We start from the raw sequence: 170183 nt of genomic DNA, 5'->3' as shown, positions 1-170183 counted from the left end.
CAGGGGTTGCGCTCGTTATAGGACTTAACCTGACACCTCACGGCACGAGCTGACGACAACCATGCAGCACCTTGAAAAACGTCCGAAGAAAGATCTGTTTCCAAATCTGTCGTTTCCCATTTAAGCCTTGGTAAGGTTCCTCGCGTATCATCGAATTAAACCACATGCTCCTCCGCTTGTGCGGGCCCCCGTCAATTCCTTTGAGTTTCACTCTTGCGAGCGTACTCCCCAGGTGGGATACTTATCACTTTCGCTTAGCCACTCAGATTGCTCCAAACAGCTAGTATCCATCGTTTACGGCGTGGACTACCAGGGTATCTAATCCTGTTCGCTCCCCACGCTTTCGTCCATCAGCGTCAATATACTCGTAGTAACCTGCCTTCGCAATTGGTATTCCATGTAATCTCTAAGCATTTCACCGCTACACTACATATTCTAGTTACTTCCAAGTAATTCAAGTCTTACAGTATCAATGGCCGTTTGATCGTTGAGCGACCAGATTTCACCACTGACTTATAAAACCGCCTACGGACCCTTTAAACCCAATGATTCCGGATAACGCTTGGATCCTCCGTATTACCGCGGCTGCTGGCACGGAGTTAGCCGATCCTTATTCTTACAGTACCGTCAAGCTCCCTCACGAGGGAGTGTTTCTTCCTGTACAAAAGCAGTTTACAATCCATAGGACCGTCATCCTGCACGCGGCATGGCTGGTTCAGACTTGCGTCCATTGACCAATATTCCTCACTGCTGCCTCCCGTAGGAGTCTGGTCCGTGTCTCAGTACCAGTGTGGGGGATCTCCCTCTCAGGACCCCTACCCATCGTTGCCTTGGTGTGCCGTTACCACACCAACTAGCTAATGGGACGCATGCTCATCTTGTACCGTTGGAACTTTAATAATCAGAAGATGCCTTCCGAAGATACTATGGGGTATTAATCCAAATTTCTCTGGGCTATCCCCCTGTACAAGGTAGATTGCATACGCGTTACGCACCCGTGCGCCGGTCTCAAAGGAGCAAGCTCCTTCTACCCCTCGACTTGCATGTGTTAAGCCTGCCGCTAGCGTTCATCCTGAGCCAGGATCAAACTCTTCATCGTATGTTTTTTATAGCTTTTCAGCTAAATGTTGTGGACAAAGAAGGCTAGGTTTTCTTACTCTCTTAAATTTTATTTGTTTTAATATTCCTATTAAAACGTGCTGTCAATCCAATATGTCTATGAACTTTTTATTTACTTTTTTTTCGCTTTTGACTTATCGTCTTAGCGGGCGCAAAGGTAGTGTTTCTTTTAGCATTTCCAAGTGTTTTTTTACTTTTTTTTTCAAAAATTTAAAAACTCTGGATTTCAATAGTAAAAGGAACGTACTTGCTTTGCTGAGATAAAAAATCCCCTGAGTTGCAGGGGAATTTTATGTTAGATTCCAATATATTTTTGGAATAAAGAAAGGCAGCGACCTACTCTCCCACAGGATGCAGTACCATCGGCGCAGGCGGGCTTAACTTCTCTGTTCGAAATGGGAAGAGGTGAGCCCCGCCGCAATAACCACCTTAAGGTTTTGGTTTGGGGTTTCAAGTTTTATTTGTTTCAAGTTAGACAACTTGGAACTTTAAACTTGGAACTTCAAACGCAGCTTTGCTGCTATATTTTAACATATTGAGATAAATATTCAATTTGGAAAGAATTTTACGAGCCCCCTGAGGTTCCCCGCCTCGGCGGGGTTAGGGGGCTCTTACAATAAGCTTACGGGTTATTAGTACTACTTGACTGTGACATTACTGCCTTTACATCTATAGCCTATCAACGTGGTCATCTTCCACGACCCTTAAAAGAAATCTCATCTTGTGGTGGGTTTCGCGCTTATATGCTTTCAGCGCTTATCCCTTCCCAACGTAGCTACTCTGCGGTGCTCCTGGCGGAACAACAGATACACCAGCGGTTGGTCCAACTCGGTCCTCTCGTACTAGAGTCAGATCCACTCAAATTTCTAACGCCCACAGTAGATAGAGACCGAACTGTCTCACGACGTTCTGAACCCAGCTCGCGTGCCACTTTAATGGGCGAACAGCCCAACCCTTGGGACCTTCTCCAGCCCCAGGATGTGACGAGCCGACATCGAGGTGCCAAACCCCCCCGTCGATATGAGCTCTTGGGGGAGATCAGCCTGTTATCCCCGGCGTACCTTTTATCCTTTGAGCGATGGCCCTTCCATGCGGAACCACCGGATCACTATGCTCTACTTTCGTACCTGATCGACCTGTATGTCTCTCAGTCAAGCTCCCTTATGCCATTGCACTCTACGCACGGTTACCAAGCGTGCTGAGGGAACCTTTAGAAGCCTCCGTTACTCTTTTGGAGGCGACCACCCCAGTCAAACTACCCACCAAGCAATGTCCCCACCAAGGGCGGGTTAGATCTCAGATAAGCAAAGGGTGGTATTTCAACAATGACTCCACAACGCCTGGCGACGCCATTTCATAGTCTCCCACCTATCCTACACATCACTTATCCAAGACCAATACTAAGCTATAGTAAAGGTGCACAGGGTCTTTTCGTCCCACTGCGGGTAATCGGCATCTTCACCGATACTACAATTTCACCGAGCTCATGGCTGAGACAGTGTCCAGATCGTTACACCATTCGTGCAGGTCGGAACTTACCCGACAAGGAATTTCGCTACCTTAGGACCGTTATAGTTACGGCCGCCGTTTACTGGGGCTTCAATTCAATGCTTCTCCGAAGATAACATCTCCTCTTAACCTTCCAGCACCGGGCAGGTGTCAGGCCCTATACTTCATCTTACGATTTTGCAGAGCCCTGTGTTTTTGATAAACAGTCGCCTGGACCTTTTCACTGCGGCCAGCTTGCGCTGGCGACCTTTCTCCCGAAGTTACAGGTCTATTTTGCCTAATTCCTTAGCCATGAATCTCTCGAGCGCCTTAGGATACTCTCCTCAACTACCTGTGTCGGTTTACGGTACGGGTACTTATAATCTAAGTTTAGAAGGTTTTCTTGGCAGCCTTTAGGTACACTATCCCATTGTCCGAAGACTCCGAGTACTATCGCATTTCACCAGTCCCAGCGGATTTGCCTACCGGGCCTATAGCTATGTGCTTTAACGAACTATTCCGTCAGTTCGCGGTACTTTCACCACTGCGTCACTCCATCACAATTATAAGTAGTACGGGAATATTAACCCGTTGGCCATCGACTGTTCCTTTCGGATTCGCCTTAGGACCCGACTAACCCGCAGCTGATTAGCATAGCTGCGGAAACCTTAGTTTTGCGGCGGGGGTGTTTCTCGCACCCCTTATCGTTACTTATGCCTACATTTTCTTTTCTAACCTCTCCAGCATCCCTCACGAGACACCTTCAGCGATGTTAGAATGCTCCCCTACCACTTGTACAGTGTACAAATCCATAGCTTCGGTAGTATGCTTATGCCCGATTATTATCCATGCTCGATCGCTCGACTAGTGAGCTGTTACGCACTCTTTAAATGAATGGCTGCTTCCAAGCCAACATCCTAGCTGTCGATGCAATCAAACCGCGTTTGATCAACTTAGCATACATTTGGGGACCTTAGCTGATGGTCTGGGTTCTTTCCCTCTCGGACTTGGACCTTAGCACCCAAGCCCTCACTGCTGTGTATATTATATAGCATTCGGAGTTTGTCAGGAATTGGTAGGCGGTGAAGCCCCCGCATCCAATCAGTAGCTCTACCTCTATATAACTAGACCACAGCGCTGCACCTAAATGCATTTCGGGGAGTACGAGCTATTTCCGAGTTTGATTGGCCTTTCACCCCTACCCACAGATCATCCCAAGACTTTTCAACGTCAACGGGTTCGGACCTCCACTATGTGTTACCACAGCTTCATCCTGTCCATGGGTAGATCACACGGTTTCGCGTCTACCACTACTGACTCAAGCGCCCTATTCAGACTCGCTTTCGCTACGGATCCGTGACTTAATCACTTAACCTTGCCAGCAACGGTAACTCGTAGGCTCATTATGCAAAAGGCACGCCGTCACAGCTTATGCTGCTCCGACCGCTTGTAGGCGTATGGTTTCAGGTTCTATTTCACTCCGTTATTCACGGTTCTTTTCACCTTTCCTTCACAGTACTGGTTCACTATCGGTCTCTCAGGAGTATTTAGCCTTAGCGGATGGTCCCGCCAGATTCAGACAGGGTTTCACGTGCCCCGCCCTACTCAGGATACCACTATTCTTTATATTCCTTACTTATACGGGACTATCACCCTCTTTGGTCAACCTTTCCAGGTTATTCTAATTCAGTTTACAAGAAATATCGTGGTCCTACAACCCCAGCATTGCCGTAACAACACTGGTTTGGGCTACTGCGCTTTCGCTCGCCACTACTCACGCAATCACTTTTGTTTTCTTCTCCTCCGCCTACTTAGATGTTTCAGTTCAGCGGGTTCGCCTCCTATCGGATACTATGTCTTCAACATAGTGGGTTGCCCCATTCGGATATCTGCGGATCATCTTGTATGTGCCAATCCCCGCAGCTTTTCGCAGCTTATCACGTCCTTCTTCGCCTCTGAGAGCCTAGGCATCCCCCATACGCCCTTATTTTGCTTATTGTTTTCTTTTTTTTAGTGATTAGCTCTAAGTAATTAGTGACTAGTCCTAAGACTAATTACTATTCACTCTTTACTAATTACTAAAGTGTTCTTTCTACTTGTTTGTATGTTTATCTCAATATGTCAATGAACTTTACTCAATTTGAAGATTTTAAGATTCGTTAATTTGAAAATGATCATCATTTTCAAATTTTCAAATCAATTCATTTTCAAATCAATTTGGTGGAGAATATCGGAGTCGAACCGATGACCTCCTGCGTGCAAGGCAGGCGCTCTAGCCAGCTGAGCTAATCCCCCATTCTTAATTTAGAATTTAGAAATTAGAATTCAGAACTTTTGAATTTTCAACTTCTAGAATTTCCTTTTAAACTTAAAATTTTCTCTTTTTTTCAACTTATAACTTATAATTTATAACTCTTAAAAAGTAGTCCCGGGCAGACTCGAACTGCCGACCCCTACATTATCAGTGTAGTACTCTAACCAGCTGAGCTACGAGACTCTGTATTTTAAGCTTTTTTTGTTTTGAACTAACAGCGAGAGTAAGATTTAATTAAAAAATTGGAATTAAAAATTAAATTTAATTTCGAATCTTTAATTTTTAATTAAAATCAGCTTCTTTTTTTGTCTCTAGAAAGGAGGTGTTCCAGCCGCACCTTCCGGTACGGCTACCTTGTTACGACTTAGCCCTAGTTACCAGTTTTACCCTAGGCAGCTCCTTGCGGTCACCGACTTCAGGTACCCCCAGCTTCCATGGCTTGACGGGCGGTGTGTACAAGGCCCGGGAACGTATTCACCGCAGCATGGCTGATCTGCGATTACTAGCGAATCCAGCTTCACGGAGTCGAGTTGCAGACTCCGATCCGAACTGAGAACGGTTTTATAGATTCGCTCCTACTTGCGTAGTGGCTGCTCTCTGTACCGTCCATTGTAGCACGTGTGTAGCCCAAGGCGTAAGGGCCGTGATGATTTGACGTCATCCCCACCTTCCTCACGGTTTGCACCGGCAGTCTTGCTAGAGTTCCCGACATGACTCGCTGGCAACTAGCAACAGGGGTTGCGCTCGTTATAGGACTTAACCTGACACCTCACGGCACGAGCTGACGACAACCATGCAGCACCTTGAAAAACGTCCGAAGAAAGATCTGTTTCCAAATCTGTCGTTTCCCATTTAAGCCTTGGTAAGGTTCCTCGCGTATCATCGAATTAAACCACATGCTCCTCCGCTTGTGCGGGCCCCCGTCAATTCCTTTGAGTTTCACTCTTGCGAGCGTACTCCCCAGGTGGGATACTTATCACTTTCGCTTAGCCACTCAGATTGCTCCAAACAGCTAGTATCCATCGTTTACGGCGTGGACTACCAGGGTATCTAATCCTGTTCGCTCCCCACGCTTTCGTCCATCAGCGTCAATATACTCGTAGTAACCTGCCTTCGCAATTGGTATTCCATGTAATCTCTAAGCATTTCACCGCTACACTACATATTCTAGTTACTTCCAAGTAATTCAAGTCTTACAGTATCAATGGCCGTTTGATCGTTGAGCGACCAGATTTCACCACTGACTTATAAAACCGCCTACGGACCCTTTAAACCCAATGATTCCGGATAACGCTTGGATCCTCCGTATTACCGCGGCTGCTGGCACGGAGTTAGCCGATCCTTATTCTTACAGTACCGTCAAGCTCCCTCACGAGGGAGTGTTTCTTCCTGTACAAAAGCAGTTTACAATCCATAGGACCGTCATCCTGCACGCGGCATGGCTGGTTCAGACTTGCGTCCATTGACCAATATTCCTCACTGCTGCCTCCCGTAGGAGTCTGGTCCGTGTCTCAGTACCAGTGTGGGGGATCTCCCTCTCAGGACCCCTACCCATCGTTGCCTTGGTGTGCCGTTACCACACCAACTAGCTAATGGGACGCATGCTCATCTTGTACCGTTGGAACTTTAATAATCAGAAGATGCCTTCCGAAGATACTATGGGGTATTAATCCAAATTTCTCTGGGCTATCCCCCTGTACAAGGTAGATTGCATACGCGTTACGCACCCGTGCGCCGGTCTCAAAGGAGCAAGCTCCTTCTACCCCTCGACTTGCATGTGTTAAGCCTGCCGCTAGCGTTCATCCTGAGCCAGGATCAAACTCTTCATCGTATGTTTTTTATAGCTTTTCAGCTAAATGTTGTGGACAAAGAAGGCTAGGTTTTCTTACTCTCTTAAATTTTATTTGTTTTAATATTCCTATTAAAACGTGCTGTCAATCCAATATGTCTATGAACTTTTTATTTACTTTTTTTTCGCTTTTGACTTATCGTCTTAGCGGGCGCAAAGGTAGTGTTTCTTTTAGCATTTCCAAGTGTTTTTTTACTTTTTTTTTCAAAAATTTAAAAACTCTGGATTTCAATAGTAAAAGGAACGTACTTGCTTTGCTGAGATAAAAAATCCCCTGAGTTGCAGGGGAATTTTATGTTAGATTCCAATATATTTTTGGAATAAAGAAAGGCAGCGACCTACTCTCCCACAGGATGCAGTACCATCGGCGCAGGCGGGCTTAACTTCTCTGTTCGAAATGGGAAGAGGTGAGCCCCGCCGCAATAACCACCTTAAGGTTTTGGTTTGGGGTTTCAAGTTTTATTTGTTTCAAGTTAGACAACTTGGAACTTTAAACTTGGAACTTCAAACGCAGCTTTGCTGCTATATTTTAACATATTGAGATAAATATTCAATTTGGAAAGAATTTTACGAGCCCCCTGAGGTTCCCCGCCTCGGCGGGGTTAGGGGGCTCTTACAATAAGCTTACGGGTTATTAGTACTACTTGACTGTGACATTACTGCCTTTACATCTATAGCCTATCAACGTGGTCATCTTCCACGACCCTTAAAAGAAATCTCATCTTGTGGTGGGTTTCGCGCTTATATGCTTTCAGCGCTTATCCCTTCCCAACGTAGCTACTCTGCGGTGCTCCTGGCGGAACAACAGATACACCAGCGGTTGGTCCAACTCGGTCCTCTCGTACTAGAGTCAGATCCACTCAAATTTCTAACGCCCACAGTAGATAGAGACCGAACTGTCTCACGACGTTCTGAACCCAGCTCGCGTGCCACTTTAATGGGCGAACAGCCCAACCCTTGGGACCTTCTCCAGCCCCAGGATGTGACGAGCCGACATCGAGGTGCCAAACCCCCCCGTCGATATGAGCTCTTGGGGGAGATCAGCCTGTTATCCCCGGCGTACCTTTTATCCTTTGAGCGATGGCCCTTCCATGCGGAACCACCGGATCACTATGCTCTACTTTCGTACCTGATCGACCTGTATGTCTCTCAGTCAAGCTCCCTTATGCCATTGCACTCTACGCACGGTTACCAAGCGTGCTGAGGGAACCTTTAGAAGCCTCCGTTACTCTTTTGGAGGCGACCACCCCAGTCAAACTACCCACCAAGCAATGTCCCCACCAAGGGCGGGTTAGATCTCAGATAAGCAAAGGGTGGTATTTCAACAATGACTCCACAACGCCTGGCGACGCCATTTCATAGTCTCCCACCTATCCTACACATCACTTATCCAAGACCAATACTAAGCTATAGTAAAGGTGCACAGGGTCTTTTCGTCCCACTGCGGGTAATCGGCATCTTCACCGATACTACAATTTCACCGAGCTCATGGCTGAGACAGTGTCCAGATCGTTACACCATTCGTGCAGGTCGGAACTTACCCGACAAGGAATTTCGCTACCTTAGGACCGTTATAGTTACGGCCGCCGTTTACTGGGGCTTCAATTCAATGCTTCTCCGAAGATAACATCTCCTCTTAACCTTCCAGCACCGGGCAGGTGTCAGGCCCTATACTTCATCTTACGATTTTGCAGAGCCCTGTGTTTTTGATAAACAGTCGCCTGGACCTTTTCACTGCGGCCAGCTTGCGCTGGCGACCTTTCTCCCGAAGTTACAGGTCTATTTTGCCTAATTCCTTAGCCATGAATCTCTCGAGCGCCTTAGGATACTCTCCTCAACTACCTGTGTCGGTTTACGGTACGGGTACTTATAATCTAAGTTTAGAAGGTTTTCTTGGCAGCCTTTAGGTACACTATCCCATTGTCCGAAGACTCCGAGTACTATCGCATTTCACCAGTCCCAGCGGATTTGCCTACCGGGCCTATAGCTATGTGCTTTAACGAACTATTCCGTCAGTTCGCGGTACTTTCACCACTGCGTCACTCCATCACAATTATAAGTAGTACGGGAATATTAACCCGTTGGCCATCGACTGTTCCTTTCGGATTCGCCTTAGGACCCGACTAACCCGCAGCTGATTAGCATAGCTGCGGAAACCTTAGTTTTGCGGCGGGGGTGTTTCTCGCACCCCTTATCGTTACTTATGCCTACATTTTCTTTTCTAACCTCTCCAGCATCCCTCACGAGACACCTTCAGCGATGTTAGAATGCTCCCCTACCACTTGTACAGTGTACAAATCCATAGCTTCGGTAGTATGCTTATGCCCGATTATTATCCATGCTCGATCGCTCGACTAGTGAGCTGTTACGCACTCTTTAAATGAATGGCTGCTTCCAAGCCAACATCCTAGCTGTCGATGCAATCAAACCGCGTTTGATCAACTTAGCATACATTTGGGGACCTTAGCTGATGGTCTGGGTTCTTTCCCTCTCGGACTTGGACCTTAGCACCCAAGCCCTCACTGCTGTGTATATTATATAGCATTCGGAGTTTGTCAGGAATTGGTAGGCGGTGAAGCCCCCGCATCCAATCAGTAGCTCTACCTCTATATAACTAGACCACAGCGCTGCACCTAAATGCATTTCGGGGAGTACGAGCTATTTCCGAGTTTGATTGGCCTTTCACCCCTACCCACAGATCATCCCAAGACTTTTCAACGTCAACGGGTTCGGACCTCCACTATGTGTTACCACAGCTTCATCCTGTCCATGGGTAGATCACACGGTTTCGCGTCTACCACTACTGACTCAAGCGCCCTATTCAGACTCGCTTTCGCTACGGATCCGTGACTTAATCACTTAACCTTGCCAGCAACGGTAACTCGTAGGCTCATTATGCAAAAGGCACGCCGTCACAGCTTATGCTGCTCCGACCGCTTGTAGGCGTATGGTTTCAGGTTCTATTTCACTCCGTTATTCACGGTTCTTTTCACCTTTCCTTCACAGTACTGGTTCACTATCGGTCTCTCAGGAGTATTTAGCCTTAGCGGATGGTCCCGCCAGATTCAGACAGGGTTTCACGTGCCCCGCCCTACTCAGGATACCACTATTCTTTATATTCCTTACTTATACAGGACTATCACCCTCTTTGGTCAACCTTTCCAGGTTATTCTAATTCAGTTTACAAGAAATATCGTGGTCCTACAACCCCAGCATTGCCGTAACAACACTGGTTTGGGCTACTGCGCTTTCGCTCGCCACTACTCACGCAATCACTTTTGTTTTCTTCTCCTCCGCCTACTTAGATGTTTCAGTTCAGCGGGTTCGCCTCCTATCGGATACTATGTCTTCAACATAGTGGGTTGCCCCATTCGGATATCTGCGGATCATCTTGTATGTGCCAATCCCCGCAGCTTTTCGCAGCTTATCACGTCCTTCTTCGCCTCTGAGAGCCTAGGCATCCCCCATACGCCCTTATTTTGCTTATTGTTTTCTTTTTTTTAGTGATTAGCTCTAAGTAATTAGTGACTAGTCCTAAGACTAATTACTATTCACTCTTTACTAATTACTAAAGTGTTCTTTCTACTTGTTTGTATGTTTATCTCAATATGTCAATGAACTTTACTCAATTTGAAGATTTTAAGATTCGTTAATTTGAAAATGATCATCATTTTCAAATTTTCAAATCAATTCATTTTCAAATCAATTTGGTGGAGAATATCGGAGTCGAACCGATGACCTCCTGCGTGCAAGGCAGGCGCTCTAGCCAGCTGAGCTAATCCCCCATTCTTAATTTAGAATTTAGAAATTAGAATTCAGAACTTTTGAATTTTCAACTTCTAGAATTTCCTTTTAAACTTAAAATTTTCTCTTTTTTTCAACTTATAACTTATAATTTATAACTCTTAAAAAGTAGTCCCGGGCAGACTCGAACTGCCGACCCCTACATTATCAGTGTAGTACTCTAACCAGCTGAGCTACGAGACTCTGTATTTTAAGCTTTTTTTGTTTTGAACTAACAGCGAGAGTAAGATTTAATTAAAAAATTGGAATTAAAAATTAAATTTAATTTCGAATCTTTAATTTTTAATTAAAATCAGCTTCTTTTTTTGTCTCTAGAAAGGAGGTGTTCCAGCCGCACCTTCCGGTACGGCTACCTTGTTACGACTTAGCCCTAGTTACCAGTTTTACCCTAGGCAGCTCCTTGCGGTCACCGACTTCAGGTACCCCCAGCTTCCATGGCTTGACGGGCGGTGTGTACAAGGCCCGGGAACGTATTCACCGCAGCATGGCTGATCTGCGATTACTAGCGAATCCAGCTTCACGGAGTCGAGTTGCAGACTCCGATCCGAACTGAGAACGGTTTTATAGATTCGCTCCTACTTGCGTAGTGGCTGCTCTCTGTACCGTCCATTGTAGCACGTGTGTAGCCCAAGGCGTAAGGGCCGTGATGATTTGACGTCATCCCCACCTTCCTCACGGTTTGCACCGGCAGTCTTGCTAGAGTTCCCGACATGACTCGCTGGCAACTAGCAACAGGGGTTGCGCTCGTTATAGGACTTAACCTGACACCTCACGGCACGAGCTGACGACAACCATGCAGCACCTTGAAAAACGTCCGAAGAAAGATCTGTTTCCAAATCTGTCGTTTCCCATTTAAGCCTTGGTAAGGTTCCTCGCGTATCATCGAATTAAACCACATGCTCCTCCGCTTGTGCGGGCCCCCGTCAATTCCTTTGAGTTTCACTCTTGCGAGCGTACTCCCCAGGTGGGATACTTATCACTTTCGCTTAGCCACTCAGATTGCTCCAAACAGCTAGTATCCATCGTTTACGGCGTGGACTACCAGGGTATCTAATCCTGTTCGCTCCCCACGCTTTCGTCCATCAGCGTCAATATACTCGTAGTAACCTGCCTTCGCAATTGGTATTCCATGTAATCTCTAAGCATTTCACCGCTACACTACATATTCTAGTTACTTCCAAGTAATTCAAGTCTTACAGTATCAATGGCCGTTTGATCGTTGAGCGACCAGATTTCACCACTGACTTATAAAACCGCCTACGGACCCTTTAAACCCAATGATTCCGGATAACGCTTGGATCCTCCGTATTACCGCGGCTGCTGGCACGGAGTTAGCCGATCCTTATTCTTACAGTACCGTCAAGCTCCCTCACGAGGGAGTGTTTCTTCCTGTACAAAAGCAGTTTACAATCCATAGGACCGTCATCCTGCACGCGGCATGGCTGGTTCAGACTTGCGTCCATTGACCAATATTCCTCACTGCTGCCTCCCGTAGGAGTCTGGTCCGTGTCTCAGTACCAGTGTGGGGGATCTCCCTCTCAGGACCCCTACCCATCGTTGCCTTGGTGTGCCGTTACCACACCAACTAGCTAATGGGACGCATGCTCATCTTGTACCGTTGGAACTTTAATAATCAGAAGATGCCTTCCGAAGATACTATGGGGTATTAATCCAAATTTCTCTGGGCTATCCCCCTGTACAAGGTAGATTGCATACGCGTTACGCACCCGTGCGCCGGTCTCAAAGGAGCAAGCTCCTTCTACCCCTCGACTTGCATGTGTTAAGCCTGCCGCTAGCGTTCATCCTGAGCCAGGATCAAACTCTTCATCGTATGTTTTTTATAGCTTTTCAGCTAAATGTTGTGGACAAAGAAGGCTAGGTTTTCTTACTCTCTTAAATTTTATTTGTTTTAATATTCCTATTAAAACGTGCTGTCAATCCAATATGTCTATGAACTTTTTATTTACTTTTTTTTCGCTTTTGACTTATCGTCTTAGCGGGCGCAAAGGTAGTGTTTCTTTTAGCATTTCCAAGTGTTTTTTTACTTTTTTTTTCAAAAATTTAAAAACTCTGGATTTCAATAGTAAAAGGAACGTACTTGCTTTGCTGAGATAAAAAATCCCCTGAGTTGCAGGGGAATTTTATGTTAGATTCCAATATATTTTTGGAATAAAGAAAGGCAGCGACCTACTCTCCCACAGGATGCAGTACCATCGGCGCAGGCGGGCTTAACTTCTCTGTTCGAAATGGGAAGAGGTGAGCCCCGCCGCAATAACCACCTTAAGGTTTTGGTTTGGGGTTTCAAGTTTTATTTGTTTCAAGTTAGACAACTTGGAACTTTAAACTTGGAACTTCAAACGCAGCTTTGCTGCTATATTTTAACATATTGAGATAAATATTCAATTTGGAAAGAATTTTACGAGCCCCCTGAGGTTCCCCGCCTCGGCGGGGTTAGGGGGCTCTTACAATAAGCTTACGGGTTATTAGTACTACTTGACTGTGACATTACTGCCTTTACATCTATAGCCTATCAACGTGGTCATCTTCCACGACCCTTAAAAGAAATCTCATCTTGTGGTGGGTTTCGCGCTTATATGCTTTCAGCGCTTATCCCTTCCCAACGTAGCTACTCTGCGGTGCTCCTGGCGGAACAACAGATACACCAGCGGTTGGTCCAACTCGGTCCTCTCGTACTAGAGTCAGATCCACTCAAATTTCTAACGCCCACAGTAGATAGAGACCGAACTGTCTCACGACGTTCTGAACCCAGCTCGCGTGCCACTTTAATGGGCGAACAGCCCAACCCTTGGGACCTTCTCCAGCCCCAGGATGTGACGAGCCGACATCGAGGTGCCAAACCCCCCCGTCGATATGAGCTCTTGGGGGAGATCAGCCTGTTATCCCCGGCGTACCTTTTATCCTTTGAGCGATGGCCCTTCCATGCGGAACCACCGGATCACTATGCTCTACTTTCGTACCTGATCGACCTGTATGTCTCTCAGTCAAGCTCCCTTATGCCATTGCACTCTACGCACGGTTACCAAGCGTGCTGAGGGAACCTTTAGAAGCCTCCGTTACTCTTTTGGAGGCGACCACCCCAGTCAAACTACCCACCAAGCAATGTCCCCACCAAGGGCGGGTTAGATCTCAGATAAGCAAAGGGTGGTATTTCAACAATGACTCCACAACGCCTGGCGACGCCATTTCATAGTCTCCCACCTATCCTACACATCACTTATCCAAGACCAATACTAAGCTATAGTAAAGGTGCACAGGGTCTTTTCGTCCCACTGCGGGTAATCGGCATCTTCACCGATACTACAATTTCACCGAGCTCATGGCTGAGACAGTGTCCAGATCGTTACACCATTCGTGCAGGTCGGAACTTACCCGACAAGGAATTTCGCTACCTTAGGACCGTTATAGTTACGGCCGCCGTTTACTGGGGCTTCAATTCAATGCTTCTCCGAAGATAACATCTCCTCTTAACCTTCCAGCACCGGGCAGGTGTCAGGCCCTATACTTCATCTTACGATTTTGCAGAGCCCTGTGTTTTTGATAAACAGTCGCCTGGACCTTTTCACTGCGGCCAGCTTGCGCTGGCGACCTTTCTCCCGAAGTTACAGGTCTATTTTGCCTAATTCCTTAGCCATGAATCTCTCGAGCGCCTTAGGATACTCTCCTCAACTACCTGTGTCGGTTTACGGTACGGGTACTTATAATCTAAGTTTAGAAGGTTTTCTTGGCAGCCTTTAGGTACACTATCCCATTGTCCGAAGACTCCGAGTACTATCGCATTTCACCAGTCCCAGCGGATTTGCCTACCGGGCCTATAGCTATGTGCTTTAACGAACTATTCCGTCAGTTCGCGGTACTTTCACCACTGCGTCACTCCATCACAATTATAAGTAGTACGGGAATATTAACCCGTTGGCCATCGACTGTTCCTTTCGGATTCGCCTTAGGACCCGACTAACCCGCAGCTGATTAGCATAGCTGCGGAAACCTTAGTTTTGCGGCGGGGGTGTTTCTCGCACCCCTTATCGTTACTTATGCCTACATTTTCTTTTCTAACCTCTCCAGCATCCCTCACGAGACACCTTCAGCGATGTTAGAATGCTCCCCTACCACTTGTACAGTGTACAAATCCATAGCTTCGGTAGTATGCTTATGCCCGATTATTATCCATGCTCGATCGCTCGACTAGTGAGCTGTTACGCACTCTTTAAATGAATGGCTGCTTCCAAGCCAACATCCTAGCTGTCGATGCAATCAAACCGCGTTTGATCAACTTAGCATACATTTGGGGACCTTAGCTGATGGTCTGGGTTCTTTCCCTCTCGGACTTGGACCTTAGCACCCAAGCCCTCACTGCTGTGTATATTATATAGCATTCGGAGTTTGTCAGGAATTGGTAGGCGGTGAAGCCCCCGCATCCAATCAGTAGCTCTACCTCTATATAACTAGACCACAGCGCTGCACCTAAATGCATTTCGGGGAGTACGAGCTATTTCCGAGTTTGATTGGCCTTTCACCCCTACCCACAGATCATCCCAAGACTTTTCAACGTCAACGGGTTCGGACCTCCACTATGTGTTACCACAGCTTCATCCTGTCCATGGGTAGATCACACGGTTTCGCGTCTACCACTACTGACTCAGCGTATAAATACGCTTTCAATCCCGAGGATTGAATCTCGCCCTATTCAGACTCGCTTTCGCTACGGATCCGTGACTTAATCACTTAACCTTGCCAGCAACGGTAACTCGTAGGCTCATTATGCAAAAGGCACGCCGTCACAACTTATGCTGCTCCGACCGCTTGTAGGCGTATGGTTTCAGGTTCTATTTCACTCCGTTATTCACGGTTCTTTTCACCTTTCCTTCACAGTACTGGTTCACTATCGGTCTCTCAGGAGTATTTAGCCTTAGCGGATGGTCCCGCCAGATTCAGACAGGGTTTCACGTGCCCCGCCCTACTCAGGATACCACTATTCTTTATATTCCTTACTTATACGGGACTATCACCCTCTTTGGTCAACCTTTCCAGGTTATTCTAATTCAGTTTACAAGAAATATTGTGGTCCTACAACCCCAGCATTGCCGTAACAACACTGGTTTGGGCTACTGCGCTTTCGCTCGCCACTACTCACGCAATCACTTTTGTTTTCTTCTCCTCCGCCTACTTAGATGTTTCAGTTCAGCGGGTTCGCCTCCTATCGGATACTATGTCTTCAACATAGTGGGTTGCCCCATTCGGATATCTGCGGATCATCTTGTATGTGCCAATCCCCGCAGCTTTTCGCAGCTTATCACGTCCTTCTTCGCCTCTGAGAGCCTAGGCATCCCCCATACGCCCTTATTTTGCTTATTGTTTTCTTTTTTTTAGTGATTAGCTCTAAGTAATTAGTGACTAGTCCTAAGACTAATTACTATTCACTCTTTACTAATTACTAAAGTGTTCTTTCTACTTGTTTGTATGTTTATCTCAATATGTCAATGAACTTTACTCAATTTGAAGATTTTAAGATTCGTTAATTTGAAAATGATAATCATTTTCAAATTTTTAAATCAATTCATTTTCAAATCAATTTGGTGGAGAATATCGGAGTCGAACCGATGACCTCCTGCGTGCAAGGCAGGCGCTCTAGCCAGCTGAGCTAATCCCCCGTTTTCAGTTGGCAGTGTTCAGTTTTCAGTTTTCAGTAACTTTACCTTACATCCAAATGAGTAACGTGATTTGTCAACTCTAGAATTTCCTTTTATCTTAAAATTTTTACTTCTTAAATCTCAAATCTAATATCTTAAATCTGAAATCATTTAAAAAGTAGTCCCGGGCAGACTCGAACTGCCGACCCCTACATTATCAGTGTAGTACTCTAACCAGCTGAGCTACGAGACTCTGTATTTTAAGCTTTTTTTGTTTTGAACTAACAGCGAGAGTAAGATTCTAATTTCAGAATTTAGAATTCAGATTTTAGAATAGTCTAGTTTCTTTTTTTGTCTCTAGAAAGGAGGTGTTCCAGCCGCACCTTCCGGTACGGCTACCTTGTTACGACTTAGCCCTAGTTACCAGTTTTACCCTAGGCAGCTCCTTGCGGTCACCGACTTCAGGTACCCCCAGCTTCCATGGCTTGACGGGCGGTGTGTACAAGGCCCGGGAACGTATTCACCGCAGCATGGCTGATCTGCGATTACTAGCGAATCCAGCTTCACGGAGTCGAGTTGCAGACTCCGATCCGAACTGAGAACGGTTTTATAGATTCGCTCCTACTTGCGTAGTGGCTGCTCTCTGTACCGTCCATTGTAGCACGTGTGTAGCCCAAGGCGTAAGGGCCGTGATGATTTGACGTCATCCCCACCTTCCTCACGGTTTGCACCGGCAGTCTTGCTAGAGTTCCCGACATGACTCGCTGGCAACTAGCAACAGGGGTTGCGCTCGTTATAGGACTTAACCTGACACCTCACGGCACGAGCTGACGACAACCATGCAGCACCTTGAAAAACGTCCGAAGAAAGATCTGTTTCCAAATCTGTCGTTTTCCATTTAAGCCTTGGTAAGGTTCCTCGCGTATCATCGAATTAAACCACATGCTCCTCCGCTTGTGCGGGCCCCCGTCAATTCCTTTGAGTTTCACTCTTGCGAGCGTACTCCCCAGGTGGGATACTTATCACTTTCGCTTAGCCACTCAGATTGCTCCAAACAGCTAGTATCCATCGTTTACGGCGTGGACTACCAGGGTATCTAATCCTGTTCGCTCCCCACGCTTTCGTCCATCAGCGTCAATATACTCGTAGTAACCTGCCTTCGCAATTGGTATTCCATGTAATCTCTAAGCATTTCACCGCTACACTACATATTCTAGTTACTTCCAAGTAATTCAAGTCTTACAGTATCAATGGCCGTTTGATCGTTGAGCGACCAGATTTCACCACTGACTTATAAAACCGCCTACGGACCCTTTAAACCCAATGATTCCGGATAACGCTTGGATCCTCCGTATTACCGCGGCTGCTGGCACGGAGTTAGCCGATCCTTATTCTTACAGTACCGTCAAGCTCCCTCACGAGGGAGTGTTTCTTCCTGTACAAAAGCAGTTTACAATCCATAGGACCGTCATCCTGCACGCGGCATGGCTGGTTCAGACTTGCGTCCATTGACCAATATTCCTCACTGCTGCCTCCCGTAGGAGTCTGGTCCGTGTCTCAGTACCAGTGTGGGGGATCTCCCTCTCAGGACCCCTACCCATCGTTGCCTTGGTGTGCCGTTACCACACCAACTAGCTAATGGGACGCATGCTCATCTTGTACCGTTGGAACTTTAATAATCAGAAGATGCCTTCCGAAGATACTATGGGGTATTAATCCAAATTTCTCTGGGCTATCCCCCTGTACAAGGTAGATTGCATACGCGTTACGCACCCGTGCGCCGGTCTCAAAGGAGCAAGCTCCTTCTACCCCTCGACTTGCATGTGTTAAGCCTGCCGCTAGCGTTCATCCTGAGCCAGGATCAAACTCTTCATCGTATGTTTTTTATAGCTTTTCAACTAAATGTTATTGACAAAGAAGGCTAGGTTTTCTTACTCTCTTAAATTTTATTTGTTTTAATATTGCTATTAAAACGTGCTGTCAATCCAATATGTCTATGAACTTTTTATTTACTTTTTTCGCTTTTGACTTATCGTCTTAGCGGGTGCAAAGGTAAAACTTCTTTTTTAATTTGCAAGACTTTTTTGAAAACTTTTTTTGAAGTAAGCTTCTAAAAACATCTTAACATTATCTTAAAGAACTTCGCTGTTGCGGGTGCAAAGATACGTCCGTTTTTTTCTTTTTTCCAAAACTTTTGAAGGCCTTTTTTAAAAGTTTTTTGCTATCCTTTTAAAACCAAAGAGTTAACTGTAAAATTTCATTGAAAACCGAATATTAAACACAAAGGAGCACAGAGGACACAGATTAACTTTACCTATATAAACACGAATGACACGAAGGAGCACGAATTTGAAAACCGCATATAAAACACAGATAAGCACAGAGAACACAGATTAACTTTACCTATATAAACACGAATGACACGAAGGAGCACGAATTTGAAAACCGCATATAAAACACAGATAAGCACAGAGGACACAGATTAACTTTACCTACATAAACACGAATGACACGAAGGAGCACGAATTTGAAAACCGCATATAAAACACAGATAAGCACAGAGGACACAGATTAACTTTACCTATATAAACACGAATGACACGAAGTGACACGAATTTGAAAACCGAATATTAAACACAGAGAAGCACAGAGGACACAGATTAACTTTACCTATATAAACACGAATAACACGAAGGAGTGCGAATTTGAAAACCACATATAAAACACAGATAAGCACAGAGGACACAGATTAACTTTACCTATATAAACACGAATGACACGAAGGAACACGAATTTGAAAACCGAGTATCAAACACAGAGGACACAGAGGACACAGATTAACTTTACCTTTATAAACACGAATGACACGAAGGAACACGAATTTGAAAACCGAGTATCAAACACAGAGGACACAGAGGACACAGATTAACTTTACCTATATAAACACGAATGACACGAAGGAGCACGAATTTGAAAACGTATATTAAACACATAGGAACACAAATTTTAAAAAAAACGCTCCTATATATAATATATGTAATAGAACGGGGTACTTTCAACCAACGAATACTTGCGTTAGGGATGGAAGCGGCATCCTGACGGATGGCTGAGAAGGTTCTTTTGAAACCGAAATCTTATATAGCCAGACGGCAGATACAGCGGACAGCCCGACCGGAGCTTGCGGAGGAACGCTATAATAAGTGGTCAGTATTCAGTGGGCAGTATTCAGTGGGCAGTGTTCAGTGACAGTTAACAGAGTTGTTGAAAGAAGTAATTACAATCTTGATAGATAAAACAAAAAATCCATCGTGTCGATGGATTTTTTGAATATTTATTTTTGCTGTTCTGCTTGTTTTGCTTTGAGTTCTTTTACTTTTTGACGCCAGATTTTCTGAAGGTCGCTGTATTTATGTCCCAATTTAGAATCCTGGGGAGACAAATTACCATCGATAAAAGAACGGTACAGAATACTTTCAATCAGATAATCTTCAGCTACAGTATCAGGCTGGTAGGGTGTTTTTAAATTTATATCAAAAAGACTCGCTGTGTTATTTGCCCAAAAGGCTTTCCAACCACTTTTTAAATCAGAAATTAGCTTATAAGTTGTAGAACCTGTTTGACGGTGAATTAATTTGACTAAAATCTGTCCGTCTCGACGGCTTAATTTTTTTAATTGCTCTTCAAATTCTTCGGTTAAATATTTTTCAACTAATTTGAAATATTTCTTTTTGTCACGTTCCGTTTTTAAAACTTGCATCCCTTTATTTAACGCAACCAATCGTTCTGAAGCAATTTTGGCATAGGGATAAGTACGAAAAACTCTTTTTCTAAGAATCATAAAACGTTTACGCTCTTCATCATCTTTAAAATTATAGGCTCTATTTGTAACAAAAACTTCTTCTAATTGATAGGAAACCTGAGTAATCGTATCTTTAATATCTAACTTTTTTTCAATTTCGGTCGAATCAATTTTGACTACTTGTGCCGAAAGTTGAAAAACATTAAAAACGAATACAATTACTCCTATAATATACTTGCGCATTGGTAAAATTTATTTTGGGTTCAAAATTATACATTTATTCTGCAACTGTTATACCAATTTTATATTTTAGCAAAAATTTTTTTTTATGGATGCTAAAACAATACTAAACGAAAAATCTATCGATTTTTTAGAACGATATTTAAACAATGCTTCTCCTACGGGCTATGAGAGTGAAGGTCAAAAAATATGGATGGAGTACCTGAAACCTTATGTGGATACGTTTATTACGGATACGTACGGAACTGCGGTTGGGGTGATTAATCCTGATGCTCCTTATAAAGTGGTGATTGAAGGACATAGCGATGAAATTTCTTGGTATGTAAACTATATTACTGACGATGGTTTGATTTATGTGATTCGCAATGGTGGTTCTGACCATCAAATTGCGCCTTCGAAACGCGTTAACATTCATACTAAAAAGGGTATTGTAAAAGGTGTTTTTGGTTGGCCAGCGATACACACAAGAAACAGAGGTAAAGAAGAAGGCGCAACGCTACACAATATTTTTATTGACTGCGGATGTAGTTCTAAGGAAGAAGTAGAGCAACTGGGTGTTCATGTAGGTTGTGTGATTACCTACCCTGATGAGTTTATGATTTTAAACGAAAACAAATTTGTTTGTCGTGCGATAGACAACCGTATGGGGGGGTTTATGATTGCTGAAGTTGCACGTTTACTAAAAGAAAATCAAAAAGAATTACCTTTTGGTCTCTATATTGTTAATGCTGTACAGGAAGAAATAGGCTTACGTGGCGCGGAGATGATTACCCAAACCATCAAACCGAATGTTGCCCTAGTAACGGATGTTTGTCATGATACTACTACCCCTATGATTGACAAGAAGATAGAAGGGGATTTGAAAATGGGTAAAGGCCCCGTGATTGCTTATGCGCCTGCAGTGCAAAACAAATTAAGAGAATTGATAGTTGAAACAGCAGAAGCTAACGAAATTCCGTTCCAAAGACACGCTACTTCTAGAGCTACAGGTACCGACACAGACGCTTTTGCGTACAGCAACGGCGGAGTAGCATCAGCTTTGATTTCATTACCGTTGCGTTATATGCATACAACGGTTGAAATGGTCCACAGAGAAGATGTGGAAAATGTTATCAAATTGATTTATGAATCCTTGTTAAAAATTGAAAACAACGAAACTTTTTCGTACTTCAAATAACAACATACTCTAAACAAATGCCACTACGCTCAAGTTTGTGGCATTTTTTTTACTACAAACCTTCGTATTCTAATATTTTTGATATATTTGAAAAATTACCTTTCAAAATTAGATTTGAACCAAAATATTTGATTGAGAAATAAGCATCCCAAATTGAAATACAATGGAAAATAGCAATATAACCTCCAACGTCATTATACCTAAAGAGAATCCCATTGCGGATTCCAGAATTAAAAAAGCTGAATTATTACCGCATCCTGACTCACGACTGGATACGATGTTACTAAAAGTTCATCCGCTTTCGGACCCTGAAATTCCATTTCGAGACCTGACAAATCTGGAAACGAAGAAGGAAAGTATAGCCGAATTAATTCAAAAACTGGATGTTACACACAATACGCGTTACCAACGTACCATAGAAGATACGTATTGTAATGTATATTCGTTTGATTATTGTTACTTTTGCAAAGTCTATCTACCAACAGTATGGTGGACCGAGGAAGCCCTACAAAAAGTTTTAGAAGGTCAAGAAGTGGAAGCTGTTTTTGGAGAAACAGTGGATAACATTTATTCGAGTGCCATACACGATTGGTTCCTGACTTGGGGAGCCAGCTTTGGTTGGAAGCGCATGACCAGCCTAGATGAGCTTCAAGATAAAGTAAATACCGAAGGTGGCGTAGGAATTATTTGCGCCAAACGAAAACAAGTAGGCCTCTCAGGACACATAGTACCTGTAGTACCAGAAACCAAAGCCAAAAAAGCCTACCGCGAAAACGGCGTAGTGAAATATCCTTTGCAATCGCAAGCTGGAATTAAAAATTACACCTATTTTGCCAAAGCCCGTAAAGACTGGTGGAATCACGAGCGTTATTCTTCGCATGTGTTTTACTATCACGAATAACGAAGATTAAAACAGCTCGAAAATCAGATTAATTTCTGAATAACTAGATAAGATTAAGCTCATTTTACAAAATTATTATTAAAATGAATCCGCTTCATTTATACTCAATAATTAAAGTAATTTAGAGCAGTGCCTATCTATTTAAGTACCAATACGATTAGTAATTTCAAAAACAGAAGATTATAAATGGAAGAAAATAAATCAACAAAACATTATTGGGGAATAGGATTAGAAAACGAAACCTACTTGCAGTTTGAAAATCCCCTGATGGTGTCTGGTGATTTTATTCATCACAGCATGGGGCGTGAGCGCTACAGCTTAGACTACACCACTTATTATAAGGAAGGTGCGCTGGACTTTATATTGCAATCTGCTTTTGAAAAAAATAAAAACTATGCCATTAGCCGAATGATGAACAGTCATTCGTTAGAAAAATTAGACCCCAATTACAACCATAGAACGTTGCCTAAAACTGTTGCTTCCACTACACCTGATAATGGTGCTGTAAGCAACGAAACCTTAGAAAACCCAGATTTTTCAGGCAAAACCTTTTTGGAATTGTTTTTAGAACAACAGCCTTTCAACATCAAAAGTATGGTGACTACCAAAACCAACCCAATGGGTTCCGTATGCTTTGATGGAGATTCGATAGAATTTGTGACCAAATATTTTGAAAATAGCACCGTTGAAGAATCATGCAATGAACTTCGCGCGACAAAAAAAATATTCATTGACAAATTAAACGAATCTGGAGTTGTAGGCGAGACCTTACATTTTCCTAAATATAATAATGGACTGAATCAATTCATGTCTAATCAAAAAAACATTGTTTTGTTTAACAATGGAACCTATCATTTTCATATTACCTTACCCACGCTAACCGAGAATGGTCGCATAGTAGACTATGCTACTTTTGATAGAAAACATATTCATGCCATGTATTTGATACAATGGTTCCAACCCTTGTTTATTGCTACTTTAGGAAGCCCGGATATTATGGGCGTGATTAGTCAGAAATACAATTTAGGTAAAAAATACGCCTTAGGTTCCATGCGCAATGCTATGTCACGCTATATAGGAGTGGGTACTTTTCACGAATCGATGGGTAAAGGAAAAATTTTAACTTATAAAGTTGAAGATTTCAGAAAATTGCTCAATTTTACTAAAGAAGATAACATTTGGTGGCGTGACCAAATTGAAAACGACTTGGAATATGTATTGCTTTCTGATGTAGGACTCGATTTTAATCAGGAAAAAATGTACCAAAGTGGTTTTGAATTGCGCTGTTTTGATGAATTCCCAATCGATTCTCTAAAAGAAGTACTGCATGCAACCTTATTAATTTGCGAACATGCCTTACACTTAACAGATGTTCCTTGGAGTCATAACAATTTGGTATGGAACAATTTGATATATAAATCCTTAAAATTTGGTTATCAAACCACCCTACTTCCTGAGGAAAAAGAGGAAATTTTACAACTTTTACAACTGAACTCTACAGAAGCAAATAAATTTGAAACAATTACTCAATTAGATGCATTTTTCTTTGCAATTCTAGAGGTCTTACATGATAAATATCAAACAGAAAACATTTGTTTAGATGTTATGCTAGGACAAAAGAAAAAAACGGCTCCTAAATGGGATAACTTTAATCAATACCAAATTGAACAACATTTGAAACAGATTGAGGGAATAGCGTAAAACATGCTTTTATTTTAAGTTTCTCTGACTTATTTTTATTTTTTTTACCATTAAGGAATTAAGCTTATTAAGTCCAACTGCCAAACTAAATTTCCTTAATCTCCTAATGGTTAATACTATTTATCTTTCTATAACAAGAAGGGATAATTAATTTTGCGCTGTATAAGATTTTACCATTAAGAGATTAAGTTTATTAAGAGCAAACGCCAAAATTAATTTCCTTAATTCCTTAATGGTTAAAACTATTTCCCTTTCTTTAACATGAAGAGATAATTAATTTTGCGCTGTATAAGATTTTACCATTAAGAGATTAAGTTTATTAAGAGCAAACGCCAAAATTAATTTCCTTAATTCCTTAATGGCTAAAACTATTCCAAAACAAACCATTTGTTTTATTACTAGAAGGTATAAATGGTTTTGCGTCAAAAAAAAACATTGAAGTTTTTATTTTAGCATCAAGAAATTAAGTTCAAAAGTCTCATTTTTTGAATTATTCTAAGGCTTTTTTATACGTAGTTAGACATTTTTCGCGAGCTACTTTATGTTCCACTATGGGGTTGGGATAATCAAGTGTATCCAGTTCTGGAATCCATTTTTTAATGTAATTCCATTCTGGGTCAAATTTTTTGATTTGTTCCGTTGGATTAAAAATTCTAAAGTAAGGTGCGGCATCAACTCCGCTCCCTGCCGCCCATTGCCAGTTACCTACATTGCTTGATTGTTCGTAATCTAATAATTTGTTGGCAAAATAAGTTTCACCCCAGCGCCAATCAATTAATAAATGTTTGCATAAAAAACTAGCCACTATCATACGCACCCTATTGTGCATGTGTCCAGTAGCATTAAGTTCACGCATGCCTGCATCTACAAATGGGTATCCAGTTTTTCCTTCACACCATTTTTGAAAATTAATTTCATTGTTATCCCATTGTATTTGGTCGTATTTTTCTTTAAAACTTTTATGTACCGTATGTGGGAAATGCCAAAGGATTTGCATGAAGAATTCTCTCCAAATAAGCTCATTTAAAAAAGTTGGATTTGGAAAACTTTGGGCGTATTTTACTAATTTTCTAATACTTATTGTCCCAAAGCGTAAATGTATACCTAGTAACGAAGTTCCAGAAATACTTGGGAAATTTCGAGTTGCTTCATAATTGGCTACTAATTTTTCTGAAATGTTATAAATAGGTAAAGTAATCGTTGAAGGGATGAAACCAATATTTTCTAAATTTAAAAAACTATAATTGTGCGGAATAATTTTATCTAAAAGTGTTTCTGATGGATAATTTGAAATTGTCGTAGTATTCAGTTTTTCTTTCCATTTTTTAGCATAAGGCGTATAAACCACATAAGGATTTTGGTCCTCTTTAACAACCTCACTTTTTTCAAAAATCACTTGGTCTTTACAAGTTTTAAAAGCAATTTGATGTGATTTAAGTAAGTCATTAATAGATTTGTCACGCTTTCGTGCAGCGGGTTCGTAATCATGATTAGCATATACACTTTCCATTTTATTTTCGGATATCAGTTTTGAAAAAATTTCCAAAGGTTCCCCATAAAATACGGCTAAAGACTTACCGATAGTTTGTAATTGGTTATTAATAGCTACTAATTGTTGATGAATAAAGGTAACACGAGCGTCATCTTTTTCTAATTGATTTAAAATAGTAGTATCAAATATAAAAATAGGGATAACACTTTTATTTTCTTGGAGTGCAAAATATAAAGCGGTATTGTCCTCTAAGCGTAAATCTCGTCTAAACCAAAAAATCGTCATCAATTTGTTCCTTAAATCAGTTGAAAAGTCCTTTTAAAATAGTGTATCGGCTTTCAAAAATAAACCGTACTTTATTAGATACCCAACTTCCAAGGAATACATCACCTAAAACTCCGAAGGGTAATTTAAAATTAACGATATCAATCATTTCAACTTGTCCTTCTTTAGTAGTTTCAAAATGATGTTGATGATGCCACATAGCATAAGGACCAAAACGTTGTTCATCTACAAAAAATTTCTGATGTTGAAAATGAGTAATTTCTGTTACCCAATTATTTTTTACAAAAGGTAAAATCCCTATTTCATACGTAATAATTTGTCCTGCATAGGTAGCATCTCCAGGATTATTTGTAATACAAAAGTTCATTTCCTTTGGTGTAATTTTATCAAGATTTTTTGGCAATGTAAAAAAACACCAAGCTTCTTCTAAACTAATTGGCAATATTTGTTTAGATGTTAAGGTGTAAATACCTGATTGTTTTTTTATAATGATATTCATCTTCTTAATTATTATAAGATAATTGAGTAGTGTATTTCCATTTTTTCCTTAAAAATTCAAATAACAGAACACTTCCATAAAGCATACTAAAACAGTAAAAACTATCTTCTAAAGGCATGGTTCCTATTCGAATTCCTAAATTTTCAGTATTGTCATAAAAAACAACAGGTTCAGAAGTAAACATACCTGTAAGAGCAGAATTGACTAGAAAAAATGGAATATATATAATGATAAAACTTAGGTAAAATTGACGTGCATATGTCCATTGAAAAAAACTTTGAAAGAGCATCAAAATTGAAAAAAGCCCAAAACTTGAAGCTGTATAAATTTTATTTAAATTGAATACAAAAATATTTAAACTGGAAAATAACATAAATAAAGTTATTAATTGAGTTGACTTTGTACTCAATTTGAAATTCGGAAAAAAATAAGTTAATGAATAATGTATAAAATTGCTTGAAAAGGGAATTAAAAGGAAGAAAAGCCATTCTTCTAATGGTAATTTCCAAAAACGAATTCCTAGTAGATAAGCATTATTAAATCCCCAAACATTTTGGTAAGCAAAATAAACATCCCAAATAATAAAAACAAATCCTACAAGTAAAATACTTGTAAAATAAGGTTTCCAAAAACGAATAAAATAGATCCATTTCTTTTCAAAACTAAAAAGAAATGGAATTGCAAAACTTGCCAAATTTAGTAATAAGTAATAATATTTTTCCAAAGTATTAATTCTTTAATATTGACTTTCTTGCTTCTTTAAAATACTTTATAGGAACAAATAACATTCCGAAGCATTCTCCTTCTTCTTTACCTAAATGTTTATGATGCATTTTATGAGCTTTTCGCAAGGCTCGTAAATACCAATTTGTAGTGTTTTCAAACCAATTAAATCGTCTATGAATAAGTACATCGTGAATTAAAAAGTAGGCTAAGCCATAAAAAAATATACCTAATCCAATGAAGAACATCCAATTTATTCCATCTTTTGCTCCAAAAAGGAATAATAAAATACTAGGTGTTGCAAATACTACAAAAAAGAAATCGTTTTTTTCAAAAACATAAGGGTATCCAGGTTGATGATGATCTTCGTGAAAATACCAGCCTAGTCCATGCATGATGTATTTGTGAGTAAGCCAAGTTATTCCTTCCATACAAACAAAAACGCCTAAAGTTATAAGTATATAGTGAACTATTTCCATAATTGATTTTTAATAATCAGTACATTCAGTAATGAATGGTAAATAAAATGTTATCGTATCAAATTTAAGTTTTTTAAAAACATCATTTCCCCAAAAAGATAGGCTTTTCTTGCGTTGGAAACTCGTATCCTTTTGGTGATTAAAACTTCAGGCTCACATTGTATAATCTTATTAAATAAGTTGAAATAGTACTTGTAAGCCATATAAACTGCAAGTCTTGAGGAGATCGGTAATAATTTTATTCCTATTAAAGCATTGGCGAAATCATAAGCAATATCTTTTTCAATAATTAATTTATCAGCTTTAGTAAAATGTGAAAAATTAACTTGTGGAAAATACATTCTACCTAAATCATTAAAATCGGCACTAATATCTCTCAAGAAATTTATCTTTTGGAAAGCTGCCCCCAAGCTTTGAGCATAAGGCTTTAGATGTTCGTATTCTTCTACATCTCCATTTAAAAACACTTTTAAACACATAAGCCCTACAACTTCGGCACTACCATAAATATATTCATTATATTTTTCATCGTTTAGGTTTTTAATTTCGCCTAAATCCATTTTCATAGAATGTAAAAATGCATCGACTAAATGTTGGGGAATTTTCTTTTCTCTTTGAGTTTTACAAAAGGAATTAATAATAGGATTAAGTGAAATTCCATTTTCTACCGAAGCACGATATTCATTTTCAAACATATTCATCAATTTAGCTTTATCATATTGATGAAAAGTATCTACAATTTCATCTGCAAAACGAACAAATCCGTAGATATTATATATATGTTGTCTAATTTCTGGTTTAAATAATTTTGAAGCCCAAGAAAAAGAAGTGCTATATTTTTGGGTTACCATTTTAGAAGTAAGCCCACAGATATCATCGAAAAGTTTTACATTGTTCATAAAGCAAAGTTTCTAGGTTTATTGTTTCCTTAAAATATAATCGGTTACTACCTTACCAGATATCAAAGCAGGCGGCACCCCTGGTCCAGGTACCGTAAGTTGTCCTGTGTAGTAAAAGTTTTTTAAGTTTTTATTATCGATTTGCGGACGTAAAATTGAGGTTTGTAAGAGCGTATTAGCTAGTCCGTATGCATTTCCACGACAAGAATGGTATCGTTCTTTAAAATCATTTACACCAAATGATTTTTTGAAGATAACAGCATCTCTCAAATTCTCACCCGTACACTTTTCAATTCGGTCTAAAATAATTTCAAAATATTTTTCATGAATTATAGGATTATCATTCAAATCGACAGCGACTGGAATTAAAAAAAAGCCAATTTCTTTTCCTTCTGGTGCCAGTGTTTCATCAGTAATACTAGAAAAATTCGCATAAAACAGTGGCTTTTTAGGATATTCAAAAGTGTCATAAATTTCTTTTGCATGCTGTTCAAAATCGGTATCAAAAAATAAATTATGGTGTAATAAATGCTTAACTTTTCTATTAAATGCTACATAATACAAAAACGAACTAGGAGCAAAAGTTTTCTTTTGCCAGTAGCTTTCAGCATAATTTTTATGTTCCTTTAATAATTTTTCAGTGTGCGCATAATCAGCACCAGATATAAAAATATCTGCTAAATAGGTGTCTTTTTTAGTGGTTACTGTAGTTACTTTATTCGCACGAGTTGTTATATTAATTACTTCTTCATTTGTATAAAAAGTCACCCCTAACTCTTTAGCTAATTTTACCATACCCTTTGCTACAGCATTAAAACCACCTTTAGGATACCAAGTTCCTAAACCAAAGTCTGCATAATTCATAAAATTGTAAAAAGCAGGAGTTTTGCTAGGTTTTGCTCCTAAAAAAAGTACTGGAAATTCAAGAATACTTCGTAGTTTCGGATTTTTAATTTTCCTTCTAATTTGTTGGGCAATGGTCGTAACAAATAAATGTAATCGTTTTGCCGTTTCTATTGAAACAAGTTCAGTAATTGATTTACCTGGATTGTAAACTAAATCATGTATAGCAATTTTGTAGTTTTCTTGAGCTTCCATTATGAAGTTTTCTAATAATTTACCACTTCCTTTTTCAATACGTTCAAAAGTCGCAATAATTTTTTCGGGTGAATCTTCTATATCAATAAAATCATTTTCTCCAAAATACACTCGGTATGCTGGAGAAAGTTTTTCCAATTCATAATATTCGTTGACATTTTTACCAAAATCGGCAAAAAAGCGCTCAAATACATCTGGCATCCAGTACCAACTAGGTCCCATATCAAATTTAAAACCTTCAATTTCCATCATAGAGGCCCTACCACCTAATTGTTCGTTTTTTTCTAATACGGTTACAGCATATCCTGCTTTCGCCATATAACAAGCAGCAGTTAGTGAAGAAAATCCTGAACCAATAATGATGACTTTTTTCATAATAAAAAACTATTAGTACAAATTTATACTTTTTAAAACACAAAAAGAAAAATATTTTACTATTTTTGATATATCTAATTTGAATCACTTAAGATGAAAATTGTACTTTTGCATTTTTTAAAAGCATTGTAGAAACATAATTAAATCATGAATACAGATTTTTTGATACAATTATTACTCAAAGTGAAAGAGTTTGAGCAAGAGACTCAAAACAAAAACACAGACAGTATTGATGATTTTAGACTTTGGCTAAATGAAAAATCGTATCAAAACACAAACCCAACTGCTTTATTTAAAAAAGAAAACAAAATAGTTTTTGATACAGAAAACGAGATAGCAAAACAAGTAATTTTATTAGGTCGTTTCTCTAAACAAATGATACGAAGAGGCTTGAGAGACTTCCCACAATTGTCTAATGAAGAATTCACTTATTTGTATCGTATTATAGATGAAAATTCATTAACCAAAATGCAGTTAATAGAAAGAAACGGGCATGAAAAACAAACAGGTATTGAAATTATTAAACGCTTAGTAAAAAATGGCTTATTGGAAGAATTTCAAGATGAAAAAGATAAACGCATTACTCGATTGAATAGTACCCCTAAAGGAAAAACTATTTTTGAAGAATCAATAGCTGAAGTAACAAAAATTTCTCGTGTGCTTTCTGCAAAACTAGACGAAAAAGAAAAAAAAGAATTGCTGACTATACTCAAAAAACTTAATGAGTTTCATTTTAATGTGTATCATAACCATAAAGAATCTACTATTGATACAATTAATGGGCTCATCTAATCAATAAACTTTCTATTTTAAAATAAAACTTTTTAGCATTTTTAAGTTTTCAGTAACTTTATATAAAAATCAAGACAAAAAATGCAATACAACGTAGAAACAGTAAAGGAGTATCTCAATGAAATTCCAGAGGAACGAAGAGAAGCTGTAGCTAAACTTCGAGCAGTGATTAAAGAAAATATCCCCATAGGTTTTCAAGAATGCATCAACTATGGTATGATAGGCTATGTGGTTCCGCATAGCCTCTACCCTAGCGGTTATCATTGTAACCCCAAGGACCCGCTACCTTTTATAGGATTTGCCTCTCAAAAAAATTTCATTTCCTTTTATCACATGGGGATTTATGCGGATCAAAACCTATTGAATTGGTTTACTTCCGAATTCCCTAAACATTCTAAAAAGAAACTTGATATGGGCAAAAGTTGCATTCGCTTCAAAAAACCAGACGATATCCCTTATGATTTGCTTGCTGAATTGGTCCGAAAAATCTCGCCAGCCGATTGGATTACACTTTATGAACAAAATTTCAAACGAAAATAACTTTTAAAAATTGAACTTATGAAAATCTTAAAAAAAATTGTGCTTTTGGTATTAGTCTTCCTTGCAATAGCAGTTATAGCTGGTCTATTCATGCCAAAAGAATATGCCGTTGAAAAAGAAGTAACAATCAATCAACCTAAAGATAGTGTGTTCCAATTCATTCGCTATTTAAAAAATCAAGATAAGTTTAGTGTTTGGGCAAAAATGGACCCAAAAATGAAACAGTATTTCAAGGGTACCGATGGTGAAATTGGTGCGATTAATGGTTGGGACAGCCAAATGGAGAATGTAGGTGCTGGCGAACAAGAGATTAAAAAAATAGTTGATGGAGAACGAATTGAATTTGAATTGCGATTTTTAAGACCGATGGAATCCACCGAAAATGCTTATATGAGTGTAGAAAGTCTGTCTCATAATTATACAAAAGTTAAATGGGGCTTTAACGGAGCTTTCCCTTACCCAATGAATATCTTAAAACCTTTTATGGGCGTAGAAGAAATGATTGGTAAAGATTTACAAACTGGTTTAGATAATTTAAAACTTATGAGGGAAAAAAAATAATTTAATCCAACAAAAAAAGGCTATCGCATTTTAACGAAAGCCTTTTTTATATAACTAACTCTTTTCTATTTATGCTTAAGCGCGCATCAGCAATTCTAAAGCTTCTGTAGCCTTCGAATATTCTGCATATTTTCTAGCATCATTGCCATTTTCATCTTTTTGCTTAGGGTCTGCACCGTTTTTCAATAACATTTTAATAATTTCCACTTGATTATAACGAGCGGCTAACATTAAGGGAGTAACTCCATTTTCCCCTTCATTTACATCTGAGCCATATTCTAAAAATTTTTTAACAGCTTCCACATCGCCTTTAATAATCGCTTTGCATAAAGGAGAATGATCTAAAACAGTAATTTCTGTTTCATTTGAAAGTTGCAAATTGTTTGCCAATGCATTTGTAGAAACAGCACCTAGCGCTAATCCTAACATTAAAATTGTTTTTTTCATGATGATTGATTTTTAATGATTGTACTTATAAGACTCTCATTCCGCAAAATCGTTACAGCAAAAATACTTTTCTAACAAAAGTTTAACATTTGAAAATAAATAAACTGAATTTCAGATTCTAAAAGAGTCCGCGCCAACGACTTTATATTTCAACATTGAGAAACTGAGTTTTTACAAAAAACATCGAAACTCCCTAAACTCATAATTCATGATTAAAATTTACCAATCCAATTAACTCTTCAAAAGAACAGAATTTCACAATTTTACTACTCCCCGAAATACAACAAAAAAAGGCTAACCCGCATTTTGGTTAACCTTCTTGTTATTAATACAATTAAACTTTTAAACTTTTAAACTTTTAAACTTTTAAACTTTTAAATTTATTTACTCAAAAATACCACTACATTTTTTTCAATTCGCGCATTGATATTTGTAATATCCGCTTTTTGGAAATCTTCCCCTAAAATATTTTCGAACAACTCAATATATCTATCGGAAACCGTTGCAATATACTCGTCTGTCATTTCAGGAATTTGTTGTCCCTCTTTTCCTTGAAAACCATTAGCAATCAACCATTGACGTACAAATTCTTTTGACAATTGTTTTTGCGCCTCTCCTTTATCTTGACGTTCTTGGTAACCCTCTGCATAAAAATAACGAGAAGAATCTGGCGTATGAATTTCGTCAATTAAAACAATTTTACCGTCTTTGGTTTTGCCAAATTCATATTTAGTATCCACTAAAATCAACCCACGAGAAGCTGCAATTTCACTTCCTCTTTGAAATAAAGCTCTAGTATATTTTTCTAATACCAAATAATCCTCTTCAGAAACAATCCCTTGAGCTAAAATAGCTTCTCTGGAAATATCTTCGTCATGCACTCCTACTGCCGCTTTAGTCGTAGGCGTAATAATAGGTTCCGGAAAACGGTCGTTTTCTTTCATTCCTTCAGGCATAGCCACACCACATAAAGTTCTTTTTCCAGCCGCATATTCACGAGCTGCATGTCCTGAAAGATACCCGCGAATCACCATTTCAACTTTAAATGGTTCGCACAAATGTCCAACAGCAACGTTAGGGTCAGGCGTAGCAACCAACCAGTTAGGTACAATATCCTCAGTCAATTGCATGAATTTTGTTGCAATTTGATTTAAAATTTGACCTTTATAAGGAATTCCTTTAGGCATAATGACGTCAAAAGCCGATAATCTATCGGTAGCAATCATCACTAAAAGCTCATCATTTATATTATACACCTCACGTACTTTTCCGTGGTAAACTGATTTTTGACCTGGAAAGTTAAAATTAGTTGCTGTAATTGTGTTCATTATGTTGTGTTGTTGTTTTTAAAGTGGCAAAAATAAAGCTTTTATAAGCAGTAACAAAAGAGAATATTTTTTTTTATTTTAATTGTTGTATTTTAAATACAATTATTAATAACTTTGTATCCTTAAAAATTCAAATCTTAAAATAATGAATACACAACAACTTTCGCTTATTAAAGCAACCGTACCTATCTTAAAAGAACATGGAGTAACATTAACAAAACATTTTTACCAAAGAATGTTTACCCACAACCCAGAATTGAAAAACCAATTCAATATGGGTAATCAAGCTAGTGGCAAGCAACAAACTGCTCTGGCAACCGCTGTATTGGCCTATGCGGAACACATAGAAAATCCAGGGGTTTTAATTGGAGCTCTAAAATCTATTGGTCAAAAACACGTAAGTCTTAACATAACTGCTGAGCAATATGCCATTGTGGGAGGTCATCTAATTGCATCCATTAAAGAAGTTTTACAAGATGGCGCGACCGATGAACTTTTAGAAGCTTGGACTATAGCCTATAATCAATTAGCCCAAATTATGATAGATCTTGAAGCAGGAATGTATAAAGAAAATCGAGAGAAAAAAGGCGGATGGAATGGCTGGAGAACCTTTGTAATTAGTCGCATTGTAGAAGAAAGCACCGAAATTAAATCCTTTTATTTAACACCGAAAGACCAACAACCTATAGCAACTTATCATCCTGGGCAATATTTAACTGTAAAAACATATGTAGATACTTTAGGGCATGAACAACCCAGACAATACAGTTTATCATCAGCTTTTAATGAAAATTTTTATCGCATTACTGTAAAAAAAGAAAATCCAACTGACTTACCCGCTGGTATTGTTTCAAATAATTTGCATGACAAAAAACAAGGTAATGAAATAGAAGTTTCAGTACCCGCAGGATTATTCCACATTGGAGATAGACCAAATCAGCCTTTAATTCTTATTAGTGGAGGTGTAGGAATAACGCCCATGATGAGTATGCTAGAAACTCAAGCGGTGAAAGACAATAAAATTGTTTGGTTACATAGTTGCCGAAATGAAAAGGTACAAGCATTTAAAAATGAAATCGAACATTACAGTACTAATTTTGACAATGTAACCGCATATACTTTTTTCAATGAAATTGAACAAGAAACTGAATTCAAAAGAAACGGATTCTTAGATTTAAAAACATTAAAGGAGGACGTTATTTTACCAGAAGCTCAATACTACATTTGTGGCCCAACACCATTTATACAAGTGCAATTTGAAACTTTAAAAAATTTAGGGGTAGCACAAGAGGCTATTTTTTACGAGGAATTTGGTCCACAATTATTAAATCTTAATTAAATTTGTTGTATTTAAAACATAACAACAAATTTAATTACCAATGAAACTGAACCACTTTACCGATTTTGGGATGCGCGTGCTCATCTATCTCGAACATTTAGACTCAAACCAATCGACGTCTTTAGATGAATTGGCAGAAAAATTTAAAATATCAAGAAATCATTTAATTAAGGTGGTTCAGTTTTTATCGCATAGCGAATTAATTCAAACCAAAAGAGGCAAGAATGGAGGCATTTCGATAGCTAAAAAAGCACAAGAAACGCCAATTGGACAATTAATTCATCTATTAGAACAAGATGAAAGTCCTATTATTGATTGCCAAGCAAAAACTTGTATCTTCCCCTCCCAACAATGCCAATTAAAACACTTATTTCAAATAGGTTATCAAGCCTTTATAGCTGTATTGGACGAATATTATTTAAAAGATTTACGCTTTGAAAACTGGAACCAAATTATCAATCAAAACGCTTAGTAACACTTTAGTCATTACAGCTACCATAACCCTCACCCTGACATTTCTAAATTCAGTACATTTTTCATTTTATATCTGGTTACGGTCTTGGGTAATCGCCACGAGTATCAGCTTAATCTATCAGGTATTTATTTTTCCTTACACTAAATACTTTAAAAAGGAATAAACCATATAAGCACACAAAAGAAACTTAAATCACTCCTATGCCTTATATGGTTCAATATTTATCAATCCTGATTTTCAATGGATTTATACGCATCAATAATTTTCTTAACTAGACGGTGACGCACGATATCTTTATCATCCAGATAAATAATTCCAATTCCATCCACATTTTTCAAAACCAAAAGCGCTTCTTTAAGTCCCGAAATGGTACGGCGTGGCAAATCCACCTGACCAGGGTCGCCTGTAATGATAAACTTAGCATTTTTACCCATACGTGTCAGGAACATTTTCATTTGACTATGAGTGGTATTTTGCGCTTCATCTAAAATCACAAAAGCATTGTCTAAAGTACGACCACGCATAAATGCCAAAGCGCAATTTGAATAATACCTTTTAAAATATAATCTTCTAAGGTTTGTGGCGGAATCATATCGCGCAGTGCATCATAAAGCGGTTGCATATACGGGTCTAATTTTTCCTTCATATCACCAGGCAAAAAACCTAGGTTCTCCCCTGCTTCTACCGCTGGGCGAGTCAATATAATGCGTTTGACTTGCTTTTCTTTTAATGCTTTTACTGCCAAGGCAACTCCAGTATAGGTCTTACCTGTTCCCGCGGGACCAACAGCAAAAACCATATCATTCTTCTGCAAAGTATCCACTAGCAACTGTTGATTAGGTGTCATGGCCTTAATTAGCTTTCCTCCTATACCATGTACCAAAATTTTATCTTGGTCAGCCATTTGCCCCGTTTGTTGCGAATCGCCTTCCACAATACGCATAATCACATTGTCATCAATACTATTAAAACGGGTAAAATGCAACATCAACCTTCGGAAGCGGACTTCAAACTCGTCCAAGACTTCTTCTTCACCAAAAGCTTTTAAAGTAGTCCCTCTGGCAACAATTTTTAATTTAGGATAATATTTTTTAATCGTCTCAAAATGCTTATCCTGAGCGCCCCAAAAATCTTTTGGAGCAATATTTTCTAATTCGATTACTCTTTCGTTCAAAGGCAATATGATTTAGTTAAAAATAAATTCGTTTTGTTTCTCTCAAATCTACTAATTTTGTCGGAATAATACAGCAATAGTTATAAACAATCGAATGTCAATAATTACACTTACTACCGATTTTGGACTCAAAGACCACTTTGTAGGTGCGCTTAAAGGGAAGATACTCACGCAACTTCCTAATGCTCAAATTATTGATATCTCACACGAAATTGACCTGTTTAATATTTCCGAAGCCAGTTATGTGGTTCGTGCAGGCTACTACAACTTTCCTAGTGGTACAGTTCATCTTATAGGAGTGGATAGCGAACGAACAGCAAACACGAAACATCTAGTCGTTTTTTGGAATAATCACTATTTTGTATGTGCTGATAATGGGATTATGAGTTTGGTTTGTCAGAATCAAAAACCACAAACCATTATTGAAATTGATGTAGCGGATAAACTCCCCAAATCAGCAACAGACTTAGATGTTTTACTAGCGGTGGCTTGTCATATCGCAAAAGGCGGACAACTGGACGTTATAGGAAAACCTATAACCGAACTCAAACCACAAAACCAATTGCAAGCCGTGATTGAAGCGGATAAAATTCGCGGTAATGTGATTTACTTTGACCATTTTGGGAACTGCATTACGAATATCACCAAAGAAATGTTTGAAGCGGTTGCTAACGGCAGAAATTTTGAGATTCAACTTAACGATTTCAGATTCAACACCCAGCGAAGCAAAACCATTACCAAAATCAGTCGTTCTTATGCTGATTTTACCGTGCGTGATGGTTATACTCTAAAAGATTACGAAGGTGAAAAACTAGCCTTATTCAACGAAGCAGGTTATTTAGAAATTGCTATTTACAAGAGCAATCCTAACACGACGGGTACAGCTAAAACCTTATTTGGTTTGAAATTCAGAGATGTAATTTCGGTGGTTTTCAAATAGTTTTTTTCTTTAGCTTTGAAAAAAAAGATGAACTATAAAATTTCTTTTGAACAACGCACCCGACTTGCACTTGAAAATTTGTCGAAACAAGCTCCAGTCACCTTGGAAGAAGCTAGAGCGCAAGCACAATGGTTAAAATTGACTAGTAAATCAGACTTTAAAAAAAGTAGACCCTAATATTTGAATAAAAAAATCATGTTCGTACGCATAGTAAAATTAAGTTTCCACCAAGAAAACATACCTGCCTTCTTAGCTAATTTTGAAGAAATCAAAGAAAAAATCCGTGCTTCAAAAGGCAACCGTTTGTTGGAATTATACCAAGATAAAAACAATCCGTGTATCTTTTTCACTTACAGTTACTGGGAAACCGAACAAGATTTAGAGGATTACCGTAATTCGGCTTTGTTTGACGAAGTTTGGACCTTTACCAAAAAATTATTCAACGATAAACCTGAAGCATGGAGCGTGGATAAACTGGCTTCGTTGATTTAATTTTTGAATTTAGAATTTAGAATTCAGAAAGAGTAAAAAGTAATTAGTGAAAAGTAATTAGTATCACTTAACCACAACGTTTGTCACGCTGAGGCACGAAGCGTCTATTTTAATTTTGAAAAAATTGGGTGATGGGTGTTGGATGATGGAAGTTGAATTTAGAAATCAGAATTTAGAATTTAGAAACTGCAAAAAATAAGAAAGTATCAATACTTTTAAAATTTTGTCTCTTTGTCTCTTTGTCTCTTTGTCTCTTCTAAACATCTAAACTTTTAAACTTTTAAACCTTTAAACTTTTAAACTCATAAACATTTAAACTTATAAACTTTCAACTATTAAACTATTAAACTATTTTTACACCCAAAGTTTAAAAACATAATGAAAGCGTTATTACTTAAAGAATTCCGTTCCTTTTTTGGTTCGCCTATAGGCTATTTGGTTATCGCCATCTTTTTACTTCTAACAGGTCTGTTTTTATGGGTATTTGAAGGAGATTATAACATTTTAAATTCTGGTTTTTCCGATTTGACTCCGTTTTTCACCATAGCCCCTTGGATTTTACTTTTTCTTATCCCAGCAGTGACAATGCGTAGTTTTTCGGATGAAAAAAAACAGGGCACTATGGAATTACTATTAACCAAACCTTTGAGTATTTTGGAAATTGTAAATGGTAAGTTTTTAGGTGCTTTCCTGCTTTTATTAATAGCCATCCTTCCTACTTTAGTATATGTAAAAGTGCTATATGATTTAGGATTACCTGAGGGCAATTTAGATTTTGGAAGCACCATTGGTTCGTATTTTGGACTGTTATTTCTTATGGGTGCTTATACGGCTATAGGCATTTACACCTCATCGCTGTCAGACAATCAAATTGTAGCTTTCCTCCTATCGGTTTTACTATGCTTTGTGTTCTATTTTGGATTTCAAGGCATTTCAACATTCCCGTTTTGGGGCAATTTCGGTACTACAATAGCGTCTTTGGGCATGGATGCACATTACAAGAGCATTAGCCGTGGGGTAATTGATACCCGTGATTTGATTTATTTTATCAGTGTAATTTGCTTTTTTATTGCATTGACAGTTCTTAACCTTAAAAATTATAAGAAATAAGATGAAAGCAAATGCAAAAAAAATCTTGGGTCTTATCATTGGATTACTCCTTATCAACATAGCCAGTAACTTTGTTTTCAAACGATTTGACTTAACACAAGATAAACGATACACCCTCTCGGACACTTCTTTGGAAATTTTAAAAAATGCCAAAGAACCTTTGTACATCGATGTTTTTTTAGAAGGAAATTTTCCAGCAGAATTCAAACGATTACAAACCGAAACACGTCAGATTTTAGAGGAATTAAAGGCCTATAACTCCAATATTATTTTTCAGTTTGTGAACCCGTTAGAAAATCCTGAAGAGGCAGATGCGGTTATGCAACAATTTTACGAACGTGGCTTAACTCCCATTCAAATTTCGGTGGATGACAAAGGAAAACAATCGCAAGAAGTGGTATACCCTTGGGCTATTGCTACCTATAAGGACAAAAGCGCCAAAATTCCGTTGCTTAAAAATCGTATGAAAGCCAGCACAGAAGAAAAAGTGATTAACTCCGTTCAGCATTTAGAATATGCTTTTACCAATGCGTTTCATAAAATTACAACGCCTAAGAAGAAAAAAATTGCAGTTATAAAAGGTAAAAATGAATTGCCTGATGTGTTTAAAGCTGATTTTCTTCAAACGGTAAAAGACAATTATTTTATTGCACCTTTCCCAATTGACTCGGTAAAAACAAATCCCGAATTGATTCAAAAAGCGCTTAAAACTTTTGATTTAGCTATCATTGCTAAACCTACCTCAGCCTTTACCGATGCCGAAAAACAAGTTTTAGACCAATTTATTATTCATGGAGGGAAAACACTTTGGTTAATTGATGGGGTTAAAGTTTCTATGGAAGATTTGAATCAGACAGGAAACACCTTGGCTTTTGCTAATGATTTAGGACTAAACGATATGTTTTTCAAATATGGTTTCCGTATCAATCCTGTTTTAATTAAAGACTTACAATGCACCGAAATTGCCCTAGCCACAGGCAAACGCGGTAGCGAAACTAATTATCAAAATTTCCCATGGATGTATTCGCCTTGGATTAACACCGAGAGCAAACATCCTATTGTAAACAATATTGATGGTATCAAAATGGATTTTGTTAATCCGATTGACACCCTAAAAAATGGGATAAAGAAAACCGTTTTATTGCAATCATCCCCTTATTCTCGAACTGTGGGCACGCCTGTAGAAGTTAGTTTGGATATGGTTAATGAAAAACCAGACGAAAAAGAATTTCAACCAGGCAATTTCCCTGTGGCAGTTTTACTGGAAGGACAATTCCATTCTGTTTTTGAAAATCGTGTGTTAGCTATAAAAACCAACACGTTTAAAGCGACTAACAAAACGTCAAAGATGATAGTAGTTTCGGATGGGGATGTCATCAAAAATCAATTGGATGAAAAAGGACAGCCGATGGAACTTGGTTTTGACCGATGGACCAACCGCTTGTACGCTAATAAAGAATTTATGATGAATTGTGTGAATTATTTATTAGATGATAACGGGCTTATCAATATTAGAAGCAAAGAAGTCGATTTGCCTTTGTTAGACAAACAAAAAGTATATGAAGACTATACCTATACACAATTCTTAACCGTAGGCTTACCCTTGGTTCTTTTAACTATCTTTGGCGTCGTGATTACGTATCTGCGAAAAAGAAAGTTTGCGAGATAGTTTAGTACAACTTCAATAGTTTAAAAAAAAAACACAGATTTTAAAATTTTAAAATCTGTGTTTTTTTTTTTTAGCATTTCGTTTATTATCAATAGTTATACTAACTATACTGTTATATAAAAAAGGCTTTAATACTTAGCTTTATGAAGAAAAACATAAATACATTAATTATTCTAATTTGCATGCTATTTTTAAACTTTGCATAATCTCAAAACACTCCTAAAGTAACTGTAAAATTATTTTCACCAAAAAAACAACTCATATAGTATTTATTATCCTGAAAATTTCATAATTGAAGAAAATGAAGATGGTATTGTAAACATTATCAACGATAAACTCAATAATAACGAAAAGGAAAACTTTAACATTACTATTAGCAGTTATGAATTGGAGAAAAAATTATCAGAAAATAAAACTATTGAAATCATGAGAAACTATTTTTTCGAATATTTCAAATTAAAAATAGAAGAAAAAGATTACGGCTCTTATAAAACGGAATTTGAGAATCTTATTGAATTTACCTTCAAAGAAAATGATAATTTTTGGAAATGGTGGGCTATCACAAAAGAAAACAAAATTGTGATTGTATCACTTAATAAAAAAACTGAAGTAACAAATGATAATATCATGCTATTAAGACGCATGATAAACAGTTTAAACTTCCATTAGACTATAGACATATCATTCTAAATTAAAACACAGATTTAAAAAAGTGACATATTAATCAATAAAATGATGGTTTTCATATCGAGTTATAAAAGAAAACAAATTTAACGCATTTATAGAGAGAAGAACTCAGTTATTAAGAATCAATACAAATAAATAAAATTATTCATTTTTTTGTTTTTCATATACTTTTTTTTATAAATTTGAAATAGTTAAGAAAATATATGTTAATTTCTTAAGACAAACTAAACAAAAGACAAACTAAACAAAAGTCAAACTAAACAAAAAACAAACTGAACAAAAAACAAACTGAACAAAAAACAAACTAAACAAAAGACAAACTAAACAAAAGACAAACTAAACAAAAGACAAACTAAACAAAAAACAAACTGAACAAAAGACAAACTAAACAAAAGTCAAACTAAACAAAAGTCAAACTAAACAAAAAACAAACTGAACAAAAAACAAACTGAACAAAAAACAAACTGAACAAAAAACAAACTGAACAAAAAACAAACTAAACAAAAGTCAAACTAAACAAAAGTCAAACTAAACAAAAGTCAAACTAAACAAAAAACAAACTGAACAAAAGTCAAACTAAACAAAAAACAAACTGAACAAAAGTCAAACTAAACAAAAGACAAACTAAACAAAAGACAAACTGAACAAAAAACAAACTGAACAAAAAACAAACTGAACAAAAAACAAACTGAACAAAAAACAAACTGAACAAAAAACAAACTGAACAAACATCAAGTCAGGTAAATACTACCTAATAAATCAAGCTAATTCAAAACATTACTACAAATGAAATGCAAATTATATTTTGTACTGTTGTGTGTATTCACAACTTTCATGATGCGAAGTCAAAATAACCAAACAGCTCAACGCTTTTTTTATGAGCATACTTTTAAAACTACAAAAAGTGCAACTGAAGGTGAAAAAATCATTACTATTTTAGATGTTTCAAAAGACAAATCGATTTATAGAGATTACACGGTTATAGCACAAGATTCAATTTTAGAAATTGAAGTTGAAAAGATGAAAAAAACAGGTGTTTTTGTGCAAATGGAAAAATTAATAAAAATGCCAAAGTTTAGTTATAAGATTGCAAAAAATTATCCAACTTTTGAAACCTCATATATTGATGGAATAGAAAAAAGCTTATATGGCTATAAAGAAAAAAACAATTTTGACTGGAAAATAATTGAAGAAAAAGCAGTAATTGAAGGCTATAATTGTCAAAAAGCTACAGTTACTTATGCAGGAAGACAATGGGAGGCATGGTTTACACTGGATTTACCTTTTCAGGATGGTCCCTATAAATTTAAGGGTCTACCAGGTTTAATTGTAAAACTAAGTGACCTAGAGTTAGATTACCAATGGGTTTTAAAAGCAAATAAAAAAATATACAATTATAACGAAAACTCTTTTTCTGACAATTTATATTACAATGGTAATTTTACGGTTAATTATACAGCAAGACCTAAATTCGAAAAAGTATATACCGAATATAAAAAAGACCCATTAGCAGCTATGCGAGGACAACTAAAGCCAGAAATGATGGCGCAAAAAATGCCTGGTAGTCAAGTTACTTACGGACAAATGATTGATAATCAAAACAAAATATTAAAAGAGATTTTGAATTCAAACACGAACCCTATTGAACTTAATTAATTTGAATAAATATTTATTACTTAATACATTTTTAACTTTAATTTTTATTTTATGAACAAGAATCAAGAACTAAACGAGAAAGTTCAAAACGAGGTTAACATCGAAATCGTTTCAGAACAAGAAATGTTAAACCTTTTCCATGTTGAGGAATTAGAAAACAGACTAGAAATGGCTACTATTGCAACTTCAGAACTTGATGCAGCAGAGGCAAGCAACAAAATTTGTTGGTTAGCTTAATTAGCTTAATCTTAACAAAATTAAGGCTTCTATTTTTAAGAAGCCTTTTTTTTTAAAAAAAAACAAAAAAAGAAGTCTACCTTTTTTTTATCAGAAAAACTTAATCAAATTCAATTCCTCATAAACAAATTCTAAACACTTGAATTATGCTAAATTTAACGAGTAAGCTTCAAATAGATCTTAATGAAAATGACTTAAACACTTCTATAAATCACATGTATGAACTTATAGATACTATATCCATACCTACGAGTTTAAAATCATTAGTCTTTCCAGAGAACTTTTTAGATCATAAATTTTATTTTATCATTCCAAAATTTTTCAAAGACAGTTATAAAGTAAAGAGCAAAAAATTTGTTAATGACATCTGTAATTCTGGATATTTTTATTTCAAATATTTACTTTGCCTTGATTCACTAACTGATCAAGACGTATTAATAGATAATGAAGAAATAAAAAAAAATTTATACAAAATTCAAATTTTACAATCACATATATATCACGAACAAGCTTTAAAAATTTTAGGATATTATTTTGGAAAGAATGCTAATTTTTGGAATGCTTGGAATCAAAGAAATCAAGATTTTTTAAAGAGCATACAAATGGACAGCTTTTACAATATCAATCTTACTATTGAGGAATATGAGCAATTGTGTATAGGTAAGTGTAGTTTTACAAATGTTGCAGTAGATGTTTTTAATTTTTATTTTAAAAATGAGGACAAAAACAAATACAATGATTTAGTTGAAATAAATAATCTTTTTTCTATAGCGAGATGTATATTAGATGATATTGAAGATTTTAAAAAAGATTTAATTTTTAAAAAAAACAATTTAGGACACATTTTTTTAAATAAATGGTTAACATCTAGAAATGCATCTATTGATACCTATAATAATGAGGAACTCGAAAAACTTTTAATTTCATCAGGAGTATTAGAGAACTTACTAACACACTCCATTGACTATTTGAACAAAGCAATTTCAATTTGTAATAAATATGAAGGTGTTTTAGATAAATATAAAAAACTTTTAACATCTGTATTAAATTCTGTTGTTTTTTATAAAGTACAAACCCAAAGCTATCGTGTTGATGTACTTATAAAACATAAAACCATAAACACAAATAAAAGAAAAAATAACACTTTAGATAATGCTATAACAAACTCAAAAAAATATATAGTAGCCTTACAATTTCAAAACGGCAGTTGGTACGAAAATTCAAACAAACAAGGCCTAAGCAATACATGGGCAACTGGTTTCATTAGCTCTTTTTTAGAGGATCATGATCTTGAAAAACAAAAATCAGTAGAATTTTTAAAAACTACACAAACTAACTATTTATGGGGTTACAATACAGATTGGTCCTATGATTTTGATTCGACAACCTGTGCATTAATGAACGTAATTTCAACTCCAGTAGACACTAAGCACATTACAAATTGGCTAAGTGGACAAAACAGCGATGGAGGTTTTAGCACCTATTCAAAAAATGATAGCGCTTTATTAGAAAAATTGAACCTTAAAGAAAACAAAGTTAAAGGGTGGGTACAGTCACATATATGCGTGAGTGCTTTAGCTTATTATTTTGTGGTTACAAAAAAAATAGAAACACATATTGATATAAAAAATTTAAAAGAATACTTACTTTCAAACACAAATCAAGCAGGAGTTTGGGATTCATATTGGTGGACATCGCCGGTATATGCTACCAGCTTTATTATTCAATCCTTAATTAATGAAAAAACACAAGACACCACATTAATTAATACTAAACTCGAAGCTTTATTAAAGTTACAAACTAAAAACGGAAGCTTTATATGCCCTATAAATAAAATAGAAAGTGCCTTTTATACCGCTTTAGTATTAGACACTCTATGTGCAGATAAAAAATATTACCAAAAATTTAACAAAGAAGCTCATAAATCCTGTCAATGGTTACTAGAAAACCAACTGGCAAATGGCGCTTTTGAAAACACTAATTATCAAGTAATACCTAATCCAAATGTTACTAAATGGAAAACCTCTCATAAGTTTATAAAAAACAGCTTTGGGGCTGGTAATTGTGTTACTGGCGAACAGTATGGTTTGTTTACCACTAGTGTTGCATTAAGAGCTCTTAGACGATTTTCTCAATTAAATAATTAGTCATGGAAAACAGTATTGAACTCTCAAATGTTTTAAAAATAAACAGAAATTGTTCATGGAAAAAATTTGATGAAAAAAATCATCTTATATGTATTGATGACGAGAAAAAATCAAAGTTATATTTAACTAATGAAGTGGTTGATCTTTTGAAATTAGTAAATGGTAAAAATACTATTGAAGAAATAAAGACCATATACAATCTCAATTCAAAATATGAATTATCAAATCAAACTATTTTAAAAATATTTCAAGAAAAATTATTTGGCTTTGGTATATTTGAAGGCGATACAATTAATAGAATTGAAACTAAAGACAAATATATTTGGCTTAAAATAACGCTTTTTAATAAAACACTAGTCAAAAAAATTGCAAGTATATTCACACCTGCTTTTAAAAAAAACATTTTTTATCCCATATTATTAACCTGTGCAATTATTACAATATTGCCTTTCTTTTTTGTGAATTTCACAAAAGTATATCATGCAGTAAATGGTGATTTGTTTGTAAATTTTATAATAATTAACATACTTACCTTAGTATTACATGAGTTTGGGCATTCTGCAGCCTGTCAAAAATTTGGGGGCGAAGGTGGAAGTATAGGTTTAGGATTATACATACTATCTCCTGTATTTTTTTCAGATGTTACAGATGCGTGGCGCTTGCATCGAAAAGAACGCCTTATTGTGGATTTAGCTGGCATATATATGCAATTGATAATTACAGCTATTTTTAGTTTGACTTACTTTTTTAATCACGACATTCGAATAATCAGTTTGATTAGCCTTATATTATTTGGTATACTTTTCAACTTGAATCCTTTTTTAAGGTATGATGGTTATTGGGCATTAAGTGATTTAATGAATTTAACCAATCTTAAAGAACGTTCAGCAAAAATAACAGGAAAGTTTTACGGCTGGATTGTGGGTATAAACAAAAATTTTTCTCCTTCTAAAAAAGAAATTATACTTATCTTTTATGGAAATATATCTATACTTTTTGTCGCCTATATTTTCTTTTACATGGTGGTAAAACAGCATAATTCGTTATTAAATTTTCCTAAAAACATATTTGCATTCACAACAGAAATTCTAACAAATACGCCAAAAGATTTTAATTGGTATAAAAAAAACATAGTTAGTTTGTTTCCATTTGCAGCATTTTACACAGTTATACTGATTTCATTTTACAAAAACTTAAAAGACTATTACAAAAAACATTATGGGAAAATATAAACTATCACATTACTTATTTTTCAATCAAAGCTTTATCGATACAAATCAAACTTTGATATATTCAACGATTTCAAACAAATTATTACGTATTTCGAATTATTTTGCTGATTTATTAAAAAAAGAGCTATTTGATCAAATCCCTAAAGACACTTTTGATAAGTTAATTCAAGATAATATAATAGTACCGGACACTAAAGATGAATTGCTAGAATTAATTTCTGAAAATAAAAGACATGAAATAAACGAAAGTACTTTATTTGAAGTTATCCAACCCAGTGCATGGTGCCAGTTAGGTTGTTATTATTGCGGACAAAGTCATAAAAAAGATGTTTTAACAGATCAAACCATTGCTAATATCGCAAAAAGAATTTATGAAAAACTTAAAGCAAATGATCGTTATAAAACCTTAACAATGGGCTGGTTTGGTGGTGAACCCTTAACAGGAATTAACACCATGCGAAAATTAAATAATCTTATTAAAAGCTATTGTGAGGAATTAGGTGTTGAACTTAAAAACTCCATTTTAGTAACAAACGGAATGAGTTTAAAACTAGATATTTACAAAGAAATGGTTGAAGAATTCAAGATAAGTCAATTTGAAATAACTTTAGATGGACTAGCAGAATATCATGACCAACACAGATATTTAAAAAAGGACCATGAAGGATCATTTGATATTATCTACAATAATTTGAAGACCATTTTAAATTCAGTTTTTTTTAACAAAACTGAGCAAAAAATAACCATTAGATGCAATATTGATTCTAAAAATTTTGAGGGGGTCGAACCACTAATCTTGCAACTTGCAGCAGATAATTTACATCAAAAAATTGAGCATTTTTACTTTGCGTCCATTTATTCATGGGCAAAAAATGAGGCACACAAGCAATCACTAAGCAAAGAAGAATTAGCTTATTATAAACTAAAATGGGAAATGCTTAAAATTAGACTCGGTTATAACGTAAACCAAATGGCTAAACGAAAATATAATACTTGTATGCTTACCAGTCAAAACTCTGAAATGTATGACACTTATGGTAATGTATATAATTGCACCGAAGTTTCATTAACAGATGTATATAAAAATTCAAAATATGCCTTAGGAAACGTTAATGAGACAGTTTCTAATCAACGTACTTATACAGATTGGTATGATAAGGTATGGGAAAACAAAGCTTATCAATGCAATTCGTGCAAAATTTTTCCAATATGTGGTAGTGCTTGTCCAAAATCATGGATGGAAGGTAATGCACCTTGTCCTACTGTAAGATATAGCATAAAAGATGATATTCAATTACTGGAAATAAAGATTCATAGCAAAACAAAATCAGAACTTTTATCCCATTTAGAGCGCTTTGAAAAGAACATTAAAATAGAAAACATGATCTATAATTAATATGGAAAAAGACTTAATTAAAACTTTTTTAGGAGGAATCCCTAGCTTTTATAATAACAATAACCCTTACAAGGATTATAAAAAAATGAGAGATAAATTGCCTATTCAGCGATTATCTCCCATGAGATGGTTGGTTATGAAATATGAAGATGCTGTATCCATCATGCAAAACCCATCAGTTTCTCATTGGGGACAAGATACTCAAACTCAATATGCGCTTTTTGGTAAACAAAGTACGATGTCCAAAACCATGTATGCTTATGCTCCTGAAATTGATAGCCCACATAGAAAAAAAGTACTTCATGGTTTAGCCGCTCGAAATTTGAAATTTGAAAAAGAAGCCATGATACTCACGGCTCAAAAATACATCCAAGAATGCTTAAAAAAAGAAAAATTTGATTTTGTAAACGATTTTGCTAATCCATACACATTTGAAACCATAAGTCGCATTATAGGTATACCTGAATCAGATATAGCTGAATTAACTGCAATTGTAAGCAAGCTTAAATTTGGCTATTTAACACTAATTAACAATTTAAATCCCGAAGATGCTGTTGAAAAAGAATTTATACTTTTTTTAAAAAATTTTATAGCTAAAAAAGCCACCGCTTTAGAAGATGATCTAGCAAGTGCGCTAATAGAATCTTGTAAAGCTGTAGGTGAATCGAATGATTTTGCATTATGCTTACTAATTTTTCTTTTTTATGCTGGACACGATAATATGATGAATTTTTTAGGTAATGGCTTTATAGCGCTATATGAAAATCAATCCATTTACCAGCAATTAAAAACTCAACCAGAATTAATACCAAATACAATTGACGAATTGTTACGTTATGATAGTCCTGTACAATTTTCACTACTATTCGCTAAAAATGATATTCAGTTAAATAATATTAAAATTGTTGCTGGTAGTCAGATATTAGTTTGCATAGGATCAGCGAATCGAGATCCTGAAAAATTTGAAAACCCAGATGAAATTGTACTCAATCGAACACCGCAACATTTAAGTTATGGACATGGCGCATACAGGTGTATTGGGGCTCGATTAGCACAACTACAATCGGCTACAGCTTTTGAAGTTTTAATCGATCAGCTTGCTATAGATCAACTAAAAATTTCTAACACATCTTGGAAAAAAGAACAATATATTCAAAGAGGACCAAAAAAAATAACCGTAACTGCGCACAAATAACATGGAATTCAAATTATCAAAATATATAATTTTAAGCGATACTTTTCAAGAAAAAAAGGATTTACACGAATTTAAAATCATTTACTCTTGCCGAAAAAAAATGGGCATTAAAATTCATAGTGGTCTTGAGCAGTTTTTATTGAAAGAGCAGTTTAAGGCTCTCCCAGATAACATTTTCTCAATGTTGATGCACTATGAAATTATCATCCCGAAAGAAGAAAATGAAGCCCTTTTTCTATACAATTTTAATAGCATTTTACACAGTACTAACGAATTTTTGGAAAATGAAAATGCAGAACCCTATAATCAAAATCTAGATTTGAACACTTCCTTAGATCAAGAAAAGATCAAATTGAAACAACTTATCCAACAGGGGCAAATGCAGGATTTTCTAGAAAACAACGATCAAATGTCTCTTCTTTTTATAGATACTGAAAAAAACATATCAATAATACCTTTAGATCGACCTTATTCATCTTTAAAAAATGAATCTTATATAAATATTATTAACAATAATAATAACACTAATACCTATTTACTACCTATAAATTATTTAAAACAAAATCAATTAAATGAAACTGTTTTAGAAAAATTTATAGATAACTTGAAATTAAAATTATTGCTAAAATACAAAATCAATACTAGAAATGATTAATCAAAAAAACAGAATCCAATGGCATAAAAACAACCTCATTGAAAAAAGTGGTTATGTGGTATATTATATGAATTCCTTAAAAAATCATCTTAGTGTTGAGGATAGACAAACTTTGTATATGATTTCAAAATATTACACTGATGGAGTAGAATCATCAAGAGAGAATATTAAGCTAGCAGAATATTACTTCTCGGTAGGTGAATATTATCAAACAAAAGTACCTGCTAACAAAGAATTACTTCGCAAATTAATAAGCAATTCATATGGTCGCTCAAAATCATATTATCATTATAAAATAAATGAATATCAAGAAGCATTAGAGCAGATAAAACTCACTTTGGAAATAAACAAAAGCATCAAAAATGAATTTCCTATTCTCATTTTTGATAGTATTTCGCATTATAAAAACTATCTGAAAGTATTAATTACAACAGGAAATATTGATGAAGCAAATCATATATTATATGAGATTATTATATTTTTAATTACTGGTTCAACCGAATTAAAGGCGCTAAATAATTGTTATGAAGTAATTAGCGATGCTCATTTTTATGAATTCCGATTGTTTTTCATCAACGATTTCATCTTTAACTACTTGTTTTTAAATACAGATTTCCAAATTGCTAAGAAGAAATTTGATAAAGAATTTCAAAACATCAAAAAACATGTAAGTTCCTATAAAGCCTTATATACATTTTATGAAATTTATCTATCCGAAGACAAAAAAAACTTGAATTCTTTTGAAGTTGAATTCTACAGCTATTTTAATTCTATACCTTTTCAAATACTTACAGAAAAAATTAATTAAATCCCCAATGTGTCTAAGAATACGAATTTTACTTTTAACGTTATCTTTTCCACTATTAGTTTTTGGTCAGAAAAAAATTACTGGTGTTGTAAAAGACCTGAATGGAAATTTAATTTCTAGTGCTAGCATTACTATTCAAGATATGGAAATAGGAACTGTCATTGCGTATGGTATTTCCGATACAAATGGTCAATATAATGTAACTTTTAATTCTTTAAAACCAGCATTAAACTTAAAAATTAAGGCGTTTAATTTCAAAGCACAAGAAAAAAAAATTGAAAACAATAATCATAAAATTGATTTTAGTTTAGAAACTGAAGTAATTGAAATTAAAGAAATAAAACTCAAAACACAGTTAATTACGAAAAGAGGTGATACCATTTCATACAATTTAAATGCTTTTGATAACAAATCAGATAGGACGCTATCAGATGTTTTAAAAAAAATACCAGGTATTAATGTAAATCCAGACGGTTCTATACTCTATCAAGGTACGCTTATCAACAAATTTTATGTAAATGGAAAAGATTTGATGGAGGGTAGTTATGGTACGATAAACAATTCATTACCCAAAGATGATGTGTTAAAAGTAGAGGTTTTAGAAAATCATCAACCCGTTAAAATTTTACAAGAAAATGTAATTTCAGAACAAGCTGCAGTAAATATCAAATTAAAGAAAAAAGTATCTATAACCGGAAGAGGTGAATTAAGTAGTGGCTACAGCAATACTTTCCTTTGGAACGCTAAATTAACCCCTATGTTTTTTGGTCAAAAAAACCAATGGGTACTAAACTATAAAACGAACAATTTAGGCGAAAGCGTTGAAAAAGAGGAAAAGTTATTATCTTTTGGTTCTACTTGGGAAGGCAAACGTATACAAACATTACAAAATGAATGGTTGAGTACAGAGAATGCCATTTTACCTAACCTGCCTGAAAAAAGATATTTATTAAATAAAGTGCATTATTTCTCAGCAAATTTACTAACAAACCCATTCAAAAATAAAGAATGGGAAGTAAAAGTTAATTCTAACTATTCAAATAATGAAATAATCAGAGACTCCCGTGCCGATATCTTTTATTTTCAACCCTATAATCAAATCATTAATACTATTTCAAATAAATTTTATTCAAATAAACTCAAAAGTGAACTGATAATAATCAAAAATGCAAAAAAAGGTTTTTTCAAAAACATTACTACCTATTCCCGATTTTGGAATATACAACAAGCTAATACACTACTTAACGCTTTGACAGCTAATCAAAGTATGGCTGCTCCTACTCTAGCAATTCAAAACTCTTTAAGTGCTATTGTCCCTTGGAAGCAGAAAATGCTAAATATTAAATCATATTTAAACTATCAAACTGATAATCAAACATTAAAAATAGAACCTAAGCAATATGTTTTTAATCTTAGCAATTTAATTGATTCTAACATTATAAAACAAAACTTTGAAATTAAAACTTTTCAATCAGAACATTCAATCAATTTAGGTTTCACAAAAAACGCTTGGACTTTCACTCCTGAAGTAGGAATTGCCTATCGAATAAATACAATGAGTTCTAATTTAGAAGCTATAGATCAAAGTAAAGCTAATACTACCGATTTTTCAAATCAAATAAAATATACTTACTTTAATCCTTATGCAGGTGTTGAAATCAATTTTAAAAAGAATTCTTGGATGTTATTCTTTAAATTCCCCTTTAACTTGAATAGTATAGGTACAGAAGATTTCATAAAAAACACTTCCAAATCTTTTTCTAAGGTTACCTTTGAACCATTACTATATGCTCAATATTCATTTGCTTCACACTGGAAAACATCAATACAAAGCAACATCAGCTATAATTTTGGTGATATAAATACGCTATTTTCAGGGAACATTTTACAAAACCCTTTGAGTTTATCCCGAATGAATTCAAATAACGTACTACAGGAAAGTATCAACAAAAATTTAAATCTAAAATTAGAGTATAGAGATCCATTTACCAATTTATTTTTTAACGCAGGTAATCGTTATGTTCATATCAATAGAAATTCAATATTAAACAATACAATTACCAATGGCATAAGAGAAACAACATTTGATTACACCTCGAATACGGCCTTTAGTAATACTTTGTATGGTGAAATTGGAAAATATTTCCCTAAATTCAAAACCAACACAGCTATCAATATAGGGAATACCTGGTCTAATGATCAACAAAAAATAAGTGGATTACTTAAAGACATTCAAACCTTTAACCAAAATATTTCCTTTAAACTCAATTCGACTTTTTTTAACTGGATGAGTATTGATTACAATTTTTCATACAAATGGATTCAGCAATTAGGTGTTAACATTAATCAATTATCAACAAATGCTCTAGCAAACAAACTAAACATATCATTATATCCTTTAGAAAATCACACTGTTGCTTTAGACTATGATCAACTCAATTCATCTAATACAGTCAATAGCCAAAGAAATGCATTTTTTGATTTATCCTATCAATTTGCTTATAGTAAGAAAAAAATAGACTTTGAATTAAAATGGCAAAATTTCACAAATACATCAGTATTTGAATTATATGATTTATCGACTTTTTATCAAAGCTATTCTAAAATTAATTTACGACCAAGTCAAATTACCTTTGCCGTTAAATTCAATTTTAAATAAAAAAAGCTAAATAAATCAACCTATGAACTTCACTGTGTAAATATCTCATATAAAAAAACTCAAATCTGGAAAAAAACCAACAAATAATTGTTGAAAAAAAATATTTAAAAACTAATTAGTTTACGATATATTTGTAATTCGAAAATCCTATGCAAAATAGGTAACCTTTTAAATAGAGACCAATGAAATTTATTGTATCGAGTTCTTATTTATTAAAACAACTTCAAGTCTTAAATGGTGTAATTAATAGTAGTAATACGCTACCTATTTTAGACAATTTCTTATTCGAATTAAAACAAGACCAATTGGTAGTTTCGGCATCTGATTTAGAAACCACTATGTCAGCTACTTTAAATATCGATTCAACCAGCGAAGGTACCGTTGCGGTTCCTGCCAAGTTGTTATTGGAAATTTTAAAAACCTTTCCTGAACAACCCTTAACATTTACGGTTGAAGAGAATAACACTATCGAAATTAGCTCGCAATCGGGTAAATATGCCTTGGCTTATGCACCTGGTGAAGAGTTCCCGAAAGCAGTTGTTTTAGAAGACCCATCAAAAACATTGGTTCCTGCCGAAGTCTTATCAACAGCGGTTAGTAAAACCATTTTTGCTGCTGGTAATGATGATTTACGTCCTGTAATGAGTGGTGTTTTCTTCCAATTCTCTCCAGAAGGATTAATTTTCGTGGCTACGGATGCACACAAATTGGTTAAATATGCGCGTACTGATGTGAAAGCGTCACAGGTGGCTGATTTTATCATGCCTAGAAAACCTTTGAACATTTTAAAAGGTATTTTAGCAACTTCTGATGCAGAAGTAACGATTGAATACAACGATGCTAATGCTACTTTCTCCTTTGACAATTATGTATTGACTTGTCGTTTAATTGATGGTAAATACCCAAATTATGAAGCGGTAATCCCGAAAGAGAATCCAAATAAATTATTAATAGATCGTACGCTTTTCTTAAGTTCAGTACGTCGTGTAGCGATTTTCTCGAACAAAACAACACACCAAATCCGTTTAAAAATTGCTGGAGCTGAGTTAAACATTTCTGCCGAGGATATTGATTATTCAAACAAAGCAGAGGAACGTTTGACGTGTGATTACCAAGGAGATGACATGCAAATTGGGTTCAACTCACGTTTCTTAATGGAAATGTTGACTAATTTACAAAGCGACATGATTCAACTAGAAATGTCTATGCCTAATCGTGCTGGAATTTTAACTCCTGCTGATGGTTTAGATGAAGGGGAAACCGTAACTATGCTAGTAATGCCTGTAATGCTAAACAGCTAACAAGCAAAAATACAAATACAAATTAGGCTGTCGAGAGACAGCCTTTTTACTTTTAGGTGATGACACTTTTTTCTAGAATCACATCCAATTTGGAATGGTCAATAGGTTTTGAAATAAAGTCTTTCACCACTGAATATTGTTTAGACTTTTCTATATCATGATAATCAATTGATGAAGTTAAAATAAACACGTTCAATTGCTCCCAAACCTCCGAAGCTTGTAATTCGTCTAAAAATTGCCAACCGTCTAGCAGTGGCATATTTAAATCCAATAAAATAATACAGGGTAGTTCCGCATTTTTGGCAAACAACAAATTCAACGCTTCATTACCGTCTTTAAAATCAACCACACTTCCAAAACCTTGATGCTTGTCTAAAAGTTTTTTTAAAACAAAGGTGAAAATATTGTCGTCGTCAATTATATAGGTCTTTTTGATATCACACATTTTTAAATAAAATACAGTTTAAATGTAGTTCCTACGCCTACTTCGCTTTCCACTTCTATACGACCTCCCATGGATTCGACATGATTTTTGACCATAAACAACCCTAATCCTACAGCGTCGGGATTTCCATGAAAAGTTTTATACATCCCAAAAATTTTCTCTTTGTTTTTCCCTAAATCTATTCCCATTCCATTATCTGCTATAGAAAGTACCAATTCATCAGTAGTTTGTACCGCTTTTATAGTTATTACAGGATTACGTTCGGGCGATTTATACTTAATAGCATTGGTCAACAAATTAAAAATAACACTCTCTAAATACGATTGTGTAGCTTCAATAGTAATACTTTCATCTACTTGAATTTGAATATCAGCCTCGCTGGTTTTTACCACAGCATTAATACCTATTAAGGCTTTTTCGATTTCCTCTCTTAAATTTAATAAAACTTTTTCACTTTTCAAGCCACTTTGTATTGCAACGGTTTCATTTAAAAAATAAATGGTATCCGTTAACTTATTCGTACTTTGCTTGAGCATGGCAAAATACTCATTTTTTTCTTCCTGACTATCAGTTTCTTCATACAAATCGAGTATCATTGATAAATTACTAGTATGCGAACGAATATCGTGCGAAACTATATGTGTAAAGTTTATCAATTTTTCGTTTTGTTTTTCGGTAATACGATATAATCTATTCTTTTCCTTTTCAGCTTCTTTACGAGCCGTGATATCACGAGTAATGACTATATACTTGGTATATTTTCCATTTGCATCATACAGTACATTAGCAGAATCTTCACGCCAATGGTAAATGCCGTGAACATCTTTAAAACGGTGCTCGTACTTAAATTCACTTTTTTGCTGAGCTAATCCCCCATAAACAATTTCTTTCACTTTAGGAGCGTCTTCGGGATGCATATTTTCAAAAACATCCTGCATGGTCATTTGTTTGTAATAGCCTGAAGGAAAACCTAACAATTTATAAAAGGAAGGAGATACATAGGTTAATTTACTATCTTCAATAACCACTACTCCATCGGATGTATTTTCAGTAATCAAACGCAACTGCCTTTCGCTATCTATCAACTGAGCTTCCATTTGCATTCGCTCGTCAATATCTCTTGAATTGATGATGTATTTTGAATAAGAACCATCTTCGTTATAAATAATGTTTGCTAAATCTTCACGCCAATGGTAAGTTCCATCCTTTTTCCGAATTCGAAATCGAGCAGTAAAAGTAGTCACCCTATTGTTCAAATTCCCATAAATTATCTCTTGTGCTTGTTCAGCATCATCGGGATGCATCAAAGCAAAAATTTCAGTAGCAGGAAAATCTTGTAATTCTTCTTCAGTAAAACCTAAAAACTTTTGATACGAAGGCGAGATAAAAGTTACTTTAGCCTGTTCAATGATTAAAAAACCATCTGTTGAGTTTTCAAAAATCAAACTAATTTGATCCTGATGCTCTTTAATTTTAATTTCAGCCAATTTATTTTCATGCACGTCGCGTGAAATTACAATAACTCTATCAATATCAGAAGTATCTCCTTTATAAATGATACTAGCATTGTCTTCTCGCCAATAATAAGTAGCATCTTCCCCTAAAACCCGATATTTATAACTAATTCTAACTTTATGCGTTGCAATAGCTTTTCCATACAAATCGATTACTTGGGTAATATCATCAGGATGGATAAATTTAAAAATTTCATCAGCGTCAATTCCTACTTTTAATCGAGAGTTTTGGCCTGCTAATTTTTTATATGTAGGAGACAAATAAACAATTTTGCCTGATTCAAAAATCATTATCCCATCCGTAGTATGATTAGCTATAAATTCAAGGTTTTTTTGATTTTCATTGAGCAATCGTTCCGCTTCCAATCGTTTCTCTTCTTCAACCGCCAAGCTCAAATAGTCAGCAAGAGATCGAGCAAAAGCAACATCCGTATCTAACCATACTCTAGGCGCATTGCTATGTTCACAACAAATCACGCCAAAAAAAGCACCTTCAGCTCGTATAGGCACATCAAGCATATCCGTTATCCCTAAAGGTTTTAAATAGGTATCTAATAATTCGGAGGTCCATTCGTTAGTTTCCACATCATCAGCCACAACAGGAATATTATTATTCACAGAACTCATGTATTTAGGAATCGAACGTATTTCTAATACCATTGGGGAAGCTGGCAAATCGTCTTTTGTAGCAACTATTTTTTTACACACTAAATTATCTTCTTGTATTTCCCAATAACTAGCTCGTTCCAACTGCAGACCTTCTTTTGCAATCTGTAAAACTAAGGCTATCTTTTCATCAAATGAAAAAAAAGTAGTTTCTCCATACAGTTTTAGCAATAAGCTATTATGAAGATCGGTTTGCTTTTTTTTACGTTCTAACTCCAAATCTGCTTCCTTCTCAAAAGTCACATCACGTGCTATGGTAACCGCTCGAAAAGCCTTACCCGAAACATCGTAGTGTATATTCATAATATCTTCACGCCAAATATACTGACCATCAGAGCGTAGACATCTAAAAGTATATTTAACTGAAGGCAATTTCTTTTCAGCCGCGGAGTAAATAGCTTCTCTTACCTTTTCAACATCTTCTGGATGCACTAACGAAAACATGTCTCGATTGTGTAAATCTAACTTATGATTTTCCGTCAGCCCAATAATTTCCAAATAGCGTTTAGAAGCAAATACTAATTTTTCGTTTTCAATAATATAAATCCCATCGGAAATATTCTCAGACAAAAACTTAAACCGTTCTTGATTTTCTATCAAACTTTTCTCCGCCAAACGCTTTTTATATTCTACTGAAAATTGGCTATAAATACCTGCTATGGTTTGTGCAAAATGAATTTCAATTTCAGTCCAAGCTTTAACCTCCGAATGCTCACAACACAACACTCCCACTAATTCCCCATTATGACGAATTGGAATATCTAAAATACTTTGAATCCCGTTTGGAATCAAATAGGTACTTTTAAATTCATTGGTTATTTCTTCTGTAATGGCGTCATCAACTTTTATTACCAGTCCCTTTTGTAAAGCTTCGTAATAAAGAGGTATTTCACTTTTTAAGATAATTTCTTGTTCCCCAAATACGTCTTGAACGGCATTATACGCATGGGTACATTCCAATTGGTCGTCCTTAAAAAACCACAAACTAGCAAAATCGACTTCCAAACCTGAAGCTGTAGCTTTCACAATAGTTTGATTCAATACATCCATTGAGTCAAAATCTGAAAAGGAATTTTGATACAATTTCAATAAAATATCGAATTGATTTGGCGAAAAGGTTTCGTTAGGCAGTTGGTTAAAAGACATAGCTATCTATTGAATACAATGCAACAATATATAAGATTTTGTATAAATGTACTATTTTTTACAGGAAGTTTTGCTAATGTGTTGACAAATATCGACTTTAAACAATACCTTTGCAGAAAATAAAAATACATGATGTCTTCATTTGAGCAATTTCAATTACCAAAATCATTACAAAAAGCTTTAGACGAATTAAAATTCGTTACCCCAACACCTATACAGGAAAAATCATTCAACGTGATTATGTCTGGGCGTGATGTAATGGGTATTGCTCAAACTGGAACAGGAAAAACGTTTGCCTATTTATTACCGCTATTAAAGCAGTATAAATTTGTAAACACTTATAATCCACGCATCATGATACTCGTACCTACTCGTGAATTAGTGGTACAAGTGGTGGATGAAGTTGAAAAACTTACGACTCACATGTCGGTTCGTACTTTAGGGATTTATGGTGGCGTAAACATTAACACACAAAAAAACCAAGTTTATCAAGGTATTGATATTCTAGTAGGTACTCCTGGTCGTGTCATGGACTTAGCGCTGGACAATGTACTTTCGCTACAGGAAGTGACTAAATTAGTCATTGATGAATTTGATGAGATGTTAAACTTAGGTTTTCGCCCTCAAATCACATCTATCTTAACAATGATGAAACCGAAGCGTCAAAACATTTTATTTTCGGCAACCATGACCGATGAAGTAGATGAAATGTTAAACGATTATTTTGATTTTCCTGAAGAAGTTACCTTAGCTAAATCAGGTACTCCTTTAGAAAAAATAGAACAATTATCGTATCATATTCCTAATTTCAATACTAAAGTTAACGTATTAAAGCATATAATCCAAACGGATACATCATTAGAACGTATCTTGATTTTCGTAAACAACAAGAAAATTGCCGATATGCTTCACGATAAAATTGAGGCTGAATTCCCAGAACAATTTGGAATCATTCACTCTAATAAGTCGCAAAATTACCGTTTGTTAACGATGGCTTCTTTTCAGCGTGGCGAAATAAAAGGTATTATCACTACAGATGTTATGGCTAGAGGTTTAGATATTTCTAATATTACTCATGTAATTAATTTTGAAATGCCTGAATTGCCTGAGCAATACATTCACCGTATAGGTCGTACTGGTCGTGCTGATGCAACTGGTATAGCTATTAGTTTTATTACCCCTCGCGAAGAAGACATTAAAATTGAAGCCGAAATGTTGATGGAAATGGAGATTCCTATTTTGGAAATCCCAGAAACTGTTGAGATTTCTGAGGTTTTAATTGGTCCTGAAAAAGACAAACAAAAAATAAAACATCTATTAAAGAAACCTAAAATTTCTGAAAACTCTGCCTTTCAAGAAAAATCAGAAAAGAATAAAAAAGTAAACTTGGGTGGTCCTGGAAAACGCAAACCCAGAAAGAATGCACCTAGAAACCGTGCCGTTGAACGCAAAAGAGCCGAAAAGCGCAAAAAGAAATAAATTCCTAAATCCTCTGATTTGTATCAGAGGATTTTTTATGTTCTATTTACATACACATATTCATTGATAACATCCAGAAGCTGTTGTTTTTCAAAAGGTTTTACTAACACATTATTCATTCCCGCTTCTTTACTTTTATCCAATACTTCGTATTTATCATAAGCGGTCAAAGCAATAATTGGGGTCGTAATATTGAGGTTTCTAATAATTTCTGTAGCCTCATAGCCATTATAGACTGGCATATTAATATCCATCAAAATAATATCGAAAGTTTCTTTTTTACAAGCTTCAATGGTTTGTGCCCCATCCCCTACAATGACAAAATCGAAATCGAAAGCTTTTAAAATTCGTTCCGTCACCATCTGATTGATTTTATTATCTTCTGCAATCAAAACTTTAATTCGTAGTGTTGTCTTATTAGACACAAAAGAGTTGACTAAAGGAACCGTTTCATCAATATCAAAAATCAAGGTAAAAGTAATTTTAGTACCCACACCTTCTTCGCTTTCTAAAATAATTTCACCTCCAAACAAATCCACCAATTTCTTAACGATAGGTAACCCTAAGCCCGTTCCCTGGTAATCCTCCTCTCGTCGTTCAATTTGCACAAATTCCTCAAAAACTTTTTGCTGATTTTCTTTGGCAATACCTATTCCATTATCCGTTACCACAAACTGCACCCAAACTTTTTTATCTTTTTCTTCCAGCAAGTTTACCTCCATTTTCACTTTTCCTTCCGAAGTAAATTTAAGCGCATTACTAATCAAGTTCATTACAATTTGTGAAAAACGCAAACGGTCACCCAAAACCCGTTGAGGCAAACGCGGATCCACCCAAATTTCAAGCTTATTTTTAGTTTTCATACATTGGGTATAAAAACTATGCTTTATAGCATCTAACTTCTCCGAAATAGAAAAACTACTCTTTTCTAAAACAATTTTCTTTTCGGTAATCTTATAAATTTGCAAGACATCATTTACTAAAGACAACAAGTACTGGGCTGAGAATTTCAAAGATTCTAAATACTTACTCTGTTTAATTTCTGGATATTCACTAGCTAAAATATCCGAGATACCTATTACACCATACAAAGGCGTACGTAATTCATGGGTAATTGTGGAAACAAATCGCGATTTCATACGGGTCGATTCTTCCGCAATTTCTTTGGCAATTTCTAATTCGTGATTGATGCGTTGCAAACGTAGATAACTTTTTTTACGAGCTTTATTATTTTTCAATAGTACATAAACAAAAGCTCCTAAAACTCCAATAATCAACACAAAAAGGGCAATAATCACATAGGTTTTTTGCAAACTAAGTTCTTTCTCTTCTTTTTGTCGTTCAATATAAGAAATGTGATTTTCGTATTCTTTAATTTTAATTTTATCTTCTCCCTCTTTAACTGTCTCCGTTCTACTGGCGTTATATACATTTTCTTTAATATCACTACTCAAATGAGCATATTTTAAAGCCGATTTATAGTCGCCGTATTTCTCAAAATGAGCCCCATAATCTGTATAAACTTCCGCCAGATAACTATCCATCAAACTTGTAGTATCACTTTTCCCGTAATAAATGGCTTTGTTAAAAAAAGTAATCGCCTTAGCCTTTTCACCTTGTTGACTATAATAACGTGCCCACAAAGAATTGTAGGTCAACCTAGCTTCTTTCTCTCTGGTATTGACAATGTATTTTGTAGCTTTATTCAAATAGGGTAATGCTTCCTCAAAAAGTCCTTCATCCACATATGCTCCAGCAATATTTAATGAATTATAAGTTACTTGCAAAGGGATTTTTAGTTTTTCCGTATAGGTAAGTCCTATTTTATAATATAAAATCCCCTTTTCAAAATTATTTTCGTAATAGGAATAAAGGGCTCCTATATTATTATACACCGACTCTTTGATCGTGTCATTTTTTGCCAAGTTAGCATAATGCACCGATTTAAAGAAAAACTCTTTTGCTTTTTTAGTATCAGCAAATTCAACAAAATTACACCCTAAAAGGGAGTACGCTTTTGCTTTCAAATTATCATCATTTAGTTCAAAAGCACGAGATAAAACTTCTTGAGCTAATCGCATCGACTTCTCAGCATCTAAATCCATTAAGGCCTTTTTAGAATCCTTAATCATCAATTCAACTTGCTTTCGGCTCAATCCTTCTTGGGCAAACAACGGTGTGCCTCCCATAAAAAACAGTCCAAATAAAATCAATCGCACTTTTAACCCCAAAACTCTATGCATTAATATGGAAATTTTACCAAAAATAAACTATTTTTGAAAATCCTATTCTATTTTTTCGATTTTAACGCATTAAAAATCAGATGTACCAGCAACTTTCAAAATGGGCTCAAAAAATCATTAAGCCCGCTATCTTTTTAAAATTTGGTTTTAATCTTTCACCCATGTACCGCAGAAGTACAGCTAGGATTGAATATATTTCTGAAGACTTAAAAACATTCAAGATTAAAATCCCTCACAGTTATAAAAACAAGAATTATGTGGGATCTATTTTTGGTGGTAGTCTTTTTTCGGCTGTAGATCCTATCCCTATGACCCAACTCTTATACTTATTAAAGGATGAGTATATCGTTTGGGACAAATCGGCTCAAATTCGTTTCAAACGACCTGCCCGTGAAAATGTATATGCAACTTTTGAATTTACAGATCATGAAATTCAACATATTATTGAAAAAGTTACAGAACTTAAAGAATACGAATACGAAAAACTAACTCAAATCACCAATAAAAAAGGAGATGTGGTGTACTGTGAAGTTACCAAATTGCTATACATAGCCGACAAAGATTTTTACAAAGAAAAACTAGCCAGTAGAAATAAATAAGCTGTGTTAGTTTAGAATTTAGAGTTTAGAATTTAGAATTTAGAATTTAGAATTTAGAATTTAGAATTTAGAATTTAGAATTTAGAATTTAGAATTTAGAAACTGCGCGAAGTAAGATAGAGCCAATAGCTTTAGTATCCTATCTCCTTGTCTCTCTGTCTCTCTGAAACTTTTAAACTTTTAAACTTTTAAACTTTTAAACTTTTAAACTTTTAAACTTTTAAACATTAAAACTAAAATGTATCTTTGACAAACTCATTTTATAAATGCAATTCAAACACCCTGAAATCCTCTATTTCCTATTCTTGTTGGTCATACCCATCTTGGTGCATTTATTTCAGTTACGAAAATTCAAAAAAGAATATTTCACCAATGTCAAGTTTTTAAAGGAACTCGTGGTGCAAACCCGAAAAAGTTCACAAATCAAAAAATACTTATTATTAGCTACTCGTTTATGCTTGTTAGCTTTCTTGATTTTAGCTTTTGCACAACCTTTTTTTAAAGCGAAAGACAGCGAAAGCAAAAATAATCAACTGTTTGTTGTACTAGACAACTCTTTCAGTATGCAAGCTAAAGGCACACGTGGCGAATTGCTCAAACGTGCTGTTCAGGAATTGCTAGAAACTACGCCCGAAGACGTAAACCTATCAGTACTTACAAACGATACTGATTTTTGGAATACTAACATCGGTACCATTGCAACCGATTTGCAAAAATTAAACTACAGTCCTATCCCCTTTTCGCTGGATAATACTTTGATGAAAGTCAAATCGCATAACAGCAACCAAGGAAAAGACATCGTGTTTATCACGGATGGCATTGGATTAAAATCACAAAATTTAGAAAAACTTCCTGAAAATTGTAAAACTTATTTTCTGATTCCAGAAGCTGAAAAGACAGAAAATATAGCCATCGATAGTGTTTTTATAACACAATCTTTAGAGAATTTTTATGAACTGGGTGTAGCGGTCACATCCAATTTTGAAGAAACAAAATCGACACCTGTGGCGTTATACAACCGAGGAAACCTAGTAGCTAAAGCTATTTTAAAGCTCAACCAACGCAAACAAACGTTGTCGTTTACGATTCCTAAAGCCGATTTTAACGGTTATGTGACGCTGAATGATAATAGTTTAGCATTTGACAATCAGTTTTATTTTGCAATTCCAAAACCTAAAATTGTAAACGTATTAAGCATTGGTGCGTCGGAAAAAAGCAACTTTTTAAGTCGTATATATACCCTACCCGATTTTAATTACATCAATGTTACTGCCAATGCCTTAGATTACCGTCAAATTGAAAAGCAAGATTGTATCATTTTAAACGAATTAGAAAGCATCCCCATTGCCATGCATACCAATTTGAAGAAATTTGTAGAAAAAGGCGGAAGTTTGGTACTCATTCCTTCGGAGAAGAATGAATTGAATAATTTGAATGCTTTTTTAACCAATTTTGGTGGATTCCAATTCGCTAATCTTCAAAATCAGGAAAAAAAGATTACCAAAATCAATTTTTCAAACCCTGTATTTGCAAATGTTTTTGAAAAGAAAATTAACAACTTCCAATATCCATCGGTAAAACAAAGTTTTGGGACTAAAACAACTGCATCGCACGCTATTTCTTACGAAGACCAAAGTGCTTTTTTGAACACGATTTACAAAAATTCTGGTGCTGTTTATGTTTTCACTGCCCCAATCAATACCGCCAATTCAAATTTTCAGAATTCCCCATTAATTGTGCCTACGTTCTATAAAATGGGAATGGCAAACGACAAAAATGGTGTCCAATTTCAAATCATTGGTCAAAACAAAGCGGTTGTAATTCCTACACAAGTTAGTAAAGACGAAGTAGTTTCTATTGCTAACGAAGAGGAAGATTTTATCCCAATGCAACAAATCATGGAAGATAAAATTAAAATCACTTGCGCCGATAACCCCAAAAAAGCGGGTAATTTCAATATTATCCAAAACAATAAAAGTGTAGGCACGCTTAGTTTCAACTACGACCGAAAAGAAAGTAGTTCCCTACAAGCAGAATCTAAAAATACAGACCACCTGAACTCCATAGATAGTTTAGAAAAATTTTATGAAACCCTTCAAATGGAGCGCACAGACAATCAAATTTGGAAATGGTTTCTTATTTTTGCCTTATTATTTTTCATCATCGAATTGCTCATTCAAAAATTTGTAAAATGAACCTAATTATTAGAAACGCCCGAATAATTGAACAAAACAATCCATTAAACAACCAAGTTACCGACCTTCAAATTGCCAATGGTAAAATAGAAAAAATCGGTACGCAACTCCCAAATTCTGGCGATTATCAAGAAATTACGTTCGACAATCTGCACGTTTCTAAAGGATGGTTTGACACCAGTGTTTCTTTTGGCGAACCTGGATTTGAAGACCGCGAAACCATCAGTAACGGATTAAAAGTTGCTGGAAAATCAGGTTTCACAGGCGTTGCTTTACAACCAAATAACCAACCGGTATTAGACAACCAAGCACAGATTTATTTTGTAAAACAAAAAGCACAAAACACCACTACCGAACTATTTCCAATAGGCGCATTGACCAAAAACAGCGCAGGAACAGATTTAGCCGAGCTACTAGACATGAAAAATGCTGGAGCTATTGCTTTTGGCGATTACAACAAAAGCTTGGATAATGCCAATTTGCTAAAAGTTGCCTTACAATACACCCAAGATTTTGGCGCAAAAGTAATTGCTTTTGCCATGGACAACCATATCAAAGGGAAAGGGATTGTCAACGAAGGGATAGTTTCTACGCAACTGGGATTAAAAGGCATTGCTTCCTTAGCAGAAGACTTAATGGTTTCGAGAAACTTATACATTTTAGAATATACAGGGGGAAAATTACATATTCCCACGCTTTCAACAGCACAATCAGTAGCCCTCGTTAGAGAAGCCAAAGCCAAAGGCTTGCAAGTGAGCTGTAGTGTTTCCGTACACCATTTGGTATTAACGGATGCGGTACTTACTACATTTGATTCAAATTACCGATTGATGCCTCCGTTACGCACCGAAGCAGACCGTCAATCTTTGATTGCAGGTGTTTTAGACGGAACAATCGATTGCATTACCTCTGACCACAATCCGATGGATGTGGAAAACAAAAACCTTGAATTTGACTTGGCTAAAAATGGTACAATAGGTTTAGAAAGTGCATTCAGCGCTTTACAAACGGTGCTCCCAACAGAAGTGATTATTGAAAAGCTCACTGCGGGGCGTCAAGTTTTTGAATTGGATGACCACAGCATTCAAGAAGGTGAGGTAGCCAACCTTACCTTATTTACTCCAAAAGGGGAATGGACTTTTTCGTTAGAAAACATTGCCTCAAAATCAAAAAATTCAGCATTTTTAGGCAGTACTATGAAAGGAAAAGTGTACGGTAGTATCAACAACAACCAATTTATCCACAACAACTAATGGAAAACAACGATATTCAAAAAGGAAAAACGGCTTCGATTATCAGTTACATTCTAATCATAGGCCCACTGATTGCAATGAGCATGAACAGTGGTGAAGATAAAACCGACTTTGCTTCGTTTCATGTCCGTCAAGGATTAGGACTCACGGTAACTTTCATATCCCTAGGCTTGCTACTTAGTAACATAACCGTTCCTCAAGCTACCATGGGCATGTGGGGCTTCATTTCTATTTTATGTATTTACGGCTTATTTACCGCTAGTAAAGGTGAAAAAAGACCTGTGCCTCTTTTAGGAAATTTATTTCAAAAACTTTTTAAATCCATTTAATGCAACTTTCTTTATACCATCTCGTAAGAGAACCCAAACTAAAATTAGATAAAAACCCTGTATTAATCTTGCTTCACGGCTATGGAAGTAATGAAGAAGATTTATTTTCTTTTGCTTCTGAATTACCTGACGAATATTATATCATTTCGGCTAGAGCACCATACAGCATGATGTATAATGCTTATGCTTGGTATGCTATCAATTTTGATGCCGATGAGAATAAATTTTCCGATTTAGACCAAGCGCGTGAATCGCGTGATTTGGTTGCACAATTCATAGATGAAGTGGTGGCTAACTACCCTATAGATTCACAAAAGGTAACTTTAATTGGTTTCAGTCAAGGTTGTATTTTGAGTTATGCTGTAGCCCTATCCTACCCGCAAAAAGTACAACGCATAGTGGGTATGAGTGGTTATTTCAACCAAGAAATTGCTGTAGAAGGTTACGAAAAAAATAATTTTTCCAACTTACAAATCTTTGCTTCACACGGTAGTGTGGACCAAGTAGTTCCTGTAGAATGGGCTCGCAAAGCCAAACCAACGCTTGATGCCTTAGGCATCCCTAATGTGTATAAAGAATACCCTGTAGGTCATGGCGTAGCACCACAAAATTTCTTTGATTTCAGAAATTGGTTGAAGGAGACTATTTAACAATTTAACCACGAAGGGCACAAGGAAATCACAAAGAACGCAATTTTACTTTGTGTGACTTGGTGCTCAACTTTGTGAGACGTTTGTGTAACGTTTAACCACCAAGAGCGCAAGGAAGGCACAATGCGCACTAAACTTCTTTTGTGTGACTTAGTGCTTTACTCTGTGAAATATTTAACCACAAAGGGCGCAAAGAAGGCATAATGCGCACAAAACTTCTTTGTGTGACTTGATGCTCAACTTTGTGTGACTCTGTGTAACATTTAACCACTAAGAGCGCAAAGAAGGCATAACGTACCTTATATATTACTTTGTGGGACTTGGTGTTCCACTTTGTGTAACTCTGTGTAACATTTAACCGCAAAGGACACAAGGAAACAATAAACAAAAACCCGTCAGACTCAAAATCCTACGGGTTTTATATTGCTATCGAAAGTTTCTAAATTCTGAACTAAAAGAGATACTTCGCAATTCAGCGTGAGAACCATTAAGTTAAAAACAAACCTCTTGACTTATCTATTCCCTATTCTCTATTTTCTTTTTTCTTTTTTCTATTTTCTCAACTCTAAATTCTGAATTCTAAATCAACTCCCCTGCGGGTACATTAAAATTTCAGCAGGCTCAAAAGACACTTTACCGTTATCTTCCACAAAATATTTCAAAATAACTTCACCCCAACCTGATTCGCCAGTAAAGTCAGCAATAATCCAACGGTGGTTTAAAAAACGAACTTTATTAATCACCATGCCATCATATGAAATCAATGGATTCCCTTTGGGATCGTTATTCATTTCCATCAATTGCTCTTTAACCTTAGGCATTAACTGCTCCACGGTAACATTTTCAAAATAATCTCTAGCTTTATCATTATGTAACAACGAAAAATAATCGCCTTCCTCCTTTTCTGCTACAATTTTAGCTATCGAATCCTTAATCTTTGTTTTATACTTATCGCTAGTTTCCGTATCGTGATTAAACTTTTTCGTGGCATACATCAACTGAAAAATGTTCATCAAAACCGAAAAGATACATCCGTACAATAGTAATTTTCTCATAAACTATATATTAATTTCTAAATTATCATAAGCAACAAACACATTTTCAGGCAAACGCGCTTGAATTTCTTGATGAAAACCAAATACGTGGCTGATATGGGTCAAATACGTTTTTTTAGGTTGAATTTTTTGAATAAATGCTAAAGCTTCCTCCAGATTAAAATGGGTGTCATGGGCTTCATCGCGTAAGGCATTAACTACCAAAACCTCTAAATTTTGAAGTTTTTCCAATTCTGAATCAGCTATGGTTTTAATATCAGTTAGGTAAGCAAAATCTCCAAAACGATAGCCAAAAACTTGTAAATTTCCATGTAGCGCATCAATAGGAACTATGGTTTTATCACCAAAAGTAAGTGGAACATCATTAACTACCTCGCGTTCCTCCACACTGGGAGCACCAGGATATTTATTTTCTGTTTCAAAAATATAATCAAAACGTTTTTCCAGATTACGCAACACTCGCTGGTGCGCATAGATAGGAATATTTCCTTGTTTGAAAAAAAACGGACGGATATCATCTAAGCCCGCCGTATGGTCGGCATGTTCATGGGTAAAGAAAATGGCATCAATTTTGGGGCATATAGCCTGTAACATTTGCATACGAAAATCAGGCCCACAATCGACCACAAAGGAATAACCGTCCCAAACCACCCAAATAGAAACTCGCAAACGGGTATCTTTAGGGTCTTGACTCAAACAAACCGGATGGGTACTTCCTATAACTGGAATCCCTTGTGATGTACCCGTGCCTAAAAAATAAATTTTCAATAGAAATGCTTTTGCTACAAAAATAAATATTATTTGATAAAAAATAAGGCTTTTACTACCTTTGCAAAGTATTTACTTATGAAGATGAAAGATCTACAAAACGAAATTAGATTAAAAGGAGACAAAGAGATTGCACAAATCCCATCCATTAGCGATAAAGCCCTAAGAATCAACCTCAACGAAAACATCTACGGTACTTTTGCTGAAATTGGTGCAGGACAAGAAACGGTTCGACATTTCTTTAGAGCAGGTGCCTCGTCAGGAACTATTGCAAAAGCAATGAGTGCGTATGATAAAGATTTTAGTGACGCGATTTACGGAATTGAAGACGATGGCCGTTATGTAACCGAAAGTCGTTTGCGTAAAATGCTACAACACGAAATTGAACTCGTAGAGCAACGTTTAAAAAGAGACAAACATCCTAACAAGCTTTTCTTTAGTTATGCCAATACCGTGGCAACCATCGATTTTGCTAAACAATACAAAGGACATGGATGGGTAGGAATCATCTTCCAGTTAGACCCAGATGAAGCATATAACGAAATTATCCTTCACATTCGTTTCAAAGAAAATGATGCCAAACTACAACAAGAAACCCTTGGAAAATTAGGGGTTAACCTTATTTACGGGGCATTTTACAAATACAACGACCCTAAACGATTGCTTCGTTACTTGTACGACCATATTGACAAAGACCAATTAGAAATTGACACCATCAACTTCTCGGGACCACGCTTTAAGGAAGTCGATAACCGTTTGATGAGTTTACAGTTGGTACGCAACGGAATGACGGATGCGGTAATGTTTGACCCAACGGCCAAAAACGTACTTCCTGCACAAATTTTATATAAAAAAAATATCTTAGCCTTACGCGGTAGTTTCCGTCCCGTAACCAAAGTAAATATGGACATGTACGAAAAATCGTTACAAATGTTCTTACAGGAAAATAAGGTTAAGGAAGAAAACACCTTGGTGGTTTTTGAAATTACATTATCCAACCTGCGTTCAGATGGTGAAATCGACGAAAGAGATTTCTTAGACCGTGCCGAATTGCTTTGTTCGCTAGGACAAACCGTATTGATTTCAAACTTCCAGGAATATTACAAAGTAGTTGAATATTTCTCAAATTATACCAAAGAACGCATGGGATTAGCCATGGGGGTTAATAACTTGATTGATATTTTTGACGAAAAATACTACCGCCATTTGAGTGGAGGTATCTTAGAAGCTTTTGGTAAATTGTTTTACCGCGACATGAAAGTGTACTTATACCCTATGGAAGATGAAGACGGTACCATATTGACTTCACAAAACTTAAAAGTACACCCACGTATGAAAGAATTGTACAAATTCTTTGCTTACAATGGAAAAGTAATGGACATTACCGATTTTGACAAATCGCATTTAAAAATCTTCTCGCGCGAGGTATTAAAAATGATTAACTGTGGCAAATCAGGTTGGGAGGATATGCTTCCTGAAGGTGTTGCCGAATTAATCAAGCACAATCATTTGTTTGGCTATGACGAAAACAAAGTGGTTGAAAAAGTATAATTTTTTTTATTTACTATACAAGAGCTGTTCTTAAAGAATGGCTCTTTTTTTATGCTTCGTAGCTATTTTTTTTTATTTTAGTAGGAACAAACTAAAGGCTAAACGACTTCGTGGAGATGCTCGGGGGCTATATCAGAATAAACTAAACTTTACACAAAATATTAATGAACGTACTAAATCAATACATCACTTTTTTAAAAGAATATAAAAAACTTCTAGAAAGAGGAGTAAAAGACGTTTTGAAATCAACCATTTCCAACAACTATATTTGGATTGATGAAATAGAACACTTTATTAATTCAGGAACATGTGAATCAAGCCTAACCTCTATTTTTTCTTCAAAATTCAAGAATCAATCTTTAATTTTCTCTTTACAAAAACCGTATAAACCATATATACAAATTCCAAATCGATTTATAGAAATCATTGATTTTGATGAAGCAAAAAACAAATTTGAAAGCATTAGTGGAGATGAAGAAGAGCTTATAAGTTTCAAAAATTCTGCGGAAGGAAAAGCTGAAATAGAAAAATTAAAAAAGTTTAAAAAAAACAAAGAAACATACTCAAAGCTATACAGAGCTTATAATGATATTAAAAACGATTCAAATCTAGAAATTGTGTTAAGTGTTGGTTTAATTCAATATTCTAAACGAGATAATAGAGGAAAACTTTCCAAAACCAATCAACATTTATTTCATTTCCCTTTATCATTAAATATTGATTCAAACAATGTTGTAAAAATTTCATTTTCAGATTCAGAAAATCCTTATGCAGATTTTTTCTTTCTAAATAACACTCCTATTGAGAAAGAAGAGTTATCGAATATCATTGATAGATTTGAAGAAAGAATTACAGAACTTGGTTACGAATATATTTTTGAAAACGAGTTTAAAGATTTACTTACAAAATCAATTCAGAAAATTTCATGCAATTCAGAATTTGAAAATTCAATCTATAAACCAGAAAGTGATTATTTCAGAGAAGATTATTTTAAAGTCTTGTTTTCGCCTGCAATAAATATTAAACAAAGTAAACCTCGTTTCTTCGAAAAATTAACGAATTCAATCATCAAACACAGTGATGAAAATGAAATAGAAGCTAAACTATTTAATTTACTAGTTAGAAATCCTGAAACATCAGGAAACAATTCTTACACGAAACCTAATTATTTTAAAGACGAACTTTTTGAAACCCATAAAGACAAGACTAAAAACCTAAATGGAGATGACGACTTTTCAGTCTTTTTTCCTCTGCCTTTCAACAAAGAGCAAAAACAGATTTATGAAAATTATCTTAAAAACAGATTAACAGTTGTAACTGGACCACCTGGAACAGGAAAGTCGCATACAATTGTAAACATACTTTGTTCTTTGTTAGCACAAGGAAAACGAGTACTTGTTACCGCTCAAACAGATAAGGCTTTAGAATCTCTTTTAAATAAAATTCCAGAGACATTCGATAGTTTAATTTTTACTAAAATTGAATTAGAAAATCTAGGAAAAGATGGAAAAAAAAGATTTTCTCTAGAAAATAGCATTGACAATATTTCGAAAATTCTGACTGACAACTTTTATCTAAATGTTGAAACCAAAATTGAAGAGTTAGACAATTTAAAAGGTGAGTATGCAAAATTAAAATCGGAAATTATTCGAGCTCTTGAAAAAGAATACACTCAAATCAGAATTAATGATTCTTTTGAGAATTTGAGAGCCTATCAAATTGTTGAAAAATTTGAATCAAAAGAATCAGAAGAATGGAATTGGATTAAAGATGAATTATCAAATGAAATCATATCTAATTTTGAAGTTATTAAAAATGATATTTTAAAATACAAACAATTAATTGGAACAGAAATCCGATACAGTAATTCTATCAATATTGATACTTTATTATTATTGAAGAACTTAGAAAGTTTTGATTTTAAAAACTTCCTATCCATCAAAGAACAATACATCAAGCAATTAAATTATTTGGAATTAAATGAGTATTCAAAAGATAAGGTGTTAAATATTCAATTTGAAAACATTATAAAAATTGCAAATGAATTTTCTAACTCGGACATAGTTCTTAAAAATATAAAGGAACTAGAGAATCTAAAGAAACAGATAAGCAAAAGGTTTACTCAAGAAAATATTGCGATAAACAAATCGTTTAACAACCTTACTGAAAACGGTACAAAATATCTTTTAGACATTGAAACTTACCTATCATTTGCTGAAAATGGAAAAGCTGGATTTTTCACGAAACTCACCAATTCAAATTTTAAGCAAGTTTCATATTTAGAGCAATTTACTATAAACGGCAAAAAGTGTAATACTAAAACCGAAATATTACAGTTAAAATCGGCAATTGAAAACCTCATTATCATCAGCAAAAATTTCACGTTGTTGAAACAAAATGGTTTCTCATTTTCTTATGACGACAACTCCAATCTGTATGAAAAGAGCTTGGTTTTAAATGAAGTATTAAAGAAAATTGAAACAAACAAGGAAGTTGTTTCCAAAATTCAATTCAATGCGGACTTTATCAATTTTTCAGAACACACACAAATCAATTTGTTTGATATAGATAATTTATCAAAAAAAGCAATTTCATTAAAAGATGACATTGATAAATTAGGAAGAATAAATCATCAATTAATTGAGAAACTTGGCGTATTAAACAACATTGATTCAATAATTGAACAATCTTCATTAAAAAATGAATTCTCAAAATTTTTACCTGTTGAAAAAATTGAAGATGTACAAGATTTTGAACTTTTAAAAACTAAATTTTTAGAAATAGGCAAGCAACTTGAGGTAGAACAAACTTTTCTAAACCTAAAAAAATATTTGAGCGATTTGCTTCCGAATACTTTTGATTCACTTGAAAAGATTCCTATTCATTATATTTCAAAAGAAAATTTTGAATACGCTTCTGCCAATAGATTTATTAAAGAAAACGAATTTATTGATTTACAAAAATGTAAAGAAGAATTATCATTTATCGATAAAAAAATATTCAAAGTAAAATGCGAGATTTTATTTGACCTCGCAAAGTCAAACTTTAAAAGCAAATTTGACAATAACGAAATTGATACTTTTATAAATTTACTTGAGGAATATAAATACAATTTATCTCAAAGTGTTAGAAAAATTCGTAATCAAACTCAATATCAAGTTCTAACACGTAAAAATAGTATTGATATTAGCAAGAGGTTGTCTTGTTGGGTAATGAAATTTAACGATGTTTTAAATTCGGTAGGAAGTGAACCTGAAATTTTTGATTGTGTTATTGTTGACGAAGCAAGTCAATTAGACTTTAACAGTCTTATTTTAAGCTATTATGCGGAGAATATGATAATTGTTGGCGATGACAAACAAACATCTCCAAGTAGTCTAACTGGAGCAGACGGAAACGATTTTGAAACAATTAAAAATAAACATCTTAAATTTTTAGGTGCAAACGCACTTCATATCAAAAGCGATAATAGTTTATTTATGCTTTCAAAGATGGTTGCAGGGACTGCAAATCTAACTTTGAGAGAACATTTCAGATGTGTTCCTGAAATTATTGAATTCTCTAAATTTCATTTTTACGACAATTCGTTAAGACCTCTGAAACAAATTAACTCAAACAGACTAAATCCAAAAGAAACTGTTTTTGTAAACGATGCATTTACAGAAGACAAAATTGTTTATAAAGAAATTGAAGAAATCAAAAAATTTCTTCAAAGAATACTAAATGAAGAGCAATATTCAAATAAATCTATTGGTGTGGTAAGCTTAGGATTGACAAAGCATACAGAAAAGTTAAAGGACATAAAGGAAGATTTAGCCAATGAATTTGGAAAAGAGAAAATAGATAACCATAAACTTATCATTGAAGATTCTCCAAAATTTCAAGGGGATGAAAGAGATGTTATGATTGTTTCTCTTGGAGTTGCATTGGATTTTCAGAAATTGAAAGAAAATCAAAATGCCAAACCACGAGCAATTATTAGTGACCAAGATGAATTTAAAAAAATTAATGTCGCATTAAGTCGTGCGAAAGAACAAATGATTTTATTTCACTCAGTTGATCATAACGATTTACAAGCAAATGACTTTAGAAATAAAATACTAAGTTTCTTCAAAGATGAAGCAAAACCAATTTCTCAATTACAAATTGTTAACAACAATAATGAAAGATACCGACACAATGTGCCTGAACCATTTGACAGCTGGTTTGAGTTTGATATTGCTAAATCACTTATTGAAAATGGGTATAGTTATATCCAACCACAATACAATGTGAAAGAAACTGAGCTTTTTTATAATCACAAACTTGGAAAACAAGTTTATATTAACTTTAAAATTGATTTAGTAGTTCACAATAACGGTAAAATGATTGCTATAGAATGTGATGGCGACCCTTTTCATTCACTTCCAGAAGATGTGGCTTACGATATTGAAAGGCAGGAATTTTTAGAACGCGTTGGATGGAAAGTATATCGTGTACTTTATTCAGCATTTAAAAGAAGTCCTCAAGTTGAAATACAAAAAATTATATATTTTATTGAAAAAAACACGAAGAAAGACCATAAAACAATTATAGAAAAAACAACTGGTTTGGGTGAAGAATTTGAAAATGAAATAGAATTTTTGAATGAGGAAGAAATACCTGAGTCTGTTTTGCCAAAACATAAATCATACATTGACATTTTAGAGGAAAATATCGAAACCTCAAATTCTATAAATCAATTCCATGGAACTACAACAAATCATAAACATAAATCATTCATTGATATGATTGAAGAAGAATTGGAAGAATTGGAAGAATCAAATCAATTTAATCTTTTCTCAGGTGATAATGAAATTCTGTGTTATTTTAATCTTTACAATGACAATACCTATAAAATACAAGAACATTCAGAAAAAAAATGTTTATTCTCATTACCAATTGACAAAAAATATAAAAACGGATTTCTTCTTCAATGCTATGACAATGGACATATAAACAAAGTTTATGTGAGTACTATTTTAGAGAAAAAAAGAAACTATCGCTATTCTAATGGCAAAAACCCAAATGCAAACATTCTTTATCTAAAATTAATAGAAGAAGATGCAATTATAGCAGTAAAAATAAAACGAGGCTTAGAAAAATTTTTTAAAGCTCATAAAACTGAAAATATTTCAAACAGAGAACTTTTGCATCTGCAAGGTTACAAAGTTGTTTATCAAACGGCTGAAAATATTGAATACAAAATTTTACCAAAAAATCTTTATGAAGATATAAGACGCTTAGTCTTCACAAGTTTTACTGCAGAAGGAAAATCAGTTCACAATAATTACTATGAAAATGAATGGAAAACAATAGAGCAATATATACCAAGATTAACCGAATAAAAAAAAAATGTGCATAATCGAGTAGACTGCCCTGCTAGTTCCTAGCAGGGAGTGCATCTCAATTTAGCGAAGCGGTATCTTGAAATTCCAATAAAAACAAACACGCATTTCAAACAACACCTGATACTTCGAGAAGCTCAGTCTAAACCTATCGGGTCACGTACTAGGCGGTTTGCAAAGAGACAGGTTAAGTTGAAGATGAGTTTCAATTAAGGTAACGTAAACTCTTTTACTTTTACCCAAGTACAAACAACACCATATAGAAATTTTAAAAAACGTAAAAATTCTAAAGCTCAAAAACTCAAAGAAAAACAAGAAAACCTGGAAGCTTTCAACAGCCAACCTGAGTATACCAAGACAATTCATTAGAACAATAGCTCCTCACAAAACCCTAACTAATTTTTCACTACTTTTACAATAACTTTTAAACAGATGATTAAGAGGTTAATACAATTTGATTGGGCTATAAAAAGACTTTTGAGAAACAAAGCCAACTTTGTGGTGCTCGAAGGTTTTTTGAGCGAATTATTGTTTGATAATATCAAAATCGAACAAATTCTGGAAAGTGAAAGCAATCAAGATTTTGACGACGATAAGTTCAATCGTGTTGACATACTTACCCAAAACTCGAAAAACGAATTGATAATCATTGAAATTCAAAGCACTTACGAAATAGATTATTTTCATAGAATTGCTTATGGTGTTTCAAAATCAATCTCTGAAAATCTTAAATTAGGACAAAAATATTCAGAAATCAAAAAAGTGATTTCTATCAATATCGTTTATTTTGACCTTGGACAAGGACAAGACTATATTTATCGTGGTAAAACCTATTTCAAAGGCTTACATCAAAATGATATTTTAGCACTATCTGAAAAGCAAAAACAAACTTCCATCAAAGAAGAGCTTGCAGATATCTTTCCTGAATACTATTTATTAAAAGTGAATCAGTTTAACGATATAGCCAAAGATACTCTTGATGAATGGGTATATTTTTTAAAAAACAGCGAAGTTCAAGATAGTTTCAAAGCAAAAGGATTGAAAGAAGCCAATGAGATTTTAGATATTATGCGTCTTCCTTCGCAAGACCAATATGGTTATAATCGATATTTAGACCGTCTACATTTAAAAGCCAGTGAAATTTTCTCTTTACAAACCGAAGCTGAATTTAAAATTAAAGACCAGAGAACAATAGAAATAGCTATTAGTGCCATACAAAATGGTGCAGATAACACCTTTATTGCTGCAATCACTGGGTTAAGTATTGATAAAATAGAAGTTTTAAGAGCTGAGAATTCCAAATAATCTTTTTTAGTTTTTTTTCACAAAACAAAGTGCGGTGTATTCCTGTATCAAATACCCCAAAAGAACAATGTAAGTGAACTATTTTTTTGAAAATCAAAAATCAAAAAAAATTTTGTACTGACAAAAACACCTAGTCGTTACCTCTTAAAACTAACTCTCCCATGAATCACACTCCCCTTCCTATTTTACAAACAGAACGATTAACACTCAGAGCTTTAAACCCCGAAGATGAAACTGCTATTTACGAACTTCGCACCGATCCTGAAGTAAACAAATACCTTGATCGTAAGCTGTGTACACATCTAAAAGAAGCAAGCATTTTTATTGAAAAAATAAATAAAAGCATTGCGGAGTCTAACACTTTTTATTGGGGAATTTCTTTCACTGGGTCAAAAGAAGTATTGGGTACGATTTGTCTTTTTGACTTTTCTAGTATAGAAAACAGTTATGAAATAGGGTTCGAATTGCGAAGTAAATACCAGAAACAAGGCATAATGTTTGAAGCAACTCAAAAGATCGTAGATTTTACTTTCAATCATTTAAAAGCCACTAAAATTAAGGCTTTTACTCATTTAAAAAATACCTCATCAATCCAATTACTTGAAAAAATAAATTTCAAAGAAATAACAACAACATCTAAAGACAATAACGAATTGAAAGGATTTGTACGTCACTCAAATACACATTAACATATTAGCATAAAACAAAAAAACCGTCTCTTACGAAACGGTTTTTTCAAAATATTTTGAGTTCTTATTAGAACATCTCTCTTCCTGCAAAGTGGAAAGCACCTTCAATAGCTGCATTCTCGTCTGAGTCAGAACCGTGAACTGCATTTTCACCAATTGAAGTAGCGTATTTTTTACGGATAGTACCTTCAGCCGCTTCAGCTGGGTTAGTAGCACCAATTAAAGTACGGAAATCCTCAACTGCGTTATCTTTTTCTAAGATAGCAGCAACAATAGGACCACGTGACATAAATTCAACTAATTCACCGTAGAAAGGTCTTTCAGCGTGAACAGCATAGAATTTTTGAGCATCAGCTACTGTTAATTGCGTTAATTTCATAGAAACGATTCTGAATCCTCCTTCAGTAATCATATTTAAGATACCACCGATGTTTCCTTTTTCAACTGCATCTGGCTTAATCATTGTGAAAGTTCTATTTCCTGACATTTTGTATGTATTTAATTTTGCGCAAAAATACAAACTTTAGTTTAAAAGTTTCAAGGTTTAAAAGTTTATTTTTTCCGATTTCATTTTATACTAAAAACCAACCTAAAATGTTAAGATTTCAAATTGATTTTCGAGCGGTTGAAGTACTTGAAATAATTTTTCAAGGAAATCGTTTCCATATTCTAAGTAAAACTCCGAAAAATTCAATTGTCTCTCTTGCAAACTTTGTTTAGGAAATAATCCTTCTTGTACTTGGCTGATTCGTTCTAATTTGTCTTGCAAAATGCGCTTTTCGGCTTTTAACAATCGCTTCTCAAGATTTTCTAATCCCTTAATTTGTTTAGCTTCCTGAGCAAGCACCGCGCCTGTAAAAGAGGCTTCTGTTTGTGAGGCAATTTTTTTTAATTCTTCAAATTGCTTCTTTAAAAAATCTTTTTGCTCGGTAAAATCTATGGTAAATTGCGATAGCTCTTTGGTTTTTAAAGTGATTAACGTTTCCTTTTTCAAAAACAAATCCGACCATGTGAGTACTAGTTTATCTGCTTTTTGCACTTGTTTTTCACTAGCAATAACGACAGAATTACGTAATAATAACATAGGAAAAGGAACTTCAAACGCTTCAAACATGTTTTTTAATTCCAACCAATAAGCTAATTCTCCACCACCGCCTATATAACACAAATTGGGCAAAATCACTTCTTGATACAAAGGACGCAAAATTACATTAGGACTGAATTTTTCGGGGACTTTTTCAACCAAATCCAAAATTTCAGTGCTAGAAAACGATCTATTCGTATTTAAAACTTTATAGGTTTCGTTTTCAAATACAATACGCTCACGCAAGCCTGTTTCCATATAAAACAAGTTAATCTCACGTGGATTCACTTGTGCATCATAAGGAAAATTATTGAGGGTTTCGGAAACTTTATGAAAACTCAATTGGTTTGTTAATTCTTCCTTTAAATAAGGAATAAAAAGCTCTTTTAGCGATTTGTCATCTCCATCAATAATTACCAATCCTGTATCTTTGAACAATTCATTCACTAGAAATCGAGTAGCGTCTGCCAGATTTTCCTGCTGCAAATAGGCTTCTTCAAAAAGCTGTGCTAAATACTGGGCGTGAATTCCCGCGCCTAATGCATTTTTGAATGTAGTTAAAACAGAAGCCAAACTTTCCGTTGTAATTTTACCCACAGGACCAGAAGTTGGAATATTCCAGCTTATTTTCCCCCCTTTACATTGAAAGTGATTGATTTCGGCAAAATCATGGTCCTCGGTCGCCATCCAGTACACTGGCACAAAATGATAGTCCGGATACTCCTTTTGTAATTGTTTGCACAAATTAATTGTGGAAACTATTTTATAAATGAAATACAAAGGACCTGTAAACAAATTCAGTTGATGTCCCGTAATTACTGTAAACGTATTTTCTTTTTCTAACAATTGTATATTAGTACGAGTGGCAGCACTTAGCGTTAGTTTCTCATTTTGCTTGACAAGTGCATTCGAAACTATTTTTCGTTGTTCCGCTGAAAATGAAGTGCTTTTTTCTTCAATTTGCTTTTTGAAATTCGCAATTTCGGGATAATGATTATAATATGACCTCAATTCAGGAGATTGATTTAAATAATCTACAATCAACTTAGAGAAATAACCTGAATTTTGGTACGTGATACTATCGATGGGCATGGTTAAATAAGATGCTAGATAAAAAAATCCTTTCAAAAACAACAACATTTGCCATTTGACATGAAAGCTATATATTTTGTAAAAATACTCAAATTTCTATTTCCATAAATATCTTTTACCTTTGCATAAAAAATATTCCCCTTGAAAGACCTGCTCCTTATCACGCCACCCTTTACCCAACTGAATACCCCGTATCCAGCTACCGCTTATTTGAAAGGTTTTTTGAATACCAAAAACATTTCGACTTTTCAAATGGATTTAGGTATTGAAGTGATTTTAGAATTGTTTTCGAAACAAGGATTAACCGAGGTTTTTTCATCCATCATCCATCATTCATCATCAAATAATCAAAGGATATATTCTCTTAAAGAAGTTTACATTTCAACTATAGATTCCGTAATTGAATTTTTACAAGGAAAAAATCCAACCTTGGCGCGTCAAATTTGTTCTGGAAATTTCTTACCAGAAGCTTCTCGTTTTGAACAATTAGACGACATGGAGTGGGCTTTTGGTTCTATGGGAATGCAGGACAAAGCAAAACATTTAGCGACCTTATATTTAGAAGATTTATCCGACTATATTATTGAATGTGTTGATGAAAATTTTGGCTTTAGTCGCTATGCCGAGCGTTTAGGTCGAAGTGCTAATTCGTTTGATGAATTGTATGAGGCTTTACAAGGCGAAAAAAGTTATATTGACCAAATTACATTAAAAATTTTACACCAGCGAATGGAAGAAGTGCAACCTAAATTGGTTTGCTTTTCTGTGCCTTTTCCTGGCAATTTATATAGTGCTTTTCGTTGTGCGCAATACATCAAAAAACACTTTCCCGACTGTCAAGTCGCTATGGGTGGTGGTTTTCCTAACACTGAATTACGCGAATTAAAAGACCCTCGTGTTTTCGAGTTTTTCGATTTTATCACGCTTGATGATGGCGAGTTACCCGTAGAAATACTAATTAACCACATACTTAATTCCCCTCCTTTGGAGGGGTTAGGGGAGGCTAAACGAACGTTCCTACTCGAAAATGGTCAGGTTGTTTATAAAAACAATACTACACGACACGATTACAAACAAAGTGAAGTAGGCACACCTGATTACTCCGATTTATTATTAGATAAATACATCTCGGTCATAGAAATAGCCAATCCAATGCACAGTTTATGGAGCGATGGTCGCTGGAACAAACTTACCATGGCACATGGCTGTTACTGGGGCAAATGTACATTTTGTGATATTTCATTAGATTACATTAAAGTGTACGAACCTGTGCACGCTAAGATTTTGGTAGACCGAATGGAGGAACTAATCGCGCAGACGGGTGAAAATGGTTTCCATTTTGTAGACGAAGCGGCTCCGCCTGCCTTGATGCGTGAAGTTGCCTTAGAAATTCTTCGAAGAAAACTGGTGGTAACTTGGTGGACAAACATTCGTTTTGAAAAGAGTTTTACCAAAGATTTGTGTTATCTGTTAAAACTTTCAGGTTGTATTGCTGTGTCAGGTGGTTTAGAGGTTGCTTCTGACCGACTTTTGGATTTAATCAAAAAAGGAGTAACCGTAGAGCAAGTGGCACGCGTAACACGTCATTTTACGGAAGCTGGCATTATGGTGCACGCGTATTTGATGTATGGCTATCCTACGCAAACTATACAAGAAACTATTGATAGTTTAGAAATGGTGCGTCAAATGTTTGAATTAGGGATTTTGCAAAGTGGTTTCTGGCATCAATTTGCTATGACGGCACACAGCCCCGTTGGAATGCATCCCGAAGCATTTGGTGTTGTTCCACAATTGAATGAGATTAGTTTTGCAAACAACGATATTCAGTTTACGGACAAAACGGGTATCAATCATGATAAATTTAGTTTTGGTTTGAAGAAGTCACTGTTCAACTATATGCACGGAATGTGTTTTGACTTTCCGTTGCAAGAGTGGTTTGAGTTTAAAATCCCAAAAACTAAAATCGCTCCTAATTTTATTGAAAATTGCTTAGCCTCAGAGAATCAATTTGGATTAAAACCCAATCAAAAAGTTTATTTTATAGGAAAGTTGCCTCAAATAAACTTTTTCACCAAAACTAAAAAAGGGAAATCATGGGAAATGGCAGAAATGTTATTCCATGCCAAAACCTTTACCTTTTCCATCACTGTAGAAAAGGAATATGCCGAATGGTTATCTGATACATTACCAAGTTTACAACTTGAAAACAAAGCCACCACGTTAGGGCAATTGAAAGCTACTTTTGAGGAGCATTTTGAAGATTTCGAATTATTCTGGTTTTCTAAACCTATTGAGCAACTAAAACAAAATAGTTTTCTTTGTTTGTAATAATTAAATAACTAAAAATTCTTGTTATTTTTTTGTTAAACTCATTTGTTTTTAGTAGGTTTATAGAGACTAAAAACACAAACTATGCTAAAAAAAATCGACAAACTATCCGTTTACTATAAATTGATACTGTTGATTTTTATTACAAGTACTGCCTTCATACTATTATTTTCATCTTTATTCTACTATATTTTAAAACAAGAAGATGAAGTATATGAGCAAACTCAAAAGCAATTAGATGAGGAAATTACTTCTTTGATGAAACTCAATGCAGAGCCTCCAATATCAACTATCATTGATGTAACTTATTGGGATGAATTGGTGAGTTTTGTTTCATCTAGAGACCAAGATTGGTTTCAAAACAGTATTGCCAGCACTGTAGATATGTATTCTATGGAGTTTATTGGTGTTTACGACCTTCAGGGCAATCAAGTAGGCAATGCACATGCGGATAAACTTAAAGCCCCTATTACTTTTGTTACTCAATCCCTTTTGACTAAGTTGAATCAAAAGAAAATAATGAATTTCTTTGTAAAACTTCCCGAAGGCTATGGAGAAGTTTTTATGGCAACTATTCATCCATCTAACGACCCTAATAAAAATAAAACAACTCCCAAGGGGTACTTCGTCATGATGCGATTGTTAGATGACGATTATAAAAAAAGATTACAAGAAATTAGTTCCTGCTCTATTGCTTTTACAGACTCTGATAGCAATGAATTATTGTTTGATGATTTTGTAAAAGATATCTATACTTTAAAAAGTTGGGATGGCACTAAAATTGTCAATTTGGCTTTTCAACGCAAATTCTATGTTAATTTCAATACAACAGAGAAAATTTTATTTGTAATTTTTCTTTTTTTCTTAGCTTACATCATATCCTCATTATTGTTTTTGAGAAAATGGATATCGCATCCTTTAACTTTAACTACAAAAATATTAGAGACGGGCGATAAAAAAGCTATTAATGAGCTCAAAGAATCAAAAGGGGAATTTAATCGAATTGCACGTCTATTTGAAGAATCTTTTTCGCAAAAGAAATTACTCGAAAAAGCAAAAGCAAAAGCAGAAGAAAGTGATCAATTAAAAACCGCTTTTTTGACTAATTTATCGCATGAAATTCGCACTCCCATGAATGCAATTCTTGGTTTTTCTGATTTGTTAAACAATAAAGAAATCGACGAAAAAGAGAAAAAAGATTACATTGAAATTATAACTAAAAGCGGGGGTAATTTAGTTTCAATTATTGATGATTTAATAGAAATGTCAAAAATTGATGCCCATCAAGTAACTCCTAATCTATCGAGTTTAGATATCGACGATTGTGTACAAGAAATTTATCAGTCGGTAAAAATCACAATTTCAAAAGATAAAAATATTCAATTTATTTTGACCAAACCAGAGGAGGCTTTACCGCATCCTATTTTTACCGATGTGGTTAAATTGAAACAAATTCTCATCAATTTGCTCACCAACGCTATAAAATTCACCACCGAAGGTTCTATTGAGTTATCTTATAAATGGAGTCCAAAAAAGAATCAGTTGCTGTTTTGCGTGAAGGATACGGGCTTAGGTATAGATAAGCAACATCAGAAATCCATTTTTGACCGTTTCCGCAGAGTGGAAGGTGATTATTCCATAAAAGTTGGTGGTTTGGGACTTGGTCTTTCCATTACAAAAGCCTATGTCGAAATGATGGGAGGCACTATTTCTTTAAAATCTGAATTAGGAGTTGGCTCAAAATTTAAATTTACTTTGCCTGTCATGTTCGATAAAAGGACTGAGATTATTGAAGAACCCGTTTTAACATCCACTCCTGTAACGATAACTACAGAAATCAAACCTAAAACGATACTCATTGCCGAGGACGACAACATCAATTTCTTATTGTTTGACAAATTGATGCAAAATTCTAATTTCACTATCATAAGAGCCAAAGATGGTGAAGAAGCCATAGCGCTATTCTATGCTAATCAGGACGTAGATTTGGTACTTATGGATATCAAAATGCCTAAGAAAAGTGGTTACGAGGCATTAAAAGAAATAAAATTAATCAAACCAACGGCTATCGTGGTGGCGCAAACCGCCTTTTCTTCCTCTGACGAGATTGAAAAAATACAGCAAGTCGGTTTTGATGCACACATTACCAAGCCTATCAATAAAGAAAAACTATTTGATTTAATGACGGCCATCTTAAACTAAAGCCTATGAATCATAAATTATTTCTAGCTTTATTTTTTTTAACTTCACTTTGTCAGTCACAAACACCAACAGATTCAACAAAAAGTAACACTAAAAAATGGAATCTAACCCTAGAAGTGATGTCGCGTTATGTATGGCGGGGACAATGTTGGGGTGGTAATTATGTTGCCGTACAACCCACCTTAGAATACAGTGTGAATTCAAAATTAAAAATAGGAACTTGGGCGACGCATAATTTTCAATCGGAGTATGCCTATCCTGATGGAACAGTGTACAAAGGCTATCAAGAAATCGACTTATTCATCAAATACCAATGGAAAAAATATTTGCGCTTTGAACTTTGGGATTATTATTGGCCAACTATTTCAAACGTTGAAGGTATTGACAACTCGTATTTTAATTACCGTGTAAATGGCACAAAAACCGTCGATTTTACTACGGTACTCGACTTATCGGAAGTTTGGTTGCCTTTTAATGCTACATTGAGCACTTTAGTGGCAGGAAATGATTTCCGTTTGGATGAAAATGGAGAAAATCCAAAGCAAAATTTTACTACCTATGGCGAAATTGGCTATAGTTTTATCAATGCATTTAAAAAAATATCCCCTAAAACCTTAAAAAATATAGACCTTTATGCTAATGCAGGAATGGTTTTTAACAATCAAGCCCAGTATTATTCTTTTGCAGATTATGACAAACCTTCGCTCGTCAACCTTTCTTTAAAAGCCGAACGTGTTTTTCAATTAAATGACAAATGGAGTTTACCTATTTATTTGAATTACATCCATAACGGAGCAACTAAAAATACCGAAGCTTTTGGCAAAAACTTTTGGGTTTTTGGAGCCAAACTAAAGTATTAAACCTTTTTACAAGGCAATTTTTTAGCTGTCCTATAAATCATACCGCAATTTAAAACCGATGCCATGTAAATTTTCAATAGTAATGCCCGATTGAGAAGCTAGTATTTTTCGCAAACGAGAAATAAAAACATCTAAACTACGACCTAAGAAATAATCATCGCTACCCCATAATTTTTTAAGAATGACTTCTCTTTTTAACACTTCATTCTTATTCTCTAAAAACAATTGCAAGAGTTCGGCTTCGCGTTGAGTGAGTACAACTTGTTGGTCGCTGGAAGTAACAGTATAATTTTTAGCATCAAAAGAAAGTGTGCCTATTTGATACCAATGGGTTTCTGTAATTTTATTTTTTTGTGAACGTTTGATAAAAACCTGAATTTTCAATTCTAATTCTTCCATGCTAAAGGGCTTGACCAAATAATCATCGGCGCCTAATTTAAGACCACGAATGCGGTCTTCTTTCAAGGTTTTGGCTGAAAGAAAAATAATAGGAATATCATTATTCTTTTTTCGTATAGCTTCTGCAAGTGCAAAACCATCCATTTTAGGCATCATGATATCCAACACACAAATGTCAAAGTTAGTGGTGTTAAAACACCCCAAGGCATCTTCTCCATTTTGACAGTGGGTCACCTGATATTTTTCTTCCAAGGCATCTTTAGTCAAAAGTGCAATGGTAGCATCATCCTCGGCGTATAAAATTCTAAACTTCTCCATAATATTTTTTTGGAATGCGTATTTCAATCGTTAAACCCTTAGGGGAGTTAGCCTGTGCTTCGATACTCCATTGGTGTGCTTCGATGACTCTTTTCACATAAAACAATCCCAACCCAAAACCATTCGTCGCATGGCTCAATTGATTTTTTTCACGATAAAATTTTTCAAAGAGAAACGGCAGATTTTTCTTATCCACTCCCAAACCGTTGTCCTGAAACTTGATTTTTAATTTACCAGAAATGCACTCCATACTAATTTGAATTTTAGGATGTTGTTCGCAATATTTTACGGAATTATCAATCAGATTATAACATAAATTAGTCAAATGAAAACGGTCGGCTTCCAAAGTATAAGCTGTTTCTGACTGAAAATTGATTTCCAAATTTTCATATTTTGCAGTTGCATTTTGAATAATTTCAGCAAAAAAATCATTCAAATAAATAGTCTCGCATTGTAATTTGAAGGTTGTATCGTCGGATTTGGCTACATTCAATACACGTTCTATATGCTGATTCAATTTTTGGCCTTGTTGCATAATGATTTGCGTATATTGATTCAGCTTGGCATCCTCTTGAATCACCCCTTGTTTACTCAAATAATTCGAGGCTAATAAAATAGAAGATAATGGCGTTTTGAATTCATGGGTCATATTATTGACAAAATCACGTTGTAGTTCGCTATATTTTTTTTGTTGCAACAAGGTATAAATAGAATACACATAAATGATTAGAATAAACAACAACATGAGGGTTAACACCAACCAAAATCGCATTGAACCTAATAAAAAAGTGGTTTCTTTAGGAAAACGAATCGCGAAATAATACACTAAATCCTTATGTTTTGGAAAATGGATACTTTTGTCCTCTGGAGTCGAATTTGATAGAGTGATATATTTTCCGTATACCATTTCATCACTTTGACAATTGTACATGGCATACTCAAAGTCGGTAGTAATAGAAAATCGAGTGAATTCCTCTTTCAAATAATGCTCTAAAATATCTGGAGCAAAATCATTTTCTACATTGGCAATATAATAATCGTTCGATATTTTTTTGACAGGTTGGTCCGCAGGAACTTCTCTATTGGTGCCTTGATACAATTTTTTCACCACCTCTAGCAAAGCGATATGAACCTTCTGAGAAAACTTCTTTTCTTGAATTTGAAAAGCCTCACGCGTCCACAACAATTGCGCAATGAGTATGCCCACTGTGGCTACCAAGCCTAAGAGTATAAGTATGTTGAGTTTATTTTTTTTCATCGTCTTTCGTTATGTAATATTACTAAAAAAATAGCTAGCATTTTTGCGTTAACAAGTCGTTAACAAACATTCAATACCGCTTAACAAGCCTTTGTGTAGTTCCTTATTAATTTTGAGATGTAAAACTTTTAAAAACTTTTATTATGAAAAAATTAACGCAAATCAGCTTGGCTTTAGTAGCCGTATTTTTAATGTCTTTTTCAGTAAAAACATTAGTTACTTGGAAAGCCGACACGATTGATGTGGGCATCATTCCGCAAGGGACTCCAAAAACTTTTGAATTTGTACTTACCAATGAAAGTGACAAAGATTTAGTGATTACCAATGTGAAAGCGACCTGCGGTTGTACAGCTTCTGACTATACCAAAGAAGTTATCCCTGCGGGAAAAACAGGTTTTGTAAAAGCGACCTATAATGCGTCTGTAAAAGGAACTTTCAACAAAACAGTAACGGTTTTCACTTCATTAGAAGAAACTCCCAAAGTACTTACGCTAAAAGGAGAAGTGAACTAAACCTGATTAGGACTATTCGTTTTTTAATCCTTTGAGATAGAAAAGTTTTTCAGTAAAAAACGAATAGCAATTTTATTTCTATACATTAATTACCGACACTGATTTAGAACTAATTTCTTCAAATCGGTGCCGGTATTTTTAATGAAAAAACTATTTTTAGGTCATCAAAAGTTACCAATGAAAAAACTATCTTTTTTTATTCTTTTAGTACTCCAAGCCACTATTTTGTATGCACAAAAATTCCATATCGAATGGCATCGCGGGCATCTACTTACTCATTTTACCATCAATGCGGTAACGAATGCTAAGGTTTTTTTAGAAAGTGGTTTTTCTCAACTTTTAATTGACAAGCAATTTGCGGAAAAACACTTAAAATCGAATCCGAATTTAAAATTTACTACTGAAAATAGTAGTGTTGCCACTTGGGGAACTACCAAGCATATTCGTACCGAGGGCATCGTTCGAGGTCTAATAACTATTAATGGAAAAGAAATTTGGATAAATGGTGTCCTTATCGATTTTTCAGAACAACCAGATTGGAAAGGACTAGACATGGTTTTTCCAATTAAAGATTTTAATCAACCCGTTTACATTAATTATCAAGAACACTATTTGACTTTAGGAATACCTCAAAATGAAGAGCTGAAAGCGTTCCATTGCATGCTTGTAGACTATGATGAAAACACCAAAGGATTATATGCAGATGGTACTCTAAGTATTGGAAATAGCCCTCAAAAACAGGAATTTTTAAAAGGTAATTTTTTATTCGACCTTGGTGATAGTAATCCCGTATATTTAAACCGAAATCACCCCGAAGTGGAAGCTTTTTTAGTTCGAACGCAAGACTTTTTATTAAAAGACACTTCTAAAATAGGAACACATTCAGTAAGTGATTTAGCTGTTTTACTTCCGAAAAAAATGCAATTGGGCAAACTTGAACAAACCGACGGGAATATTGTAGTCATGCGAATTCCTATTACCCCAAGCAATCAAAGATACGTAGGAATGATAGGGAATCAATTTTTAGAACATTGTATCATTATTTTTGATTTTGAAAATCGCAAGATGTATTTTAAGTCGGTTTCAGATAAATTTAAAATTTATGAATGATACTTTAAAAAGAGAAATTATAAATTGCCTGAAAGGCATCCATCAGGCAATTTTATAAACTTTACTTAGTTGGCGTGTTGCTCACACTTTTAATAATCAACGCTTCAATGGCGAAGAGTTCATGATAATCAAAGCTTACACGCTCGTATCCATTAAAACGCCATTGATTGCCCCATGAATTTTTTATAATAAAGCCTTCATTGTCATAGCCTATAATGGTTACCGCATGTTTGCCATACATATTAGGAGTTGGGTCATTTTGGTTTATTTTAATATTTTCTTTAAAAATCTGACTAATTACATTGGGCATCAAAGCTTTTGCTTGAGAAAAAGGCATTTTAGTCCCCGTAAAACTCACTACATCGTAGCCCTTATCAGGCGTAATGGTCGTATAATTCAAGGTTCTTTCATTACTCCATGCAGGCAAATAAAGCATATAACTTACAGGGATAGCCTTAATTCCACTATTTAACATCGTTTTTAAGTAGGCAATATTTTTTGATTTCATCCCTTCTAAATATTCGTAATCTCTAAGAAAAACAACCGCTTTGGGCTTATAAATAGTATTAAGGGTTATATAACCTACATCACCTTCTAAAATATATCTAGTAAGCTCATCATCGTTTGGATACCATTGAAGGGTAGCTTGAGGATTATATGGCAAATCTGTTTCCTTTATAGCACCAAAACTTTTCAATGCGTCTACATATCGAAACAGAAAGTCCCCCTTAAAAGTAGGCTGACTATTAACATAATCATTTGATTTTTGAACGGCATACAAATATTTTTCGCTCAAATCTTTAGGGGCGTTAGGAAAAGTTTCCAAGGCAGCAGCGATGGCAAAAGCGGTGCAAGTGTTACGATTTCCTTGGTATTTTACTGGAGATTGTGCCTCAAAATGAATGATAGGAAATAATTGGTCAGGATTTTTTAAAGAAACATTTTGAGCCATGCTCAAAAAAGGAGCTAAAAGAAAAATGTGGATTTTTTTCATATCGTAAAGCTTTAAAGTCTGTCCTTTAAAGTTACAAAAAAATCCACATTTTCAGAAAAGTTTTATACTACTTCACCATACAAGTCAAACTCGCTGGCATCAACAATTTTTATGGTGGCAAATTCGCCTGTCTTTAAGTAGAATTTAGAGGCATCTATCAACACTTCATTGTCTACATCAGGGCTATCAAATTCGGTTCTACCTACAAAATACTGACCTTCTTTGCGGTCAATAATACATTTGAAAGTTTGTCCAATTTTCTCTTGGTTTAATTCCCAAGATATTTGCGCTTGAATATCCATGATTTCGTTAGCACGCGCTTGTTTTACTTCTTCCGGCACATCGTCTTCTAATTCGAAAGCGGTAGTATTTTCTTCGTGTGAATAGGTAAAACAGCCTAAACGTTCAAAACGCATTTCCTCAACCCAGTTTTTAAGAATTTGAAAATCTTCTTCGGTTTCACCTGGATACCCCACAATTAAGGTGGTACGAATAGTCATATTAGGTACGGCTTTACGGAAATCTTTCAACAATTGTGTGGTTTTCTCGTAAGTAGTACCGCGACGCATCGATTTTAAGATTTTATCCGAAATGTGCTGTAAAGGAATATCTAAATAATTACAAATTTTAGGTTCGCGATTCATTAGTTCCAACACATCCATAGGGAAACCTGATGGGAAGGCATAATGCAAACGAATCCATTCGATGCCTTCTACTTTTACCAAGTTTTCTAACAACTCGGCTAAGTTGCGTTTTTTATATAAATCCAACCCGTAATAGGTTAAATCTTGTGCAATTAAAATAAGTTCCTTAACACCATCTTTGGCTAAGTTTTCGGCTTCTTTAACCAATTTTTCAATCGATTGTGATACGTGTTTTCCACGCATAATAGGAATCGCACAAAAACTACAAGGACGGTCACAACCTTCAGCAATTTTTAAGTAAGCATAATTCTTAGGTGTAGTCGTCAAACGTTCCCCTAACAATTCGTGCTTATAGTCAGCACCAAGCGCTTTTAATAATAAAGGCAAATCAGTAGTACCAAAATATTGGTCTACATCTGGAATTTCTCTTTCCAAATCGGGACGGTAACGTTCTGATAAACATCCAGTCACGAATATTTTATCTACGATACCTTGGTCTTTTTTATCTACGTATTCTAAAATCGTATTTACCGATTCTTCTTTGGCATTATTAATAAAACCACAGGTATTTATCACCACAATGTTTCCTTCTTGCTCGTGCGCTACATCTTTACCACTGGCTTTCAATTGCCCCATCAAGACTTCACTGTCATACACGTTCTTAGAACAACCTAAGGTAATTACATTGATTTTATTTTTCTTTAACGACTTGGTTCTCATTGCTTTAAAAATTGGAGTGCAAAATTACGATAAAATTTTGAAAATACGATTTGATTTTATAGAAACATAAAAAAATCCGCCTTAGCGGATTTTTAAATTTTAAAAAACTTACAATTCAAAAGACAGAGTCGCAGTTAAATTATTTGAACGCAAATTTTTAGTAAAATTATCAATTAAACCAGCATCAAATATAGGTTTAGCAACCTCTCTTGAAGTCGTTGAATAAGCAATATCAACTTTAGTTCCTCCAAAATTATATCCTAATCCTAATGAGTATCCTTTTAAATCGCTCATTAAGCTTTTCTTAATATACGGACTAGTCTCATAACGGTAACCTCCACGTAAGGACCAACGTTCAATTTTGCACTCCCCTCCGACTGCCAATTGTTTTGAATTCACAAAAGTATTTCCTATACTGCTATTTTGCTCTTCAAACTCATCTTCTGGTCTTAATTGCATGCGCTCATAAAACTTCCACCCATAATCTATATTTAAAAAACCTCTCTTCCCAAAAATTAGAGCTCCACTTAAATTTAACTTATCCGCTGTTCTTATTCGATAAGGCTCAAACACTAAGGTCAAATTAGGATTTACTACATCAGGTTGTAGTTCTCGAAGATTATTCCCACTTACAACGGTTAATTTTTGCGAAATTTCATCTGCCAATTTATGCCAAGTAGGCGATTCATAACTTGCTCCAAGACGTAAAAATTTATTAACTTTTAAAATAGTTCCAAGCTGTAATGAAAATCCATTCCCAAAAGTATGAGTGTCGTTATCAAAATAAATTCTTTTTACTCGATCATTCACACTTAATGGATTGTTATTTCGCTCAAAAAATTTTGAATTACGAGTAAAATCCGAAAAATGAGAATTCAAATTGACACCAATTATTAATCGATCATGCAAACTTATTGATCCATTAACTGTTAGTTTTCCATTATAACCTGAAGAAATTATAGAATGCTCCTGATGGTAATTACCTCCTTCAGCAACTAAAGACTTATATACTCTGTTATTACTGTCATTATAATTGTCCGCCACATCAATAATAAAAGATTCAAAACCAAGAAAAGCTTGTTGATCATTAAATGAAAATGCTCCTCCTGTTTCCCCTAAATATTGATAGATGTAAGGCGCTAAATTATTACTAATAGCATATTCACTAGTATTGAAATAATTAGCTAAAAAACCATAATCCTCAACATAAGCATTTTGATTAGCATCAAACACATGCGAATAGTAAAAACTATCAATATCAAAAGCCGAAACTCCTCCATTCTTATTAGCATGATGCAAAAAATAATTAGCAATACTATTATTCGGATTAACGCCTTTTACAGATACTGCATCATTAAAGTTATTTTGCTTTTCATAATTTACTGCCAAAGCAAACTTATTTACTTTAGCACCTGATTTTTTTGTTTTAAAAACCAAGACCCCTCCCAATTGATTTAAATCAAAATCGTTCAAACGTTCTTCTGAAGTACTCCCAAAATAATTGGTCCGATTAGTTGAGCCATAAATACTTGTTGTAACCGCTAATTGATTATTATTAAATATTGATGAACTTGCAGGGTTCAAACTAATTGCCGAAAGATCACCTCCTACTGCACCAAAAGCACCACTTAATGCCCGAAAACGAGCGGTTCCTAATGGCTCAGTTTGAGTATACCGCATCAATTCCTCTATATTTTGTGCCTGTACATTTGACAAACCCAATGTTATTCCTAAAATAGCTATATATTTTTTCATTCTTCTTTCAATAAAAACAAACAATCACACAGATTACCCTCTTCGACCGCCACTTCTTCCTCCACCTGAAGAACTCCTTGGGGAATCGTAAGACCTTGGTGATTCATAACTTCTAGGACTATCGTATGATCTAGGACTATCATACGATCTAGGACTATCGTATGGTCTTGGTGTAGAATTGTTATTTCTAGGTGTGTATTCTCTTGGTGAATCCGAGTTTCTAGGAGTATACTCTCTTGGCGTATTAGTATTTCTAGGCGTATATTCTCTTGGTGTACTTTCATTATTTCTAGGAGTAAAACTTCTAGGAACACGAATATAATTTCTAGGAATATATTCACTATTGGCATTCGAAGTACTTCTTGGAGAAGTATAACTTCCTACTCCATCAACAGCAGTATTACCAGATGCTCTTCTACTTCTATTATACACTCCGTAATCACCATAGTTAACTAAAGAACCTGACGAATAGGCACGAGCTCCATCTCTTCGACCACCTACATATGCATAATTATGATGATTGTATCCGACATATCCATTATAATAGCCCCCATAATAATAAGGAGACCATCCCCAACTTAACGAAGGACCATAATAACTATACCCCCAATGAGGACTGTAATACCAATCATTCCAATAGGAATAGCCACAATAATACGGACGGTAACCCCAATAGCTCCACCCCCAATTGTTCCAATTATTCCAACCCCAGCCATAACGCCAAGAATTATCGTAAACATTAATGGTAATATCTCTATCATTTGTCCCCCAACTAGAATAATTGGCTGTTGTTTTTACAGCTGTACTATCCGAGCTTTTTATGCTACTATAACTTTCTATATCTGTAAAAACCTCACCTGAATCAGCAGTAACAAATTTATCCACCTGACTTCCAAAGTATTCTTTATACTTAGCTCCATTTGGATTTTCTTGATAATAACTAGTTCGCTGGGTAGTTTCTTTTTTCTCGCCTCCATAAATTCCGTCATTATCATAATACGAAACATTTTGATAGGAACCACAAGAGACTACAGTAAGCCCCAAAACCCCTAACAGTATTTTTAGGCTTCCTTTTTTATTGTAGAAGTATTTTGTTTTCATTTCTCAGGCTTTTTATTGTTGGACATTACAAAAATAACTAGTTTTGCACAAATAATTTTCAACTTTAACAAGTCACAATTTTTGTGCCAAAATATTGACAATGAGCAAGAACTTAACAAAACGCGCAGAGGATTACTCAAAATGGTATAATGAACTGGTAGTTAAGGCGGATTTAGCTGAAAACTCAGCGGTTCGTGGCTGCATGGTTATCAAACCATACGGCTATGCTATCTGGGAAAAAATGCAAGCTCAGCTTGACAAAATGTTCAAAGAAACAGGTCATAGCAATGCCTATTTCCCGCTATTTGTACCTAAAAGCATGTTTGAAGCGGAAGAAAAAAATGCTGAAGGTTTTGCTAAAGAATGTGCTGTAGTTACCCACTACCGTTTAAAAAATGACGAAGATCGACCTGGCAAATTAATGGTTGATCCAAATGCTAAATTAGAAGAAGAATTAATTGTACGTCCAACTTCGGAAGCGATTATTTGGAGTACGTATAAAAACTGGATTCAATCCTACAGAGATTTACCGTTACTCATCAACCAATGGGCTAATGTGGTGCGTTGGGAAATGCGTACCCGTTTATTCTTACGTACAGCAGAATTCTTATGGCAAGAAGGTCATACAGCACACGCTACTAAACAAGAAGCTTTAGACGAAACAGTACAAATGATGAATGTATATGCTGATTTCGTTGAAAACTTTATGGCAATTCCTGTGGTAAAAGGTGTTAAAACTGCTAACGAGCGTTTTGCTGGTGCCGAAGAAACTTTTTGTATTGAAGCATTAATGCAAGATGGAAAAGCCTTACAGGCAGGAACTTCTCACTTTTTAGGACAAAATTTCGCTAATGCTTTTGATGTAAAATTCACAAGCGCAGAAGGCAAACAAGAATATGTATGGGGAACATCATGGGGAGTATCAACTCGCTTAATGGGTGCCTTGATTATGACGCATTCTGATGACAATGGTTTGGTTTTACCACCTAACTTAGCGCCTATCCAAGTGGTAATTGTACCGATTTTTAAATCTGATGAAGAGTTAGAAAAAATTTCCGCAGCAGCAGACGAATTAACTAAATCTTTACGCAAATTAGGCTTATCAGTTAAGTTTGACAACCGTACAACTCAAAAACCAGGATTCAAATTTGCTGAATGGGAATTAAAAGGAGTTCCAGTACGTGTGGCTATAGGACCAAAAGATTTAGAAAACGGAACTTTTGAAATTGCTCGTCGTGACACTTTGACGAAACAAGTGGTAGCAAAAGACAATGTAGTTACATTTATCCAAGATACTTTAGAGCAAATTCAAGAAGAAATGTTCACTAAAGCCTTAGATTTTAGAAATACTCACATTACAGAAGTAAATTCATTTGAAGAATTTAAAGAAGTTTTAGAAAATAAAGGTGGATTTGTTGCTGCACATTGGGATGGATCTTCTGAAACAGAAGAAAAAATCAAAGAATTAACCAAAGCAACGATTCGTTGTATTCCTTTAGATCGCAAAGAAGAAAGTGGCAACTGTGTATTAACAGGAAACCCGTCAAACGGAAGAGTCTTATTTGCAAAGGCTTACTAAAATAGGCAGAAAAAAAGATAAAAAAAATTGCGAGTGCACTTGTAGAAATAAAAAAACTATGTATCTTTGCACTCGCAATACGGAAATGGCAACTTTACTTTAAGAAACCAGAGTACAAATGGCCCGTTCGTCTATCGGTTAGGACTCAAGATTTTCATTCTTGCAAGAGGGGTTCGATTCCCCTACGGGCTACTAACATTGAAATACTGTAACCAAATAAGCCTTATGGCCCGTTCGTCTATCGGTTAGGACTCAAGATTTTCATTCTTGCAAGAGGGGTTCGATTCCCCTACGGGCTACAAATTATTACATTAAGGCTTTTTGGCCCGTTCGTCTATCGGTTAGGACTCAAGATTTTCATTCTTGCAAGAGGGGTTCGATTCCCCTACGGGCTACTAACATTGAAATACTGTAACCAAATAAGCCTTATGGCCCGTTCGTCTATCGGTTAGGACTCAAGATTTTCATTCTTGCAAGAGGGGTTCGATTCCCCTACGGGCTACAAATTATTACATTAAGGCTTCTTGGCCCGTTCGTCTATCGGTTAGGACTCAAGATTTTCATTCTTGCAAGAGGGGTTCGATTCCCCTACGGGCTACAAATTAGTTGTAAATAAGTTTTATAAAATAATGCTTAGTGTCTCAAGTGTTATTTTATTAGTTAAAACCAAAGTGATTAGGTAGCTAATTGTGGGAGGTTTTTCTTTTTTAACTAATAGTTTATAAATTATTATTACAATTAAAATTAAAAGAAAATGGCAAATCATAAGTCAGCTTTAAAAAGAATTAGAAGCAACGAAAAGAAAAGAGTATTAAACAGATACCAACACAAAACTACGCGTAACGCTATCAAAGCTATCCGTATGGCATCTGACAAAGCTGAAGCTACAGCTAAATTACCAGTTGTTATCTCTATGATTGATAAATTAGCTAAGAAAAACATTATACACGATAATAAAGCTTCTAACTTAAAGTCTAAATTAACTAGACACGTTGCAGCTTTATAATTTATAATTAAAGTGTTCAAAAAATGAAATCCCGATACTGTCGGGATTTTTTTTTATTCCAACTTTTCTACCCACTTACAATAGGAACAATCTAAATAACGTGAGTTCGATGTAAATTTAATCTGAATATCCGTCACTTCGAGTGATTTTCTGTAGGAAAACGAAGGAAAATCATATCGAGAAGTATCAGCAATAAGTTCTCGATACATTTTTTGTTCCATTTTAGTACACAAAAAATACCGAACAGACGGGAAATACTAAATACCACATAATTATAAATTGAACTCACGTTAAATAATAGCAACATGAAAACATTTTTAAGATTTGCATGTATTAACGCATTTGTGTTACTTTTTTTAACTCCTTGTCATGCGCAAAATCAAGTTGCCATCACTATTGACGACGTACCTAATACAGAAAAATATGAGCAAGATGCTTTCAATCCTGTCTTGTTAAATGTATTAGATAGTTTACAAATTCCTGTAGCTGTATTTATTAATAAAGGAAAATTAGAAAAGACGATTCATAAAATGAAAAATTATGAATTGTTAGAGAAATGGATGAACAAAGATTATGCTACTTCGGGAAACCACACTTATAATCATGCTCGTTATTCTGATGTAGGATTCAAAGCATTTGTAAATGAAGTTAAAAAAGGTGGAAGGTTGAAAAAAATGAATAAAAAAACCAACACACCCAAGTATTTTCGCTTTCCATATAATGATTTAGGAAAAGATAGTCTGCAACATGTTCAGATAAAAGAATTTTTAAATCAAAAGGGATATTATATAACACCTTTTACTATTGAGAGTATTGACTGGATGTATAATTCCGTTTATGAATATTATTTAAAGAAAAACGATACTCTAAATGCTTTAAAAATAGGAAGGGATTACATTGCTAAAACAATTGAATACTTCGACTATTTTGAGAGGTTAGCTCAGCAAAAATACAATAGACCAATAAAACATATTTATCTTTGTCACGACAATTCCATAAACGCTAATTATTTACCACTTTTAATTACTTGTTTAAAGGAAAAGAAATACTCTTTCATATCACTTAATGAAGCATTGCAAGACGAAGTGTATAAACAAGAGTCGGTTTATTATAAAAAATGGGGTGTTTCATGGCTGTATCGATGGATGCCTAATCAAAAAGAAAGAACAACATACATAAAAAACGAACCTTCAACGCAAGAAATAGAATCGCTTTATGCTAATTTAATTGAAAATAAAAGCAAATAACATTGAATAGGCTTATGTTTACTCTTTGGTCATGGTATCTAAGCTTTTCAAAATAGTTGGAAAACGATAGTTGCCTTTCATTTTTTGAATACAACTTACAGCGTCCATTACATCCATCCCGATAGCAGAAATATAGAGAGGCTTTTTACTTTCACCACGATATAAAGGAAAAACGGTGTTTTTGTTCGCATGAAAAGAGTTTTTAGCCACACCAATTACCGGGATTTTCGGGTCAAGATATTCCCAAACATAGCCACCCAAACCGTATTTTAAGGCATCATCAACATACACATAGCCATCGACTACTATTAGATCAATTTTCTCTAGAGGGATTTTTTGTAACAAACTTGTAATACAAGGCAACTCTCTTTTAAAGAAAGCACCAGGTTCATAATCTGAAACCCCTTCAAGTGTATCAATGATAACTTCACGGGCTTGTTCATCTTCCCATTCGAATAATACACCCACGGATTTTGCGGTGTTTTCTATATAATAGACATCTATAGCTAAAATCATTATTTATATTTTTTTTTAAAATCCTGAAATTAAAAAAACAAACATACCACAAAAAAAACAGAGAACCGAAGTCCTCTGAATTTCTATTATAAGTAAGATAGCTTAAAATCTTCTTCCACGTCCGTGCCCATTGCCATTTCCGTGACCTTCTCCACGACCATGACCTTCACCACGACCTCTGTCGTTATCTTCTCTTTTATAGTATTCATCATCACCGCCTCTGCGTTCATCTCCTCTTCTGTAATAATAATCGTCATTATCATAATCGCGGTAATCACGACGGTCTACATAAGCTACTGCATTGCCTCTTCTTGCATAAACAGGACCGTAATATTCGCGGTGGTAATTTCTATAACCGTTTTTCCAGTAATGTTTTCTGTGATAATCAAAAGAAGTCCAAGGACAATTTCCTCGATAGTCTACAACCACTCTAGGGGCTCTGTGTATATCATAACCTCTGCAATAATCAGGTAAATATTCTGAACGACACCAACCTCTTGGTCCAAAATAAATATAAACTTGTGCAAAATTATCATAGTAACATTCTAATTCTGGCAAATATACATATTGCACACGCTCTTCGTAATAATTACCGCACCAAGTAGGACGCGTACCTATATTTAAGCTTACGGAAACTTGCGCTTGTGATTGCAAAGTAAACAGGACTAAAAAGGCTCCGAAAATAAATTGTAACTTTTTCATAATATCTTTTTATTGGGATTAATACTATAACGATTTATGTTGCATTATAGTATCCAATTACTGTGCCAAAAGATTTATGATAGTCTTAACAATTTAAAATTTTAACAAGTACTGATATACCTTTTCTGTTGGTAAACCCACCACATTGGTATAAGAACCTTCTATTTTAGCAATTCCAATTAACCCTATCCAATCTTGTATTCCGTAGCTTCCTGCTTTATCAAAAGGTTTGTAGTTTTCTAAATAATAATGGATGGCTTCATCAGATAAATCTCCAAAAGTAACTTTCGTAATCTCGTTGATGATTTCTTCTTTTTCAATGGTTTTAAAACAAACAGAAGTAATTACTTCGTGGGTCGCATTGGCTAATGATTGTAGCATTTGAAAGGCATCTTCAAAATCTTTAGGTTTGCCCAATGCTTCTCCTTTGTGCCAAACCAGCGTATCACTGGTTACCAAAAGTTCATTGGGCTTTAAATCGCCTTCAAAAGCGGAGGCTTTTAATTGCGCCAAATAATCTGTGATGGCTAAGAATTGCAAAGAATCGGGATAAACTTCGTCGACTTCTTTCAATCGAATTTCAAAGTCAACATCAAAATCTTTGAAAAATTGTTGGCGTCTAGGCGACCCTGACGCTAATATAATGGTGTAGTCTTTAAACTTGTTGCGTAGCATAATAATACATATTTAAACCGATAACCCCAATGGCTAAAATTCCTAAGAAAATAACAAGTCGCAACACTTGACTCAAATGTTTGAACTCTTTTTTCTGGCTTGCCCAAGCCATTTTGATACTAAAATATAATAACGGACCTATAATAGCTAACAAGATATAGAGCGTTGCATAAAGCAATTCAAACAAATTAACATAGGTGTAATATAATAACATTCCTATTGGAATAAATGTCAATCCACAAACTATTTTAGCTGTCCTATTAATCCCTAACACGATAGGCAATGTTTGTATCCCTTGGTTGTAATCGCCTTTCACATCTTCGAGGTCTTTTACCAATTCTCTTAAAAAATTAATCACAAAAGCGATGATGGAAAAATCAAATAAAACTGAAAATGCCGTTAGTAATTGTGGTTTATTATAAGGAGTAATAGCTGGAAACAACACAAACAACCCAATAATTAAGATGCTAAAAGCTAGTAACAAGGATACGATTATGTTTTTGACCAAAAGAATTCCTTTCCAACTCGTAGCATACAGATACAACGAAGCGGAACATAAAATAAAAACGATGACAAAATTAGGATGTTCAATAAGTCTTGATAAATAAAACCCAATTCCCACACCTGTGAGTGTAAAGCCTACATACAAATTATAAGCTTGACTTTCGGTAATGGATGTTCCTACGATTTTTTTTTCAGGTTTGTTTATCGCATCAGCTTCCTGGTCAAAAATATCATTAATAATGTAACCTCCAGCGGTGATACATACTGTTGCCAGTATTAACAAAAAGTACTGCCAAGGCTGGAGTACTAAAGGGATATTTTGAAAATTTAAAAACCCATAATACACCACCAGTTGCATCAATGCAATCAGGAGTAAATTAGGATAACGAATGAGGTTGAGGTATTTCATTTTTCTCGAGTAATCAGTGGTCAGTATTCAATGGTCAGTATTCAGTGGTCAGGATTCAGTGTTCAGTGTTCAGTGTTCAACATGTACTCCAAATTTTGAAGGATTCAGTATCATATAATTTATAAGTTTACCTATTTCATCGCTTTCTAAAAATAGTTCTTCATAGATTTCTTGATTTAAATATTCACAATGTAAAGCAAATTCCAACCAGACTTGTGTTTCAGAATTTTCTGCATCTGCATCAGTTAATTTACTATGAAAATGCTTTGGATAATCTCTTTTTCTATACGATTCAGCAATATTTGCACAAACACTTCTGGAAGAACGTCTTACTTGGTCAGTCAAAGAATACGTTTCCTCTTTAGGAAAACTTTTAGATAGCTTAAATATTTTCATAGCAAGCGAAAAAGCTTTTTTATAAGCCAATAATTCTTGAAACCGCATCATCTTAGTAAAAATTTAGTTTGTTTATAAACACCTCACAAAAACTGAACATTGAGCACTGAATACTGAATACTAAAAAAACTTCCCATTAAAATACGTATTCCATTTCCCTTGCACTTTCATCACTTGCTCAATAACATCACGTACGGCACCTTTACCGCCATTTACATGTGAAATATAAGTGGAAATACTTTTAATCTCAGGGCTTGCATCTTGCGGGCAAGTAGGCAATCCTACTTTTTGCATGACGTGATAATCAGGAATATCATCCCCCATATACAATACGTTTTCAGGCTGGATTTGGTAGAGGTTACAGTATTCCTTAAAAGTTGCTACTTTATCAGGAGAGCCTAAATAAATATCGTTAATTCCTAAATTTTTCAAACGAATACGAACGCCTTCGTTGCTCCCACCCGAAATAATACACACATGATAACCACTTTCCACAGCCGCTTTCATAGCAAAGCCATCGCGAATGTTCATTTCCCGTAACATTTCACCTGTAGGGGTTATATGCACTGTTCCATCAGTAAGTACCCCATCGACATCAAATACAAACGTATTGATATCATTCATTATTTCTTTATAACTTTTAGACATGGTCTATAATTGATTTGGTTAGTAATTTATAAATATCTTTTTGAGTAGCATCCGTTAGAAATTGCAGATGCGCATTTATCGTACCGGTATCCTGTCGTTTGGCTGGCCCTGTTTGTGCTTCCAAAGGTGATAGCGTTCTAATTTTATCGGCCGTTTCTTGAATCAGCGGGTGCAAAATTTCAAAAGGAATGTTATTTTCTTGACAAATTTCATTCCCCATTTGGTATAAATGATTTACAAAATTACACACAAAAACTGCGGAAACATGCAAAGCCTTACGTTGAGAAGAACTAATTGCGTAACATTTATCGCTAATGGAGTTACCTACAGCTTCTAAAAGTTGAAAATCCTTCTCATTTTCAGCTTCCAAACAAATAGGAATACTTTTAAAATTTACAGCTTTATTTTTTGAAAAAGTCTGTAGTGGATAAAAGACACCTTTTCGAAAACGTTCTGGTAATACCTCCATAGCCACTGTGCCAGAAGTATGAACAACCAATTTATTAGAAAAGGGGATTTGCTCAGCCACAGCAAGAATAGCATTATCGGTAACAGAAATAATATATACATCAGCTTCCAATAGCTCATCTATTTGGTGTACCAACGGCACTTTAATTGACGGAGCTAAAGTAACATTCGGATTGCGCGTGTACACTTGCAACAAACGAATATGCTCATTATTTGAAAAAACTTCAAGCAAATGTGTAGCCACATTGCCCGTTCCTAATACGACTGCTGTTATCATGTAGCGAAAATACTAAAAAAAGGCGGTCTCACAAAAACCAATAACTACGGGGCTTTTAGCTTTATCGATTATATTTTGTTAAAAAGTTTACCTTTTTTATTTCTCATTAAAAATAAATTTATCTATATTGGACAAATAATTTAACCTAAAAATCAATATGTTATGAAGAAGTTATTAAGTTTAGCCCTTTTGTTAATCAGTTCTTATGCAGGTTTCAGTCAAATTAAAGTTGTTCCTACCACTCCATTAGAACGTTTGGGAAGAGTAAACAACAGCTCTATTTATGTACATAAAGAAGGTAATTTATACACTTTTTATTATAAAGACATTGAAAACCCAGAAGAATCACCTATTAGAAATTTTTCCTTTAAAAATCTAGAAGGAGATTATGATAATTTCTTTAAAGTTATCATGGACGGTTTTAATGCATCACCTATGTACGATATCAAATTAGAATTACCGAATGATTTTGTTTGGTTACATTACAACAAAACAACAGCTAAAGTGACGGTACAATTCATGACCACAAATAAGGCTAATGGAACAACAGGTATTTCAGAAGCGATGTCTCCAGAGGATGTAAAAAAATTATTCGAAAAAGCTTAATTTTTTTAAAATACAACAACACAAGCGAAATCTATTTCAGGTTTCGCTTTTTCATTTTATAAAAAACTCTTAAAAAAACCAAGTAAATCCAAGTAAACGAATTCAATTTAGTATTTTTGTGGCACTTAAATTGAAATTCCAAATCATGGATAAAAAAATATTTTCGTTCCTGTTTTCTACACGATTGATGGCTGTATTGTTTCTAGTTTTTGCTGCCGCTATGGCTGCGGGAACTTTTATTGAAGACGCTTATAATACGGACACCGCTCGAATTATTATTTACAACGCTTGGTGGTTTGAAGCTATTATTGTGTTTTTTGTTATCAATTTCATGGGTAACATCAAACGTTATCAATTGTATAAAAAAGAAAAATGGGCCACCCTTATCTTGCATCTTTCTTTTCTGTTCATCATTGTAGGTGCATTTATCACTCGTTATATCAGTTATGAAGGAATAATGCCCATACGCGAAGGTGCAACTGAAAATCAATTTTATTCAGACCGTACTTTTTTGACCTATTTTGTAGATGGGATGCACGAAGGCGAATTTAAAAGACGAGTGTTTGAAGAACCGCTTTTACTTTCTGGAGCCTTAGACAATCATTTTGTTAAGAATGAAAATTTTGACAAAATTCCTTTCAAAGTAGAATTGGTCGATTTTATCATGGGAGCAAAAGAAGTGGTTAAGCCTGCCGCTAACGGTAAATTATTCCTAAAAATGGTTGAAGCTGGCGAAGGTGGTCGTCATGAACATTATTTGGTGGAAGGACAAGTCGCGAGTATTCACAACATACTTTTTGCTTTAAACCAATATACTAAAGGAGCCGTAAATATTACCATTACCGATAAAGGAGCTACCATAGAAACACCATTTAACGGTAACTTTATGCGTATGGCTGACCAATTGAAAGGGCAAGTGATTAAGGACCAAAAAACGGAATTAATGTACCGTTCATTATACAACGTTGGCGGGGCACAATTTGTATTTCCAGAAGCTGCTGTCAAAGGAACTAAAACCTATAAATCTAATGGTAATTATAAAGACAAAGAAACCAATGATGCTTTAGTTATAAAAGTCACTAATGAAGGCAAAGAAAACACCATTACGCTTTTAGGTCAAAAAGGAAGTCCAGGAGAACCGGTCGCTTTCAAATTAGGAAGTTTGGAATACACCTTCCAATTTGGTAGTAAAATTTATGAATTGCCGTTCAAAGTACGTTTAAATAAATTTATCGCTACAAAATATCCAGGTACTGAGAAAAGTTATTCAGCCTTTGAAAGTCAAGTAACTATTTTAGATAAAAAACCTTTTGACGCACGTATTTACATGAATCATATTTTAGACCATGAAGGCTATCGCTTTTTCCAATCGGGTTTTGACCCTGATGAAAAAGGCACAAAATTATCTGTAAACCATGATTTCTGGGGGACTTGGTTGACCTATGTTGGATACACATTACTTTACTTGGCGATGATAGCTATTTTGTTCTTTGGCGATACACGCTTTAATAGCTTAAAAAAGAAATTAGTAGCTGTAAGAGAAAAGAAAGCGGCTTTGATGGTTCTAGTTGCCTTTTTTATGCTTACAGGTACTTTTGCACAAAAACAACACCAACACCGTAACATTCCAACAGAACAACAAATTGATTCGATATTAAAACGCTATCAAGTTACTGAAGAGCAAGCGGCTAAATTTGGTCGATTAATCATTCAGGATGAAGGCGGACGTATGAAACCTATCAACACCTTCTCTTCCGAATTATTGCGAAAAGTAAGTAAAAGAGATAGTTATAAGGACATGAACTCAGACCAAGTGTTCTTGTCGATGACTCAGTTTCCACAGGTTTGGTACGAGATTCCTATCATTTTTATGCAAAAAAACAATGATAGTATTCATAAACTATTAGGTATTGAAAAGAAAGCGAAATATGCAAAATTGATTGATTTCTTTGATGAAAGAGGAAATTATAAATTGTCAACTCAATTAGACAAGGCTTACAAAGCGGCGGTTCCTAACCAGTTTGAAAAAGATTTTATTGATGCAGATAAAAAAGTAAACCTGTTATATTCGGCTATTTCAGGGCAAATTTTAAAAATATTTCCAGTGCCTAATGACAAAGGCAACAAATGGGTAAGTTATTTAGAGTTGAATCATCCTACAGGTACAGCTTTAGATACCGTTAAAAATGTTTTACCTTTTTATTTGAATGCTTTGGATAAAGCTTCGGTTTCTAAAGACTATAAATTAGCCAATAGCTTAGTTATTGGTATTGAAAAATATCAAAAAAAATACGGTGCGAAGGTTCGTCCTAGTGATGAAAAAATTGATACGGAGATTTTATATAATAAGTATGATATTTTTAAAAATCTGTATGGCTGGTATATGCTAATTGGAATTTTGATGTTTATCCTTGTTGTTATCACTATTTTAAACACCAATAAATGGGTTAAATTAGGTGTAAAAACATTCCATTATATCTTAATATTTTTATTTGCGTTACATACTTTAGGTTTAATCACAAGATGGTTTATTTCGGGGCATGCGCCATGGAGTAATGCTTATGAAGCAATTATCTATGTAGGTTGGTCAATTATGGCATTTGGTTTATATTTTGGTAGAAAATCTGAATTGACTGTAGCTTCAACAGCGTTTGTCGCTTCTATGTTATTATGGACGGCACATTTGAGCTGGTTAGACCCGCAAATTGGTAATCTACAAGCGGTATTAAATTCGTATTGGTTGATGATTCACGTTGCCATCATAGTAGGGAGCTACGGCCCCTTTGCTTTAGGTGCAATTTTAGGCTTGGTTGCTATGTTGTTGATGTTGTTTACCAATAAAAACAACAAGAAAAAGATGGATTTGAGCATTAAGGAAATTACTTATATCAACGAAATGGCATTGACCGTTGGTTTAGTTATGCTTACCATAGGAAACTTCTTAGGTGGTCAATGGGCTAACGAGAGCTGGGGACGCTACTGGGGTTGGGACCCTAAAGAAACTTGGGCCTTAATCAGTATTATGGTCTATGCTTTTGTGATTCACATGCGTTTTGTTCCCGCTTTAAGAGGTAAATTGATTTATAATTTCTTTAGCGTTTTAGCTTTTGCTTCTATTTTAATGACGTTTTTTGGAGTGAATTTCCATTTAAGTGGCTTACACTCGTATGCAACAGGCGAACGTCAAAATGTAGAAATATACATTCAAATTCTAATTGTATTTTTAGTGTTTTCTGCCTTAGTCTATTTCAAAACTCGTAAATTGAAAAAACAAGATGCGTAAATTTATTGTAACTTTACTACTAGCTTGTTCGACTTTTGTATTCGGACAGCAAACTTCATTAAACAAAACAAAAATGAACACAATTTATACTTTTAAAGTAAAAGACATCAGCGGAAAAGAATTTGACTTAGCCTCCTTAAAAGGAAAAAAAGTAATGCTTGTAAACACCGCTTCCGAATGTGGTTTAACACCTCAATACGCACAATTAGAAGAATTGTACGATGCCTATAAGGATAAAAATTTTGTCATTATCGGGTTTCCTGCTAATAATTTTGGAGCACAAGAGCCCGGTTCAAATGCAGAAATTGCAACTTTTTGCCAAAGAAACTACGGTGTTTCCTTTCCTATGATGGAAAAAATTTCGGTGAAAGGCGAAGATACACATCCGTTGTACCAGTTTTTAACTCAAAAGCATCTCAATGGAGTTACTGACAGTGAAGTAAAATGGAATTTTCAGAAATATCTAATTGACGAAAATGGTCATTTAGCAAAGGTTATCTCTCCTCAAACACTCCCTATAGACGAAGAAGTTGTTAATTGGATTAAATCATAAAAAAAAGCGGTCAATGACCGCTTTTTTTTATGATTTAAGGATATTTAAACCTTTTCAGCATCATCCTTATCAGGAAACATAATTGACAATAGCACCGAAATTACCAATACTACACCAATGATAATTAGTGAAACCACTGATTCGATATGATAAAAAGGTGAAATAATCATTTTAACCCCAATGAAAGATAAAATAACTGCCAATCCATAAGGCAACTTATTGAATAAATGGATAAAATTATCTAATAAAAAGAACAAAGCACGTAACCCTAGAATGGCAAAAATATTAGACGTATAAAGAATAAATGGATCATTAGAAATCGCAAAAATCGCAGGAATAGAATCTACAGCAAATAATAAATCGGTAAATTCAATAACAGCCACAACCACTAATAAAGGGGTCGCTAATTTTTTTCCATTTTCATAAGTAAAGAATTTATCCCCGTCATAATAATCACTTACACTAAAGAATTTTCTAATCAATCTTGCTCCACGAGAATCGTTAAAATCCTCTTCTTCGTCATCATCGCCAGCTGACCATGATTTGATTCCGGCATACACAAGAAATATTCCAAAAAGGGTAAGTATAATATTCACATCATATTTAAATCCTTGCATTCCTAACAATTCCATTATTTTATTCAAATAGGTCAATTTGATTAAGAATGTTCCTGAAAAAATAAAAATTGCTCGCAACACTAACGCTCCAATGATTCCCCAAAAAAGCACTTTATGCTTATTTTGATTGGCTACATCAAAGAATTTAAAAACTAATATAAATACAAACAAATTATCAACCGACAATGCTTTTTCAATCCAATACGCCGATTGAAATTCGAAAAATTTAGAAGCTCCAGCGTAATAATAAACGAGTCCACTAAAAGCCATGGCTAACATAATCCATACCGCTGACCATGTTACCGCTTCTTTATTAGATACTTCGTGGCTTTTCTTGTTGAAAATACCTAAGTCTAATAACAACATAAATAAAATTACTACACCAAAGGTTACGACTAACCAAGGATGTTCTTGAAAAATTGGATGATTGTTCATATTTGAGTTTTAATTATTAATTATTTATTAGCCATCGTTACTAACATAACGCGACCACCTTCTTCTTTTGACAGTACTATTTGTTTACCATCAGTGATTTCGAGCATTTCACCAATAGCGATTTGCTTATTTTCAGTTTTATCAATCAAACTTTCTAGTTTCTGATTAACAAAAACCCATTTATCATTATAGAACGTAAAATAACCAACTGGCTTTTTCTGTTCAAAGGTTAATTTCTCATTGCGAATAACATTCTTATTAACATGCCATTGAAATAAATATTGATTATGATACACCATTAGTCGATGATTTTCTTGTCGCCAAACCCCTTCTTTATATTGTGAATAAAAATCCAAAACTGGGAGCGTTCCTTTATGATTAGTATTACAAAAAGGACATTTGGGGGCATTCGTATTATCAAAAACATACCATTTTTGATCACAAGCTGTATTATGACAACTTTGAACTAAATCAGAGGTCTTTAACAATGCAATTTCCCATTCATCAGCTGTGGGTCGAAGCATTGGATTATGCAACCCTTCTATAAAAGCTCTATCAAATAAAGGTTTTAAATAAGGTCCTGTAATTGTATAAGGCAATTTTTCAACGTCATTCCAAAACTGATCCCATTTAGAAACTTGATCCATTTTAGGACGATTGCTTAAATCAGTTGGATGCTCAATAAATAAAGCTTTTTCCCCCATAGATAGCAAATCGTCTTTTTCAGTGTCTAAATCATGTACCTTACCTCCCTTTAATGGATGACGATGCAATAAATACATATATATTAAACAAGCCAGTGCATGTAAATCAGTCAATCGATTTGGTAGCTTCCTATTTGGGTCATTTTTACTTAAATGCTTTGTAGCTAAAACTTCTGGAGCTATAAAATCAGCAGTACCAATAACTTCTGCAGGAAAAATACCAGGCACTACTAATCCATCTAAGTCAATCATACATGCTGCACCAGTTTGCGGATCAACCAATACATTATTATAGGATAAATCAGAATGAGAAAGCCCCATCTGGTGCATTTTTTTTACACCTCTTGAAAGGTTTATACAAATCTGAAAATAGTTTAACCAATTTCCTAATTCAGAAGTATCTAAGCTCAAAGGAAATAATTTGTTTCTAAATTTTGCCCCTGCAAACCATTTCCCATTTTTTTCTTCACCTTGGATTAAATCCTGATTAGCGTATCCTTTTTTGAAAAAAAACTTAGGATTATAAATTGGAACAATGATTCCTGTTTTACCATTATTTTCAACCACATCAGTAGGCCATCTAAAAATTTCTTCTAAATAGTAAGTACCTGTATCGTGGTTTTTAATTCGAGTTAAATACTCTGTCGCTATTTTTTTTAACCGTTCCTTTTGATTGAAATCTTGTTTCTCTTTAAAAATCGCAACCACATACTTTCTGTCGGGGCTAAAATAAACGTCTTTTGCTGTACCGCTTTTGGGTTCACCTGTATCTACATACTGGTAAGTAGCATCGTTTATAATTGATTTAACAGTAATTATTGACATTTCAAAAAATATTAAAAAACTATAGCTAAGGTTCTATCATCATGATTTCCTGGACTCCAAAAATCCATCCATTTAGAAAGCTGGTTAGTTATTTCGACATTATTTTTTTCAAATACTACCGCAGCACCATCTTCATTTTTACCCTGCAAATCTTCAAAAAAAGCATTCCAAACCTCCACTTTTTCTAAATTGGCTTCAACAACAAATTTAGCATCATATATACCATCCGTCATTAGAACCAAATACGAAAAATCATCCACTAATTTAAAACCAAATCGAGTATGAAATTTATCATTTGTAAAAATTTCAGGCATCGTAATAAATCTTGTTCCTCCTCCAAATTCACCAACATCTAACCAATTCATTAATGTCACTTGGCTTTTATCTACATTCATTATCCCAATAGGACAATCACCAACGCCAAAACTAAGTATTGCATAACCAAAATCAAACTTCTTAAACAAAGAAAAAATCAAAGTTGTATGCAACTCTTTGCTTTCAAAATCATTAGCAAGTGCAAATTCATCAAGTTTATTATGAACCTGTCGAACACATCCTCCTAAAAGCGAGTAAATATATCTACTAATGGCGATTTGACTCGAAGTTTTTTTAGTTAAAGTATCTGCCTCCGAATTTTCTAATTGCTCTTCTGTAGTACTAACCCCTTCCTTAGACACTTGGTTTTGCTCTTTTATCAGTGTTTCAAGTTCATTAACTTTATCTGTTGTAAATAATGTTTCAAAATAATGAACTACCTCCTGACAAGCTATAGCCGAACCTTGCCTTGATAATTTAGCACTACCAGCTCCATCAGCGACGGCAACTACATTCCATCCTAAATTATCAAAAGATTTATATGCAAAATCATCGTCTCTAAAACTTCCTACATTGGCATGTGAACGCCCTCTTTTGGAAGCTACCACAAGGCTTTTTGTACCAAGAGTATCCAAAATAGCCACTTCATCTTCTTTCCAATACTTATCCTCTTTATCACTTGGTAAATTTTTCCATAATGATTTTGGATTAGCATTAATAATCAAATTGATATTTTTTTCATTCAGAATGCTGTTTTCACTTTCGCCTTTGACTCTAAAAATTAATTTAATTTTAAAATCTCCAGAAATTGTTGGAATACCCGTTAAAACTTCTTCCTCTTTATCATAAACCAATCCGATTTCATCTAAACCAATTATTTCAGAATAAACGATTTTATCCCAATTTAACTTTACGAAATCAAACTTATAAGTGTATGATTTATCTACAGTTCCATTAGGGATTTGAACCTGGTTATGAATAATATCGTATATAGCTTCTTTAATCTGCCAATTTTCCATTAATTTTTCTTGATAGTTTTTAATCAACGTTATGGTTTCAACTACTTCTATTTCATTTGAAAAAGAATCTAACAAATCTTCTTTAGTTGTACTGCCTTCTTTTTGATTCGCTTGTAGCAGTCGTAATACATATTCTTTAGCAATTGACATATTAACCTAAAGCTCTATTAACATCAAAACTTCCATCACCAAAGCCATAACTCCCTTGACTATTACACCAAGGACAAGTACTCACTTCTTCATGGCCAATACAGTGTATTTTGCCACAACGACATAAAGCAAAGCCATATTGATTCCCACAACAAGGGCAGGCTGGTGAACCTATTAATTCATCGCTATTAATTTTAGTATCTATCTGACTTTCGTCTGATAATTCAAAATAGGAATTATCTATTTGAAATCCTCCAACTAATCTATAGGCTCGCGTCTCCAACCCAGAAAATCCAGAAGGCTCAATAAATTTTCTGTATTTCATCAAATACGGGCGCTTACTATTTTGACACTTAGCCGTCAAAACCACATAATTATTATCATGATATGCCGCTGGATGGTTATGTTTCGTCAAATCAATTTTTTGAATCGTATCGTTATCAATTTCGGCTAATTCGAAGCCTGATGCATTATTTTCAACACTGATACTGCTGGTCTTTATTGAATCTGTAATCCATTTAAAGAATTTCTTATAATCTTGTTCTGATGCATTATTAAAATACAATACATGTTCCGTTAATTCACTTAAAATTGTAGCATCCGTTTGGTCTCCAAAAGAAATTGCTACTAAATTAGCCGTATTTGACCAGTTTTTTTTCCACTCCTCTATAGCTGTTCGAGCATCATCTGTGGGAACACCATCGGTAAACAAAAACACTATTGGTTTCCAATCGCCTTTTCGTTCTAAAGTAGTTTTTACAGTATTTTTTCTTAGTTCAAACATTAAATGTCCTAAACCTCTACTTAAAGAAGTACCTCCCCCAATAGGAAACTTAGGTGGATAAAAATTAACTAATTCTTGCAATGGTACCAATGTTTTAGCTTGGCCAGCAAAAATAAGTATCGATACCCAAGCCGTTTCAATAGCATAAGGGTCTTGCTTTAAGGCTTTAATGATAGTTGCCATACCATCCTCTACGTATTGTATTTGCTCTCCAACCATAGATTCTGAAACGTCAATTAAAAAATATATTGGTAGTTTTCTCATTGTTAGATTATTTGATGTAAATTATTTAGTGTACACTTAAAAAGAGCTACAAAAACTTTCTTAAACAATCAAAGTTATCTCTGTTGGAGGAGGAGGCAACGCAACCGTTTCTCCTGTACCTTGACTTTTGTTCCCTTGTTCAATGGTTTCAGATACCCATTTAAAAAATTGTTTTAGTGTGGCGCTATCTGCATTGTCCAAATGCACTACATCATTTGTGAGCAACTTCAATTTGGAATCATCTGCTAAATTTCCAGCCGCACATGCCACTATGGCTCCAAAATTCAAACTTTTGATTTTAGGCGCAACAGATTCATACAACTGAATATCAGAAGGTTTCCCATCTGTAAAAAGAAATAACAAAGGTTTCCAATCTCCTTTTTGCTCTTCATTTCCTCTTACGACTTCCTTTTGCACTTTTTCATACAATAGTTCTAAAGCTTGTCCTGTATGAGTTGGACCACTTTGAGGACAATCGATTTCAGGCAATTGAAACATGGCTAATTCCGTAAGCGGACATATTTCTTTTACTTCTCTATTAAAAGTAATAATACTCAACCACAAAGAATCTAAAGCTAAAGGGTCTTGACGTAGCGAGCTTATCATACCGCTAAGTGCATTATTTAAGGCTTGAATAGGTTCACCATACATAGAACCTGAAGTATCCAACAAGAAATAGACGGGTAATCTTCTCATAGTATTTATTTTGCAAAACTTCCTAAACACAAATCTAAGTTTTTAGGAAGCTCTAGTTTTTTAATGTTTATTTGAATAGCAATATTACAATTTCACCTAATTTAGATTACAATATTCAATTCAGGTGGCGGCGGTGGCAATTCTTTAAGTCCACTTATTTCTTTTCCACTATCTTCAACTTTTGTAGAAGAAACACTTATTGAAGCCGAAACCCATTGAAAAAACTTAGCAATACTTGTACTGTCTGCATCGTCTAATTGAACAACATTAGGCGTAATTTTTTTCAGCACTTCAGTGTCAGCTGATTTTCCCGCAGCACATGCCACAGTCATAGCGGTACTTTGCAATGAAAAAGCTTGTAGACCTGATTGCCAATCGTCGGTAGGAACACCATCGGTCATTATAAACACTAAGGGCTTCCAATCCCCTTTTTTGACCATTGTAGTTTTAGCTACTTCTGAATCTATACGTTCTGAAAGCAACTTAAGGGCATCGCCTAACACAGTAACCCCAGTTGCTTTGATATCAACCATTTGAAAAGATGCCAAATCAGTTAAAGGAATTATTTGTTGCGCAATATTATCAAAAGTTATGACACTGATAAAAGCCGTTTCAATAGCTTGCGGGTTCTGACGGAGTGAAGCAATCATTACTTGCACTCCGTTTTTAACCGCTTCTATTGGCTCACCAGTCATGGAACCCGAAGTATCTAATACTAAATAAACTGGTAATCTTCTCATCGAATACTTACTTTATCTAGGAATATTATACGTAGATTGATTTGAATCAACAGTTTCAGCTTCTGCATATTCAGCCCCTCCATTATACATTCCATTGATGTTATAGGTAGTTGTATCAGCTTCAGGGTCGTGTTGAATTAACTCTGATAATACTTCTTGAGTCAAATCTTTACCTCCAGTAATATGTCTATACATAGCCCCTAAAGTGTATACTGGTCCCCAAGGTAATCCCCACCATCCTAATAAAAAGTTTACGATTATAAACGGATACGAATATTTAATGGTATTTTCCCCTGGACGCACAAAAAAGATTGCAGAACCTCTTTTTAAAGTCATTACGACAAATGAAATTGTATAAGGAAATACAACAAATTTTGCCCCTTGATTTACTAATTCTCTAATTTGGGATACACTTAATCCTTCTATGTTCTTAATACTCATGTTTTAGTTTTTAGTATGTTTTATAAATAAGATTTTACAATTCTGTGGATAGTTTGTCCTAAGAATACATCTTCTGTTGGGTCACCAATAGCACTAAATTTCCATTCCCCATTTCTTTTGTATAATTTCCCCATGATGATAGAACGTTTTCCTGCATATTGATTTTCTGCAGAAACATTATAATCAGCAAAAACAGATTTAACAGTTTGAGGTGTACCTTCAAACATTCTAATTTTCGCATAAGGAATCATTGAAAAATCCTCATTACCTGCATTGTTCAAAAAGAAAAAGATTTGACTTGCTTTAGGATTAAGGTTAGAAAGATTTACAGTGATAATTTCATTATCTAATCCATCATCGCCACCTTTATCACCTTCTAAATCGTCACCTGTATGTTTCAATGCTCCATCACTTGTTACCATCTTCCCTTTTGGTAAGCCAAACTGTTGCAGTACTTCTACTCTATACAATGGTGAATACAAATGGTCGCAAATGTTATTATTTTCGTCAATAACTACACAACTCAAATCTAAATCAACATTTTGTGAAGTAGAAGATAAACCAAAAAAAGCTTTCTTTTGAATAGCTCCCCAGTTTACACCCACACAAAAGTCAGTCAAAGTTTCCCCTGAACTTTTTCTTAAATCAATTTTTTGTCCTTTAGTTAAATTTATTGCCATAATTTTTAAGTTTATTTTTGATATTTAGTTAAGAAATCTTGTAATCCTCCTTTTAAACCATTTCCAACAGCTTCAAAACGCCATTCGTCATTGCGCTTGTAAATCCTTCCGAATTCGACCGCTGTTTCTATCGAAAAATCTTCGTCTAATTCGTATTTCACTTGTACTTCGTTAGTTTGTTGGTTCATAATACGAATATAGGAATTACGTATTTGACCAAAATTTTGTCTGCGGTCAGCGGCTTTGTGAATAGTTACTACGAAATTAATTTCATTTACATCCGCAGAAATTTTAGATAAATCGACATTGATAATCTCATCATCGCCATCACCAGCACCTGTTAAATTATCGCCACTATGCACCACAGCCCCATCAGGAGAATTTAAATTATTAAAGAAAACGAAATGATTATCGCTAATCAATTTTCCATCGTTACCTAATAAAAAAACTGAAGCATCTATATCATACGCTTCACCTGTTGCATTTTGATTACTGTCCCAACCTAATCCCACTTTAAAACTTGGCAGTGAAATTTTCTCTCTTTGACCTTTTTCTAAATTTATAGCCATTTTTTTTTTACTTAATATTAATATTCAACATGGTTCGAAGTATATTGGTTTGCTCATCTATTTTTTGCAAATCATCTAAAAAGTCGATAGCACTTATTTTTCCGAGATAATCATTCAAAACTTGTTCGACATCAGCGGGCATACTTTTGAGCACTAACTCCGACTGGGTTTTCAATTCAACATTTTTTTGTTTGAGTTGCAAAAGCACTTCTTTTTTATTGGAAACATTTTTAGAAAAATCTACAACAGGAAAATCTGAGAGCTTGATGGAAACAAAAGTTTTAGATGATTTTATATATACAAAATGTTCTTCCGAATGTATAAATTCATACACTTCAATATATTTATTCTCGAATTGAAATCCGCATAAAAATTTAAATTTAAAATCTTGAATATTTAGTTTTCCTAAAAGCTTTTTTTCAATAGTAAAATCTTGAAAATCATATTGTTTTTTAAGAGGAAGTTCGAGTATTTTCTGATACATATTAGCTTCCAACTTGCGATAATATTCAATTCCTTTTTCTAAAACTAAACCATCAATCGCATTCATTAATTCCAAATCAAGTGCATTAGTTTCATAAGCAAGTTGTTTGTACAACATTTCCATAAAACTTTGCATAATTAGGTTATGCGTAATCACACTTTCTCTGAAACTATCTTTTTCTATTTCTCCCTTGAAGGACTCCATGATATCTTCGTTAATTCGAATTTCATGGGTTAGAATAGCAAACTTCTGTTCAAGATTTTTCTTTAGTTTGTTCAATAAATCGATGAGCGAATCTGTAAACTGCAAATGAAACAACTCTAACTTATTAGTATCGAGCGTTTCATTTGAAGCAAAAATATCATGTATCACTCTGGTTCTTACAGCAATATGAATAATCAGGCTATTATCATAAAAATTGCTTAGTATTTTTAGTTTATTTAACCTTGACTCACTATTATTTATAATTTCTGCAAATTCCAAATGTACTTATTCCTTATGATACAACATTCTTTCTTAATTCAGTTTCTAACTGTTGCAAACCTGAATCCAGTTCTCTGCGAGTTTCAGTTCCTTTTTGATGAATTTGTTTAACCTCATTCAACGTTTCAATCAAGGATTGAGTAGTTGATTTCAGCGTATCTAAAGAAACAATTGTATTTTCATTTTCGCGAGCAACTTCAATACTGTTTTGCCTTAACATTTCAGCATTTTTCTGCAAAATTGTATTGGTCGTTTCAGAAACTTTTCTTTGTACTTCAATATTTTGCTTTTGCCTTTGTAATGCAACGGCTAAAGTTAATTGATTCTTCCAAACAGGCATGGTTGTAGTCAAAATAGACTGCGCTTTTTCGGCAATAGAAGTATTATTATTTTGAACCACGCGTATTTGTGCCAAACTTTGCATCATAATGAAGCGAACAATTTTCATGTCTGCTAAACGCTTATCCAAACGATTTGAAAAATCTCTTTTATCTGCAATTTGGTAATCTTGATAATTAGCAGGATTAGCATCCATCAAAGCTAATTCTTCATTAACTTGTTTCCATTTAAGAGTACCAGCAACGATATATTTTTCTATTTCTTTTATTTGACTCACATTCGTGTCAAACATGGTTTGAAGCGCTGCATTATCTTTAGCAGAATTAATCATTCCTGCTTTTACTTTATTACTAATTTTTTCAATATTGACGGTAACCTTATCATATTTTTGAAAAATTTTCTCAGCATTGCCCAATAGGTTTTTCAACAAAGGAATCCCCGAGATAAACTTTTTAAAACCTGATTGATTCAATTCGTCTACATCAATATAATTAAGTTCTGTCAATAATTCATTGATATAATTTCCCACTTCACCTGAATTATGGGTACGAACAGAATTCAGAAAATTATCACTTTGACGTGAAATATTTTGTTGAATTTCAGCACCAAAATTGATAATAGAATTAGCGTCTCCTTCGTTCAATTGACTTGAAATAGACTGATAAACTGCTAAATCATTAGGCGCAATATTATCCAGATTTACAGTTCCTTCTTTGGACATGACCATTGAAGTTTCTACTGGCGTGATAGCATTTGTTTCCATAATTTCTGATTACAAATAATTTTGCTGAACGGTAACTACAGTTTCCTCTAACCTTCTGTCACGAGTTGGATTTCCTAAAGCGTTAAATTTCCATTCTCCATTTCTCTTATAAAATACACCAAGTACCATACTCACACTTCCTGCAAAAGCAGCATCATTAGCTACATCATATTTAGCAAAAACTTCTTGAACTCTTGAAGGTGTACCTTCATAAATACGAATTGAGGCAAACGGAATATCTTTAAAATCCTGCCCACGGAAACTATTAATAAAGAACGCCACATAGTTAGCATTTGCTGATAATCTCGAAAAATCAAGTGTTATCACCTCATTATCAATACCATCATCCCCATTTAAATCTCCTGTTAAATCATCGCCACTATGACGAATAGCTTGGTCATTGGACATTAATTTTTGAAAACTAACTACGTCTAAAACATTTTTGTTTTCGTCGTATACGGCACAACTTCCATCTAAATCAACTGCTTCTTTAGAAACTCCTCCAAAAAAACCTTTCTTTTCAATAGCTCCCCAGTTAATCCCTACACATATATTTTGCAACTTAGTACCATTACTTTTTTCTAAATTAATACGTTGCCCTTTTTCTAAATTAATTGCCATATTCTTAATTGTATTTGTTTAAAAAGTCTTGTAAGCCGCCTTTCATTCCACTTCCAACAGCTTCAAACTTCCATTCGTTATTTCTTTTATAAATTCTACCGAATTCAACCGCTGTTTCAATTGAGAAATCTTCATCTAATTCATATTTCACTAATTCGTTTGTTGAATTTGTATCAACAATTCTTATGAATGAGTTTCTTACTTGACCAAAATTTTGTTTTCTTGCTTCAGCATCATGAATGGTAACTACAACACATATTTCTTGTGCACTTGCTTCGATTTTAGACAAATCTACTAAGATTTGCTCATCATCACCGTCACCATCTCCTGTCAAATTATCACCAGTATGTACTACAGCATCATTAGGTGCATTTAAATTGTTATAAAAAACAAAATGAGAATCAGAAAGTAATTTTCCATTTTCTCCTAAGATAAATACAGAAGCGTCTAAGTCAAAACTAGCCCCCGTACTAGAGTTATTAGTATCCCACCCTAAACCAACTGTAAATTTTTGAGCATTGATAGCTTCTCTTTGTCCTTTTTGTAAATTAATTGCCATTTTTTAATTTGTTTTTAAAACGATTAAATTTTCAACATATTCCTCTATCTTATGATAGTTGTTACTGATAGCTGCATGAAAAAATTCATCTTTTCTATCCTTAGAAATATTATCCATTACTTGATTAAAATCAGACTTATCCAATTTTAAAATATATTTTATAATCCGTGTATTGAATTGAAAATCATCGCGATTTATTACTTCAATAATTTCATTTACTCCTTTTACTGCATAATAATTGAAGAAGTTTTCAATATTTGGATGAATATCTTTATTCACTAACTCTGCAAAATACACGAAAAAGAATTCCCCTTTAATATCATTCTGAGCTAAAATTTTATCAATGGTATGTTCATGACTCCCAGTAATTTTTATATCGTCAAGAAAAATACATAATTTATTGGCTATGAAATTAGCATCGATATAATAAGTATCATTCGAAATCAAATTGATTCTATCTTCAAAACTCAAGTTACCATAATCAGTTGTATAAGTTTGATTACGATAAATCTTTGATTCGATTGAGGCATTGTTATTATTTTTAAATAAATATAAATCTAAATACCTTTTAAAATAGTGGCATAAAAAATTGGATGCTGTAGGAATAGCTAAAAAGGGGCTTGGTAGAACAACAATATCATCATAGCTTAACAATTGTTCGCCATGTGTTTTAATGAAGCCTTCAAATAAATCAAAAGCAAATTGCTTTGCAAATGCTTTATCACCAAACTTAAACCAACTATAATCGCTTGGACTAAAAGGATAATTTGATTGTTCTACTACTTTATGTAAACTGTAAACTGTTTTCAATTTGTTATTTTTATTAATCTTCCACTTATACCAAAATTATTTGCTCCCTGAACGTCAGCAAAAAAATTATCGCCAATATGTACAATCTCATCTTTTGACAGACGTAATGTTGGGTTGACTTTCTGGTATAAAATTTCAAAAATTTTAGGGTTCGGTTTTGACAAATTACATTCATCTGAAAAGATTTCAAAAGAAAACAACTCACTCAATTCCACATTTTGCAAGTACTTACGAATCGTTGTACCACGCACAAACCCAGTATTACTTAATATATTTAACGTTTTATCTTTTTCTAATAGTGCTAAAAGAATTTCCTTTGTATTTGGATGTAACAATTCTGGTGCAAACTCCAAAAATAAATTTTCTGTTAAAATATAAAATTCTTCTAATCTTTCTAAACTTAATTTTGTTAAATCATATCCTAATTCATTTAAAATCAAACTATAAATCTGAAAAGTATCAAAATTCAGCCCCGTTTGCTCATTAATTGCATTACACGATACATCAAAAAAGCGTATTTTAGAAGAAACAGTTTCTAATGGTAAATCTATTTCAAAAAAATCCTTAAACAATTGATTTCTTTTTTGCTTGTACAGAGGATTAGATTTCACTAACGTTAACCATAAATCGAAAGAATAATGCTTGAAATCTAAATTTAGAACATCCTCTAATTTTTCTAAAATCATTTATTTGATAATTTGTCCTGAATAATATTTTTCTAAGAAAAACCCTAAATCAGCTTGATAGCCTATACCTGAAGCTTCAAATTTCCATTGTCCATTTCTTTTGTACAAACGACCAAACTCCACACCCGTTTCTATCGAAAAATCTTCTCCTAATTCATATTTAGCAATCTCACTTCCCGTCATATCATCAACGATACGAATATAAGAATTACGAACTTGCCCAAAATTTTGTTTTCTTCGTTCAAAGTCTTCAATAGTAACTACGAAAAGAATTTCATTGACCAATTCATTGATTTTACTCAAATCTACTTTAATAGCTTCATCATCATCCCCATCGCTATTTCCCCCCGTTGGGTCATCCCCTGTATGCATAACGGAGCCATCAGGAGAATTCAAATTATTATAAAAAATAAAAAAATCTTCTCCTATTAGTTTTCTATTTGTATCGATGAGAATTGCAGAAGCATCCAAATCGAAATCAAAACCTGTACCTTCATTTGGATCCCACCCCAAACCTAAAGTTATCTTACTTAGTCCAATATCAATCTTTTGCCCTTTAGTTAAGTTTATAGCCATATTTATATTTTTAAGGAAAACAATATTACAAAATTTATATCTCTAAAAAGTTAAATTAAAACAAAAAACATCGATATAACAGCGCTAGTTTTCAACATTTCTATTTAACAAAAAAGCTTGCCTCACAGCAAGCTCTTATTTTCTACTTATTATTCTTTTCTTTATAAAACTTGACCAATGCCATGACATACATAAACAAGGCCACAAAATAAAACACGATTGAAAAAATCAAATTATGGGTATTTTGTGCTACCAGCAAAGCCGAAGTTCCAAATAAAAAGAAATGAAAGGGTTTAAAACTTTGCATATTATTTAAAGAAAGAGTCCACAAACTCATATTTATTAAACACTTGTAAATCATTGATGCCTTCTCCTACACCAATATACTTCACTGGTATTTGGAATTGGTCTGAAATCCCTATCACAACACCACCTTTAGCCGTACCGTCTAATTTGGTTACTGCCAGGCAACTTACTTCAGTAGCAGCGGTAAATTCTTTAGCTTGTTCAAAAGCATTTTGCCCTGTAGAACCATCTAAAACCAACAATACATCGTGAGGCGCATCAGCAATCACTTTTTGCATTACACGTTTCACTTTAGACAATTCGTTCATCAAACCAACTTTATTGTGTAAACGTCCTGCAGTGTCAATAATAACCACATCAGCCTCTTGTGCTACTGCACTTTGTAAGGTATCAAAAGCTACCGATGCTGGGTCACTTCCCATTTGTTGTCTAACGATAGGCACGCCTACTCTATCCGCCCAAATTTGCAACTGGTCAATCGCAGCTGCACGGAAAGTATCCGCAGCTCCTAAAACCACTTTGTAACCTGCATTTTTAAACTGATTAGCTAATTTCCCAATAGTTGTTGTTTTACCTACACCATTTACGCCTACGACCATAATGACGTAAGGCTTTTTGTTAGCAGGGACAACAAACTCTGTTTCGTCTCCTGAATTGGTTTCTGAAAGTAAAGAAGCAATTTCTTCTCTTAGAATTTTGTTTAATTCATCAGTTCCTAGATATTTATCACGAGAAACGCGCGCTTCGATACGTTCGATAATTTTCAACGTGGTATTTACCCCAACGTCTGAAGTCACAAGTACTTCCTCCAAATTATCCAACACATCATCATCTACTTTTGACTTCCCCGCAACGGCTTTAGTCAATTTAGACAAAAACGACGTACTTGATTTTTCAAGTCCCTTATCTAAGGTCTCTTTTTTTTCTGATGAAAATATTTTTTTAAAGAAATTCATTCGTTTTAAAATTTCAATTTTAGTTTGGTAAGCAAATATAAAATAAAAAAGCCACTCCGTAAAGAAGTAGCTTTGTTATATTGAAAAGATAAAATTATTTCTTTTTAAGAAATTCATCAACTTCTTCAGGAGACATAATAGCCTCAACGAAAGTGTAAGCACCAGTTTTTGGAGATTTCACCATTTTAATAGCTTTAGATAATCTCTTAGATGCTGTCTGTAGGGTTGCAACGGTTTTCTTTGCCATGACTTACAATGTTTTATTTGATTTTATTTTATTAAATTATCAGTAATTGAAATTTTAAAATAAAAACACTAATTATTTAATTTCTTTATGTACAGTCACTCTTTTTAAGATAGGGTTGAATTTTTTGATTTCTAATCTATCTGGAGTGTTCTTTTTGTTTTTTGTAGTGATGTAACGAGACGTTCCTGGTACGCCAGAAGTTTTGTGCTCAGTACATTCTAAAATAACCTGAATTCTATTACCTTTCTTTGCCATCTTGATATATATTTATTTCTAGGAAAAGATTATTTAATTAATCCGTTCGCTTGTGCATCTTTCAACACAGCTGAAATTCCTTTTTTATTAATAGTTTTAATAGTAGAAGCTGCTACTCTTAAAGTAATCCATCTATCTTCTTCAGGAAGGTAAAAACGTTTTTTTAGCAAGTTAACAGAGAATTTTCTCTTTGTCTTGTTCATAGCGTGAGAAACGTTGTTTCCTACCATCGCTCTTTTTCCTGTAAGGTCACAAACTCTTGACATTATCTTTTATCTTTTATCGTTATTCAAAATCAGGGTGCAAAGTAACAAAAAATAAAACGTTTACACAAATCTATTTTAGTAATTTTTTAAAATTTCTTTATAAACCATCTCTAAAGCCTTATTTACTGCCCTATCAATCACTTTTTCACGAGGTTGTCCCAACTTACATTCTTCCACAAAAACCCTGTTTGGAGTAGCGACAGCAATAAAAACTGTACCTACTTCAGCATCTGCCTCCCCTTTTTCAGGGCCCGCATTACCCGTTGTCGCAATAGCAAAATCTGTTTGAAATATTTTTTTTGCTTGCTCCGCCATCGCTCGCACTACAGGCTCACTCACCACCGAATACTGCTCTATTAAGTCCGAAGCAACCCCGAGCATATTTTCTTTCACCGCAGTCGCATAACAAACTAAACTCCCCTTAAAATACGCCGACGAACCCGCCACGGAAGTCAACAAAGAAGCAATCTTTCCACCCGTACAACTTTCAGCAGTAGCAATAGTCATTTGCTTACCTGCCAACAATCGCCCAAGCATCACTTGAATATTTTCTCCTTCATCTAGCCCAACCAAACAATCCGCAATCAAAGGACGTAATTTTTCCACCTCTTCAAAAATGCGGTTTTTCAACAGTTGCTCATCCGTCCCTCGAGCCGTCAATCGCAAACGCACCTGAAACGGACTAGGCAAATAGGCCAACCTAATAAAATCGGGCAAATTATCTTCCCAAACCTCTATACGCTCCGCTAATAAACTCTCCCCTACCCCATACGTCATCAACGTTTGATGCACGATATACGGCCGCTGAAACTTTGTCACCAACCTAGGTATCACTTCATTTTCGATAATAAATTTCATTTCATAAGGCACCCCTGGTAGAGAAATAAAAACCGTATTTCCTTTTTCCATCCACATTCCTGGAGCCGTGCCTACTTCATTGAATAAGACCTGACATTTAGAAGGTACTAAGGCTTGGTCTTTATTCATTTGACTCACAGGACGCTTAAAATACTCCTCTATCAATTTAGTCACATGCACTAACACTTTTTCATCATACATCAAGGTATCGTCCATGTACTCGCACAAGGTTTTTTTAGTGACATCATCCTTAGTAGGTCCTAACCCACCTGTAATCACCACCAAATCTACCGTATCTTGCAACAAATGAAGCGTATCTAAAATATGTTGCTTATCATCTGAAATCGATAGCATTTCATGGGTTGCTATACCAATTTTATCTAATCCTTTTGCAATAAAACCTGAATTGGTATCTGTAATTTGACCAATCAGAATTTCATCACCTATCGTTACTATTGTTGCTTTCATTTTAAATTTAGAATTTAGAATTTAGAATTTAGAATTTAGAGTTTAGAGTTTAGAGTTTAGAAACTTACAGAATAGACACTTCTCACCTCAGCGAGACTAACTGCACGTTTAATCAAATCTTAAAACTACAACTTAAAAACTTGATTTTATTCCACAAAAAAAATTCCAAAAATCAACTACAAATAATCATTGCAATTCATTTTTGGAATTCAACTTTAAACACTTTAAAAATTACATATTAAAATCTTTCTTCACCTCATCTAATGCGGCGTCGATACGAGATTTTAAACTTTTATAAACTTCTTTAATTTCTTTTTTCTTTCCTTGGTCGCGTGTCCATTGCTCAATTTGCAAAATTTCCTCTTTGGCTGCATCCATCCCTAATAAATCCAGAGTAGGCTTCGTTTTATGCGCAAAACCATAGGCTTTTGCATAATCTTTATCCTTGATTCCTTCTTTCATTTGTTTTACATCCCCAGGAACCTCTTCTACAAAAAGAGTAATAATTTGACGTACGAAATCCTCGTCGTCATCAGAAATTGCATATACTTTTGCTAAATTGTAATGAATCGCCATTATTTAACTTGAATCTTAAATAGTTGTTTATCTTCTATAAATCCTTCTAACACATCTTCAGGATTTACTTTTGCCACTCCCGCAGGCGTTCCTGTAAAAATAATATCACCCGTTTTTAGGGTAAAATACTGCGAAACATAAGCGATTAATTCGTCTATTTTCCACAGCATTTGATTTGTATTACCTTGTTGAACAACTTGTGAGTTATTTCTTAATTCAAAGTTAATATTTTCTAGCGAACTAAAATCTTTTTTCGATAAAAAGTCACCTATTATCGCTGAACCGTCAAATGCTTTTGCAATTTCCCAAGGAAGACCTTTTTCCTTCAATTGGGATTGCAAATCACGCGCAGTAAAATCGATACCTAAACCTATTTCATCGTAGTATTTATGAGCAAATTTAGCATCAATATATTTTCCTACTTTATTAATTTTTACCAAAATTTCAACTTCATGTTGCACATCATTACTAAATTCTGGCAACACAAACGGAAATTGTTTAGGCAAAATAGCCGTATCTGGCTTCATAAAGATAACTGGCGCGGTAGGACGTTCGTTATTTAATTCCGAAATATGGTCTGCATAATTGCGACCGACACAGATTATTTTCATTTCTCAAGTGATTAGTGATAAGCGACTAGTAATTAGCTTCTATATACTTTTCACTAATTACTTTTCACTATTTACTTTTTCGTGCTCAACTTTCTCAATTTAATTCCCGTCAACACTTTTTTAGTATACAACGGAAAATCAGCGTTTTGAATCCAACCAAAATAGCCTGGTTCTCTTTCAAACACATCGTCTACTAAAGCTCCTTTGTGCTTACCGAAAGTGAATATTTCTTGTCCTTCTTCATTTAAGGCAATAAATCCAGCAAAGTCAACCGATTTTTTTCGAGTGGTAAACTCTGATAAGGTTTTCATATCATTTTCTAAATCGGGATAACGGTCTAACTGCGCTTTTAAGATTTCGTAAGTAGCATTCGTATCCGCTTCGGCACTGTGCGCATTTTCTAACGATTGATTGCAATAAAACTTATAGGCCGCGCTTAAGGTACGTTCTTCTTTTTTATGAAAAATAGTTTGCACATCCACAGAGACTCTGTTTTTCATATCAAAATCCACCCCAGCACGCAACAATTCTTCCGCTAATAAGGGAATATCAAAACGGTCAGAATTGAATCCCGCCAAATCTGAATCTTTAATCATGGTGTGCACTTGCGAAGCTAATTCAGCAAAAGTGGGTTCGTTAGCAATTTTCTCGTTGGAAATTCCATGCACGGCAGTAGCTTGCGCTGGAATAGGAATTGTTGGATTAACCAACCATGTTTTACTTTCTTTGTTTCCGTTAGGAAATACTTTAATAATCGAAATTTCTACAATTCTGTCTTTTGAAATATCTGTACCAGTCGTTTCTAAATCAAAAAAACAAATTGGGCGATTTAATTTTAACTCCATCAATAGCTTAGTTTGGTAGTGCAAAGATAATATTCTTAAAATAAAAAAATCCAAACAAGTGACCTTATTTGGATTTTTAAAATAATTTCTACAATTTTAGATTTCTCTATTAATATCCCAAGCTTCTAAAATATCAGCCACACGTTTTACAAACATTCCTCCTAAAGCTCCATCAACCACTCTATGGTCGTATGAATGCGATAAGAACATTTTTTGACGGATACCAATAAAATCACCTTCAGGAGTTTCAATTACCGCTGGCACTTTACGGATAGCTCCTAACGCTAAGATACCTACTTGTGGCTGGTTGATGATAGGTGTACCAAATACCGAACCAAAAGAACCTACGTTCGTTACGGTATAAGTACCTCCCGTGGTATCATCTGGTTTTAACTTACCAGCTTTTGCACGGTTTCCTAAATCGTTAACCGCTTTTGCCATACCCACTAAATTCAACTGGTCTGCATTTTTAATTACAGGAACAATTAAGTTTCCATTTGGCAAAGCTGTAGCCATACCTAAGTTAATATTTTTCTTTTTGATGATAAAATCACCATCTACAGAAACATTCATTCCAGGGTAATCACGTAAAGCTTTTGCTACCGCTTCCATAAAAATAGGAGTAAATGTTAGTTTTTCACCCTCACGTTTTTCAAAAGCATTTTTATTTTTATCTCTCCATTTCACAATGTTGGTCACATCTACCTCAATGAACGATTGTACGTGAGCCGAAGTTTGTACTGACTCCACCATGTATTTCGAGATAAGCTTACGCATTCTGTCCATTTCCACAATTTCATCGGCACCATTAACCGATACCGGAACTGCAGAACTTTCAGGTTTCAAGTTTGAAGTTGTTTTTGTTGTAGTACTTACAGACTGAACACTTGAAACTGATGACTGAACACTAGTTTGAGCGCCTTTATTTTTAATATAATTTAAAATATCTTCTTTATTTACACGTCCGTCTTTGCCAGTTCCTTGGATTGACTCTAACTCTGCTAAAGAGATACCTTCTTCTTTTGCAATGTTTTTTACTAATGGTGAGAAAAATTTATCTGATGCAGAAAAATCAGCTGGAGCTACAGCTTCTTTAGCAACCTCAACCGCTTTAGCTACTTCACTTACTGCGACAGCTACTGGTGTTTCAGTTGCCGTAGTTGTTCCCCCATCAGAAGTTACAGGGCTATCCCCTTCGGTTTCAATAATAGCAATGGTTTGTCCTACTTGAACAACATCATCTTTTTGGAATAAAATTTCAACCAAAGTACCCGCTACTTCACTTGGCACTTCGCTATCCACTTTATCAGTAGCAATTTCAAGCACTGCTTCATCCATTTCAATGCGGTCGCCCACATTTTTTAACCAGTTGGTTACCGTTGCCTCAGCAACACTTTCCCCCATCTTAGGTAATTTCAATTCAAACCTTGCCATATTTTTAAACTAAAGTTGTGTTTTCTTATTTAGATTGCAAAATTAACAATTATTTTGATTAATAATTTCGTTAAATATAATTTTTACACCCATCGTATTACTTGCCCTTTGTCGTTACTACTATTACTTCCAAGGATAAAATCGGAATTTTTTGGAAGAATCTTAAAAGTAAAACCACAATTCTTATATTTTTCTAAAAAAGCGATGATTTCTTTAAAAGAAAAACTATTGTTATCCAATACAATTTCTAGTTTAAAATTTGTAGGATAACTATGCGAAAATAACGGATTTTGATTAATATCAATCAGCTGAGTAGCTTTTTTTTTGAGTTGTTGCTCAATTTTCAACATTGTGACGTCTTCTTTGGTATACACTAAATAGCCATCGACTTCATAAGCCAGCTGTTTTTGCTGACTCCTTTTAAAAAAAGCAAAAGCTATTGCCCCCAATTTCATCATCCACTTGAAGACTAGTGAACCGCCAAAATGTTTGTTGTAAAAAAATTGCATGGCATCGCTAAAACGTTTTACATAGAGTTCGTCACGAACAGTACTTTCACCTTTATAATGTATAACGGTAGTTTCATGGTAATAGCAGTTTTGCAGACCTTCTTTGGTCACCATATAACTCAAATCAATATCGTCCGAATACATAAAGCATTTTTCATCAAAACCGCCCACTTGCAGATACACTTCCCGCTTCATTACCATAAAAGCCCCCACCAATATAGCGACTTCCCCAGAGGCATCCTCTGAGAGATGCTGTGCATAATATTGATTGAACCATTTTGTTTTAGGAAAAAATTTATACAACCCAAAAATTTTGGTAAAAGCCACCCAAGGCGTTGGCACCCCTCGTTTACATTCAGGAAGAAAATTCCCTGTTCCGTCAATGAGTTTGCAACCTATTATACCCAGCCCCCCAGCCCCCAAAGGGGGAGTTTGAGCAACTTTGCCTAAAATTTCCATAAAGGTATCTTCGGCTACTACAGTATCCGGGTTTAGAATACAAATGTATTCACCACGGGCCTCTGCCACGCCTATATTGTTCCCTTTGGGGAAACCAGCATTTTCAGTATTTTGAATAAGTTTTATTTCAGGAAAACGTTGTTGCATCATCGCACAGCTATCATCCTGCGAAGCATTATCGACTACGATGATTTCCCCATCAATATTTTTAAGGGCTTGTTGCACGCTTAAAACACATAGTTCTAAAAAATGTCGTACGTTATAATTAAGAATGATTACGGAGAGTTGCATACGACAAATATAATGTGAAAATTTTTCAATTTAAAAATTAGAAGGTGCTGTACCTCAATTTGGCCGACAGTGTCGGCCAATTTTCAATTTCAGGAAAAGTTTGATAAAATTGCCTATATTTTCTACTATTTCGTTCTGAAAAACCTTTTCCAAATTCACGAGTGAGTTCAATAGAAATTGTTTTTATTATCTCTTTACCGTATTGAGCACGTTCTTTACCGTCTTGTTTTTTTTCAACAATTTTCCTACCTATATTCCAATATGCCTCTACCATTGCAGTATTTATTGCCTGAATTGAGTGCTTAATTAGCGCTCTAAAATTTTCATAAGTTCTTTAGGGTTTCTTTGATTGTTCCAAAACAACAATACTTGAAGTGTTTGCGTTGAAGTATCAAAATCATAATAAAGCGTGGTTTGTTTTGAAATTGGCATACAAAAAACCTTCAATTTGTTTTCAAACTTCCCTAAACGTGGATTAATTGCGAGTCTGTCTAAATTTTCCAGAACAAGCATATAAAATTTTAAAACTTCCTGCTGATTTCATTTGGCTAAAATAAAATTCATTTCATCCTGTAAAGTAATTTCTGCCTTAGGATGCCAAATTATTTCAAAAGTCATTTCAAAAATGAAAATTTAGTTTTCATTCTCTCTTTAACTTCATTATGAGTTATTCCTTTACCATTGACAATATCTTGCTTAGCTTCTTCAAGCATTTGCAAAAGAAATTCATTCACTTCCGCAGATTGCTCGTGAATTCTTGATGCAGTATTATAAACCTCAGCAGGCTCTTCCAGCTTATTTTTCTTTTTATCGTCCATGGCATCATTTTTTTCAAAGTTATGAAAAAATAACATTCTTTGCCCACAAAACCCTACTTTTGCAACTCCTAATTCATAACTTATCATTTAACAATGAATTATCTTTCAGTTGAAAATATAGCCAAATCGTATGGCGAACGCGTTTTGTTTGAAGACTTATCTTTTGGAATCAATAAAGACCAAAAAATTGCCTTTGTTGCCAAAAACGGAACGGGAAAAACCTCAATTCTAAAAATCATTACAGGTGAAGACACTCCTGATAGTGGTCAAATTGTTATGCGTAAGGACATTCGCATGGCATTTTTATCGCAAGAACCCAACTTGCAAAGTGAATTGACCATCGAGGAAAGTATTTTTGCCAGCGATAACGAAATTCTGAAAGTCATTGAGCAATATGAAAAAGCCATTCAAAATCCAGAAGACGAAGAAGCTTACCAAAAAGCTTTTGACAACATGGACCGCCACAACGCATGGGATTTTGAAACGCAATACAAACAAATTCTCTTCAAATTAAAATTAGAGGATTTAAAACTGAAAGTTAAAAACTTATCGGGTGGACAAAAAAAACGTCTAGCACTGGCCCTCATTTTGATTAACAAACCTGATTTATTAATCCTTGATGAGCCTACCAACCACTTGGATTTAGAAATGATTGAATGGTTGGAAAATTATTTTGCCAAAGAAAATATCACTTTGTTTATGGTTACGCACGACCGCTTTTTCCTAGAGCGTGTGTGTAACGAAATTATTGAATTAGAAAACGGAAAAATCTACCAATACAAAGGGAATTATTCCTATTATTTACAAAAGAAAGAAGAACGCATTGCTTCTGAAAATGCGAGTATTGACAAAGCTAAAAACGTTTTTGTAAAAGAATTAGAATGGATGCGTCGCCAACCTAAAGCACGTACTACCAAATCGAAATCCCGTCAGGATGACTTTTATGTAATTAAAGAAAAAGCCATGAGTCGCCGTAAAGAAAATACGGTGGAATTAGAAATCAATATGGAGCGCATGGGAAGTAAGATTATCGAGCTTCACAAAGTTTCTAAAAAATTCAATGATAGAGTCATTTTAAACGGATTTGACTATACATTTAACAAAGGCGAACGCATTGGAATCATTGGTAAAAATGGTACTGGAAAATCGACTTTCTTAAATATTTTAACCCAAACTATTCAGCCTGATAACGGTAAAGTAGTCATAGGCGATACTATAAAAGTGGGCTATTACACTCAGGCGGGTATCAACCCAAAACCTGAACAAAAAGTAATTGACATCATCAAAGAATACGGAGAATACATTCCGTTAAGTAAAGGTCGAACCATTTCGGCGGGTGGTTTATTAGAACGTTTTTTGTTTGACCGCAAAAAGCAACATGATTATGTTGAAAAACTAAGCGGTGGCGAATTAAAACGTTTGTATTTATGTACAGTGCTCATTCAAAATCCGAATTTCTTAATACTAGATGAGCCTACAAACGATTTAGATATCGTAACGTTAAATGTACTTGAAAACTTCTTATTAGACTACCCAGGTTGTTTATTAGTAGTGAGTCACGACCGTTACTTTATGGATAAAATTGTGGACCACCTTTTTGTGTTTAGAGGCCAAGGCGAAATTGAAGATTTTCCTGGCAACTATTCTGACTTCAGAAGTTATGAAGATTCTGCAGAACCAGAAAAAGATGACGCTCCAAAAGAAAAATCAAATTGGAAAGAAAAACAGGTCAAACAAGGACTGACTTTCCAAGAACAAAAAGAATTTCAGAAAATTGAACGCGAAATCAAAGACTTAGAAGCCGAGAAAGCAAAAATAGAAACCTTATTTGCTGAGGGTAAAGTAGCTGATAACGAAATTGGATCCAAAGCCAATGAATTACAAAAAGTAATTCAGAAATTAGAAGCTAATGAAGAGCGTTGGTTTGAATTGAGCGCTAAGATGGAATAAGAGTTTCACAAAGTGACACGGAGTATTCACAAAGTCTCACAAAGTTTTTATTTTATATTTACTTTGTGTTTCTTTGTGCCAAACTTTGAGAAACGCTGTGTTACAACTCATAAAATCATACTTTACCTTTTTAAAAAACTCCACCAACCAACACGGAGTCCATTCCCCTTTTGTGTTTAGTTTAGTCACCAAATGTTTTTACGATAAAACCAGCTATCCAGAATACAAGATTTTAAACGAATACCGCAATTCGCTTTTACAAAACCACGAAACTATTCAAGTAACCGACTTTGGTGCGGGTTCGCGAGTGTTTAAAACGAATACACGAAAAATATCTGCCATTGCTAAAAACGCGGGTATTTCTAAAAAAAGAGCCGAATTATTATTCAGAATTATTCGCTACTTTCAATCCGAATCTATCCTAGAAATTGGTACTTCCTTAGGATTAGCAACTTCTGCATTAGCATTGGGCAACCCAAAAGCTAAGATTACTTCTTTAGAAGGATGCTCGAATACAATTACAATAGCTAAAAATCAATTACAAAAATTCAATATCAATACTGTCGAATCAATAAACTCAGAATTTTCAACTTTCCTAAAACAAATTCCCCCTTTGGGGGCTAGGGGGCTTGAACTTATATACTTCGACGGCAACCATTCCAAAAAAGCCACTTTAGACTATTTCGAGTTATTACTTCCTACCATCACTAACGAATCGGTTTGGATTTTTGATGATATTCATTGGTCAAAAGATATGGAAGAGGCCTGGGAAATAATAAAAAATCATCCAAGAGTTACTGTTACCATAGATACCTTTCAATGGGGATTTGTTTTCTTTAGAAGAGAGCAAGAAAAAGAGCATTTCACCATTAGAGTTTAAAAGTTTATTAGTTTAAAAGGTATATAACATTTTCAAAAGAAATACTACTAATAGTACAACGTTGTTCTTAAAACTAAAACCAATTTTATTACCAAAAAACAAACTAATTTCCATTGATATCCCGTACATAAATATGTAGAAATAATACTACAAGTGTTTTTTTAAAAATTAAAAAATTTGATATTAGTTTAGCCCATTCAAAATTAAAACAATAATAAAAATGAAAAGATTAATTAATTCAGTGGCGTTTTTCGCTGTATTAGGATTGTTCGTTTCTTGTTCAACTGACAATGTAGAAGCAACAACTTCAAATACTAAAGCTACTGAAATGACAGCTCGTTTAGCTACTGCAACAAAAATTACATTACCTGTAGGTAATTACTCAGGAAAAAATTTAGACATGAGTATTACAAAAGATGCTAAGGGCAATCAAACTGTTATATTCACGGCTAAAATAAAAGGTTGCATGAGCGGTAATGTAACTACATTTAAAGTAAAAAATATAGCTAGTATGGCTGGAAATGGAGTGACTGAAGATGCTTACTCTGAAGTATATTTAGTAGATTTCGATGCTACACCACAACCTGTTACTTGCGCTTATGATGTTATTAGCAAATATTCAAGAGGTGGTACCTTTCAAAAACCTACTGAAAGTTTAAAATTAATCTCTAAAGGAAAAACAATTAATTTAAGAAACTTCAGAGCAGCTAAAGTAGCTGGTCTAAAAGATTTAGTATTTACAAGAAAATAAATCTAATAAATTCTCCTATCTACTTAGAGGGTGTCCAAATATTTTGAACACCCTCTTTTTATTTATAATACCCTGTAAAAAAAACTTAAATTATTTCAAACTATAATTCTTGTAACAAAATAGCATTTAGAACTACTAACAGTTACTATTAAATCAATTCTGTTAATCTTCAAATGCAAAACCGATGAGCAATTCATTAATTGACATAAAAAACATCAAACGTGATTTCCAATTAGGAAGCGAAACTATTAACGTTTTAAAAGGAATTGACTTACACATCAACAAAGGCGAATATGTAGCCTTGATGGGACCTTCTGGTTCAGGTAAATCTACACTAATGAATCTTTTAGGGTGTCTGGACACTCCTACCTCTGGACAATATATTTTGAACGGCAAGGACGTTTCTAAAATGATTGATGACGAACTGGCTGAAATCCGTAACAAGGAAATCGGTTTCGTATTTCAAACGTTTAACTTATTGCCCCGCACGACTGCTTTAGACAATGTAGCACTACCCATGATTTACGCAGGGTATTCAAAAACGGACCGTAACCTTCGTGCTACTGAAGTTCTCAAACAAGTGGGCTTAGGCGACCGTATGGACCACCAACCCAATCAGCTTTCAGGAGGTCAGCGTCAGCGTGTGGCCGTGGCAAGAGCCTTAGTCAACAAACCATCAATCATTCTTGCTGATGAACCTACTGGAAACTTAGATAGTAAAACTTCGGTTGAAATTATGCGTCTTTTTGATGAAATTCATGCCAATGGGAATACGGTAATTTTGGTTACCCACGAAGAAGATATTGCTCAACATGCGCACCGTATTATCCGTTTAAAAGACGGTTTAATAGAAAGCGACCAACTGAATCCGTTGCATCTTAAAAAATCAGAAAATCATACTGTTGCGTAACGATATTAACATTTCATTATCAAAAAAGAAACCAGAAACGTATACATTTGAAATTTCTAAATATAAACCAAAACTAATGTTTCACAAATTAAAATTAGCGCTTGTTGCCGTAGCTTTTTCAACGGTTACACTAGCTCAGAGTCAGCACCAGTGGAAGGATGCCTCTGCCAACGGTTATAATTACAAATATGTAACAAACGACCCAACCAAAGCACGTTTTTATACGTTAAAAAACGGTTTAACCGTTATCTTGAGTCCTACCAATAAAGACCCACGCATTCAATGTTATGTAGCGGTAAAGGCGGGTAGTAAAACTGACCCCGCTACCAATACTGGTTTAGCGCATTACTTAGAGCACATGTTGTTCAAAGGAACGGACAAATACGGTTCATTAGACTGGGCTAAAGAACAAGTAGAATTAAACAAAATAGATGTCCTTTACGAGCAATACAACAAAACAAAAGACGAAGCACAACGCAAAGCGATTTACAAAAAAATCGATTCGGTTTCTGGGGTAGCTAGTAAATATGCCATTGCTAATGAGTACGACAAAATGATGTCGGCTATGGGAGCGCAGGGCACAAATGCATTTACCTCTTTTGAACAAACGGTGTATACAGATGATGTACCTAGCAGTTCCATTGATAAATATTTAGCAGTACAGGCTGAACGTTTCCGCAATCCTGTTTTACGTATTTTCCATACGGAATTAGAAGCGGTTTACGAAGAAAAAAACCGTACGTTAGATAACGATGGTCGTAAAGTTTTTGAAACTTTGTTTGCTAGTTTATTCAAAAACCACAATTACGGTTTACAAACTACCATCGGTACAGTAGAACACTTAAAAAATCCATCGTTAGTAGAAATTCGTAATTATTTCAACAAATTTTACGTTCCTAATAATATGGGTATCATACTTTCTGGTGATTTCAACCCAGATATGATGATTGCTAAGATTGACAAAGCTTTTGAGTATATGCAAAACAAACCCGTGGCTAAATACACTTTCCAACCTGAAAGTCCTATCTCAGCTCCTATCGTTAAAGAAATTGTAGGACCTGATGCAGAAAGCTTAACTCTTGGTTATCGTTTGCCAGGCAATAAAGACAAAGATGCGTTATTAGCGGACTTAGTGGGTCAAATTTTAACCAATGGTAAAGCGGGTTTATTAGACTTAAACTTGGTTAAAAAACAACGTTTGTTAAGAGCTAGTGCCTTCACCTATTCGTTAATCGATTACGGAATTTTGTATTTCTCTGCTTCGCCTACTAATGGACAATCTTTAGAAGAAGTAAAAACTTTGGTGTTAGCTGAAATTGAAAACTTGAAAAAAGGAAATTTTGATGACAACTTGATTCCTTCTATCATCAATAACATCAAAAAATCAAAAATTTACGAAACTGAAAAATACGGGGAAAGAGCCAGTACTTTGATGGATGCTTTTACTTCTGAATTAGACTGGAGAGACCAAGTAGCTTATGTAAATGATTTGTCAAAAATCAAAAAAGAAGATATTGTTGCTTTTGCTAATAAATATTTAGGTGAAAACTATGTGGCTATTTTAAAACGCAAAGGAGAAGCCCCTGTAAGCAACAAAATAGAAAAACCTTCTATTACACCCGTTGAAACCAATGCGGATAAACAATCGGATTTTGTTAAAATGGTCAATGCTATGCCTAGTACTTCAGCACAACCTGTGTTTTTAGATTTTGACAAGGACATTCAAAAATCAAAAATTGGTAAAGCAGAAGTATTGTATGTTGCTAATAAAGACAACGACATTTTCCGTTTAAAATACCGTTACAAAATCGGTTCATTAAACGATTTGAAACAATCTATCGCCTCGCAATACATCCAGTTTTTAGGAACTGATAAAATGACGGCTGAGCAAATTTCTAAAGAATTTTACAAAATTGCTTGTAGTTTCAATGTGAGTACGAACGAAGAATATACTACAGTAGCTATTGAAGGTTTACAGGAAAACTTTGAAAAAGCTGTTAAATTGTACGAAGACGTGATGGCAGGCATTAAAGCCGATGACAATGCCTTGAAAGCATTAAAAGCACGTATTGCCAAATCACGAAAAGATGCTAAAGCGAACAAAGGTGCAATTTTACAAGGCTTGACCAGTTATGCTATGTATGGAGCAAAAAACAAATTCAACAATACCCTTTCTGACAAAGACCTTGAAGCAATTACCGCACAAGAATTGGTAGACCGCATCAAGAATTTAAATACCTATGAGCAAACCATAATTTACTACGGTCCGCAACCTTTACCAGCTGTAGTAGGTAAATTAAAAACAATGCATACTGTACCTGCAACTTTTGCAACGGCTCCTGCAATGAAAGAATTCAAACAAGTGGCACAAACGGCAAACCAAGTTTTATTTACCGATTACGACATGGTACAAGCAGAAACCCGTTGGATTAGAAACACTGAGATGTATGACGCTAACAAAACGCCAATCGTAAATGTACTCAATAGCTATTTTGGAGGTGGTATGGGGTCAATCGTTTTCCAAACCATTCGTGAGAGTAAAGCCTTAGCCTATAGCACTTATGGCTATTATGTAGCGCCACAAAAGAAAGACCAACAATACTATATGATGAGTTATGTGGGGAGTCAAGCCGATAAATTCAATGAAGCAACAACAGCTATGAATGAGTTATTGACCAAAATGCCTGAATTACCTGTTAATTTAGATTTAGCGAAAACAGGGGTTAAAAAAGACATTCAAACCGAGCGCATCACGCAAGATAATATTATTTTTACGTATTTAGCCAACAAGCAATTGGGGGAAACAACGGACACTAGAAAGAAAATCTACACCGCGGTGGATGCCATTACCATGCAAGATGTGAAGAATTTCCACAGCACACATTTAGCAGGCAAACCTTATACTTACGCTATTGTAGCTTCAGAGAAAAAAGTTTCTTTAGAGGACATGAAAAAATTAGGTGAAGTAAAAAAGATTTCGTTAGAAGAGCTTTTTGGATACTAAAAACTTCAAAAAAATATTTTTAAAAAGACCATTTCGAAAGAGTGGTCTTTTTTGTTTTTAATACAATTGATATAAAGAAACGCATGACGTTCGCAAAAAAAATGAACTTTATTTTTAAAAATGGAAACCAAAAACAAAACCTTTCAAGTTATTTTAATTTCATTTTTATACTTTTGAATTTATAAATTTTAACCGCAAAGTTCACAAAGAAGTTCACGAAGCTCGCAAAGAATACTTAGTAAAACATTATGAAACCTAGCACAACAAAACTTTTAAACTTTTAAACTTTTAAACTTTTAAACTTTTAAACTAATAACCTTCCCTCAAAAATGAAAGTATACACAAAAACAGGCGATAAAGGCACCACAGCTCTCTTTGGAGGCACGCGAGTTCCCAAACACCATATCCGCATTGAAAGCTACGGCACTGTGGACGAATTAAATTCTTACATCGGACTGATTCGCGACCAAGAAATGAATCCGTTGTACAAAGCCGTGCTCATTGAAGTACAAGACCGCTTGTTTACCCTTGGTGCTATTTTAGCCACACCTCCTGAAAAAGAAGTACTAAAAAATGGTCAAAAGCGTTTACAAAATTTAGGCTTGACCGAAACAGATATTGAATACCTCGAAAATGAGATTGACAAAATGGAAACCGATTTGCCCCCTATGACACATTTTGTCCTACCAGGCGGACACACTACGGTGTCATATTGTCATATTGCACGCTGTGTTTGCCGTCGTGCCGAGCGTTTAGCCACCCATTTGCACGAGGAAGAACCCACCGATGAACTCGTTTTAAAATATTTGAACCGACTTTCTGACTACCTTTTTGTGTTGGCACGAAAGTTGTCATTAGACTTGCACGCTGACGAAGTGCCTTGGATACCGAGGAAATAGTATTCAGTAAACAGTATTCAGTAAACAGTATTCGGTTAGCAGAAAAAGTAATCCTAACAATTAAAATAAATGGTAACGATAAGCATAGCTGATTCCTGAAAACTGACCACTGATTACTTTAAAAAACGTTCTTAAAATTTAACTGAAAATAAATCAAAAAAAACTTGATTTTTTTAGTAGAAAAATTATATTTGCACAAATTAAAATTTTACAGAGATGTATTGGACATTAGAATTAGCATCGTATTTAAGTGATGCTCCGTGGCCTGCTACCAAAGACGAATTAATCGACTACGCTATCAGAACTGGCGCACCTCTTGAGGTGGTAGAAAATTTACAATCTATCGAAGATGAAGGAGAAATTTATGAATCGATGGAGGAAATTTGGCCAGACTATCCATCAGACGAAGATTATCTTTGGAACGAGGATGAGTATTAAGCATAAAACCTACTAAAAAAAGTCTCTTCTGAGGCTTTTTTTTGGTAATTAAACCCTTCTCCCTGCGAGAAAAAAAACAAAATTCAATAATTACAATTATTGAATTGAAAAAAATTTAATTCATAAATTGTAATTTTTAATGCCTATTTCAAAATGAGTTTCATTAACAGCATATTAAAAGTTTTTGTTGGCGATAAATCGCAAAAAGACATCAAAGCCATTCAACCGATTATCAATAAGATTAAATCTTTTGAGGGAGCGCTAAGTGCTCTGTCTAACGACGAATTGAGAGCAAAAACTACCGAGTTCAAAGAAAAAATAAGACAAGCCCGCGCTGAGAAAGACGCTAAAATCGCTCAATTAAAAATTGAAGTTGAAGCCATTGAAGATATCGATGCTCGCGAGGATGTTTATTCTGAAATTGACAAATTAGAAAAGGAAGCCTATGAGCTTTCTGAAAAAGCCTTGGCTGATATACTCGCAGAAGCTTTTGCTGTTGTTAAAGAAACAGCACGTCGTTTTAAAGAAAACACTCAAGTACGTGTAAAAGCGACTCCAAAAGATTTAGAATTCTCAGCAACTAAACCTTATATTACTATTGAAGGTGACGATGCTTTATGGGCAAATACTTGGGATGCGGCTGGTAAGACTGTAACTTGGGACATGATTCACTACGATGTGCAAATGATAGGTGGTGTGGTATTACATCAAGGTAAAATTGCCGAAATGCAAACGGGTGAAGGTAAAACCTTAGTGGCTACCTTACCGATGTATTTAAATGCGTTAACGGGCAACGGAGTACATTTAGTAACCGTGAACGACTACTTAGCGCGTCGTGATAGTACTTGGAAAGCACCATTATTTGAATTCCACGGATTAACGGTAGATTGTATTGACAATCACCAACCGAATACAGAAGCGCGTCGTAAAGCATACGAAGCGGATATCACTTATGGTACCAATAACGAATTTGGTTTTGACTACCTACGTGATAATATGGCTCATTCGCCAGAAGATTTAGTACAACGCAAACACAATTATGCCATTGTCGACGAGGTGGACTCGGTATTGATTGACGATGCTCGTACGCCTTTAATCATTTCTGGCCAGGTGGTTGATGGTGACCGTCATGAGTTTAACGAATTAAAACCTTTCATTGATAACTTAGTTGCTATTCAACGTCAATTGGCAAATGGTTTCCTAACCGAAGCGAAACGTTTGTTCAAAGAAGGCAACATGAAAGACGCAGGTTTCCAATTGTTACGTGCGCACCGTGCTTTACCAAAAAACAAAGCTTTAATTAAATTTTTATCGGAAGAAGGCGTAAAACAATTATTACAAAAAACCGAAAACGAATACATGTCAGATAACAACCGTAAAATGCCACAAGTAGATGAGGCGTTATACTTTGTTATCGAAGAAAAAAATAACCAAGTAGAATTATCAGAAGCAGGTATTAAAGAATTATCTAAAAATACCGATGATAAATTCTTCGTATTACCAGATATCGGAACAGAAATCGCTGTTATTGAAAAAGCAGGATTAACTAAAGAAGAAGAAGCTGAAAGAAAAGAAGCTTTATTTGCTGATTTCTCTGTAAAAAGTGAGCGTATCCATACGTTAACACAATTATTAAAAGCCTATACCCTATTTGAAAAAGATACAGAATACGTGGTAATGGACAATGAAGTAATGATTGTTGACGAACAAACGGGTCGTATCATGGATGGTCGTCGTTATTCAGACGGTTTACACCAAGCCATCGAAGCGAAAGAAAACGTTCGTATTAAAGAAGCGACACAAACTTACGCAACCATTACCTTGCAGAATTACTTCCGTATGTACAACAAATTAGGAGGTATGACAGGTACAGCAGTTACAGAAGCTGGTGAGTTCTGGGAAATCTACAAATTAGATGTAGTAGAAATTCCAACCAACCGTGGTATTGCACGTATCGATAGAGAAGATTTGATTTACCGTTCGGTACGTGAAAAATTCAACGCGGTGGCTAATGATGTACAAGAATTGGTACAACAAGGACGTCCGGTGTTGATTGGTACAACTTCGGTTGAGATTTCTGAATTATTAAGCCGTATGCTTAAAATGAAAGGCATCCAACACAATGTATTGAATGCGAAATTACACAAGCAAGAAGCGCAAATTGTAGCTGAAGCAGGTAAACCAGGCGTAGTAACGATTGCTACAAACATGGCGGGTCGTGGTACGGATATTAAATTGACGGACGAAGTTAAAAAAGCAGGTGGTTTAGCAATCATTGGTACAGAACGTCACGATTCACGTCGTGTAGACCGCCAGTTACGTGGTCGTGCAGGTCGTCAGGGGGATGTAGGTAGCTCACAATTCTACGTGTCTTTAGAAGACAACCTAATGCGTTTATTTGGTTCTGACCGTGTGGCATCTATCATGGACAGAATGGGCTTGAAAGAAGGCGAAGTGATTCAACATTCAATGATGACTAAGTCTATCGAAAGAGCACAGAAAAAAGTAGAAGAAAACAACTTTGGTGTTCGTAAACGTTTGTTAGAATATGATGATGTCATGAACTCACAACGTGAGGTAGTGTACAAACGTCGTCGTCATGCCTTACACGGAGAGCGTTTGAAACTGGATATTGCCAACATGATTTACGATGTGTGTGACAATATTGTAGAGAAAAACAAATTAACGAAAGATTTCAAAAATTTCGAATTCGAATTGATTCGTTATTTATCGATTACTTCTCCTGTTTCAGAAACGGAATTCACAAGCTTAAACGATGCTAAAATCACTAGTTTAGTTTACAAAGCGGCCAGCGAGTATTACCATGACAAAAACAACCGTGATGCAAACGAGGCCTTCCCTATCATAAGAAATGTATATGAAAATCCAGAAAATCATTTCGAGCGTATCGTCGTTCCGTTTACGGATGGTATCAAAGGAATGAATGTAGTAACGGATTTGAAAAAAGCGTACGACACACATGGGAAACAATTAATTGCTGATTTTGAAAAAAGCATCACGTTAGCAATTGTGGACGAGGCTTGGAAGAAGCATTTACGCAAAATGGACGAGTTGAAACAATCGGTACAATTAGCCGTACACGAACAAAAAGACCCGTTATTGATTTACAAATTTGAATCGTTTAACTTATTCAAAAATATGTTAGACGGCATTAATAAAGAGGTTATTTCGTTCTTATTCAAAGCAGATTTACCACAACAAAACGCTCCTATTCAAGAAGCTATAGAAGAAGATACACAAGACAGCTACATTGAAATCAAGGAAGAAGTTTTGAACATGGAAGAACAAATTGAGCGTCAACGTGAAACCATGCAACAAGCGGGACAACCGCAACAGCACCAAGTAACGGAAACAATTGTTCGTGACCAACCGAAAATTAACCGTAACGATGAAGTGACCATCAAACATATCATGAGCGGTCAAACAGAAACCATGAAATTCAAGAAAGCGGAGCATTTATTAGCTTCGGGTGAATGGGTTTTGGTTCAAAACTAGTTTAGTTTTCAGTAATCACTGTTCAGTGATTCAGTTGACTTACTAAATTAATAAATACAAAATCCCTAATTACTGTTGTAGTTAGGGTTTTTTGGTTTAAATACCAAAAACACTAAATAAACTAACGAAGTATAAAATCGTATCTTATATTTTTTTTTGTAAAATCACAACAAACTTACAACATGCCCCCCACCTGTCCGCTTTGCCATTCCCACACCACTCCGTTTCACAACATCAAAAACCGTGATTATTTTCAATGCACCAATTGTCAAGCCATTCTTCTGCATCCTGAGCAGTATATGACCGCACAAGACGAAGAAAAACACTATCGCTTTCACAATAACGATGTGACCGATGCGGGTTATCTTCATTTTGTTTCCCCAATTACCCAAGGTATTTTACATGATTTTAGTCCCTCACATTCGGGCTTGGATTTTGGCGCAGGAACAGGTTCAGCGGTTAGTAAAGTTCTCAATGATAATGGCTATGCTATCGTTTCCTACGACCCGTTTTTCCATCCTTTTCCAGAGGCATTAACCAAAGCCTACGATTATATTGCTTGTTGTGAAGTCATCGAACATTTTCATCATCCCGCTAAAGAATTTGAATTACTGTACCAATTATTACAACCTCAAGGAAAATTATATTGCATGACGCATTTGTACAGTCCTGAAATTGATTTTGAAAAATGGTATTATAAAAACGATACGACCCACGTATTTATGTATCAAAAAGAAACCATGGAATGGATTAAAGAAACATATGGTTTCTCAGAAGTAACTATAGAAAACCGATTGATAGTTTTTCAAAAATAAAGATTTTTTTTAACCACAAAGTACACCAAGAAGGCACAAAGCGCACAACTTTTAAATTACAAAGCACAGATAATTTCCTTGTACCAACTTTGTGTGACTCTGTGAAACATTCAACCACTAAGTACACCAAGAAGGCACAAAGCACACAACTTTTCAATTACAAAGCAAGTAAGATTTCTTTGTGAAACTCTGAGGAACATTTAACCACAAAGTACACGAAGAATGCGCGAAGCTCACTATTTTTCAATTATAAAAGCTCATCAAAATTTCTTCATTTGATTTTGCATAGTTCACTTACTAAAATTCGTGATAATTAGTGGAATTCGTGCTTGAAATATCTGTGCAAATCTGTGATAATTTGTGTTTGCCTTTTACGGCTGTTTCATAACCTCAAAAAAACGTAACTTTACCAAAATATCTTACAACATGTCGAATAACGAAACCTATACGCACTTTTTCAATTTGGTTCGCGAAAGCATTAGCCAAAAAACTTTTGCTAAACTAACCTTAGCCAAAACTATTGGAAAACCTGAATTGCAAAACATATATATCAAAATTGCCAATGTTGAAGGCGTTTTAAAACTTTTGGTCATTCACAAAATTTATAACGAAGGCTTACAAGAAATTGAAAAAATAGTCGAATTGGACCAATTGGAGCCTGAAACGATTCCGTATATACACAATCCGTTTATGACGTTATTACTTTTTACCACAGAAGCGGACATCACCATGAAAATCAACAAAAAAAGAGTCGCATCTATTATAGAACAAGCACCCACTTTTAAAAATGCCGACCCCGTTTTGTTGGAATTCTAATTTTTAAATGATATTCTCTATTGCAATAATCAAGACAATAAAAAGTTTACACTATTCAAGCAACAATTGAAAAAATGAACAATCCAAAAATTTACCAAGACGCTCCTGAGTATTCGCATTATTTCTTCGATTTGGTGCCAACTGACAATTTACTCGAAGAATTAAAACAAAGTAGAGACTTCACTTTGGCATTTTTAGATAGCCTTCCAGCCTACAAAGAAGACTTTGCCTACGCTCCTGAAAAATGGACTATCAAAGAAGTGATACGTCATATCATCGATTGTGAACGCGTTTACACGTATCGCGCTTTGCGTTTCTCTCGTTTTGATGCAACCGAGTTGGCTGGTTTTGATGAAAACACCTATATGACACCATTGAAAAACCTCACCTATAGTCTAGCTGATTTACGCGAAGAATATACCGCTGTTAGAAATGCCACCCTTGCTCTATACCAAAATATGACAGATGAGATGTTGGATTTTAAAGGAACTGCTAACGGAGTTTCATTTACCGCCAGAAGCTTAGGATTTATGGCTGTGGGACATAATTTACATCACATTCGCTTTGTGCAAAATAATTATCTCAACAAACCTTAATCTCAAAAAAAACTAAACGAATGTCAAAAATACAACCTCAAAAAATCACTCTTAAAAACGGTAAAACCCTAACGCTTCGGGAAGCAAAAATTGAAGATACCGAAAAATTATCCAACTGTATTAGAAGTTATCTAGGCGATAGTGAATATCTTCCAAAACTTCCCGAAGAAATGAAAATTGATGCTGACCCAAATTGGATAAAATCGTATATAGAATCGGACAATTCGCTTTTATTGGTTGCTGAATATGACAACCAAATCATTGGAAATATTGACGCCACGGGTTCTAAAAGAAAAGCGATGGAACACACCGCAGTTATTGGGATGGGAATGTTGGTTGAATGGCGAAATTTAGGCTTAGGCAAACATTTATTTGAAACGGTTATCCAATGGGCTAAAGAAAATCCAAAATTGGAACTCTTATGGCTTCAAGTATATACTGAAAACATGGCGGGCATTACCCTCTACAAAAAAATGGGTTTTATAGAAAATGGTAGTATCAAAAATTATTTCAAGCAAAAAGGCAAGTATTATGATAATTTGACCATGTCCCTAAAACTATAGAAAACAATTCCCCAGAACAACAAACAATAAACAATAAACAACAAACAATAAACAACAAACGACAAACAACAGATGACTATCGACAATCAAAAAGACTATTGGGACAAAGTTGCCCAAGAAAAAACTTTTACCCATCCTCTAGATTTAGATTTGTTAAGTAACTATTTGGTTAAAACCAGCTGCTTAGTCGATTACGGTTGTGGTTACGGTCGCATCATTCAGCAATTTTTTGACGCGGGGTATACACATTGCACTGGTTTTGACACTTCAAAAGAGCTAATTGAAAGAGGCAAAAAACACCAAAATTTACCCCTACACGTCATCCAAGAGCCTAACGATTTACCTCTAGAAAATGAAAGTACAGATGCCATCTTGCTTTTCGCAGTTCTAACTTGTATTCCCTCAAATGAAGGACAAAAACAATTAATCCAACTTTTACAATCCAAACTTAAAAAAGGAGGAATTCTTTATATCAGCGATTATTACTTACAGGAAAATTCTGCCGAAGTCAAAAACTATTTCCATCTTAATGATGATGAAGAAAATTACGGTGTTTTCACCTTGCCTGAAGGCGCTACGTTCAGACATCATCCTAAAGCTTGGATACTTGAATTAACTCAGGAGTTCGAAATTGTAGTAGAGAAAGAAATAGAGGTTATGACCATGAATGGACATATTGCCAAAGGATTCCAAATGATTTTAAAAAACTAATTCACAAAAACACATTTATACAAAAAATGAAAAAACTCATTCACCTCTGCTATTCTTTCTAAGTTTTAACACCATAAATGCGCAACAACAAAACACCCGTTTAGACACCTTGGTTTTAAACGATAAAACACGAAATAGAGTCATTCCGATTGCTATTTACCAAAGTCAAAAAAAACAAAAAAAAGCGTCTAAATTAGTTATCATCAGTCATGGGTATGGACAAAATAAAGGCGGAGCTTACCTGGGCTATTCATTTATAGCCGAATTTTTAGCTTCTAAAGGCTACTTTGTGGTCAGTATCCAACATGAGTTACCTACAGATGACTTGATTCCCATGGAGGGTAAACCACAAGTGGTACGCAGACCTTTTTGGGATAGAGGCGCTGATAACATCCTATTTGTGCTGCAACAAATGAAAAAATCACACCCTAAACTTAACTATAAGGACATTACGCTTATTGGGCATTCTAATGGAGGCGATATGACGGCTTTGTTCCCTCAAAAATACCCTAATAAAATACAACGCATCATCACTTTAGACAATCGTCGTATGGCATTACCTTTATCTAAATCGGTTAAGGTCTTATCCTTGCGTTCAAGCGACCAACCTGCCGATGAAGGCGTATTACCCACAGCGGAAGACCAAACAAAATATACCATTCAGTTAATCAAATTACCTAACACTATCCACAATCACATGGATGACGAAGCCACACCAGCGCAACGCGCTGAAATCAACGGGTATATTTGGGAGTTTTTAAACAAATAACGAATTAAACCTATTTTTATAGAAAAAGTTTTACATCTAATTAACTTTTCACTATAGATTTATCCTTAAATTTGCAGGCTAATTTTTTTTAAATGAAAGACATTTTTAAATTATACTTATCAGCATTGAGTCTTGTTGCTAGTGCACAAGCGCCAAAAATCAATGCTGAAGTAAAACGTCCTAAATTGGTCGTAGGTATCGTTGTGGATCAGATGAAAATGGAATATTTAAACCGTTTTTACAATGATTTTTCTGAAAGCGGTTTCAAGAAATTGTTGCGAGATGGTTACACCTACCATAATATGCACTACAATTATATGCCCACCTTTACTGGCCCTGGACATGCCTCAATTTTCACAGGTACTACACCCGCAGTTCATGGCATTGTAGGCAACGAATGGTTTAACAAAGCCACTGGCAAAAACCTTTATTGTACCGATGATGCAGGAGTAACCACCATAGGTAACGGTACAGAAGCCGAGGGCAAAATGTCTCCTAAAATCTTACAAGCCTCAACGATTACCGACGAATTAAAATTAAGCACAAATTTTAAAGGAAAAGTAATTGGATTAAGTATAAAAGACCGTGGTGCCATTTTACCTGCTGGACATTTTGCAGATTGGGCATTTTGGTTTAGTAAAAGTGGAAATTTCATCTCTAGTTCATTTTATGGAAAAAGTTTACCTGCATGGGTAACACAATTCAATAATGAAAAAAATTACGAGAAATATGTAAACCAAAGTTGGGACTTATTAAAAGCAAAAGAAACATACAATGAAAGTTTACCTGATGACAATCCGTATGAGGGTAAATTAAATAAAAAACAAGCTTTTTTCCCTTATGCCTTAGCGGAACTGACTAAGCCTGGCGATGTAGGCATTTTAAGAACCACTCCTTTTGGTAATAATTTTTTAGCTGATTTTGCACAAAAGACAATTGAAAACGAACAATTAGGTAAAGATGATGAAACAGATTTCTTAACAGTAAGTTTTTCTGCAACGGACTATGTAGGACATATGTACGGTCCGCGTTCTATAGAATTGCAAGATACTTATTTGCGTTTAGATCAAACTCTTGGAACGTTCATACAATATCTAGACATCAATGTGGGTAAGGATAATTACTTACTTTTCTTAACGGCTGATCATGCAGGTGCTGAAAATGTAATGCACCTAAAAGACAATCGTTATGACGTGGAAGACACCAACGAGAAAAATATTGAACATGGAATTGCAGAGTTTACAAAAACACAATTTGGCGACAATTTACTCTTAACCTACGACTCTTTCAATGTTTTTTTAGATAAAGTAAAAATCAAAGAAAAAGGACTCGAACTAAGTAAAGTTAAAAACGCTGTTAAAGAGTATTTATACACTCAAAAACACATAAAAAGAGTCTATGATGAAAGCGAAATCATTGCTGGTTCAGTGGCTGACAACTACTTGAATTTTGTTTCAAAAGGTTATGATCCTGTGCAAAATGGCGAGTTAATCCTTATAGACAAACCAGCCTATATGCAATATCAAACTACAGGTACCTCTCACGGATCACCATATAGCTATGATACCCATGTTCCTTGTTTATTTTACGGTTGGGGCATTAAAAAAGGGGAAAATTTTGAAAAGAAAGACATTACCCAAATTGCACCCACATTAGCTTTAAAACTGAAAACTACCTTACCTAACGGAACTGATGCCATTCCGTTAACAGAGGTTTTAAACAAATAAAATTCAAAAGCGCCTAAGGGCGCTTTTTTAATAACCAAAGTTTTACAAATAACAATTGCCATTGTATTTTTAAAAGTTTTCATATTTTTACCTATTACAAACAAAACACAAAAACCTAAAAATCTATCAATCTAACAGTCTATCAGTCTAATCAATCATGTCTAAATTACCTAATATATCCACTAGCATTTTTGCTGTAATGTCTAAACTAGCCCACGAACAAGGAGCTATCAATTTATCACAAGGGTTTCCAAATTTCCCAGAAGATGAACGTTTGCTCCGAATAAGTGAGCAATTAATACGTCAAAACATTCATCAATACACCCCTATGGCTGGATTACCACTATTGATGGATAAAATAGCCCAACAAACCTATACCCGCTATAACAGAAAAGTCAACACAAATACTGAGATGTTAATTACCGCAGGGGCAACTCAAGGTATTTATAGCACAATCAATGCCCTTATTAAAAACTCCGACGAGGTTATTATTTTAGATCCTAGTTACGATAGCTATGAACCTTCAGTGGCTATGGCAGGTGGAATTTCAGTTCGAGTTCCCCTAAATCCCGATTACACCCCTAATTTTAACACAATTGAAGAGGCCATTACTTCAAAAACCAAGATGATCATCATCAACAATCCGCATAATCCTACCGGAAGAATTTGGACTGTTGCCGATTTTGAAGCATTGGAAACTATACTGGATAAACATCCTCAAATTTTAGTTTTAGGCGATGAAGTGTATGAGTACATCACATTTACCCAGCCACACATTTCATTCCACACACGAAAAAAACTAAAAAACCGAACTATCATTGCCTCTTCATTTGGAAAATCTTTGCATGTTACGGGTTGGAAAGTGGGGTATTTAATCGCATCTGAAACGATTATGCATGAAATAAAAAAAGTACATCAATTTTTAGTTTTCAGCGTAAACAGCTTCTCCCAACACGCTATAGCAGCATACCTAGATGTGGTGGATTTCGAGGAGGTTTCAAAAATGTATTTAGAAAAAAGGAATTTATTTAAAAACCTTTTAAAAGAAAGCCGATTTGAGTTAATGCCTTGCGATGGCACCTATTTTCAAGTGGTTAGTTACCAAAACATTTCAAAAACAAATGATGTGGATTTTGCTAAAGAACTCATCCAAAAACATGGAGTAGCCGCTATACCAATTTCTGTATTTTACAATGATCAAACCGATAGACAAATGTTGCGTTTTTGTTTTGCAAAGACTGATGAAACTTTGATCCAAGCAGCAGAAAAACTAGTTAAAATTTAAGACAATCTCTATTTTTCAAATTATTGGTCGTTTGTCGAAAGACATTCAACCCATGGGGAGCAAGCTTTTTTGAGCTTGCTCTTTCTTAATTTACAAAAATGAAATTTCACATAAAAAGGTTACTTTTTAAACAGTTATTTGAGCAATTTTAAAAGATAAAAACTTAATTTATTTAACAAATCGTGTCATAAACAACCCGTTTCATTTGAACTAAAACCTGACCAATAAGCATTTATTAAATTGTTAACAAAATAGATTTTCAAAACCCATAAATAATTGTAATTTTACGGCTCAAAATTTCGAAGATCAAATGGGTAAAATAATTGCAATTGCTAATCAAAAAGGTGGTGTAGGAAAAACAACTACATCGATCAACTTAGCGGCCGCTTTGGGGGCTTTAGAAAAAAAAGTGTTATTGATTGATGCTGATCCACAGGCGAATGCCACTTCTGGATTAGGCATAGATGTTGAAGCAGTTGAATTAGGAACTTATCAAATCCTTGAGCATAGTTGTACTCCAGCTGAGGCTATTATTGAAAGTTCTTCTCCAAATGTGGATGTTATTCCAGCTCATATTGACTTGGTGGCTATCGAAATCGAATTGGTTGATAAAGAAAACCGTGAGTACATGCTTAAAGAGCAATTACAATCGGTAATAGATACGTATGATTATGTAATTATAGACTGCGCTCCTTCATTAGGTCTTTTAACCTTGAATGCATTAACAGCAGCAAATTCTGTGGTTATTCCTATTCAATGTGAATACTTTGCCTTAGAAGGTCTTGGAAAATTATTAAACACTATTAAAAGCGTACAAAAAATTCACAATTCTGAATTAGATATCGAAGGATTGTTGTTAACCATGTATGATTCTCGTTTACGTTTATCTAACCAGGTGGTTGAAGAGGTTCAAAAACACTTTAACAATATGGTTTTTGACACGGTAATTCAGCGTAACATCAAATTGAGTGAAGCACCAAGTTTTGGAGAAAGCATCATCAACTATGATGCTACTAGCAAAGGAGCTACTAACTATTTAGATTTAGCAGCAGAAATCATTAAGAAAAACAGTTAATAAAAGCATATAGGAGGATTTTATGGCATTGGCAAAAAAACAAGCAATGGGTAGAGGATTATCGGCTATTTTGAAAGATCCTGAAAATGACATCAAAACAGCAGCTGATAAGAATGCAGACAAAGTAGTAGGTAGTATTATTGAATTAGATATTGAATCTATTGAAATCAATCCTTTTCAGCCACGTACTAACTTTAACGAAGAAGCTTTACAAGAGCTAGCTACTTCTATTAAAGAACTAGGTGTTATCCAACCAATTACAGTTCGCAAAATGGATTTCAACAAATACCAGTTGATTTCCGGTGAACGCCGTTTGCGTGCCTCAAAAATAATTGGATTAAAAACAGTTCCTGCTTATATCCGTTTGGCTGACGATAATGAGTCGCTAACCATGGCCTTAGTTGAAAACATTCAACGCCATGATTTAGACCCCATTGAAGTGGCGCTATCTTACCAACGCTTGATGGATGAAATCCAATTAACACAAGAACAAGTGAGTGACCGTGTAGGTAAAAAACGCTCAACTGTGGCTAACTACATGCGCTTATTGAAACTAGATCCGATTATCCAAACAGGTATTCGCGATGGGTTTATTTCGATGGGACACGGACGTGCTATTATCAACATTGATGACCACGATGCACAAACCGCTATCTATCAAAAAATAGTAAGCCAAAACTTATCAGTTCGCGAAACGGAAGCTTTGGTAAAAGCTTATCACGAAGGCAATCTTGACAAACCAGCTGCAAAACCAGCTGAAGCCGCTTTTGATGTAGGCTTAGATGAAAAAAGAACTTTTAACGATTATTTCGGAACAAAAGTAGATATCAAAGTTGCCGGAAATGGAAAAGGAAAAATCACTATCCCTTTTCATTCTGAAGAAGATTTTAATCGCTTATTAAAACTAATTAATTCTTAGTGAAATATTGGCAATACATACTATTCGTTAGCTTCAGTTTAGGCATCTTTAAAGCACAAGCCCAAAAAGACATAAAACTGATAGCTAACGATACTGTTTACAAAACTATCGATCCTTTACGTCCTGCTAAAGCTGCATTCTATTCGGCTTTACTTCCTGGTGCTGGACAGGTTTACAACAAAAGTTATTGGAAAGTACCCATAGTAGTTGCTGCTATAGGCACTACTACTTATTTTTATATATCAAATCAAAATAAATACGACAGTTATCGAGATGAATACAAAAAGCGTCTCGCAAACGACCCAAATTTAAACTTGGATTATCAAAAACTTAGCAACGATCAGTTAATACAAGCACAAAAATTTTACCAACAAAACAGAGATTTATCCCTCTTACTTACTGTTGCTTTCTATGCGTTAAACATTATTGATGCTAACGTAGATGCGCACTTACAACAATTTAACGTTAATGAAAAACTAACAGTAAGACCACAGTTGCAACAAAACGCTATTGATCTAAATCCTAATGTAGGTTTAGCACTAAATTTTAAATTTTAACACCATGAAAATAGCACTTTTAGGATACGGAAAAATGGGCAAGGTAATTGAACGCATTGCTTTAGAACGTGGTCATGAAATTGTATTACGCAAATCGAGTCAAGACACTTTTGAAGGTTTAGAAAAAGCCGATGTAGCTATTGATTTCAGTGTTCCTAGTAGTGCTGTGAGTAACATTTCTACCTGTTTTGCTACTAATATACCAGTAGTGAGTGGCACCACAGGTTGGCTAGAACAGTATGACGAAATGGCTGCTCTTTGTCAAGACAAAAAAGGCGCTTTTATTTATGGCTCTAATTTCAGTTTAGGTGTAAATATCTTTTTTGAATTGAACAATTATTTGGCTAAGATGATGGCTAATTTAGAACAATACAAAGTTTCTATGGAAGAAATTCATCATACCCAAAAACTGGATGCGCCTAGCGGTACAGCTATTTCATTAGCAAATGGCATCATTGAAAATTCAAACTATAAAACTTGGACGATGGAAAAAGCAAAAGAAAGCGAAATCCATATCGAAGCCAAACGCATAGAAAACATACCCGGAACTCACAGTATTTTTTACGATAGCGAAGTGGACCAAATTGAAATCAAACACACAGCACACAATCGTGAAGGCTTTGCTTTAGGTTCTGTAATTGCTGCAGAATGGCTAGTAGGCAAAACGGGAGTTTTCACCATGAAGGATGTATTATCTTTAAACAATTTAAATCAATAATCTTTTAGAATTCTAAATTCTAAATTCTAAATTCTAAATTAAAATGACAGCAATACAGTGGTTAATATTCGTCTTAGTTGTTCAGGTAATTCACGGCTTGGGTACTTGGAAATTGTATGAAAAAGCGGGTAGAAAATCGTGGGAAGCTTTTGTTCCTGTTTACAATGCAATCGTATTGATGAAAATCATCAACCGACCTACTTGGTGGACTGCCTTATTATTCGTACCTATTGTAAACCTGATTATGTTTATAGTGGTATGGGTTGAAATTTTAAGAAGTTTTGGTCAGAACAAAGAAAAAGATACTATTCTAGGCGTAGTAACCCTAGGTTTTTATATTTACTATGTAAACTACATGCTGAATGTAGCATACAAACGTGACAGAAGTTTAGTTCCTACGACAAAATCAGGTGATACGGTTGCTTCATTACTGTATGCCATTGTAGTAGCGACTTTAGTTCATACCTATGTCATGCAACCTTTCAACATTCCGACTTCTTCGCTAGAAAAATCGTTATTAGTGGGTGATTTCTTATTCGTGAGCAAGTTCCATTATGGAGCTCGTACCCCTTCTACAGCGGTGGCCTTACCTATGGTACACGACAGTATGATGGTGGTTAAAGCAAAATCTTATTTGAGCAAACCTCAATTACCTTCGTTTCGTTTACCAGGTTTACAAAAAATAGAGCGTAACGATATCGTTTGTTTCAACTGGCCAGCAGATACCGTTTATAAATTCTTTGATACATCAGGAAAACATATTGACAAACCAAAAGACAAACGTTCTAACTATGTAAAACGTTGTGTGGGTATACCTGGCGATAACTTATCAATAAAAGATGGTTATGTGTACATTGACAATAAAAAACTCGTTTTACCTGAAAGAGCAAAACCTCAATATTCTTATTTGGTAACTACCGATGGAGGTGATTTATCGCAATATGCGCAAGTATTAATTGAAGACTACAAAATTACCGATGGGATATACCCAACAGGAAAACCTAATGAATATTATTTTGGTGCTGTGACCGATGAAAATGTTGCACGTATTAAAAACATTCCAATTGTAAAAACGATTGTAAAGCAATTAACACCTGCACCCACATCTATTGAAAAAAGTATTTTCCCACATAACCAAAAATGGTCTTCAGACAATTTTGGTCCAATTTACATTCCTGAAGCGCACAAAACTGTGGCATTAAATAAGGAAACCTTACCTTTTTACAAAAGAATCATTACCGTATATGAAGGTAATAAATTAGAAGAAAAAGGTGGAAAAATTTACATCAACGATAAAGAAGCTACTAACTATACCTTCCAACAAGATTATTACTGGATGATGGGAGACAACCGTCACCGTTCGGAAGATAGCCGTTATTGGGGCTTCGTTCCTATGGACCACGTGGTGGGTAAACCTGTGTTTATCTGGTGGAGTATTGACCCGAACGTGCCTTGGTCAAAAGCCATTGATAAAATCCGTTGGGATCGTTTATTCTGTACCGTAGGTGGCGACGGACAACCTGTTTCGTACTTCAAATACTTCTTAGTGGCTTTAGTAGCTTGGTTTGGATTTGATTGGTATAGAAATAAGAAAAAGAAAAATGCATAATATTTTTGTTTCATGTTCCAGGTTTCAAGTTTAAAGTTAGTTCATCTTTGTCCCCAACTTTAAACTTGAAACCTGAAACTTTTAAACTAATACGAAATGAATATCTTAATACACCCTACATACTTCCCTTCTATCAGTCATTTTGTAGCGATTGCAAAAGCAGAAAAAGTGACTTTTGAAATGGATGATAATTTCCAAAAACAAACCAATCGTAACCGTATGTACATTTACAGTCCAAACGGAATTCAATTGTTGAACATACCTGTAAAACACAGCAAAGAAGCTCATCAAAAAACCAGAGACATTCGCTTAGAAACGGCTTTTGATTGGCAAAAACAACACTTCAAATCCTTAGAAGCGGCCTATAGAACCTCTCCTTTTTTTGAATATTACGAAGATGCCCTGGCTCCTATATTCACCAAGAAACATGAATTTTTAATGGATTTAAACTTCGAAACTATTGAAATTGTTTCCAAATGTTTAGGTTTGAATTTTGAGCATCACAAAACGGAAGAATACTTTAAGGAAGCGCCATATTTCACCGATTTGCGTACCTTAGCCAACGGTAAAAAAGACATTTCAATCCTGACACCTTACAGCCAAGTATTTGAAGAAAAACACGGCTTTATCAACAACCTAAGTATCTTAGACCTATTATTTAACGAAGGTCGTTATGCTAAAGAGTATTTATTGCAACAGGAACTGACTTTTTAAATCAGCAGAATTAGTATACAAACACGGATTTATATCGATTTATAAATCCGTGTTTTTTTGTTTGCAATAGACGTAACCACAGACCTAACAGGTTTTGAAAACCTGTTAGGTCATATAATATTAGGTCTTACAGGAAAAATTAACATAATCACCTATTCCAGCGCCAAGCGCGTCATTATAGGCAAATGGTCTGAATTGATAAAATCAGGGAAGTTCTTAAAACTTTTTACACTCATGCGTGCATCTGCAAAAATATAATCGATACGCGCTGGGTAATATTTAAAATTATAGGTTTGTCCGAAACCTTTTCCAGCTTCTTCAAACGTATCTTGCAAATTGCCTTTTACCGTGCGATACACATAAGAAAACGCACTGTTATTCATATCGCCACACACAATTAATGGATATTCGCAATCTTTTTTATGTGCCACGAAAATTTCTGCCTGTTGCTGTTGTTTTTTAAAGGCCTCTCCTATGCGTTTTAATATAGCTTCCGATTTGGCTTGGCTGAACCCTTCTACATTTTCAGACATTTCGTTGACATCTGGCGATATTTTAATCGACTCCAAATGCAAGTTATATACCCTTACAATATCTTTTCCTATTTTAATATCGGCAAACATGGCAATGTTATTCGATTCAGGAAAGGTAATTTCTCCTTCGTTAACAATGGGAAACTTAGAGAAAATTGCATTCCCGGTTTTGATTAAATTTCCTTGGGTAAAAATAGCCCGATACGGATATAATTTGAAATCTACCTTAGCCGTGGCAGTACTCGAATATTCTTGCACACACAGCACATCAGGATTGTTTTCTTTGACAAAATCCAAAATAGCATCGGGAATAGCGTCACTTGGAATCCATTTAAAAAGATTAAACAAACGCACATTGTAGTTCATCACTACAAAATCTTTATCAGACGCTTCTTTTTCTTTTGATGAGAATTTATAAAATTTATTGATGAAGGTGATTCCTAAGAGTAATACCAAACCCGAGAGTATCATTTGGCGCTTGAGTTGCAAAAACCAATACAAAAAAAACAAGGCATTGAGTATTAAGAAAAAAGGCAATACTAGGGTCAATACCGACAAGAAGGAAAACCATTTTGGTGCCAAAAAAGGTAACACATACGCTAAAAACGTAAGTACCATTACCAAACCGTTGACACCAAAAACAAATTTATTAAACCAAGAAAGGTTCTTCATTTTTTCTGTATTGAAAACTACTACAAAGAAACGATTTTTTGTCAGATAAATCCAATATTTAGGATAAAAACCAAAGCAAAACAATTAACATCTACATCCGTTATACTGATATTATCTTGAAATACAATTTACTTTGAACTTCATATTAGTTGTCTGTGAATTTTCTAAATTCTAATTTCTAATTTCTGAATTCTAACTTTTATCTACTTCCCCGCACGGAATAGAAATTCTTTTTCCTCTTTGGTCAGACTTTCATACCCCGACTGGCTGATTTTATCTAAAATTTCATCTATTTGCTGTTGGGCCATATCTTTTTTCACCACACGACTGCTGTTATAAGTCGTGTTGCTTTTATTTTGTTGTGCGTTGCGATATACATTTTTAAAAGGCGCACTTTTTCTTCTAGAAAACAAATTGGCTACACCATCTAAAAGAGTGTTCACCCCTTTTCCCAAATCGAAACCTTGTTGCAAAGTTTTGATATAAATGAATCCGAATAAGGCACCGCCAAGGTGAGACAGATGCCCTCCCGTATTTTCCAAGGGTAATTGAATTAAATCTAATACCAAAAAAACGATTGCAATATGCCATAATTGTACATTTCCTATCAATGGTAAACGCAAATTCATATAAGGCTGATAAGTTGTCGTAGCAAATACTATGGCCATGATTGATGCTGAGGCACCAACTAAATAAGCCGATTGATTCGCTAAAAAAGGCAAGAACAAATAACTTAACAAATATAATACTCCGCCAAAAACACCACCTAACACATACACACTTAACAATTGCTTTTGGGTAAAATAGGTTGTAAATAATCGACCCGCAAAATGCAACATTAACATATTAAAAACTAAATGTACTAAGCCTCCATGAAAAAAATTATAGCTTAGTAACGTCCACGGTTTGTATAACAATGCAGTCACATTTTCAGACAAAGCCACCCAAGGATAATAATCGAAAGAAACTAAAAATAGTCGCAACAAACTCACCGCCAATGTAGGCACTACAAAAAGTACGACATTGATAAAAATCAACTTAACGGTCAAATCACCTAGTCGGTAGTGTTGTTTTAAGTCTTGAAGGATATTCATAATCATTATTTTTTTAACCACTAAGTTCACTAAGTCATCTCAAAGAAGTCACTAAGATATATTTTTTTTAACATATGGCATTTCTTTATTGTACTGGGTAGTTTATTTTAATTCCAACGTCTGTCATTAAAAGAATTTTTCTTCCAGTACCACATCATGATAAAACCGATAAGTGCTCCACCCACATGTGCAAAATGAGCTACATTTCCTCCAAAAATAGAACCTCCAGTTACTCCTGAAATCAAATCAATAACCACCAGTACAGGAACAAAATATTTAGCTTTTATAGGTACTGGAATAAACATCATCATCAACTCCGCATTAGGGAACATAAAAGCAAAAGCAGTTAGCAAACCGTAAATAGCTCCTGAAGCTCCAACTGCTGGCGACACATAAGACGAAATAAATTCTTGAAATCCTTTTGGACTTAAAATTTGCTCCCAACCAAGATTATACTTTCCTTCCTTCAAAGTATCATAAATATTAGAAACCGTATCTCCGTTTTCAACAAGTACTCTCATACCGCTTTGAAAATGATAATAATTCACTAAAGAATGAATTATACCCGCACCTAATCCACAGGAAATATAAAAGAAAACAAATTTTTTACTCCCCCAGAAATGCTCTAAGGCACTACCAAAAGAATATAAAGCGAACATATTGAAGAAAATATGCATCAAATTACCATGCATAAACATATAAGTCAAAAACTGCCAAGGGCGAAAACTTTGGCTTTCAAAATAATGTAACGCTAAAACTTGCTCTGCCTGAGGCACAAATTGTGTTCCTACAAAGCATATTATATTTATAATCAATAATTGTTTAACAGCTGGGGTAATTTGCATCATACACTAAATTTTTTATCAATATCTTCAACACTTAACGTGATAAACGTAGGACGGTTAAAAGGAGAAACCGACTGCTCTTTACACGCAAAAAGGTTATTTACTATATTTTCTTGTTCGATTTCGGTTAAATAAGTTCCCGTTTTCACAGCCATACTCTTAGCCATACTCTTAGCCATGCTGTCCATTTGACTAAAACTACTATCAGGAATTTCGTCTTGCAAATCGGCTATTAATTGTTCTAAAACGATGGAGACTTCACTCTCCGTCATCGTGACAGGGATTCCTGATATGGTGAGTCCTTCCGCATTAAACGTTTCAAACACAAAACCTGTGTTTTCTAACGAAGCTCTTAATTCTGACAACAAAGCGATTTCTGTCCCTGAAAAAAACAATTGAAGAGGAAACAACAATTGTTGACTATTCGCTTGTTGTACCGTAATATTTTTTAAAAATTGCTCATACAAAATACGCTGATGCGCACGTTGCTGGTCAATGATCAACATACCCGATTTTATAGGGCTTACGATATATTTTTTATGAATTTGATACGTTCCTGTTTTAGCCTTTTCAACCTCGTTTTCACCAAAAAGGGAACCTGTTACCGTATCGGATTCAAATTGCATTTCTTGGGGTTCAAAGGCATCTTTAAGCCCTACGTACAAACTTTCCCAACTTTGACTTTCTGCTTTGGGCGCATAATTAAACGAACTACCCCCCGAATAATTGCTTTTGGAAGCACTTCCACCAGAAAAACTGTTCCCTGAACTAGTAAATGAAGGCATACTACGTTGTGACGTTGGCATTTCATCAGCAAACGGATTAAACGTTGAACTGACCTCTATCGTTGGCATTTCGGCATCCTTATTCATATAACTGTAAGGCGTATCCAAATTGGCATCACGCTCAAAATCCAATACGGGTGCCACATTAAACTGTCCCAAGCTATGCTTAATTGCCGAGCGCATTATGGCATAAATAGCATGCTCGTCGTCAAACTTAATTTCAGTTTTAGTGGGATGAATGTTGATATCAATCGTATGCGGAGGCACTTCCAAATACAAAAAGTAACTCGGTTGCATACCGTCTTTCAACAAACCCTCATAAGCCGCCATAATGGCATGATGCAAATATCCACTTTTTATAAAACGGTCATTGACAAAGAAAAACTGTTCGCCACGACTTTTTTTAGCAAATTCAGGCTTACCGATAAATCCTTTTAATTTTAAAATTTCTGTATCCTCCGCTACAGGCACTAACTTTTCATTGGTTTTCCCCGAGAAAATATTAACAATACGCTGCCTTAAATTCGATTGGGGTAGGTTGAATACCTCACTCCCATTGTGATATAAGGTAAAATGAATATTTTCATGCGCTAATGCCACCCGTTGAAAATCGTCTATAATATGACGCAATTCTACCGTATCCGATTTCAAGAAATTACGTCGCGCGGGGATGTTAAAAAACAGGTTTTTGACCAAAAAAGAAGTCCCCTTAGGTAATACTGCGGGTTCTTGCGAAACAAATTTACTACCTTCAATCACAAGATGCGTTCCTAATTCCTCCTGCTCTTGTTTCGTTTTTAGTTCCACATGCGCAATAGCGGCTATAGACGCCAAAGCTTCGCCACGAAAACCTTTGGTACTCAATTCGAATAGGTCTTCCGCTTTACGAATTTTAGAAGTCGCATGACGTTCAAAACACAAGCGGGCATCAGTAACACTCATGCCTTTACCATTATCAACCACTTGAATTAGGGTTTTCCCAGCATCTTTACATATCAGTTTTATATCTGTAGAACCTGCATCAATTGCATTCTCCACCAATTCTTTCACTACCGATGCGGGACGTTGTACTACCTCCCCCGCAGCAATCTGATTGGCCACATGGTCGGGTAATAGTTGTATGATACTTGACATTTTTTGAATTTAGATTTTTTGATTTTGGCTTCTGCAAACCAAAAGACAAATTTAAACAAAAGGAATGTGATTTGGTGGGAAAAAGTAACATGTATTTCGATTTACTTAGTGTCTTCGGAAAACAAACGCATCTTCGAAAAATGCTTTTTAAACTACTAAGCGGAGTTTAAAAGAACCATTGATTTTCAAAAAACTCAACAGATTTATCTAAAACTATAATTCCAACTTAGCCTCTTTAAAGAAAATTAGAACTATAAATTAATCTTCAATCTACTATGCTTAATTCAAAACAAATCTGTAAAAATTTTCTAATCCGTAACATAATAAACAGTCAATCTTAGCCCTCTATTTTTGGTAAGGATTCAAATCGTATAATTCTTGAACTTTTTGATACAATACATACAAATCATTTAAACGATATTTCTCATAAAAAAAAGATTCTTTTAAATCGTCAAAAACAGGTTTTGCTATAGCATCAAATAACACATGTCCTCCATTTTCTAATTTCATATGACGATTAAGACAAATCAATTCGATTTTTAAAATTGTGCACAGCCTAGCAAAATTCAAATCATCACTGGCTATTTTATCATCAAAACTAAATGATAAAAAATCACATTTACAATTATCTAAAACTTTCAAAATTAAACTAGTTAAAACAAGCACATTTTCTTCATAAGCGATTACTAAGTCAGAATAAATTTCTCTATATGCCTTTTTAGCTCTAATTCTCTTTTTCTGAAACATAATTTTTCTACATCACTTAACGTTTCAAAAAAAAGTTGCTTCTTAATCCCACTAACTAACTGTAATTCGTATCTATGATTTTGATTAGTTAGCGAGTGAGTATTAAATAAATTTTCCACAACAGAATTATCTATAGCTTCATAATATTTATTCAAGAATTCATCATAATTTCCTAATTCAATCATATTTAACAGTTTTTTGAATTATCATTTTAAAAAGAATTGAGCAACTAATATAAAAATTACAGATACTATTTTCGTCTTTCAACCAACCTCAATTTCTTAAAATCCTCCATAGTAAATTTCACATAAGGAATTTCCAAATCTTTTGCATACTCTTCAATAGTGTTTGCAAAACCAACAGCTTTTCGTCTTTCGTTACAATGCGTTTCATTTGCAATGGGCCAAATAAAGTTAAAAAACACTTCCTTTCCTTGTTGGTCATAAATCAAACGACCAGCTCCTTGTGTACCGTAGATTTGCTCTTTGCCCTCGTACATCAGTTTTCGGTCTTCCATCATAGCTACCAAAGTCATAGGTATTTCTCCTTGTTTACCAGCAGTTTTTATCAAATCAAAATAATTGGAAATTTTCTTTGAATGCTGAATCACGTACCAAACTGCTTTATTTGTCGGTTCGCCCACCATAGATTTTCCTGGATAACCATATTTTTCAATAATACGTTCCACCTTAACTAAATTGATAGAATCTTGCTTATTTATGACGTTCCAGATTCCTTTTGTTACATCCGCTGTGGTATACCCTGTTTTATTTAAAATTTCAGTTTTTCTACTATCACTTGTTGAGGGTATACTGTATTCGCGTAACAACTGGTCAGTGTCTAATATAAAATCAAGTTCATTTTTTAATTGTTGATTAAAATGTTTTTGAGCCAAAACATTACAAACACAGCTCAAAGTGAGCAGAATAACTATTTTTTTACACATCGTTTTTATGGGTTTGTTTATAGGATTGCAAAATAGTCATTTCCATTCATAATTATTCTTAATTCACTACAAGGCTATAGTTAATTGACTGTTAAAAAAAATCCACCCTTAAAAGGATGGATTCATATATTGTATTTAAAATAAAAACTAAAACTGATTTTTCAACGCTACCATTTTTATTGCTGCGATAGCAGCTTCTGTCCCTTTATTCCCATGAGCCCCACCACTTCTAGCAAGCGATTGCGCTTCGGTATTATCGGTTAAGACACAAAAAATAGTCGGTGCATCATAAATCACATTCATATCCTTGATGCCCTGAGTAACTCCTTCGCATACAAATTCAAAATGCATGGTTTCGCCTTTAATCACACAACCGATTACGATAACAGCATCCAAATCCAAATTCTTATGCATTTGGCTTGCGCCATAAATCAATTCGAAACTTCCAGGCACGTTCCAACGCACGATGTTTTCAGGTAAAGCACCACAATCTAAAAGTGCCGCTTCTGCCCCATTGTACAAACCTTCTGTAATTTTGTCGTTCCATTCAGAAACAACAATCCCAAATCGAAAGTCTTTCGCATTTGGGATTGAGTTTTTATCGTATTCTGATAAATTTTTATTTGCTGTAGCCATCTAAATTCAGAATTTAGAATTTAAAATTTAGAAAAGAAATAAGAAAAATTCTAATTTCAAATTTCTAAATTCTAACTTCTTATTGAGCCATTCCAATTAAAGCATCAATGTTTTGAGCTTCTGGAGTGTCTTCGTATTTTTCTTTAATTGTTGTAAAATATTTTAAAGCCTCTTCTTTTTTACCGTTAGCAAATGCCATTTGACCTGCTTTCATTAAAAAACGTGGCGTAGTCAATTCGTTATCATTGCTTTCTGCAGCTTTAACATAAAATTCTAAAGCCTCTTCATTTTTGTTTAATTCCGCTTTTGCATCTCCAATTGCTCCTAAAGCTAAAGCACTCGTATATGCATCTGAAGAACTGTATTCACTTAAAAACTCAATTGCTTTATCAAATTGTTTAGTATGCAAATATGCCATACCCGCATAGTAATTAGCAATATTACCAGCATCTGTACCACTGTGATTTTTCGCAATATCAATAAAACCTTGCTTTCCTTCTCCCCCGTTTAAAGCTAATTTAAATAAAGAATCGTTAGCCACAGGCGCATCAATCGCTTGTTGGAAATATTTTTGAGCTTGGTACATATCGCTAGCTGCTTCATTTTCTGCTGGCGTAGATACAAACTTGTTGTACATTAAATAACCCACCACTACTAAAGCAACACCGCCTAATACTGATAAAATTATATTTTGATTTTTAGCAACAAACTCTTCCGTTTTACTTGCTGTTTCATCTAAAGTATTAAAAACATTAGCTGTAGCACTTTCGCTTTCATCAATAGCGATGTTTTGCTCTAAATCTGCTACGTTTGCTAATTCGTCAGCTTCTGTTTTTTCTGCTTCTGGTTTTGGAGCTTTGTAACCTCTCTTATTATAAGTTGCCATTATAATTTTAAATTAGTGAGGTGCAAAAATAAAATTTTTATTGAAAAACAAAACAAGTTTTCGCTTTATTTTTAATAATTTGCAAGCGCTTTAACAACTATCCCCAAAAACCCGCAATCCAAAGATTTATATGTACTTAAAAAAGATTTCTTTATTCAATTTTAAAAACTTTGAAGAAGCAAATTTCGAATTTGAACATAAAATCAATTGTTTTGTAGGAAAAAACGGCATAGGAAAGACCAATGTGCTCGATGCCATTTACCATCTGGCTTTTGGAAAAAGCTATTTCAATACTTTGGCCGTTCAAAACATCAAACATGGGCAAGATTTTTTTGTGATTGATGGGGAGTTTACCAAGCAAGAACGCCCTGAAAGCATAGTTTGTAGTTTAAAAAAAGGACAAAAAAAAGTACTGAAACGCAACGGAAAGCTTTACGAAAAGTTTTCTGACCATTTGGGATTTATTCCTTTAGTCATCATCTCCCCTACAGATGCCGATTTGATTCGTGAAGGCAGTGAAATTCGTCGTAAATTCATTGATAGCGTCATTTCACAACTCGACAATTCTTACCTACATCATTTAATTAATTACCAAAAAGTAGTAGCCCAACGCAATGCCTTACTCAAATATTTTGCATTAAACAGGGTTTTCGATGGAGTAACTTTAGAAATTTATGATGAACAACTCGCCGATTTAGGCACTATTCTTTTTGAGAAAAGACAAGCTTTTTTAGAAGAATTCATCCCGATTTTTGACCGTTATTACAAATTGATTTCTAATTCGGCTGAAAATGTGCATTTGCAATACGAAAGTCAATTAAAAGAAACCAGTTTGAAACAACTTTTGAAAGACCATATCAACAAAGACAAAACATTACAATACACCAGTGTAGGCATTCACAAAGACGATTTAGCGTTTTTAATTGACGGGCATCCTATCAAGAAATTTGGCTCACAAGGGCAACAAAAATCCTATTTGATTGCCTTAAAACTCGCACAATTTGAATTTGTAAAAAAACAAAGTGGCGAAAAACCCATTCTTTTATTTGATGATATTTTTGATAAGTTGGACGAAAGCCGTGTAAGCCAAATTATCTCTATGGTCAATAACGATGAGTTCGGACAGTTGTTCATTTCAGATACACACTCAGACCGCACAGAAACAATTGTAAAACAAACCCATCAATCTTATAAAATTTTTAACTTATAATTTTTTAACTTAGCCTAAAAATAATTAAAAAATGAAAAACTTCCTATTAACAGCCATTTGCGCTACCGCAATTGCATTTACCAGTTGCAAAGGACAAAACAATAATATCGCTGACAACATTGAACCCAGAGCTTTTGCCGAGCGTATTGCCAACGCTGACGTAACGGTTTTAGACGTAAGAACTCCTCAAGAATATGCCTCTCAGCATTTAGATAAAGCCATCAACATCGATTACAACGGTGCGGACTTTGAAGAACAATTGGCTAAATTAGACAAAAACAAACCAGTGTATCTATATTGTTTAAGCGGTGGCAGAAGCGGTAAGGCTTTACAAAAAATGAACGATATGGGTTTTAAAGAAGTCCACAACATGACGGGTGGTATCATGAAATGGAATGCAGAAGGTTTATCTAAACCAGCTAAAGCCGAAGGCATGACCATGGCGGAATTTCAAAAAATAGTACAATCAGACAAAAAAGTTTTGATAGATGTATACGCAGAATGGTGTGGTCCTTGCAAAAAAATGGCGCCTTACTTAGAGAAAATGAAAACAGAATTAAAAGGCGAAATGACTATCGTAAAAATTGACGCTGATAAAAACCAACAGTTGGCTCAAGAATTAAAAGTAGAAGGTTTGCCTACTCTATTCTATTTCAAAGACGGTAAACAGGTTTGGACTAATTTAGGCTACATCACGGAAGAAGATTTGAAAAAGAAATTGTAAGTTATAGACTAAAAAACAAAGAGACATAAAGACACGAGGAGTATTTCTGAGTGTCTTTTTTTTTATCAAACACAGATTATCACAAACTTGCACAGATTTAAAACAATACTATTTTAATTCAAAAAACATTTGGTTAAAGAATTAAGTTGTAATATATAGTAACACACGATACGTTTCCTCCATTTCATCTCAAAAACTCCCCGAACTGACTTCATTACAAAATCAGCAATACTGCCAATTCGAAGGGCATTTTCTTTGAAAAATGAGAGATAATGTGATGTTTTTTTTCATGTTCACAACCCAAAAAACGAATGATAGTACCAAGCAAATCGACAACTTATACAAATTTCAGCTGCTTTTATAGATGCACATTTGTAAAAGTATAATTCAAATTTTAATCAAACAAAAAAGCACATACCACCTGATACAATTCATCATCATGTAACGAATGTCCTAAATCTTTAGTAGGATAAAATACAGCATTTTGCCATGCTGCTGCTATTTTCAACCCTTCTTCGAAAGCGACTCTTGGATCGTTTAGGTCGTGCGCCACAAAGCCTTTGATATTAGAATTTGCGATAAATTTATGTCCCGAGAAATCTTCTAGTTTGACTTTGTAGGTTTGGCTATAAAAATTTTCTAAGGCAAGTGCCAACTTTTGATTTAAGCTTAAAAGATTGAAAAAATTTCTCAAAATGATTTTTAATTCGCTGGGTGCGCCTAGTATAACCATTTTCTCAATAGGGTTTTGAGGAAAAGCATGCTGATAATACAAACAAGTTTTTCCACCTAACGAATGTCCAACAGCATACTGTGGTTGAAATTTTTGAACAACTACATGAATGAAATCTGCGTATAAAGGAATACTAAAATGAGTTCCACCTGATAAGCCATGTGCTGGAGCATCTAATGCGATGATGGTGCTTCCTGATTTCTTCAAATACGGCAGGAGTAATTCCCAGCGCGAGGTGTTGCTTTCCCAGCCGTGTACTAAAAGTATGGTCGTAGCATTGCCTTCCCAGCGGTAACTTTGAAAAAAAAGTTCTCCGCAAATATGTGTCTCTTGAATGCTTTCTGCTAAAATTTTAGGGAGTTTTTCTTTCTTTAATTTACCTTCTCTGGGTTGGGTAAATAGTGCATAGGTCAATGTTAAAGCTTTTTTTGGAAATAAAAAGCTTAATATATTGAGGTACAATCCAAGTGTTTTGGTAAAAAGGAGATAGATGAGTTTTGACATAAAAAAATCCCGATTGCTCGGGATTTAAGTTACTTATATTTTTGCAAATAATTGCTCCATTTTTTCTCTTTCTTCGTCTGCTAAAACAGCATCCACTAAAATTCTTCCGCTATGCTCGTCAGTAATTACTTTTTTACGCGCTGCGATTTCCATTTGTGTTTGTGGTGGAATGGTGAAGAAAGAACCTGCAGAAGCACCACGCTCGATAGAAACTACCGCTAAACCATTTCTAACGCTTCCACGAATACGTTGGTAAGCTTTTAATAAACGCTCTTCAATTTGTGCTTGGTATTCCTCTGACTTACCTACTAAGAAAGCTTCTTCTTTCTGAGTTTCAGCCATGATTTCTTCCAATTCTGATTTTTTATGTTTTAAATGCGTTGTTTTTGCATCTAATTTTTCTTTTGTTTGACCAATTACTTCTTTCTTGTGTTCGATAGAAGCTTTCATCTCACGGATGTGTTTTTCAGCCAATTGAATTTCTAATTCCTGGAATTCAACTTCTTTAGATAAAGAGTTAAACTCACGGTTGTTACGTACTTCTTTTTGTTGCGTAGTATATTTACGAATCGCTTCTTTGTGCTCTTCAATAGCTACTTTTTTGCTTTTGATTTGCTCTTCGATAGATTCTAAATCTGCTTTGAATTTCTCTACTCTTTTGGTTAAACCAGCAACTTCGTCTTCTAAATCTTCCACTTCAAGAGGCAATTCTCCTCTTACGTTTCTAATTTCGTCAATTCTTGAATCGATTAATTGTAAATCGTATAACGCTCTCAATTTTTCTTCTACATTCAATTCTTTTGTTGCCATATGTTATAAGTACTTAACTGGATTTGTATTTATTTCTGATAATAGAACTCTGTCTTCCGACAAATAGTTGGCAAAATTACAAATTTTTTTCTTAAGATAATCAACTATATAGTTTTTTATAAATCTTTCACTTTCAAAATGACCTATATCGGCCAAGAGGATGCGATTTTCGGCTTCATAAAAATTATGATATTTCAAGTCGGCAGTCAAATAAGCATCAACATCCGCTTGTATAGCATTTTTTATAGCAAAAGCTCCCGAACCACCTAAAACCGCCACTTTCTGTATGGCTTTATCCAAGATTTCTGTATGACGAATACCGCCACATTGCATTTTTTCTTTTACCATTTTCAAGAAATCCAAACCATTCATTGGCGCTTCTAATTCACCTAGCATACCCAAGCCAATATTTTGATGAGGATTATCTAAAGTATAAATTTCATACGCCACTTCTTCGTACACATGATTTTGGAACAATGCTTTTAAAATTTTTCCTTGCAAATGTTTTTCAAAAGTTACTTCTATCTTGATTTCATCGGCTTCTACAAATTCAAATCGCTCGCCTATTTCTGGATTGCTATTTTCATTCCCCATATAAGTGCCTATCCCTTTCGAATTGAAACTACAATCTTCGTAATTCCCTATTTGTCCTGCCCCTGCTTCAAACAAAGCATTTCGAACTTGATTTGCATTTTCTGGAATGGTGTAGGTAACTAATTTTTGAATAAAATTTTGTTTTGGAATCAATCTTTTGGTGTTTTGTAATCCCAAAGCATTACAAAAAATCTTGTTCACACCTTCTTTGTGATTGTCTAAAGCTGTATGAACCGCAAAAATGGCAATGTCATTTTTAATAGCTTTAAGTACGGTGCGCTCCACATAGTTTTTACCCGTAATTTTCTTGATTCCAGAAAATAAAATGGGGTGAAAGCACACCACCAAGTTACAGTTTTTAACTATAGCTTCCTCGATAACGGTTTCTAGTGCGTCATGGCAAACCAATACGCCTGTAGCTTCCGTTTCTGCATCGCCGACCAGTAAGCCTACATTGTCAAAATCTTCAGCATAAGCCAGCGGTGCCATTTCTTCTAGTATCGAGAGGATTTCTTTTATTTTCATAGGTAAGATTATTGTCTAGACTACAAATTTATTTAAATTTTAGATTAATTCATTTGAATAGCCATTTTTCATTTATGTACATTTGTGTAATAAGAGTTAACAAATGAACCTACTACGCAAATTCCTTTTTCCATTTTCAATACTATACGGGGGTATCACCGCTATTCGAAATTTTCTTTTTGATAAAAATATAATGCAATCAACAAGTTATTCGATTCCCGTGATTGCTGTAGGAAATTTGAGCGTGGGCGGTACAGGAAAAACCCCACAAATTGAATATTTGATTCGATTATTGTCGGATAATTTTAAAATTGCCACGCTTAGTCGCGGTTATAAAAGACAATCCAAAGGGTTTGTTTTGGCAGATGCAACATCGAATGCTGAAATTTTAGGAGATGAACCGTTTCAATTTTACAAAAAATTCCCACAAATCAAAGTCGCTGTCGATGCCGATAGGCGCAATGGAATGTTGCAATTATTATCGTTGAATGAAACACCTGAGGTTGTTTTGTTAGATGATGCCTACCAGCATCGCAAAGTAAAAGCGGGTTTTTATATCATGCTTTCGGCTTATGACGATTTGTTTTATCAGGATTTTATGTTGCCTACAGGAAATCTTCGGGAATATAGAAGTGGAGCCCATCGTGCGGATATGATAATTGTCACCAAATGTCCCAAAACTATTTCGGAACTTGCACTAGAAGAAATTAAAAATAATGTAAGACGTTATACAAAGGCTGAGACGCCAGTGCTTTTTACAACAATAGGCTATGATGAATTATTGTTCGGCGCTGAAAAAACTTTGGAGTTGAAAGAAGTCTTAAAAGAATCAGTATTGGTGGTGGCTGGAATTGCTAAACCAAAACCTTTTTTTGAGTATGTCAAGGCAACAACTGAGGATTGCATGGTTTTTCCTGACCATCATCATTTTTCTGAAAAGGATATTGCTTCCATTTTAGAAAAAGCCAAGGGGAGAAAAATCATCACTACCGAAAAAGATTATGTACGCTTAAAAGGTCAGTTGCCCGACCATCAATTGTATTATTTGCCTATAAAAAGTGTTTTTATAAAAGAGGAAGAAGTATTCAAAACTAAAATTTTAGACTATGTGGGAACAAGTACAACAAACCGTTGATTTCATTACTGAGAAAACAAATTTTACGCCTGAATATGGTGTGATATTAGGAACAGGCTTGGGGAGTTTTACCGATGAGATGACTATCGATTATATTTTACCATATAGCGAAATCCCGAATTTCCCCATCTCGACAGTTCAAGGTCACAAAGGCGCTTTGGTTTTTGGCACAATAGGAGACAAGAAAATTGTAGCCATGCAAGGACGCTTCCATTATTACGAAGGATATACGATGCAAGAAGTGACATTTCCCGTGCGTGTGATGAAACAAATAGGGATAGAAAAACTTGTTGTGTCCAATGCTTCGGGTGGAGTAAACCCGAATTTTCAAGTAGGTACCATAATGCTAATTAAAGACCATGTGAATATGATGCCGGAACATCCGCTCCGTGGGAAAAATGATGAACGCTTTGGCCCTCGTTTTGTAAATATGAGTGAACCTTATAGTGTAAAAATGATAGCAAAAGCGAAAGAAATCGCTCAAGAACTGGATATAGTTGTTCAAGAAGGGGTTTATTTAGCACTACAAGGGCCTACTTTTGAAACACTGGCTGAATACCGTATGGTAAAAGCCATAGGGTGCGATTGTGTAGGTATGAGTACGGTGCCCGAAGTAATCGTGGCACGACACATGGATATGGAAGTTTTTGGTCTTTCCGTTATTACCGATATGGGCGATGCGGAAAACATTGAAGCTGTTTCGCACCAAGAAGTTTTAGAAGCTTCTAAGAAAGCCGAACCCCATGTTCGTTTGTTAATT

At 34.9% G+C, this 170183-nt stretch carries 142 protein-coding genes, 11 tRNA genes, 10 rRNA genes and 1 pseudogene (2 of these 164 cut by a window edge); 76 read left to right on the top strand and 88 right to left on the bottom strand.

The features are described from left to right. The 17 genes from ACQY29_RS08790 to ACQY29_RS08710 form a co-directional block, all read right to left on the bottom strand. Nucleotides 1–1099: ribosomal RNA gene (locus ACQY29_RS08790) — 16S ribosomal RNA — on the bottom strand; it reaches 417 nt to the left of the window's first position. Between the two features lie 343 nt (nucleotides 1100–1442). Continuing rightward, a 5S ribosomal RNA gene (gene rrf / locus ACQY29_RS08785) occupies nucleotides 1443–1551 on the bottom strand. 180 nt (nucleotides 1552–1731) lie between these two features. Then, nucleotides 1732–4606 (bottom strand): 23S ribosomal RNA (locus tag ACQY29_RS08780). 219 nt (nucleotides 4607–4825) lie between these two features. Then, a tRNA-Ala gene (locus ACQY29_RS08775) sits at nucleotides 4826–4902 on the bottom strand. 128 nt (nucleotides 4903–5030) lie between these two features. Continuing rightward, nucleotides 5031–5104: transfer RNA gene (locus ACQY29_RS08770), tRNA-Ile, on the bottom strand. Between the two features lie 132 nt (nucleotides 5105–5236). Next, a 16S ribosomal RNA gene (locus ACQY29_RS08765) occupies nucleotides 5237–6752 on the bottom strand. 343 nt (nucleotides 6753–7095) lie between these two features. Further along, nucleotides 7096–7204, bottom strand: a 5S ribosomal RNA gene (rrf, locus tag ACQY29_RS08760). 180 nt (nucleotides 7205–7384) lie between these two features. Next, a 23S ribosomal RNA gene (locus ACQY29_RS08755) occupies nucleotides 7385–10259 on the bottom strand. Nucleotides 10260–10478: 219 nt separating this feature from the next. Beyond that, a tRNA-Ala gene (locus tag ACQY29_RS08750) sits at nucleotides 10479–10555 on the bottom strand. 128 nt (nucleotides 10556–10683) lie between these two features. Further along, nucleotides 10684–10757: transfer RNA gene (locus tag ACQY29_RS08745), tRNA-Ile, on the bottom strand. A gap of 132 nt (nucleotides 10758–10889) precedes the next feature. After that, nucleotides 10890–12405: ribosomal RNA gene (locus ACQY29_RS08740) — 16S ribosomal RNA — on the bottom strand. Nucleotides 12406–12748: 343 nt separating this feature from the next. Beyond that, nucleotides 12749–12857 (bottom strand): 5S ribosomal RNA (gene rrf, locus ACQY29_RS08735). A gap of 180 nt (nucleotides 12858–13037) precedes the next feature. Next, nucleotides 13038–15947, bottom strand: a 23S ribosomal RNA gene (locus ACQY29_RS08730). A 219-nt stretch (nucleotides 15948–16166) separates the two neighbouring features. Continuing rightward, nucleotides 16167–16243: transfer RNA gene (locus tag ACQY29_RS08725), tRNA-Ala, on the bottom strand. 158 nt (nucleotides 16244–16401) lie between these two features. After that, nucleotides 16402–16475, bottom strand: a tRNA-Ile gene (locus ACQY29_RS08720). A 108-nt stretch (nucleotides 16476–16583) separates the two neighbouring features. Beyond that, nucleotides 16584–18099: ribosomal RNA gene (locus tag ACQY29_RS08715) — 16S ribosomal RNA — on the bottom strand. Together the 16S, 23S and 5S rRNA genes with 6 tRNA genes alongside form the textbook arrangement of a ribosomal RNA operon. A gap of 1454 nt (nucleotides 18100–19553) precedes the next feature. Then, nucleotides 19554–20264: a DUF4294 domain-containing protein gene (locus ACQY29_RS08710; RefSeq protein ID WP_428224825.1), complete on the bottom strand. Its 711-nt coding sequence runs from the start codon at nucleotides 20262–20264 to the stop codon at nucleotides 19554–19556. Between the two features lie 85 nt (nucleotides 20265–20349). Between ACQY29_RS08710 and ACQY29_RS08705 the strand changes: the two genes are divergently transcribed. From ACQY29_RS08705 to ACQY29_RS08695, 3 genes are all read left to right on the top strand, one after another. Next, nucleotides 20350–21438: a M42 family metallopeptidase gene (locus ACQY29_RS08705; protein WP_428224824.1), complete on the top strand. Its 1089-nt coding sequence runs from the start codon at nucleotides 20350–20352 to the stop codon at nucleotides 21436–21438. A gap of 163 nt (nucleotides 21439–21601) precedes the next feature. After that, the gene (locus tag ACQY29_RS08700; RefSeq protein WP_428224823.1) at nucleotides 21602–22339 is read left to right on the top strand and encodes a hypothetical protein; all 738 of its coding nucleotides are present in this window, start codon (nucleotides 21602–21604) and stop codon (nucleotides 22337–22339) included. 186 nt (nucleotides 22340–22525) lie between these two features. Further along, on the top strand, nucleotides 22526–24040 hold the full coding sequence (locus ACQY29_RS08695; protein ID WP_428224822.1) for a hypothetical protein: 1515 nt from the start codon (nucleotides 22526–22528) through the stop codon (nucleotides 24038–24040). Between the two features lie 490 nt (nucleotides 24041–24530). Here ACQY29_RS08695 and ACQY29_RS08690 read toward each other — a convergent pair whose 3' ends face one another. From ACQY29_RS08690 to ACQY29_RS08665, 6 genes are read right to left on the bottom strand one after another with little or no spacing between them, the layout of a single operon-like run. Next, nucleotides 24531–25817 (bottom strand): cryptochrome/photolyase family protein, encoded by a 1287-nt coding sequence (locus tag ACQY29_RS08690; RefSeq protein ID WP_428224821.1) that lies wholly within the window; start codon nucleotides 25815–25817, stop codon nucleotides 24531–24533. Nucleotides 25818–25833: 16 nt separating this feature from the next. Beyond that, a complete protein-coding gene (locus ACQY29_RS08685) occupies nucleotides 25834–26316 on the bottom strand; it encodes an SRPBCC family protein (RefSeq protein WP_428224820.1) in 483 nt (160 codons plus the stop codon). A gap of 4 nt (nucleotides 26317–26320) precedes the next feature. Beyond that, entirely contained in the window at nucleotides 26321–27040 is a 720-nt protein-coding gene (locus ACQY29_RS08680; RefSeq protein ID WP_428224819.1) for a lycopene cyclase domain-containing protein, read from the bottom strand. Nucleotides 27041–27044: 4 nt separating this feature from the next. Then, a complete protein-coding gene (locus ACQY29_RS08675; protein ID WP_428224818.1) occupies nucleotides 27045–27518 on the bottom strand; it encodes a sterol desaturase family protein in 474 nt (157 codons plus the stop codon). A 50-nt stretch (nucleotides 27519–27568) separates the two neighbouring features. After that, nucleotides 27569–28417, bottom strand: a complete 849-nt coding sequence (locus ACQY29_RS08670; protein ID WP_428224817.1) for a phytoene/squalene synthase family protein — start codon at nucleotides 28415–28417, stop codon at nucleotides 27569–27571. Nucleotides 28418–28435: 18 nt separating this feature from the next. Beyond that, nucleotides 28436–29890, bottom strand: a complete 1455-nt coding sequence (locus tag ACQY29_RS08665) for a phytoene desaturase family protein (protein ID WP_428224816.1) — start codon at nucleotides 29888–29890, stop codon at nucleotides 28436–28438. Between the two features lie 147 nt (nucleotides 29891–30037). Here ACQY29_RS08665 and ACQY29_RS08660 point away from each other — a divergent pair, with 147 nt between their 5' ends. The 3 genes from ACQY29_RS08660 to ACQY29_RS08650 all read left to right on the top strand — a co-directional run bounded on the left by ACQY29_RS08660 (nucleotide 30038) and on the right by ACQY29_RS08650 (nucleotide 31783). Then, nucleotides 30038–30682 (top strand): MarR family winged helix-turn-helix transcriptional regulator, encoded by a 645-nt coding sequence (locus ACQY29_RS08660; protein WP_428224815.1) that lies wholly within the window; start codon nucleotides 30038–30040, stop codon nucleotides 30680–30682. Nucleotides 30683–30763: 81 nt separating this feature from the next. Then, nucleotides 30764–31222 (top strand): DUF1801 domain-containing protein, encoded by a 459-nt coding sequence (locus ACQY29_RS08655; protein ID WP_428224814.1) that lies wholly within the window; start codon nucleotides 30764–30766, stop codon nucleotides 31220–31222. An 18-nt stretch (nucleotides 31223–31240) separates the two neighbouring features. Continuing rightward, nucleotides 31241–31783 carry an SRPBCC family protein gene (locus tag ACQY29_RS08650; protein WP_428224813.1) on the top strand — a complete coding sequence of 181 codons (543 nt, stop codon included), beginning with the start codon at nucleotides 31241–31243 and terminating at the stop codon, nucleotides 31781–31783. Between the two features lie 75 nt (nucleotides 31784–31858). Here ACQY29_RS08650 and ACQY29_RS08645 read toward each other — a convergent pair whose 3' ends face one another. Together ACQY29_RS08645 and ACQY29_RS08640 are read right to left on the bottom strand one after the other, a co-directional pair. After that, nucleotides 31859–32230: an ankyrin repeat domain-containing protein gene (locus ACQY29_RS08645; protein ID WP_428224812.1), complete on the bottom strand. Its 372-nt coding sequence runs from the start codon at nucleotides 32228–32230 to the stop codon at nucleotides 31859–31861. A gap of 380 nt (nucleotides 32231–32610) precedes the next feature. Next, nucleotides 32611–33558 (bottom strand): phosphoribosylaminoimidazolesuccinocarboxamide synthase, encoded by a 948-nt coding sequence (locus ACQY29_RS08640; protein WP_428224811.1) that lies wholly within the window; start codon nucleotides 33556–33558, stop codon nucleotides 32611–32613. 145 nt (nucleotides 33559–33703) lie between these two features. Here ACQY29_RS08640 and hmpA point away from each other — a divergent pair, with 145 nt between their 5' ends. After that, nucleotides 33704–34897, top strand: a complete 1194-nt coding sequence (hmpA, locus tag ACQY29_RS08635; protein WP_428224810.1) for an NO-inducible flavohemoprotein — start codon at nucleotides 33704–33706, stop codon at nucleotides 34895–34897. A 40-nt stretch (nucleotides 34898–34937) separates the two neighbouring features. Beyond that, the gene (locus ACQY29_RS08630) at nucleotides 34938–35369 is read left to right on the top strand and encodes an Rrf2 family transcriptional regulator (protein ID WP_428224809.1); all 432 of its coding nucleotides are present in this window, start codon (nucleotides 34938–34940) and stop codon (nucleotides 35367–35369) included. A gap of 227 nt (nucleotides 35370–35596) precedes the next feature. Here the strand turns inward: ACQY29_RS08630 and ACQY29_RS08625 are convergent. Beyond that, a pseudogene (locus tag ACQY29_RS08625) lies at nucleotides 35597–36546 on the bottom strand (PhoH family protein). Between the two features lie 94 nt (nucleotides 36547–36640). On the opposite strand from ACQY29_RS08625, the gene ACQY29_RS08620 reads away from it, so the two are divergent. The 16 genes from ACQY29_RS08620 (at nucleotide 36641) to dnaN (ending at nucleotide 54730) form a co-directional block, all read left to right on the top strand. Beyond that, nucleotides 36641–37486, top strand: a complete 846-nt coding sequence (locus ACQY29_RS08620; protein WP_428224808.1) for an SAM hydrolase/SAM-dependent halogenase family protein — start codon at nucleotides 36641–36643, stop codon at nucleotides 37484–37486. Between the two features lie 27 nt (nucleotides 37487–37513). Continuing rightward, nucleotides 37514–37663, top strand: coding sequence for a hypothetical protein (locus ACQY29_RS08615; RefSeq protein WP_428224807.1), 150 nt, complete (start codon nucleotides 37514–37516; stop codon nucleotides 37661–37663). A gap of 18 nt (nucleotides 37664–37681) precedes the next feature. Continuing rightward, nucleotides 37682–37978, top strand: a complete 297-nt coding sequence (locus ACQY29_RS08610; protein ID WP_428224806.1) for a putative quinol monooxygenase — start codon at nucleotides 37682–37684, stop codon at nucleotides 37976–37978. 378 nt (nucleotides 37979–38356) lie between these two features. Then, on the top strand, nucleotides 38357–39088 hold the full coding sequence (gldF, locus tag ACQY29_RS08605) for a gliding motility-associated ABC transporter permease subunit GldF (RefSeq protein WP_428224805.1): 732 nt from the start codon (nucleotides 38357–38359) through the stop codon (nucleotides 39086–39088). A gap of 1 nt (nucleotide 39089) precedes the next feature. Beyond that, nucleotides 39090–40757, top strand: coding sequence for a gliding motility-associated ABC transporter substrate-binding protein GldG (gene gldG / locus ACQY29_RS08600; protein ID WP_428224804.1), 1668 nt, complete (start codon nucleotides 39090–39092; stop codon nucleotides 40755–40757). A 426-nt stretch (nucleotides 40758–41183) separates the two neighbouring features. After that, a complete protein-coding gene (locus ACQY29_RS08595) occupies nucleotides 41184–41426 on the top strand; it encodes a hypothetical protein (RefSeq protein ID WP_428224803.1) in 243 nt (80 codons plus the stop codon). Between the two features lie 804 nt (nucleotides 41427–42230). Then, the gene (locus tag ACQY29_RS08590; RefSeq protein ID WP_428224802.1) at nucleotides 42231–43100 is read left to right on the top strand and encodes a GLPGLI family protein; all 870 of its coding nucleotides are present in this window, start codon (nucleotides 42231–42233) and stop codon (nucleotides 43098–43100) included. Between the two features lie 51 nt (nucleotides 43101–43151). Beyond that, a complete protein-coding gene (locus tag ACQY29_RS08585; RefSeq protein WP_428224801.1) occupies nucleotides 43152–43337 on the top strand; it encodes a hypothetical protein in 186 nt (61 codons plus the stop codon). A gap of 146 nt (nucleotides 43338–43483) precedes the next feature. Beyond that, nucleotides 43484–45484, top strand: coding sequence for a hypothetical protein (locus ACQY29_RS08580; protein ID WP_428224800.1), 2001 nt, complete (start codon nucleotides 43484–43486; stop codon nucleotides 45482–45484). Between the two features lie 2 nt (nucleotides 45485–45486). Continuing rightward, a complete protein-coding gene (locus tag ACQY29_RS08575; protein WP_428224799.1) occupies nucleotides 45487–46716 on the top strand; it encodes a hypothetical protein in 1230 nt (409 codons plus the stop codon). Continuing rightward, on the top strand, nucleotides 46703–48112 hold the full coding sequence (locus ACQY29_RS08570) for a radical SAM protein (RefSeq protein ID WP_428224798.1): 1410 nt from the start codon (nucleotides 46703–46705) through the stop codon (nucleotides 48110–48112). The genes ACQY29_RS08575 and ACQY29_RS08570 overlap by 14 nt, the downstream gene beginning before the upstream one ends. A 1-nt stretch (nucleotide 48113) precedes the next feature. Beyond that, complete coding sequence (locus ACQY29_RS08565) at nucleotides 48114–49307, top strand: cytochrome P450 (RefSeq protein ID WP_428224797.1); 1194 nt, start codon at nucleotides 48114–48116, stop codon at nucleotides 49305–49307. 1 nt (nucleotide 49308) lies between these two features. Continuing rightward, nucleotides 49309–49962: a hypothetical protein gene (locus tag ACQY29_RS08560; RefSeq protein WP_428224796.1), complete on the top strand. Its 654-nt coding sequence runs from the start codon at nucleotides 49309–49311 to the stop codon at nucleotides 49960–49962. Beyond that, nucleotides 49955–50770, top strand: coding sequence for a hypothetical protein (locus ACQY29_RS08555; RefSeq protein ID WP_428224795.1), 816 nt, complete (start codon nucleotides 49955–49957; stop codon nucleotides 50768–50770). The genes ACQY29_RS08560 and ACQY29_RS08555 overlap by 8 nt, the downstream gene beginning before the upstream one ends. 7 nt (nucleotides 50771–50777) lie before the next feature. Next, on the top strand, nucleotides 50778–53429 hold the full coding sequence (locus tag ACQY29_RS08550) for a carboxypeptidase-like regulatory domain-containing protein (RefSeq protein ID WP_428224794.1): 2652 nt from the start codon (nucleotides 50778–50780) through the stop codon (nucleotides 53427–53429). A 182-nt stretch (nucleotides 53430–53611) separates the two neighbouring features. Next, nucleotides 53612–54730 carry a DNA polymerase III subunit beta gene (gene dnaN / locus ACQY29_RS08545; protein WP_428224793.1) on the top strand — a complete coding sequence of 373 codons (1119 nt, stop codon included), beginning with the start codon at nucleotides 53612–53614 and terminating at the stop codon, nucleotides 54728–54730. A 52-nt stretch (nucleotides 54731–54782) separates the two neighbouring features. Here the strand turns inward: dnaN and ACQY29_RS08540 are convergent, their stop codons facing one another. Continuing rightward, nucleotides 54783–55175, bottom strand: a complete 393-nt coding sequence (locus ACQY29_RS08540) for a response regulator (RefSeq protein WP_428224792.1) — start codon at nucleotides 55173–55175, stop codon at nucleotides 54783–54785. A gap of 2 nt (nucleotides 55176–55177) precedes the next feature. Then, nucleotides 55178–58501 (bottom strand): PAS domain S-box protein, encoded by a 3324-nt coding sequence (locus tag ACQY29_RS08535; protein WP_428224791.1) that lies wholly within the window; start codon nucleotides 58499–58501, stop codon nucleotides 55178–55180. 132 nt (nucleotides 58502–58633) lie between these two features. Between ACQY29_RS08535 and ACQY29_RS08530 the strand changes: the two genes are divergently transcribed. Beyond that, nucleotides 58634–59980: a DEAD/DEAH box helicase gene (locus ACQY29_RS08530; protein ID WP_428225898.1), complete on the top strand. Its 1347-nt coding sequence runs from the start codon at nucleotides 58634–58636 to the stop codon at nucleotides 59978–59980. A 35-nt stretch (nucleotides 59981–60015) separates the two neighbouring features. On the opposite strand, the gene ACQY29_RS08525 is transcribed toward ACQY29_RS08530, so the two are convergent. Further along, nucleotides 60016–62223, bottom strand: coding sequence for an ATP-binding response regulator (locus ACQY29_RS08525; protein WP_428224790.1), 2208 nt, complete (start codon nucleotides 62221–62223; stop codon nucleotides 60016–60018). A gap of 80 nt (nucleotides 62224–62303) precedes the next feature. On the opposite strand from ACQY29_RS08525, the gene ACQY29_RS08520 reads away from it, so the two are divergent. The 5 genes from ACQY29_RS08520 (at nucleotide 62304) to ACQY29_RS08500 (ending at nucleotide 67249) form a co-directional block, all read left to right on the top strand. Then, nucleotides 62304–62822, top strand: coding sequence for a DUF4442 domain-containing protein (locus ACQY29_RS08520; RefSeq protein ID WP_428224789.1), 519 nt, complete (start codon nucleotides 62304–62306; stop codon nucleotides 62820–62822). Nucleotides 62823–63088: 266 nt separating this feature from the next. Further along, nucleotides 63089–65017, top strand: a complete 1929-nt coding sequence (locus ACQY29_RS08515) for a BatA domain-containing protein (RefSeq protein WP_428224788.1) — start codon at nucleotides 63089–63091, stop codon at nucleotides 65015–65017. Beyond that, the gene (locus ACQY29_RS08510; RefSeq protein ID WP_428224787.1) at nucleotides 65014–66270 is read left to right on the top strand and encodes a dihydroorotase; all 1257 of its coding nucleotides are present in this window, start codon (nucleotides 65014–65016) and stop codon (nucleotides 66268–66270) included. Before ACQY29_RS08515 ends, ACQY29_RS08510 begins: the two co-directional genes overlap by 4 nt. Then, the gene (locus ACQY29_RS08505) at nucleotides 66270–66599 is read left to right on the top strand and encodes a hypothetical protein (protein ID WP_428224786.1); all 330 of its coding nucleotides are present in this window, start codon (nucleotides 66270–66272) and stop codon (nucleotides 66597–66599) included. The genes ACQY29_RS08510 and ACQY29_RS08505 overlap by 1 nt, the downstream gene beginning before the upstream one ends. Further along, nucleotides 66599–67249 carry an alpha/beta hydrolase gene (locus ACQY29_RS08500; RefSeq protein WP_428224785.1) on the top strand — a complete coding sequence of 217 codons (651 nt, stop codon included), beginning with the start codon at nucleotides 66599–66601 and terminating at the stop codon, nucleotides 67247–67249. The genes ACQY29_RS08505 and ACQY29_RS08500 overlap by 1 nt, the downstream gene beginning before the upstream one ends. A 584-nt stretch (nucleotides 67250–67833) precedes the next feature. Here ACQY29_RS08500 and ACQY29_RS08495 read toward each other — a convergent pair. Next, entirely contained in the window at nucleotides 67834–68304 is a 471-nt protein-coding gene (locus ACQY29_RS08495) for a hypothetical protein (protein WP_428224784.1), read from the bottom strand. 3 nt (nucleotides 68305–68307) lie between these two features. Then, nucleotides 68308–69072: an MBL fold metallo-hydrolase gene (locus ACQY29_RS08490; protein WP_428224783.1), complete on the bottom strand. Its 765-nt coding sequence runs from the start codon at nucleotides 69070–69072 to the stop codon at nucleotides 68308–68310. An 84-nt stretch (nucleotides 69073–69156) separates the two neighbouring features. Here ACQY29_RS08490 and ACQY29_RS08485 point away from each other — a divergent pair, with 84 nt between their 5' ends. From ACQY29_RS08485 to ACQY29_RS08470, 4 genes are all read left to right on the top strand, one after another. Beyond that, the gene (locus tag ACQY29_RS08485; protein ID WP_428225897.1) at nucleotides 69157–70623 is read left to right on the top strand and encodes a TonB-dependent receptor; all 1467 of its coding nucleotides are present in this window, start codon (nucleotides 69157–69159) and stop codon (nucleotides 70621–70623) included. Between the two features lie 164 nt (nucleotides 70624–70787). Continuing rightward, nucleotides 70788–75989 (top strand): AAA domain-containing protein, encoded by a 5202-nt coding sequence (locus ACQY29_RS08480; RefSeq protein WP_428224782.1) that lies wholly within the window; start codon nucleotides 70788–70790, stop codon nucleotides 75987–75989. Between the two features lie 432 nt (nucleotides 75990–76421). Next, the gene (locus ACQY29_RS08475; RefSeq protein ID WP_428224781.1) at nucleotides 76422–77294 is read left to right on the top strand and encodes an Rpn family recombination-promoting nuclease/putative transposase; all 873 of its coding nucleotides are present in this window, start codon (nucleotides 76422–76424) and stop codon (nucleotides 77292–77294) included. 161 nt (nucleotides 77295–77455) lie between these two features. After that, nucleotides 77456–77983, top strand: a complete 528-nt coding sequence (locus ACQY29_RS08470; RefSeq protein ID WP_428224780.1) for a GNAT family N-acetyltransferase — start codon at nucleotides 77456–77458, stop codon at nucleotides 77981–77983. A gap of 67 nt (nucleotides 77984–78050) precedes the next feature. Here ACQY29_RS08470 and ACQY29_RS08465 read toward each other — a convergent pair whose 3' ends face one another. Together ACQY29_RS08465 and bshC are read right to left on the bottom strand one after the other, a co-directional pair. Then, nucleotides 78051–78470, bottom strand: a complete 420-nt coding sequence (locus tag ACQY29_RS08465; RefSeq protein WP_428224779.1) for a nucleoside-diphosphate kinase — start codon at nucleotides 78468–78470, stop codon at nucleotides 78051–78053. A gap of 102 nt (nucleotides 78471–78572) precedes the next feature. Further along, on the bottom strand, nucleotides 78573–80159 hold the full coding sequence (gene bshC, locus ACQY29_RS08460) for a bacillithiol biosynthesis cysteine-adding enzyme BshC (RefSeq protein WP_428225896.1): 1587 nt from the start codon (nucleotides 80157–80159) through the stop codon (nucleotides 78573–78575). A gap of 141 nt (nucleotides 80160–80300) precedes the next feature. Between bshC and ACQY29_RS08455 the strand changes: the two genes are divergently transcribed. The 3 genes from ACQY29_RS08455 (at nucleotide 80301) to ACQY29_RS08445 (ending at nucleotide 85549) form a co-directional block, all read left to right on the top strand. After that, the gene (locus ACQY29_RS08455) at nucleotides 80301–82487 is read left to right on the top strand and encodes a B12-binding domain-containing radical SAM protein (RefSeq protein WP_428224778.1); all 2187 of its coding nucleotides are present in this window, start codon (nucleotides 80301–80303) and stop codon (nucleotides 82485–82487) included. Nucleotides 82488–82571: 84 nt separating this feature from the next. Then, entirely contained in the window at nucleotides 82572–84689 is a 2118-nt protein-coding gene (locus ACQY29_RS08450; RefSeq protein ID WP_428224777.1) for an ATP-binding protein, read from the top strand. Nucleotides 84690–84694: 5 nt separating this feature from the next. Beyond that, nucleotides 84695–85549 carry a TorF family putative porin gene (locus ACQY29_RS08445; RefSeq protein ID WP_428224776.1) on the top strand — a complete coding sequence of 285 codons (855 nt, stop codon included), beginning with the start codon at nucleotides 84695–84697 and terminating at the stop codon, nucleotides 85547–85549. 30 nt (nucleotides 85550–85579) lie between these two features. Here ACQY29_RS08445 and ACQY29_RS08440 read toward each other — a convergent pair whose 3' ends face one another. Continuing rightward, the gene (locus ACQY29_RS08440; RefSeq protein WP_428224775.1) at nucleotides 85580–86266 is read right to left on the bottom strand and encodes a response regulator transcription factor; all 687 of its coding nucleotides are present in this window, start codon (nucleotides 86264–86266) and stop codon (nucleotides 85580–85582) included. After that, complete coding sequence (locus ACQY29_RS08435) at nucleotides 86253–87524, bottom strand: sensor histidine kinase (protein WP_428224774.1); 1272 nt, start codon at nucleotides 87522–87524, stop codon at nucleotides 86253–86255. Before ACQY29_RS08435 ends, ACQY29_RS08440 begins: the two co-directional genes overlap by 14 nt. Before the next feature lie 143 nt (nucleotides 87525–87667). Here ACQY29_RS08435 and ACQY29_RS08430 point away from each other — a divergent pair, with 143 nt between their 5' ends. Further along, nucleotides 87668–88036, top strand: coding sequence for a DUF1573 domain-containing protein (locus tag ACQY29_RS08430; protein WP_428224773.1), 369 nt, complete (start codon nucleotides 87668–87670; stop codon nucleotides 88034–88036). A 177-nt stretch (nucleotides 88037–88213) separates the two neighbouring features. After that, nucleotides 88214–89146: a hypothetical protein gene (locus ACQY29_RS08425; RefSeq protein WP_428224772.1), complete on the top strand. Its 933-nt coding sequence runs from the start codon at nucleotides 88214–88216 to the stop codon at nucleotides 89144–89146. 61 nt (nucleotides 89147–89207) lie between these two features. On the opposite strand, the gene ACQY29_RS08420 is transcribed toward ACQY29_RS08425, so the two are convergent. The 4 genes from ACQY29_RS08420 to ACQY29_RS08405 form a co-directional block, all read right to left on the bottom strand. Then, complete coding sequence (locus ACQY29_RS08420; RefSeq protein ID WP_428224771.1) at nucleotides 89208–90140, bottom strand: C1 family peptidase; 933 nt, start codon at nucleotides 90138–90140, stop codon at nucleotides 89208–89210. Between the two features lie 62 nt (nucleotides 90141–90202). Then, nucleotides 90203–91504: a 30S ribosomal protein S12 methylthiotransferase RimO gene (gene rimO / locus ACQY29_RS08415; RefSeq protein WP_428224770.1), complete on the bottom strand. Its 1302-nt coding sequence runs from the start codon at nucleotides 91502–91504 to the stop codon at nucleotides 90203–90205. Nucleotides 91505–91612: 108 nt separating this feature from the next. Beyond that, the gene (locus tag ACQY29_RS08410; RefSeq protein ID WP_428224769.1) at nucleotides 91613–93259 is read right to left on the bottom strand and encodes an OmpP1/FadL family transporter; all 1647 of its coding nucleotides are present in this window, start codon (nucleotides 93257–93259) and stop codon (nucleotides 91613–91615) included. A 33-nt stretch (nucleotides 93260–93292) separates the two neighbouring features. Beyond that, a complete protein-coding gene (locus tag ACQY29_RS08405; RefSeq protein ID WP_428224768.1) occupies nucleotides 93293–94360 on the bottom strand; it encodes a hypothetical protein in 1068 nt (355 codons plus the stop codon). 100 nt (nucleotides 94361–94460) lie between these two features. On the opposite strand from ACQY29_RS08405, the gene proS reads away from it, so the two are divergent. From proS to rpsT, 7 genes are all read left to right on the top strand, one after another. Then, a complete protein-coding gene (gene proS / locus ACQY29_RS08400) occupies nucleotides 94461–95939 on the top strand; it encodes a proline--tRNA ligase (protein WP_428224767.1) in 1479 nt (492 codons plus the stop codon). 120 nt (nucleotides 95940–96059) lie between these two features. Then, nucleotides 96060–96131: transfer RNA gene (locus tag ACQY29_RS08395), tRNA-Glu, on the top strand. Nucleotides 96132–96166: 35 nt separating this feature from the next. Next, nucleotides 96167–96238, top strand: a tRNA-Glu gene (locus ACQY29_RS08390). Between the two features lie 24 nt (nucleotides 96239–96262). Beyond that, nucleotides 96263–96334, top strand: a tRNA-Glu gene (locus ACQY29_RS08385). A 35-nt stretch (nucleotides 96335–96369) separates the two neighbouring features. Further along, nucleotides 96370–96441 (top strand) — tRNA-Glu (locus ACQY29_RS08380). A 24-nt stretch (nucleotides 96442–96465) separates the two neighbouring features. After that, nucleotides 96466–96537: transfer RNA gene (locus tag ACQY29_RS08375), tRNA-Glu, on the top strand. 156 nt (nucleotides 96538–96693) lie between these two features. Continuing rightward, nucleotides 96694–96945, top strand: a complete 252-nt coding sequence (rpsT, locus tag ACQY29_RS08370) for a 30S ribosomal protein S20 (protein ID WP_428224766.1) — start codon at nucleotides 96694–96696, stop codon at nucleotides 96943–96945. Nucleotides 96946–96998: 53 nt separating this feature from the next. Here rpsT and ACQY29_RS08365 read toward each other — a convergent pair whose 3' ends face one another. After that, on the bottom strand, nucleotides 96999–97154 hold the full coding sequence (locus ACQY29_RS08365; protein WP_428224765.1) for a hypothetical protein: 156 nt from the start codon (nucleotides 97152–97154) through the stop codon (nucleotides 96999–97001). Nucleotides 97155–97250: 96 nt separating this feature from the next. Between ACQY29_RS08365 and ACQY29_RS08360 the strand changes: the two genes are divergently transcribed. Beyond that, a complete protein-coding gene (locus ACQY29_RS08360; RefSeq protein WP_428224764.1) occupies nucleotides 97251–98192 on the top strand; it encodes a polysaccharide deacetylase family protein in 942 nt (313 codons plus the stop codon). 18 nt (nucleotides 98193–98210) lie between these two features. Here the strand turns inward: ACQY29_RS08360 and ACQY29_RS08355 are convergent, their stop codons facing one another. The 7 genes from ACQY29_RS08355 to ACQY29_RS08325 form a co-directional block, all read right to left on the bottom strand. Then, complete coding sequence (locus tag ACQY29_RS08355; protein WP_428224763.1) at nucleotides 98211–98708, bottom strand: endonuclease V; 498 nt, start codon at nucleotides 98706–98708, stop codon at nucleotides 98211–98213. 102 nt (nucleotides 98709–98810) lie between these two features. Then, nucleotides 98811–99410, bottom strand: coding sequence for a hypothetical protein (locus ACQY29_RS08350; RefSeq protein ID WP_428224762.1), 600 nt, complete (start codon nucleotides 99408–99410; stop codon nucleotides 98811–98813). 93 nt (nucleotides 99411–99503) lie between these two features. After that, entirely contained in the window at nucleotides 99504–100085 is a 582-nt protein-coding gene (locus ACQY29_RS08345) for a Maf-like protein (RefSeq protein WP_428224761.1), read from the bottom strand. Then, nucleotides 100066–100998 carry a geranylgeranylglycerol-phosphate geranylgeranyltransferase gene (locus ACQY29_RS08340; RefSeq protein ID WP_428224760.1) on the bottom strand — a complete coding sequence of 311 codons (933 nt, stop codon included), beginning with the start codon at nucleotides 100996–100998 and terminating at the stop codon, nucleotides 100066–100068. The genes ACQY29_RS08345 and ACQY29_RS08340 overlap by 20 nt, the downstream gene beginning before the upstream one ends. 69 nt (nucleotides 100999–101067) lie before the next feature. Further along, the gene (locus ACQY29_RS08335) at nucleotides 101068–101442 is read right to left on the bottom strand and encodes a four helix bundle protein (protein WP_428225895.1); all 375 of its coding nucleotides are present in this window, start codon (nucleotides 101440–101442) and stop codon (nucleotides 101068–101070) included. A 72-nt stretch (nucleotides 101443–101514) separates the two neighbouring features. Continuing rightward, nucleotides 101515–102042 (bottom strand): KdsC family phosphatase, encoded by a 528-nt coding sequence (locus ACQY29_RS08330; protein WP_428224759.1) that lies wholly within the window; start codon nucleotides 102040–102042, stop codon nucleotides 101515–101517. Continuing rightward, complete coding sequence (locus tag ACQY29_RS08325) at nucleotides 102035–102787, bottom strand: Rossmann-like and DUF2520 domain-containing protein (protein WP_428224758.1); 753 nt, start codon at nucleotides 102785–102787, stop codon at nucleotides 102035–102037. Before ACQY29_RS08325 ends, ACQY29_RS08330 begins: the two co-directional genes overlap by 8 nt. 162 nt (nucleotides 102788–102949) lie before the next feature. Between ACQY29_RS08325 and ACQY29_RS08320 the strand changes: the two genes are divergently transcribed. The 3 genes from ACQY29_RS08320 to ACQY29_RS08310 all read left to right on the top strand — a co-directional run bounded on the left by ACQY29_RS08320 (nucleotide 102950) and on the right by ACQY29_RS08310 (nucleotide 107229). Further along, nucleotides 102950–103393: a hypothetical protein gene (locus ACQY29_RS08320; RefSeq protein ID WP_428224757.1), complete on the top strand. Its 444-nt coding sequence runs from the start codon at nucleotides 102950–102952 to the stop codon at nucleotides 103391–103393. Nucleotides 103394–103538: 145 nt separating this feature from the next. Beyond that, nucleotides 103539–106676, top strand: a complete 3138-nt coding sequence (gene ccsA, locus ACQY29_RS08315; protein ID WP_428224756.1) for a cytochrome c biogenesis protein CcsA — start codon at nucleotides 103539–103541, stop codon at nucleotides 106674–106676. Beyond that, nucleotides 106669–107229, top strand: coding sequence for a glutathione peroxidase (locus ACQY29_RS08310; RefSeq protein ID WP_428224755.1), 561 nt, complete (start codon nucleotides 106669–106671; stop codon nucleotides 107227–107229). Before ccsA ends, ACQY29_RS08310 begins: the two co-directional genes overlap by 8 nt. Nucleotides 107230–107273: 44 nt before the next feature. Here ACQY29_RS08310 and ACQY29_RS08305 read toward each other — a convergent pair whose 3' ends face one another. The 30 genes from ACQY29_RS08305 to ACQY29_RS08160 form a co-directional block, all read right to left on the bottom strand. Further along, nucleotides 107274–108281, bottom strand: coding sequence for a TerC/Alx family metal homeostasis membrane protein (locus tag ACQY29_RS08305; protein ID WP_428224754.1), 1008 nt, complete (start codon nucleotides 108279–108281; stop codon nucleotides 107274–107276). Between the two features lie 20 nt (nucleotides 108282–108301). Then, nucleotides 108302–109810, bottom strand: coding sequence for a helix-hairpin-helix domain-containing protein (locus ACQY29_RS08300; RefSeq protein WP_428224753.1), 1509 nt, complete (start codon nucleotides 109808–109810; stop codon nucleotides 108302–108304). Between the two features lie 11 nt (nucleotides 109811–109821). Next, the gene (locus ACQY29_RS08295; protein ID WP_428224752.1) at nucleotides 109822–111294 is read right to left on the bottom strand and encodes a PP2C family serine/threonine-protein phosphatase; all 1473 of its coding nucleotides are present in this window, start codon (nucleotides 111292–111294) and stop codon (nucleotides 109822–109824) included. A gap of 1 nt (nucleotide 111295) precedes the next feature. Beyond that, nucleotides 111296–112342, bottom strand: a complete 1047-nt coding sequence (locus ACQY29_RS08290; protein ID WP_428224751.1) for a TerY-C metal binding domain-containing protein — start codon at nucleotides 112340–112342, stop codon at nucleotides 111296–111298. 60 nt (nucleotides 112343–112402) lie between these two features. Continuing rightward, complete coding sequence (locus ACQY29_RS08285) at nucleotides 112403–113038, bottom strand: vWA domain-containing protein (protein ID WP_428224750.1); 636 nt, start codon at nucleotides 113036–113038, stop codon at nucleotides 112403–112405. Nucleotides 113039–113139: 101 nt separating this feature from the next. Then, complete coding sequence (locus ACQY29_RS08280) at nucleotides 113140–113778, bottom strand: vWA domain-containing protein (RefSeq protein ID WP_428224749.1); 639 nt, start codon at nucleotides 113776–113778, stop codon at nucleotides 113140–113142. 12 nt (nucleotides 113779–113790) lie between these two features. Next, a complete protein-coding gene (locus tag ACQY29_RS08275) occupies nucleotides 113791–114219 on the bottom strand; it encodes a hypothetical protein (protein ID WP_428224748.1) in 429 nt (142 codons plus the stop codon). Between the two features lie 20 nt (nucleotides 114220–114239). Continuing rightward, nucleotides 114240–114899 carry a TerD family protein gene (locus ACQY29_RS08270; protein ID WP_428224747.1) on the bottom strand — a complete coding sequence of 220 codons (660 nt, stop codon included), beginning with the start codon at nucleotides 114897–114899 and terminating at the stop codon, nucleotides 114240–114242. Nucleotides 114900–114910: 11 nt separating this feature from the next. Continuing rightward, complete coding sequence (locus ACQY29_RS08265; RefSeq protein ID WP_428224746.1) at nucleotides 114911–115468, bottom strand: TerD family protein; 558 nt, start codon at nucleotides 115466–115468, stop codon at nucleotides 114911–114913. A 7-nt stretch (nucleotides 115469–115475) separates the two neighbouring features. Further along, nucleotides 115476–116324 carry a hypothetical protein gene (locus ACQY29_RS08260; RefSeq protein WP_428224745.1) on the bottom strand — a complete coding sequence of 283 codons (849 nt, stop codon included), beginning with the start codon at nucleotides 116322–116324 and terminating at the stop codon, nucleotides 115476–115478. Nucleotides 116325–116448: 124 nt separating this feature from the next. Further along, nucleotides 116449–117537: a toxic anion resistance protein gene (locus ACQY29_RS08255; RefSeq protein ID WP_428224744.1), complete on the bottom strand. Its 1089-nt coding sequence runs from the start codon at nucleotides 117535–117537 to the stop codon at nucleotides 116449–116451. Between the two features lie 9 nt (nucleotides 117538–117546). Further along, nucleotides 117547–118158 carry a TerD family protein gene (locus tag ACQY29_RS08250; protein ID WP_428224743.1) on the bottom strand — a complete coding sequence of 204 codons (612 nt, stop codon included), beginning with the start codon at nucleotides 118156–118158 and terminating at the stop codon, nucleotides 117547–117549. Nucleotides 118159–118162: 4 nt separating this feature from the next. Further along, nucleotides 118163–118717 carry a TerD family protein gene (locus tag ACQY29_RS08245; protein WP_428224742.1) on the bottom strand — a complete coding sequence of 185 codons (555 nt, stop codon included), beginning with the start codon at nucleotides 118715–118717 and terminating at the stop codon, nucleotides 118163–118165. Between the two features lie 3 nt (nucleotides 118718–118720). Then, a complete protein-coding gene (locus ACQY29_RS08240) occupies nucleotides 118721–119527 on the bottom strand; it encodes a phosphoribosyltransferase family protein (protein WP_428224741.1) in 807 nt (268 codons plus the stop codon). Further along, nucleotides 119524–120213: an HAD family hydrolase gene (locus tag ACQY29_RS08235; RefSeq protein WP_428224740.1), complete on the bottom strand. Its 690-nt coding sequence runs from the start codon at nucleotides 120211–120213 to the stop codon at nucleotides 119524–119526. The genes ACQY29_RS08240 and ACQY29_RS08235 overlap by 4 nt, the downstream gene beginning before the upstream one ends. Further along, nucleotides 120214–120789 carry a TerD family protein gene (locus tag ACQY29_RS08230; protein WP_428224739.1) on the bottom strand — a complete coding sequence of 192 codons (576 nt, stop codon included), beginning with the start codon at nucleotides 120787–120789 and terminating at the stop codon, nucleotides 120214–120216. A gap of 142 nt (nucleotides 120790–120931) precedes the next feature. Then, complete coding sequence (locus ACQY29_RS08225; RefSeq protein WP_428224738.1) at nucleotides 120932–121096, bottom strand: hypothetical protein; 165 nt, start codon at nucleotides 121094–121096, stop codon at nucleotides 120932–120934. 1 nt (nucleotide 121097) lies between these two features. After that, a complete protein-coding gene (gene ftsY, locus ACQY29_RS08220; protein WP_428224737.1) occupies nucleotides 121098–122051 on the bottom strand; it encodes a signal recognition particle-docking protein FtsY in 954 nt (317 codons plus the stop codon). 94 nt (nucleotides 122052–122145) lie between these two features. Further along, entirely contained in the window at nucleotides 122146–122298 is a 153-nt protein-coding gene (locus ACQY29_RS08215; RefSeq protein ID WP_014166478.1) for a DUF4295 domain-containing protein, read from the bottom strand. Between the two features lie 72 nt (nucleotides 122299–122370). After that, nucleotides 122371–122553 (bottom strand): 50S ribosomal protein L33, encoded by a 183-nt coding sequence (gene rpmG, locus ACQY29_RS08210; protein ID WP_008253902.1) that lies wholly within the window; start codon nucleotides 122551–122553, stop codon nucleotides 122371–122373. A 29-nt stretch (nucleotides 122554–122582) separates the two neighbouring features. Continuing rightward, nucleotides 122583–122819, bottom strand: coding sequence for a 50S ribosomal protein L28 (rpmB, locus tag ACQY29_RS08205; RefSeq protein WP_428224736.1), 237 nt, complete (start codon nucleotides 122817–122819; stop codon nucleotides 122583–122585). A gap of 75 nt (nucleotides 122820–122894) precedes the next feature. Then, nucleotides 122895–124145: a CinA family nicotinamide mononucleotide deamidase-related protein gene (locus ACQY29_RS08200; RefSeq protein ID WP_428224735.1), complete on the bottom strand. Its 1251-nt coding sequence runs from the start codon at nucleotides 124143–124145 to the stop codon at nucleotides 122895–122897. Between the two features lie 231 nt (nucleotides 124146–124376). Further along, nucleotides 124377–124721 (bottom strand): Hpt domain-containing protein, encoded by a 345-nt coding sequence (locus tag ACQY29_RS08195; RefSeq protein WP_428224734.1) that lies wholly within the window; start codon nucleotides 124719–124721, stop codon nucleotides 124377–124379. Beyond that, nucleotides 124721–125332 (bottom strand): fumarylacetoacetate hydrolase family protein, encoded by a 612-nt coding sequence (locus ACQY29_RS08190; protein WP_428224733.1) that lies wholly within the window; start codon nucleotides 125330–125332, stop codon nucleotides 124721–124723. Before ACQY29_RS08190 ends, ACQY29_RS08195 begins: the two co-directional genes overlap by 1 nt. Nucleotides 125333–125403: 71 nt before the next feature. Then, nucleotides 125404–126177, bottom strand: a complete 774-nt coding sequence (locus ACQY29_RS08185; RefSeq protein ID WP_428224732.1) for an exonuclease domain-containing protein — start codon at nucleotides 126175–126177, stop codon at nucleotides 125404–125406. Nucleotides 126178–126273: 96 nt separating this feature from the next. Next, nucleotides 126274–127611, bottom strand: coding sequence for a dihydrolipoamide acetyltransferase family protein (locus ACQY29_RS08180; RefSeq protein WP_428224731.1), 1338 nt, complete (start codon nucleotides 127609–127611; stop codon nucleotides 126274–126276). Nucleotides 127612–127694: 83 nt separating this feature from the next. After that, nucleotides 127695–128870: a glycosyltransferase family 2 protein gene (locus tag ACQY29_RS08175; RefSeq protein WP_428224730.1), complete on the bottom strand. Its 1176-nt coding sequence runs from the start codon at nucleotides 128868–128870 to the stop codon at nucleotides 127695–127697. A 37-nt stretch (nucleotides 128871–128907) separates the two neighbouring features. Next, entirely contained in the window at nucleotides 128908–129165 is a 258-nt protein-coding gene (locus tag ACQY29_RS08170) for a DUF1016 N-terminal domain-containing protein (protein WP_428225894.1), read from the bottom strand. Between the two features lie 11 nt (nucleotides 129166–129176). Beyond that, nucleotides 129177–129383: a hypothetical protein gene (locus tag ACQY29_RS08165; RefSeq protein ID WP_428224729.1), complete on the bottom strand. Its 207-nt coding sequence runs from the start codon at nucleotides 129381–129383 to the stop codon at nucleotides 129177–129179. A gap of 101 nt (nucleotides 129384–129484) precedes the next feature. Continuing rightward, nucleotides 129485–129775, bottom strand: coding sequence for a hypothetical protein (locus tag ACQY29_RS08160; RefSeq protein WP_428224728.1), 291 nt, complete (start codon nucleotides 129773–129775; stop codon nucleotides 129485–129487). A 6-nt stretch (nucleotides 129776–129781) separates the two neighbouring features. Between ACQY29_RS08160 and ACQY29_RS08155 the strand changes: the two genes are divergently transcribed. The 22 genes from ACQY29_RS08155 to ACQY29_RS08050 all read left to right on the top strand — a co-directional run bounded on the left by ACQY29_RS08155 (nucleotide 129782) and on the right by ACQY29_RS08050 (nucleotide 154910). Further along, nucleotides 129782–131638, top strand: coding sequence for an ABC-F family ATP-binding cassette domain-containing protein (locus ACQY29_RS08155; protein ID WP_428224727.1), 1857 nt, complete (start codon nucleotides 129782–129784; stop codon nucleotides 131636–131638). 97 nt (nucleotides 131639–131735) lie between these two features. Continuing rightward, entirely contained in the window at nucleotides 131736–132518 is a 783-nt protein-coding gene (locus ACQY29_RS08150) for an O-methyltransferase (RefSeq protein WP_428224726.1), read from the top strand. Between the two features lie 220 nt (nucleotides 132519–132738). Then, entirely contained in the window at nucleotides 132739–133269 is a 531-nt protein-coding gene (locus ACQY29_RS08145) for a hypothetical protein (RefSeq protein WP_428224725.1), read from the top strand. 184 nt (nucleotides 133270–133453) lie between these two features. Beyond that, on the top strand, nucleotides 133454–134179 hold the full coding sequence (locus ACQY29_RS08140) for an ABC transporter ATP-binding protein (protein WP_428224724.1): 726 nt from the start codon (nucleotides 133454–133456) through the stop codon (nucleotides 134177–134179). 76 nt (nucleotides 134180–134255) lie between these two features. Continuing rightward, a complete protein-coding gene (locus tag ACQY29_RS08135; protein WP_428224723.1) occupies nucleotides 134256–137183 on the top strand; it encodes a M16 family metallopeptidase in 2928 nt (975 codons plus the stop codon). A 329-nt stretch (nucleotides 137184–137512) separates the two neighbouring features. Then, the gene (locus ACQY29_RS08130; protein WP_428224722.1) at nucleotides 137513–138082 is read left to right on the top strand and encodes a cob(I)yrinic acid a,c-diamide adenosyltransferase; all 570 of its coding nucleotides are present in this window, start codon (nucleotides 137513–137515) and stop codon (nucleotides 138080–138082) included. Between the two features lie 216 nt (nucleotides 138083–138298). Then, nucleotides 138299–138520, top strand: coding sequence for a DUF2795 domain-containing protein (locus tag ACQY29_RS08125; protein WP_014166495.1), 222 nt, complete (start codon nucleotides 138299–138301; stop codon nucleotides 138518–138520). Between the two features lie 153 nt (nucleotides 138521–138673). Further along, nucleotides 138674–142036: a preprotein translocase subunit SecA gene (gene secA, locus ACQY29_RS08120; protein WP_428224721.1), complete on the top strand. Its 3363-nt coding sequence runs from the start codon at nucleotides 138674–138676 to the stop codon at nucleotides 142034–142036. A 182-nt stretch (nucleotides 142037–142218) separates the two neighbouring features. After that, complete coding sequence (locus tag ACQY29_RS08115; RefSeq protein ID WP_428224720.1) at nucleotides 142219–142851, top strand: class I SAM-dependent methyltransferase; 633 nt, start codon at nucleotides 142219–142221, stop codon at nucleotides 142849–142851. A gap of 426 nt (nucleotides 142852–143277) precedes the next feature. Then, entirely contained in the window at nucleotides 143278–143667 is a 390-nt protein-coding gene (locus ACQY29_RS08110; RefSeq protein ID WP_428224719.1) for a hypothetical protein, read from the top strand. Nucleotides 143668–143741: 74 nt separating this feature from the next. Next, nucleotides 143742–144263 (top strand): DinB family protein, encoded by a 522-nt coding sequence (locus tag ACQY29_RS08105; protein ID WP_428224718.1) that lies wholly within the window; start codon nucleotides 143742–143744, stop codon nucleotides 144261–144263. Nucleotides 144264–144283: 20 nt separating this feature from the next. Further along, nucleotides 144284–144826, top strand: a complete 543-nt coding sequence (locus ACQY29_RS08100) for an N-acetyltransferase family protein (RefSeq protein ID WP_428224717.1) — start codon at nucleotides 144284–144286, stop codon at nucleotides 144824–144826. A gap of 72 nt (nucleotides 144827–144898) precedes the next feature. Then, the gene (locus tag ACQY29_RS08095; protein ID WP_428224716.1) at nucleotides 144899–145537 is read left to right on the top strand and encodes a class I SAM-dependent methyltransferase; all 639 of its coding nucleotides are present in this window, start codon (nucleotides 144899–144901) and stop codon (nucleotides 145535–145537) included. A 109-nt stretch (nucleotides 145538–145646) separates the two neighbouring features. Beyond that, nucleotides 145647–146306: an alpha/beta fold hydrolase gene (locus ACQY29_RS08090; protein ID WP_428224715.1), complete on the top strand. Its 660-nt coding sequence runs from the start codon at nucleotides 145647–145649 to the stop codon at nucleotides 146304–146306. A 92-nt stretch (nucleotides 146307–146398) separates the two neighbouring features. Further along, entirely contained in the window at nucleotides 146399–148033 is a 1635-nt protein-coding gene (pafA, locus tag ACQY29_RS08085) for an alkaline phosphatase PafA (RefSeq protein WP_428224714.1), read from the top strand. A 157-nt stretch (nucleotides 148034–148190) separates the two neighbouring features. After that, on the top strand, nucleotides 148191–149318 hold the full coding sequence (locus ACQY29_RS08080; protein ID WP_428224713.1) for a methionine aminotransferase: 1128 nt from the start codon (nucleotides 148191–148193) through the stop codon (nucleotides 149316–149318). Nucleotides 149319–149628: 310 nt separating this feature from the next. Further along, on the top strand, nucleotides 149629–150393 hold the full coding sequence (locus ACQY29_RS08075) for a ParA family protein (protein ID WP_428224712.1): 765 nt from the start codon (nucleotides 149629–149631) through the stop codon (nucleotides 150391–150393). A 22-nt stretch (nucleotides 150394–150415) separates the two neighbouring features. Continuing rightward, nucleotides 150416–151312, top strand: a complete 897-nt coding sequence (locus ACQY29_RS08070; RefSeq protein WP_428224711.1) for a ParB/RepB/Spo0J family partition protein — start codon at nucleotides 150416–150418, stop codon at nucleotides 151310–151312. Next, nucleotides 151312–151869 carry a DUF5683 domain-containing protein gene (locus ACQY29_RS08065; RefSeq protein ID WP_428224710.1) on the top strand — a complete coding sequence of 186 codons (558 nt, stop codon included), beginning with the start codon at nucleotides 151312–151314 and terminating at the stop codon, nucleotides 151867–151869. The genes ACQY29_RS08070 and ACQY29_RS08065 overlap by 1 nt, the downstream gene beginning before the upstream one ends. Before the next feature lie 4 nt (nucleotides 151870–151873). Continuing rightward, nucleotides 151874–152587: a 4-hydroxy-tetrahydrodipicolinate reductase gene (dapB, locus tag ACQY29_RS08060; protein ID WP_428224709.1), complete on the top strand. Its 714-nt coding sequence runs from the start codon at nucleotides 151874–151876 to the stop codon at nucleotides 152585–152587. A 43-nt stretch (nucleotides 152588–152630) separates the two neighbouring features. After that, nucleotides 152631–154196, top strand: a complete 1566-nt coding sequence (gene lepB / locus ACQY29_RS08055; protein ID WP_428224708.1) for a signal peptidase I — start codon at nucleotides 152631–152633, stop codon at nucleotides 154194–154196. A 96-nt stretch (nucleotides 154197–154292) separates the two neighbouring features. Beyond that, nucleotides 154293–154910, top strand: coding sequence for a WbqC family protein (locus ACQY29_RS08050; protein WP_428224707.1), 618 nt, complete (start codon nucleotides 154293–154295; stop codon nucleotides 154908–154910). 152 nt (nucleotides 154911–155062) lie between these two features. Here the strand turns inward: ACQY29_RS08050 and ACQY29_RS08045 are convergent, their stop codons facing one another. From ACQY29_RS08045 to ACQY29_RS08010, 8 genes are all read right to left on the bottom strand, one after another. Continuing rightward, nucleotides 155063–156115 carry an endonuclease/exonuclease/phosphatase family protein gene (locus ACQY29_RS08045; protein WP_428224706.1) on the bottom strand — a complete coding sequence of 351 codons (1053 nt, stop codon included), beginning with the start codon at nucleotides 156113–156115 and terminating at the stop codon, nucleotides 155063–155065. Nucleotides 156116–156318: 203 nt separating this feature from the next. Beyond that, complete coding sequence (locus tag ACQY29_RS08040; protein ID WP_428224705.1) at nucleotides 156319–157209, bottom strand: rhomboid family intramembrane serine protease; 891 nt, start codon at nucleotides 157207–157209, stop codon at nucleotides 156319–156321. 107 nt (nucleotides 157210–157316) lie between these two features. After that, nucleotides 157317–158057, bottom strand: a complete 741-nt coding sequence (locus tag ACQY29_RS08035) for a rhomboid family intramembrane serine protease (RefSeq protein ID WP_428224704.1) — start codon at nucleotides 158055–158057, stop codon at nucleotides 157317–157319. Next, a complete protein-coding gene (mutL, locus tag ACQY29_RS08030) occupies nucleotides 158054–159973 on the bottom strand; it encodes a DNA mismatch repair endonuclease MutL (RefSeq protein WP_428224703.1) in 1920 nt (639 codons plus the stop codon). Before mutL ends, ACQY29_RS08035 begins: the two co-directional genes overlap by 4 nt. A 345-nt stretch (nucleotides 159974–160318) precedes the next feature. Continuing rightward, nucleotides 160319–160720: a hypothetical protein gene (locus ACQY29_RS08025; RefSeq protein WP_428224702.1), complete on the bottom strand. Its 402-nt coding sequence runs from the start codon at nucleotides 160718–160720 to the stop codon at nucleotides 160319–160321. 250 nt (nucleotides 160721–160970) lie between these two features. Continuing rightward, nucleotides 160971–161666, bottom strand: coding sequence for a DUF6624 domain-containing protein (locus ACQY29_RS08020; RefSeq protein ID WP_428224701.1), 696 nt, complete (start codon nucleotides 161664–161666; stop codon nucleotides 160971–160973). 147 nt (nucleotides 161667–161813) lie between these two features. Further along, the gene (gene ribH / locus ACQY29_RS08015; protein WP_428224700.1) at nucleotides 161814–162302 is read right to left on the bottom strand and encodes a 6,7-dimethyl-8-ribityllumazine synthase; all 489 of its coding nucleotides are present in this window, start codon (nucleotides 162300–162302) and stop codon (nucleotides 161814–161816) included. Between the two features lie 79 nt (nucleotides 162303–162381). Further along, nucleotides 162382–163188 carry a tetratricopeptide repeat protein gene (locus ACQY29_RS08010; protein WP_428224699.1) on the bottom strand — a complete coding sequence of 269 codons (807 nt, stop codon included), beginning with the start codon at nucleotides 163186–163188 and terminating at the stop codon, nucleotides 162382–162384. A 130-nt stretch (nucleotides 163189–163318) separates the two neighbouring features. On the opposite strand from ACQY29_RS08010, the gene recF reads away from it, so the two are divergent. Together recF and trxA are read left to right on the top strand one after the other, a co-directional pair. Continuing rightward, nucleotides 163319–164398, top strand: coding sequence for a DNA replication/repair protein RecF (recF, locus tag ACQY29_RS08005; RefSeq protein WP_428224698.1), 1080 nt, complete (start codon nucleotides 163319–163321; stop codon nucleotides 164396–164398). A 31-nt stretch (nucleotides 164399–164429) separates the two neighbouring features. Beyond that, nucleotides 164430–165122, top strand: coding sequence for a thioredoxin (gene trxA / locus ACQY29_RS08000; RefSeq protein WP_428224697.1), 693 nt, complete (start codon nucleotides 164430–164432; stop codon nucleotides 165120–165122). Nucleotides 165123–165516: 394 nt separating this feature from the next. Here the strand turns inward: trxA and ACQY29_RS07995 are convergent, their stop codons facing one another. From ACQY29_RS07995 to ACQY29_RS07985, 3 genes are read right to left on the bottom strand one after another with little or no spacing between them, the layout of a single operon-like run. Next, on the bottom strand, nucleotides 165517–166359 hold the full coding sequence (locus tag ACQY29_RS07995; RefSeq protein ID WP_428224696.1) for an alpha/beta fold hydrolase: 843 nt from the start codon (nucleotides 166357–166359) through the stop codon (nucleotides 165517–165519). A 33-nt stretch (nucleotides 166360–166392) separates the two neighbouring features. Beyond that, nucleotides 166393–167169, bottom strand: a complete 777-nt coding sequence (locus tag ACQY29_RS07990; protein WP_428224695.1) for a zinc ribbon domain-containing protein — start codon at nucleotides 167167–167169, stop codon at nucleotides 166393–166395. A gap of 3 nt (nucleotides 167170–167172) precedes the next feature. Further along, nucleotides 167173–168288 (bottom strand): Nif3-like dinuclear metal center hexameric protein, encoded by a 1116-nt coding sequence (locus ACQY29_RS07985; protein WP_428224694.1) that lies wholly within the window; start codon nucleotides 168286–168288, stop codon nucleotides 167173–167175. 103 nt (nucleotides 168289–168391) lie between these two features. Here ACQY29_RS07985 and lpxK point away from each other — a divergent pair, with 103 nt between their 5' ends. Together lpxK and ACQY29_RS07975 are read left to right on the top strand one after the other, a co-directional pair. Next, complete coding sequence (gene lpxK / locus ACQY29_RS07980) at nucleotides 168392–169423, top strand: tetraacyldisaccharide 4'-kinase (RefSeq protein WP_428224693.1); 1032 nt, start codon at nucleotides 168392–168394, stop codon at nucleotides 169421–169423. Then, nucleotides 169395–170183, top strand: the 5' portion of a protein-coding gene (locus ACQY29_RS07975; protein ID WP_428224692.1) for a purine-nucleoside phosphorylase. Its footprint extends 24 nt past the window's final position; the window shows 789 of its 813 coding nt (coding positions 1–789); its start codon is at nucleotides 169395–169397; its stop codon lies off the right edge, out of view. The genes lpxK and ACQY29_RS07975 overlap by 29 nt, the downstream gene beginning before the upstream one ends.

Source organism: Flavobacterium sp. (assembly GCF_965262375.1).
GTDB lineage: Bacteria > Bacteroidota > Bacteroidia > Flavobacteriales > Flavobacteriaceae > Flavobacterium.
This window is presented reverse-complemented; position numbering and strand designations above follow the sequence as displayed.

What these genes read in the sequence shown, in the direction of transcription:
- ACQY29_RS08710 (WP_428224825.1), bottom strand. Translation starts at nt 20,264, where the DNA reads ATGCGCAAGTATATTATAGGAGTAATTGTATTCGTTTTTAATGTTTTT.
- ACQY29_RS08705 (WP_428224824.1), top strand. Translation starts at nt 20,350, where the DNA reads ATGGATGCTAAAACAATACTAAACGAAAAATCTATCGATTTTTTAGAA.
- ACQY29_RS08700 (WP_428224823.1), top strand. Translation starts at nt 21,602, where the DNA reads ATGGAAAATAGCAATATAACCTCCAACGTCATTATACCTAAAGAGAAT.
- ACQY29_RS08695 (WP_428224822.1), top strand. Translation starts at nt 22,526, where the DNA reads ATGGAAGAAAATAAATCAACAAAACATTATTGGGGAATAGGATTAGAA.
- ACQY29_RS08690 (WP_428224821.1), bottom strand. Translation starts at nt 25,817, where the DNA reads ATGACGATTTTTTGGTTTAGACGAGATTTACGCTTAGAGGACAATACC.
- ACQY29_RS08685 (WP_428224820.1), bottom strand. Translation starts at nt 26,316, where the DNA reads ATGAATATCATTATAAAAAAACAATCAGGTATTTACACCTTAACATCT.
- ACQY29_RS08675 (WP_428224818.1), bottom strand. Translation starts at nt 27,518, where the DNA reads ATGGAAATAGTTCACTATATACTTATAACTTTAGGCGTTTTTGTTTGT.
- ACQY29_RS08670 (WP_428224817.1), bottom strand. Translation starts at nt 28,417, where the DNA reads ATGAACAATGTAAAACTTTTCGATGATATCTGTGGGCTTACTTCTAAA.
- ACQY29_RS08665 (WP_428224816.1), bottom strand. Translation starts at nt 29,890, where the DNA reads ATGAAAAAAGTCATCATTATTGGTTCAGGATTTTCTTCACTAACTGCT.
- ACQY29_RS08660 (WP_428224815.1), top strand. Translation starts at nt 30,038, where the DNA reads ATGAATACAGATTTTTTGATACAATTATTACTCAAAGTGAAAGAGTTT.
- ACQY29_RS08655 (WP_428224814.1), top strand. Translation starts at nt 30,764, where the DNA reads ATGCAATACAACGTAGAAACAGTAAAGGAGTATCTCAATGAAATTCCA.
- ACQY29_RS08650 (WP_428224813.1), top strand. Translation starts at nt 31,241, where the DNA reads ATGAAAATCTTAAAAAAAATTGTGCTTTTGGTATTAGTCTTCCTTGCA.
- ACQY29_RS08645 (WP_428224812.1), bottom strand. Translation starts at nt 32,230, where the DNA reads ATGAAAAAAACAATTTTAATGTTAGGATTAGCGCTAGGTGCTGTTTCT.
- ACQY29_RS08640 (WP_428224811.1), bottom strand. Translation starts at nt 33,558, where the DNA reads ATGAACACAATTACAGCAACTAATTTTAACTTTCCAGGTCAAAAATCA.
- hmpA (WP_428224810.1), top strand. Translation starts at nt 33,704, where the DNA reads ATGAATACACAACAACTTTCGCTTATTAAAGCAACCGTACCTATCTTA.
- ACQY29_RS08630 (WP_428224809.1), top strand. Translation starts at nt 34,938, where the DNA reads ATGAAACTGAACCACTTTACCGATTTTGGGATGCGCGTGCTCATCTAT.
- ACQY29_RS08620 (WP_428224808.1), top strand. Translation starts at nt 36,641, where the DNA reads ATGTCAATAATTACACTTACTACCGATTTTGGACTCAAAGACCACTTT.
- ACQY29_RS08615 (WP_428224807.1), top strand. Translation starts at nt 37,514, where the DNA reads ATGAACTATAAAATTTCTTTTGAACAACGCACCCGACTTGCACTTGAA.
- ACQY29_RS08610 (WP_428224806.1), top strand. Translation starts at nt 37,682, where the DNA reads ATGTTCGTACGCATAGTAAAATTAAGTTTCCACCAAGAAAACATACCT.
- gldF (WP_428224805.1), top strand. Translation starts at nt 38,357, where the DNA reads ATGAAAGCGTTATTACTTAAAGAATTCCGTTCCTTTTTTGGTTCGCCT.
- gldG (WP_428224804.1), top strand. Translation starts at nt 39,090, where the DNA reads ATGAAAGCAAATGCAAAAAAAATCTTGGGTCTTATCATTGGATTACTC.
- ACQY29_RS08595 (WP_428224803.1), top strand. Translation starts at nt 41,184, where the DNA reads ATGAGAAACTATTTTTTCGAATATTTCAAATTAAAAATAGAAGAAAAA.
- ACQY29_RS08590 (WP_428224802.1), top strand. Translation starts at nt 42,231, where the DNA reads ATGAAATGCAAATTATATTTTGTACTGTTGTGTGTATTCACAACTTTC.
- ACQY29_RS08585 (WP_428224801.1), top strand. Translation starts at nt 43,152, where the DNA reads ATGAACAAGAATCAAGAACTAAACGAGAAAGTTCAAAACGAGGTTAAC.
- ACQY29_RS08580 (WP_428224800.1), top strand. Translation starts at nt 43,484, where the DNA reads ATGCTAAATTTAACGAGTAAGCTTCAAATAGATCTTAATGAAAATGAC.
- ACQY29_RS08575 (WP_428224799.1), top strand. Translation starts at nt 45,487, where the DNA reads ATGGAAAACAGTATTGAACTCTCAAATGTTTTAAAAATAAACAGAAAT.
- ACQY29_RS08570 (WP_428224798.1), top strand. Translation starts at nt 46,703, where the DNA reads ATGGGAAAATATAAACTATCACATTACTTATTTTTCAATCAAAGCTTT.
- ACQY29_RS08565 (WP_428224797.1), top strand. Translation starts at nt 48,114, where the DNA reads ATGGAAAAAGACTTAATTAAAACTTTTTTAGGAGGAATCCCTAGCTTT.
- ACQY29_RS08560 (WP_428224796.1), top strand. Translation starts at nt 49,309, where the DNA reads ATGGAATTCAAATTATCAAAATATATAATTTTAAGCGATACTTTTCAA.
- ACQY29_RS08555 (WP_428224795.1), top strand. Translation starts at nt 49,955, where the DNA reads ATGATTAATCAAAAAAACAGAATCCAATGGCATAAAAACAACCTCATT.
- ACQY29_RS08550 (WP_428224794.1), top strand. Translation starts at nt 50,778, where the DNA reads ATGTGTCTAAGAATACGAATTTTACTTTTAACGTTATCTTTTCCACTA.
- dnaN (WP_428224793.1), top strand. Translation starts at nt 53,612, where the DNA reads ATGAAATTTATTGTATCGAGTTCTTATTTATTAAAACAACTTCAAGTC.
- ACQY29_RS08540 (WP_428224792.1), bottom strand. Translation starts at nt 55,175, where the DNA reads ATGTGTGATATCAAAAAGACCTATATAATTGACGACGACAATATTTTC.
- ACQY29_RS08535 (WP_428224791.1), bottom strand. Translation starts at nt 58,501, where the DNA reads ATGTCTTTTAACCAACTGCCTAACGAAACCTTTTCGCCAAATCAATTC.
- ACQY29_RS08530 (WP_428225898.1), top strand. Translation starts at nt 58,634, where the DNA reads ATGTCTTCATTTGAGCAATTTCAATTACCAAAATCATTACAAAAAGCT.
- ACQY29_RS08525 (WP_428224790.1), bottom strand. Translation starts at nt 62,223, where the DNA reads ATGCATAGAGTTTTGGGGTTAAAAGTGCGATTGATTTTATTTGGACTG.
- ACQY29_RS08520 (WP_428224789.1), top strand. Translation starts at nt 62,304, where the DNA reads ATGTACCAGCAACTTTCAAAATGGGCTCAAAAAATCATTAAGCCCGCT.
- ACQY29_RS08515 (WP_428224788.1), top strand. Translation starts at nt 63,089, where the DNA reads ATGCAATTCAAACACCCTGAAATCCTCTATTTCCTATTCTTGTTGGTC.
- ACQY29_RS08510 (WP_428224787.1), top strand. Translation starts at nt 65,014, where the DNA reads ATGAACCTAATTATTAGAAACGCCCGAATAATTGAACAAAACAATCCA.
- ACQY29_RS08505 (WP_428224786.1), top strand. Translation starts at nt 66,270, where the DNA reads ATGGAAAACAACGATATTCAAAAAGGAAAAACGGCTTCGATTATCAGT.
- ACQY29_RS08500 (WP_428224785.1), top strand. Translation starts at nt 66,599, where the DNA reads ATGCAACTTTCTTTATACCATCTCGTAAGAGAACCCAAACTAAAATTA.
- ACQY29_RS08495 (WP_428224784.1), bottom strand. Translation starts at nt 68,304, where the DNA reads ATGAGAAAATTACTATTGTACGGATGTATCTTTTCGGTTTTGATGAAC.
- ACQY29_RS08485 (WP_428225897.1), top strand. Translation starts at nt 69,157, where the DNA reads ATGAAAGATCTACAAAACGAAATTAGATTAAAAGGAGACAAAGAGATT.
- ACQY29_RS08480 (WP_428224782.1), top strand. Translation starts at nt 70,788, where the DNA reads ATGAACGTACTAAATCAATACATCACTTTTTTAAAAGAATATAAAAAA.
- ACQY29_RS08475 (WP_428224781.1), top strand. Translation starts at nt 76,422, where the DNA reads ATGATTAAGAGGTTAATACAATTTGATTGGGCTATAAAAAGACTTTTG.
- ACQY29_RS08470 (WP_428224780.1), top strand. Translation starts at nt 77,456, where the DNA reads ATGAATCACACTCCCCTTCCTATTTTACAAACAGAACGATTAACACTC.
- ACQY29_RS08465 (WP_428224779.1), bottom strand. Translation starts at nt 78,470, where the DNA reads ATGTCAGGAAATAGAACTTTCACAATGATTAAGCCAGATGCAGTTGAA.
- bshC (WP_428225896.1), bottom strand. Translation starts at nt 80,159, where the DNA reads ATGCCCATCGATAGTATCACGTACCAAAATTCAGGTTATTTCTCTAAG.
- ACQY29_RS08450 (WP_428224777.1), top strand. Translation starts at nt 82,572, where the DNA reads ATGCTAAAAAAAATCGACAAACTATCCGTTTACTATAAATTGATACTG.
- ACQY29_RS08445 (WP_428224776.1), top strand. Translation starts at nt 84,695, where the DNA reads ATGAATCATAAATTATTTCTAGCTTTATTTTTTTTAACTTCACTTTGT.
- ACQY29_RS08440 (WP_428224775.1), bottom strand. Translation starts at nt 86,266, where the DNA reads ATGGAGAAGTTTAGAATTTTATACGCCGAGGATGATGCTACCATTGCA.
- ACQY29_RS08435 (WP_428224774.1), bottom strand. Translation starts at nt 87,524, where the DNA reads ATGAAAAAAAATAAACTCAACATACTTATACTCTTAGGCTTGGTAGCC.
- ACQY29_RS08430 (WP_428224773.1), top strand. Translation starts at nt 87,668, where the DNA reads ATGAAAAAATTAACGCAAATCAGCTTGGCTTTAGTAGCCGTATTTTTA.
- ACQY29_RS08425 (WP_428224772.1), top strand. Translation starts at nt 88,214, where the DNA reads ATGAAAAAACTATCTTTTTTTATTCTTTTAGTACTCCAAGCCACTATT.
- ACQY29_RS08420 (WP_428224771.1), bottom strand. Translation starts at nt 90,140, where the DNA reads ATGAAAAAAATCCACATTTTTCTTTTAGCTCCTTTTTTGAGCATGGCT.
- rimO (WP_428224770.1), bottom strand. Translation starts at nt 91,504, where the DNA reads ATGAGAACCAAGTCGTTAAAGAAAAATAAAATCAATGTAATTACCTTA.
- ACQY29_RS08410 (WP_428224769.1), bottom strand. Translation starts at nt 93,259, where the DNA reads ATGAAAAAATATATAGCTATTTTAGGAATAACATTGGGTTTGTCAAAT.
- ACQY29_RS08405 (WP_428224768.1), bottom strand. Translation starts at nt 94,360, where the DNA reads ATGAAAACAAAATACTTCTACAATAAAAAAGGAAGCCTAAAAATACTG.
- proS (WP_428224767.1), top strand. Translation starts at nt 94,461, where the DNA reads ATGAGCAAGAACTTAACAAAACGCGCAGAGGATTACTCAAAATGGTAT.
- rpsT (WP_428224766.1), top strand. Translation starts at nt 96,694, where the DNA reads ATGGCAAATCATAAGTCAGCTTTAAAAAGAATTAGAAGCAACGAAAAG.
- ACQY29_RS08365 (WP_428224765.1), bottom strand. Translation starts at nt 97,154, where the DNA reads ATGTATCGAGAACTTATTGCTGATACTTCTCGATATGATTTTCCTTCG.
- ACQY29_RS08360 (WP_428224764.1), top strand. Translation starts at nt 97,251, where the DNA reads ATGAAAACATTTTTAAGATTTGCATGTATTAACGCATTTGTGTTACTT.
- ACQY29_RS08355 (WP_428224763.1), bottom strand. Translation starts at nt 98,708, where the DNA reads ATGATTTTAGCTATAGATGTCTATTATATAGAAAACACCGCAAAATCC.
- ACQY29_RS08350 (WP_428224762.1), bottom strand. Translation starts at nt 99,410, where the DNA reads ATGAAAAAGTTACAATTTATTTTCGGAGCCTTTTTAGTCCTGTTTACT.
- ACQY29_RS08345 (WP_428224761.1), bottom strand. Translation starts at nt 100,085, where the DNA reads ATGCTACGCAACAAGTTTAAAGACTACACCATTATATTAGCGTCAGGG.
- ACQY29_RS08340 (WP_428224760.1), bottom strand. Translation starts at nt 100,998, where the DNA reads ATGAAATACCTCAACCTCATTCGTTATCCTAATTTACTCCTGATTGCA.
- ACQY29_RS08335 (WP_428225895.1), bottom strand. Translation starts at nt 101,442, where the DNA reads ATGCGGTTTCAAGAATTATTGGCTTATAAAAAAGCTTTTTCGCTTGCT.
- ACQY29_RS08330 (WP_428224759.1), bottom strand. Translation starts at nt 102,042, where the DNA reads ATGTCTAAAAGTTATAAAGAAATAATGAATGATATCAATACGTTTGTA.
- ACQY29_RS08325 (WP_428224758.1), bottom strand. Translation starts at nt 102,787, where the DNA reads ATGATAACAGCAGTCGTATTAGGAACGGGCAATGTGGCTACACATTTG.
- ACQY29_RS08320 (WP_428224757.1), top strand. Translation starts at nt 102,950, where the DNA reads ATGAAGAAGTTATTAAGTTTAGCCCTTTTGTTAATCAGTTCTTATGCA.
- ccsA (WP_428224756.1), top strand. Translation starts at nt 103,539, where the DNA reads ATGGATAAAAAAATATTTTCGTTCCTGTTTTCTACACGATTGATGGCT.
- ACQY29_RS08310 (WP_428224755.1), top strand. Translation starts at nt 106,669, where the DNA reads ATGCGTAAATTTATTGTAACTTTACTACTAGCTTGTTCGACTTTTGTA.
- ACQY29_RS08305 (WP_428224754.1), bottom strand. Translation starts at nt 108,281, where the DNA reads ATGAACAATCATCCAATTTTTCAAGAACATCCTTGGTTAGTCGTAACC.
- ACQY29_RS08300 (WP_428224753.1), bottom strand. Translation starts at nt 109,810, where the DNA reads ATGTCAATAATTACTGTTAAATCAATTATAAACGATGCTACTTACCAG.
- ACQY29_RS08295 (WP_428224752.1), bottom strand. Translation starts at nt 111,294, where the DNA reads ATGTCAATTGCTAAAGAATATGTATTACGACTGCTACAAGCGAATCAA.
- ACQY29_RS08290 (WP_428224751.1), bottom strand. Translation starts at nt 112,342, where the DNA reads ATGAGAAAACTACCAATATATTTTTTAATTGACGTTTCAGAATCTATG.
- ACQY29_RS08285 (WP_428224750.1), bottom strand. Translation starts at nt 113,038, where the DNA reads ATGAGAAGATTACCCGTCTATTTCTTGTTGGATACTTCAGGTTCTATG.
- ACQY29_RS08280 (WP_428224749.1), bottom strand. Translation starts at nt 113,778, where the DNA reads ATGAGAAGATTACCAGTTTATTTAGTATTAGATACTTCGGGTTCCATG.
- ACQY29_RS08275 (WP_428224748.1), bottom strand. Translation starts at nt 114,219, where the DNA reads ATGAGTATTAAGAACATAGAAGGATTAAGTGTATCCCAAATTAGAGAA.
- ACQY29_RS08270 (WP_428224747.1), bottom strand. Translation starts at nt 114,899, where the DNA reads ATGGCAATAAATTTAACTAAAGGACAAAAAATTGATTTAAGAAAAAGT.
- ACQY29_RS08265 (WP_428224746.1), bottom strand. Translation starts at nt 115,468, where the DNA reads ATGGCTATAAATTTAGAAAAAGGTCAAAGAGAGAAAATTTCACTGCCA.
- ACQY29_RS08255 (WP_428224744.1), bottom strand. Translation starts at nt 117,537, where the DNA reads ATGGAAACAAATGCTATCACGCCAGTAGAAACTTCAATGGTCATGTCC.
- ACQY29_RS08250 (WP_428224743.1), bottom strand. Translation starts at nt 118,158, where the DNA reads ATGGCAATTAATTTAGAAAAAGGGCAACGTATTAATTTAGAAAAAAGT.
- ACQY29_RS08245 (WP_428224742.1), bottom strand. Translation starts at nt 118,717, where the DNA reads ATGGCAATTAATTTACAAAAAGGACAAAGAGAAGCTATCAATGCTCAA.
- ACQY29_RS08235 (WP_428224740.1), bottom strand. Translation starts at nt 120,213, where the DNA reads ATGATTTTAGAAAAATTAGAGGATGTTCTAAATTTAGATTTCAAGCAT.
- ACQY29_RS08230 (WP_428224739.1), bottom strand. Translation starts at nt 120,789, where the DNA reads ATGGCTATAAACTTAACTAAAGGGCAAAAGATTGATATTGGACTAAGT.
- ACQY29_RS08225 (WP_428224738.1), bottom strand. Translation starts at nt 121,096, where the DNA reads ATGCAAAGTTTTAAACCCTTTCATTTCTTTTTATTTGGAACTTCGGCT.
- ftsY (WP_428224737.1), bottom strand. Translation starts at nt 122,051, where the DNA reads ATGAATTTCTTTAAAAAAATATTTTCATCAGAAAAAAAAGAGACCTTA.
- ACQY29_RS08215 (WP_014166478.1), bottom strand. Translation starts at nt 122,298, where the DNA reads ATGGCAAAGAAAACCGTTGCAACCCTACAGACAGCATCTAAGAGATTA.
- rpmG (WP_008253902.1), bottom strand. Translation starts at nt 122,553, where the DNA reads ATGGCAAAGAAAGGTAATAGAATTCAGGTTATTTTAGAATGTACTGAG.
- rpmB (WP_428224736.1), bottom strand. Translation starts at nt 122,819, where the DNA reads ATGTCAAGAGTTTGTGACCTTACAGGAAAAAGAGCGATGGTAGGAAAC.
- ACQY29_RS08200 (WP_428224735.1), bottom strand. Translation starts at nt 124,145, where the DNA reads ATGAAAGCAACAATAGTAACGATAGGTGATGAAATTCTGATTGGTCAA.
- ACQY29_RS08195 (WP_428224734.1), bottom strand. Translation starts at nt 124,721, where the DNA reads ATGGCGATTCATTACAATTTAGCAAAAGTATATGCAATTTCTGATGAC.
- ACQY29_RS08190 (WP_428224733.1), bottom strand. Translation starts at nt 125,332, where the DNA reads ATGAAAATAATCTGTGTCGGTCGCAATTATGCAGACCATATTTCGGAA.
- ACQY29_RS08185 (WP_428224732.1), bottom strand. Translation starts at nt 126,177, where the DNA reads ATGGAGTTAAAATTAAATCGCCCAATTTGTTTTTTTGATTTAGAAACG.
- ACQY29_RS08180 (WP_428224731.1), bottom strand. Translation starts at nt 127,611, where the DNA reads ATGGCAAGGTTTGAATTGAAATTACCTAAGATGGGGGAAAGTGTTGCT.
- ACQY29_RS08175 (WP_428224730.1), bottom strand. Translation starts at nt 128,870, where the DNA reads ATGCAACTCTCCGTAATCATTCTTAATTATAACGTACGACATTTTTTA.
- ACQY29_RS08165 (WP_428224729.1), bottom strand. Translation starts at nt 129,383, where the DNA reads ATGCTTGTTCTGGAAAATTTAGACAGACTCGCAATTAATCCACGTTTA.
- ACQY29_RS08160 (WP_428224728.1), bottom strand. Translation starts at nt 129,775, where the DNA reads ATGATAAGTTATGAATTAGGAGTTGCAAAAGTAGGGTTTTGTGGGCAA.
- ACQY29_RS08155 (WP_428224727.1), top strand. Translation starts at nt 129,782, where the DNA reads ATGAATTATCTTTCAGTTGAAAATATAGCCAAATCGTATGGCGAACGC.
- ACQY29_RS08145 (WP_428224725.1), top strand. Translation starts at nt 132,739, where the DNA reads ATGAAAAGATTAATTAATTCAGTGGCGTTTTTCGCTGTATTAGGATTG.
- ACQY29_RS08140 (WP_428224724.1), top strand. Translation starts at nt 133,454, where the DNA reads ATGAGCAATTCATTAATTGACATAAAAAACATCAAACGTGATTTCCAA.
- ACQY29_RS08135 (WP_428224723.1), top strand. Translation starts at nt 134,256, where the DNA reads ATGTTTCACAAATTAAAATTAGCGCTTGTTGCCGTAGCTTTTTCAACG.
- ACQY29_RS08130 (WP_428224722.1), top strand. Translation starts at nt 137,513, where the DNA reads ATGAAAGTATACACAAAAACAGGCGATAAAGGCACCACAGCTCTCTTT.
- ACQY29_RS08125 (WP_014166495.1), top strand. Translation starts at nt 138,299, where the DNA reads ATGTATTGGACATTAGAATTAGCATCGTATTTAAGTGATGCTCCGTGG.
- secA (WP_428224721.1), top strand. Translation starts at nt 138,674, where the DNA reads ATGAGTTTCATTAACAGCATATTAAAAGTTTTTGTTGGCGATAAATCG.
- ACQY29_RS08115 (WP_428224720.1), top strand. Translation starts at nt 142,219, where the DNA reads ATGCCCCCCACCTGTCCGCTTTGCCATTCCCACACCACTCCGTTTCAC.
- ACQY29_RS08110 (WP_428224719.1), top strand. Translation starts at nt 143,278, where the DNA reads ATGTCGAATAACGAAACCTATACGCACTTTTTCAATTTGGTTCGCGAA.
- ACQY29_RS08105 (WP_428224718.1), top strand. Translation starts at nt 143,742, where the DNA reads ATGAACAATCCAAAAATTTACCAAGACGCTCCTGAGTATTCGCATTAT.
- ACQY29_RS08100 (WP_428224717.1), top strand. Translation starts at nt 144,284, where the DNA reads ATGTCAAAAATACAACCTCAAAAAATCACTCTTAAAAACGGTAAAACC.
- ACQY29_RS08095 (WP_428224716.1), top strand. Translation starts at nt 144,899, where the DNA reads ATGACTATCGACAATCAAAAAGACTATTGGGACAAAGTTGCCCAAGAA.
- pafA (WP_428224714.1), top strand. Translation starts at nt 146,399, where the DNA reads ATGAAAGACATTTTTAAATTATACTTATCAGCATTGAGTCTTGTTGCT.
- ACQY29_RS08080 (WP_428224713.1), top strand. Translation starts at nt 148,191, where the DNA reads ATGTCTAAATTACCTAATATATCCACTAGCATTTTTGCTGTAATGTCT.
- ACQY29_RS08075 (WP_428224712.1), top strand. Translation starts at nt 149,629, where the DNA reads ATGGGTAAAATAATTGCAATTGCTAATCAAAAAGGTGGTGTAGGAAAA.
- ACQY29_RS08070 (WP_428224711.1), top strand. Translation starts at nt 150,416, where the DNA reads ATGGCATTGGCAAAAAAACAAGCAATGGGTAGAGGATTATCGGCTATT.
- dapB (WP_428224709.1), top strand. Translation starts at nt 151,874, where the DNA reads ATGAAAATAGCACTTTTAGGATACGGAAAAATGGGCAAGGTAATTGAA.
- lepB (WP_428224708.1), top strand. Translation starts at nt 152,631, where the DNA reads ATGACAGCAATACAGTGGTTAATATTCGTCTTAGTTGTTCAGGTAATT.
- ACQY29_RS08050 (WP_428224707.1), top strand. Translation starts at nt 154,293, where the DNA reads ATGAATATCTTAATACACCCTACATACTTCCCTTCTATCAGTCATTTT.
- ACQY29_RS08045 (WP_428224706.1), bottom strand. Translation starts at nt 156,115, where the DNA reads ATGAAGAACCTTTCTTGGTTTAATAAATTTGTTTTTGGTGTCAACGGT.
- ACQY29_RS08040 (WP_428224705.1), bottom strand. Translation starts at nt 157,209, where the DNA reads ATGAATATCCTTCAAGACTTAAAACAACACTACCGACTAGGTGATTTG.
- ACQY29_RS08035 (WP_428224704.1), bottom strand. Translation starts at nt 158,057, where the DNA reads ATGATGCAAATTACCCCAGCTGTTAAACAATTATTGATTATAAATATA.
- mutL (WP_428224703.1), bottom strand. Translation starts at nt 159,973, where the DNA reads ATGTCAAGTATCATACAACTATTACCCGACCATGTGGCCAATCAGATT.
- ACQY29_RS08025 (WP_428224702.1), bottom strand. Translation starts at nt 160,720, where the DNA reads ATGTTTCAGAAAAAGAGAATTAGAGCTAAAAAGGCATATAGAGAAATT.
- ACQY29_RS08020 (WP_428224701.1), bottom strand. Translation starts at nt 161,666, where the DNA reads ATGTGTAAAAAAATAGTTATTCTGCTCACTTTGAGCTGTGTTTGTAAT.
- ribH (WP_428224700.1), bottom strand. Translation starts at nt 162,302, where the DNA reads ATGGCTACAGCAAATAAAAATTTATCAGAATACGATAAAAACTCAATC.
- ACQY29_RS08010 (WP_428224699.1), bottom strand. Translation starts at nt 163,188, where the DNA reads ATGGCAACTTATAATAAGAGAGGTTACAAAGCTCCAAAACCAGAAGCA.
- recF (WP_428224698.1), top strand. Translation starts at nt 163,319, where the DNA reads ATGTACTTAAAAAAGATTTCTTTATTCAATTTTAAAAACTTTGAAGAA.
- trxA (WP_428224697.1), top strand. Translation starts at nt 164,430, where the DNA reads ATGAAAAACTTCCTATTAACAGCCATTTGCGCTACCGCAATTGCATTT.
- ACQY29_RS07995 (WP_428224696.1), bottom strand. Translation starts at nt 166,359, where the DNA reads ATGTCAAAACTCATCTATCTCCTTTTTACCAAAACACTTGGATTGTAC.
- ACQY29_RS07990 (WP_428224695.1), bottom strand. Translation starts at nt 167,169, where the DNA reads ATGGCAACAAAAGAATTGAATGTAGAAGAAAAATTGAGAGCGTTATAC.
- ACQY29_RS07985 (WP_428224694.1), bottom strand. Translation starts at nt 168,288, where the DNA reads ATGAAAATAAAAGAAATCCTCTCGATACTAGAAGAAATGGCACCGCTG.
- lpxK (WP_428224693.1), top strand. Translation starts at nt 168,392, where the DNA reads ATGAACCTACTACGCAAATTCCTTTTTCCATTTTCAATACTATACGGG.